The sequence below is a fragment of the Stenotrophomonas sp. AB1(2024) genome, assembly GCF_037482345.1.
In the GTDB taxonomy this organism is placed as follows: domain Bacteria; phylum Pseudomonadota; class Gammaproteobacteria; order Xanthomonadales; family Xanthomonadaceae; genus Stenotrophomonas.
This window is the reverse complement of the sequence record NZ_JBBHKO020000001.1, coordinates 2,390,001-2,620,686: the sequence shown is the minus strand read 5'-3', so window position 1 is coordinate 2,620,686 and position 230,686 is coordinate 2,390,001. Positions and strand designations below refer to the sequence as shown.

190 protein-coding genes, 1 tRNA gene, 3 rRNA genes and 1 pseudogene (1 of these 195 running past the window's edge) are annotated in these 230,686 nt (G+C 65.4%); 78 read left to right on the top strand and 117 right to left on the bottom strand.

Going from position 1 to position 230,686, the window contains the following annotated elements; all coding sequences use genetic code 11:
* Positions 1-286: 286 nt before the first annotated feature.
* On the bottom strand, positions 287-3,427 hold the full coding sequence (gene smeE, locus WIX41_RS11910) for a multidrug efflux RND transporter permease subunit SmeE (protein ID WP_339447792.1): 3,141 nt from the start codon (positions 3,425-3,427) through the stop codon (positions 287-289).
* Between the two features lie 12 nt (positions 3,428-3,439).
* The gene (smeD, locus tag WIX41_RS11905) at positions 3,440-4,615 is read right to left on the bottom strand and encodes a multidrug efflux RND transporter periplasmic adaptor subunit SmeD (protein WP_339447790.1); all 1,176 of its coding nucleotides are present in this window, start codon (positions 4,613-4,615) and stop codon (positions 3,440-3,442) included.
* A 205-nt stretch (positions 4,616-4,820) separates the two neighbouring features.
* On the opposite strand from smeD, the gene WIX41_RS11900 reads away from it, so the two are divergent.
* Entirely contained in the window at positions 4,821-5,489 is a 669-nt protein-coding gene (locus tag WIX41_RS11900; RefSeq protein ID WP_339447788.1) for a TetR family transcriptional regulator, read from the top strand.
* A gap of 424 nt (positions 5,490-5,913) precedes the next feature.
* On the opposite strand, the gene hslU is transcribed toward WIX41_RS11900, so the two are convergent.
* The 8 genes from hslU to WIX41_RS11860 all read right to left on the bottom strand — a co-directional run bounded on the left by hslU (position 5,914) and on the right by WIX41_RS11860 (position 13,598).
* A complete protein-coding gene (hslU, locus tag WIX41_RS11895; RefSeq protein WP_409187378.1) occupies positions 5,914-7,287 on the bottom strand; it encodes an ATP-dependent protease ATPase subunit HslU in 1,374 nt (457 codons plus the stop codon).
* 186 nt (positions 7,288-7,473) lie between these two features.
* Entirely contained in the window at positions 7,474-8,025 is a 552-nt protein-coding gene (gene hslV, locus WIX41_RS11890) for an ATP-dependent protease subunit HslV (RefSeq protein ID WP_017356659.1), read from the bottom strand.
* Between the two features lie 91 nt (positions 8,026-8,116).
* Entirely contained in the window at positions 8,117-9,007 is an 891-nt protein-coding gene (gene xerC, locus WIX41_RS11885) for a tyrosine recombinase XerC (RefSeq protein WP_339447785.1), read from the bottom strand.
* A 22-nt stretch (positions 9,008-9,029) separates the two neighbouring features.
* Positions 9,030-9,707, bottom strand: coding sequence for a DUF484 family protein (locus WIX41_RS11880; RefSeq protein ID WP_339447784.1), 678 nt, complete (start codon positions 9,705-9,707; stop codon positions 9,030-9,032).
* Complete coding sequence (dapF, locus tag WIX41_RS11875) at positions 9,704-10,555, bottom strand: diaminopimelate epimerase (protein ID WP_339447782.1); 852 nt, start codon at positions 10,553-10,555, stop codon at positions 9,704-9,706. Before dapF ends, WIX41_RS11880 begins: the two co-directional genes overlap by 4 nt.
* Positions 10,548-10,793: an LPS translocon maturation chaperone LptM gene (gene lptM, locus WIX41_RS11870; RefSeq protein WP_339447780.1), complete on the bottom strand. Its 246-nt coding sequence runs from the start codon at positions 10,791-10,793 to the stop codon at positions 10,548-10,550. Before lptM ends, dapF begins: the two co-directional genes overlap by 8 nt.
* A 195-nt stretch (positions 10,794-10,988) precedes the next feature.
* Positions 10,989-11,423: a YbaN family protein gene (locus WIX41_RS11865; protein WP_339447778.1), complete on the bottom strand. Its 435-nt coding sequence runs from the start codon at positions 11,421-11,423 to the stop codon at positions 10,989-10,991.
* A 57-nt stretch (positions 11,424-11,480) separates the two neighbouring features.
* Positions 11,481-13,598, bottom strand: coding sequence for a S9 family peptidase (locus WIX41_RS11860; protein ID WP_339447776.1), 2,118 nt, complete (start codon positions 13,596-13,598; stop codon positions 11,481-11,483).
* 102 nt (positions 13,599-13,700) lie between these two features.
* Between WIX41_RS11860 and WIX41_RS11855 the strand changes: the two genes are divergently transcribed.
* Positions 13,701-14,885 carry a pyridoxal phosphate-dependent aminotransferase gene (locus WIX41_RS11855; protein ID WP_339447774.1) on the top strand — a complete coding sequence of 395 codons (1,185 nt, stop codon included), beginning with the start codon at positions 13,701-13,703 and terminating at the stop codon, positions 14,883-14,885.
* Positions 14,886-15,088: 203 nt separating this feature from the next.
* Here WIX41_RS11855 and WIX41_RS11850 read toward each other — a convergent pair whose 3' ends face one another.
* Complete coding sequence (locus WIX41_RS11850) at positions 15,089-17,182, bottom strand: prolyl oligopeptidase family serine peptidase (RefSeq protein ID WP_409187377.1); 2,094 nt, start codon at positions 17,180-17,182, stop codon at positions 15,089-15,091.
* A gap of 34 nt (positions 17,183-17,216) precedes the next feature.
* Positions 17,217-17,564: a hypothetical protein gene (locus WIX41_RS11845; protein WP_339447770.1), complete on the bottom strand. Its 348-nt coding sequence runs from the start codon at positions 17,562-17,564 to the stop codon at positions 17,217-17,219.
* Between the two features lie 139 nt (positions 17,565-17,703).
* Here WIX41_RS11845 and WIX41_RS11840 point away from each other — a divergent pair, with 139 nt between their 5' ends.
* Positions 17,704-18,306, top strand: a complete 603-nt coding sequence (locus WIX41_RS11840) for a lipocalin family protein (RefSeq protein WP_339447768.1) — start codon at positions 17,704-17,706, stop codon at positions 18,304-18,306.
* Positions 18,307-18,540: 234 nt separating this feature from the next.
* Here WIX41_RS11840 and WIX41_RS11835 read toward each other — a convergent pair whose 3' ends face one another.
* The 3 genes from WIX41_RS11835 to WIX41_RS11825 form a co-directional block, all read right to left on the bottom strand.
* Positions 18,541-19,230, bottom strand: coding sequence for a methionine ABC transporter permease (locus tag WIX41_RS11835; RefSeq protein ID WP_339447766.1), 690 nt, complete (start codon positions 19,228-19,230; stop codon positions 18,541-18,543).
* Positions 19,227-20,234 carry a methionine ABC transporter ATP-binding protein gene (locus WIX41_RS11830; RefSeq protein ID WP_409187491.1) on the bottom strand — a complete coding sequence of 336 codons (1,008 nt, stop codon included), beginning with the start codon at positions 20,232-20,234 and terminating at the stop codon, positions 19,227-19,229. The genes WIX41_RS11835 and WIX41_RS11830 overlap by 4 nt, the downstream gene beginning before the upstream one ends.
* A 132-nt stretch (positions 20,235-20,366) precedes the next feature.
* The gene (locus tag WIX41_RS11825; RefSeq protein WP_339447762.1) at positions 20,367-21,263 is read right to left on the bottom strand and encodes a DMT family transporter; all 897 of its coding nucleotides are present in this window, start codon (positions 21,261-21,263) and stop codon (positions 20,367-20,369) included.
* Between the two features lie 78 nt (positions 21,264-21,341).
* Here WIX41_RS11825 and WIX41_RS11820 point away from each other — a divergent pair, with 78 nt between their 5' ends.
* The 3 genes from WIX41_RS11820 (at position 21,342) to WIX41_RS11810 (ending at position 23,642) form a co-directional block, all read left to right on the top strand.
* On the top strand, positions 21,342-21,824 hold the full coding sequence (locus WIX41_RS11820; RefSeq protein ID WP_339447761.1) for a YajQ family cyclic di-GMP-binding protein: 483 nt from the start codon (positions 21,342-21,344) through the stop codon (positions 21,822-21,824).
* A 418-nt stretch (positions 21,825-22,242) separates the two neighbouring features.
* The gene (locus WIX41_RS11815; RefSeq protein WP_339447759.1) at positions 22,243-22,836 is read left to right on the top strand and encodes a DUF1415 domain-containing protein; all 594 of its coding nucleotides are present in this window, start codon (positions 22,243-22,245) and stop codon (positions 22,834-22,836) included.
* Positions 22,827-23,642, top strand: coding sequence for an SDR family oxidoreductase (locus WIX41_RS11810; RefSeq protein WP_339447757.1), 816 nt, complete (start codon positions 22,827-22,829; stop codon positions 23,640-23,642). The genes WIX41_RS11815 and WIX41_RS11810 overlap by 10 nt, the downstream gene beginning before the upstream one ends.
* A 90-nt stretch (positions 23,643-23,732) precedes the next feature.
* Here the strand turns inward: WIX41_RS11810 and WIX41_RS11805 are convergent, their stop codons facing one another.
* A complete protein-coding gene (locus WIX41_RS11805; RefSeq protein WP_339447755.1) occupies positions 23,733-25,763 on the bottom strand; it encodes a M3 family metallopeptidase in 2,031 nt (676 codons plus the stop codon).
* A gap of 118 nt (positions 25,764-25,881) precedes the next feature.
* The gene (locus WIX41_RS11800) at positions 25,882-26,994 is read right to left on the bottom strand and encodes a PLP-dependent cysteine synthase family protein (RefSeq protein ID WP_339447753.1); all 1,113 of its coding nucleotides are present in this window, start codon (positions 26,992-26,994) and stop codon (positions 25,882-25,884) included.
* A gap of 104 nt (positions 26,995-27,098) precedes the next feature.
* On the opposite strand from WIX41_RS11800, the gene gloA reads away from it, so the two are divergent.
* The 4 genes from gloA to WIX41_RS11780 all read left to right on the top strand — a co-directional run bounded on the left by gloA (position 27,099) and on the right by WIX41_RS11780 (position 29,154).
* A complete protein-coding gene (gene gloA, locus WIX41_RS11795; RefSeq protein WP_339447752.1) occupies positions 27,099-27,626 on the top strand; it encodes a lactoylglutathione lyase in 528 nt (175 codons plus the stop codon).
* Between the two features lie 91 nt (positions 27,627-27,717).
* Positions 27,718-28,146, top strand: coding sequence for a VOC family protein (locus WIX41_RS11790; protein WP_339447750.1), 429 nt, complete (start codon positions 27,718-27,720; stop codon positions 28,144-28,146).
* A 152-nt stretch (positions 28,147-28,298) separates the two neighbouring features.
* Positions 28,299-28,532: a DUF2188 domain-containing protein gene (locus tag WIX41_RS11785; RefSeq protein ID WP_339447748.1), complete on the top strand. Its 234-nt coding sequence runs from the start codon at positions 28,299-28,301 to the stop codon at positions 28,530-28,532.
* 103 nt (positions 28,533-28,635) lie between these two features.
* A complete protein-coding gene (locus WIX41_RS11780) occupies positions 28,636-29,154 on the top strand; it encodes a hypothetical protein (protein ID WP_339447746.1) in 519 nt (172 codons plus the stop codon).
* A 103-nt stretch (positions 29,155-29,257) separates the two neighbouring features.
* Here the strand turns inward: WIX41_RS11780 and WIX41_RS11775 are convergent, their stop codons facing one another.
* The 3 genes from WIX41_RS11775 to glmS form a co-directional block, all read right to left on the bottom strand.
* Positions 29,258-29,689 (bottom strand): CBS domain-containing protein, encoded by a 432-nt coding sequence (locus tag WIX41_RS11775; protein ID WP_339447745.1) that lies wholly within the window; start codon positions 29,687-29,689, stop codon positions 29,258-29,260.
* Positions 29,690-29,939: 250 nt separating this feature from the next.
* On the bottom strand, positions 29,940-31,760 hold the full coding sequence (locus WIX41_RS11770) for a M3 family metallopeptidase (RefSeq protein ID WP_339447744.1): 1,821 nt from the start codon (positions 31,758-31,760) through the stop codon (positions 29,940-29,942).
* A 103-nt stretch (positions 31,761-31,863) separates the two neighbouring features.
* Entirely contained in the window at positions 31,864-33,705 is a 1,842-nt protein-coding gene (gene glmS, locus WIX41_RS11765; protein WP_339447743.1) for a glutamine--fructose-6-phosphate transaminase (isomerizing), read from the bottom strand.
* A 203-nt stretch (positions 33,706-33,908) separates the two neighbouring features.
* Between glmS and WIX41_RS11760 the strand changes: the two genes are divergently transcribed.
* From WIX41_RS11760 to WIX41_RS11735, 6 genes are all read left to right on the top strand, one after another.
* Entirely contained in the window at positions 33,909-35,177 is a 1,269-nt protein-coding gene (locus WIX41_RS11760) for an efflux RND transporter periplasmic adaptor subunit (RefSeq protein ID WP_339447742.1), read from the top strand.
* Between the two features lie 32 nt (positions 35,178-35,209).
* Entirely contained in the window at positions 35,210-35,929 is a 720-nt protein-coding gene (locus tag WIX41_RS11755) for an ABC transporter ATP-binding protein (protein ID WP_339447739.1), read from the top strand.
* Between the two features lie 10 nt (positions 35,930-35,939).
* Entirely contained in the window at positions 35,940-37,241 is a 1,302-nt protein-coding gene (locus tag WIX41_RS11750) for an ABC transporter permease (protein WP_339447737.1), read from the top strand.
* A 16-nt stretch (positions 37,242-37,257) separates the two neighbouring features.
* Positions 37,258-38,478 carry an ABC transporter permease gene (locus WIX41_RS11745; RefSeq protein WP_339447735.1) on the top strand — a complete coding sequence of 407 codons (1,221 nt, stop codon included), beginning with the start codon at positions 37,258-37,260 and terminating at the stop codon, positions 38,476-38,478.
* Between the two features lie 129 nt (positions 38,479-38,607).
* Positions 38,608-39,951 carry a sigma-54-dependent transcriptional regulator gene (locus WIX41_RS11740; RefSeq protein WP_339447733.1) on the top strand — a complete coding sequence of 448 codons (1,344 nt, stop codon included), beginning with the start codon at positions 38,608-38,610 and terminating at the stop codon, positions 39,949-39,951.
* Positions 39,948-41,303 carry a sensor histidine kinase gene (locus WIX41_RS11735; RefSeq protein ID WP_339447731.1) on the top strand — a complete coding sequence of 452 codons (1,356 nt, stop codon included), beginning with the start codon at positions 39,948-39,950 and terminating at the stop codon, positions 41,301-41,303. The genes WIX41_RS11740 and WIX41_RS11735 overlap by 4 nt, the downstream gene beginning before the upstream one ends.
* Positions 41,304-41,530: 227 nt before the next feature.
* On the opposite strand, the gene glmU is transcribed toward WIX41_RS11735, so the two are convergent.
* From glmU to WIX41_RS11685, 10 genes are all read right to left on the bottom strand, one after another.
* Entirely contained in the window at positions 41,531-42,895 is a 1,365-nt protein-coding gene (glmU, locus tag WIX41_RS11730; RefSeq protein WP_339447729.1) for a bifunctional UDP-N-acetylglucosamine diphosphorylase/glucosamine-1-phosphate N-acetyltransferase GlmU, read from the bottom strand.
* Between the two features lie 133 nt (positions 42,896-43,028).
* Positions 43,029-43,451, bottom strand: coding sequence for a F0F1 ATP synthase subunit epsilon (locus tag WIX41_RS11725; RefSeq protein WP_339447728.1), 423 nt, complete (start codon positions 43,449-43,451; stop codon positions 43,029-43,031).
* Positions 43,452-43,453: 2 nt separating this feature from the next.
* A complete protein-coding gene (atpD, locus tag WIX41_RS11720; RefSeq protein WP_068854097.1) occupies positions 43,454-44,860 on the bottom strand; it encodes a F0F1 ATP synthase subunit beta in 1,407 nt (468 codons plus the stop codon).
* 38 nt (positions 44,861-44,898) lie between these two features.
* Entirely contained in the window at positions 44,899-45,762 is an 864-nt protein-coding gene (gene atpG / locus WIX41_RS11715; RefSeq protein WP_068854098.1) for a F0F1 ATP synthase subunit gamma, read from the bottom strand.
* 79 nt (positions 45,763-45,841) lie between these two features.
* Positions 45,842-47,389, bottom strand: a complete 1,548-nt coding sequence (gene atpA / locus WIX41_RS11710; RefSeq protein ID WP_339447726.1) for a F0F1 ATP synthase subunit alpha — start codon at positions 47,387-47,389, stop codon at positions 45,842-45,844.
* A gap of 44 nt (positions 47,390-47,433) precedes the next feature.
* A complete protein-coding gene (locus WIX41_RS11705; protein WP_339447724.1) occupies positions 47,434-47,961 on the bottom strand; it encodes a F0F1 ATP synthase subunit delta in 528 nt (175 codons plus the stop codon).
* Between the two features lie 3 nt (positions 47,962-47,964).
* Positions 47,965-48,435, bottom strand: coding sequence for a F0F1 ATP synthase subunit B (locus tag WIX41_RS11700; protein ID WP_339447722.1), 471 nt, complete (start codon positions 48,433-48,435; stop codon positions 47,965-47,967).
* 111 nt (positions 48,436-48,546) lie between these two features.
* Positions 48,547-48,849 (bottom strand): F0F1 ATP synthase subunit C, encoded by a 303-nt coding sequence (gene atpE / locus WIX41_RS11695; protein ID WP_068854102.1) that lies wholly within the window; start codon positions 48,847-48,849, stop codon positions 48,547-48,549.
* Between the two features lie 63 nt (positions 48,850-48,912).
* Positions 48,913-49,707, bottom strand: a complete 795-nt coding sequence (gene atpB / locus WIX41_RS11690) for a F0F1 ATP synthase subunit A (RefSeq protein WP_339447719.1) — start codon at positions 49,705-49,707, stop codon at positions 48,913-48,915.
* Positions 49,708-49,738: 31 nt separating this feature from the next.
* Positions 49,739-50,107 (bottom strand): hypothetical protein, encoded by a 369-nt coding sequence (locus WIX41_RS11685; protein WP_339447717.1) that lies wholly within the window; start codon positions 50,105-50,107, stop codon positions 49,739-49,741.
* Between the two features lie 516 nt (positions 50,108-50,623).
* On the opposite strand from WIX41_RS11685, the gene WIX41_RS11680 reads away from it, so the two are divergent.
* A complete protein-coding gene (locus tag WIX41_RS11680; protein WP_339447715.1) occupies positions 50,624-51,439 on the top strand; it encodes a hypothetical protein in 816 nt (271 codons plus the stop codon).
* A 179-nt stretch (positions 51,440-51,618) separates the two neighbouring features.
* Here WIX41_RS11680 and lpdA read toward each other — a convergent pair whose 3' ends face one another.
* From lpdA to WIX41_RS11660, 4 genes are all read right to left on the bottom strand, one after another.
* A complete protein-coding gene (gene lpdA, locus WIX41_RS11675; protein WP_339447713.1) occupies positions 51,619-53,418 on the bottom strand; it encodes a dihydrolipoyl dehydrogenase in 1,800 nt (599 codons plus the stop codon).
* A 17-nt stretch (positions 53,419-53,435) separates the two neighbouring features.
* Positions 53,436-54,125: a hypothetical protein gene (locus WIX41_RS11670; protein WP_339447711.1), complete on the bottom strand. Its 690-nt coding sequence runs from the start codon at positions 54,123-54,125 to the stop codon at positions 53,436-53,438.
* A gap of 8 nt (positions 54,126-54,133) precedes the next feature.
* Complete coding sequence (aceF, locus tag WIX41_RS11665) at positions 54,134-55,846, bottom strand: dihydrolipoyllysine-residue acetyltransferase (RefSeq protein ID WP_339447710.1); 1,713 nt, start codon at positions 55,844-55,846, stop codon at positions 54,134-54,136.
* 200 nt (positions 55,847-56,046) lie between these two features.
* The gene (locus tag WIX41_RS11660) at positions 56,047-56,571 is read right to left on the bottom strand and encodes a DNA-deoxyinosine glycosylase (RefSeq protein WP_339447708.1); all 525 of its coding nucleotides are present in this window, start codon (positions 56,569-56,571) and stop codon (positions 56,047-56,049) included.
* A 189-nt stretch (positions 56,572-56,760) separates the two neighbouring features.
* Between WIX41_RS11660 and WIX41_RS11655 the strand changes: the two genes are divergently transcribed.
* Both WIX41_RS11655 and glpK read left to right on the top strand, forming a co-directional pair.
* Complete coding sequence (locus tag WIX41_RS11655; protein ID WP_339447706.1) at positions 56,761-57,393, top strand: OmpW/AlkL family protein; 633 nt, start codon at positions 56,761-56,763, stop codon at positions 57,391-57,393.
* Between the two features lie 226 nt (positions 57,394-57,619).
* Positions 57,620-59,119 carry a glycerol kinase GlpK gene (glpK, locus tag WIX41_RS11650; RefSeq protein ID WP_339447704.1) on the top strand — a complete coding sequence of 500 codons (1,500 nt, stop codon included), beginning with the start codon at positions 57,620-57,622 and terminating at the stop codon, positions 59,117-59,119.
* Between the two features lie 121 nt (positions 59,120-59,240).
* Here the strand turns inward: glpK and WIX41_RS11645 are convergent, their stop codons facing one another.
* On the bottom strand, positions 59,241-60,035 hold the full coding sequence (locus WIX41_RS11645; protein WP_339447702.1) for a MetQ/NlpA family ABC transporter substrate-binding protein: 795 nt from the start codon (positions 60,033-60,035) through the stop codon (positions 59,241-59,243).
* Positions 60,036-60,219: 184 nt separating this feature from the next.
* Entirely contained in the window at positions 60,220-61,185 is a 966-nt protein-coding gene (locus WIX41_RS11640; protein WP_339447700.1) for a helix-turn-helix transcriptional regulator, read from the bottom strand.
* 93 nt (positions 61,186-61,278) lie between these two features.
* Between WIX41_RS11640 and WIX41_RS11635 the strand changes: the two genes are divergently transcribed.
* Positions 61,279-61,890 (top strand): hypothetical protein, encoded by a 612-nt coding sequence (locus WIX41_RS11635; RefSeq protein ID WP_339447698.1) that lies wholly within the window; start codon positions 61,279-61,281, stop codon positions 61,888-61,890.
* 116 nt (positions 61,891-62,006) lie between these two features.
* Positions 62,007-62,783 carry a DUF481 domain-containing protein gene (locus tag WIX41_RS11630; RefSeq protein ID WP_339447696.1) on the top strand — a complete coding sequence of 259 codons (777 nt, stop codon included), beginning with the start codon at positions 62,007-62,009 and terminating at the stop codon, positions 62,781-62,783.
* A 77-nt stretch (positions 62,784-62,860) separates the two neighbouring features.
* Here the strand turns inward: WIX41_RS11630 and hemC are convergent, their stop codons facing one another.
* The 6 genes from hemC to WIX41_RS11600 all read right to left on the bottom strand — a co-directional run bounded on the left by hemC (position 62,861) and on the right by WIX41_RS11600 (position 68,902).
* The gene (hemC, locus tag WIX41_RS11625) at positions 62,861-63,772 is read right to left on the bottom strand and encodes a hydroxymethylbilane synthase (protein WP_339447694.1); all 912 of its coding nucleotides are present in this window, start codon (positions 63,770-63,772) and stop codon (positions 62,861-62,863) included.
* 50 nt (positions 63,773-63,822) lie between these two features.
* A complete protein-coding gene (locus WIX41_RS11620; protein WP_409187376.1) occupies positions 63,823-64,593 on the bottom strand; it encodes a LytR/AlgR family response regulator transcription factor in 771 nt (256 codons plus the stop codon).
* The gene (locus tag WIX41_RS11615; protein ID WP_339447690.1) at positions 64,562-65,608 is read right to left on the bottom strand and encodes a sensor histidine kinase; all 1,047 of its coding nucleotides are present in this window, start codon (positions 65,606-65,608) and stop codon (positions 64,562-64,564) included. The genes WIX41_RS11620 and WIX41_RS11615 overlap by 32 nt, the downstream gene beginning before the upstream one ends.
* 3 nt (positions 65,609-65,611) lie before the next feature.
* On the bottom strand, positions 65,612-66,286 hold the full coding sequence (locus WIX41_RS11610; RefSeq protein ID WP_339447688.1) for an alpha/beta hydrolase: 675 nt from the start codon (positions 66,284-66,286) through the stop codon (positions 65,612-65,614).
* A gap of 78 nt (positions 66,287-66,364) precedes the next feature.
* Complete coding sequence (mdoH, locus tag WIX41_RS11605) at positions 66,365-68,269, bottom strand: glucans biosynthesis glucosyltransferase MdoH (RefSeq protein ID WP_339447686.1); 1,905 nt, start codon at positions 68,267-68,269, stop codon at positions 66,365-66,367.
* Positions 68,270-68,737: 468 nt separating this feature from the next.
* Complete coding sequence (locus WIX41_RS11600) at positions 68,738-68,902, bottom strand: hypothetical protein (protein ID WP_339447684.1); 165 nt, start codon at positions 68,900-68,902, stop codon at positions 68,738-68,740.
* Positions 68,903-69,113: 211 nt separating this feature from the next.
* Here WIX41_RS11600 and WIX41_RS11595 point away from each other — a divergent pair, with 211 nt between their 5' ends.
* Positions 69,114-69,503, top strand: a complete 390-nt coding sequence (locus tag WIX41_RS11595) for a DUF2628 domain-containing protein (protein ID WP_339447682.1) — start codon at positions 69,114-69,116, stop codon at positions 69,501-69,503.
* A gap of 48 nt (positions 69,504-69,551) precedes the next feature.
* On the opposite strand, the gene WIX41_RS11590 is transcribed toward WIX41_RS11595, so the two are convergent.
* Both WIX41_RS11590 and WIX41_RS11585 read right to left on the bottom strand, forming a co-directional pair.
* Positions 69,552-70,460, bottom strand: coding sequence for a tyrosine-protein phosphatase (locus WIX41_RS11590; RefSeq protein ID WP_339447680.1), 909 nt, complete (start codon positions 70,458-70,460; stop codon positions 69,552-69,554).
* A 17-nt stretch (positions 70,461-70,477) separates the two neighbouring features.
* Entirely contained in the window at positions 70,478-72,781 is a 2,304-nt protein-coding gene (locus tag WIX41_RS11585) for a TonB-dependent receptor (protein WP_339447678.1), read from the bottom strand.
* Between the two features lie 119 nt (positions 72,782-72,900).
* Here WIX41_RS11585 and WIX41_RS11580 point away from each other — a divergent pair, with 119 nt between their 5' ends.
* The 7 genes from WIX41_RS11580 (at position 72,901) to WIX41_RS11550 (ending at position 82,813) form a co-directional block, all read left to right on the top strand.
* Positions 72,901-73,554 carry a TetR/AcrR family transcriptional regulator gene (locus tag WIX41_RS11580; RefSeq protein ID WP_339447676.1) on the top strand — a complete coding sequence of 218 codons (654 nt, stop codon included), beginning with the start codon at positions 72,901-72,903 and terminating at the stop codon, positions 73,552-73,554.
* A gap of 323 nt (positions 73,555-73,877) precedes the next feature.
* Positions 73,878-76,436 (top strand): TonB-dependent receptor plug domain-containing protein, encoded by a 2,559-nt coding sequence (locus WIX41_RS11575; protein ID WP_339447674.1) that lies wholly within the window; start codon positions 73,878-73,880, stop codon positions 76,434-76,436.
* Between the two features lie 336 nt (positions 76,437-76,772).
* Positions 76,773-77,693, top strand: a complete 921-nt coding sequence (locus WIX41_RS11570) for an MBL fold metallo-hydrolase (protein WP_339447672.1) — start codon at positions 76,773-76,775, stop codon at positions 77,691-77,693.
* A 120-nt stretch (positions 77,694-77,813) separates the two neighbouring features.
* Positions 77,814-78,767, top strand: a complete 954-nt coding sequence (locus WIX41_RS11565) for an alpha/beta fold hydrolase (RefSeq protein ID WP_339447670.1) — start codon at positions 77,814-77,816, stop codon at positions 78,765-78,767.
* Between the two features lie 259 nt (positions 78,768-79,026).
* Positions 79,027-79,746 (top strand): hypothetical protein, encoded by a 720-nt coding sequence (locus WIX41_RS11560; RefSeq protein ID WP_339447668.1) that lies wholly within the window; start codon positions 79,027-79,029, stop codon positions 79,744-79,746.
* A 78-nt stretch (positions 79,747-79,824) separates the two neighbouring features.
* The gene (locus tag WIX41_RS11555; protein ID WP_339447666.1) at positions 79,825-80,319 is read left to right on the top strand and encodes a YidH family protein; all 495 of its coding nucleotides are present in this window, start codon (positions 79,825-79,827) and stop codon (positions 80,317-80,319) included.
* 118 nt (positions 80,320-80,437) lie between these two features.
* Positions 80,438-82,813 (top strand): arylsulfatase, encoded by a 2,376-nt coding sequence (locus WIX41_RS11550; protein ID WP_339447664.1) that lies wholly within the window; start codon positions 80,438-80,440, stop codon positions 82,811-82,813.
* 280 nt (positions 82,814-83,093) lie between these two features.
* On the opposite strand, the gene WIX41_RS11545 is transcribed toward WIX41_RS11550, so the two are convergent.
* The 6 genes from WIX41_RS11545 to WIX41_RS11520 all read right to left on the bottom strand — a co-directional run bounded on the left by WIX41_RS11545 (position 83,094) and on the right by WIX41_RS11520 (position 94,166).
* A complete protein-coding gene (locus tag WIX41_RS11545) occupies positions 83,094-84,086 on the bottom strand; it encodes a hypothetical protein (RefSeq protein WP_339447662.1) in 993 nt (330 codons plus the stop codon).
* A gap of 315 nt (positions 84,087-84,401) precedes the next feature.
* Positions 84,402-86,855 (bottom strand): SEC-C metal-binding domain-containing protein, encoded by a 2,454-nt coding sequence (locus WIX41_RS11540; RefSeq protein WP_339447661.1) that lies wholly within the window; start codon positions 86,853-86,855, stop codon positions 84,402-84,404.
* 63 nt (positions 86,856-86,918) lie between these two features.
* On the bottom strand, positions 86,919-89,711 hold the full coding sequence (locus WIX41_RS11535; protein ID WP_339447659.1) for a restriction endonuclease: 2,793 nt from the start codon (positions 89,709-89,711) through the stop codon (positions 86,919-86,921).
* A 203-nt stretch (positions 89,712-89,914) separates the two neighbouring features.
* Positions 89,915-90,718 (bottom strand): IS5 family transposase, encoded by an 804-nt coding sequence (locus tag WIX41_RS11530; RefSeq protein WP_339447658.1) that lies wholly within the window; start codon positions 90,716-90,718, stop codon positions 89,915-89,917.
* 60 nt (positions 90,719-90,778) lie between these two features.
* Positions 90,779-90,854, bottom strand: a tRNA-Ile gene (locus WIX41_RS11525).
* A 363-nt stretch (positions 90,855-91,217) separates the two neighbouring features.
* Complete coding sequence (locus WIX41_RS11520; protein ID WP_339447656.1) at positions 91,218-94,166, bottom strand: bifunctional diguanylate cyclase/phosphodiesterase; 2,949 nt, start codon at positions 94,164-94,166, stop codon at positions 91,218-91,220.
* 335 nt (positions 94,167-94,501) lie between these two features.
* Between WIX41_RS11520 and WIX41_RS11515 the strand changes: the two genes are divergently transcribed.
* Complete coding sequence (locus WIX41_RS11515) at positions 94,502-96,619, top strand: M13 family metallopeptidase (protein ID WP_339447654.1); 2,118 nt, start codon at positions 94,502-94,504, stop codon at positions 96,617-96,619.
* 82 nt (positions 96,620-96,701) lie between these two features.
* On the opposite strand, the gene WIX41_RS11510 is transcribed toward WIX41_RS11515, so the two are convergent.
* Positions 96,702-97,616 carry an oxygenase MpaB family protein gene (locus WIX41_RS11510; protein WP_339447652.1) on the bottom strand — a complete coding sequence of 305 codons (915 nt, stop codon included), beginning with the start codon at positions 97,614-97,616 and terminating at the stop codon, positions 96,702-96,704.
* A gap of 322 nt (positions 97,617-97,938) precedes the next feature.
* Here WIX41_RS11510 and WIX41_RS11505 point away from each other — a divergent pair, with 322 nt between their 5' ends.
* Positions 97,939-98,553, top strand: coding sequence for a hypothetical protein (locus WIX41_RS11505; RefSeq protein WP_339447650.1), 615 nt, complete (start codon positions 97,939-97,941; stop codon positions 98,551-98,553).
* 76 nt (positions 98,554-98,629) lie between these two features.
* Here the strand turns inward: WIX41_RS11505 and WIX41_RS11500 are convergent, their stop codons facing one another.
* The 11 genes from WIX41_RS11500 to WIX41_RS11450 all read right to left on the bottom strand — a co-directional run bounded on the left by WIX41_RS11500 (position 98,630) and on the right by WIX41_RS11450 (position 110,243).
* Entirely contained in the window at positions 98,630-99,403 is a 774-nt protein-coding gene (locus WIX41_RS11500; RefSeq protein ID WP_339447648.1) for a LytR/AlgR family response regulator transcription factor, read from the bottom strand.
* Positions 99,393-100,652, bottom strand: a complete 1,260-nt coding sequence (locus WIX41_RS11495) for a sensor histidine kinase (RefSeq protein WP_339447646.1) — start codon at positions 100,650-100,652, stop codon at positions 99,393-99,395. Before WIX41_RS11495 ends, WIX41_RS11500 begins: the two co-directional genes overlap by 11 nt.
* A gap of 283 nt (positions 100,653-100,935) precedes the next feature.
* Positions 100,936-102,585, bottom strand: coding sequence for a M28 family metallopeptidase (locus WIX41_RS11490; protein WP_339447644.1), 1,650 nt, complete (start codon positions 102,583-102,585; stop codon positions 100,936-100,938).
* Positions 102,586-102,848: 263 nt separating this feature from the next.
* Complete coding sequence (locus tag WIX41_RS11485; protein ID WP_339447642.1) at positions 102,849-104,486, bottom strand: CsgG/HfaB family protein; 1,638 nt, start codon at positions 104,484-104,486, stop codon at positions 102,849-102,851.
* Positions 104,487-104,504: 18 nt separating this feature from the next.
* Positions 104,505-105,170 (bottom strand): hypothetical protein, encoded by a 666-nt coding sequence (locus WIX41_RS11480; protein WP_339447640.1) that lies wholly within the window; start codon positions 105,168-105,170, stop codon positions 104,505-104,507.
* A gap of 64 nt (positions 105,171-105,234) precedes the next feature.
* Positions 105,235-106,335, bottom strand: coding sequence for a hypothetical protein (locus WIX41_RS11475; RefSeq protein ID WP_339447638.1), 1,101 nt, complete (start codon positions 106,333-106,335; stop codon positions 105,235-105,237).
* Positions 106,326-107,531 (bottom strand): hypothetical protein, encoded by a 1,206-nt coding sequence (locus tag WIX41_RS11470; protein WP_339447636.1) that lies wholly within the window; start codon positions 107,529-107,531, stop codon positions 106,326-106,328. The genes WIX41_RS11475 and WIX41_RS11470 overlap by 10 nt, the downstream gene beginning before the upstream one ends.
* Positions 107,532-107,632: 101 nt before the next feature.
* Positions 107,633-108,886 carry an RNA polymerase sigma factor gene (locus WIX41_RS11465; RefSeq protein ID WP_339447634.1) on the bottom strand — a complete coding sequence of 418 codons (1,254 nt, stop codon included), beginning with the start codon at positions 108,884-108,886 and terminating at the stop codon, positions 107,633-107,635.
* A 57-nt stretch (positions 108,887-108,943) separates the two neighbouring features.
* Positions 108,944-109,351 carry a VOC family protein gene (locus WIX41_RS11460; RefSeq protein ID WP_339447632.1) on the bottom strand — a complete coding sequence of 136 codons (408 nt, stop codon included), beginning with the start codon at positions 109,349-109,351 and terminating at the stop codon, positions 108,944-108,946.
* Between the two features lie 16 nt (positions 109,352-109,367).
* Positions 109,368-109,793: a VOC family protein gene (locus WIX41_RS11455; protein ID WP_339447630.1), complete on the bottom strand. Its 426-nt coding sequence runs from the start codon at positions 109,791-109,793 to the stop codon at positions 109,368-109,370.
* A gap of 30 nt (positions 109,794-109,823) precedes the next feature.
* Positions 109,824-110,243: a YciI family protein gene (locus WIX41_RS11450; RefSeq protein ID WP_339449471.1), complete on the bottom strand. Its 420-nt coding sequence runs from the start codon at positions 110,241-110,243 to the stop codon at positions 109,824-109,826.
* A gap of 212 nt (positions 110,244-110,455) precedes the next feature.
* On the opposite strand from WIX41_RS11450, the gene WIX41_RS11445 reads away from it, so the two are divergent.
* Positions 110,456-110,830, top strand: coding sequence for a YciI family protein (locus tag WIX41_RS11445; RefSeq protein ID WP_339447628.1), 375 nt, complete (start codon positions 110,456-110,458; stop codon positions 110,828-110,830).
* A gap of 4 nt (positions 110,831-110,834) precedes the next feature.
* Here the strand turns inward: WIX41_RS11445 and WIX41_RS11440 are convergent, their stop codons facing one another.
* Entirely contained in the window at positions 110,835-112,919 is a 2,085-nt protein-coding gene (locus WIX41_RS11440) for an NHL repeat-containing protein (protein ID WP_339447626.1), read from the bottom strand.
* A gap of 143 nt (positions 112,920-113,062) precedes the next feature.
* Here WIX41_RS11440 and WIX41_RS11435 point away from each other — a divergent pair, with 143 nt between their 5' ends.
* Positions 113,063-114,583: a hypothetical protein gene (locus WIX41_RS11435; RefSeq protein WP_339447624.1), complete on the top strand. Its 1,521-nt coding sequence runs from the start codon at positions 113,063-113,065 to the stop codon at positions 114,581-114,583.
* Positions 114,584-114,599: 16 nt separating this feature from the next.
* On the opposite strand, the gene WIX41_RS11430 is transcribed toward WIX41_RS11435, so the two are convergent.
* Entirely contained in the window at positions 114,600-115,373 is a 774-nt protein-coding gene (locus tag WIX41_RS11430) for a lytic transglycosylase domain-containing protein (RefSeq protein ID WP_339447623.1), read from the bottom strand.
* A 274-nt stretch (positions 115,374-115,647) separates the two neighbouring features.
* Between WIX41_RS11430 and WIX41_RS11425 the strand changes: the two genes are divergently transcribed.
* Both WIX41_RS11425 and WIX41_RS11420 read left to right on the top strand, forming a co-directional pair.
* Positions 115,648-117,249 carry an EAL domain-containing protein gene (locus tag WIX41_RS11425; protein WP_339447621.1) on the top strand — a complete coding sequence of 534 codons (1,602 nt, stop codon included), beginning with the start codon at positions 115,648-115,650 and terminating at the stop codon, positions 117,247-117,249.
* A 204-nt stretch (positions 117,250-117,453) separates the two neighbouring features.
* Complete coding sequence (locus WIX41_RS11420; protein ID WP_339447619.1) at positions 117,454-119,064, top strand: ABC-F family ATP-binding cassette domain-containing protein; 1,611 nt, start codon at positions 117,454-117,456, stop codon at positions 119,062-119,064.
* A 9-nt stretch (positions 119,065-119,073) separates the two neighbouring features.
* Here the strand turns inward: WIX41_RS11420 and WIX41_RS11415 are convergent, their stop codons facing one another.
* Positions 119,074-120,405 (bottom strand): GTP-binding protein, encoded by a 1,332-nt coding sequence (locus WIX41_RS11415; RefSeq protein ID WP_339447617.1) that lies wholly within the window; start codon positions 120,403-120,405, stop codon positions 119,074-119,076.
* A 69-nt stretch (positions 120,406-120,474) separates the two neighbouring features.
* On the opposite strand from WIX41_RS11415, the gene WIX41_RS11410 reads away from it, so the two are divergent.
* Complete coding sequence (locus WIX41_RS11410; RefSeq protein ID WP_339447615.1) at positions 120,475-120,846, top strand: MerC domain-containing protein; 372 nt, start codon at positions 120,475-120,477, stop codon at positions 120,844-120,846.
* A gap of 291 nt (positions 120,847-121,137) precedes the next feature.
* On the opposite strand, the gene WIX41_RS11405 is transcribed toward WIX41_RS11410, so the two are convergent.
* Positions 121,138-121,413, bottom strand: a complete 276-nt coding sequence (locus WIX41_RS11405; RefSeq protein WP_339447613.1) for a metal-sensing transcriptional repressor — start codon at positions 121,411-121,413, stop codon at positions 121,138-121,140.
* Between the two features lie 52 nt (positions 121,414-121,465).
* Here WIX41_RS11405 and dmeF point away from each other — a divergent pair, with 52 nt between their 5' ends.
* The gene (dmeF, locus tag WIX41_RS11400) at positions 121,466-122,464 is read left to right on the top strand and encodes a CDF family Co(II)/Ni(II) efflux transporter DmeF (RefSeq protein WP_339447611.1); all 999 of its coding nucleotides are present in this window, start codon (positions 121,466-121,468) and stop codon (positions 122,462-122,464) included.
* Between the two features lie 91 nt (positions 122,465-122,555).
* Here dmeF and WIX41_RS11395 read toward each other — a convergent pair whose 3' ends face one another.
* On the bottom strand, positions 122,556-122,888 hold the full coding sequence (locus WIX41_RS11395) for a hypothetical protein (RefSeq protein WP_339447609.1): 333 nt from the start codon (positions 122,886-122,888) through the stop codon (positions 122,556-122,558).
* A 113-nt stretch (positions 122,889-123,001) separates the two neighbouring features.
* Between WIX41_RS11395 and WIX41_RS11390 the strand changes: the two genes are divergently transcribed.
* The gene (locus WIX41_RS11390; RefSeq protein WP_339447607.1) at positions 123,002-123,427 is read left to right on the top strand and encodes a hypothetical protein; all 426 of its coding nucleotides are present in this window, start codon (positions 123,002-123,004) and stop codon (positions 123,425-123,427) included.
* 369 nt (positions 123,428-123,796) lie between these two features.
* Here the strand turns inward: WIX41_RS11390 and WIX41_RS11385 are convergent, their stop codons facing one another.
* A complete protein-coding gene (locus WIX41_RS11385) occupies positions 123,797-124,282 on the bottom strand; it encodes an REP-associated tyrosine transposase (protein ID WP_339447605.1) in 486 nt (161 codons plus the stop codon).
* Positions 124,283-124,379: 97 nt separating this feature from the next.
* A complete protein-coding gene (locus WIX41_RS11380; protein ID WP_339447603.1) occupies positions 124,380-125,198 on the bottom strand; it encodes a hypothetical protein in 819 nt (272 codons plus the stop codon).
* A gap of 108 nt (positions 125,199-125,306) precedes the next feature.
* Between WIX41_RS11380 and WIX41_RS11375 the strand changes: the two genes are divergently transcribed.
* The 10 genes from WIX41_RS11375 (at position 125,307) to WIX41_RS11330 (ending at position 143,837) form a co-directional block, all read left to right on the top strand.
* Positions 125,307-126,149, top strand: a complete 843-nt coding sequence (locus WIX41_RS11375; RefSeq protein WP_339447601.1) for a class I SAM-dependent methyltransferase — start codon at positions 125,307-125,309, stop codon at positions 126,147-126,149.
* 192 nt (positions 126,150-126,341) lie between these two features.
* Entirely contained in the window at positions 126,342-133,481 is a 7,140-nt protein-coding gene (locus tag WIX41_RS11370) for a LamG-like jellyroll fold domain-containing protein (RefSeq protein WP_339447599.1), read from the top strand.
* A 1-nt stretch (position 133,482) separates the two neighbouring features.
* Positions 133,483-134,436 (top strand): hypothetical protein, encoded by a 954-nt coding sequence (locus tag WIX41_RS11365; RefSeq protein WP_339447597.1) that lies wholly within the window; start codon positions 133,483-133,485, stop codon positions 134,434-134,436.
* On the top strand, positions 134,433-135,461 hold the full coding sequence (locus tag WIX41_RS11360; protein WP_339447595.1) for a hypothetical protein: 1,029 nt from the start codon (positions 134,433-134,435) through the stop codon (positions 135,459-135,461). The genes WIX41_RS11365 and WIX41_RS11360 overlap by 4 nt, the downstream gene beginning before the upstream one ends.
* On the top strand, positions 135,458-136,153 hold the full coding sequence (locus WIX41_RS11355) for a hypothetical protein (protein ID WP_339447593.1): 696 nt from the start codon (positions 135,458-135,460) through the stop codon (positions 136,151-136,153). The genes WIX41_RS11360 and WIX41_RS11355 overlap by 4 nt, the downstream gene beginning before the upstream one ends.
* A 109-nt stretch (positions 136,154-136,262) precedes the next feature.
* A complete protein-coding gene (locus WIX41_RS11350) occupies positions 136,263-139,505 on the top strand; it encodes a winged helix-turn-helix domain-containing protein (protein WP_339447591.1) in 3,243 nt (1,080 codons plus the stop codon).
* Between the two features lie 39 nt (positions 139,506-139,544).
* Positions 139,545-139,910 carry a hypothetical protein gene (locus WIX41_RS11345; protein ID WP_339447589.1) on the top strand — a complete coding sequence of 122 codons (366 nt, stop codon included), beginning with the start codon at positions 139,545-139,547 and terminating at the stop codon, positions 139,908-139,910.
* 246 nt (positions 139,911-140,156) lie between these two features.
* The gene (locus WIX41_RS11340; RefSeq protein WP_339447587.1) at positions 140,157-140,552 is read left to right on the top strand and encodes a BlaI/MecI/CopY family transcriptional regulator; all 396 of its coding nucleotides are present in this window, start codon (positions 140,157-140,159) and stop codon (positions 140,550-140,552) included.
* Positions 140,549-142,129 (top strand): M56 family metallopeptidase, encoded by a 1,581-nt coding sequence (locus tag WIX41_RS11335; protein WP_339447585.1) that lies wholly within the window; start codon positions 140,549-140,551, stop codon positions 142,127-142,129. The genes WIX41_RS11340 and WIX41_RS11335 overlap by 4 nt, the downstream gene beginning before the upstream one ends.
* Positions 142,130-142,268: 139 nt before the next feature.
* Positions 142,269-143,837, top strand: a complete 1,569-nt coding sequence (locus tag WIX41_RS11330; RefSeq protein WP_339447583.1) for a serine hydrolase domain-containing protein — start codon at positions 142,269-142,271, stop codon at positions 143,835-143,837.
* Between the two features lie 28 nt (positions 143,838-143,865).
* Here WIX41_RS11330 and WIX41_RS11325 read toward each other — a convergent pair whose 3' ends face one another.
* Entirely contained in the window at positions 143,866-144,513 is a 648-nt protein-coding gene (locus WIX41_RS11325; protein ID WP_339447581.1) for a hypothetical protein, read from the bottom strand.
* Between the two features lie 150 nt (positions 144,514-144,663).
* Positions 144,664-144,996: a winged helix-turn-helix transcriptional regulator gene (locus WIX41_RS11320; RefSeq protein ID WP_339447579.1), complete on the bottom strand. Its 333-nt coding sequence runs from the start codon at positions 144,994-144,996 to the stop codon at positions 144,664-144,666.
* 108 nt (positions 144,997-145,104) lie between these two features.
* Here WIX41_RS11320 and WIX41_RS11315 point away from each other — a divergent pair, with 108 nt between their 5' ends.
* The gene (locus WIX41_RS11315; protein ID WP_339447577.1) at positions 145,105-146,094 is read left to right on the top strand and encodes an MDR family oxidoreductase; all 990 of its coding nucleotides are present in this window, start codon (positions 145,105-145,107) and stop codon (positions 146,092-146,094) included.
* A 136-nt stretch (positions 146,095-146,230) separates the two neighbouring features.
* Positions 146,231-147,412, top strand: coding sequence for a hypothetical protein (locus WIX41_RS11310; protein ID WP_339447575.1), 1,182 nt, complete (start codon positions 146,231-146,233; stop codon positions 147,410-147,412).
* A gap of 90 nt (positions 147,413-147,502) precedes the next feature.
* On the opposite strand, the gene WIX41_RS11305 is transcribed toward WIX41_RS11310, so the two are convergent.
* On the bottom strand, positions 147,503-148,645 hold the full coding sequence (locus WIX41_RS11305; protein ID WP_339447573.1) for a YncE family protein: 1,143 nt from the start codon (positions 148,643-148,645) through the stop codon (positions 147,503-147,505).
* A gap of 257 nt (positions 148,646-148,902) precedes the next feature.
* Between WIX41_RS11305 and WIX41_RS11300 the strand changes: the two genes are divergently transcribed.
* Entirely contained in the window at positions 148,903-149,118 is a 216-nt protein-coding gene (locus WIX41_RS11300) for a hypothetical protein (protein WP_083214053.1), read from the top strand.
* Between the two features lie 22 nt (positions 149,119-149,140).
* Here the strand turns inward: WIX41_RS11300 and WIX41_RS11295 are convergent, their stop codons facing one another.
* Entirely contained in the window at positions 149,141-149,278 is a 138-nt protein-coding gene (locus tag WIX41_RS11295; RefSeq protein ID WP_409187490.1) for an antitoxin VbhA family protein, read from the bottom strand.
* 451 nt (positions 149,279-149,729) lie between these two features.
* Between WIX41_RS11295 and WIX41_RS11290 the strand changes: the two genes are divergently transcribed.
* Both WIX41_RS11290 and WIX41_RS11285 read left to right on the top strand, forming a co-directional pair.
* Positions 149,730-150,593: a Smlt3025 familytype IV secretion system inhibitor gene (locus tag WIX41_RS11290; protein WP_409187375.1), complete on the top strand. Its 864-nt coding sequence runs from the start codon at positions 149,730-149,732 to the stop codon at positions 150,591-150,593.
* A 24-nt stretch (positions 150,594-150,617) separates the two neighbouring features.
* Positions 150,618-151,949 (top strand): Smlt3024 family type IV secretion system effector, encoded by a 1,332-nt coding sequence (locus WIX41_RS11285; protein WP_339447567.1) that lies wholly within the window; start codon positions 150,618-150,620, stop codon positions 151,947-151,949.
* Between the two features lie 127 nt (positions 151,950-152,076).
* Here WIX41_RS11285 and WIX41_RS11280 read toward each other — a convergent pair whose 3' ends face one another.
* The 7 genes from WIX41_RS11280 to aceE all read right to left on the bottom strand — a co-directional run bounded on the left by WIX41_RS11280 (position 152,077) and on the right by aceE (position 161,172).
* A complete protein-coding gene (locus WIX41_RS11280; RefSeq protein WP_339447566.1) occupies positions 152,077-152,286 on the bottom strand; it encodes a hypothetical protein in 210 nt (69 codons plus the stop codon).
* Entirely contained in the window at positions 152,283-152,636 is a 354-nt protein-coding gene (locus tag WIX41_RS11275; RefSeq protein ID WP_339447565.1) for a SymE family type I addiction module toxin, read from the bottom strand. The genes WIX41_RS11280 and WIX41_RS11275 overlap by 4 nt, the downstream gene beginning before the upstream one ends.
* A 607-nt stretch (positions 152,637-153,243) precedes the next feature.
* Entirely contained in the window at positions 153,244-154,470 is a 1,227-nt protein-coding gene (locus WIX41_RS11270) for an McrC family protein (RefSeq protein ID WP_339447564.1), read from the bottom strand.
* Positions 154,460-156,475: an MrcB family domain-containing protein gene (locus WIX41_RS11265; RefSeq protein WP_339447563.1), complete on the bottom strand. Its 2,016-nt coding sequence runs from the start codon at positions 156,473-156,475 to the stop codon at positions 154,460-154,462. The genes WIX41_RS11270 and WIX41_RS11265 overlap by 11 nt, the downstream gene beginning before the upstream one ends.
* 101 nt (positions 156,476-156,576) lie before the next feature.
* On the bottom strand, positions 156,577-157,230 hold the full coding sequence (locus WIX41_RS11260; protein ID WP_339447561.1) for a hypothetical protein: 654 nt from the start codon (positions 157,228-157,230) through the stop codon (positions 156,577-156,579).
* A gap of 1 nt (position 157,231) precedes the next feature.
* Entirely contained in the window at positions 157,232-158,092 is an 861-nt protein-coding gene (locus WIX41_RS11255) for a hypothetical protein (RefSeq protein WP_339447559.1), read from the bottom strand.
* 392 nt (positions 158,093-158,484) lie between these two features.
* Complete coding sequence (gene aceE / locus WIX41_RS11250) at positions 158,485-161,172, bottom strand: pyruvate dehydrogenase (acetyl-transferring), homodimeric type (RefSeq protein WP_339447557.1); 2,688 nt, start codon at positions 161,170-161,172, stop codon at positions 158,485-158,487.
* Between the two features lie 436 nt (positions 161,173-161,608).
* Between aceE and WIX41_RS11245 the strand changes: the two genes are divergently transcribed.
* The 3 genes from WIX41_RS11245 (at position 161,609) to WIX41_RS11235 (ending at position 163,774) form a co-directional block, all read left to right on the top strand.
* A complete protein-coding gene (locus WIX41_RS11245; protein WP_339447555.1) occupies positions 161,609-162,124 on the top strand; it encodes a helix-turn-helix transcriptional regulator in 516 nt (171 codons plus the stop codon).
* Positions 162,125-162,217: 93 nt separating this feature from the next.
* Entirely contained in the window at positions 162,218-163,012 is a 795-nt protein-coding gene (locus WIX41_RS11240) for a siderophore-interacting protein (RefSeq protein WP_339447553.1), read from the top strand.
* 345 nt (positions 163,013-163,357) lie between these two features.
* Complete coding sequence (locus WIX41_RS11235) at positions 163,358-163,774, top strand: hypothetical protein (protein WP_339447551.1); 417 nt, start codon at positions 163,358-163,360, stop codon at positions 163,772-163,774.
* A 64-nt stretch (positions 163,775-163,838) separates the two neighbouring features.
* Here the strand turns inward: WIX41_RS11235 and WIX41_RS11230 are convergent, their stop codons facing one another.
* Together WIX41_RS11230 and WIX41_RS11225 are read right to left on the bottom strand one after the other, a co-directional pair.
* The gene (locus tag WIX41_RS11230; protein WP_339447549.1) at positions 163,839-164,534 is read right to left on the bottom strand and encodes a YceI family protein; all 696 of its coding nucleotides are present in this window, start codon (positions 164,532-164,534) and stop codon (positions 163,839-163,841) included.
* Between the two features lie 159 nt (positions 164,535-164,693).
* Positions 164,694-165,284, bottom strand: a complete 591-nt coding sequence (locus tag WIX41_RS11225; RefSeq protein ID WP_339447547.1) for a malonic semialdehyde reductase — start codon at positions 165,282-165,284, stop codon at positions 164,694-164,696.
* Positions 165,285-165,428: 144 nt separating this feature from the next.
* On the opposite strand from WIX41_RS11225, the gene WIX41_RS11220 reads away from it, so the two are divergent.
* Together WIX41_RS11220 and WIX41_RS11215 are read left to right on the top strand one after the other, a co-directional pair.
* Entirely contained in the window at positions 165,429-166,400 is a 972-nt protein-coding gene (locus tag WIX41_RS11220) for a mitochondrial fission ELM1 family protein (RefSeq protein WP_409187374.1), read from the top strand.
* A gap of 243 nt (positions 166,401-166,643) precedes the next feature.
* Positions 166,644-167,198, top strand: coding sequence for a queuosine precursor transporter (locus WIX41_RS11215; protein ID WP_339447543.1), 555 nt, complete (start codon positions 166,644-166,646; stop codon positions 167,196-167,198).
* Positions 167,199-167,314: 116 nt separating this feature from the next.
* On the opposite strand, the gene glnE is transcribed toward WIX41_RS11215, so the two are convergent.
* Positions 167,315-170,152 (bottom strand): bifunctional [glutamate--ammonia ligase]-adenylyl-L-tyrosine phosphorylase/[glutamate--ammonia-ligase] adenylyltransferase, encoded by a 2,838-nt coding sequence (glnE, locus tag WIX41_RS11210; protein WP_339447541.1) that lies wholly within the window; start codon positions 170,150-170,152, stop codon positions 167,315-167,317.
* A 428-nt stretch (positions 170,153-170,580) separates the two neighbouring features.
* On the opposite strand from glnE, the gene WIX41_RS11205 reads away from it, so the two are divergent.
* Positions 170,581-172,095 carry an acetyl-CoA hydrolase/transferase family protein gene (locus WIX41_RS11205; protein ID WP_339447539.1) on the top strand — a complete coding sequence of 505 codons (1,515 nt, stop codon included), beginning with the start codon at positions 170,581-170,583 and terminating at the stop codon, positions 172,093-172,095.
* A 168-nt stretch (positions 172,096-172,263) separates the two neighbouring features.
* Here the strand turns inward: WIX41_RS11205 and hglS are convergent, their stop codons facing one another.
* From hglS to WIX41_RS11160, 9 genes are all read right to left on the bottom strand, one after another.
* The gene (gene hglS / locus WIX41_RS11200; protein ID WP_339447537.1) at positions 172,264-173,628 is read right to left on the bottom strand and encodes a 2-oxoadipate dioxygenase/decarboxylase HglS; all 1,365 of its coding nucleotides are present in this window, start codon (positions 173,626-173,628) and stop codon (positions 172,264-172,266) included.
* 216 nt (positions 173,629-173,844) lie between these two features.
* Entirely contained in the window at positions 173,845-174,393 is a 549-nt protein-coding gene (locus tag WIX41_RS11195; protein ID WP_339447535.1) for a hypothetical protein, read from the bottom strand.
* Positions 174,394-174,397: 4 nt separating this feature from the next.
* On the bottom strand, positions 174,398-175,147 hold the full coding sequence (locus WIX41_RS11190; RefSeq protein WP_409187373.1) for an HAD family hydrolase: 750 nt from the start codon (positions 175,145-175,147) through the stop codon (positions 174,398-174,400).
* A 178-nt stretch (positions 175,148-175,325) separates the two neighbouring features.
* Positions 175,326-175,730 (bottom strand): hypothetical protein, encoded by a 405-nt coding sequence (locus WIX41_RS11185; protein WP_339447531.1) that lies wholly within the window; start codon positions 175,728-175,730, stop codon positions 175,326-175,328.
* A 218-nt stretch (positions 175,731-175,948) separates the two neighbouring features.
* Positions 175,949-176,326, bottom strand: a complete 378-nt coding sequence (locus WIX41_RS11180; protein WP_339447529.1) for a hypothetical protein — start codon at positions 176,324-176,326, stop codon at positions 175,949-175,951.
* Between the two features lie 38 nt (positions 176,327-176,364).
* Positions 176,365-177,093: a M15 family metallopeptidase gene (locus tag WIX41_RS11175; protein WP_409187372.1), complete on the bottom strand. Its 729-nt coding sequence runs from the start codon at positions 177,091-177,093 to the stop codon at positions 176,365-176,367.
* Entirely contained in the window at positions 177,047-178,633 is a 1,587-nt protein-coding gene (locus tag WIX41_RS11170) for a serine hydrolase domain-containing protein (protein ID WP_409187371.1), read from the bottom strand. Before WIX41_RS11170 ends, WIX41_RS11175 begins: the two co-directional genes overlap by 47 nt.
* A 4-nt stretch (positions 178,634-178,637) precedes the next feature.
* A complete protein-coding gene (locus tag WIX41_RS11165) occupies positions 178,638-181,637 on the bottom strand; it encodes a TonB-dependent receptor (protein WP_339447523.1) in 3,000 nt (999 codons plus the stop codon).
* Positions 181,638-181,680: 43 nt separating this feature from the next.
* On the bottom strand, positions 181,681-183,165 hold the full coding sequence (locus WIX41_RS11160; protein WP_339447521.1) for a transglutaminase-like domain-containing protein: 1,485 nt from the start codon (positions 183,163-183,165) through the stop codon (positions 181,681-181,683).
* Positions 183,166-183,298: 133 nt separating this feature from the next.
* On the opposite strand from WIX41_RS11160, the gene WIX41_RS11155 reads away from it, so the two are divergent.
* The 6 genes from WIX41_RS11155 (at position 183,299) to WIX41_RS11130 (ending at position 190,255) form a co-directional block, all read left to right on the top strand.
* Complete coding sequence (locus WIX41_RS11155) at positions 183,299-184,741, top strand: SH3 domain-containing protein (protein WP_339447519.1); 1,443 nt, start codon at positions 183,299-183,301, stop codon at positions 184,739-184,741.
* A complete protein-coding gene (locus tag WIX41_RS11150; protein ID WP_339447517.1) occupies positions 184,741-185,847 on the top strand; it encodes a dipeptide epimerase in 1,107 nt (368 codons plus the stop codon). The genes WIX41_RS11155 and WIX41_RS11150 overlap by 1 nt, the downstream gene beginning before the upstream one ends.
* Positions 185,848-185,952: 105 nt before the next feature.
* Positions 185,953-186,801, top strand: coding sequence for a MurR/RpiR family transcriptional regulator (locus tag WIX41_RS11145; protein WP_409187370.1), 849 nt, complete (start codon positions 185,953-185,955; stop codon positions 186,799-186,801).
* A 17-nt stretch (positions 186,802-186,818) separates the two neighbouring features.
* A complete protein-coding gene (locus WIX41_RS11140; protein ID WP_339447513.1) occupies positions 186,819-187,613 on the top strand; it encodes a L,D-transpeptidase family protein in 795 nt (264 codons plus the stop codon).
* Positions 187,610-188,905, top strand: a complete 1,296-nt coding sequence (locus tag WIX41_RS11135; RefSeq protein ID WP_339447511.1) for an APC family permease — start codon at positions 187,610-187,612, stop codon at positions 188,903-188,905. Before WIX41_RS11140 ends, WIX41_RS11135 begins: the two co-directional genes overlap by 4 nt.
* A 192-nt stretch (positions 188,906-189,097) precedes the next feature.
* Positions 189,098-190,255: a PQQ-dependent sugar dehydrogenase gene (locus tag WIX41_RS11130; RefSeq protein ID WP_339447509.1), complete on the top strand. Its 1,158-nt coding sequence runs from the start codon at positions 189,098-189,100 to the stop codon at positions 190,253-190,255.
* Positions 190,256-190,368: 113 nt separating this feature from the next.
* Here WIX41_RS11130 and WIX41_RS11125 read toward each other — a convergent pair whose 3' ends face one another.
* The 4 genes from WIX41_RS11125 to folB form a co-directional block, all read right to left on the bottom strand.
* The gene (locus tag WIX41_RS11125; RefSeq protein WP_339447507.1) at positions 190,369-190,992 is read right to left on the bottom strand and encodes a hypothetical protein; all 624 of its coding nucleotides are present in this window, start codon (positions 190,990-190,992) and stop codon (positions 190,369-190,371) included.
* A gap of 137 nt (positions 190,993-191,129) precedes the next feature.
* Positions 191,130-193,304 carry a beta-glucosidase BglX gene (bglX, locus tag WIX41_RS11120; protein WP_339447506.1) on the bottom strand — a complete coding sequence of 725 codons (2,175 nt, stop codon included), beginning with the start codon at positions 193,302-193,304 and terminating at the stop codon, positions 191,130-191,132.
* 136 nt (positions 193,305-193,440) lie between these two features.
* Positions 193,441-194,712: a mechanosensitive ion channel family protein gene (locus WIX41_RS11115; RefSeq protein ID WP_339447505.1), complete on the bottom strand. Its 1,272-nt coding sequence runs from the start codon at positions 194,710-194,712 to the stop codon at positions 193,441-193,443.
* 90 nt (positions 194,713-194,802) lie between these two features.
* Positions 194,803-195,156 carry a dihydroneopterin aldolase gene (gene folB / locus WIX41_RS11110; RefSeq protein ID WP_339447503.1) on the bottom strand — a complete coding sequence of 118 codons (354 nt, stop codon included), beginning with the start codon at positions 195,154-195,156 and terminating at the stop codon, positions 194,803-194,805.
* Positions 195,157-195,515: 359 nt separating this feature from the next.
* Here folB and WIX41_RS11105 point away from each other — a divergent pair, with 359 nt between their 5' ends.
* Positions 195,516-196,205 (top strand): hypothetical protein, encoded by a 690-nt coding sequence (locus WIX41_RS11105; RefSeq protein WP_339447501.1) that lies wholly within the window; start codon positions 195,516-195,518, stop codon positions 196,203-196,205.
* On the opposite strand, the gene tsaD is transcribed toward WIX41_RS11105, so the two are convergent.
* A complete protein-coding gene (gene tsaD, locus WIX41_RS11100) occupies positions 196,165-197,190 on the bottom strand; it encodes a tRNA (adenosine(37)-N6)-threonylcarbamoyltransferase complex transferase subunit TsaD (protein ID WP_339447499.1) in 1,026 nt (341 codons plus the stop codon). The genes WIX41_RS11105 and tsaD overlap by 41 nt on opposite strands.
* Before the next feature lie 167 nt (positions 197,191-197,357).
* Here tsaD and rpsU point away from each other — a divergent pair, with 167 nt between their 5' ends.
* The 6 genes from rpsU (at position 197,358) to WIX41_RS11070 (ending at position 202,683) form a co-directional block, all read left to right on the top strand.
* The gene (gene rpsU, locus WIX41_RS11095) at positions 197,358-197,573 is read left to right on the top strand and encodes a 30S ribosomal protein S21 (RefSeq protein WP_002808376.1); all 216 of its coding nucleotides are present in this window, start codon (positions 197,358-197,360) and stop codon (positions 197,571-197,573) included.
* Positions 197,574-197,706: 133 nt separating this feature from the next.
* Positions 197,707-198,153 (top strand): GatB/YqeY domain-containing protein, encoded by a 447-nt coding sequence (locus WIX41_RS11090; RefSeq protein WP_339447497.1) that lies wholly within the window; start codon positions 197,707-197,709, stop codon positions 198,151-198,153.
* A gap of 78 nt (positions 198,154-198,231) precedes the next feature.
* Positions 198,232-199,182 (top strand): YihY/virulence factor BrkB family protein, encoded by a 951-nt coding sequence (locus WIX41_RS11085; RefSeq protein WP_339447495.1) that lies wholly within the window; start codon positions 198,232-198,234, stop codon positions 199,180-199,182.
* 65 nt (positions 199,183-199,247) lie between these two features.
* Positions 199,248-200,972, top strand: coding sequence for a DNA primase (gene dnaG, locus WIX41_RS11080; protein WP_339447493.1), 1,725 nt, complete (start codon positions 199,248-199,250; stop codon positions 200,970-200,972).
* 24 nt (positions 200,973-200,996) lie between these two features.
* Positions 200,997-201,662 carry a protein tyrosine phosphatase family protein gene (locus WIX41_RS11075; RefSeq protein WP_339447491.1) on the top strand — a complete coding sequence of 222 codons (666 nt, stop codon included), beginning with the start codon at positions 200,997-200,999 and terminating at the stop codon, positions 201,660-201,662.
* 52 nt (positions 201,663-201,714) lie between these two features.
* The gene (locus tag WIX41_RS11070) at positions 201,715-202,683 is read left to right on the top strand and encodes a bile acid:sodium symporter family protein (RefSeq protein ID WP_339447489.1); all 969 of its coding nucleotides are present in this window, start codon (positions 201,715-201,717) and stop codon (positions 202,681-202,683) included.
* 87 nt (positions 202,684-202,770) lie between these two features.
* Here the strand turns inward: WIX41_RS11070 and WIX41_RS11065 are convergent, their stop codons facing one another.
* The 7 genes and pseudogenes from WIX41_RS11065 to WIX41_RS11035 form a co-directional block, all read right to left on the bottom strand.
* Positions 202,771-203,511, bottom strand: a complete 741-nt coding sequence (locus WIX41_RS11065) for a hypothetical protein (protein WP_339447487.1) — start codon at positions 203,509-203,511, stop codon at positions 202,771-202,773.
* 5 nt (positions 203,512-203,516) lie between these two features.
* Positions 203,517-203,816, bottom strand: a complete 300-nt coding sequence (locus WIX41_RS11060) for a hypothetical protein (RefSeq protein ID WP_339447485.1) — start codon at positions 203,814-203,816, stop codon at positions 203,517-203,519.
* 488 nt (positions 203,817-204,304) lie between these two features.
* Positions 204,305-205,132, bottom strand: coding sequence for a hypothetical protein (locus WIX41_RS11055; RefSeq protein ID WP_339447483.1), 828 nt, complete (start codon positions 205,130-205,132; stop codon positions 204,305-204,307).
* A gap of 141 nt (positions 205,133-205,273) precedes the next feature.
* Positions 205,274-206,164 (bottom strand): heme o synthase, encoded by an 891-nt coding sequence (cyoE, locus tag WIX41_RS11050; protein WP_339447482.1) that lies wholly within the window; start codon positions 206,162-206,164, stop codon positions 205,274-205,276.
* A 143-nt stretch (positions 206,165-206,307) separates the two neighbouring features.
* Positions 206,308-207,468 (bottom strand): annotated as a pseudogene (locus WIX41_RS11045) (COX15/CtaA family protein); the annotation flags it as partial.
* 10 nt (positions 207,469-207,478) lie between these two features.
* Positions 207,479-208,051 (bottom strand): hypothetical protein, encoded by a 573-nt coding sequence (locus WIX41_RS11040; RefSeq protein WP_339447478.1) that lies wholly within the window; start codon positions 208,049-208,051, stop codon positions 207,479-207,481.
* A gap of 82 nt (positions 208,052-208,133) precedes the next feature.
* Positions 208,134-208,853, bottom strand: coding sequence for an SURF1 family protein (locus WIX41_RS11035; RefSeq protein ID WP_409187369.1), 720 nt, complete (start codon positions 208,851-208,853; stop codon positions 208,134-208,136).
* A gap of 57 nt (positions 208,854-208,910) precedes the next feature.
* On the opposite strand from WIX41_RS11035, the gene WIX41_RS11030 reads away from it, so the two are divergent.
* The gene (locus WIX41_RS11030; protein ID WP_068848753.1) at positions 208,911-209,129 is read left to right on the top strand and encodes a twin transmembrane helix small protein; all 219 of its coding nucleotides are present in this window, start codon (positions 208,911-208,913) and stop codon (positions 209,127-209,129) included.
* A 12-nt stretch (positions 209,130-209,141) separates the two neighbouring features.
* On the opposite strand, the gene WIX41_RS11025 is transcribed toward WIX41_RS11030, so the two are convergent.
* The 6 genes from WIX41_RS11025 to WIX41_RS11000 form a co-directional block, all read right to left on the bottom strand.
* Complete coding sequence (locus tag WIX41_RS11025) at positions 209,142-210,020, bottom strand: cytochrome c oxidase subunit 3 (RefSeq protein WP_339447472.1); 879 nt, start codon at positions 210,018-210,020, stop codon at positions 209,142-209,144.
* Between the two features lie 20 nt (positions 210,021-210,040).
* Positions 210,041-210,622, bottom strand: coding sequence for a cytochrome c oxidase assembly protein (locus WIX41_RS11020; protein ID WP_339447470.1), 582 nt, complete (start codon positions 210,620-210,622; stop codon positions 210,041-210,043).
* Positions 210,619-210,747: a hypothetical protein gene (locus tag WIX41_RS11015; protein ID WP_339447468.1), complete on the bottom strand. Its 129-nt coding sequence runs from the start codon at positions 210,745-210,747 to the stop codon at positions 210,619-210,621. The genes WIX41_RS11020 and WIX41_RS11015 overlap by 4 nt, the downstream gene beginning before the upstream one ends.
* A gap of 8 nt (positions 210,748-210,755) precedes the next feature.
* Entirely contained in the window at positions 210,756-212,366 is a 1,611-nt protein-coding gene (gene ctaD, locus WIX41_RS11010; RefSeq protein WP_339447466.1) for a cytochrome c oxidase subunit I, read from the bottom strand.
* A gap of 62 nt (positions 212,367-212,428) precedes the next feature.
* Complete coding sequence (coxB, locus tag WIX41_RS11005; RefSeq protein WP_339447464.1) at positions 212,429-213,364, bottom strand: cytochrome c oxidase subunit II; 936 nt, start codon at positions 213,362-213,364, stop codon at positions 212,429-212,431.
* Positions 213,365-213,375: 11 nt separating this feature from the next.
* Positions 213,376-213,852: a DUF2244 domain-containing protein gene (locus WIX41_RS11000; RefSeq protein WP_339447462.1), complete on the bottom strand. Its 477-nt coding sequence runs from the start codon at positions 213,850-213,852 to the stop codon at positions 213,376-213,378.
* Between the two features lie 276 nt (positions 213,853-214,128).
* Here WIX41_RS11000 and putA point away from each other — a divergent pair, with 276 nt between their 5' ends.
* A complete protein-coding gene (gene putA / locus WIX41_RS10995) occupies positions 214,129-217,383 on the top strand; it encodes a bifunctional proline dehydrogenase/L-glutamate gamma-semialdehyde dehydrogenase PutA (protein ID WP_339447460.1) in 3,255 nt (1,084 codons plus the stop codon).
* Positions 217,384-217,452: 69 nt separating this feature from the next.
* On the opposite strand, the gene WIX41_RS10990 is transcribed toward putA, so the two are convergent.
* Positions 217,453-218,097, bottom strand: a complete 645-nt coding sequence (locus WIX41_RS10990) for a hypothetical protein (protein WP_339447458.1) — start codon at positions 218,095-218,097, stop codon at positions 217,453-217,455.
* A 103-nt stretch (positions 218,098-218,200) separates the two neighbouring features.
* On the opposite strand from WIX41_RS10990, the gene WIX41_RS10985 reads away from it, so the two are divergent.
* Positions 218,201-218,929 (top strand): ThuA domain-containing protein, encoded by a 729-nt coding sequence (locus tag WIX41_RS10985; RefSeq protein WP_339447456.1) that lies wholly within the window; start codon positions 218,201-218,203, stop codon positions 218,927-218,929.
* A gap of 292 nt (positions 218,930-219,221) precedes the next feature.
* Here WIX41_RS10985 and WIX41_RS10980 read toward each other — a convergent pair whose 3' ends face one another.
* Positions 219,222-220,565 carry an outer membrane protein transport protein gene (locus WIX41_RS10980; protein WP_339447454.1) on the bottom strand — a complete coding sequence of 448 codons (1,344 nt, stop codon included), beginning with the start codon at positions 220,563-220,565 and terminating at the stop codon, positions 219,222-219,224.
* 230 nt (positions 220,566-220,795) lie between these two features.
* On the opposite strand from WIX41_RS10980, the gene WIX41_RS10975 reads away from it, so the two are divergent.
* Positions 220,796-221,488: a rhomboid family intramembrane serine protease gene (locus WIX41_RS10975; RefSeq protein ID WP_339447452.1), complete on the top strand. Its 693-nt coding sequence runs from the start codon at positions 220,796-220,798 to the stop codon at positions 221,486-221,488.
* 47 nt (positions 221,489-221,535) lie between these two features.
* On the opposite strand, the gene WIX41_RS10970 is transcribed toward WIX41_RS10975, so the two are convergent.
* Positions 221,536-222,978: a S41 family peptidase gene (locus WIX41_RS10970; protein WP_339447450.1), complete on the bottom strand. Its 1,443-nt coding sequence runs from the start codon at positions 222,976-222,978 to the stop codon at positions 221,536-221,538.
* Positions 222,979-223,144: 166 nt separating this feature from the next.
* The gene (locus WIX41_RS10965) at positions 223,145-224,470 is read right to left on the bottom strand and encodes a murein hydrolase activator EnvC family protein (RefSeq protein WP_339447448.1); all 1,326 of its coding nucleotides are present in this window, start codon (positions 224,468-224,470) and stop codon (positions 223,145-223,147) included.
* A 95-nt stretch (positions 224,471-224,565) separates the two neighbouring features.
* On the opposite strand from WIX41_RS10965, the gene WIX41_RS10960 reads away from it, so the two are divergent.
* Positions 224,566-225,228, top strand: a complete 663-nt coding sequence (locus tag WIX41_RS10960; protein ID WP_339447446.1) for a hypothetical protein — start codon at positions 224,566-224,568, stop codon at positions 225,226-225,228.
* A 52-nt stretch (positions 225,229-225,280) separates the two neighbouring features.
* A complete protein-coding gene (locus WIX41_RS10955; protein WP_339447444.1) occupies positions 225,281-227,002 on the top strand; it encodes a M28 family metallopeptidase in 1,722 nt (573 codons plus the stop codon).
* 373 nt (positions 227,003-227,375) lie between these two features.
* Here the strand turns inward: WIX41_RS10955 and rrf (WIX41_RS10950) are convergent.
* From rrf (WIX41_RS10950) to WIX41_RS10940, 3 genes are all read right to left on the bottom strand, one after another.
* Positions 227,376-227,490, bottom strand: a 5S ribosomal RNA gene (rrf, locus tag WIX41_RS10950).
* A gap of 158 nt (positions 227,491-227,648) precedes the next feature.
* Positions 227,649-227,763: ribosomal RNA gene (rrf, locus tag WIX41_RS10945) — 5S ribosomal RNA — on the bottom strand.
* A gap of 145 nt (positions 227,764-227,908) precedes the next feature.
* Positions 227,909-230,686, bottom strand: a 23S ribosomal RNA gene (locus WIX41_RS10940); it runs 101 nt beyond the window's last position.

Here is a 230,686-nt window from a genome sequence, read left to right as displayed (position 1 = left end):
GGGCCGGCCAACGGCCGGCGCTACCGGGGTTTCGACGCCCGTCGGGTTTCGACGCCCGCCGGGTTTCGACGCTCGTCGGGTTTCGACGCCCGTCGGGTTTCGACGCACGCCGGGTTTCGACGCACGCCGGGTTTCGACGCACGCCGGGTTTCGACGCACGTCGGGTTTCGACGCACGTCGGGTTTCGACGCACGCCGGGTGTGACGCCGTCCGACGGAGGGCGCCGGTAGCGCCGGCCGTTGGCCGGCCCAGGCGGTACATCACCGTCCGGCAATGCCGGCAGCTATCAGAGGTTCTCTACCTTGTCCGCCTTGGCCTTGCGGTTGAAGAGCTTCTGCACGACCACGAAGAACAAGGGAATGAAGAACAGGCCCAGCACGGTGCCGACGATCATGCCGCCGAGCACGCCAGTACCGATGGCGCGCTGCGCCCCCGAGCCCGCACCGGAGGCGATGGCCAACGGCAGCACGCCCAGGCCGAACGCGAGTGAGGTCATGATGATCGGGCGCAGGCGGTCGCGTACCGCATGCATGGTGGCTTCCAGCACGCCCACGCCCTTCTCCAGGTTTTCCTTGGCGAATTCCACGATCAGGATCGCGTTCTTGCTGGTCAGGCCCACCGTGGTCAGCATCGCCACCTGGAAGTAGATGTCGCGCTCCATGCCACGCATGGTGTTGGCCAGCACCGCACCGAGGATGCCCAGCGGCGCCACCAGCAGCACCGAGGTCGGCACGCTCCAGCTTTCATACAGCGCGGCCAGGCACAGGAACACGATCAGCAGCGACAGCGTGTACAGCAGCGGCGTCTGCGAGCCGGCCTGGCGCTCCTGGTAGGACAACGCGGTCCATTCGATCTCGAAGCCCGGCGGCAGGTCCTTGGCGATCCGCTCGATCTCGGCCATGGCATCGCCCGAGGCCACGCCTGGCGCGGGTTCGCCCTGGATTTCCATCGCCGACACGCCGTTGTAGCGCTCCAGGCGCGGCGAACCGTAGTCCCAGCGCTTGGAGGCGAAGGCACTGAACGGCACCATCTCACCGGCGTTGTTCTTCACCGACCACAGGTTGAAGTCGTCCGGGTTCATGCGGAACTGCGCATCGGACTGCACATACACGCGCTTGACCCGGCCACGGTCGATGAAATCATCGATGTAGCTGCTGCCCCACGCGGCGGCCAGGGTGCTGTTGATCGAGCTGGTCGACAATCCAAGCGCATTGGCCTTTTCCACGTCCACGTCGATGCGCAGCTGCGGGGTGTCTTCCTGGCCGTTCGGGCGCACGTTGGCCAGCAGCTTGCTCTGCCCGGCGCCGCCGAGCAGCTGGTTGCGCGCATTGAGCAGGGCCTCATGGCCCTGGCCACTGTTGTCCTTCAGGAAGAAGGTGTAGCCCGAACCAATGCCCAGCTCCGGCATGGCCGGCGGCGGGAAGGCGAAGATGAAGGCGTCCTTGATCTGGCCCAGTGCGGCCATCGCGCGGCCGGTGATCGGCCCCACGCCCTGGTCGGCGTCGCGCTCCTTCCAGTCCTTGAGCTTGATGAAGGACATACCCGCATTCTGGCCCATGCCGGCGAAGCTGAAGCCCTGCACCGAGAACACCGATTCCACGGCCTCGGTTTCGTTCTTCAGGAAGTGATCTTCCAGCTTGTACATCGCCTCCAGTGTGCGCTCCTGGGTGGCACCGACCGGGGTCTGCACCAGCGCCATCAGGATGCCCTGGTCTTCATTGGGCAGGAACGAGCTGGGCAGGCGCGCGAACAGCACGCCCATGGCCACCACCAGCGCCACGAAGATGGCCATGAAGCGCCACGGGCGGGCCAGGATGCCCTTGACCCCGCGCTGGTAGGTTTCGCTGGAACGGTCGAAACCGCGGTTGAAGCCGCCGAAGAAGCGACCGGCCAGGCCCGTGTGCGCAACGTGGTGCTCGCCCTTCTTCAGCGGCTTGAGCATGGTGGCGCACAGCGCCGGAGTGAGCACGATCGCCACCAGCACCGACAGCGCCATCGCCGAGACGATCGTGGCCGAGAACTGCCGGTAGATCACGCCGGTGGAGCCACTCATGAACGCCATCGGCACGAACACCGCCGACAGCACCAGGCCGATGCCGACCAGCGCGCCGGTGATCTGGCCCATCGACTTGCGGGTGGCTTCCAGCGGTGACAGTCCTTCTTCGGACATGATGCGTTCGACGTTCTCCACCACCACGATGGCATCGTCCACCAGCAGGCCGATCGCCAGCACCATGGCGAACATGGTCAGCATGTTGATCGAGAAGCCCAGCGCGGCCAGGATGCCGAACGTGCCCAGCAGCACCACCGGCACGGCGATGGTGGGGATCAGGGTGGCGCGGAAGTTCTGCAGGAACAGGTACATCACCACGAACACCAGCACGATGGCTTCGATCAGGGTCTTGATGACGCCCTTGATCGAGACCTGCACGAACGGCGTGGTGTCATACGGCACCACCGATTCCAGCCCGGCCGGGAAGTTTTCCTTCAGGTCTTCCAACGCGGCGCGCACGCCGTTGGCGGTATCCAGCGCGTTGGCGCCGGTGGCCAGGGTAATGGCGATACCGGTGGAGGGCTTGCCGTTGTAGCGGGTCACGAAGTCGTAGGTTTCAGCACCCAGTTCGACCCGGGCGACATCGCCCAGGCGCAGCTCGCTGCCATCGGTGCCGCCACGGACCAGGATGTTGCGGAACTGTTCCGGGGTCTGCAGGCGGTCCTGCGCGTTGATGGTGGCGTTGAGCTGCTGGCCCTTCACCGACGGCGCGCCGCCCAGCTGGCCGATGGCCACCTGGGCGTTCTGCGCGGTGATCGCCGCAGTCACTTCTTCCACCGACAGCTTGTAGGTGTGCAGCTTGTTGGGGTCCAGCCAGATGCGCATGGCGTACTTGCCGCCGAACACCTGGATGTTGCCCACGCCCGGCACGCGGCTGAGCGGGTCGACGACATTGGAGCCGACGTAGTCGGAAATGTCGTTGGCATCCATGCTCGAATCATTCGAGACGAAGCCGATCACCTGCAGGAAGCCGCTGCTGGACTTGGCCACGTTGATGCCCTGGCGCTGCACTTCCTGCGGCAGCAGCGGCATGGCCAGCTGCAGCTTGTTCTGCACCTGGACCTGGGCGATGTCCGGGTCGGTGCCGCTTTCGAAGGTCAGGGTGATGGTGGCCTGGCCATTGGCCGAGCTGTTGGAAGAGAAGTAGATCAGGCCATCGATGCCCTTCATGTTCTGCTCGATGATCTGGGTCACCGAGTCCTCGACCACCTTGGCCGATGCACCCGGGTAGGTGGCGCTGATCTCGACGGCGGGCGGTGCCACTTCCGGGTACATCGACACCGGCAGCTTGAGCACCGCCAGTGCACCGGCGAGCATGATGATGATCGCAATCACCCACGCGAAGATGGGGCGATCAATGAAATAACGAGCCATGGAATTCTCCGCTTACTGCGTGTCGGCCGCGGCCGCCGGCGTTGCCGGCTTGGCCGGCGCGGCGCCCATCTCGGTGGCCTGCACGGGCATGCCCGGCTGGATCTTCTGCAGGCCTTCGACGATGACCTTGTCGCCGGGCTTCAGGCCGTCCTCGACCAGCCACTTGCTGCCCAGGGCGCGGCTGACCTTGACCGGCCGCACTTCAACCTTGCTGTCCTTGCCGACCACCATCGCGCTGGTCTCGCCCTTGGCATCGCGGGCGATGCCCTGCATGGGTACCAGCAGCGCGTTGTCGCGCACCCCACTGCCGACCACCGCGCGCACATACATGCCCGGCATCAGCACCTGGTCGGGGTTGGCGACCTTGACCCGCAGCGCGTAGCTGCCGGTGGTGGGGTCGACGCTCACTTCGGAGAATTCCAGGGTGCCCTTCTGGTCGAACTCGGTGCCGTCATCAAGCAGCACCGTCACCGGCAGGCTCTGGTTGTCCTGCAGGCGGCCGCTGGCCAGCTCGCGGCGCAGCTGCAGCAGTTCGCTGGCCGACTGGGTGAGGTCCACGTAGATCGGGTCGAGCTGCTGCACGGTGGCCAGCGCATCGGCCTGGCCCGCGCTGACCAGCGCGCCCTGGGTGACGCTGGACTTGCCGATGCGACCGCTGATCGGCGCGGTGATGCGGGCAAAACCCAAGGTGACGTTGGCGGCGTCGAGCGCAGCCTTGGCAGCACCGACATCGGCCTCGGCCTGCTTCTGCGCGGCCACGGCGTTTTCCAGGTCCTGCTGGCTGACCGCATCGACCTTGGCCAGCTCGGTGATGCGCCTGGCGCTCAGGCGGGCGGCGTTGGCGGTCGCTTCGGCGCGGGCCAGCTGGGCGCGGGCGCTGTTGGCCTCGGCACGGTAGCTGGCGTCATCCACCTGGTACAACGGCTGGCCGGCACTGACCAGGCCGCCCTCGGTGAACAGCCGCTTGGCGACGATGCCACTGACCTGTGGGCGTACTTCGGCGACGAGGAAGGCATTGGTGCGGCCCGGCAGTTCGCGGGTCAGGCCCACCTGTTCGGCCTTCAGGGTGGCCACGGTGACCTGGCCCGGCCCGCCTTGGGGACCGCCTTCACCTCCCCCGCCACAGGCGGACACGGTCAGGGCGATCGCCAGGGAAAGCGCGAGGAGACGGTACGGGAAACGGGACATGAGAGGGCTCGCAGGAGAACGGAAAGGAGGGACCGGCCTGGTAACGACGAACCGGGGCAACGGACGACGACAGGTCGGACGAGGCCCGCGCAGATACGCGCACGCCTCACCGGATAGCAGTGGGGCGTAAATATACATACATGCATGTTTGTTTGTAAACGAGTACAATTCAGGCCGGTTTCATCCAGCACGTGCACACAGCGCCATGGCCAGAAAAACCAAAGAAGCGGCGCAGGCCACCCGGGAAGGCATCCTGGATGCGGCCCAGAGCTGTTTCCACGAATTCGGGGTCGCCAATACCAGCCTGGCGATGATCGGCGAGCGCGCCGGTTACACCCGCGGCGCGGTGTATTGGCATTTCAAGAACAAGACCGAAGTGCTGACGGCGATGATCGACCGCGAGCGGGTGCCGTTCATCGAGCGGCTGCGGCGGACAACCTCTTCACGGCGCAACACGCCCGTGCTGGACCTGCGCTCGGCGCTGCTGGTCTCCTTCCAGGAGCTGGCCACGGACGAGCGCCTGCGCAACATGATGGAAATCATGCTGCGCAACGATCTGTCGGTGGAGAGCCAGGCCATGCAGCAGCTGCAACTGGAGGCGTCGCGAGAGGAGCTGGCGATTTTCAGCGCGGCATTCGAGCGCGCGCGCGAGCTGGGGCAACTGCGCGAGGGCGTGGACGTGGACACGGTGGCCCGCATCATCAGCACCAGCCTGACCGGCGTGCTGTACAGCGCGATGCTGGAACCGGAACTGTTCGAGCTGCAGCGCGACGGCACCCAGACCCTGGACGCCGTTTTCGGCGCCTTCGTAAAGCCCGGCGTATTCGTACCGGGCGCCCCACCCGAAGCCCTGCCGACCGACGACGAGGCGTGATTGGTCCGATGTCGCCCGTGTGCCGGCGACAAGGGTGACTGGTGGGTGGTTTCGGTCTGGGTTTACACCCGGACGCATGAATCCGACCGGTCACCTCACCGGCTCCGGACATTCGGGCCGCGCTGCGCGCGGTGTCCGGCCAACGGCCGGGGCTACGAATTTCTACGGGGCCATTGGGATCGGGATCAATCAACCATCGGCGTCGGCTGACATATCCAGATCTCCGGACGTTACGTAACAACTCGTAGCCCCGGCCGTTGGCCGGACACCGCGCGTAGCGCGGCCCAACCGTCCGAAGGCGTTTGCGCGACGATCACGGCCAACATTCCGGCGTTTAGAGGTTCCGAAGCCGCCCATCAGGCGCCATGACGTTCGAGCGAAGAGCAGCCGGGCAAAGCCCGGCTCTACCGCGTTGACCCGCCGCTTACAGGATGTACCGGCTCAAGTCGGGATCCTTGACCAGCTCACCCAGATGCTTGTCCACGTACGCCCTGTCGATCGCGATGGATTCGCCGTCACGGTCCGGGGCTTCGTAGCTCAGCGAATCAAGCAGGCGTTCGAGCACCGTATGCAGACGACGCGCACCGATGTTTTCCTGACGCTCATTCACCTGGAAGGCGATCTCGGCCAGTCGATCCACCGCCTCGGCAGTAAAGTTCACCGCAACGCCCTCCGTCTGCAGCAGCGCTTCGTACTGCTTGGTCAACGCCGCCTTCGGCTCGGTGAGGATGCGCACGAAATCCTGCTTGCTCAGCGCGCCCAGCTCCACGCGGATCGGGAAACGCCCCTGCAGTTCGGGAATCAGATCGCTCGGCTTGGCCAGGTGGAACGCGCCAGAAGCGATGAACAGGATGTGGTCGGTCTTGACCGTGCCGTACTTGGTGGACACGTTGGAACCTTCCACCAGCGGCAGCAGGTCGCGCTGCACGCCTTCGCGCGAGACATCGCCGCCACCGACGTTGTCGCCACGCTTGGCGACCTTGTCGATCTCGTCGATGAACACGATGCCGTGCTGTTCGCAGGCCTCGATCGCCGTGCTGCGGATGTCGTCTTCGTTGACCAGCTTGCCGGCTTCTTCTTCCACCAGCAGCGGCCGTGCGGCCTTGATCGTCACCGTGCGCTTCTGCGCCTTGCCGCCGCCCAGGCTGGAGAACATCTGGCGCAACTGCTGGCCCATTTCCTCCATGCCCGGCGGGGTCATGATGTCAACGCCGATGTTGGGGGCCACTTCCAGTTCGATCTCGCGCTCGTCCAGCTCGCCATTGCGCAGCATGCGGCGGAACTTGATGCGGGTTTCATTGTCCTGCGCGGAGGGTTCGTTGCGGGCCGCTTCCGGATCGAAGCCGATGCCGCCGGTGCGGCGCGGCAGCAGCGCGTCGAGGATGCGGTCTTCGGCACGCTCTTCGGCCTGGTTCTTCACCCGCACCTTGGCCATTTCGCGGTACAGCTTGACCGCGGTGTCGGCCAGGTCGCGGACGATCTGCTCGACGTCCTTGCCGACGTAGCCGACTTCGGTGAAGCGGGTGGCTTCCACCTTGACGAACGGCGCCTTGGCCAGCGTGGCCAGGCGGCGTGCGATCTCGGTCTTGCCGACGCCGGTTGGGCCGATCATCAGGATGTTCTTGGGCATGACTTCATCGCGCAGCTCGGCCGGCAGCTGCATGCGCCGCCAGCGGTTGCGCAGCGCAATGGCCACCGCGCGCTTGGCGTCGTGCTGGCCGACGATGTGGCGGTCCAGTTCCTGCACGATTTCGCGCGGGGTCATGGTGGCGGAGGAAACTTCGATCTTGTGCGGCATGGGATGGGTGCTCACAGAAAATATGGGGGAACCGTGCAGGCGACGCTATGCCTGTTGGAGGAATCCCGCGCTGAGGCGGTCAATGGTCATGGCGTAACGGTGACGTAGCGCCGGCCGTTGGCCGGCATTCCAACACCGTCTGGTCCGGCCAACGGCCGGGGCTACCACGCTTTAAGCGCTACGCGCTTAAAGCTCCTCCACCACGACATTCCGGTTGGTGTAGATGCAGATGTCGCCGGCGATGTTGATCGATTCGGTGGCGATGGTGCGCGCGTCCAGTTCGGTGTGCGCCAGCAGCGCGCGCGCGGCGGACAACGCGTAGGAACCGCCGGAACCGATGGCGATGATGCCGTCTTCCGGCTCGATCACGTCACCGGTACCGCTGATGATCAGCGAGGTGTCTTTGTCAGCCACGGCGAGCAGCGCTTCAAGCTTGCCCAGGCGGCGTTCAGTGCGCCAGTCCTTGGCCAGCTCCACGGCGGCGCGCTGCAGCTGACCATGCTTTTCCAGCTTGGCCTCGAACAGTTCGAACAGGGTGAAGGCGTCGGCGGCGGCACCGGCGAAACCGGCCAGTACCTGACCTTCGCGGCCCAGTCGGCGCACCTTGCGCGCGTTGCCCTTCATCACCGTGTGGCCGAGCGTGACCTGGCCATCGCCGGCGACGGCGACATGTCCGTTGCGGCGCACCGAGATGATGGTGGTGGCATGAAATACGTTGGGGTTCTGACTGGGGTCCATGGAGCCTCCGGGGTGACAAGAACAGAGGTGGGGCCACCTGCCGGTCCTTCAAGCCGCCCTGCCCTGCGCCCGGGTGACGCAGTGGCCCGATTCAGCTTTCGTTGTCGCCGGAGCGCCGCTTGGCCCGCGGGTGCGCCGCGTCATACACCTTGGCCAGGTGCTGGAAATCCAGGTGGGTGTAGATCTGCGTGGTGGCGATATCGGCATGGCCAAGCAGCTCCTGCACGCCGCGCAGGTCGCCGGACGATTCCAGGATGTGGCTGGCGAAACTGTGCCGCAGCATGTGCGGGTGCACGTGCTTGAACAGCCCCTGGCGCTGGGCCAGCTGGCGGATCCGGATCTGCACGGCGCGCTGGGTGATCGGCCCGCCCTTGCGCCCGGGGAATACGGGCTGCGCGTCGCCCCCCCCGCTCTCGGCACGCCAGCCCAGCAGCGCCTCGCGCGCATGCGAGCCGAACGGCACGCGGCGCTGGCGGTTGCCCTTGCCAAGCACGTTGACCAGGCCCGTGGCGAAGTCCAGGTCGCGCCAGATCAGCGCACACAGTTCGCTCAAGCGCAGGCCGGAGGAATAGAACAGTTCGAGCAGCGCGCGGTCGCGCAGGCCCAGTGGCGCATCGGTGGGCAGCTCGACCAGGCGCACCGCTTCGTCGGCATCGAGCACCTGCGGCAGTTTGCGTGGCGCCTTCGGCGCCTTCAGGCCGGCGGCGGGGCTGACCGTGATGCGGTGGTGCTTGAGCAGCCACGCATAGAAGCTGCGGCAGGCCGACAGCCTGCGCTGCAGCGATTTGGGCGCCAGCCCACGGCGGTGTTCGGCGGCGATGAACTGGCGCAGCTGCGCGCCATCCAGGCCGTCGGCGCTGGCGTCCTGCCCGGTCGCCCACGCACTGAGCGCATCCAGGTCACGGCGATACGCATCCAGCGTGTGCGCCGACGCGCGGCGCTCCACCTGCAGGTACCCGAGGAAATCCTGGACGGCGTTCATGCGGGGTCGCGCGGGCGCGGTGTCAGGCCGGGTCGAAACGCTTGAGTGCCACGACCAGCGCTTCGCCCATCATGCGCAGGAACAGCGTGCCCATGCCCGGGTAGAAGCGGTTGCCATCATGGCTGCCCACCGCGATCAGGCCCACGCCGGGCAACGGCAGCAACGCGCTGGACTGCACTTCCTCGACGCGCCCGCCGTACAGCACGGCGTTCTTTTCCGGTTGCAGGCGGCCGCAGATCGGCTCGCCATCCTGGAGGCAATCGCGGAACGAGGCCAGCAGCGGGTTGCCTTCCTCGATCACCTGCAGCCACGGCGCCTGCTCCAGGCCCGGCACCGGGTGCAACATCACCAGCCGTACCAGGTCGCCGGCGAAATCTTCTTCCAGCGACGCGGCCATGGCGCGCAGCGTATCGGCGGCGTTGGCCTGCTTCATCAGCGCCAGGGTCAACTGGTGGGTGCGCACGGCCAGGCGCTCGTTGATCTGCGCGTTCGCGGCCAGGTCGGCCAGCCGGCGCGACAACTCGCGGTTCTTGTCGCGCAGCACTTCCAGCTGGTAGCTGGCCAACGATGCGGTAGGGCCGTCGTCGCGCGGCACCACCAGGGTCAGTGCCAGGTCCGGGAACTGTTTCAGGAACGCCGGGTGCCGGCGCAGCCAGGCGGCAACTTCGTGCGCGCCGATCTTCTCGATGGTGTCGCTCATGCGTTCCACTCCCCTTCGAAGACGAATGCGGCCGGACCGGACATCACCACCTGGGCGTCATCGGCCGGCCAGCGCAGGCGCAGGTCGCCACCGGGCAGCGACACCGTGGCGTCGCGCTGCAGGCGGCCGCGCTGCATCATCACCACGGCCGCGGCGCAGGCACCGCTGCCGCAGGCCAGGGTTTCACCGACGCCGCGCTCGAACACGCGCAGGCGCGCATGTTGCGGGTCGATCACCTGCACGAAGCCGACATTGACCGACTGCGGGAAGGTGGCGTGCTGCTGCAGCAGGGGCCCCAGCCGTTCGACCGGGGCCGCATCGACCAGGCCGACCTCGATCACCGCGTGCGGGTTACCCATCGACACCGCGCCGAAACGCACGGTATCGCCCTGCAGCGGCAGCAGGTATTCCTCGCGCGCACGGGCAAAGCCCAGCAGCGGCACCTTGTGCGGTTCGAAGCGCGGCACGCCCATGGCCACCGCGTAATGGTCCGCACCAACGCGTTCGATGGCATGGGTAGCCAGCGGGCTGTCGATGTTGAAGTGCTCACCCTGGGCTGCACCATCGCGCACCAGCCAGGCCGCGACACAGCGCGCGCCGTTGCCGCACTGTTCGGACTGCGAACCGTCCGAATTCCAGATGCGGTAGGCGGCGACCGAGCCCTCCGCGCGCGGCGGTTCGATGGTCAGGATCTGGTCGCAGCCCACGCCGGTGTGGCGATCGGCCAACTGCGCGGCCAGCGCCGGGGTGGGTGCGGGGGTGCCGTCGCGCAGGTCGAGCACGACGAAGTCGTTGCCGGCGCCATGCATCTTGCTGAAACGCAGCGCGGTGGAGGCGGCCTTACTCATTCCCGTCGTCGGACTTGAGCTGCGGGTCGACCGGATCGGGCACCACCGGCGGATCGTCGGTGGCGTTGGTGTCTTCGGGCACGGCCTCGGCATCAGCGGCCGGCTCGACGGCCTGCTCTTCCACCGGCACCGGCTTCTGCGGCAGGACCAGCGGGCCCTTGTTGCCACAGGCCGAAAGGAACAGCAGCGCCAGCGCTGCCAACGGAATCAGGATGCGATTGCGATGGGGGATGCTCATGACCCGAGTATAGCGGTGGCCAGCGAAACGGGTGTGCCAGTTGAATGAACGCGCAGCGGAGACCGGTAAACCCGCACCGGTGAATGCCACCGCGGGTAGCGCCGGCCGTTGGCCGGCCCAGGCGGTGCTACGGACGTTACGTTGGCCATCCCACGCGATACTGCTGGCCGACCGAGGGCCGGCCAACGGCCGGCGCTACCGGGGGCGCCGCTCTTCCGGCGGCAACGGCCGGGTCCACAGCCACACGGCTACGACCGTCATGCAGCCGATTGACAGCCATTTCACCCAGGCAACCGGGACGCACCACAGCATGATCCCGGCGCAGACCGCCATGGTCAGGGTCGCCATCCATTTGCCCTTGCGGCTGACCGCGCCGTGCGCCTGCCAGTTGGAGATGGCCGGGCCGAACCGGGGGTGCCGCAGCAGCCAGGTGTGCAACCGCTCCGAGCCGCGCGAGGCGGCCCAGGCCGAAATCAGGATGAATACCGTGGTCGGCAGGCCCGGCACGAAGATGCCGACGATGCCGGTCCCCAGGCTGACGTAGGCCAGCAGCCACCACGCCCAGCGGAATCGCACCCGGGGCCGCGCGAGCGCGGCATCGGGAAGCTCGGGGCGTTCGGGCAGGTTCATGTCGTCAGGATAGCGAGGCCGGGCGCCGACCGCGACGGGCGGCGCCGGCACGCTGCGTCACGGGGCCGGATCGACACCCAGTTGATCGAGCACGAACGCATACGATTCGGCCAGCTCCAGATAACGCTGGAAGCGCCCGGACTTGCCGCCGTGGCCCGCTTCCATGTTGGTGCGGAACACGATCGGCGCGGTGCCGGTGTTGTCGTCGCGCAGGCGCGCCACCCACTTGGCCGGCTCCCAGTACTGCACCTGCGAGTCCCACAGCCCGGTGCCGACGAACAGCGACGGGTAGGCCTGGCGCTGCACGTTGTCGTACGGCGAGTAGCGCAGCATGTAGTCGTAGTACTCGCGCTGTTCCGGGTTGCCCCACTCGTCGTACTCATTGGTGGTCAGCGGGATGCTGGCGTCGAGCATGGTGGTCACCACGTCCACGAACGGCACCTGCGCCACCATCACCCGGTAGTCCTGCGGGGCCTGGTTGGCCACCGCGCCCATCAGCAGGCCGCCGGCGCTGCCACCGGAGGCGGCCACCCGGTCCTTGGCGGCATAGCCCTGCTTGACCAGCTCGCGGGTGACATCGACGAAGTCGTTGAAGGTGTTCTGCTTCTTCAGCAGCTTGCCGTCCTCGTACCAGGCGCGGCCCATTTCCTCGCCGCCGCGGATGTGCGCGATGGCGTACACCACGCCGCGATCCAGCAGGCTGACCACGGTCTGGTTGAAACCCGGGTCCATCGACATGCCGTAGCTGCCGTAGGCGTATTGGTACAGCGCGCCGGTGCCATCCTTCCTGAAGCCGTTGCGGTAGACCAGCGACACCGGCACCTTGGCGCCGTCGCGCGCGGTCACCCAGACCCGCTCGGTGGTGTACTGCGCCGGGTCGTAGCCGATCACCGGCTGCTGCTTGAGCTGGCGGCGCTCGCCGGTGACGGTGTTGAGCTCAAAGGTGGTGGTCGGCGTGGTCAGCGAGGTGTAGGCGTAGCGCAGCCACGGCGTATCCGCTTCGGGATTGGCCGCCAGGCCCATCGAGTACGCCGGCTCATCGGCCTTCACGTAGTCCTGGCGCCCATCGGCGAACAGCAGGCGCACCCGCTCCAGCGCGTTGGAGCGTTCGGCAATCGCGGTGAAGCCGTCGAACAGCTCGAAACCTTCCACCAGCACGTTGTCGTCATGCGCGACCCAGTCGGTCCACTGGCTGCGCGCGGTGGCATCGGTGGGCGCGGTGACGATCTTGAAGTTCTTCGCGCCGGCATCGTTGGTGCGGATCACCCAGCGCCCGCCGAAGTGGTCGGCATCGTATTCGACATCGCGCGCACGCGGCGCCAGCACGGTGAACTGCTGTGGGTCGGCAGCCGGTGCGTAGCGGCTTTCCGAGCTCACCGTACTGTGCAGGTCGATGGTGATGAAGCGATCGTCGCGGGTACGGCCCACGCCCATGTAGAAGCTGTCGTCCGCTTCCTCGTAGACCAGCACATCGCTGCTGGCCGGGGTGCCCAGCACGTGCTTCTTCACCCGCACGGTGAGCAGGGTTTCCGGATCGTTTTCCACATAGAACAGGGTGCGGTTGTCGTCGGCCCAGACCACGTTGGCCGAGACGTTCTCGATGCGGTCGGGCAGCACCTGCCCGGTGCGCAGGTCCTTGAAGCGGATCACGTACTGGCGGCGGCCCACGTCGTCCTCGGCCCAGGCCAGCAGGTGGTTGTCCTGGCTGACGTCTGCATCGCCCACATCGAAGTAGCCCTTGCCTTCGGCCATCCTGTTGAGGTCGAGGAGGATTTCCTCCGGCGCTTCCATGCTGCCCTTGCGGCGCGCCTGGATCGGGTAATCCCTGCCGGTTTCGTAGCGGCTGTAATACCAGTAGCCACGCTCGCGCGCCGGCACGCTGGCATCGTCCTGCTTGATCCGGCCGACGATCTCCTTGTACAGGCTGTCCTGCAGCGGCTTGAGTGGGGCCATCACCTGGTCGGTGTAGGCGTTCTCCGCATTCAGATAGGCCAGCATGGCCGGCGCTTCGCGCTTGTCGTCACGCAGCCAGTAGTAATCGTCGTTGCGGGTGGCACCGAACGGGGCGGTAACCGCGTGCGGATGCTTCTCGGCGTCGGGTGGGGTCAGCGCGGGGGCGGCATGCACGGAAGCGGTCATCAGGGTGGCAACCAGAAAGAGGACAGTGGATTTCACGAATTGGGGCTCCTTGCCGGTGAATGCAATGGGGTGTGGCGCAGTCTGGCGGCGGAGCGGCACCGACGGCAAGCGTGCAGGCGCTCGCCTATCATGGGGTGCATGAGCACCCGCACCCCCACGGCCGGCTACAGCCGCCGCAGCCAGGAAATCGAACCCTTCCACGTGATGTCCCTGCTGGCGCGCGCGCAGGCATTGGAGCAGGCCGGCCATGATGTGATCCACCTGGAGATCGGCGAACCGGACTTCACCACCGCCGCGCCCATCGTGCGCGCCGGCCAGGCCGCGCTGGCTGCCGGGCACACCCGTTACACCGCCGCGCGCGGACTGCCCGCATTGCGCGCGGCCATCGCAGGCTTCTACGGCACCCGCTACAACCTGGACCTGGATCCGGAACGGATCCTGGTCACCCCGGGCGGCTCCGGCGCGCTGCTGCTGGCCAGCAGCCTGCTGGTCGACCCGGACCGCCATTGGCTGCTGGCCGACCCGGGCTACCCGTGCAACCGCCACTTCCTGCGGCTGGTCGAAGGCGCCGCGCAGCTGGTGCCGGTCGGGCCGCAGACCGCCTACCAGCTGACCCCGTCATTGGTGGAAACGCACTGGAACGCGGCCAGCGTCGGCGCCCTGGTGGCCTCGCCGGCCAACCCGACCGGCACGGTGCTGTCGGCGGCGCAGCTGGCGGCATTGTCGGAATCGCTGAAAGCGCGCGGCGGCCACCTGGTGGTGGACGAGATCTACCACGGCCTCACCTACGGCATGGACGCGGCCAGCGTTCTGCAGGTGGACGACGAGGCGTTCGTGCTCAACAGCTTCTCCAAGTACTACGGCATGACCGGCTGGCGCCTGGGCTGGCTGGTGGCACCACCACAGGCCGTGCCCGACCTGGAGAAACTGGCCCAGAACCTGTACATCAGCGCCTCCAGCATTGCCCAGCACGCCGCGCTGGCCTGCTTCGAGCCGGATACCATCGCCATCTTCGAACAGCGCCGCCACGCGTTCCAGGCGCGGCGCGATTACCTGTTGCCGGCCCTGCGTGCGCTCGGTTTCCGCATCGAAGTCGAGCCCGAAGGCGCGTTCTATCTCTACTGCGACGTCAGTGACTTCACCGACGACGCGCAGGCGTTCTGCGCACACTTCCTGGAAACCGAGCACGTGGCGTTTACCCCGGGCCTGGATTTCGGTCATTACCGTGCGAACCAGCATGTGCGGTTGGCGTATACGCAGGAGGTTCCAAGGTTGGAAGAAGCAGTGGCGCGGATTGCGCGGGGCCTGCAATCCCTCCGGTAGCGCCGGCCGTTGGCCGGCCGACGACATCCTGAGGGCCGGCCAACGGCCGGCGCTACCGCGACACGTAAAAAAACGCCGCGCATTACGCGCGGCGTTCAAAAGGGGTGGAGCCAACCAGACGCCCCACCACCCGGAGGAGAAGCTTGCCCGCGCCACGGCGGGCAAGCATCGACGGGTAGCCCCGGCCGTTGGCCGGAAACCGGTTATTTCAACCGTTCCCACAGGAAGCTGTAAGCCAGCGCCGACATATGCGCCGCCTGCGCATTGTTCGCCGCACCGCCGTGGCCACCTTCGATGTTCTCGTAGTAGGTCACGTCCTTGCCGGCATCGATCATCTTGGCCGCCATCTTGCGCGCATGGCCCGGGTGGACGCGGTCATCGCGGGTCGAGGTGGTGAACAGCACCGGAGGATACGTCTTCTTCGGGTCGAACAGGTGGTACGGCGAGAAGGTCTGAATGTACGCCCAGTCGGCCGTGTCGGGGTTGCCGTATTCGGCCATCCACGAGGCACCGGCCAGCAGGTGGCTGTAGCGCTTCATGTCCAGCAGCGGCACCTGCACCACCACCGCCCCGAAAAGCTCCGGGTACTGGGTAAGCATGTTGCCGGTGAGCAGGCCGCCGTTGCTGCCGCCCTGCACGCCCAGGTGCCTGGGCGAGGTGATCCTGCGGCTGACCAGGTCGCGGGCGACCGCGGCCATGTCCTCATAGGCCTTATGCCGGTTCTGCTTCAGCGCGGCCTGGTGCCAGCGCGGGCCGTACTCGCCACCGCCACGGATGTTGGCCACCACGTACACGCCGCCCTTCTCCAGCCAGGCGCGGCCCATGCCGCCGGAATACGACGGGGTCAGCGAGATTTCGAAGCCGCCATAGCCATACAGCAGGGTCGGGTTGGACCCGTCCAGCGTCATGTCCTTGGCATGCACCACGAAGTAGGGCACGCGGGTGCCGTCCTTGCTGGTGGCGAAGTGCTGCTCGATCACCTTGCCTTCGGCATCGAAGAACGCCGGCATGGTCTTGAGCACTTCGGGCTGCTTGCCGATCTCGGCCAGCGCCAGCGTGGTCGGGGTCAGGTAATCGGTGACGGTCATCCACACCGCGTCGCTTTCATCGGCATCCACCGCGCCTACCGCCACGGTACCGAACGAGGGCGCGCCGGTGAAATCGCTCTTCTTCCAGCCGTCCGCCGACGGGGTCAGCACGATCAGGCGGCTCTTGACGTCATCCAGCACGTTGAGCACCAGGTGGTTCTTCGTCCAGCTCGACCCGGCCAGCGAGGTGGTCCCGGTCGGGGCGAACAGCACCTCGAAATCGCGCTTGCCGGCGATGAAATCGTCCAGCTTGGTGATCAGCAGCGAACCGGCGGTGTAGGTCTTGCCACCCACCGTCCACGGATCGCGCAGCTCCAGCGTGAGCCACTGCTTGCGCAGGCCCTTCTCGGCCGAATTGGGCGCATCGATCCTGGTCAGCGTGCCGTCGTCGGCGCGCAGGTACAGTTCGTTGTTGTAGAAGGCCAGCGTACGGCTGACCAGGTTGCGCTCATAGCCCGGGGTATCGTCATGCATCGCCGCGATGTACATGTCATCGGGCTTGCCCTCGTACACCACGCTGGCCGCCGACAGCGGCGTGCCACGCTTCCACAGCTTGGCCACGCGCGGGTAGCCGGACGTGGTCATGCTGTCCTTGCCGAAATCGGTATACACGAACACGGTGTCGCGATCGATCCAGCCCAGCCCACCCTTTGATTCGGGGCGGAAGAAGCCGTCCTTGATCCAGCTCTTGCTGGACAGGTCGAATTCGCGGGTGACGTCGGCATCGGCGCCACCGCGCGACAGTGCGATCAGGCAGCGGGTGTACTCCGGGCGCAGGCACTCGGCACCGTGCCACACCCAGTTCTCGCCTTCGGCCTTGTTCAGTGCGTCCAGGTCGAGCACGGTTTCCCACTTCGGGACCGGCTTGCGGTACTCCTCCAGCGTGGTCCGCCGCCACAGGCCGCGCTCGTGCTGCTTGTCCTTCCAGAAGTTGTAATAGTAATCACCAATCTTCTGCACGCCGGGAATCTTGGCGTCCGAATCGAGCACCTCGCGGATGCTGGCTTCCATCTGCTTGAAGGCCGGGGTCTGGGCCAGGCGGCCTTCGGACTTGACGTTCTGCTGCTTGACCCAGTCCAGCGATTTTTCGCCGGTGACATCTTCCAGCCACGCGTAGGGATCGGCAGGAGTCTCAGCGGCCATCGCGGTTCCGGCCGCACCAGCGGAGATCAGGCCTGCCATCAGGCAGGCAGAGGCGAGTCGTGACATTGAGGCTCCAGGCGGTCATATCCCCCGGACGCTATCACACGGCCTGCCCCGCTCCCCCCTGTCGAAGGTCAGGGCGCGCCCGGCGCGGTTGCAGCCGGGCCCGGCGTTTTGCCTGCGGCGCGCGCCGGCGCTGGGCCTGCCGGCGCAGCAGGGCCAGCGGCAGTCGGAACCGGTACAGACTCCACCAGGCCAGGCACGGCATGCCCACCAGCCACAGCGGCAACCAGCCCAGCCATTGGCTGTCGCCGCGCGCGGCCGGCCAGACCAGGACGAGGGCCAGGCCGGCCAGGGCGACCTGCCGGACCCCGCGCAGTACCTGCGGGTGCGGGGCTTCGGCAAGGCGTGCAGTGGGACGGGAACGACGCGAAGACGACAGGGGCATGACACGACTCCGTGCGAAAGTGATGCGCTACCTTGCCGTGCTCCCATCTCACAGGCTGCGACCTTCCACGCTTGCACCATTGACGTTCGTCGTCGTCCCACCCACCATGCCCCTGCAAGCCACTGGAGCCTTCCGCCGCATGTCTTCGAACCGCCCGCTTCGCGTTGCCCTGCTGCTGTCGTCGCTGTCGTTGTTGGCCGCCTGCTCATTTGGCGACAGCAAGCCGGCCCCGCCGCCGGCGGCCAGTACCGCGACCAACGCTCCGATCGACCTGCAGCGGTTCATGGGTACCTGGTATGTCATCGGCCGCGTGCCGAACCCGGTCGAACGCGGCCACGTGGCCAGCGTCAATCAATACACGCTGCGCGGCGACCAGAAGGTGTCCATCACCTATCGTTTCCGGGATGGCTTCTCCGAGCCGCAGCAGGAACTGACCGTGCGCGCCTCGGTGGACGAGAAGAGCGGCAACCACAACTGGCGCACCTGGTTCTACAAGGTGGTGCCTACCCACACCCGCGTGCTGGAAGTGGCGCCGGACTATTCGTGGGCGATGCTGGGCTACCCGGGCCGCGAAATGGCCTGGATCTTCGCGCGCAAGCCGGACATGGACAAAGAGCTGTACAAGGAACTGGCCACCCGCCTGCGCGACGAGTACGGGGTCAACACCGACAAGCTCAAGCGCGTACCGCAGCACCCCGAGCAGGTGGACCGGCTGGGGTACGAGGTTCCGAACGTAAGGTGATCAGGCCGGCCAACGGCCGGCGCTACCGGGTTGATTGATGCCGGTCGCAATGACTGATAACGGCCATTGGCCTCCGGTTGGTTGATCCCGGTCTGCGGACGTTACGTAACAATTCGTAGCCCCGGCCGTTGGCCGGACACCGCGCGCAGCGCGGCACAAACATCCAACGTCATTTCAAATCCGCATGTAATCATCCGACCGGCGTTTGGACCGACCGAAGCCGCGCTTCAGGGATTACTTCCGCGAATACCGCCCCACCAGCCAGTCGCCCAGCATCTGCAGCAACTGGACCAGCACCAGCAGCAGCACCACGGTGACCAGGGCCACGTCGGTGTGCGAACGCTGGTAGCCATCGCGGAAGGCCAGGTCGCCCAGCCCGCCCGAGCCGATCGCACCGCCCATCGCGGTGAAGCCGATCAGCGCGATCACGGTGACGGTGGCGCCGGCAATCAGGCCCGGCCGCGCTTCGGGCAGCAGCACCCGGCTGACCAGCTGCCAGGTGGTGGCGCCCATCGCCTGGCTGGCCTCGATCACGCCGCGGTCCACTTCGCGCAGCGCGGTTTCCACCAGGCGCGCGTAGAACGGCGCCGCACCGATCACCAGCGGCACGATCGCACCGCGCACGCCGAGCGAGGTGCCCATCATCCACAGCGTGATCGGAATCAGCACGATCATCAGGATGATGAAAGGCACCGAGCGCAGCAGGTTGACCAGCAACGCCAGCCCGCCATACAGCACCGGCCTGCGGTGCAGCTGCGGCGAGCCGGTCAGGAACAGCAGCACGCCCAGCGGCAGGCCGATGGCCAGGGTGAGCGGCAGCGAGCCGGCCAGCATCAACAGGGTGTCGAGGGTGGCCTGGCCGATATCGGCCCATTTGGCCGCGTCGAGATGGCGGAAGAACCCGCCGGCAGTGGCCAGGATCATCGGCGCAGCTCCTCCAGGTGAACGCCGGCGGCAACGAAGCCGGCCTGCGCGGCCTGCACGTCGCCGCCCACCAGCGATACCGTCAGCTGGCCATACGGGGTGTCCTTGATGCGGTCGATGCGCCCGGACAGGATGTTGTAGTCCACGCCGGTCTCCCGGGCGATGCGGCCCAGCACCGGCTCATAGGTATCGGTGCCGAGGAAGGTGAGGCGCACGATGCGCCCGGCCACAGCGTCGAAATCCTTGTGCAGCTCGCCTTCGTCGACCTGCTCGGATTCGTTGACGAAGCGGCGCGTGGTCGGGTGCTGCGGGTGCAGGAACACCTCGGTGACCGGGCCGGTTTCCACGAGGTGACCGGCATCGAGCACCGCCACGCGGTCGCAGACGCGACGGATCACATCCATCTCGTGGGTGATCAGCACGATGGTCAGGCCCAGCTCGCGGTTGATCCGGCCCAGCAGTTTGAGCACCGAGGCGGTGGTCTGCGGATCGAGCGCGCTGGTCGCCTCGTCGCACAGCAGGATCTGCGGGCGGGTGGCCAGGGCGCGGGCGATGCCCACGCGCTGCTTCTGGCCGCCGGACAGCTGCGCCGGGTACTTGTTGGCGTGCGCTTCCAGGCCCACGGTGTGCAGGAGTTCGCTGACCCGCGCGTCGATGTCCGCGCGCGGGGTGCCGGCCAGTTCCAGCGGGAAAGCGACATTGGCCGCTACCGTGCGTGAGGACAGCAGGTTGAAGTGCTGGAAGATCATGCCGATCTTCCGGCGCAGCGCGCGCAGCCCGTCGCTGTCCAGCGCAGTGACGTCCTCGCCGTTGATCAGCAGGCGGCCGCCCGTGGGCTCCTCGAGCCGGTTGATCAGCCGGATCAGGGTCGATTTGCCCGCGCCGGAATGGCCGATGATGCCGAACACTTCGCCGGCCTCGATGGTCAGGTCCAACGGCTGCAGCGCGGCGATCGCGCGGCCGCCGACGGCATAGGATTTGTGCAGGCGCTGGAACTCGATCACTTCGCGGTCAACCGGGGCATCGACGGGAGGGGGCGTGCAGCCTACCAGCGCGGGACGGCCCTGGCCCGCGCAGCAGATCCGAATCATATTCCGTTTGATTATAAGTAAACGTCATCGCCCGTCCGGCGGGGCTCAGGGGTGGTCCAGCGGCTGCGGCGCGCGGACCTGGCGGACCCGCTCACGGTGGAGCAGGTACAGCCCCGACGCCACGATGATCGCCGCGCCCAGCCAGGTGAACCGGTCGGGCAGCACGCCCCAGAACAGCAGGTCCCAGCCGATCACCCAGACCAGCCCGGTGTACTCCAGCGGCGCGATCAGCGAGGCCTCGCCGAGCTGGAACGCGCGGGTCAGGGCGACCTGGCCGCCCGCCCCGGCCAGGCCCATGCCGGCAATCAACGCGGCGTGGCCCAACTGCAGCGGCTGCCAGTCCGGAATGGCCAGCAGGCCGGCGCCCAGCGCCAGGATCACCAGGAACCAGACCACCATGGATTGCGGGGTATCGGTGCGGGTCAACATGCTGACCGTGATCGCCGCCACGGCGTAGGCCGTGGCCGCCAGCAGCACCATCAGCCCGGGCACGGAGATGAAGCCGTCCACACCGGGGCGCAGCACCACCAGCACCCCGACCAGGCCGATGCCGATGGCGATCCAGCGGCGCGGCCCGACATGTTCACCGAGCAGCGGCACCGACAGCGCGGCGATCAGCAGCGGGGCGACAAAATAGATGGTGTAGGCCGTGGACAGCGGCAGGCTGCGCAGGGCGAACACGAAGCAGCCGATCATGGCCATGCCCAGCAGGCCGCGCAGCAGGTGCAGGCCCCAGCGTACCGGGATCAGTGAACGCGGGCCGGCAGTGGCCAGCACCCAGACCAGCACGAACGGCAGCGACGCCGCGCCGCGCAGGAAGGTGACCTGCAGGGTCGGGTAGCTGGAGGAGAGCTGCTTCATGCCCGCATCCATCAGCGAGAAGCAGGCCACCGCCATCAGCATCCAGGCCACGGCACGGGAGGGGGAGCGTTGGGTGTTCATGACCCATTATCGCCGTCCTTGTCGGGACGTCCATGCGTGGTTGGCTAGAATGGGTGCTTCACCTGCAGGAGAATCCTCATGCCCTCGTTTGACGTCGTTTCCGAAGTTGACATCCACGAATTGACCAACGCGGTCGACCAGGCCAACCGGGAGCTGTCCACCCGCTTCGATTTCAAGGGCGTGGACGCCAAATTCGTGCTGGAAGACAGCGTGATCAGCCAGTCCGCCCCCAGCGAATTCCAGCTCCAGCAGATGACCGACATCCTGCGCACGCGCCTGACCGCGCGGAAGATCGATGCCGCGTGCCTGGAGTTTGGCGACGTCGACACCAACCTGGCCGGCGCGCGCCAGAAGGTCACGGTCAAGCAGGGTATCGAGCAGAAGGTAGCCAAGAAGATCGCCGCGAAGATCAAGGAAGCCAAGCTCAAGGTGGACAGCCAGATCAATGGCGACAAGCTGCGGGTCACCGGCAAGAAGCGCGACGACCTGCAGGACGTAATGGCACTACTGAAGAAGGAATCGTTCGAGGTGCCCCTCCAATTCGACAATTTCCGCGATTGATTCACCGCGATGGGCACCCAACGAACATCTGGGTGCTCGTCTGGACGTATCCGGATGATGGCAATCCCGTAAAAATTCGTAGCGCCGAAGAGAACGGCAGGAGCCGTTCTCAACATCGCGCAGCGATGGCCCGAAGGGTGACCGCCAGGACGGCGGGCATACTGTTAGTCGGCGACCGCGCGCAAGCGCGGCGCAAGGGTCCGGAGCCGAATAACGGTTCGACATAGCCAGCTGACCGGCGTTTAACGTTGCCGAAGACGTGTGTCAGGGGTTCATGACGCCTGAACGGAGAGCAGCCGACTAACAGTCGGCGCTACCCGTCGGTCGCCCCCTCGGCACACCCCGCACGCCGACCTACACGCCCGCCCCCGCCAGCCCCCCCGTACAATGCGCTGCCCAGCCCGCGATATCGCCCGCCATGAATGACTCGCCCCTGCTTGCCGACACCGCCCCTGACGGCAGCGATCCCATCGCGGAAACCAAGCGCTGGCTGGAACAGATCGTCATCGGCCTGAACCTGTGCCCCTTCGCCAAAGCCGTCTACGTAAAAGACCAGGTCCGCTTCGTACTCAGCGACGCCACCACCGTCGAAGCGCTGGTGGAAGAGCTGGCCGAAGAACTGGTGCTGCTGCGCGACACCCCGGCCGAGCAGATCGACACCACGTTGATCGTGCACCCGGACGTGCTCACCGACTTCCTGGACTACAACGACTTCCTGGACAACGCCGATGCCGCGATCGAGGCGCTGGACCTGCAGGGCATCCTGCAGGTGGCCAGCTTCCACCCGCAGTACCAGTTCGCCGGGGTGGCGCCGGATGATGTGAGCAACTACACCAACCGCGCGCCCTACCCGACCCTGCACCTGCTGCGCGAAGACAGCGTGGAACGCGCCGTGGCCGCCTTCCCGGACCCGGACGTGATCGTCGAGCGCAACATCGACACCCTGGACAGGCTGGGCGTGGAAGGCTGGACCCGCCTGCTCGGCCGCAAGGACACCCCCCGGTGCCACTGACCCCGGCCATCGCCGCCTGGCCCGCGCAACCGCTGCGCGACCGCGTGGTGATCGTCACCGGTGGGGCGCAGGGCGTGGGGCGCGGTATCGCGCAGGCCGTACTGGGCGCGGGCGGCCGCGTGATGATTGCCGACCTGGACGCCGACGCGGGCCGCGCCTGCCTGAAGGAATGGGCGCTGCCCGAGCGTGCCGCGTTCCAGCGCGCGGACGTGGCCAGCGAGCGCAGCGTGCAGGCGCTGGTCAAGGCCACGCTGAAGCGCTTCGGTCGCATTGATGGGCTGGTCAACAACGCCGGCATCGCCAGCGCGCACGGCACCCCGCTGGCGGAGATGACGCTGGCGGAATGGCAGCGCCGCCTGTCCAGCCTGCATGGGGCGTTTCTGTGCAGCAAGCACGCACTGCCGGCGCTGCGCGCGCAGGCGGCAGACAAGGCCGGTGGTTCGGTCATCAACATCGCCTCCACCCGCGCCTGGCAGTCCGAGCCGGACAGCGAAGCCTATGCCGCCGCGAAGGGCGGGCTGGTGGCGTTCACCCACGCGCTGGCGATCAGCAGCGGGCCGCAGGTGCGGGTCAACAGCATCAGCCCCGGCTGGATCACCACCGATGCATGGCAGGCGCCGGCCCGGCGACGCACGCCGAAGCTGTCGCGCCGCGACCACGCCCAGCATGCGGTGGGCCGGGTCGGCCAGCCCGAAGACATCGGCGCGCTGGCGGTGTTCCTGCTCTCGGACCTGTCCGGCTTCATCACCGGGCAGGACCACATCGTCGATGGCGGCATGAGCCGCACGATGATCTACGCCGAATAGCGGTTACGCATCACCGGTAGCGCCGGCCGTTGGCCGGCCCACGCCATCCCGAGGGCCGGCCAACGGCCGGCGCTACCGTCGTTTCACCCGTCAGCCATTCATGCCGTTGTGGCGCAACAACGCGTCCACGTTCGGCGCGCGCCCACGGAACGCTTCGAAGTTCTCTGCCGCACTCCGGCTGCCGCCCCGCGACAACACCTCATCGCGGAAGCGCCTGCCGGTCTCGGCCACCTGATCCGGCGCTTCCTCGAACGCCGCATAGGCATCGGCACTGAGCACTTCGGCCCACTTGTAGCTGTAGTAGCCGGCCGCATAGCCACCGGCGAAGATGTGGCTGAACTGATGCGGGAAGCGGTTCCATTCCGGCGGACGATTGACCGCCACCTCATCGCGCACCCGTTCCAGCAGCTGCAGCACGCTGTCCTGCACCGGATCAAAGCTGCTGTGCAGCTGCATGTCGAACAGCGCGAACTCGAGCTGGCGCACGGTAAACATGCCGCTCTGGAAGTTGCGCGCGGCCAGCATGCGGTCAAACAGCGCCCGCGGCAGCGGCTCGCCGGTGTCCACATGCGCGGTCATCGCCTGCACGCGGTCCCACTCCCAGCAGAAGTTTTCCATGAACTGGCTGGGCAGCTCCACCGCATCCCATTCCACGCCGTTGATGCCGGCCACGCCGAGCTCGCCAATGCGGGTCAGCAGTTGGTGCAGGCCGTGGCCCATTTCATGGAACAGCGTGGTCACTTCGTCGTGGCTGAAGGTGGACGCCTTGCCATCGGCGCCCTTGCCGAAGTTGCACACCAGGTACACCAGCGGCGTCTGCACGCCCTGCGCGGTGTCGCGGCGGTTGCGGCAGTCGTCCATCCACGCGCCGCCGCGCTTGCCTTCGCGCGCATACAGGTCCAGGTAGAACTGGCCGACCAGTGCGCCCTGCGCATCGACCAGGCGGAAGAAGCGCACGTCCGGGTGCCACACCGGCGCCTGGTCGGGCTGTACCTGCAGGCCGTACAGGCCCTGGATGACACTGAACAGGCCGTCCAGCACCTTCGGCTCGGTGAAGTACTGCTTCACCTCCTGCTCGGAATAGCTGTACCGCGCCTGCTTGAGTTTTTCAGAGGCAAAGGCCAGGTCCCACGCTTCCAGCGCAGGGAGGCCCAGTTCGTCGCGCGCGAATGCATCCAACCCGGCGCGGTCACGCTGCGCGTAGGGCTTCGCACGCGCTGCCAGATCGCGCAGGAAGCCCAGCACCTGCGGTGCGTCGTCGGCCATCTTGGTGGCGATGGAGTACTCGGCGTAGTTGGCAAAGCCCAGCAGGGTCGCCAGCTCGGCGCGCAGCGCCAGGACGCGATCGATGTGCGCGCTGTTGTCCAGCTTGGGATCGCCGAACTCCGATGCGCGCAGCGCATTGGCGCGGTACAGCGCCTCACGCAGCGGCCGGTGCTCGGCATAGGTCTGCACCGGCAGGTAGCACGGCATCTGCAGGGTCAGCTTCCAGCCTGACAGACCGGCCTTGTCCGCGGCGGCGCGCGCAGCTGCGACCACGTCGTCAGGCAGGCCGGCCAGTTCACTGCGCTCTTCCACGTGCAGCGACCACGCATCGGTGGCATCGAGCACGTTCTGCGAGAAGGTGGCCGACAGTGCCGACAGTTCTTCGCGGATCGCGCTGTAACGGGCCTTGCCTGCCTCATCCAGCTCGGCACCGCCCAGGCGGAAATCGCGCAGCGCGTTGTCCAGCACCTTGCGCCGCGCCGGATCGTACTGCGTCGCTTCGGGCGTGGCCGCCAGCGCGCGGTACTGCTCGAACAACGCCAGGTTCTGGCCAAGCGCGCTGCCAAAGCGGGTTACCTTGGGCAGGTTGCTGTTGTAGGCCTCGCGCAGCGCGGGGGTGTTGACCACCGCCTGCAGATGGCCCACCTGGCCCCACGCGCGCCACAGGCGCTCGGTGGCATCGTCCAGCGGCTCGACGAAGCTGGCCCAGCTGACCGGCTGCACGGTTTCGGCGGTTTTCACCGCCGCTTCGGCTTCGGCCAACAAGGTGTCGATGGCCGGGCCGATGTGCTCGGGCTGGATCGCATCGAAACGGGGCAGGCCGGAAAAATCGAGCAGGGGATTGGCAGGGGTCACAGGGGTCTCCAGACAGCGGGGCCGGCACGCCGGCGTTTCCCACGATATGGCACCGGATCCGGCGCTGCACAAGCCCCGGCGGCCACGGGTTCGTGGCCGTTCACCCGGCTCGCCGTGCTCAGTACAGGGCTTCCAGCGCGGCGCTGGGCAGCTCCGGCAGGCCCTGCCCAGCCACCGCCGCAGCGATCACCGCGTCGGCCTGGTCCACGTCGATGCCCTGTCGCGGATACCACTCCGGGTTGTAGTAGCTGTGCGCATAGCGCTCGCCGCTGTCGCACAGGATGGTCACGATCGAGCCGCTGCGGCCGGCCGCGCGCATGCGCCCGGCAGCGTGCAGCACACCGATGAAGTTGGTGCCGGTGGAGCCACCGACGCGGCGCCCCAGCTGGCGGCTGACATGGCGCATGGCCGCCAGGCTCAGCGCGTCGGGTACCTTGACCATGGCATCCACGCTGGTCGGGATGAAGCTCGATTCGACCCGCGGCCGGCCAATACCTTCCACCCGCGAGCCGCCGCTGCAGGTCAGCTCGCGCCACGGCTCGCCCGCCAACGCGGCGCGGTAGCCGTCGAAGAACACCGACACTTCCGGGTCCGCGCACAGGATGCGGGTGTCGTGCCGACGGTAACTGACATAACGGCCCAGCGTGGCGGCGGTGCCGCCGGTGCCGGGGCTGCACACGATCCATTCCGGCACCGGGTGCGGCTCTTCGGCCATCTGCTTGAAGATGGATTCGGCGATGTTGTTGTTGGCGCGCCAATCGGTGGCGCGCTCGGCGTAGGTGAACTGGTCCATGAAGTGGCCGCCGGTTTCGCGGGCCAGCTTTTCCGAATCGCAGTTCAGGTCGCAGGCGCGCTCGACCAGGTGGCAGCGGCCGCCATGGAATTCGATGGCGGCGATCTTTTCCGGCGACGTGGTGGCCGGCATCACCGCAATGAACGGCAGGCCCAGCAGCCGTGCGAAGTAGGCTTCGGACACCGCGGTGGAGCCACTTGAGGCCTCGATCACCGGGCGCCCTTCGCGCAGCCAGCCGTTGGCCAGCGCGTACAGGAACAGCGAACGCGCCAGGCGGTGCTTCAGGCTGCCGGTGGGATGGCTGGATTCATCCTTGAAGTACAGCTCGATGCCCGGGTGCCCCGGCAGGTCCATCGGAATCAGGTGGGTATCGGCCGAACGGTTGAAATCGGCTTCGATCTTGCGGATGGCGGCGGCCACCCATTCACGCTGCGACATGTCGGCGACGGTGCGAGGAGATGCAGCATTCTACGTCGCAATGGCCGGGGCCCGCTAAAATGAACGGTCTTGCCGCCACCTGCGGCCCCGCCAGAGGATCCCCCATGAGCCTTGCCTCCCTGCAGTCCCAGCCGGGCGTAGCCGCCCAGCCGCCGGCCGAAACCACCGGTTTCGTGTTCAACCACACCATGCTGCGGGTCAAGGACGCCGCCGCCTCGCTGGACTTCTACACCCGCGTGCTCGGCTTCCGCCTGCTCGACCAGCGCGACTTCCCCGAAGCGCAGTTCAGCCTGTACTTCCTGGCGCTGCTGCCGGCCGGCACGCAGATCCCGGACGGCGACGATGCCCGCCGGTTGTGGATGGCCGGCCTTCCGGGCGTGCTCGAACTGACCCACAACCACGGCACCGAAACCCAGGACGGTCCGGTTTACCACGACGGCAACCAGGACCCGCGCGGCTTCGGCCACATCTGCGTCTCCGTGCCGGACATCCAGGCCGCCTGCAAGCGCTTCGACGACCTGCAGGTGCCCTACCAGAAGCGCCTGGAAGACGGCCGCATGAAGCACCTGGCCTTCATCAAGGATCCGGACGGCTATTGGGTGGAGATCATCTCCAACACCCCGATCGGTTGAGCCCCCGGCTTCAACAATGTGCACGCCCCGCCAAGGCGGGGGTGCACCTCCGGTGGTATACCTGCGTTCCTTTCCACCCCAAAGAACCCGTATGGAAACCATGGAACTGCACCGCGGCCGCCTGATCGACCACCTGCAACTGATCGTGCGCGACCTGCCCGCCAGCCGCCGCTTCTACCAGGCTGTGCTGGACACCCTCGGCATTCCCATCGCCGGCGAGGGCGACGACTACTTCTGGGCCGACGAACTCTTCATCTCCACTGCCGACAGCGAAGCCGCCGCCGGCGAGCTGACCGGTCGCCACCACCTTGCTTTCCAGGCCCGCGACCGCGCCACCGTCGACGCCTTCCACAAGGCCGCCCTGGCCGCAGGTGGCAAGGACAACGGCGCTCCCGGCGAGCGCCCCTACCACCCGGGCTACTACGCGGCCTTCGCGATCGATCCGGATGGCAACAACATCGAGGTCGTCTATCACGGTCCAGCGACCTACAGTGTCGATTCGGTGAAGGTCACCTTCTGAACTTGAATTCCGGGGCCCTTTGTCGGCATTGGCCTTTGCGCTCCAGGGCCAACACGCCCATAGTCCGGCCCATGACGGCCATACTTGAGCGATCAGCCATGTCCAGAATAGATCGGTCGGCCTCTTGGGGCGCCAATCTTGGAAAATCTCTCATGAACAAGAAAAGCCAGCATGTTGTGCCAAGCACTTCCGGTGGCTGGGCCGTTCGGCGCTCCGGCGCGGAACGTGCGTCGAAATTGTTTGTAACTCAGAAAGAGGCCATCGCCCATGCACGCACCATCGCCAAGAGCGAGAAGGGCGAACTGTATGTGCACGGAAGAGACGGAACGATCAAAGAGAAAAGCAGCTTCGGCCACGATCCCATCCCACCGAAAGCCAAACGGTAGTTACATCGATGGAGTTCGAGGAGAATGTCTTCATAAATTGCCCCTTCGATGCAGCCTACTACCCCTCCTCAGGCCGCTACTCTTTACTGTCATATATTTGGGAATGAGGCCGCGGATCGCGCTGGAGCGTGCTGATTCCGGCGAGACAAGGATCAGCAAGATCATTGAGCTCGTCAGCGAGTCGAAGTACGGCATTCATGATATTTCACGCATTACGGCCAGCAAAAAGGGCGAAATTTTCAGACTGAACATGCCCTTCGAGCTGGGCCTGGACGTTGGTTGCCGCACATTCGGAAATGAAGTCCATAACAAGAAGCAGTGCCTTGTCCTTGAGGCCGAACGATACCGATATCAAGCTGCTCTCTCGGACCTGTCGGGCTCCGACATCGCCGTGCATAGAAATGAGCCAGAGGAAGTCGCCAATCAGGTCCGAGGCTGGCTTGCCGGCCAATGCCGCCCCAAAGCACCCGGCCCCGCAAAGATCTGGGGTGCATTCAACGACTTCATGGCAGCGAACTACGATGCCTTGACCGCAAGGGGCTTCTCAAGAAAAGACATCGAGAACCTGGCCATCTCGGAGTTGATCGACTGTATGGAAGAGTGGGTCCGAGAAAATCCATAGGCATTTCTCAAGCAAACAATCCGGCGGCATTCCAGACCCAAGCCGAAGCAGCAGCTACGACACGAAGCGGGCTGGTCGTCCGCTTCGTCTCTCCATCCCGCCGTCAGTGCGCGGCCATATAAATGTCCTGCAGCACCGCCTTCTCCAGCTCCAGCTCGCTGAGCAGGTTCTTGACGATGTCGCCCAAGCTGAGGATGCCGACCAGCGTGGCGCCTTCAGTCACCATCAGATGCCGGTGGCGCGAGTAGGTCATCAGCGCCATGGCCTGCTTCAGGGTCGCCTCCGGCGAAATGCCTTCGAGGCCCGCCGAGGGAAGACTGGAAATGACCCGCCTGCCCGCCTGCGGACCGTCGTCGGCCAGGCTGCGTACGATGTCCTTTTCCGAAATGATCCTGACCGGCGCATCGTCCTTCATCACCACCAGCGCGGCGATCTTGTGCGCGCTCATCTTGTGGGCGGCGGCGCCGATCGTGTCTTCAACGTCGATGGTGACAACGGAATCTTTCTTGGATTGCAGAAGTTCGCGAACGTTCATTCTTGTTCCTGTTGCAGACTGACTAAAGCCACACGCCTTGCGTGGTGGGACCGATTGACGCAGCCAACGGCTGACACCCCGAGAATCGCATCTCGACTAGAACCGACGCTGAATGTGACAGGCGCCCCCGACTAAAGTTTTCCCGACGCCAGAAACGGCAAAGGGCGGCCCCGTGGGACCGCCCTAACGATTGATTCCTTCCGCCCTCCGGTGTCTCGGTAAGCCCCGCAGGGCCACCCCGCCCCGGGGCTCACGTTCTGGGCAGCTGCAACGCCTGCAAACAGGCAACGGCTTGATCGAACACGTCCATGTCTTTTTCCACCAGCGCGCTCCAGTTCACCGGTTCACCCAGCAGGTCCTCCATCATCTGCAGTGGCGGCCGGTCGAAACCACGGCCGAGAACACGCCGATAGCGCGCGGCAAAGCCCTGCGGGTCCTGCTGCTGCATGGCGTAAAGACGTACCGCCACAAGACCTGCCGGCAGGTAGTTCACCAGATACAGCGGATCTTCCACCATCAGCCGCTTGTCCTGCCATGACGCACGTCGTTGCGGATAGGCCTCCAACGTGGCATCGAACGGCGCCATCACTTGCCGGGAAAGCGCATCGAGGCCATCGGCGCCGGACAGGTTCCCGGCGGCGACACCGTCGTACAGCGCCTGTTCGAGCATCGCTTCCTGGGCGGAGGTGAACACCTGCAGCACCATGTCCTCTACCAGGGACTGCTGGTACCACGCCTTCGCGCGCGGGTCGATGGCCCGTCGCTGCAGTTCATCACGGAACATGAGTTCGCCGAAGATGGCAAATGTCTCATTCACCCAGCCGGTGCCGTTGCGGTACAGCGGTGAGGCGCCCTGCGCATCCATCCACTGGCCATGCGCGGCGTGGTTGGCCTCGTGCACCAACTCCACATCTCCCGCCAGATCGTTGCGGAACCGGCCGACATACACCACCGAGGGCACACCGGGTGCGCTGATCGAGAACGCGTCCACCACACGCCCAGCCGCATCGGTGTCCATATCGATGCGGCCACCGGCGGGGTCGAGGATCGCCTGCAGCAGCGCCGCATGGTCCTGGCCCACGATCTTCATGGAGCCCGCGGCGGCTCCCTGCACCTGCATCAGGGAAAGTACCGGCGGCACATAGCCCGGCTCCGGCATGCCCAGGTCCCAGGGCGCTGGATCAGCGGCAATGCCGTTCTGCTGCAGGCGCTCACGCTGTGCCGTATGCCAGGCGTCGAGATGGCCTGCCTTCGCCCTTACCGCCCCCAACATGGCCTGCACCTGCTGCGTATCCAATCCCATCCGCAGGTAGGCGGCCTGCGGCGCACTGTCATAGCCCAGCAGCCGCGCCTGGCCGTCGTTGACGCGCGCGACGCCCAGGAAAACATCTGCCAATGCTTCGCGCTGGCGCGCGCGCCCTTCCCACCGTGCGCGCCACGCACGCGCACGCACCGCGCGGTCGGGCACGAGGGCCAGGACGGAGGCCTGCTTGTCTGCATCCAGCATGCGCCCCTGCCAGGGAATCTGCTCGTAGCGGGTCGTGTCGCGAACGTCCCGATACAACCGCCGGTAGCTGGACAGGGCGGGATCCGCCAGCAGGTCCACGGCGTTTCCGGCTCCTTCTGCAGGCGCATGCGGTGCGCGTCCCTGCCCTCGTTGGACGAAATAACGGTAAGGCTGCGCCCATGCCTCGTCGGAAGGTGCCTGGCGGACAATCGTGCGAGCCAGGGCGGCGACATCACCACAGACATCGCTGACCTGGTCCATGCCGGACCGGGCGGCCGTATCGTCGCGATCGCGGGACACGTGCAGCTCCAGGTACGCGCGATGACGCAGGCAGCGGCCATAGAGCATTTCGGCCTGGCTGAAACGACTGGCCGGCGCGGCATGAGTGTCGGCCTGTACTGACCGGATGGCGTTGCCCAGCGCCATGCGCGCCTGCTGTTCAGCGCTGCTGCTGGCGAAGTAGACCGTGTCGTCCGCGCGCAGCGAGAGCGGCTCGGCGGCACAGGACAGGAAGGGAGCTGAGAGCGGCACGCACAGCAGCGCGCGTCGAACGAGTGGATTCATTTCTGCGTCCTTGCTGAAAGACCCAGAATCTGCCCCGGCTCCGGCAGTGTCAATGGCCGGTGCAACGTTCAAAAAAAAGGCCGGCCATTGACCGGCCTTGCTGTTACTCCACCGTCACGCTCTTGGCCAAATTGCGCGGCTTGTCCACATCCGTGCCGCGCGCCAGCGCGGTGTGATAGGCCAGCAGCTGCACCGGAATGGTGTGCACCACCGGGCTGAGCACGCCGGCGTGGCGCGGGGTGCGGATCACGTGCACGCCTTCGGATTCGACGAAGTTGCTGTCCTGGTCGGCGAACACGAACAGCTCGCCGCCGCGTGCGCGCACTTCCTGCATGTTGGATTTGACCTTCTCCAGCAGGCTGTCGTTGGGCGCGATCACCACCACCGGCATGTCTTCATCCACCAGCGCCAGCGGGCCGTGCTTGAGCTCGCCGGCCGGGTAGGCTTCGGCGTGGATGTAGGTGATTTCCTTCAGCTTGAGCGCGCCTTCCAGCGCGATCGGGTAATGCAGGCCACGGCCCAGGAACAACGCGCTGTTCTTGCGTGCGAAGCGCTCGGCCCAGGCGGCGATCTGCGGTTCCATGTTCAGCGCGTGCTGCACGCTGCCCGGCAGGAAGCGCAGCTGCTCCAGATAGTCCGCTTCCTGCGCCGCGTCGATGCGGCCGTGCAGCTTGCCCAGCACCACGGTCAACTGGAACAGCGCGGCCAGCTGGGTGGTGAAGGCCTTGGTCGAGGCCACGCCGATTTCGGCGCCGGCACGGGTGTAGCAGACCAGCTCGCTGGCGCGCGGAATCGCGCTTTCGGGCACGTTGCAGATCGACAGCGTGTGCAGGTGACCCAGCGATTTGGCGTACTTCAGCGCCTCCATCGTGTCCAGGGTTTCACCGGACTGGGAGATGGTGACGATCAGGTGCTTCGGGTTGGCATACGCGGCGCGGTAACGGTACTCGCTGGCGATTTCCACGCTGCACGGCAGCCCGGCAATGGCTTCGATCCAGTAACGCGCGGTCAGGCCGGAGTAGTAGCTGGTACCGCACGCCAGGATCTGCACGCCTTCGATGCCGGCCAGCACGCTTTCGGCGTTCTTGCCGAACAGCTCGGCCGGGAAACCACCGGCGTCGATCGCCGCTTCGATGGTGTCTCCCAGCGCGCGCGGCTGTTCGTGGATTTCCTTCTGCATGAAGTGGCGGTACGGGCCCAGTTCCAGCGAGGCCAGCGATACATCCGACTGGTGCACGCCCCGGTCCACCGGCTGGTTGTGCTCATCGAACACCTGCACGCCATCGCGGCGGATGTCGGCGGTGTCGCCCTCTTCCAGGAAGATCACGTCGCGGGTGGCCGAGATCACCGCCGAGACGTCGGAGGCGACGAAGTTTTCGCCCTGGCCCAGGCCGACCAGCAGCGGGCAGCCCATCCGGGCGCACACGAAGTGATCCGGCTCGGCCCGGCTCATCACCGCCAGCGCGTAGGCACCGGTGAGCTCCTTGACCGTGCGCTGCAGCGCCGAGAGCAGGCTGTCGCCGTTCTTGAGGTTGTGGTGCATCAGGTGCGCGATGACTTCGGTGTCGGTCTGCGACTCGAACACGTAGCCCAGCCCGCGCAGGCGCTCACGCTGCTCTTCGTGGTTTTCGATGATGCCGTTGTGCACCAGCGCCACGCCGTGGCTGATGTGCGGGTGGGCGTTGGCTTCGGTCACGCCGCCGTGGGTGGCCCAACGGGTGTGGCCGATGCCGAGCGTGGCGTCGAAGCCCTCGGCAATGGCAGCCTTCTCCATCTCGGCCACGCGCCCGGTGCGGCGCACGCGGCGCACGTCGGCCTGCGCCTGGGTCTGGTCCAGCACCGCGATGCCGGAGGAGTCGTAGCCCCGGTATTCCAGGCGCTTCAGTCCTTCGATCAGTACCGGTACCACATCGCGATCTGCGATCGCTCCCACAATCCCGCACATAGATTCAGATCCCTGCTGTCGAACACCCATTCTAGCGTGGGCGACAAGATGGCTTGGACGCTGTCCGCTTAACAGAAGTGTCCGCTTCGGTGTCCGCGGACACCCGGACAATCGAACCAGCTTCGCAACCCTTTGTTTTCAAAAGGTAAAATGTTGGCACGCGATGTGCTTGATGTACCGTAACCCAACCGCGAACGAGCCCGATGATCCGCGACACTTCCGCACAGGACCAGACTCTCTCCACCCCGGGCACGGCCGCGCCGTGGAAGCGCTGGCTGTGGCCGGGCATCGCCACATTGGTGGTGCTGCTGGCCATCGTCTTCGCCGCCCGCGCCTGGCTGGGCGCCAGCCGCTCCTTCGACAGCGCACGGGTGCGCATAGCCGAAGTCAAACAGGGCGACCTGGTGCGCGACCTGGCCGCCGATGGCCGGGTGATCGCCGCCAACAGCCCGATCCTGTACGCGATCTCGGCCGGCACAGTGGACCTGAAGGTGGTAGCCGGCGATGTGGTGAAGAAGGGCCAGGAGCTGGCGATCATCGACAGCCCCGAGCTGCGCAGCAAACTGGCCCAGGAGGCGGCCACCCTGGCCGGGCTGGAAGCCGAAGCCAGCCGCGCCGTGCTCGATGCCACCCTGGCCCGCGCCAAGGCGAGCAAGGAAACCGACCAGGCCAGCATCGAGCGCCAGGCCGCCGAGCGCGACCTGCAGCGCTACCAGCGCGGTTATGACGGCGGCGCGGTGCCGCAGATCGACCTGGCCAAGGCCAATGACAGCCTGAAGAAAGCCGATATCTCGCTGGCCAACGCCCAGACCGACGCCCGCCTGCAGGGCCAGGGCGCAGACCTGGATGCGCGCAACAAGCGCCTGCTCGCCGACCGCCAGCGCGCGGTGGTGGATGAAGTGCAGCGCCAGGTGGAAGCGCTGACCCTGCGCGCACCGTTCGATGGCCAGGTCGGCCAGGTGCAGGCCACCCAGCACACTCAAGTGGCGGCCAACGCACCGATCCTCGGCGTGGTCGACCTGTCGCGCTTCGAGATCGAGATCAAGGTGCCGGAGAGCTTCGCCCGCGATCTGTCGATCGGCATTCCGGCCCAGCTCACCAGCGGCAATGGCCAGCCATTCCCCGGCGAGATCAGCGCGGTGTCGCCCGAAGTGGTGGCCGGCGAGGTCAATGCCCGCATCCGCTTCACCGACAAGCAGCCGCAGGGCCTGCGCCAGAGCCAGCGCATGCAGTCCCGCGTGGTGCTCGATACCCGCCGCAACGTGATCAAGGTCGAGCGTGGCCCGTTCGTGGAACAGGGCAACGGCCAGGCCTACGTCATGGATGGCGACACCGCGATCCGCCGCCCGGTCCGGCTGGGCGTCAGCAGCCTGGGCGAGGTGGAAATCCTGTCCGGCCTGCGTCCCGGCGACCGCGTGGTCGTCTCCGGCGCCGAACTGTTCGGCGATGCCGAAACCGTCTCCATCAACTGATCACCCTCACCACTCCACACAAGGAAACAGCCATGCTCGAGATGCGCTCGGTCGCCAAAGTATTCCGTACCGAACAGGTGGAAACCCATGCCCTGCGTTCGCTGGACCTGCACGTTCGCGAGGGTGAATTCGTTGCGGTGACCGGCCCGTCCGGTTCGGGCAAGACCACCTTCCTCAATATCGCCGGCCTGCTGGAAACCTTCACCAGCGGTACCTACATGCTCGATGGGCAGGACGTGAGCAAACTGGGCGATGACGCCCGCAGCCGCCTGCGCAACCAGAAGATCGGCTTCATCTTCCAGGGCTTCAACCTGATTTCCGACCTCAACCTGTTCGACAACGTCGACGTGCCGCTGCGCTACCGCGGCATGCCGGCCAGCGAGCGCAAGCAGCGCATCGAACGTGCACTGGGCCAGGTGGGCCTGGGCTCGCGCATGAAGCACTACCCGTCCGAACTGTCCGGCGGCCAGCAGCAGCGCGCCGCCATCGCCCGCGCCCTGGCCGGCAGCCCGCGCCTGCTGCTGGCCGACGAACCGACCGGCAACCTGGACAGCCAGATGGCCCGCGGGGTAATGGAACTGCTGGAAGAGATCAACGCTGCCGGCACCACCATCGTGATGGTCACCCACGATCCCGAACTGGCCGCCCGCGCGCAGCGCAACGTGCACATCGTCGATGGCCAGGCCACCGACCTGGTGCGCGAACCGGCGCTGGCCACCCCGCGCGTTGCCGTCGCCACGCTCAACGACTGAGGCCGCCACCATGCTCGCCTACTACTTCCGACTGGCCCTGCGCAGCTTCCGGCGCAACAAGGTGCTCACCGCGCTGATGGTGATCGCCATCGCGCTGGGCATCGGCGCCTCCATGACCACCCTGACCGTGTTCCACGTGCTGTCGGGCGACCCGATCCCGCAGAAGAGCGACCGCCTGTTCAACGTGCAGGTCGACCCGCGCCCGATGATCGGCTACCAGCCCAGCGAAGAGCCCGAAGAGCAGGTCACCCGCTTCGATGGCGAAACGCTGCTGCGTGAAAAGAAGGCCATACACCAGGTGCTGATGACCGGTGGTGGCGTCACGGTGGAACCGGACAACAGCACGCTGCGCCCGTTCGACACCGATGCGCGCTATGCGTCCAGCGATTTCTTCACCATGTTCGATGCGCCGTTCAAGTACGGCCAGGGCTGGAAGGCCGACCAGGACGAAGGCCGTGGCCGGGTGGCGGTGATCTCCAAGGCCTTGAACGAGAAGTTGTTCAACGGCCAGAACAGCGTGGGCAAGCCATTGCGCATGGATGGGCACACCTTCAACATCGTGGGCGTGCTGGACGAATGGAATCCCAACCCGCACTTCTACGACCTGGAAACCGGCCGCTACGGCGACAGCGAAGACATCTTCGTGCCGGTGTTCACCGCGCTGGACCTGAAGTTCGGCCGCAACGGCAACATGAACTGCTGGGACAACGCCAACGGCGAGGAAACCGCGCTCAATGCACCGTGCGTGTGGATGCAGTACTGGGTTGAGCTGGCCTCGCCGGCCGACGCCCGCGACTACCGGGCGTACCTGGAAAACTACTCGGCACAGCAGAAGGCCGCCGGTCGCTTCCAGCGTCCGTCCAACGTGCGCCTGCGCAACGTAATGGAGTGGTTGGACTTCAAGCAGGTGGTGCCGAGCGATGTGCGCCTGCAGTTGTGGCTGGCACTGGGCTTCCTGGCAGTGTGTCTGATCAACACGGTGGGCCTGCTGCTGGCCAAGTTCCTGCGCCGCAGCGGCGAGATCGGCGTACGCCGCGCACTGGGTGCCAGCCGTGGGCAGATCTTCCTGCAGTCGCTGGTCGAAGCCGGCACCGTCGGCCTGGCCGGTGGCGTGCTGGGCCTGGGACTGGCCCTGCTGGGCCTGTATGCGGTTCGGCAGCAACCGGTGGACTACGCCAAGCTGGCCACGCTGGACGGCAGGATGCTGCTGCTCACCTTCGGCCTGACCCTGGCCGCCAGCCTGTTGGCCGGTTTCCTGCCGGCGCTGCGCGCCATGCAGGTCACCCCCGCCATTCAACTCAAATCGCAGTAAGGATCCGGAGCACATCATGGATATCCGACCCATCCTGAGCACGTTGCGCCGGCACAAGACCGCCGCCGCCCTCATCGTGCTGGAGATCGCGCTGACCTGCGCGATCGTCTGCAACGCGTTGTTCCTGATCGGCCAGCGCCTGGAGAAGATCAACCAGCCCAGCGGCATTGCCGAGCAGGAACTGCTGGAAGTGCGCCTGGGTGGCATCGGCACCCAGGTCAACGCCACCGCGCGCACCCGCGAGGACCTGGCTGCGTTGCGTGCCATCCCCGGGGTGAAGAACGCGGTGCCGATCAACCAGCTGCCGTTCCGGCGCAATTCCTGGAATACCAGCCTGTCACTGATCCCCGACCAGGAACGCCCCAACTTCAACGCCGCACAGTTCTTCGCCAGCGAAGGCACACTGGATACGATGGGCCTGCAGCTGGTGGCCGGCCGCGACTTCCAGGGCGATGAGTTCGCCAACCTGGAAGACGTGGAGAAGGACGCCACCATCGAACAGCGCGGCTCGGCGGTGATCCTGAGCAGCAAGGCCGCCAACAAGCTGTTCCCGGATGGCCAGGCCGTCGGCAAGACCATCTACAGCGGCCGCATGCCGCTGCGCATCGTGGGCGTGGTGAAGGAACTGGCGCGCCCGGTGACGGTGGAGTCCGACACCGGCTACTCGATGATCCTGCCGGTACGGGTGAACTACGATATGGGGCTGTACCTGATCCGGGTGACCGACCCGGCACGTCGCCAGGAAGTGCTGACGGCCGCCGTGGCCGCGCTGGAGAAGGTGGACACCAGCCGCATGGTGCGCGCCAAGCTCACCTACACCGAACAGCGCGAGAAGTACTTCCAGAACGACCGCGCGATGGTCGGCCTGCTGATCACCGTGTGCGTGGCGCTGCTGGTGGTCACCGCGCTTGGCATCGTGGGCCTGGCCAGCTTCTGGGTGCAGCAGCGTACCAAGCAGATCGGCATCCGCCGTGCGCTGGGTGCCACCCGTGGCCAGATCCTGCGCTACTTCCAGACCGAGAACTTCCTGCTGGCCACCGTGGGCATCGTGCTTGGCATGCTGCTGGCGTACTCGATCAACCTGTGGCTGATGGGTGCCTACGAGCTGCCACGCATGCCGATCAGCTACCTGCCCATCGGTGCGGCGCTGCTGTGGCTGTTGGGCCAGATCGCGGTGTTCGGACCGGCCCACCGTGCGGCGGCGGTGCCGCCGGCCGTCGCGACCCGGAGCGCATGACATGAACCCTTCCGCGGCCACCGGCGCCCCCCACCGCCGGACCGCCCGTAAGCCGCATTTCGGGCCCACCCTGCCGGTGGGCCCGGCGCTCGGGTACTCTCTGCCTATCTTCCGGTCTTTCGTTGCCGCATGCCTTCGATCCTGATCATTGACGACAACGCCAGCGTGGCCACCGCGCTGGAAGTACTGTTCTCGCTGCACGACATTGACGCCATGCATGCGCTGTCGCCGGAAGATGGCCTGGCCATGCTGGAACAACAGCCGGTGGACCTGGTCATCCAGGACATGAACTTCACCGAAGACACCACCTCCGGTGAAGAGGGCGAGGCGCTGTTCCAGCAGATCCGCGCCCGCCACCCCGACCTGCCGGTGATCCTGCTCACGGCCTGGACCCACCTGAGCAGCGCGGTGGACCTGGTCAAGGCCGGTGCCGCCGACTACCTGGCCAAGCCATGGGACGACCGCAAGCTGCTGACCACGGTCAACAACCTGCTGGAGCTGTCTGAAACCCGCCGCGAACTCGACCGCCGCCGTGCACGTGAACAGCGTGATCGCACCGCGCTGGAAGCACGTTATGACCTGCGCGGCGCGGTGGTCGCCGACCCGGCCAGCGAGCGCGTGGTGAACCTGGCCTGCCAGGTCGCCCGTTCCGAGCTTCCGGTGCTGATCACCGGCCCCAACGGCGCGGGCAAGGAGAAGATCGCCGAGATCATCCAGGCCAATTCACTGGTCGCCAGGGGGCCGTTCGTGGCGCTCAACTGCGGCGCCATTCCGTCCGAGCTGATCGAGGCGGAACTGTTTGGCACCGAGGCCGGCGCCTATACCGGTGCCAACAAGGCCCGCGAGGGCAAGTTCGAAGCCGCCGACGGCGGCACGCTGTTCCTGGACGAGATCGGCAACCTCTCGCTGGGCGGCCAGATGAAGCTGCTGCGCGTGCTGGAAACCGGCCGCTTCGAGCGGCTGGGCTCCAACCGCGAGCGCCAGGTGAAAGTGCGCGTGATCAGCGCAACCAACGCCGACCTGCCGGCAATGATCCGCGACGGCCAGTTCCGCGAAGACCTGTACTACCGCCTCAATACCGTTGAGCTGGCGCTGCCGCCATTGGCTGAGCGCCCCGGCGACATCCTGCCGCTGGCCGAACGCTTCCTGGGCGACGGCAAGCCGCTGTCCAACGCCGCCGCCAGCGCGTTGCAGCGCCACGCGTGGCCGGGCAACGTGCGTGAGCTGCGCAACGTGATCCAGCGCGCCGGCCTGCTCGCGCAGGGGCCGCGCATTGAAGTGGGCGACCTGAACCTGCCACGTGCTGCTCCCGGGCCGCGTACTGCCACACCCACCACCGATCCAGACCGCAGCCGCATTGAATCGGCGCTGTCGCACAGTCACGGCATCATTGCCCAGGCCGCCGCCGAACTCGGCCTGAGCCGGCAGGCGCTTTATCGCCGCATGGATCGCTACGGTATTCCGCGCGAATGAAGCGCACCTCGTTCACCTTCCGCCTGTTCCTGCGCCTGCTGCCGGTGCTTGCGCTGGCTGCGGCCGGGCCGTGGCTGCTGGCATTCTGGCTGGACCATGGCTGGTTGGTGACGCTGGTGTCCGGCATGATGCTGCTGGCTTTGATGTGGTGGACACTGCGCCGCGCTACCGAGCCGGTGCGTTCGCTGCTGCGTGCGCTGTCGGGCACTACCAGCAGCTACCGCGATGGCGAGTACAACTTCAGCGTGTACTGGCCGGGCAATGATGAGCTGGGCGACCTGGTCCAGGCACACCGCGAGCTGGGCGATGTGCTGCGCCAACAGCGCCAGGGGCTGGTGCAGCGCGAACTGCTGCTGGACACCATGGTGCAGAACACGCCGGTATCGATGCTGCTGCTGGCCAATGGCGGCGACGGCGTGCAGCGTGTGATGTTTTCCAACCTGGCCGCGCGCAAGCTGCTGCACAACGGCTGGAAGCTGGAAGGCCAAGCCATGCAGAACGTACTGGAGACCATGCCCGTGGAGCTGCGTGATGCCATCGAACGCGGCGGCGACAGCCTGTTCGCGGTGCACGGCCCCGGCGATGCTGACGACGAGGCCGATGAGGATGACGAGCAGGTCTACCATCTGTCGCGGCGCAGTTTCCATCTCAATGGGCGCCCGCACGACCTGCTGCTGATCCGCCTGCTCACCGCCGAACTGCGCCGCCAGGAAGTGCAGACCTGGAAGAAGGTGATCCGGGTGATCAGCCACGAACTCAACAATTCGCTGGCACCGATCGCCTCGTTGGCGCACTCGGGCGGCGAACTGGTCCGGCGCGGCAAGACCGAACGCCTGGAAGAGGTGTTCGCCACCATCGAAGACCGTTCGCGGCACCTGGAAGGCTTCATCCGGGGCTATGCGCGCTTTGCCAAGCTGCCGCAGCCGCAGTTGCAGAACGTACAGTGGAAGCAGTTCCTGGCCGGGCTGCAGCTGCAGATTCCGTTCCGCATGGACGAGATTGCCGATGACCTGCAGGGCCGCGTGGACATCGCCCAGCTGGGCCAGGCGTTGTTGAACCTGCTCAAGAACGCGCATGAAGCGTGCGGCGAAGCCGAGCCGCCCAACGATGATGTGGAGCTGCGCCTGACCCGTCTACCGCAGTGGCTGCGGCTTGAAGTACTGGATCGTGGCAAAGGCATGAACGAAGCGGTGCTGCAGAACGCGCTGATGCCGTTCTATTCCACCAAGCGCAACGGTACCGGCCTGGGCCTGGCGCTTACCCGCGAAATCGTCGAAGCACATGGTGGCCGCGTGTCGCTGCAGAACCGCCGCGAGGGCGGGTTGTGCGTGTCGATATTTTTGCCGGGGTGATGGTCGGGGTGGTCGGGGGCCCTGGATCGCGTCGATCATTGTTAAGCGTCGGGTCGATGGCCGTGTTCGGTGGCCAATCGGTTTCGGACACTTGGGCCGCGCTGCGCGCGGTGTCCGGCCAACGGCCGGGGCTACGAATCGTTACGTGCCCATTGGGATCCGGATCAATCGACCACCGTTCCGCCCACCGGTAGCGCCGGCCGTTGGCCGGCCGAGGCGGTGCGGGATCATTTCTTGACCGGGCGATGCCAGCCGTCGATGGTTTCCTGGCGCACGCGGGCCAGGGTGAGCTTGCCTTCCGGCGCATTGCGGGTGATCACCGAGCCGGCGGCGATGGTCGCGCCTTCACCGATGGTTACCGGCGCCACGAGAGAACTGTTCGAACCGATGAACGCGCTGTCACCAATGGTGGTCTGCGACTTGTTCACACCATCGTAGTTGCAGGTGATGGTGCCGGCACCGATGTTGACCTTGCTGCCGATCACCGCATCGCCGAGGTAGGTGAGATGGTTGGCCTTGCTGCCAACGCCCAGGCGGACCTTCTTGGTCTCAACGAAATTGCCCACGTGCGAGCCTTCGGCCAGCACCGTGCCCGCGCGCAGCCGCGCGAACGGGCCGATATCGGCCGCGCCTTCGCTGACCACGCCTTCCAGGTCGCAGTGCGGCTTGACCACGGTACCGGCGGCCAGCGTGACATCCTTGAGCCGGGTGAACGGGCCGATGCTGACCCCATCGCCCAGCACCACGGTGCCTTCCAGGATCACGTTGACGTCGATCTGCACGTCGCGCCCCACCGTGACCGTGCCACGGATATCCAGCCGCGCCGGATCGATCACGCGCGCGCCCTGCGTGCACAGCGCGCGCACTTCGCGCAGCTGCCAGGCGCGTTCCAGCTGCGAAAGCTGCCACGGGTCGTTGGCGCCCTCGGCTTCCTGGGCATCGGCGACGAAGGCCATGTCGGCCGGGGTGTAGTCCGCCGCGGCCGAGGCGAACACATCGGTGAGGTAGTACTCGCCCTGCGCGTTGCTGTTGGACAGCTGCGACAGCCACGTGCGCAGTGCGGTGGACTCGGCGGTGATGATGCCGGTGTTGATGGTGCGGATTGCCAGTTGTTCCTGGGTTGCATCCTTCTGCTCGACAATGGCGCCAACCTTGCCTTCGGCATTGCGCACGATCCGTCCGTAGCCGGTCGGATTGACCATGTCGGCAACCAGCACCGCCAGCCGGCCCGGCTGCGACAACAGGTGCTGCAGGGTGTCGACCCGGATCAGCGGCACGTCGCCGTACAGCACCAGCACCGTGGCCGAATCGGGCACCTGCGGCATGGCCTGCTGCACGGCATGCCCGGTGCCCAGCTGCTGGCTCTGTTCGGCCCACTGCAGGTCCGGCTGGTCGGCGAAGGCCGCGCGCACCGCTTCACCGCCATGGCCGTATACCACGTGGATGGCGTCGGGCCGCAGCTGGCGCGCAGTATCGATCACGTGCGCCAGCATCGGGCGGCCAGCGATCGGCTGCAGCACCTTGGGCAGGTCGGACTTCATGCGCTTGCCAGCGCCGGCGGCGAGGATGATGACGTGCAGAGCTTGGGTCATGGGGTGGGGCGTGATCGACGGTAGTAGTGCGATTCTAGAACGCCTGCCGTCAACGTGCTGCCTTTCCTGCAAATCGGAAACGACAACGCCGGCGGCAGCCGGCGTTGTCGTGTGCAGCGGAAAGCGCTGGAACTCAGTGCTTGAGGGTCTTGCGCAGGCGCTCCAGCGCCTGCAGCTGGACCACGGCTTCGGCCAGCTTCTGCTGGGCTTCGGCCACTTCCATCGCTTCGCCACGGTTGGCCAGGATGCGCTCGGCTTCTTCCTTGGCCTTGCGGACCGCCGATTCGTCGATGTCCTGCGCGCGGATGGCGGTGTCGGCCAGCACGGTCACGACCTGCGGCTGCACCTCGAGGATGCCGCCGGAGATGGCGAAGTCCAGCTGTTCGCCATCCTCCAGGGTGACCACCACCTTGCCCGGCTTGAGCCGGGTGATCAGCGGGGCGTGCTTGGGCGCAATGCCCAGTTCGCCAAGCTCACCCGTAGCCACGACCAGAGTCGCTTCACCACGGAAGATTTCCTGCTCGGCGCTGACGATGTCGCAACGGATGGTGCTCATGATCAGGCCTTCTCAGCCATCTTCTTGGCCTTCTCGACCGCTTCTTCGATGCTGCCGACCATGTAGAACGCCTGCTCCGGCAGGTGGTCGTATTCGCCGTCGACGATGGCCTTGAAGCCGCGGATGGTGTCCTTCAGCGACACGTACTTGCCCGGCGAGCCGGTGAACACTTCGGCCACGTGGAACGGCTGGCTGAAGAAGCGCTCGATCTTGCGGGCGCGCGACACGGCCTGCTTGTCTTCTTCGGACAGCTCGTCCATGCCCAGGATGGCGATGATGTCCTTCAGTTCCTTGTATTTCTGCAGGGTCTGCTGGACGCGCTGGGCGGTGTCGTAATGCTCGTGGCCGATGACCAGCGGGTCCATCTGGCGGCTGGTCGAATCCAGCGGATCCACCGCCGGGTAGATACCCAGCGAGGCGATCGAACGCGACAGGGTCACGGTCGAATCCAGGTGGGCAAAGGTGGTTGCCGGGGACGGGTCGGTCAAGTCATCGGCCGGCACGTAAACGGCCTGGATCGAGGTGATCGAGCCGTTCTTGGTCGAGGTGATGCGCTCCTGCAGGACGCCCATTTCTTCGGCCAGGGTCGGCTGGTAACCCACGGCCGACGGCATGCGGCCCAGCAATGCCGAAACTTCGGTACCGGCCAGGGTGTAGCGGTAGATGTTGTCGACGAACAGCAGCACGTCCTTGCCCTTGCCGTTTTCGTCCTTCTCGTCGCGGAAGTATTCCGCCATGGTCAGGCCGGTCAACGCGACGCGCAGGCGGTTGCCCGGCGGCTCGTTCATCTGGCCGTACACCATCGCGACCTTGTCCAGGACGTTGGAGTCCTTCATCTCGTGGTAGAAGTCGTTGCCCTCACGGGTACGCTCACCCACGCCGGCGAACACGGACAGACCGCTGTGCGCCTTGGCGATGTTGTTGATCAGCTCCATCATGTTGACGGTCTTGCCGACGCCGGCGCCGCCGAACAGGCCGACCTTGCCGCCCTTGGCGAACGGGCACATCAGGTCGATGACCTTGATGCCGGTTTCCAGCAGTTCGGTGGCCGGGGACTGGTCTTCGTACGACGGCGCTTCACGGTGGATTTCCCAGCTGTCGCTGGCGGTCACCGGACCGGCTTCGTCGATCGGACGGCCCAGCACGTCCATGATGCGGCCCAGGGTGCCCGCACCGACCGGCACCGAGATGGCGCGTTCGGTGTTGGTGGCCACCAGGTTGCGCTTCAGGCCGTCGGTGGAGCCCAGCGCGATGCAACGGACCACGCCGTCGCCGAGCTGCTGCTGCACTTCCAGCGTGATTTCGGTGTTGTCCACCTTCAGCGCGTGGTACACCTTCGGCACCGACTCGCGGGGGAATTCCACGTCGACGACGGCGCCGATGATCTGAACGATCTTGCCCTGACTCATTGCTGCATCCTCTAATTTAAATGCTTTGACTGCGCGCGTCAGACTGCTGCCGCGCCGCCGACGATTTCCGAAATTTCCTGGGTGATCGCTGCCTGGCGGGCCTTGTTGTAGACCAGTTGCAGGGTTCCGATCAGCTTGTTGGCGTTGTCACTGGCCGACTTCATCGCGACCATGCGGGCTGCATGCTCGGACGCGACGTTTTCCAGCACTGCCTGGTACACCAGCGATTCGACGTAACGCGTCATCACGTGCTCGAGCACGGTCGCGGCGTCGGGTTCGTACAGGTAATCCCAGTCGTGGTGTGCAACCTGCTTCTCGGCCGCCGGCAACGGCAGCAGCTGGTCGAAGCTGGCCTTCTGCGTCATCGTGTTGATGAAGCGGTTGTAGACCAGGTACACACGGTCGACCTTGCCTTCGGTGAAGGCATCAAGCATGACCTTGATGACGCCGATCAGCTGTTCCAGGTGCGGCACGTCGCCCATGTGGGTGACGCTGCCGACCATGTTGACCTTGACGCGGCGGAAGAAGGTGGATGCCTTCTGGCCGATGGTCACCAGGTCGATCTCGGCGCCCTTGTCCTGCCACTCGCGCACGTCGCCGAGCATCTTGCGGAACAGGTTGTTGTTCAGGCCGCCGGCCAGGCCGCGGTCGGAAGAGACCACAATGTAGCCCACGCGCTTCACTTCGTCGCGCTGGACCAGGAACGGATGCTGGTAATCGGTGCTGGCCTGGGCCAGGTGGCCGATCACCTGCTTCATCGCCTGCGCATACGGACGCGACGTCTTCATCCGCTCCTGCGCTTTGCGGATTTTGGAGGCCGAGACCATTTCAAGCGCGCGGGTCACCTTGCGGGTGTTCTGCACGCTCTTGATCTTGGTTTTGATTTCGCGTCCGCTTGCCATCTTTTAATCCCGTAGAGCGGGGCTCTGCCCCGCTTTGTCGTTTCGTAGCGGGGCAGAGCCCCGCTCTACGCCACCATTATTACCAGCTGCCGGTGGTCTTGAACTCGGAGATGCCCTTCTTGAAGGCCGCTTCGATGTCGTTGTCCCAACCGCCGGTGGCGTTGACCTTGCCGATCAGTTCGCCCTGGGTGTTGGCGAAGTGGGCGTGCAGGCCTTCTTCGAAGGCCAGCAGCTTGTTGACCGGCACGTCGTCGAGGTAACCCTCGTTGACGGCGTAGATCGACAGCGCCTGGTTGGCGATCGACATCGGGGCGTACTGCTTCTGCTTCATCAGCTCGGTGACGCGCTGACCGCGCTCGAGCTGCTTGCGGGTGGCTTCGTCCAGGTCCGAGGCGAACTGCGCGAAGGCAGCCAGCTCACGATACTGGGCCAGCGAGATGCGGATGCCGCCCGACAGCTTCTTGATGATCTTGGTCTGGGCCGCACCACCAACGCGCGACACCGAGATACCGGCGTTCACGGCCGGGCGGATGCCCGAGTTGAACAGATCGGTTTCCAGGAAGATCTGGCCGTCGGTGATCGAGATCACGTTGGTCGGCACGAACGCCGAGACGTCACCGGCCTGGGTTTCGATGATCGGCAGCGCGGTGAGCGAACCGGTCTGGCCCTTGACGGCACCGTTGGTGAACTTCTCCACGTACGCTTCCGAGACGCGGGCGGCGCGCTCGAGCAGGCGCGAGTGCAGGTAGAACACGTCACCCGGGTAGGCTTCACGGCCCGGAGGGCGCTTGAGCAGCAGCGAGATCTGGCGGTAGGCCACGGCCTGCTTGGACAGGTCGTCGTACACGATCAGGGCATCCTGGCCGCGGTCCATGAAGTACTCACCCATGGTGCAGCCCGAGTAGGCGCTGATGTACTGCATGGCAGCCGATTCGGAGGCGGTGGCGGCGACGACCACGGTGTGGGCCAGGGCGCCGTTCTCTTCCAGCTTGCGCACGATGTTGGCCACGGTCGAGGCCTTCTGGCCGATCGCGACGTACACGCACTTGATGCCGGTGTCCTTCTGGTTGATCACCGCATCGATGGCCAGGGCGGTCTTGCCGGTCTGGCGGTCACCGATGACCAGCTCGCGCTGGCCGCGGCCGATCGGGATCATGGAGTCGACGGACTTGTAACCGGTCTGCACCGGCTGGTCGACCGACTTGCGCCAGATCACGCCCGGGGCAACGCGCTCCACCGGCGCGGTGGCCTGTGCAGCGATCGGGCCCTTGCCATCGATCGGCTCGCCGAGGGCGTTGACCACGCGACCCAGCAGTTCCGGACCCACCGGCACTTCCAGGATGCGGCCGGTGGTCTTGGCCACGTCGCCTTCGCGCAGGTGCTCATAGCCACCCAGGACCACGGCGCCGACCGAGTCGCGCTCCAGGTTCAGGGCCAGGGCGAAGGTGTTGTTCGGCAGTTCGATCATTTCGCCCTGCATCACGTCGGCCAGGCCGAAGATGCGCACGATGCCGTCGGACACGCTGGTCACGGTGCCTTCGTTGCGCGATTCCGCGGCCAGCTTGACCTTCTCGATGCGGTTCTTGATCAGTTCGCTGATTTCGGAGGGGTTGAGCGTGGTTGCCATCGTCAAGTCCTAGTGCCGGCGATTACGCCGGACGTTAAATGAATTCAGTTAGCGAGCGCGGTCTGCAGGCGCGACAGCTTGCCCTTGAGCGAGCCATCGATCACCACGTCGCCAGCGTCGATCACCGCACCGCCGATGAGCGACGCATCGATGGCGGTGGTTACCTCGACCTCTTGGCCGAAGCGCTTGCGCAGCGCGGCCTTGATGGCGTCCAGCTCAGCGGTGGACAGCCCGGTGGCCGAAGTCACCGTGGCTTTCACCACGTGTTCGGCTTCAGCGCGGAGCTGGTCGTACATGCCTGCGATTTCCGGCAGCAGCGGCAGCCGGTGCGCTTCGGCCAGGATGGCCAGGAAGCGACCGAACGACTCGCCTGCCTTTTCCGGCACCAGCAGCGCGACGGCATCGTCACGGCCCAGCTCCGGGTTCGACAGCAGGGCCGACACGCGTGGATCGGCGGCTACGTAGGCGGAGAACGCAAGCGCGTCCGACCACGGCGCGAACGTGCCTTCGTCGCGCGCGGTCGCGAACGCGGCGCGGGCATACGGGCGTGCAAGCGTGAGGGCCTGGCTCATCGATCAGATCTCCGAGGCCAGCTCGTCGAGCAGCGCCTTGTGGGCGTTGGCGTCGATTTCGCGCTTGAGCAGCTTTTCGGCACCGGTCACGGCCAGCATGGACACCTGCTTGCGCAGATCCTCGCGGGCACGGTTGGCGGCAGCCTCGATCTCCGCGTGGGCCAGTTCTTTCTGGCGGTTCGCTTCGGCGATGGCTTCATTCTTGGCAGCATCAACGATCTGGTTGGCGCGGGCATGGGCCTGGTCGATGATCTCGTTGGCCTTGGTGCGCGCATCCTTCAGTGCTTCGTTGACCTTTTCCTGCGCCTGGGCCAGATCCTTCTGGCTGCGGTCGGCAGCGGCGAGGCCTTCAGCGATCTTCTGCTGGCGCTCTTCGATGGCGTTCATCAGCGGCGGCCAGATCTTGGTCGCGATGATCCAGATCAGACCGGCGAACGCCAGTGCCTGGGCAACGAGGGTAAAACCGATTTCCATGGGGTTCGCTCAATCTGGGGTGATGGGGTGGAAGCGCCGCAGGAGCGGCGCATCCGTTCCTTCATCCGCGATCAGGCGCACACGGCGCCTGATCGTTTCGCTTTCGCTGGATCAGCCGGCAACCGGCGGCAGGCGGGTCACGAACTCAGCGATGGTCGGGTTGGCGAAGGCCAGCAGCAGGCCCACGGCGACCGAGATGATGAACGCGGCGTCGATCAGGCCGGCGGTGATGAACATGCGGACCTGCAGCACCGGGATCAGTTCCGGCTGGCGGGCAGCCGATTCCAGGAACTTACCGGCCATGATGGCCAGACCGAGACCGGCACCCAGCGCGGCCAGGCCGATCATGATGCCGACGGCGAGGACGGTGGAGCTCTGGACTTGGGCGAGGTTGGTCAGGACGGCAAAGTACATGGGTTATCTCCGGAAACTTAAGTAGCTAAGGGTAATGAAACGGATGAAAGGTGAAGCGAAAACTCAGTGAGCGTCTTCCGACAGGCTCAGGTACACGATGGACAGCATCATGAAAATGAATGCCTGCAGCGGAATCACCAGCAGATGGAACAGCATCCAGCCAAGGCCGAAGGCACCGCCTGCGATGGCGCCCATGATGCCTGCGCTGCCCAGCACCCAGATCAGCAGGAACACGATTTCGCCGCCGAACATGTTGCCGAACAGTCGCATCGCCAGCGAGATCGGCTTGCTCAGCCACTCGACGATGTTGAGGATCAGGTTGAACGGCATCATCCACTTGCCGAACGGCGCGGTCAGGAATTCCTTGGTGAAACCACCCAGGCCCTTGGCACGCAGCGCGAAGAACAGCATCAGGAAGAACACGCTGATCGACATGCCCAGGGTGGCATTGACGTCGGCGGTGGGAACCGGCTTCCAGTACGGCACGCCCAGTGCTTCCAGCGGCAGGGCGATGAAGTCGGCCGGGATCATCTTGATGAGGTTCATCAACAGGATCCAGAAGAAGATCGTGATCGCGATCGGGGTCACCAGCTTGCTGGTGCCGTGGTAGGTGTCCTTGGCCTGGCGGTCAACGAATTCCAGGCAGATTTCCACGAACGCCTGCCATTTGCCCGGCACGCCGGCGGTGGCCTTGCGGGTGGCCATCCAGAAGCCAAACACCATCAACAAACCCATCAGGACCGAAGTCACAATGGTGTCGACGTGAATTGCCCAGAAACCACCTTCCTGCATGTGGAACGTCAGGTTGTGCAGGTGATGTTGGATGTAGGAGGTGGGTGTAAGCGCCTCGCCTGCCATGTGTCCGGAACCTTGAGTTAAATAAATTGGATCAGCGCCTGGCCAGAGCCAGGACCTGGAACATCAGTCCGACGGCGATTCCGGCCAGCAGCGCCAGTGCAGGCAGCTTGAAGACCACGAAACCCACCGCCAGGACACCGAATACGAGCGCCCACTTTGCCACCACCGCCAGGATCAGCCGCGACATGGCTGAACCTGCCGCCTGCACCCCACCCCCCAGCGCCATCCGTGCAGCGACCCAGCCACCTGCCGATACCGCTACGCCCGATGCCAGCGCGCCAAGCGCGTACTTCGGGCCTGCCAGCAGCAGGAGGGCCAGAGCCAGGACAGCCACTGCGGCCAGCGGGTAGACCGCTGCGCGCAGCATCAGTCGCCGACCCGCGTCAACGGAGTTCAGCACACGTATGTCCTGCATGGTTGTGGGGGAGATGACCGGGACTGCAACTGCCTATGCCCCGTCGAGCCGCCAAAGTATAGCAACGGGACAATTTGCGAGACAACCTGCCCCTGTTCATCCCGGACGCCGCAAGTTGCTGCATCGCCACAGATTTTGGCCTGGATGGGGGGTCGATCCCGCCAAAGGCGCCCCCAATTCATGTCGCATCGCATCATATTGAACTTTGGTCGTGGGGGCCGGTCAGAGGGGTGGGCCTGCCAATTCGATCCTCGTCGACGCCCCTGAAGCAGGCCGGTACCGGGCGGCCCCGAGCTCTCTCCGGGGCCGCTCTTTTTCCAGGGCAGCTCGCCCAGGGCACCGCAACGGTATCCCGTGCACGGTTCGGCCACGCAGCAGCGCGGACGGCAGTTTGCGGGGCATGAACGGTACACATGCCATCCACCATACGTTCACGAATGGTGGACGCCGCGTTGGGGCAGAGTGATTCCACTTCATCGAATCACTGCAAGGACACCCACCATGCGTCTACTTCCCCTGCTCGCTCTGCCGCTGGCCATGGCCGCTCTCACCCACGCCACCTCCGCGAGCGCCGCCGAGGGTGATGACCGCTTCTCGCTGCGCCTGGGTGCGATGAACATCGACTCGGACAACACCATTCGCGGCAACAGCGCGGTGCTGGGCCAGGATGTGGGCTTTTCCGAGGACTTCAGCCTGGGTGGCAAGGAATGGGAACCGCGCGTCGACGGCCTGTTCCGCATCAGCGACCGCCAGCGCCTGATCTTCAACTACTTCAAGTACGACAAGGACCGCCGCGAGACGCTCAATGACGGCATCAGCTTCGGTGGCGAAACCGTGCCGGCCGGCAGCTTCGTCAAGGGCGAGCTGAAGTACCAGGTGGCCAGCCTGGTGTACGACTACTCGGTGATCGACACCGGGAAGTTCGACCTGGGCCTGCAGCTGGGTGCGGAATACGCCAAGGTGAGCACCCAGGCCTACGCCGACCTGGGCACCGTGTATCAAGGCCAGTTCCTGGACGAGAAGGCCGACGGCATTGCACCGGTGGTGGGCGCACGCTTCACCGTGACCCCGTCGGAGAAGTGGATGATCACCGCGCAGGGCCAGTACCTCAACACCGATTGGGGCAACTTCGATGACTACGAAGGCGACCTGAGCCGCGCCAACGTGATCGTCGATTACCGCTTCACCGACAACTTCGGCATCTTCGCCGGCTACGACTGGTTCAAGCTGGACGTGGACCAGACCGGCCGCGATGGCACCATCGGCCTGAAGCAGGAGTTCAAGGGCCCGGTGGCCGGCATCAGCGTTTCGTTCTGATCCCGGGGACACGTTGTTCTACCGCACGAAAAACCCGGCGAAAGCCGGGTTTTTTGTTGCGGTCATTCGGCAGCCCACCATCGGTAGCGCCGGCCGTTGGCCGGCCCTCGGTACCGCCTGGGCCGGCCAACGGCCGGCGCTACCGAAATAAAAGAAGCCCGGCGTTTGCCGGGCTTCTTTTATTTCTTCTTCGGGATATACAGATCGGTGATGGTGCCGTCGTAGATTTCCGCGGCCATCGCCACCGATTCGCTCAGCGTCGGGTGGGCGTGGATGGTGTGGCCGATGTCTTCGGCTTCGGCACCCATCTCGATCGCCAGGCCGATCTCGGCCAGCAGGTCGCCGGCGTGCACGCCAACGATGGCGCCGCCGATGATGCGGTGGGTTTCCTCGTCGAAGATCAGCTTGGTGAAGCCCTCGGTGCGGCCGATGCCGATCGCGCGGCCACTGGCGGCCCACGGGAACTTGGCCACGCCGACCTTCAGGCCCTGCGCCTTTGCCTCGGTTTCGGTCACGCCGACCCAGGCGATTTCAGGATTGGTGTAGGCCACCGACGGAATCACCCGCGCCACCCACTCCTTCTTCTCGCCCGAGGCCACTTCAGCGGCCAGCTTGCCCTCGTGCGTGGCCTTGTGGGCCAGCATCGGGTTGCCGACGATATCGCCGATGGCAAAGATGTGCGGCACGTTGGTGCGCATCTGGCGATCCACCGGAATGAAGCCACGCTCGGTGACGCCCACGCCGGCCTTCTCCGCGCCGATCTTCCTGCCGTTCGGCGAACGCCCCACCGCAACCAGCACGCGGTCGAAGGTGCCCTGCTCCAGGCCGGGCTTTTCGCCTTCGGCGGCGGCCTCGAAGGTCACGGTGATGCCCTTCTTGTCCGCGCTCACGCCGGAGGCCTTGGTCTTGAGGTGGACCTCGACGCCCTGCTTCTTCAGGCGATCGGCCAGCGGCTTGACCAGGTCCTTGTCGGCACCGGGCATCAGCTGGTCCATGAACTCCACCACGGTCACCTTGCTGCCCAGCGCGGCATACACGGTCGCCATTTCCAGGCCGATGATGCCGCCGCCGACCACCAGCAGCGAGCCGGGGATGTCGGCCAGTTCCAGCGCGTCGGTGGAATCCATCACGCGCGGGTCGTCCCACGGGAAGTTCGGCAGCTTCACCGCCTGCGAACCGGCGGCGATGATGCACTGCTGGAAGCGCAGCAGCTGGGTCTTGCCGTCGTCGCCGACGATCTCCAGCTCATTGGCCGACACGAAGGTGGCCACGCCCTGCACGGTGCGCACCTTGCGCTGCTTGGCCATGCCGGCCAGGCCCTTGGTCAGCTGGGTAACCACCTTTTCCTTGTAGCCGCGCAGCTTGTCCAGCATGATCTTCGGCGCGCTGAATTCCACGCCGAAATCGCCCGCGTGGGCCACTTCGTCGATCACCGCCGCCGCATGCAGCAGTGCCTTGGACGGAATGCAGCCCACGTTGAGGCACACGCCGCCGAGGCTGGCGTAGCGTTCGATCAGCACGGTGTCCACGCCCAGGTCGGCCGAGCGGAACGCGGCGGTGTAACCGCCCGGGCCCGCGCCCAGCACCACCATCTGGCATTCGATGTCGGCCGGCTTGCCCGACGACAGCGCCGGCTGCGGCGCGGCCGGTTCGGCCGGGGCGCGGTGCGAGGGGGTCACCGGCGGCTTGCTGGCCGGTGCGGCAGCCTTGGGCGCTTCGGCCGCAGGCGCGGCAGCGGCGCCTTCGGCGTCCAGCACCACCACCACGTCGCCCTCGGACAGCGTGTCGCCCAGCTTGACCTTGATTTCCTTGACCACGCCGGCAGCCGACGACGGCACTTCCAGGGTGGCCTTGTCCGATTCCAGCGTGACCAGGCCCTGGTCCTTCTTCACCGTGTCGCCCACGGCGACCAGCAGTTCGATCACCGGCACCGCGCTGTAATCGCCGATGTCGGGAACCTTGATTTCAATAGCGGCCATTCGTCTTCTCCTGGGTCTCAGCCGGCGTTGCCGGCGAGCAGTTGCTGCAGTTCGTCGAGCGACTCGTCCAGATCCTGCCAGCGACGGTCGAGCTTCTTTTCCTTGGTGTCGCTGGCTTCGATCAGCAGCGCCACCTGTTTCATCATCAGCTTGCCGGCGCCGCACTCCCAGCGCGGACCGCTGTAGCGCTCGCCAGCAACCTGGAAGGACAGCACCTCACCGTCGGTCACCGGCGCCTTGCGCCCGGCCGGCACGCCCGAATCCAGTGCGGCCTGCCAGCTGCGCACCAGGCGCTGGGCCAGCGCGGCGGGGATGGCGACCTGGTACTGGTCCGGCTCCTGGTCCACGCGCAGTTCAAGGCCGCCGCCGCGCGCACTGTTGTTCCAGTTGTACACGCGCTTGTCGGCCTTGCTGTAACGCAGGGTCCATTCCTGGTCCTGGGTACCGGGCAGCAGCGCCACGCCGGTTTCCACCCCGCCCTTGGGCAGGAGGGTCAGCGCCAGCGTCGGCTGCACCTTGCCGTCGAACAGGGTTTCCACGGCCTGGCCGTAGTTGCCCACCGCCGGCGGCCAGCCGTGGCCAAGCTCGGTGGTGCACGCGGCGCTGGCCGCCGGCACGATGGCAGCCAACAACAACGCGTAGAGCGGGGCTCTGCCCCGCTGCACGATGCGCTGCCGGGCAGAGCCCGGCACTACGGCCGATGCCATGCGCTGCCTCACAGCAGCACGCGCCGCATGTCGGCCAGCACCTGCGACAGGTAGGTGGTGAAGCGTGCGGCCAGCGCACCGTCGATGACGCGGTGGTCGTAGCTCAGCGACAGCGGCAGCATCAGCTTCGGCGCGAACTCCTTGCCATTCCAGACCGGCTGGATCGAGGATTTGGAGACGCCCAGGATGGCCACTTCCGGCGCGTTGACGATCGGCGTGAACGCGGTGCCACCGATGCCGCCCAGCGAGCTGATCGAGAAGCAGCCGCCACTCATGTCGGCCGGACCCAGCTTGCCGTCGCGCGCCTTTTTGGCCAGCTCGCCGGTTTCCTGGGCGATCTGCACCACGCCCTTCTTGTCCACGTCGCGGATGACCGGAACGACCAGGCCGTTCGGAGTGTCGGCGGCGAAGCCAATGTTGAAGTACTTCTTCAGGGTCAGGGTTTCGCCGGCCGCATCCAGCGATGCGTTGAATTCCGGGAACTGCTTGAGCGCTGCGGCACTGGCCTTGATCAGGAAGGCGAGCATGGTCAGCTTGATGCCGGCCTTCTCGTTTTCCTTGTTCAACGCCACGCGCAGGCCTTCCAGATCGGTGATGTCGGCCTGCTCGAACTGGGTGACGTGCGGGATCATGGCCCAGTTGCGCGCCAGGTTGGCACCGGAGATCTTCTTGATGCGCGACAGCGGCTGGGTTTCGACCTCGCCGAACTTGCTGAAATCAACCTTCGGCCACGGCAGCAGGTTGAGACCGCCGCCGGCGGCGACCGTGCCACCGGCAACGCCGGCACCCGCGCCGGTCAGCGCCGACTTGACGAACTTCTGCACGTCGCCCTTGGTGATGCGGCCGCCCTTTTCGGTGCCGGTCAGCTGGTTGAGGTCCACACCCAGCTCGCGGGCGAACACGCGCACCGCCGGGGACGCATAGGGCACCTTCTGCGGCAGCACGCTGTCGGCATTGAACTGCACCGGCGGGCTGCTCGGGGCACCGGCCGAGGGCGCGCTGGCGATTTCGCGCGCCGCCAGCTTGTCCGGCTGGGCCGGCACGGCGACCGGTTCGACCTTGGTGCCGGTTTCGGCCGCGGCCGGGGCGGCCTGGCTCGGGGCCGGAGCGGCAGCGCCGTCAGCTTCGATGATGGCCACCACCTTGCCCTGCGACAGGGTGTCGCCGATCTTGACCTTGATTTCCTTGACCACGCCGGCGACCGACGACGGCACTTCCATCGTGGCCTTGTCCGACTCCAGGGTGACCAGGCCCTGGTCCTTCTTGACCGTGTCGCCCACGGCGACCAGCACTTCGATCACCGGAATGTCGGTGTAATCGCCGATGTCGGGCACGGTGGCCTCGACCGTGCCACCGCCGGCAGCCGGCGCAGCGGCAGGCGCGCTCTGGGTGGCCGGGACGGGGGCGGCGGCGGCCGCGGCCTTGGCTGGGGCCGCAGCGGGAGGCGGGGCCGCAGCCGGGGCCGGCGCAGCGGCGGCGTCGGCCACTTCGATCAGCGCCACGACCTTGCCCTCGGACAGGCTGTCGCCGATCTTGACCTTGATTTCCTTGACCACGCCGGCGACCGAGGACGGCACTTCCATCGTGGCCTTGTCCGACTCCAGCGTGACCAGGCCCTGGTCCTTCTTGACGGTGTCACCAACGGCGACGAGCACCTCGATTACCGGGATATCGCTGTAGTCACCGATATCGGGGACAAGTGCTTCCTTGATTTCGGCCATGGGGATAACTCCGGCAATCTGGTGTAGGGAATCGCCTATTGTGGGGGCATGAGGCGTCAGCGCCAACCAGCTTGGGCAATTTTCAATGCATCTGTCCCGGGACAGCCTGTTGCAGCAGGCGTCGGCCTTGCCGATCCGGCGCACGACGGTGCCACGCCCTGTGTTCCAGTCGGCACCGTATTGTCCCGCCATGGTCCCGCTCAGCTGGCCAGGACATCCGCCAAGGGCTGCCACGCCGCCTGCAGGCGCGACAGCGGCCAGGCCGCGTTGGCCGGGCTGGTCGAGGGCAGCGCCCACACCGCCAGTGATGACGCGCGGGCGTGCAGCTGCGGCTGGATGAAGCGCACGAAGGCCGCGTGTGCGGCGGCGCCATTGCAGGCCACGGCCGCCAGCTGCGGCAACTGCATGATCAGTTCCGGCACTGCATTGGGCACCTCGCTGCCGCGCACGATCGCCGCGTCCAGGCTGCCGCGCCGGTCGCATGCACCGATCACATCCCACAGCCCCACGCCCACCGATTGCAGTGCCAGCACGCGCGCGGCATAGGGAAGACCTGCATCGATGCCGGTGAGTGCGCCCATCAACGGCCAGAAACGATTGCGCCGATGCGCGTAGTACTGCGCGACCTGCAGCGATGCGACGCCGGGCATCGAACCCAGGACCAGCACGCGGCAATCCGCCATGGCCTGCGCAGGCAGGCCGATGCAATGCGTCGGCTTCGTCACGTTGTCTCCAGATGCATGAATATCGCGCACTCCATGATGGCGCGGCAGCACAACGCTTTCACGCTGCAGGCTGAACAGAACAAACTAAATTTTAACGTGCGTCGGATTCGATTCATGTTGCGGGGACTACGTTTGCCTCGCCCCGCTGCAAAGGGGCCCAGAACAAAAAAACACCTGAGGAGATCCCCCATGCAATCCATCCGCACTCTGACCCTGGCTACCCTGACTGCCCTTGCCTTCGCACCTGCCGCCTTCGCGCAGGACAGCACCACCGACACCGCGTCGGGCAAGCATTTCGCCGTTGTTGGCGGCGTTGCGCTGCTGCAGCCGAAGAACGATCCGCTGGAAGGCATCGACAAGGTCGATGGCGGCCCGGCGCCGACGCTGAGCTTCAGCTACTACATCAACGACAACTGGGCCGTGGAACTGTGGGGCGCAGCCGACAAGTTCGACCACCGCGTGCGCGGCGCCAACGGTGCGCACCTGGGTACCGTCGAGCAGCAGCCGATCGCGCTGAGCGGCCAGTATCACTTCGGCCAGGCCGACAACGTGTTCCGTCCGTTCGTGGGCGTGGGTTACTACGAGTCGAACTTCAGCAACGAGAAGCTGGCCAGCGACGCCGGCCACATCGGCCTGGAAACCGCCAAGGGCGCCATCGGCACCGTCGGCGTGGACATGAACATCAACAGCACCTGGTTCGCCCGTGCCGATGCCCGCTACATGCATTCGCGCCCGGAGCTGACCGTCAACGGCCGCAGCACCGGCGATGAAGCCAAGCTGGACCCGTGGACCGTGGGCTTTGGTATCGGCGCGCGCTTCTAAGCGTTTCTGCCGCAGGTTGTGCAACGGGCCCTTCGTGGGCCCGTTGTCGTTTTGACCCAACCAGGCGGCACCCCACGGCGCCTTCATGCGTCTTTTCCGCTTGCCTCCCGATACTCGCGCCAAGCAAAGGGAAGGCGGATGGACGACAGGCTGGATGTCCTGCATGTACCTTCTGCAGCATATGCGAGGGGCCGGCCAGCGGCCGGCGCTACCAGACGGGACCATCATGGACAAACGCTACGTACTTGCCATCGACCAGGGCACCACCAGTTCGCGCGCGATCCTGTTCGATCGCGCCGGCCGCATCGCCGGGGTGGCCCAGCGCGAGTTCGCGCAGGTGTTCCCACGGCCAGGTTGGGTCGAACACGATCCGCGCGAGATCCTGACCAGCGTCTACACCACCGTGACCGAGCTGCTCAACCGCGAGCAGGTCGACCCGCGCCAGATCGCCGCCATCGGCATCACCAACCAGCGCGAGACCACGGTGGTCTGGGACAAGGCCACCGGCCAGCCCATCCATAACGCGGTGGTCTGGCAGTCGCGACAGAGCAACGGCATCTGCGAGCGTCTCAAGGCGCAGGGCCACGAACCGCTGTTCCGCGCGCGCACCGGGCTGCTGGTGGATGCCTATTTTTCAGCAACCAAGATCCGCTGGATCCTGGACCATGTCGACGGTGCGCAGGCCCGCGCCGAGCGCGGCGAGCTGCTGTTCGGCACCATCGACAGCTGGCTGGTCTGGAACCTCACCGGCGGTGCGGTACACGTCACCGACTACAGCAATGCGGCGCGCACCCTGCTGTTCAACATCCACACCCTGGCCTGGGATGACGCGCTGCTTGCGTTGTTGAACATCCCGCGCGCGATGCTGCCCGAGGTGCGCAGCTCCAGCGAGGTCTATGGCACGACCCGCTCGCAGTTCTTCTTCGACCAGCACATCCCCATCGCCGGCATGGCCGGCGACCAGCAGGCGGCGCTGTTCGGCCAGGCCTGCTTCGAGCCGGGCATGGTCAAGAACACCTATGGCACCGGCTGTTTCATGCTGATGCACACTGGAACACGTGCGGTGACATCCAACAACGGCCTGCTCACCACCCTTGCCTGCGGCATCGATGGGCAGGTGGAGTACGCGCTGGAAGGCTCGATCTTCGTGGCCGGGGCGGTGGTGCAGTGGCTGCGCGATGGCCTGCGCATGTTCGGCAAATCCAGCGACTGCCAGGCCTACGCCGAACGTGCGGCGGACAATGGCGGGGTGTACATGGTGCCGGCCTTTGTCGGGCTGGGCGCGCCCTACTGGCGCAGCGATGTGCGTGGTGCGGTGTTCGGCCTGGGCCGGGGCACCACCAAGGAGCACTTCATCCGCGCCGCGGTGGAATCGATGGCCTACCAGACCCGCGACGTACTGGCCGCGATGCAGGCCGATGCGGGGATTGAACTGAAGGAACTGCGCGCTGATGGGGGCGCGATTGCCAATGACTTCATGGCGCAGTTCCAGAGCGACATCCTGGGCGTACCGGTACTGCGGCCGCAGGTGGCCGAGACCACCGCGCTGGGTGCGGCCTATCTGGCCGGGCTGGCCACCGGGTTCTGGAGCAGCCGCGCGGAGATTGCCGAGCAGTGGGCGGTGGGGCGCCGGTTCGTGCCGCAGATGGCGGTCGAACAGCGCGAAACCCTGTATGCCGGCTGGGTGCAGGCGGTGGAGGCGACGATGGGGTTCCGGGTCTCGTAGAGCCACGCGCTGCGTGGCTTCGTGGTCCGGTTTCGATCATTGCCGCGCTGCGCGCGGCCAGCCACGCAGGGCGTGGCTCTACGTCACCGCTACGTGCTTCGGTCAGATTGCCGTAGCCCTGTCAGAAGGCGGGGAGGACCGCGCCCTTGTATTTCTCGGCGATGAAGGCTTTTACCTCCGGGCTGGTCAGGGCCTTGGCCAGCTGCTGCACGCGCGGGTCGTCCTTGTTGTCCGGGCGGGCGACCAGGAAGTTCACGTACGGCGAATCCTTGCTTTCGATCGCCAGTGCGTCCTGGGTCGGGTTGAGCCCGGTGTCGAGCGCGTAGTTGGTGTTGATCAGGGCAAGGTCCACCTGGTCGAGCACGCGCGGCAGCATCGCCGAATCCAGTTCGCGGAACTTGAGCTGCTTCGGGTTGGCGATGATGTCGCGCTGGGTGGCCAACGCATTGGTCGGGTCCTGGAGCGTGATCACGCCAGCCTTGTGCAGCAGGATCAGCGCGCGGCTGTTGTTGCTGGGGTCGTTGGGAATCACCACGTCGGCACCGACCGGCAGTTCTTCCAGCGACTTGAAACGGCGCGAGTACGCGCCGAACGGCTCGATGTGCACGCCGATGACCTTGGTCAGGTCGGTCTTGCGGTCGCGGTTGTAGGCATCCAGGTAGGGCTCGGTCTGGAAGTAGTTCACGTCCACCTGCTTCTGCACCAGCTGGTCGTTGGGCTGCACGTAGTCGTTGAAGACCTTCACGTCCAGCTCCAGGCCTTCCTTCTGCAGGATCGGCTTGACCACCGCCAGGATCTCGGCGTGCGGCACCGCAGTGGCCGCGACCACCAGCTTGCTGGAATCGGCGGCGGGCTTGCCGCAGGCGGCCAAGGCCAGTGTGGCGGCCAGCAGCGGGAGCAACAGGGTCTTTTTCATGGGGGCGGAATCCGGGGGGCTGCGATAGCAGCCAACCATACCGCAAGCCCTGGGCTGGCGGGTATCCGGGAGACATTACCCGTCGGCATGACCGTTGCAGCGCCGCACAGCCACGCAGGGCGTGGCCCTACGGATATCGGCCATCATCGTAGAGCCACGCCCTGCGTGGCTGCGCGGGCCCCGGTCATTCGTAATTGCTCAACGCCATCATCAACAACGCCTTGGCCTGCTCGCGCAGCATGGTCGGCTCGATGATTTCCGCATCCGAGCCGTAGTGCAGCACGTCCATCAGCAGCTCTCGCGAGACGCTGTAAGGCACCTTGAGCTCATAGCGGCCGTCCGCCAGGAACCGACCCTGCTGCTTGGAATGCCAATGCTCGTCGGCCACCCAGCGCGCGGCCTTGGCGCTGAACACGATGGTGGCCCAGCCCTTGGGAGAACCGGAGAAAATTCCGTAGCTGGCGCCCAGTTGCTCATCCAGCTCGGTATCGTCCACGTCGCGCGCAACGGTGTCGATCACGCGGGCCTTGTAAATCCGGTCCACCGCAAAGCTGCGCAGCCCTTCGCGGCCATGATCCCAGGCATCGAGGTACCAGTTGTCGCGGTAGTGGGTCATGCGCTGCGGCGACACGGTGCGCTTGGTCGCCTCATCGGTGGAACGGGCCCGATATTCGAACGCCAGCTGCTTGCGCTCCAGCACCGCCGACGCCACCGCGCGGAAGCTGGCTTCGTCGAATTTGCGGCCCCGGTGCGGAATGACCCGTACCCGGTCCACCGGCCAGGTGGACACGCCGGCCTGTGCGGCCAGCAGCCCTTCAATGCGCTGCTGCAGCGGCGCCAGCACCGACGACAGCACCCCGCCACCCGTGCGTGCCAGCAGGTGCTGCGAGGCCAGCAAGGCATGCAGCTCTTCCGAACTGAGCCACAGCCCGGGCAGCTCGAAACGCTCGCTCTCGTCATCCTGGTAGCGGAAGCCGGCCTCGCCATCGCCCTCGACCGGCGCCATCAGCGCGTCGCGCAGGAAGGCCAGGTCGCGATAGACAGTGGCGCGGGAACACGCCAGTTTTTCCTGCAGGGTCGCCACCGTCACCGGATAGCGCGCGGACTTCAGCAGACGATGCAGGGCGTTGATGCGTTCATATCGGTCCATGACCCGATTATGTCCGAGTCGCCGCCGTTGTGGCGGCCCGAACCGGAACTTCGGCTATCGTGAGGGCCCTGCCCTGCCGTCCTCTTCCCCGCCATGCGCCTGCTGCCTGCCGTTGCCGTGCTGTCCCTGCTGTTGTCCGCCTGCGAACGGGCTCCGGCACCGGCCCCCTCCGCGGCAGCCACGCCGCCGGTACCGGTGGCCGGCGATCCGGCGCAGGCGGTGCTGGACGCCAGCCAGCGATTCGGCCAGCTGCGCAGCTTCCACGCCGCCCTGCACATGCAGGGCCCACGCACGCTGGACGCCACCATGCAGTTCGTGGCACCGGACCGCTACCGGCTGCAGACCGCTGAAGGCGTGCAGACCATCATCGGCGACACGTTCTTCCTGCAGCGCGCCGGCGAAGTCCGCCAGGTACCGGTACCGCCGGGCCTGCTGGCGCAATGGCGCAGCCCGCTGCCGGCCGATGCAACCGCTGCCGACCTGCAGGTGGAGGCGCTGGGCGAAGCGCGCGTGGATGGGAATCCCGTGCGCCGCTACCGTGTGCGCCACGCCAGCGCCGCACCCGACGGGATGCTGTACTGGATCGATGCGGCGGGCCTCCCGGTGCGGATCGAACGCCAGGGCAAGACCCAGGGCCAGGCCTTCAAGGTCACGGTGGACTACACCCGTTTCGACGACCCCACGCTGCGCATCGAGGTACCCTGAACAGGCGACAAGTCCAAACCTCTCCTAAAGCACGGGCGGGAAAAGGAAAAATGGCGTGAAGGCATCAAGTATCATCACGCGTTGCTCCTCCCCCTGTCTGATCCGGAGAACCGTTGATGTCCCTGCGTGTGACGCTGCTTGCCTCCCTGCTGCTCAGTGCCCCGGCGGCCTTTGCCCAGGACACCACTGACCTGGCCGCGATGACCTCGCCTTGGAGCGGCAGCGGCGGCGAACTGGGCTTCGCCTCGGCACGGGGCAACAGCAACTCCGAAAGCGCCAATGGCCGCCTGCGCCTGCGCTACACCGATGACGACTGGGTGCATAGCATGGACCTGTTTGGCCTGCGTTCGCGTTCGGAATACACCGAAACCGCCGACGACGGCACCATCACCAAGCGCAGCAACACCACGGCCAACCGCTACACCGGCAGTGCCGGCAGCGCGCTGCAGCTGGGCGAACACCGCCAGCTCACCGCCACGGTGCGCTACGAGCGCGACGATTTCACCACCTACGACCGCCAGAGTTCCTTCGGCCTGGGTTACGGCACCCGGCTGCTGCAGGGCGACCGCTTCTACATGGATGCGCAGATCGGCCCCGGTGTGCGCCGCACGCACAACACCGAGGACGACGAAACCCGCACCGGCCTTATCGGCCGCGGCCTGTTCGACGTGAAGTATTCGCTTACCCCCAACACCGACCTGATCAACACGTTGCTGGTGGAATCGGGCTCGTACAACACCTTCGGCCAGAATGATTTCGGCGTGTCGGTAAACATGAACAAGCACCTGGCGCTGAAGGCGGCGTGGCAGGCCCGCTACAACAGCGACGTGGCCGTGGACAAGCGCAAGACCGATACGTTGACCACGATGAACGTGGTTTACACGTTCAGGTAAGGGTACGCGCCATCGCATCCGCGCGGCCGCCCCCTGACTCAGGGGGCTCTACACCAGAAGATTCGTCGGCGTAAGCGTCAGTCCGCGAGCAGTTCGCCGGCGCCGCCGTCCAGCAGGCCTTGGGCCACCGCTTTCCCGAGGGCATCGGGATTGTTGCCCGGGCCGCGCGCTTCGGCGCGGACCAGGCGGCCATCGGCCACGCCGCCGACCAGACCCTGCAGGAACAGGTTGTCGCCTTCCCACTGTGCGTAGCCGGCTACCGGCACGTGGCAACTGCCGTGCAGCGCACGGTTCATGGCGCGCTCGGCCTCCACGCAGGCGCGGGTGCGCGCATCGTCGAGCGGGGCGAACAGCGCCATCACCCGGGCATCGTCGCCGTTGCATTCCACGGTGACCGCGCCTTGGGCGGGGGCCGGCAGCCACTCCGGCGCAGCCAGCCGCGCTACGATGCGCCCGCCCAGCCCGAGCCTTTCCAGCCCGGCCACGGCCAGCACAATGGCGTCATAGCCGCCGTTGTCGAGCTTGGCCAGGCGCGTGTTGACGTTGCCGCGCAGGTCCAGCAGTTCCAGGTCCGGGCGCAGCGCGCGCAGCTGGGCCTGCCGGCGCAGCGAGGAGGTCCCCACGCGCGCACCGGGCGGCAGCGCGTCCACCGAGGCGTAGAGGTTGGAAATGAAGCCATCGGCCGGGTCGTGGCGGGTCAGCATGGCCGGCAGCGCAAACGGCGCATCCAGTTCCATTGGCACGTCCTTTAGCGAGTGCACCGCGCAGTCGGCCTCGCCACGCAGCATGGCCAGTTCCAGCTCCTTCAGGAACAGGCCCTTGCCGCCGATCGCGGCCAGCGAGCGGTCCAGCACCTCGTCGCCACGCGTGCTCATCGGCACCAGCACCACGTCCAGCCCGGGGTGGGCATAGCGCAGGCGGTCGGCAACGTGTTCGCTCTGCCACAGGGCAAGCGGGCTTTTTCGGGTGGCGATGCGCAGGGTGGTCATGCGCCCATTATCGCCGCCAGGAGGCGTATCGACCAACGGTCGATACGCGGTTACAGGTGTTTCAAGTCCTGCTTGAGGCTCGCCACGCAGCGGCGGCTGACCTCCAGCGGTGCCTTGCCATGGCGCAGCACCGCCTGGACCTGGCCTGCGCCATTACGTCGCAGCTCCACCAGTTCGTGGCGGGCCACCAGGCAGTTGCGGTGGATGCGCACGAAACGGTTGGCAAACTCCTCTTCCAGCGACTTCAGCGATTCCTCGATCAGGTCCTCGCCGCGTGCGTGGTGCACCACCACGTACTTTTCCTCGGCCTGCATGTAGTGGATGTCGTCGATGGGAATCAGCCGCAGGCTCCCTCGCAGGCGCGCGCACAGCAGCGTGCGGGCCTGCTGGCTTGGCACGCTGGGCTGCCCGTTGCGACCGGCCAGGAACGTACGGGCACGTTCAAGCGCCGCCGCCAGGCGTTCGCTGCGCACGGGCTTCATCAGGTAATCGATCGCCGCCGCCTCGAACGCCGACAGCGCATGCGCGTCATAGGCGGTGCAGAACACCACCGCAGGGCGCGGGTCGAACGTGGCCAGGTGGCGCGCGGCTTCCAGACCATCCAGCCCGGGCATGGCAATGTCCAGCAGTACCAGGTCCGGCTGCAGCTCGGCGCAGGCATGCAGGGCCTGCTCGCCATTTTCCGCCTCCGCCACCACCTCGACCCCGGGTTGTTCGGCCAGCAGGCTGCGCAGGCGCTCGCGCGCGAGCGGCTCGTCGTCGGCGATGACAACTTTCAAGCAGGCTTCCTCACTGGACGGGCACGAAGATGTCGCAGGCATAGTAGCCGTCGTTCCATGCTCCCGTCATCCGTGCGGCGGGGCCGAAGCGCCAGGCCAGGCGGTGCGCGATATTGCGCTGCGCGTGGCCGGCGCCCTGCATCAACGGCAACGCGCGCGCATCCGGGTCGGGCGCGGGGTTCTGGATGCGGATGTGCAGCTGCGGGCCTTCGCAGGTCAGCGCAATGACAATCGTGCCGCCGCCAGGCAAGCGCGAGATGCCGTGCAGCACCGCGTTTTCCACCATCGGCTGCAGCACCAGGCGCGGCATCGGCAACGTCCACGGCAACGGCTCCTGGCGTTGCCATTCCACCTGCAGGCGCTCGCCCAGCCGCAACGACTCGATCGACAGATAGGCTTCTGCCAGCTCGCACTCGGCCTGCAGCGTGGAATCGCCCTCGCCTGCCCCCAACGCGGCACGGAACAGATCGGACAGGTCCAGCACCGCGCGCTCGGCCACTTCCGGGTCGCGCCGCACCAGGCTGGCGATGAGGTTCATGCTGTTGAACAGGAAGTGCGGGCGGATCCGCGCCTGCAGCGCATCGGCCTGCGCGCGCGCATTGGCCACCGTCTGCGCGCCCCAGCGGTCGCTCACGTAGAAGTAGCGCAGCGCCAGCGCCACGATCAGCGCGGTGACGGTGGCGCAGCCCAGGGTGAAGCGCCAGAAGCCGATATCGCCGGCAAATCCCTTCGACCCCAGCGCCGCGTAGAGGGCATGCACGATGCCGGTGCACACCGCCGCGATCAGCGCCGTCATGGCCACCGCCACGGCCGAGCCCAGCGCTTCGGGCAACCGCGACAAGCTGGTGCGGGCCGCGCACAGGCTCACCGTGACCGCCAGCGCCAGCCACAGGGCCAGGCCGCTGGCCAACAGGAAATCGGACACGCTCCACTGGCGGCTGCCGTCCGGCGCCAAGGCCACCACCACCACCACCAGCTCGGCCAGGCCGAGCATCGCACCCAGCCGCGGCAACCGGCACAGCTCGGGCAACCACGGCTGCTGGCGCGGGTCGTTCATGGCTCAGGCCGTGGTGAAGCGTGCGTCCAGCCAGTCGCCCAGCGCCTGCAGTTCTTCGGCGCAGACCTGGTGGGCCATGGAATAGGAATGCCACTCCAGCGGGAAGCCGGCTGCCGTGAGCGCCTGGGCGGTGTGCGCTGCGATTGCCTGCGGGATCACCGGATCCTGCGCACCATGGGCCATGAACACCGGCGGGCGGGCGCCGTTCGGGACAGCGGTCCTGATTGCCGCTTCCGGGTCAGGCAGGTAGGTGGACAGCGCGATCAGGCCGGCAACGGGGCGGGTCGAGCGAAGCGCAGCACTGAGGATGATCGCCCCGCCCTGCGAAAAGCCTGCGAGCAGGATGCGTTCGGCGGGAATGCCCCGCGCGACCTCCGCGTCGATCAGCGCATCCAGCGCCTGCACCGAGGCATCCACACCGGCGGCGTCGGCGCGCGAACGGAAGTCCATGCTGACGATGTCGTACCACGCGCGCATGGGCACGCCGTTGTTGATGGTGATCGGCTGCACGGGGGCGTGCGGAAACACGAAGCGGATCGCCGGCCAGTGCGGGCGCAGCAGCTCGGGCACGATCGGTGCGAAATCGTGGCCGTCGGCGCCCAGGCCGTGCAGCCAGAGCACGGACCATTGCGGGTTGGCGGCGGTTTCGTTGACTACGGTTTCCAACGCTTGCGACATCATGCGGCTCCAGAACGTTCCGGAGGCATTATGGGGGTAGAGGGGCCACGCAGGGCGTGGCGCCGGTCGTTGGCGTGGTCAGTGGCCGCTGCGTTCGGCGGCGGCGCGGCGCAGCTGGGCGGCGCGCTGCAGGATGGTCGGCGGGGTGGTTTCTTCCGGGATCTCCATCAGGCGCAGGCGGTGCAGCAGGTCGCCGGCGCGACGGCCGGACGTCAGGGCGACCACCGGAATGGCCAGCACCATGCCCACCACCACCGGGGACATCCATGCCGCCAGTGCCGGCGATACCGCGTAGGCCAGCACGCCCATGAACAAACCGAACACGCTCAGGCCGCCGTAGCCGCGGATCAATGCCGGCCAGGAGATGCCGCCGTCGTCGCGCTGCTGCGCATCCCAGCCCGAATCCTTGCCGGCCAGTACTTCGGCCACGCCACGCGACTGCACGTACATCACCACCGGCGCCATCAGCGCGGCCAGCACGGTTTCCAGCAGCATCGACACGAACGCGCGAATGCCACCGCCGCAACCGCGCCGCTCGGCCGGGTCGATCAGCATCGCGATATAGCCCAGCACCTTTGGCAGCAGCAGCACCGCCATGGTGATCGCGAACATGCGGATCACCTGCGTTTCATCCTGCTGGCGCCAATACACGCCGGGCGACAGGTGCAGCACTTCATTGACATCGATGCCGCCCTGGAACAGCGGAATGGCGATGCCGATCAGCATCAGCATCGCCCACATCGGTGCGGTGAAGTAGTGGCCGATGCCGATCATCATGTGCATGCGGCTGACCCAGTGCAGGCCGCGCGAGCCGACCACCTTGGCGTGCTGCAGGTTGCCCTGGCACCAGCGGCGGTCGCGCACCAGCATATCGGTCAGGGTCGGCGGACCTTCCTCATAGCTGCCCTTGAGGTAGGGCACCATGTGCGTCGCCCAGCCACCGCGACGCATCAATGCGGCTTCAACGAAATCGTGGCTGAGCACGTGGCCGCCGAACGGCTGGCGACCGGGCAACGGCGGCAGGCCGGCGTTGTCGGCGAAGGCTTCGGTGCGGATCACCGCGTTGTGCCCCCAGTAGTTGCTTTCCGCGCCGTGCCACCACGCCACGCCACGCCCGATGACCGGGCCGTACACGCGCCCGCCAAACTGCTGCATGCGCGCGAACAGGGTGCGCCCGCCGATCACCGCCGGCAAGGTCTGGATCAGGCCCACATCCGGGTTGTGTTCCATCCCGGCCACCAGGCGCACGATGGTGTCGCCGGTCATCAGGCTGTCGGCGTCCAGGATCAGCATCTGCGGGTAGCCGCCGCCAAAGCGGCGCACCCAGTCGGCGATGTTGCCGGCCTTGCGCCCGCTGTTGTCGCCACGGCGGCGATAGAACAGGCGCTCATGCCCACCTACCGCATCGCACAGCTCGGCGAACGCCTGCTCCTCGGCGGCGCCGATGTCGTCGCGACGGGTATCGCTGAGCACGAAGAAATCGAACTGTTCCAGTTGCCCGGTGCTGGCCACCGACTCGTAGATGGCCTGCAGCCCGGCCAGCAGGCGGCGCGGGTCTTCGTTGTAGGTGGGCATCAGCAGCGCGGTGCGCGTATGCACCTGCGGCAGCGGCTGGTCCGGGTCGATGCCCAGCTTGTAGCCGCGATCGAACACGGCGGTGAGGAACCCGGCCACGGCACCGGCGAAAGAAAGCGCGATCCAGGCGAACAGCGCCACGAACAGCACCAGCAGGCAGCCTTCCAGCACGGTGATGCCGTTGGGGGCCAGCACCTTCCACATCATCGTGGTGGCGGCCATGGTCATCGCTGCGGTGCCACCGAAGATGTAGAAGCGACGTAGTGCGATCATGCGCGGCGCGGTGCGCTGGCGTCGTGTCTGCAGGCGGCCCTGGTTGAAGCTCTGTTCGGGCATGCCCATCGGCGTTTCGGCGGGCAACACCGGGCGCCCGGCATCGAGTGTGGCGTTGACGGTCTGCACACTCATGCGCGGCGACCCTGCGCGCGGATCCAGCCGGTCCTGCCCGGCACCTGATGGGTCGCCCCGATCCCGGTGCACACCTCGGTGCTGCTGTGTCCTGCATCGGCGTGGCCGTGGCCGTCGCCCTGCTGATGTCTATGACTACCCGAACCCACGAACTCTCCAACGGCACTGAGGCGAAAAATGCGGCCCAGCATAGGGGGCCAAATGTAAGCCGGGCGCGAAGGGGCTTTCGGGGCATTTCTCCCCATTCAGCAAACGGAGGGGCACCCCGGACGGGTAGAATGCGACAAATGGCCGCAGGCCTAGTGCTGTAAGGCTTTGCCTATTCAGAATGTAGGAAACAGCACTCGCGGCACCGGCCGGCCAGCCAACCGGGTCAAGGCCGAAACAGATGCACCCGCCCCCATTCTGCGCAGGCGCAGGCGCCCCAAGCCAGCCACGGACGCGCGATCACGCCACGCCCCGCGCGATTCAGGCCGGCATGGCTTCCACGGCCACATCGCTCTCCACAGGTTGGCGCGCCAGGGCGCGTGAACCGACGTGGGAATACTGCAGCTGTGCCAGCAGATGCTGCGCCTGGGTGGCGGCCGGGCACGGCGCGATCTGCGGGCCGGCAACAGGACGCTCAGAAGACATCACAACACTCGACATGTAACTGACTCTCGATTCATTCCAATACGCCGCAGGGCTCCCATGCCGCGCGGAATGCGAACCCTATATCAATTTCCGGACGAATGTGTGACATCGCCCACACAACAGAGGATCGCACATGCCCCGCGTCAAAAAACTGGCGAAACACGATGTCCAGCAACTATGATGTAATCGTTTACACACTCAGAAAATGGATATGGATTCCAACATCGCCTCACCCTACAGCCCCAAGTGGCAGTTCCGCTTCGACTTCTTCAACGCTCACGGCGCGCCCAACTCGCCCGCCTTCAAGGCAGCCTACAAGGCGCTGCCGTTCGGCCAGAAGATCAAGGTCAATTTCAATTTCTTCGCGCTGTTCTTCGGCTGCATCTACCTCTTCATCCTGGGCATGTGGCGCAAGGCCCTGACCATCCTGGGCCTGACCCTGGTGCTCGGCGTGGTGCTGGCGTTCCTGCCCGACCCGATCGGCCGTGGCCTGGCGATTGCGTGGTCGCTGTTCATCGCGCTCACCACCAACTACAACTATTACCTGGAACAGGTAAAGGGCGACACCAGCTGGAACCCCTTCAAGGGCATGCGCTGGTAAGCCACGCGCTGCCCGTGCCGGTCGCCGCCCGATGCCTGATTCGCCTCCTCAGCCGGCCTGCCCCAGGCGAACCTGCAAGCTGTGGATTTCGGCATCGCTCAAGCCCACTTCCTTGAGGAAGCCGGCCGCGCCGCCGTACTGCTGGTGCAGTGCATCCAGGAACATTTCCATGTTCTCCGGTGCGGTGCCGCCCATGCCGGCCATCTTGCGGGCGATCTCCGGATGCTGCTTCATCAGCGCCATCATCTGTACGTTCATCGCGCTGTCCTTGGGCTGCCCTTCCAGGTAGTGCGCGGACAGCGCGTAGTTGTGCACGATGTCCGCGCGCGGCACGCCAGCCAGGTCGAGCAGGATGCCGGAGATGATGCCGGTGCGGTCCTTGCCGGCGGTGCAGTGGAACAGCACCGCACCATCATCCTGCGCGGCGATGCGCTGGAACACCTGGCGGAACTGCGGCTGGTTGCTGCCCAGCCACTGCACGTAGGCCGCGCCCAGCGAATCGGGGAAGCTGGTCATCATCTTCTGCAGGTCCATCTTTTCGGTACCCATCAGCGAGATGCGCTGGTAGTCGAAGCGTGCATCCTTTGCGAGCACGTCGGGCGACTGCTGTTCCTCGTCGCCGGTACGCAGGTCGATGTCCAGCTTGACGCCCGCAGCGGCAAGCGTGTCGCGGTCGGCGTCGGTCAGGCGGCTCAGGTCCGCAGTACGGACAAAGGCCATCGCCGGGATCGGACCATTGCGGCCCTGCAGGCCGGCGAAGGTGCGCACGTTCCATGCGCCCTCCAGCCCCAGCACGCGCTGTGCATCGTCGGCGACCGGCCGCACGTTGCCGGCGACCGGCGCCTCGTTTTGCGGCGCAGCCGCGGCCGCGGCCGCCTGCGGGCTGGCTGCGGCGACCCACGGCGACAACACCAGCGCAATGGCCAGGCTCAGGGACACGGGATGCAGACTATTCATGGGTAGGCTCCAGGGAATCAGAAGTGCACGGCCAGTTCGAGGCCATAGGTGCGCGGGTCGTTGAAGATGCCGGACTGGCCGAGAGATGCATTGTTGAGCTTGTAGAACAGGTGCTCTTCGTCCAGAAGGTTGCGGGCCCACAGCGAGATGTCGAGGCTGGCGCCGTCGGCGTTGAGCGGCATGTCCACCAAGGCGACGCGGGCGTTCACCACGAACGAGCTGTCGGTGAGCATCTGGTCGTACTCGCTGGTGTAGAAGCCGTCGGACCAGTTGCCGTCCACATGGAACTTCAGCGCCGACGCATTGGCGAACGGCACCCAGTAGTCGACCGCCAGGCTGCTGGCATGCTTGGGCGCGAGCAACGGCTGCACGGTGACTTCCACGCCTGCGCCGAACGGATCCTGCGTGGTCAGTGAGTCGATGTCGGTGTAGGCATGAGTGAAGCCCACGGTGAGGTTGTCCAGCGGCATGATGCTGAACTCCAGCTCGGCACCGCGCGACCTGGTGCTGCCCTGGGCATTGGTGGTCACCATGGTGGTACGGGTTTCGCCACTGTTCGGATCGAACGGCAGGGTGAAGTCCATCTGCTTGTGTTCGATCTTCGAATCGAACAGGGCCAGGTTGAAGCGCGCGCGGTTGTCCCAGAACTGCGATTTGAAGCCAAGCTCGTAGGCGGTCACCTCTTCCGGATCGAACGCGGTGTAGGTGGTGGAGCGCGAGTTGGCGCCGCCGGCCTTGAAGCCGGTGCTGTACCTGGCATACACCATGGCGTTGTCGCCCACGTCGTAAGCCACGTTCACCATCGGATCGAAGCGGCCCCAGGCATCGTCGAAGGTCAGGTCGGCGGCGGCGCCGTTGACGGTGTACAGGCTGCCGTTCTTCTCATCGCGGGTGTAGCGGCCACCTGCGGTGAGGTGCAGTTTTTCCAGCGCGGCCGGCGTCCAGGTAGCCTGGCCGAAGATGCCAAGGCTGTCGGTCCAGGCCTTGCTGGCGCGGTCGATGCGCACGTTGGCCAGGTTCAGCGGATTGGTCGCCGGATTGAGCGTGTAGCTGTTGCCGCCCGGGCCCCACAACAGCATGTTCGGGGTCTGTGCGTCGTCCCCGGCGGTCTCGTGGTAGTAGAACGCGCCGACCAGGTACTGCACCTGCGAGGTGTTGCCGATCAACTGGAATTCCTGGCTGTACTGGTGCTGGTAGACCTGCGCCAGGCTGTAGCGGGCGAACGGTGTATTGGGCCCGCCGTAGGCGGAGATCGCGTCGACCAGGCCCATGTCGAACTGGCCCTGCTCGAGTTCCCGGTAGGAGCTGATGGACTTGAACTCCAGGTTGTCGCCCAGCGTCCAGCCCAGGTTGAGCAGATGGCCGCTGGTGCGCCCGATGTTCTCTTCCTGCGGTCCGCCCAGGATCGAACTCTCGCGACGGTCTTCGCTGGCGCCGGCCTTCTGCAGCGGGCTCAGGTAGGCGCCCGGCACCAGCACCTGGGTGTGGTAAGGCGTGGTCGCGTCGTAGGAGCGGTCGAATGCGTACAGCGCCGAGAACGTGTCGCTCGGTTCCCACAGCGCGCTGATCCGTGCGCCGCGCTTGTCGTAGCTGTTGAAGTCTTCCTCGCCGCGCATCGGGTTGTCGGTGGTACCGCCGCGCTTGGCCTGCACCGCATCGATCTTGACGCTGACATCGCCCACCTTGGGCAGGTCCAGGTGCAGTCCGGTGTTGTAGCCGCTGTAGTTGGACACGCCGACATTGACGGTGCCACCAAACTCGCCGGTCGGGGCCTTGGTGACGATGCTGACCGCGCCACCTTCCGTGTTGCGCCCGAACAGGGTGCCCTGCGGGCCCTTCAGCACTTCGATGCGGTCCACGTCGTAGAGCATCGTACCCAAGCCCTGCGAGCGGCCCAGAAACACGCCATCCACGTAGACGCCGACACCGGCATCGCGCGCGGGCTGGTTGGCGTCGCCAGAGGCACCGATGCCGCGGATGCCAATATTCAACGCCGAACTGCGCGTGGCGAACGGGGTTACCCGCAGCGAGGGAATGGCACCGTCGGCGAAGCTGCCGAGCGAAATCGCACTGCGGTCCTTGAGCATGCCCGCATCGACCACGCTGACCGAGATCGGCGTCGCCTGCAGGTTGGTGGCGCGCTTCTGCGCGGTCACGACGACCTGGTCCAGCGCGACCACATCACGGGCATCGGCACTGGTACCGGCGGCCGCATCGGCCGGCAACGGCGTTTCGGCGAAGGCCAGCGAAGGCAGCAACGCAGCGATGGATAGAGCAAGCACCTGCGGGCGCAGGGCAACACGGGAGAGGGAAAGACGCATGGGGATCCGGTCACGTGAAGGGTGGGCAAGCCGGCGCAGTCTGCGCACCCCTGATGACAAATGAATGACCGTTCATTCTCATTTCTGATGTACTACGCTAGCCCCATGGACGACCGCACATGCCGACAATGACGCCTACCGAACTTCCCTCCTCCCCACCCGAAAGCACCGCCGCAGCGCGCGCCGAGGCCCAGCGCAACCGCATCCTGGACGCGGCCCAGTGTTGCTTCGTGGCCAGCGGGTTCCACGCCGCATCGGTCAACGACATCGCCGTGGAAGCCGGCATCAGCCAGGGGCTGATGTACCGCTATTTCGCCAACAAGCGCGCCATGATCCTTGCGCTGATTGAACGCCAGCTCCGCGCCGATCAGCGCTCGATCGGGCAGATGTCCGCTTCCAGCGACCTGGTCGATGCGCTGCTGGGTTGTTATCAGATCTGGGCGCGCGGCGAGTCGATCAGCCGGCATGACACCGCCATTGCAAGCGTGGCCCTGTATGCGGAGATCACCGCCGAAGCGCAGCGCGATCCGATGGTGGCCGACGTGCTGCGACGGCACGACAAGCTCGCCACCGAAGGCATCTGCAACTGGCTGCGGCAGCATGACCAGGCGCGTGGGGTGATGATCGACGAGGTGGCGCTGCAGCAGCGCACGTTGCTGTTCCGCATCACCGTCGAAGGACTGGCGATGCGCGCCGTACGCGATCCCGATCTGCCTCCGGACACCGTGCGCTGGCTGCTGCGGCACGCGGTCTCCGCGGTGATCGGCGACTGAGATTTCGATCCGAGATGAGGCGTTCGTCTCATCCATTGTGAGATTCAATTCACACTTTCTCCTGATTTGCCTCTCCCATGAGGCGAATCCGGGCGCCATTTGCCTCACGCGTTTTGAACGAATGAGGTCAAAACGAAAGATACGTTGCAGTACTGTTTACGTTCTGTTAATTATTTGTGCAGCGCACCAGTCCCTCTGGCACGCAAGGAGAACCAACCGGATGAGCACGTAACGAGAACGACCTACCCACAATCAGACTGCAAGGTGCACGCATGAACGACCGCATTGGCAAGTGTGTTCACGCTCCGAAAGCAATTTCGCCGTTGGCATCTGCGGTAAAAGCGGCACTGGCCGCCGCACTGCTGGTCACCAGTTCCGTGGCCGCGGCACAGGACAGCAGCGCATCGGGTACGGCCGAACAGGCCACCACCCTGGATACGGTTTCGGTGCTGGGCAGTCGTACCAAACCGCGCACCGTTTCCTCCTCGGCGGTCCCGATCGACATCATCAGCGGCGAAGAATTCCGCAACCAGGGCGCTACCGATGCCCTCGACCAGCTCCGGGTGCTGGTCCCCTCCTTCAATGTCAGCACCATTCCCATCGACGATGCGGCCAGCCTGATCCGCCCGGCCAACCTGCGCGGCCTGCCACCGGACAACACCCTGCTGCTGGTCAACGGCAAGCGCTTCCACCGCGCGGCGGTCATCACCTTCCTCGGCCACGGCCTGTCCGATGGCGCGCAGGGTCCGGATCTTTCCGTGTTCCCCTCGCTGGCCCTGGAACAGGTGGACGTGCTGCGCGACGGCGCCGCCGCCCAGTACGGTTCGGATGCGATTGCCGGTGTGATCAACTTCGGCCTGAAGAAGCTCCGCGAAGGCGGCACCGCAGAAGTGTTCACCGGCCAGTTCTATGAAGGCGATGGACTCACCACCCAGTACTCGGCGCAGATCGGCCTGCCGCTGACCGAACGCGGCTTTGCCACCCTTACCGCCGAATGGCGCAAGGCCGACGACACCTCACGCAGCGTGCAGCGCGATGATGCGGCCGCCGCCATCGCCGCCGGCTACCCCGGCGTGGGCGAACCGGCACAGATATGGGGTTCGCCCAAGGTCGACGATGACCTGAAGCTGGTGGCCAACCTGGGCCTGACCACCGATGCGGTGGATTTCTACCTGTTCGGCAACTACGCCAAACGCGAGGTGGACGGCGGGTTCTACTTCCGCGACCCCACGGCGCGCTCGGGCGTGTACTCCAATGATGGCGGCGACACGCTGCTGGTTGGCAACCTGACCGGCGTGGGCGCCTGCCCGACCATCGCGCTGCGCGATGGCGGTGGCAGCCTGCTGCCCTACAGCACCGTCAGCGGCGCGGTGGCTGCGCTGCCAGCCAACTGCTACACCTTCCTGTCCCGTCTGCCGGGCGGTTTCACCCCACGCTTCGGCGGCAAGCTGGAGGACAGCTCGGTCTTCGCCGGCGCCAAGGGCAACCTGGGCGAGTGGTACTGGGACGTGAGTGGTTCCTGGGGCCGCAACGATATCGAGTTCATCATCTACAACACCGTCAACGCCTCGCTCGGCCCGGACCAGCCCGACGGCCTGTACTTCCGCCCGGGCGGCAACACCCAGACCGAGAAGAGCGTAAATGTAGATGTAACGCGCGATATCGCCACCCGCTTCACCGGTCAGCCACTGCGCCTGGCCGCCGGTGCCGAGTGGCGCGAGGAAAGCTTCAGGATCAGCCCCGGCGATGGCCCCTCCACCGCCATCGGCCCGCTCACCGAGCAGGGCTTCGCGCTGGGCTCCAACGGCTTCAACGGCTTCAGCACGCGCACTGCCGGCACCTTCGATCGGCGCAACTGGGCTGCCTATGCGGACCTGGAAGCGCAGGTCACCGAGCGCTTCCTGCTGGCCGGTGCGCTGCGCTTCGAGGATTACGACTCGTTCGGCAGCACCACCAACGGCAAGGTCACGGGGCGCTTCGACTTCAACGAGCACTTCGCGTTGCGTGGTGCGTACAACACCGGCTTCCGCGCACCCACGCCCGGCCAGGCCAACATCAGCCAGATCAGCACCGTGTTCGGCGGCACCGCACTGGAAGATATCGCTACCCTGCCGCCCACCAATCCCATCGCCCAGCTCAAGGGCGCGCGTCCGCTGACCCCGGAAGAATCGAAGAACGTCTCGCTGGGTGCGGTGTGGACCGAAGGCGATTGGCTGCTCACCCTGGACGGCTACCAGATCAAGGTCGAAGACCGCATCGCGCTGAGCACCAGCTTTGCGGTGACGCCGGAAGAGCGCGCCGCGCTGGTAGCCGGCGGCAATCCCGAAGCCGCCTCGATCTCGCAGGTGACCTACTTCGGCAACGCGTTCGACACCACCACCACCGGCGTGGACCTGGTGACCAGCTATCGCAGCGACCACTTCGGTGGCACCACCACCTACTCGCTGGCGGCCAACTGGAACAAGACCGAGGTCGACCGCTTCGACCCGGACTTCATCGACCAAGCGCGCGTGTACAAACTGGAGAAGTCGCTGCCCAAGACCAAGGGCTACTTCAGCATTCATCACCAACGGCAGATCTTCAACGCAAACCTGCGCTTCAACTACTACAGCGCCTGGTATGAAGATCACCTCGACAGCGGCGTGATCTCGGCGGCCGATGGCGGGCTTCCGATCTACGGCGGCAGCGCGTTGATTGTGGATGCCGAAGTGGGCTGGAAGTTCGACTCGGGCCTGTACTTCAGCCTGGGCGCGCAGAACCTGTTCGACCGCACCCCGGCCAAGAACCCGTGGTCGGGCGTGGCCGGTGCGGAATACCCGGTGCATACGCCGTATGGCTTCAACGGCGGGTTCTATTACGCGCGGGTGGGTTGGAAGTTCTGACAGAGGACGAGCAGTAAGCCACCCCGCCGTTTCCGGCGGGGTGGCTGCGCGTCTGGTAATCACATGCGCTCGCGAGAATCAGGTTGGCCGGTCGGGAATGAGACCGATGTGGGCGACAGCGGATCCCTGCATTGCTGCCTGATCGGCAACACCGTGAGCCCGCTCGCGGGCCTACTGGCCGCGCGTGCCCTTCCCTACGCTGATCCTGCACGGCACACCTGCCGTGAATGCCGCGAAGGCGATTCCCCTTCTGTGCGGGCCGGCCACCTGCGGTTGCGCCCATGCAGCGCCAGCTTCGCATTGTTGCCAGCCAGCCTCTTCCCCGGAGATTCCGTCATGTTCAGCCTGGAAAACACCGTAGCCCCGCCCGCCCCGGCGCTCGACGAACTTGTTCCCTCCCGCTATGCGCTCAAGGTCGGCGATATCGACGTGCTCGTAGTCAGCGATGGCGTGTTGCCATTGCCCACGCAGATGCTTGGCCACAACGTGAGCCAGGCCGAACGCGCCGCGTGGTTCAAGGACATGTACCTGCCACCGGATGCCCTGGATTGGGCGTTGAACGTGATGGTGGTGCGCAGCGGCGACCAGGCCATCCTCATCGACGCGGGCCTGGGTACCGACCCGGACCTGCAGCTGCCGCGCGCCGGCCAGCTGATCCGCCGCCTGGGCGCGTCGGGCATCGACCTGACCGAGATCACCGACGTGGTGATCACCCATATGCACATGGATCACATCGGCGGCCTGCTGGTTGAGGGTGTCAAAGAACAGCTGCGCCCGGACCTGCGCGTCCACGTGGCCGCCTCCGAAGTGGAGTTCTGGAAATCGCCTGACTTCACCCGCACCAACATGCCGCCCGGCTTCCCCGATGCATTGCGTGCGACGGCCAAGCACTTCTGGGCCGAGTACAGCAGCTACATCCGCACCTTCGAGGATGAACATGAAGTCGCCCCCGGCGTCACCGTTCGCCGTACCGGTGGCCACACCCCGGGTCACAGCGTGGTGCGGGTGAACTCGCAGGGCAGCGCGCTGACCTTCGCCGGTGACGCCATCTTCGCCGTCGGCTTCGAACAGCCAACCTGGCACAACGGCTTCGAACACGACCCGGAAGCGTCGGCACAGGTGCGCATCGAACTGCTGCAGGAGCTGGCCGGCACCGGCGAGATGCTGGTGGCCACGCACCTGCCGTTCCCCTCCGTGGGCCGCGTCTCGGTGGATGGTGACGTCTTCCGCTGGGTGCCGGTGTTCTGGGACTTCTGAGCCCGCCATGCTGATCTGTACCCCGGATCAAGTTTAAAGGACTTTCAGCCATCACGAGTCCAGTCGAGGGGTCCAATGTAGCGCCTGTCGCATCCCTTTCCCTTTGCAGGAGATCCACCCATGAACACGCTCACCCGCACCCTGGCCACCACCGCGCTGGCCCTCGCCGTCCAGGCTGGCACTGCCGCGCAGGCCGCTGCGCCGGTGCACCCGGCCGCCGTCACTGCCGTCGCCCACACCGCGAACACCATCACCACCGCCGACGGCGTGCAGCTGTACTACAAGGACTGGGGCCCGAAGGATGGCCCGGTGGTGACCTTCAGCCACGGCTGGCCGCTGGATTCGGACAGTTGGGATGCACAGATGATGTTCCTGGCCAACCACGGCTACCGCGTGGTCGCGCACGACCGCCGTGGCCATGGCCGTTCCAGCCAGCCGTGGGACGGCAACGACATGGACCACTATGCCGACGACCTGGCCACGGTGATCAACACGCTGGACCTGAAAGACGTGACCCTGGTGGGCTTCTCCACCGGTGGCGGCGAAGTGGCGCGCTACGTCGGCCGCCATGGCACCGACCGGGTCAAGAAGGTCGTGTTGATCAGTGCGGTGCCGCCCTTCATGCTCAAGACGGCGGACAACCCCGGTGGCGTGCCGATCGAGGTGTTCGACGGCCTGCGCAGGGGGCAGCTGGAAAACCGTTCGCAGCTGTTCAAGGATATTCCCAGCGGCCCGTTCTACGGCTACAACCGCCCAGGCGCGAAGCCGAACCAGGCCATCATTGATTCCTGGTGGGCGCAGGGCATGCTGGGTGGGATCAAGAACACATACGACTCGGTTGCCGCGTTCTCGGCCACCGATTTCCGCGAGGACCTGAAGCGGTTCGACGTGCCGACGCTGGTGATCCATGGTGATGACGACCAGATCGTGCCGATCAATGTGGGTGGGCGCATGTCGGCCCAGTTGATCAAGGGCGCCAAACTGATCGTGTACCCGGGCGCGCCGCATGGGCTGACTGAAACCCACAAAGACAAGGTCAACCAGGATCTGTTGGCGTTCCTGCAGCAGAAATAATGGGGCCTCAAGCTACCGGTAGCGCCGGACCGTTGGTCCGGCGTACTTCACCTCGTGATCCCCTGCCTCGCCGCGCACCAGTGGCCGCTGATCGCTAAAAGACGCGTTGGCACTTTAGACCTCACCGAGAGACCACGACCTGGTAGCTGGAACGGTCGGATTCCTGCACGCCACGCTGGCTGCAGGCCCAAGCATCCGGGTACGACGAATTCGCTTCTGCGGGGACATCGCCATGGAAGTACGGGTACGAATCGCGCTCATGCGCTCGTCCGCCGTTGCAGCGCTGCTAGCCACCTCACCATCCTTTGCCGCTTCACAAGAGGGCTGGGACTGGATGGTCGCACCCTACCTGTGGGGGGCCACCGTCGGAACGGACCTGAATGCGCGCCACCCACCCGCTGACCAGGACACCGATTTCCCCGATCTCATCGACAAGCTCGAGGGTGCTTTCCAGGTGCACGTCGAAGGACAGGGCGCACGTTTCGGCCTGTTCGCCGACTACACCTATCTAGGCCTGGGCGACAGCAAGAACTTCCTGCGGGTGAACACCTCCTCTGATCTGGACTCGCAGCTGTTCGAGTTGGCGGCGGTGTGGAGTCCTGGCGCCGACAAGCTGGAAGGCTTGGAGGTATTCGGAGGGCTTCGCTACATCAATGTGGATCTGAAGGCGCGGTTCGACCCGGTCAACCCGCTGTTCCGATCGGCGGAGCTCGAAGCCGACCGTTCCTACAGCGACCTCATGTTGGGCGCGCGCTACACCTGGCTTCTCGGCGATCGCTGGCGTTTCACGTTGCGCGGCGATGGTTCGCTCGGCGGGACTGAGGGAACGTGGAACGCGAGTGTCGTCGGCCAATACCGCTTGACGCATGGCGCCTGGCTGTTCGGCTATCGCTATCTGTCTGTCGAAGTCGAGGACCATCGCAACCGCGTCGACATCACCATGAATGGCCCGATGGTGGGCTATGGCTTCATATTCTAGATCGCGTGACCGTGTCACCCGAATCGTCAACCAAGCTCTGAGACGTCGCGCTTCTGGAAGCGTGTACAGGAGAGATTCATGAGTGCGATGCCGTCACCGCCACCTTCGCTGCCAGAAGACCTGGCAGCGTCCATTGAGGGCAAGGACAGTGGAACGGCGTCCACGCTGCTCTCGATCCACCGAACTCAGCTTTCCACGCACCGCACCGGGCTGTCCGACTTGCGTTCGCACCTGTCGAATGAACGCACACATCTTTCTTACTTGCGCACGGCGATCTCGCTGATCGGTTTCGGCATCACCATCAATCGATTCAGCGTGTTCCTGCAGGAGCAGGGCAGGCTCGCCGCCAACAATACGGCCCCCATGATGCGCAGCAGTGAGTACGCGGGCGCCGGCATGGTCATCATCGGCCTGGTGGTCATCGTGTGGTCGCTGTATCGGTACTGGCACGTGAACCAGGATATCAAGCAGGCACGCTTCCGGCCGCTGGATCGGGCTGTAACCATGCTGACGGTGCTGCTCATCCTGGCCGGCGGATTCACTTCGGCCTGGTTGTTCCTGCAGCAGCGCTAGTCACGCGGAAATCATCTTGGATTCATTGATTTCCCAGAGCGCAGGCGACGGCGTGGGTGCGGATCCGGAATCGATCAATGGTGGTGCGTAACGGCCTCACCCCTCGGGAGTTCAAGTCATGAGCAGCGAAGAAAAATTGTTCCGTTCGCACCTGCCGATGTCCAATGCCGCGCGACGGGGCTCGATTACCTACGACGCGAAGGATCCGGATTCGACGTTCCCGCCCATCGAGCAGTTGCGCCCTCCGAAGGGTGCACCGAATGTGGTGTTGATCCTGATCGACGATGCCGGGTTCGGCTCGGCGAGCGCGTTCGGCGGGCCTTGCAGCACGCCGAATGCCGAGCGCCTGGCCGCTCGCGGCTTGAAGTACAACCGCTTCCACACCACCGCGTTGTGCTCGCCCACGCGCCAGGCGCTGCTGACTGGCCGCAACCACCACTCGGCCGGCATGGGGTGCATCACCGAGGCGGCCACAGGCTCGCCTGGCTATTCGTCGGTATTGCCGAACACCATGGCCCCGCTGGCCAAGACGCTCAAACTCAACGGTTACGGCACCGCGCAGTTTGGAAAGTGCCACGAAGTGCCAGTTTGGCAAACCAGTCCGGCCGGACCTTTCGACGCCTGGCCCACCGGCGGCGGCGGCTTCGAGTACTTCTACGGCTTCATCGGCGGCGAGGCGCACCAGTGGTACCCCTCGTTGTATGAGGGCACCACCCCGATCGAGGTGAAGAAGACGCCCGAGGAGGGCTATCACTTCATGGAGGATATGACCGACAAGGCGATCGGCTGGATTGGCCAGCAAAAGGCGCTGATGCCCGACAAGCCGTTCTTCGTCTACTTCGCGCCGGGCGCCACCCATGCGCCCCACCACGTGCCGAAGGAATGGGCAGACAAGTACAAAGGCAAGTTCGACCAAGGCTGGGATGCGCTGCGCGAGGAGACCTATGCCCGGCAGAAAAAGCTGGGCGTAATCCCATCGGATTGCGAACTCACCCCGCGACACGAGCAGATCCCCGCGTGGGACACCATGCCGGAGGAAATGAAACCGGTGCTGCGCCGCCAGATGGAGGTGTACGCCGGTTTCCTCGAATACGCCGATCATCATGTCGGCCGCCTGCTGGATACCTTGGAGCAGTTGAATCTCACCGACGACACGCTGATCTACTATGTGATCGGCGACAACGGCGCTTCGGCGGAGGGTACGCTGATCGGCGCCTACAACGAGATGGCCAACTTCAATGGCTTGGCTTCGCTGGAGACGCCGCAATTCCTGATGGAACGGCTGGACAAGCTGGGTGGCCCGGAATCGTACAACCATTATGCGGTTGGCTGGGCTCACGCCATGAACACGCCTTACCAGTGGACCAAGCAGGTAGCCTCGCATTGGGGCGGCACCCGCAACGGCACGATCGTCAGCTGGCCCAATGGCATCAAGGGAAAGGGCGAGATCCGCACGCAGTTCCACCATGTGATTGACTTCGCGCCCACCGTGCTGGAGGCGGCGGGCCTGCCGCAACCGGCATCGGTGGACGGCATCTCGCAAGCGCCGATCGAAGGCGTGAGCATGCTCTACTCAATGAACGACCAGAAGGCGGCGGAGCGCCGCGAGACGCAATACTTCGAGATGTTCGGCAACCGTGGCATCTACCACAAGGGCTGGACCGCAGTGACCCGGCACAAGACCCCATGGCTGCTGGTCGGCGACACCATCCCGGCCTTCGACGACGACACCTGGGAACTGTATGACACCAACACTGACTGGAGCCAGGCACGCGACCTGTCCAAGCAGATGCCCGACAAGTTGCGCGAGCTCCAGCGCCTCTGGCTGATCGAAGCGACCCGCTACAACGTGTTGCCGCTGGATGATCGTGCCGCCGAGCGCTTCAATTCCGACCTGGCGGGTCGTCCGGTGCTGATCCGCGGGAATACGCAGATCCTGTTCGGCGGCATGGGACGGCTTTCTGAGAACTCGGTCATCAGCATCAAGAACAAGTCACACTCCGTGACCGCCGAGCTCGACGTCCCCGAAGGCGGCGCCGAGGGCGTGATCATCGCGCAGGGCAGCAATATCGGCGGCTGGGTGCTGTATGCCAAGGGCGGCAACCTGAAATATTGCTACAACTTGATCGGCGTCCAGCACTTCTTCGTCGAGTCGCAGAGCAACCTGCCCGCCGGCAGGCATCAGGTCCGGATGGAGTTCGCTTATGCCGGCGGGGGCTTGGGCAAGGGTGGGTCGGTCACGCTGTTCGTCGACGGCAAGCAGGTGGGCAAGGGCGACGTCGGCGCCACCGCGCCAATGGTGTTCTCAGCCGATGATGGGCTCGACGTGGGTTGCGACACCGGCGCACCGGTATCGCCGGACTATGGTCCGCACGGCAACGAGTTCAACGGCAGCATCAGGGGCGTGCAGCTGGCCCTCGGCGAGGACGCGAATCAACCCGAGCACCAGGTTTCCCCGGAAGACGCGCTACGGGTCGCGATGGCGCGCCAGTAACGCTGACCATAACCGCCGGAGTACGGTTGCTCTTACGCATGGCGAGCAACCGGTTGGGCTCGATAGACCCCAGTCATCGCCTGGATGGTCGGCTTCCTGACGCTGCCGGCAACGGCTTCGAGATAACCGTGGCGACTGTTGGCGCAACCATAAGTTGGCCACATATTTGCAGCATAAGTTGGCCGCAATTGGGAAGAATGGCCGTTACGACTGATAAAGACGCTGGGATGCACAGCACGAAGGCGTCGCAAGAACACAAAAAGGCCGACTATTATTTACACTAGCGCCGTGCTCGGAAGGTCGGAAGGTCCGCGGGATACTTAGCAAAACCGGCCGTCACGCTACAGAGCTGCTCAACCCGGTCATACATCTCCGAGAAAAGCACGAACGGATCTACCTGCTGGGGCCGATTTCCACGCTCATGCCGCGATTCACTCAGTCGAATCGTCTCGACTGTACCTCTCGAGGTCGAATGGGAGTGGAGAATGAGTAGGCGCGTCTGGGGATCCACAGCCATTGGCAGCCGGTGGACGAGCTTGTTTCTTATGTCCCCCAGCTCACGCAGCCACTTTGGATCAGCCTTTTTACCCCAATTCGCAAAAAGATGTCGCACCAACGGGTCCAGAATTTCATCGACCTTCGAGCCAACCGCGCCCTCTAATCGGGCCATGCTGTCGGCAGAGTCTTTGAGACCCAACTGAAAGCCAGCCACCTTTGCAAGGTAGTCCCTCGCTCCGCATAGGTCCGTCGCTAGGGCCTGAAAGTCACGATAGATGTCACTCAGCGGCAGGTTGGAGAAGCTGGCTTCTGGCTCTCTATCTTTGATCGCCCAGCACAGCTGTTGGTGATGATGAACCGACAGGTCTCGAATTCGATGCCCTGCGCTCATCAATGACGTGCTCACGCTCGTCGCCGCACGAGCGTAATCTAGATCTCCTGAGGCGTCGGAGTTGCTGGAGATGGCCGCCCAAAGATCTGCCGCGAAGAGGCCCTTGGTGAGGCGACCAATTCCTGGATTCCAGAACGCTTCAGACACTCCTTTGCCCTCAAACTCCTGGCTGTATCCGACGAACCTGCTACCACATTCCTGTGTCAAGGAAAGTAATGCGGGCCAGGTGAAATCGCAAAGGGCGACCAACTCCCCTTCCCCGCGCAGGGGTAGCAGAGCCAAGCCTCGGTCAGTCGTCTCAACTGCACGCAACCCCCCGGTAAAGTACAGGACGTTTGTGGTTCGGACAGATCCGATCTTCATGAATTCGACATCGTTGGACATCTTTACTCCAGTGACGAATCGACAGCATGCAGGTCCGGCTCGGCGGCCGCCGGCAACCATCATCTCTTGCAGTATCCGAAACCTACTTTTTTTATTCATCGAGACGAAGCGGCCTACGGCACGCCTTCTCGATTAGTTCAGAGGCCGGGGGTTAGCCCCTCGAGTGGCATCGGTTGATTGAAGCCGCGCTAAGATTGCCACTGATCGAAGTGGATGTTTAAAGTGGGACAGGGAGATTGCCGAACGACTGCAAGCGTTCGACCACAGCCTTGACTGGGAGAACATGCTCTGTGACGAATTCGACGTCAGAGCATGTCACATGTTTCGCCCCAGGCAACATCTCTTGTACTTCTTCCCGGATGCACAAGGGCACCCTGCGTTCCGCCCAATCTTCCCCGCAGCAGCGGCCTTCCCATGCCTGCGTGAACGCAGCATCTCTGCCAATGCTTGTAGGTGAGGGATCTCAGGTTCTGTGATGTCATCCTTCTTGATCCAACTCCACTTCACATCGCGCAGCACCGTTGGTGAATCGTATTGGAGGATCAAGAGTAGCCGATCAGTCTCGCCGTGCAAAAGCAGCATTGCCTTGACGTTATCAATCGCCGCTCCCTCACTATCAGAGTCAATATGACTAAGCAACGGCTGAAGTGTGATCCTGACCTCGCCTGTAGTTGAAAGAGCCCCTATGGGAGTTCCTGCGGCGTCTCGAAGGCGTTTCTCAATACCATCGAACAGGTGGATCCGCCAATCACCTGCGAGGTCTAGAAGATGGGACGCCAGGCGAGCGCTCCCGTCGCGCCCGGTGTCCTTCAGGAGCTCTAGTACCGCACCCATCGCGCTAGGGAGCTCTTGGCGAAGAGGGCTTCTCACAGAAGGGTCTTTCATCCTTTCCGCGAAGAAGACATCTATGTCAGCTCGATATCCTGTAAAACGCATCGCCAATCTTTCTCCACCCGCAAGCTCATTGGCGTATCTTTCGTACTGATTGTGCTTTAAGTACAGGCCAAGGTGGTCCAACTCGTCGTCCAACTCAATCAGTTTTGACCGAAGCGATTTGGTCCGCTGCTCGACGAAGTGCAAAAATTCAAAGGGGCTCTCAAAGATGTCAGCGTACACGCGGATGTCGTCGATCGATACTGACCAGACGGATTCTTCCCCCAACGAAAGCCCAATGTCGGAAAGCTTCTGTGATTGTGCAGCAATTTCCGTGAACGGATCTAGCGTGAACGCAAGTAATGTCGCCTGCCTGTAGTCAGTAAGACTAATCCGATCAACCTCCTTCTTCTGGACATCGAAGAGCGCCACTTCCTTTGCTGACCTTAGGTAGTTAAGGAAGCGAGTTCCTTGCTTTGCGGGGTCTTCTACCAAGGCTCTTAGAGAGTTGATGTGGGCTTCAGAATCAGTTGCCGGAGAGGTGTAGGTAAATGCCCCTGACTTAACTTCGACGATAAATAGATGGTCGTCAAACGTGATAAGCCCATCAAGTTCACACCATTTTGCAGCCTTGCCTGACTCGCTTGCATCATAGTAGACGCCTTTCAGGACGCGTGCACCTGGGAGTATTGCTTGCAAGTATGCAAATGGAAGCTCTTCTGTGACCAGCTTTCGCCCATCAATCCATTGCTGCTTCTCACTTCCTCCTAATGCAAAGGCACGTTTCTCAATCTGACGATAGATCCTATCGAACAGTGTCGAGGAGTCATAGCAGTAGTACTTGCCATCCAGAATCAAGAACGGGCGTTTAAATGTCGGCCAAACTCTGAGCGGCCATCCCCTAAAATCTCCTTCAGAAAAGAAGTCACCATCCTCTCCCGGCCCCCACGAGAAGTCTTTTTTGAACGAGCTCGGGAGATTGCTGTTCTTCTCAACATCCAGCAGGTCGGAGCCCAACAGCATGCCGAAGGCGCGCTCGCCCTCTCCGCTCAGCCCGTGGCGCTCCACCGATTCGCGAAGCATCTCGGCAAAGTCGCTTCCATGAGCCAGGCCATTCTCGATGTCTGACTGCAAATGCGCCAGGCTCTTTTCCCTGAATTGATGCATCGCGCTGGAAGCGTCTGACACACCAAATGTCTGCGCGTGCTGCAGTTTTGCGAGCTCATCGCAAAGCTCGTCGCTAGTCATGCCGTACAATTTCTTTACGATCAAGGATTCGGGTCGTAGAAGATCGCGAAGTGCCGAAACCTGATGAACTTGATACTGAGAAGCCTTGACGTTGGCCCAGTACAGCTGGGACTGGAATAGGAAGTACTCCATGGCAGGTGTAATTTCCGGATCCGCTTTTCTGCGTTTTGCTGTTGCGGCAAGAAAGTACCTAGAGTTCAGCTTGGAGAATATTTCATCAACGAATGATCTGAGGTTCGCCCAGTCCTCATCGCTCACCGATGTCTTTTGCTCAGCGTCGCGAGGGCAGCTGGCTATCAGGCTTTGAACGTAATCGACCATTCGTTCTGCCAGCACTTCTGATTGGCCGACGTCCGACTCACTCTTAACTTGGAGCATTGCACCCGCTCGCGTCCACCACGCTCGATGCATGAGTTCCAGCGGAGGAAGTTTGGCTACAAGCCTAGCTGCGGACTCGACCAACTCGTCGATCTCCGCGACGACTTCGCTGTATCCTGCGGCAAACTGGTCCTGAATTGCTTCAAGCTGGCCCGGCGCAAAGTTCGTCTTAGCAACGATGTGCCGTCCAAATCGCACCATCTGGAATGGCCCGCTTGAGAATGATTCATCGGGGCGAGGTGACTGTCTACTCTTGATCTTCTTTCTCATCTTCATCCTTCCAGGACCATGATCGTTGGCGCGAAGGTACAGGTGGAGCAGAGCGTAGAAGTCTCAGATGAGTTGCGCTGGCGTGGGCGGAACAAGTCCCCCTGCGGGCTTCGTACGGATGCCCATAATCTGCTCGCCCGCCCAGTTTGCCCAAGTTAGTAGACCGGCACCGTAGCGCCGCTTGCTGGCATCACTTAGATGATGCCCGGTGATGTCGACTACTACTTCGCCGATCTCTAGCGAAGTTGCGCCTGGATCACCCTCAAGGATCCTCGACGCCTCTTGAAGAGTCTTCTGCCGCATTGCTGTCAACGCTAGCCATAGATCAGGGTCGAGACCTTGTGGCGGTGCCTTTAGGACAGGCTGGGTTGTCGATGGAATAATTCGCAAACTCCTAAGTACCATCAGCGCGTTGCGATCCTCCTTGGTCGGCGTGTATCCACCCAGGTGCAGCCTCCTCAAGAGAGTAGATACCCGCAGAGGCGGTGCCTCGCCTTTGAACGTGAAGTTGCCCCGATGCGCCCGTTGCTCAGTCTGCAAGTCTTCAAAAGATCGCAACTGCACTGGCTTGGTACTGTGAGTAATTGAACCGTCACCGTCGATTGCGACAAATCCCAAGACTTGTTGCCACGCCAACCAGCGGGCCGTGGACACCCGGATGGTCTTGTTGGCAAAAGATTCCGCATCAAAGAGAGGGAAAAGGGTGTCGTTTACCGACTCTGCTGAGACGCCACGGAACCCAGCGCCAAACTCTTCGCTTAGCGCTCGAGAGAAAACGTGGTTCGAGAAGAATAGTGACATCGAGCGGAGCGTACTTGGCTCGTCTGGCTGTACAAGGCCGACCTTGCCGTTCTTCCGGTCGTATCGGCAAGCCCCCATCATGACGAGATCGCGCGACACGTTGTCCAGCGTCCCCCTATTCAATCGAAGCCTTCTCTCTAGCGTTGCTATTGAGTTCAGATTTCCACTTGAAAGCTCTAGCAGCAGCCTTTTCGCAGTCTGGGGCGAAGATACCGGAACGTACCTAGTAGGAATCGCTGGCACTTGCTGGAAAAGTACGTAGTCCCTGAAGATGTCCCAGTAGACAACGAGCTTTCCCGCGTTGCGAATCACTAACCGGCGATGCAACAGGCTCGAGACCACGGGCTCGCCGAACTGCTCTGTGATGCTGAAGTTATCTGCCGGTGACTCCTTCGCTACCCGTTCCAAACAGGCGGTCTGGCCAGCGTCAAGGTCGGCGAGATCTTTCCGAAAGAGAGCTTCAACGTCAAGGGCGCGCTCAAAGAGCTCCCGTTGTCTGGCGGGCTTTGACTGCAGAACCCTAAAGACGTGTACACAGAGTTTTTTGAGGAGCCACGGGTAGCCCTGGCTATGCTCTGCAAGGAGCTTCCTGAGCCATACTTCTATGGGCTGGTTCAGGTTCTTTGAAAGCTTCGAGAGCAGCTGACTTGTCTCAGCCTTGCTGAACAGGGGAAGCTCAAATTCTCGCCGCCTATCAGAGAAGGAGTGCCACACATGATAGGCAGGATGGTCTGTGGGAATTGTCCCGTCCGTCTTCCAAGAGAAGCCTAGAACGACGTTTTCCCCAGCAGACTCAATTGCCGAGCACATGTACTTCACCTGATTGAAGAGATCAGACAATTGCTGCTTTGTCGTTATCTCTTCAAATTGGTCGAAAAAGAGAACTATGCACTTCCTGTCCCTTCGCAGCTCTTCTAGGACCACCTGGGACTCGGGAGAGCTAAACGGCTGACCAGCTGAGCCGATAGGAGGAGGAGCCGACTTGATGAAACCATTCTCGCTTGCATCCTCAAAGCACTTCTTAAGTGCCAGCTCCGGATATCGCGACGATGCTGCCGTGCGGCAATCGACCGCATACAGGAATACCCGATCTCTTAGCTTCGGACCCTGACAAGTGCTTCTTAGCTTAACTAGAAAAGAGCTCTTGCCCCAGCCGGATGGGGCCTTGATTGCTAAGAGTCTTGTAGCAACTCTCCGGTCAGAGACTTCGAAGAGGTATCGCGTGATTTCTTCAAGGGTCGCATCTCGCCCAACAAAGTCTTGTGGCCGAGAAGGACGGTAGTCAGACCAGTCATCGGCAATGGGTACCGGTGCGATGTTATCGAGCTCAATACGCAAGGCTGCGTCATTAAGCGCACTAATCGCCGTTAGGTCTGCGGCGCCAGCTACCCACGTAAGCGACCGCAAGTTAGAGTCGCGCTCCGAAAGTTCACGAACTATCGCAGGGTTGGATATTTGCTTGCCGTTGGTAGCGTCGAACACCAGCACTGTGTCGGCCACACCAGACTGAACGCCTAAGATCGGGACTGCCCAGAACTGTCCAATATCAGTGATAAGTAGGGTCCGCTCTGAGACTGAACGATTGCCACCAGGGACCACCAAGTGCTCGGGGGAAAATACCCCGCCAGTATCCACAAGAAGTTTTACCAAGCGCTCAGGCTCATAGACCCGCAGTTGTCTCGCTCTTGTCGGATCCTCCTGGAGCTTGTCGACGATGCCCTTTGCGTCCTTACCCAACTTCGATGTGCAGATTAGCCATGCCGACGCGTAGCCATGCACCATGATGTTGCCTAGCATCTTTGTCAGAACGTCAGCCGAGATGGTCTTATCCCGATAAGCTTTACACTCCGCAATTATAGATTCACCCGTCTGATTGTCCTTTGCCTTTATGTCTAGCTCGCACCCAGTGACTCTTACGTCCGTACTAACGTGTGTGAACTGAAGTGCTACAAGAACTCTCTTTGCAACATTTTCAAGAAGGTCACCACGCATCTTGCTGGTGTCACCGTCCTTGACCGTGACTTCAACCAGTACTTGAAAGTCCTTGTAGTGCACGTTCATCCCCTGAGTTGAACAGCATTGGCGTAAAGGTCCCCCGTGCATACTGCACCCAGCACCCGCCTTGCGACAAGGCTCCCCGCCCCCCCCCAAGCACAGAGTCCGGGTGGATTATATTGGACCTGCAGGCGACCACCTCTCAGACAGTCCTTTAGCTGGCCTAGTGCCCGTATCACCCACGGGCAACCGCTTAGAGCGTGTTATGAACTTTGAAGCAGGTTCGCGGCATTCCCTAGCATCAGCATGCTGAAGACCACGAAATGAAGCCCCGCCAACGTTTCCGGTAGCCGCTCGTAGTCTCGCGCCAGACGTCTGAAACGATTGACCCAGCCGAAGCTGCGTTCGACCACCCAGCGGCGCGGCAATAGTACAAACCCCTTCGCTTCAGGTAGTTTCACCACATGCAACTCAATGCGTTCTCCGAGCGCAGCGGTGGCCGGCTCCTTGCCGGTGTAGCACTGATCCACGAACGCTAGCTTCACCGTCTCGCCGGTGACGTGCTGAATTTCCTGGGCAAGAGCGCCTACCTGAGCACGCTCCTGCTCGTTCGCCGGCGTCACCTGCACGGCCAAAAGGTGGCCCAGCGTGTCCACCGCCATATGCACCTTGCTCCCCTTCTTGCGCTTGTAACCGTCATACCCTGCACGTGGCCCGCTCTCGCACGTGGACTGCAACGTTCGACCATCGAGGATCACCGCGCTGGGCTGTCCCTGTTTTCCTTGTGCCGTACGCAGCACTGAGCGTAGGTCGTTGACCATGGCCTCGAAACCGCCAGCCTGCAACCAGCGTTGCGTCTGCTGGTATACCGCTTCCCAGGGTGGGAATTCATGCGGCATCAGGCGCCAAGGCGCTCCAGCACGCGCCATCCAGCGCAGTGCGTTGAACATCAGTCGCAGTTCGTACTTGCGCTGCCGCGCCTGTGGATCCATCAGCGTCAAATAGGGCGCAGCGAACGCCCATTCTTCGTCGGTAACGTCGGTCGGGTAAGGGCGGCGCGTACTCATCCCGATACGGTAGCTTGAACTGATCAAAGTTCATAACACGCCCTAAGTGCCTGATTTGCCTGGTGGGCCCACCAGGATTCGAACCTGGAACCAAAGGATTATGAGTCCTCTGCTCTAACCGTTGAGCTATAGGCCCTGCGCGGTTGCACAGTGTAGTGGAGACGAACCGGGCCTTGCCACTGGGGCTGGACCGAAACGGCGGCTCTTCAACCAAAGCGCTGTGCCATTCCCTTGACCCGATGCCCGTTCGCGCAGGGCGTTTGAGCGCAGCAATAGGGAAGCGGCCACGCGTTGCCGGTAGTCCGCCGCGAGCGGGGCCGCCCATTGCAGGTGGGCCAGCTGACCGGCATGCCCTGGCGCAATAGCCCCCATTGGCAGGGCTTGGCGCAGAACGCCGGTGCGGGCGGGTGCCAGCGACATAGGCAGCATGTCGTACACGGGGGCGATAAGGATGAGCCGGTTCGGCGGTCGTTTGGGAGCCGCCCCCGACGCGACCGCCTCACGCGGCCGCGGTCTCCAACTTCGCGATGACGTCCACCAACGGCGCCGGCCGGCCCAGCAGGAACCCCTGTACCTGGTCACACCCATGCGCGGCCAACCACTCGTGCTGGCCCGGGGTTTCCACGCCTTCGGCAATCACCGTCAGGCCCATGCTGTGGCCCAGCGACAGCAGCGCACGGCAGATGGAAGCGTTGCGCGGGTTGGTTTCCACATCCGCCACGAAGCTGCGGTCGATCTTCAGGATGTCCAGCGGCAGGTGCTGCAGGTAGGACATGTTCGAGTAACCGGTACCGAAATCGTCCAGCGAAATGCAGATGCCCTGCTCATGCATGCGCTGCATGGTCTGCTTGGCCTGGCCCGGTTTGCGCATCAGGCTGCTTTCGGTCAGCTCCACGTGCAGCGCTCCGCGCGCCAGCCCGAACTCCTGGCTGGCACGGCTGAACTCGGCCACCAGGTCGCTGTTGAAGAACTGCACCGCCGACACGTTCACCGCGATAGGCAGGTCCCACCCGGCATCCACCAGTTGCCGCTGCGCACGCGCCGCCTCACGGATCACCCAACGGCCCAGCGCCAGGATCAACCCGGTGTCTTCGCACAGCTGGATGAACTCGCCCGGCGGAATGAAGCTGCCATCGGCCTGCGGCCAGCGCAGCAATGCCTCCAGTGCGGCCGGACTGCCATCGCTGGCGTGGCAGATCGGTTGGAAATACAGCGCGAATTCGGCATCGATCGCACTGTGGATGCGCCCGGCCAGGCGCAACCGGTCGGCCAGCCGCGAACTCACGGCACTGTCGAACCAGGCAATCACGCTGCCCTCGTCGCGCGCGGCATGCGCGGCCTGCGCGGCCATGCCGATCACCTGCTCTGCACGCACCAAACCGCCATCGAACTTCACCGCCACGCCAATGCGCGGTTCGAACTGGTGCAGCCAGTCCTGCCCGCGCACCGGCTCGGAGACGGTCTGCACCAGCGTATCCAGCGCGGTCTGGCGTTCGTGGTCGTCGCGGATGGCGAAGATGAAATCCTCGGCCGGCTGGAATGCCAGCAGCCCGTAGCGTACGCCCAGCCCGCCCAGGCGCTTGGCCATGGCCTGCAGCACCACATCGCCCACTTCGCGGCCCAGCGTATCGGCTACCAGCTGCAACCCGCGGAACTGCACATAGGCGATGGTGTAGCTGCCGCCTTCCTCATCCAGCTGCGCGGCCAGCGCGCGCGCGTTGAGCAGGCCCGTGGCCGGGTTGTGGGTGGCGTGGTAGGCCAGGTCGCGCTCGTAAGCCATGCGGTCGCTGATGTCTTCGGCCAGCACCAGGCAGGCCTCGCGTCCATCGAACTCCAGCCGCGCCAGGTGCGCGCGCACTTCGAACACGGTGCCGTCCTTGCGCCGGTGCAGGCGTACCTTGTCATCCTGCAGGTCGCCGCTGGCCGTATTGGAGATTGCGCCGCGGATCTCTTCCCGGCCTTCACGCGGGCGGATATCCAGGATGCTCATCGCCAGGAACTCGTCGCGACTGTAGCCGTATTGGTTCACCGCCGCTTCGTTCACTTCCAGGAAGCGCAGCGTGTCCGGGTCGAACACCCAGAACGGCGCCGGGTTGCGGTCGAACAGCAGGCGGAACTGGCGCTCGGCCTGCTGCGCGCGCGCCAGCGCCTGGACCCGTTCACTGACATCAGTGAGCGCGCCGATCATGCGCCGCTCGCGGTCGCTGGCGCCGACCTGCTGGCCACGCGCGGACACCCAGCGCATGGTCCCGCCGGGCAGCACGATGCGGAACATCTCATCGAGCACGCCGTTGCCGGCGAAGGCATGGTCGAACGACGCCTGCAACCGCTGCGCATCCTCGCGGTGCACGCGGTTGAAGAAATCGACCACCGGCAGGCAGTCCAGGTGGATGCCGAATATCTCGCGGGCCAGCGGCGACCAACGCAGCACCGAGGCATCTTCGTCCACCGTCCAGGTGCAGATCTTGCCGACCTGGTGGGCCATGTGCAGTTCGGCATGACCGGTCCGCAGTTCCTCGCTCATCGCATCCTGGCGGCGGGTGGCGCGGCGCAGGCTGGTGTACACCAGTGCAAAAGCACCCCAGTACAACAGGAACATGCCCACCGATACCTGCACATACGGCCACCACGGCGCCATCACATCCTGCCGGCCCAGCCCGGCGTACACCGCCAGCGGGTACTCGGACAGCGTGGTCATGGTGGAGATACGCTCCACGTTATCGATCGGGCTGCGCTCGATGCCCAGCGGGGTGGTCGCATCGCGGCGAACCAGATCGCGATGCTTCAGGCCGAAGCGCTGGCCGGTCAGCCCTTCGTTGTCGGGACTGCGCGCCAGCACATGACCGGTGGTGTCGCTGATCGAAACCACGCCGTGGTGGCCGGTATCCAGCCCACTGATGATCGACTGCAGCTCACTGGTGTGCATGCGGCTGAGCAGCCAACGGTCTTCGCCCATGCGCAATGCCAGCGGCAGCACCCAGCGTCGCATGCCCAGGTCCTGCGGCGGGCCCAGGTACAGGTAGCTGTCCACACCACGATGCTGGTCCACGACCCACAACGGCAGGGTCAGGTCGCCGCTGCCGCTGGTCAGCGCGCGGCCGAACTGGTCCACCACCACGATGCTTTCCAGCTCCGCATGCCGCTGCAGCACCCCGTCGATGGCTTCGTCCAGCAGGTCCGGAGCCTGCGCCGGCACGCGTTCGAACAGCTCGGCGCCGTCGGCGGCAATCCCGCGCATGGCCCGTTCCAGGTTGCGCAGTTCCAGTCGCAGCAGGCGCTGCGAACCGGTGGCCAACGCCGTACTCTGCCGCTGGGCGGCCTCCTGCCGGCGCTGGAAATCATTGACCAGCATGACCACCAGGCCCACGCCCAGCAGCAGGCCCAGGCCGATGCCCAGCCACACGATCGTCCGCAACGGCCGCGCCAGGGGCTGGCTCAGCGCGGGCATCACGTACCGCTACCCCGGTGACGGCCTGACTTCATGTAAACGCTTCCTGGTTTCCCCGAACCTGAGCGGCCGACGTCGCAATTTCTTGACGTCCCTCTTGCCCGTTCCCCACGGGCGAGGCCTTGGCCCCGGCGTTGGCTCCAGCATGCACCAGCCCGCGCGGCGCGGGAAGGGGGGCGCCTCCCTGGACCTGGGCACCGTTCCGATGAACGCCTCGCCACGCGCCCGGGGAGTGAACAACCGATGATCGGAACCTGTCTGGGGTAGCGGCCGACGACATTTCCCGGGGGCGGCGACAGATTAGACTTGGGGTTTCCCCGTTGCCTGAGAAGTTCATGTCCAAGCTGCGCCGCCCTACCCTGATGCTTGCCATTGCCGCCAGCCTGTCGCTGGGCCTGGCCGCCTGCGACCGCGATGCGGCCACGCCGACCGCCCCGGCTGCCGATACCGCAGCGGCGCCTGCCGCGCCCACGCCACAGCTGGGCAGCTTTGGTTTCGACGCCGCCGGCATGGACCGCACTGTTGCCGCCGGCGATGACTTCTTCGGCTTCGCCAACGGCAGCTGGGTCAAGAACACCGAAATCCCGGCAGACCGCTCCAGCCACGGCAGCTTCAACGTCATTGCCGAGAAGACCCTGGCCGACACCCGCGCCATCCTCGAAGGTGCCGCCGCCGATACCCAGGCCACCGGCGAAACCAGGCAGGTCGGCGACTACTACGCCGCCTTCATGGACGAAGCCGGAATCGAATCGCGCGGCATGGGCGTGATCAAGCCCGCGCTGGACGCCATCGGTGGCATCAGCGACAAGGCCGCGCTGGCCACCGCCCTGGGCGGCACCCTGCGCGCCGACGTGGACCTGCTCAACGCCACCAACTTCTATACCGACCGCCTGTTCGGCACCTGGGTGTCGGTGGATCTGCTGCAGCCGGACCGCAACGCGCCGTACCTGGTGCAGGGCGGCCTGGGCCTGCCCGACCGCGACTTCTACCTGCAGGGCGGCCGCATGGCCGAGCTGCGCAAGCAGTACCAGGCCTACATCGCCCAGGTGCTGCAGCTGGCAGGCGTGGCTGATCCGGCCGCCAAGGCACAGCGCATCCTGGCGCTGGAAACCCGCATCGCGCAGGCGCATGCCACCCAGGAAGAAACCAACGATGTAGCCAAGGGCGCCAATGCGTGGAAGCAGGCCGACCTGAGCGCCAAGGCGCCGGGCATGGACTGGGCTGCGTTCCTGGCCGCCGCCGGGCTGGACAAGCAGGACGACTTCATCGTGTGGCAACCCAAGGCCGTGGCCGGCATTTCGCGCCTGGTCGCCACCGAACCGCTGGATGTGTGGAAGGACTACCTGACCTTCCACGCGCTGGACCGCGCCGCGCCGTACCTGCCCAAGGCGATCGCCGATGCGCGCTTCGCCTTCCATGGCACCACCCTCAACGGCACCCCGCAGCAGAGCGAGCGCTGGAAGCGTGCGGTGGATGAGAGCAACAGCGCCGTGGGCGAAGCGATCGGCAAGCTGTATGTCGAACGCCACTTCAACCCGGCCACCAAGGCGCGCGCCGATGAGATGGCCAAGAACATCATCGCCGCCTTCGCCAAGCGCATCGACGCACTGGAATGGATGTCGCCGGAAACCAAGGCGCACGCCAGGGCCAAGGTCGATGGCCTGACCGTGGGCATGGGTTACCCGGACAAGTGGCGCGATTACACCGGCCTGGAAGTGAAGCGCGACGATGCGCTGGGCAACGCCGAACGCGCCAGCCTGTTCGAGTACCGCCGCAACCTGGCCAAGCTGGGCCAGCCGGTGGACCACAGCGAATGGGCGATGTTGCCGCAGACCATCAACGCGATGAACGTGCCGCTGGAAAACCGCCTGGTGTTCCCGGCCGCGATCCTGCAGCCGCCGTTCTTCGACGGTGCCGCCGATGACGCGGTGAACTACGGTGCGATCGGCGCGGTGATCGGCCACGAGATCAGCCACGGCTTCGACAACGCCGGTGCACTGTTCGATGAAACCGGCAGGCTGCACAACTGGTGGACGGCCGAAGACCTGAAGAAGTTCAACGCGGCCGGCGATGCACTGGCTGCGCAGTTCAGCAGCTACCAGCCGTTCCCGGGCGTGTCGGTCAACGGCCGTTTGACCCTGGGCGAGAACATTGCCGACGTGGCCGGTCTGGCCACCGCCTACGATGCCTACCAGCTGTCGCTGCAGGGCAAGCCGGGGCAGACCCTGGAAGGCTTCACGCCAGACCAGCGTTTCTTCCTGGGCTTTGCCCAGGCATGGCGCAGCAAGGCCCGCGAACAGGCGCTGCGCAATTCGCTGCTGACCAACGTGCACGCCCCCGGCCAGTTCCGCGCGCTCACCGTGCGGAATCTGGATGCGTGGTATCCGGCGTTCGAGGTAAAGGAAGGGCAGAAGCTGTACCTGGCCCCGGAAAAGCGGGTCAAGGTGTGGTGATCAGGACGGGCGCTTCGGCGCCCGTTTTTTTGGATGGGTCCGTTCTCCGGGCGTTCGCCGATGTTCTCCGAACCGTGCGGCGTCACCAATGCGCCAACATACTCACCGGCACTCCCACCCTTGCGCAGGCGCGGGCGGCCACGCCATCCTGCAGCGCGCGGCGGAACAGCGGCGACATGCCCTGCAGCAACCGCGCCGAGGCGCGTGCCTGGGTGCGCTGCAATGGCGTGCGTTCAAGCATCGCCGTTGCCCACTCCGGCAGCAGCGCCGCGCCGCCCCCCAGGAACAACTCGCGCGATATCCCGGCCATCGGCACCGGCAGGCGAATGCTTGACAGCACCGACAGCACTTCGCGCGAGCGCGCATCGAATCGCAGCACCGGTTGCTGCCGTGCGAAGTACGCCGCCACCTCCACTTCCGAGGCGGGCACGTCGGTCGCGCCCAATGCTTCGGCCACGCGCCGGTACTCATCGTAGTAACGGTCGGCAATCGCCTCCGGCACCGCACGGCAGTAGCGCCGGTAGCCCTGCAGGAAGCCGTACGCCTCGGTCACATGCACCCAGGTCAGCAGCGCCGGATCGTCGGCCGAATACGCCTGCCCATCCGGGGTCTGCCCACGCACCTGCGCATGGATGCGTTTGACCTTCGCCACCAACGCTTCCACTTCCCCTTCAGGGCCATAGCTGGTGCAGGCCACGAACGCCGTGGTCCGGCGCAACCGTCCCACCAGGTCATCGCGGAAGTTGGAATGGTCGTACACCCCGGCCAGCGCCAGCGGGTGCAGGGTCTGCAGCATCAACGCGCACAGTCCGCCGGCCAGCATCCCGGGAAACTCGGCATGCACCCGCCAGGTCACGCTGTCGGGCCCGAACCAGCCCGGGTCGCCCAGCGGGTGGTCGTAATCGATGCCGCTTTGCCCCCGTGGGAAGGCCCCCAGCACCCAGCGCCGGATCGGCGCGGTGGCGGGGCTGGTGAGACGGTGCAGCAGTGACGACATCAGGGGGTTCCAAGGGCTCGGGAGGGCCGCAGTCCTGCGCGGTTGCGTCAATTCTGCGTGATTCATGACGCCCCAACCATGTCCTGTGCCGGGCCTGCCATCAGATTGTGCAACTGCAGCAAAAAACGGGGCGATTTTTTCGCTTTCTCCAGCCGTTTTACATGGTGCACCGCGCAAAAATTTACGCGCATCGCGCATTCAGTTATCCGTCCTGCGGCGTTTTGTCGCACTGCCCATTGCCAAGCGCAACCAAAGTGCTAGAACTGAACCCGCCTCACCGTCCGTCCAAATGCGCCGCTGCACGTTCCCGAAGGAGCCCGTGATGATCGCTTTGTTCAAAGGTTTAGGTTTACTGCTCCAGGACAACGAGCTCTACGGCAGCCCGTTCGAAAAGCAGGTCGCGCATTGGCGCAACAAGAGTGAGCAGCAGATCCGCGAAGAAGTGGCCATCCTGGCCAGGGCCAAGGGCCAGTGGCTGATGGCGTCCATCGTCGGTTGGCAGGCCGCCTCGCTGCTGATCCTCGGGCTGATCGCCAACTACCTGTGGAAGGACGACTTCCATATCACCTTCACCCGCGTGGTGATCGTGTTCGGCTCGTGGGTCTCGATCCTGTTCGTGATCTGGTTCATGGCCAACATGTTCGACCACACCGCCGGTTTCGAGCGCTGGATGAAGGCATTCAACAGCCGCGCGCGGATCACCTCCGATGCCGACACCGTCGAATGCGTGGCCGAAGCGCTGGACATGGCCCAGCTTTACCCGGAAGTGCTCGACTACAAGCAGGCGGTCACCGCCAGGCGTGAGCTGCGCCACGAAGACATCCGCATCATGCGCGAGATCGGCCGCATGAAGCAGCATTCGGAACTGGTGGGTCAACTCAACCATATCGGCGAGCCGGACGCACGCCAGAACCTGCATCTGCAACCTGCCTTCTGACCCACCCCGCTCCACGGCAACGCCCAGGGGGATCCCAATGCCACCGTGCGCGAACACGGTGGCATTGTTTTTTCCATTACATGCCGCGGAACAGGCTCATGAACGGCTGGCTCACGTTGAGCACCTCTGGCCGCTGCTTCAGGCGCAGCTGGCCACGGCCGGTGTCATCGCGGCTCACCGCCGCCACCGCCTTCATGTTGACGATGGTGGAGCGGTGGATCTGGCGGAAGCGCTGCGGGTCCAGCACTTCCAGCAGTTCGCGCAGCGGCGTGCGCAACAGGCTCTCGCCCGCTTCGGTCACCACCGTGGTGTACTTGCTGTCGGCGCGGAAGTAGACCACGTCTTCGAGCATGATCAGCTGCGTATCGCGGCCATTGCTGGCGGTGATCCACGCCAGCGGTGGCGCGTTGGACTGCGTCCCCGGCTGCTGGCCCAGCCGCTGCAGCAGCTGCTCCAGCATCGCGTTGTCCGGGCGGCCCATCTGCATGCGCGCCAGGATGCGATCGCGCGTGGCCAGCAGGCGCTCGTCGCTGACCGGCTTGAGCAGGTAGTCCATCGCGCCCTGCTCGAATGCATCGATGGCGTACTGGTCATAGGCGGTCACGAACACCACCTGCGTGCGCGGGCTGATCTCCGGCAGCGCGCGCGCCACCTCGATGCCGCTGATCCCTGGCATGCGGATGTCGAGCAGGGCCAGGTCCGGTTTCAGTTCGGCCAACCGCTCCAGCGCGCTGGCACCGTCTTCGCATTCGGCCACCAGCCGCAGCTCCGGCCACAGCCGCTGCAGCTGGGCCACCAGAGACTGGCGCAGCAGGTCTTCGTCTTCGGCAATGAGGGCATCAAGCAGCATGGATCGCCTCGCGTGCGTCGCGCGGCAGGGTGATCGTTGCCGCCACGCCGCTGGGGAAGTTGGACACGATGGCCACGCCGGCACGTTCGCCGCAGGTCAGGCGCAGGCGTTCGCGCAGGTTCTTCAGGCCGATGCCGGTGCCGCTGCTGCCCTGGCCAAAGCCCAGGCCATCGTCGGCCACGGTGAGGGTGACGTGGTCTTCAAAGGCGCGCGCGATGATCCACACCGTGCCGCCACCGGGCTTGGGTTCCAGCCCGTGCTTGATCGCGTTCTCCACCAGCGTCTGCAGCGCCATCGACGGCAGCGGCAGCGTTTCCAGGGCCGGCGGCACATCCACCTGCAGCGCCAGCCGCGCGCCCATGCGGATCTTGAGGATTTCCAGATAGGCCTTGGTGCGCTCCAGCTCCACGCCCAGGGTGGACATCGATTCGTCCACGCTCGGCAGTGAACTGCGCAGGTACTGGATCAGGTGCCCCAGCATCTGGTCGGCACGCTGCGGGTCGGTGCGGGTCAGCACCTGTGCGTTGGCCAGCGTGTTGTAGAGGAAGTGCGGCTCCACCTGGGCGTGCAACAGGTTCAAGCGGGCCACCGACAGTTCCTTTTCGGTGGCGGTCTGTTCGGCCGCGGCCTGCTCGTCGCGGCGCTGTTCGGCCACGCGGCGGGTGATGGCGCGGCTGACTGCCTCGGCGTTCTCGTAGTTGCTGCCTTCGTCCACCGCCAGCAGGTCGGCCCAGATCCCGGCGTCGGGCTCGAACAGCAGGGTCACGCTGCTGGTGCCCTGCCCCGGGGTCACCGTGGCCAGCACGCTGTTGCGCTTGATCGCCAGCCGCGCCGGCAGGTTCCAGCGCGATGGCGGGCGGTTGTTGTAGGGGTCCACGCGACGCACATAGGCGCGCACCTGCAGGCTGCCGGCGGCGCTTTCAATGTCTTCCACGCGCGGCAGTTCCTTGATCGCCTGTTCGACCAGGCTGAAGGCCGCACCGGCGTCCATCGGCAGCTCGATCTGGCGGCGCTGGCGGCTGGACAGGGTGGCCGCATCCAGGCGCCCGGCGACGATCGAGACCCGGCGCAGGTGGGTGATGCAGCTGCCCAGCGCGGTGACCATCAGGAACAGCGCCAGCAGCCCGAACACCCAGCCCGGGCCCTCGTCCATGCCGTGGAAGAAGCCGCTCCACACGAACCCGGCCACGACGATCGCCGCGGCCCAGGCCACCAGAATACGGAGAATCAGGGAAAGGCTGGCAAACACGGCGGCGTCTTCACGATGGGATGGTGCGAGGATAGCCCTGCCGGGGACGGGCACAAGCGCCATGCGATGAAACCCCGAATCTGCGGTACGAAGCAGCGTAGAGCCACGCCCTGCGTGGCTGCCCTTCGTTCCGGCGGCGATATCCCGGAACCGCGCTGCTCTCCGGTCGGGTTCATCGACGCTGGGCGAAGCGCCGCCGACTAACAGTCGGCGCTACCCGTTCCGCGCTGGAGCCATCGCGGCGTCCGGGTCCCCGCCGACGATGTCGGCGGGGTCGCTTCGATCACTTTCGATCTGCGGCGGATGCATCCCGGGTTGCGCGGAACTGCGAATCATCGCTCCAGTTCGGCCAGCTGCGCGAATTGGCCAGCTGGTTGCCCAGCGTGTACAGCACTTCCAGGTCGCGCGCGGCGCCGGCGAACTTCCAGTCCGGCTGCCACTCGTCGCCCTGCTGGTGGTAGCGCTTGGCGGTGTAGTCGTCCGAGGCCGCCTTGCCTGCGGCCACGCCGCCGTCCACCCAGTCCTGGCCGGCCGAATAGGACACGGCCGGCACGCCACGCTTGGCGAACGGGAAGTGATCGGAACGGAAGAACAGGCCGGCTTCCGGCTTCGGGTCCGGGGTGTAGCGGATGTCCCAGCCCTGGGCTACGTCCTTGAGCTGGTCCAGCAGCTCCAGCTTGGCCGACCCGTAGATGCCGAAGTCACGCGATGGGCCGAACGGCGCCATGCCATCCATGTTGATCACGGCCACCGTCTTGGCCAGCGGGTACAGCGGGTGGCTGGCGTAATACTCCGACCCCAGCAGGCCCTTTTCTTCGGCGGTCACGGCCAGGAACAGCACCGAGCGTTCCGGGCGCTTGCCCTTGGCGAAACCACGCGCCAGTTCCACCAGTGAGGCGGTGCCGCTGGCGTTGTCCAGCGCGCCGTTGAAGATGGTGTCGCCGTTCGCATCCGGCTTGCCCACGCCGATATGGTCCCAGTGCGCGCTGTACACCACGGTTTCATCCGGGTGCCTGCTGCCTTCCAGGCGCGCGGCCACGTTGTGCGAGGTGATCACCTCGCTCTTCACCGCGTACTTGGCCGACAGGGTTTCGCCCTTCAACTCCACCGGCTTGAAATCGCGGCTCTGGGCCTGCTTCTTCAGCGCCTCGAAGTCCTGCCCGGCGCGCTTGAACAGCTCCACCGCCAGGTCACGCTGGATCCAGCCTTCCAGCAGCGGGTGCGCCTCGGCCGGGTTGTCGCGGACCACGTCGAACATGGTGTTGGTGTTGGAGCCGGCCACCGTGGCCCAACCGTAGGAGGCCGGCGCGGTCTCGTGCACGATCAGCACGCCCAGCGCACCCTGGCGGGCGGCCTCTTCGTACTTGTAGGTCCAGCGGCCGTAATAGGTCATGCCCTTGCCGTCGAAGTCGCCTTCGCCGGTTTCGAAGTCCGGGTCGTTGATCAGCACCACGGCGATCTTGCCCTTCAGGTCCACGTCCTTGAAGTCGTTCCAGTTGCGCTCCGGCGCGTTCACGCCATAGCCCACGAACACCAGCGGGGCGTTCTGGATGTCGACCTCGGACGCGCCGTTCATGGCTGCGCGCACCGCGATTTCCTGGCCCTGGGTAAGCGGTTGCGGCTTGCCCTTGCTGGACAGCGCCAGGCTCGGGGTGCCGACGATATCGCCCTTGAGCAGCGGCACCGCCTGGGTCCACAGGCGCTTGCCATCCTTCAGGTCGCCGCCCGGCTGCAGGCCGGCGGCCGCGAACTGCTTGCTGAGGAAGGCGATGGTCTTTTCTTCGCCGGCCGTGGCCGGCGAACGGCCCTCATAGGCGTCCGAAGCCAGTTCCTTGACGTCGGCGGAGATCCGCGCGCCATCGAATTTCGGCGTCGCCGCCATCAGGGCGCTGGACACCGAAAGGGCCAGCAGGCTCAATACCACTCGCTTCATCGTTTTCTCCGCAGTTGGGACAACCCCACCATCAACGGATCATAACCGCACGTTGTGGTCCGGCACCGCCTGGGCCGGCCAACGGCCGGCGGGTACGCGCCATCGCATGCGCGCTGTCGCCCCACAATTCGCGTTGCGAATTGCGGGCCCCTCTTATGTTGCCCCCATGCCCCCGCCGCGGCCGCCCCCGGACTCCGGGGGCTCTTCACCCGACATGCCACTTGGGCCGGCCAACGGCCGGCGCTACCGATGGTGATCTGCTCTTACCAGTTCGGGTCTTCCGCCGGCGCTGCGGCCTTCGGCGCGGCCGCACGCGCCGGCTTCGGCTTGGCACTGCCCGCGTTGGAAGCGGTTTCCGACGCGGCCGGCTTCACCGCACCCGCCTGTGCACGCAGCTCGATCGCCCCCGGCTTGAACGTCGCCCCACCCAGGTCCGCACCACCTTCGATGGTGCCGTAGGACGTCTGCGCGGCCACGCGGTCCACCCGGATCGTGCAGCACGGGGTTTCATTGCGGCCCAGCGAACGCCCGGTCTGCGGGTCCTTCAGTTCCTCGCCCAGCATCACCGCCTGCCAGCGCTGGCCGGCCTTGAGCGATTCACCGCCCTGGCTCAGCACCACCTGGTCACCGGTCATGGCCACCACCGACACCGGGAAGATCCCGGTGATGATCGCCGTGCCAATCTGCCCGGACAGCGAATCCATCATCGCCGCCGCCATGCCCTTGCCATCCACCACGCGCGGCAGGGTACTCGGACCGGTCGAGGCCAACTGGTGGTCGAAGCTGTCGGACATCACCACCTCGCCGGTGGTCGCGTTGATCAGGCGCAGGGTGATGCGTCCACCGCCCGAATACGAAGTCACCTGGCGGTCGGACATGCGCAGGTTGCGCACGCTGCGCGGGTACTCGAAGCGTTCGATGGTCGGAACCAGGATCAGGTCGGTGGCCAGCTGCTGGCCCAGCCGCGCGGTGTCCTGCAGGCGCACGTTGCCGCTGTTGATGTGGTCGATCTCGGCCTGCATCTCTTCGCCGAACTCACGATCCAGCACGATGAAGCGCTTGGTCTGGGTCAGCGTGTCGTTCAGGCGCGCGCGGATGGCCGCAGCCACTTCCTCACTGGCCACACGGCCATCGCCCACGGCATAGGTGCCGCTGCGCACGTGCGGCTGGGCCACCACGATCTTCGGCCGGCCCTGCTCGTCCGGGGCGCGGTACTGGGCGATGTCGGCGCGCACGCGCACCTTCCAGTAGCTGCGCATCGTGCGGCGGCTGACATCGGATTCGAACGACTGCGCGCCGCGCCTGGCGTCCACGCTGGCCTGTTCCTTGTAGCTTTCCTTGATGCTGGCCGAGGCCGAACCGCCGCCCCCGCTTGCCTCGGCCTGCGCCTGCGCCGAACCACTGGCCGAGGCAGATGCCGAATAACTGTAGCCGGCGTCGCTGGCGCGCACGCGGGCAATCACTTCTTCATCCAGCTGGCTGACTTCTTCCTGCGAGAGGATTTCGTAGCCCTGCACCGCCCCTTGGGAAGCGGCAATCATCTGCTGGGAAAATGCGTCGGCGCGGATATCGCCGACGTGTTCCCCATCCACGTCCACATGCAGGCCTGCACGCAGGCTCTGCATCTGGCTGGCCACACGCACGCCATTGACCTGTGCCACCGCCGACTGCAGCGCGGCCAGCACCGCCAGCTCCGGCGTGCTGCCGATGCCATCGGCTTCGCGCGCCACCTGGGTGGTGCCGCCGAAATCCGGGGCGCCGCGCAGCGGCTTTTCAGCCGGTACTTCCAGCTTCGATTCGGCCTTCGGTGCCGTGGTCTCCACCGGTGCCTCCTGCTTGCCGCAGGCGGCAAGCAGGGTAGCGGCGAGGGCCAGGCTCAACAGTCGGCATGAGGTCTGCATGCGTGGCGTTCCTTGCTCTTACAGGCTGTCGAGCATCGACTCGGCGTTGCCCGGCACCTTGATCTTGGCGGCGCGGGCGAAGGTCAGCGCGGCCTTCGACGAGGAGTACAGGCCCTTCAGGTAGCCCGGCGATTCCTTGGCAACCCATGCACCGGCGGCCAGCTTGCGGCCCACGGTGGCCAGCTGGGTGGCGCTCAGGCTCTTCATGCCGCTGGCGAAGTTGCTGGCTTCACCGCTCAGCTTCTGGCCTTCGGCCGCCGAAGCGACCAGGGCCACCAGGCCGGTGGTGTAGTGCTGCTTGGATTCGGCGCTCAGCTCCGGCTGGGCAGCCACGCGCTCATCGATCGCCGCCTGGGCCGCTTCGCTGACCGACACCGACTTCTTTATCTGGTCCACGTTGACCGAACCGGACGACAACGCCTGGCGCTCGGCTTCCAGCAGCTGCACCTGCTCGGCCAGGCCGAAGGCCTTGGCGAAGGAGGTCTGCGCGTCGATCGAGTGCGACTGCGAGGACACGAAACGACGCACCAGCGCTTCCTGCGCGGCTTCGTCCGGGGCGCCGGCCGAGGCGGCCGAGGCGCTGTTGCCGCCGCCGGCCAGGTCCTTCAGCTTGCCGAACTGCGCGTGCGCCGGGGCGGCGAAGGTGGTGGCGATGGCCAGTGCGATGAGGGTCTTGCGGATCATGGTGTGTTCCTTGGTGGAAAATGTTGACGCGAACCGGTGGGTACCGACCGTTGGTCAGTACGCCTTAGCGCACGGCCTTGACGTTCAATTCGTTGATCATCTGCTGCGCACCCTTTTCGGCGGCGATCTGCAGCGCGTTGGTGCGGGCCACGGTCTCGTTCGGGCCGGTGCCGGAGAACTGCACCGGCCCCACCGAAGACACGGTCTTCGGGAAGCGGCCGCTCACGTCCAGCACCTTGCCGGTGACGGTGACGAACACGCGGGTGTTGCCGCTGACCGGGTCGCGGTCGCGCATGCCCACGTCCAGCGTGCCCACCGCCAGGTAGGGAATGTTGGCGGCCTTGATGCCGTTGGCGGTGTCGCGCAGGGTGGCGGCCGACAGGTCGTTGCCGGTGCTGAAGTCCTTGCGGATGCGCTCGATGCTCAGCAGGCCGCGGCTTTCGCCTTCCACGTATTCCGCTTCCACCACTTCATAGCCGGCCGCGCTGAAGGCACCGGTCATGGCGGTGTTCACTTCGTTGGCGTTGGCCACCTTCCAGCTGATGGTGTCGCTGCGCGCGGTGGTGCTGCCACCGGAGGTGACCGACACCGACGCATTCTGGTTGATGCTACCGCTGGTGCTCACCGAATTGCCACGGAAGCTGTCGCCTTCGCGGGTCTTCTCGTCATAGCTCTGGCTGGCGTCGACGCGGCGGTATTCCTTGTCCTGGAACGACTGCACGGTGTCCTGCGAGCGCGCCATGAACAGGAAGGTCAGCAGCGAACGCTCGTTGCCGCGCGCCCCGGCGGTGGCCGAACCGGCATCCAGCTTGGTCTGCAGCAGGGTGGCGTTGATTTCGGCGCGGACGCTGACGGTGTAGGTCTTGGCCTTCTTGTCTTCGGTGTCCGACAGCGGCACGGCCGACAGCACGTAGCGGTCGATTTCACCGATGAACTCGGCGCGGCGATCTTCGAACAGGCGCAGCTTGGCCGCACCGGATTCGGCGATGTACGCCTCCAGTGCATTGACCTTGGCCTTGTTCAGGGCCTGGGCGCGGGTATCGGCACTCAGGCGCAGGCCATAGCTGGCCGAACCGGTACCACGGGAACTGGCGGTCTGCGCCGACACCGGCGCGGCAACCATCAGTGCAATGAGAATCAGCAGTACGGCACGAATCAACGGCATGAGGTGATCAACTCCTGGAGGGCTTGGATCTGTTGCTGCAGCGGCTTGCCGCCGGGCTTCTGTTCGTCCAGCCACGCTTTCGCATCCGCGCGTCTGGCGGCGGCGCCAGCGAAGGCGTCCAGGCCGGCCAGCGTGGTTTCGTAGCTGGCCGACCACTGGTCCACGTGCCACTGGGTGGCCGGCACCACCTTGGTGGCGCCCTTGCGCAGCGGCTGGTCGAAGAACACCTTGCCCGAGAACGGCTCCACCACCGTGGCCTGGAAGAACGCGCCGAACAGCATCGTCTTCATCGCCGGGGTTTCATTGATCACGCCATTCTTCAGCGCATCCAGGCGCAGCTTCACCACGTAATCCGGCTCGGGAATCTTCAGCTGGTAGACCTTGCCGTCGGCAAAGCGCGCGGCCATCGCCCCGCCGATCACCTGGCCGGTGGCCGGCGGCAGCAGGCCGATGCCGGTGTTGGACGACAGCGTCTTGGACAGCTCATGGGCCAGCGTGGCGCGCAGCACTTCTTCATCCACCGCATCGGGCAGCTTGGCGCGCACTGCATCGGACAGGGTCACCTCGCCCACCTGCAGGCGGCGCGTCGACGCGGCCGGTAGCTGCGCCTTGGCCAGCGTATCGGCCAGTACCTGCGGCAGGCCGGTGGCGGCCTTGCCGTAGAGCAGGTCGGCGACGATGGCGTCGATGTCATCCTCGTCCGGCAGGAATTCCATCACGTCGATGCGCTGCAGCGTGATCGGATAGGACGCCACCACCTGGCGTTCGCGGAAATCGAAGAACAGCGCCTGCAGCGCCACTTCCACCAGCACCTTGTACTGGCCACCGATGGGTTCGATCGACACCAGCTCGCGGTCCAGCGCGGTAGCCAGCACCGTGGCACTGGTGGTGCCGTCGAGCATCGCCAGCGGTTGATCGATCAGTTCCAGGCTGGCCGGTCGCTGCGCCTGCAACCGGGCCCACAGGGCCTGGTTGAGCGGGGCCAGGCCGCGCGCCTTGAGCACCGCGGCCGCACGCGGGGTGCTGGCTTCCACGGCGCTCTGATCGGCAGTGTAGGCAAAACCGGCCCAATAGGCCTGCTGCGACTTGTCGGCAGCCTGGGCGGCGCCAGCGAAAACGGCGGTGCCAGCAAACACGAACCCGCACACCCGCAGCCACGCGCTACCCGCGCGCGTGCGCTTCTTCCCTGAAAACATCGTCCCGCGTTCCTTATCGGCTGGACCCGGCAAAGCGCCTGGTCACTTTTGTGAAGTGCGCCACAATAGACGGTGAGCGAGACGCAATCAAGCCAATTACGTCATTTGCTGTCGGCACGAGCCTGTAACAACGCCCGCTCCCGGGCATTCGGCGTAAGCCGCGCAGCGCGTGCGAAGGCCTCCGCCGCTTCGGCCTGCCGGCCCATCTGCGACAAAAGGTCGCCCTGCACCGCAGCCAGCGGCGCATACGCCTGCAACCGCGGGTCCGCCGCCAGCTGCTCCACCAGCGGCCACGCCGCCGCCGCGCCCTCGGCGCGCGACACCGCTACCGCACGGTTGAGTTCCACCACCGGCGACGGCTGCACCTGCGCCAGCCGCGCGTACAACGCAGCCATGCGCGCCCAGTCGGTATCGTCGGCCTGCCGCGCGCGCGCGTGGCATTCGGCGATGGCCGCCTGCAGCACGTAGCCATCGTCGGCTCCGCCCAACGCCACCGCCTGCTGCAGCGCCACCTGGCCACGCGCCACCTGCAGGTGGTCCCAGCGGGTGCGGTCCTGGTCGGGCAACAGGATCGGGTTGCCCTGCCCGTCCACCCGCGCCGCCACGCGCGAGGCCTGCAGTTCCATCAACGCCAGCAGCCCGTGCACCTGTGGCCAGGTCGGCAGGCGCTGCTGCAGCACGCGGCCCAGACGCAGCGCTTCCTCGCACAGCGCCGGGCGCATCCAGTCATCGCCGCTGCTGGCGGCGTAGCCTTCGTTGAAGATCAGGTACACCACCGCCAGCACGGACCCCAGCCGCTCGGGCAGCGCCGCCTGCCGCGGCACCTCGAACGGCACCTGCCTGTCGGCAAGCGTGCGTTTGGCGCGCACGATGCGCTGGGCAATGGTGGGCTCGGGCTGCAGGAACGCGCGCGCGATCTCATCGGTGGTCAGCCCGCCGAGCAGGCGCAGGGTCAGTGCCACCCGCGCATCGGCCGACAACACCGGGTGGCAGGCCACGAACATCAGCCGCAGCAGGTCATCGCCGATATCGTCCTGCAGCGCGTCGCTGTCGTCGGGCAGCGGCAATGGCTGCGGTTCCAGCTCGCTGCCCCATTGCGCGTGCTGGCCGGCCACGCGCTGGTGCTGGCGCAGCACATCGATGGCGCGATTGCGTGCAGTGGTCATCAACCACGCTCCCGGATTGTCCGGAACGCCCTGCGTGGGCCAGCGCTCCAGCGCAGCCAGCCAGGTGTCCTGGGCCAGTTCTTCGGCACGCCCGATATCGCCGCCCAGCATCCGCGCCAGGCGTGCAATCAGGGCCGGCGACTCCATGCGCCAGAGGGTATCCAATCGTTGCGTCAGTGCGGCATCCATGCTGCGAATCAGAGCATCCCCCTCCGCGCCGCACAAGGTGCGGCGCGGTGTTTGGCGTCAGCCGGGCTCGCCATCCATGTGTGCAACTTCCCACAGGTGCCCATCCAGGTCCTCGAAGCTGCGCTGGTACATGAAGCCGTAGTCGCGCGCGGAGGTCGGTTCGCTGCCGCCCGCGGCCAGCACCTTGTCGAGGGTGGCGTCGACGGCGGCGCGGCTGGGCGAGGACAGCGCGAGGATCACCTGCGCCTGCGCGTGCGCATCGCCGATGGGCCGGTTGATGAAGGTGGCGAAGAACGGCTCCAGCAGCAGCATCAGCATGATGGTGTCGCTGATGTTGAAGGAGGCAGCCTTGTCATCGGTGTAGGTGAGGTTGGGCGCGAAGCCGAGCGCGGTGAAGAACGCCTTGCTCCTGTCCAGGTCGCGGACGGGCAGGTTCACGAAGATCATCTGGGGCGTATCGGACATGATGGATTTCCTGTGATCAGTAGGGCTTCATGCAGTTGACCATCCACGGCTTGCCGTAGCGGTCCACCAGCATGCCCCAGCGCTTGGCCCAGAACATTTCGCCGATGGGGAAGGTGATCTCGCCGCCTTCGGACAGCGCCTTGAACACGCGCTCGGCTTCTTCCGGGGTCTCCACGTCGATGTTGATCGTAGTACTGCCCTTGTCAGAGGAGGGCGGGCCATCGGCCGCCATCAGGATGGCGCTGCCTACTTCCAGCTGGCTGTGCGCGATCAGGTTCGGATCGGCCAGGCCGGGGTTGTCGCCGCAGCCTTCCATGTTGTCGCTGGGCGGCATATCGCTGTACTTCATTTCCGAGGTGACCTTGCCGCCCAGGACCTGGGCATAGAACGCCATGGCTTCGTGGGTCTGGCCGCTGAAGCTCAGGAAGGGAATCAGTTTCATGGGAATCTCCAGAAAGGCACGGTGGGTGGGTCAGTCGGCCTGGCCGATCTGCTTGCGAAGACGCTGTTCCTGCGCGCGTAATTCCGGGGTGAAGGCCGCGCCGAAATCTTCCTCGGTGTAGAAGGGGCGGATTTCCACCACGTCGCCCGGACCGAAGGGCGCACGCTTGAGCCATTCGGTGGCTTCATCCACCGAGCGCACCTGCCACAGCCAGAACCCGGCCACCAGCTCGCGGGTTTCGGCGAACGGCCCGTCGATCACCTGCGGCGCCGCGCCGGTGTAGGCCACCCGGCGGGCGTGGCTGGTGGGGCGCAGGCCATCGCCGGCCAGCATGACGCCGGCCTTGACCAACTCTTCGTTGAAGGCCCCCATCGCCCTGATCTCCGCCTCGGTGGGCAACACTCCGGCCTCGGTATCCTCGGTGGCTTTCACGATCACCATGACTTTCATCGGCTTGTCCTCGTTGTCGGCCCGGTTGGCGGGCCCTTCACTGGTTACGACGCCCCAGTGAAACGGAAATCGACACGCTCGCCAAAAAATTTTCCGATGCCGCCATGGGATGACGGTCACGGCCCTGAACAGGCACGCGGCGCTGCACTGCAACAGGCCTGCAGCGCGGGCTGGGGCATCATGGGCATCCCCTGCCCAGCGTTGGTCCGACCATGCAATTCCTGCTGCTGATCCATATCGACGAAGCCCTGATCCAGGACGTACCCGCCGAGGAGTACGACGCCATGATGCGCGGCTGCATCCAGCACGCCGACAAACTGAAGGCCGAGGGCACGCTGGTCCTTGCCCAGCAGCTGGAGCCTGTCGCCCAGGCCCGCACCCTGCGCACGCGCCAATCGCAGGCCCGCGTCACCGACGGCCCATTTGCAGAAACCCGCGAACTGCTCGCCGGCTTCAACCTCATCAACGCACGCGACCGCGACGACGCCATGCGCATCGCCCAGGGGTTTCCGTGGTCCCGCTACGGCAGCATCGAAGTCCGCCCGGTAGCCGACTTCGAGGCAGAGCGCCGGCGCGTCGGCGCCTGACCCTTCACGGCAACAGCGTGACTTTCAGGTCCCGCGCCCCCAACGCCTCATTGCCACTGTAATCCCGCGCACTGCCGCGGATGATGTAATCTCCCGCCGGCAACGCACCCGGCTGCCAGCGCCCGGTTTCCACCAACCCATCGCGCACCGTATTGGTCACCAGGTAGCGGAACCGGGTCACCGCACTGCCGTGCACGGTAATCCCGCTATCGGGTGCATACGCCACCACCGTGGCACTGTCCTCGCGCGGCATCCGGTTGAACACGATGTTGAAGCGCGGCTGCTCATAGCCGGCCAACGGCGTACCGCCCGCATCCAGGACCTGATACCCCACCTGGTACGCCCCCAACCGACGACGCGGCAGGTTGTTGTCCACCTGGTCCCACGCTTCCACCACGATCTGCACGCCCGGACCCAGGCGCGGTATCGGCACACGCCCGTTCGCCGCTGCCTTGATCGGCTGGTCCAGGTCATCCAGTACTGCCACCTCGGTAATACGCGGCGCGAAGCTGTCGGCATACCCCACAAACCCCAGCGCCACCGCATTGCGCTGGAAGCCACCGGCACCCACGCTCAAATGCACATGCGCCATGCGGTTGATGCTGCCCAGCGGCTCACCGGCCTTGAAGCGCGTGCCACGCCGGACCCGCACCCGCTCCAGCTTGCCATCCAGACCCCGCAACTGCGGCCAGCGCACATCGAACGCGCGGTCGCGCGCATCGCGGCCCACCTTCATGTGGATGTAGCGCAGCCGATCCAGTGAGAGCCCTTCGGCCTGCCCACCCACCGACCAGCTCGGGAATGGACTGCTGACCTTGCCATCGGCAATGGCCAGCACCGTCTGCCCGATATCGCCGCGGATATCGAAGCCATCGTGCAGGTGGTGCCGGCTCTGCCCACTGAAGTTGCCGCGCACCTCGCCCAGCGTGCCCACCACCTCGTGCCAGCCCAGCTGCGGTGCCAGTGGCCAGCGCCCGCCGGTGTCGGGCAGCGCGGCGTCGGCGGCCGGCCCGATCAGCGACGGCGCCGGGGTTGCACCTGCCGCCAACGCACGCAGGCGATGCACGCGGTACGACGCCGCATCGGACAGGTACAGCCCGCCCTCGGCATCCAGCGCCAGCCCACCCGGCCGCGAGAACCGCGGCTGCGCGGCCGCGCCGGTGAGGTCCACCACATGGCCGAGCGCGGACAGCTGCACCACCTTGCCGTCGAAATCGCTCACGTACACCACGTCATCGTGGGTGACCGCCAGCGCCAGCGGCCCGTTGAGCAGGCTGCCAGAGGCCAACAGCGTATCCACCGTGCCGTTCGGCGCCAGACGGCGGATCGCACCGTTGAGCAGGTCGGCGATCAACAGATTGCCGTGCGAATCCAGTGCCAGCGAAACCGGGGTATCCAACCGCGCACCCACGCCTGCACCGTCCACATTGCCCGGGGCATCGCCGCCGGCCAGCGTGCGTACCTGGCCATCGGGCTCGATCACGCGGATCCGGTCGTTCCAGGTATCTGCCACGAACACGCGGCCACCGGCATCCACCGCCACGCCCATCGGCCCATCGAAGCGTGCCTGCGCTGCCGGGCCGTCTGCAAAGCCTGCGGTGCCATCGCCGGCAATCGTACTGACCACGCCATCGGTGCCGATCCGGCGGATCACATGGTTGCCGGTGTCGGCCACGAATACGTTGCCGGCCGCATCCAGTGCAAGGGCCGACGGCGTATTGAACTGCGCCTGCAGCGCCGGGCCATCGCGCCAGCCCTCGCCCTGCCCGGCCAGCGTGTCCACGCGCCCATCGGGATACACCCGGCGGATGCGGTTGTTGTCACCGGCGTCGGCCACGTACAGCACGCCGTGCGCATCCAGCGCGATGCCATACGGATCGGCAAAGCGCGCCTGCGCAGCGGGGCCATCGCGCAGCCCGTCCACGCCGTCGCCGGCCAGCAGGCTGATCTGCGGGGACCAGCCCAGTACGGTGGCCACCGGGCCAGGCGGCGGTGCCGGCGTCGCCGGTTCGCGCAGGAAGGTCCAGGCCAGTGCCGCTGCCACCGCTACGCCCACCAGCGCCACCTTTGCCCATCGTCCGCGCGTCATCGCTGTCCTTGCCTGCTGCCAGTTCGGGACATGACCTTAGCCGCTCGCCGCGTGCCTGCAAACCCCGCGCCCGCCCGCGCCGACTTGTGTGGATGCCGCGTTCCGGTTTCAATCGGAGCCTACGCCAAGGAAGGATGCACCCCATGACCTGCCGCACCGGCACCGCCCTCGCCCTGCTGTTGTCACTGTGCGTGGCGCCTGTTGCAACGGCGGCCACTGCAGCCAGCGGCGCCACCGTGGACGCCAGCAGTGCGGCACCCACCGCGAACACCGCGTATCTCGCCGAGTTCGGCGCCGCCCTGCAGCAGGCCGACCGTGGCGACAGCCTGGGCGCGTCCATCGTCATTGATCGCCTGCTGGCCGATCCACGCCTGGTGGATATCGACGTCGAAAACCGCAGCCATGTCTGGGCCTCCGCCGCGATGGTGGCTGGTGCGCAGAAACAGGGGGCGGTAGCGCTTCAACGCCTGCAACAGGCGCTGGCGGTCAACCCGCGAAATGCCTACGCACGGCTGCGGCTGGCCTGGTTCCAGATGGTCGAACAGCAGCCCGAAGCGGCCGCTGACAGCGTTGTGCGCGCCATTGCCGACAGCGATGGCGCGCCGGACATGTCCCCTCAAATGGTCTGGCAGCTGGACACGCAGTTGAAGCACCAGCCGACCAAGCGCCTGGCCGTGCTGCAGGGCCTGTTCGATTCGGAGTGGAAGATCGAAGGCATCGAACCTGCCGAGCTGTGGGTGGTGCTGGCCACCCTGCAGGCCGAAGCCGGCCAGGGCGACAAGGTGGCCGCCACGCTGGAGCGCATCGATGCCCCCATCCCCCTGGTTCGGCTGCGTGCCGACAAGCGCTTTGATCCTTACCTGCGCCGCGACGACCCGCGCCATGACCCGGTGGCGGCCGCGCGCCGCCATATCGATCAGCTGCGCGTGGACACCATGCTGGCGCCAGGCTTGAACGAAACCGCCGTGGAATTGAGCAGCGCGCTCATGGTCGCCGGCGAACTGCAGGACGTGGTCGGCATGACCGAGGCACTTGCCGTGGCCGCCACCGAGGCCACCGTGGCACCGCCCGGCAAGGGCCGCTACGTTGCCTGGATGCTCGACATCCGCAGCCGCGCATTGCGCCGGCTCGGCAAGCCCGACGACGCGCTGGCTGCCCAGCTGCTGGCCCTGCGCATGACCGACCCCCAAGGGGATACGGTCAGCCAGAACCTCAACCTGGCCAGCCTGTACGTAGCGCTTGACCGCCCGCTGAAGGCGCGGGAGGTCATGCAGAGCGTGGGCGAGGACATGAGCGCCTACGGCGCGAGCACGCAGGCGCTGATCGAGCTCCGCGCTGCCCTGCAGCTCAAGGATGCAGCGGCCGCACAGCGCGCGCGTGAGCGGCTGCTGGCCAACCGTGCGCTCACCCCGGACCACTATCGCGAGGGCCTGTTGGTTGACCACCGCATGGATGAGGCCGCTGCAAGCCTGCTCGAGCAGCTGGCCGATCCGATGGAGCGCGGCACCGCCCTGTTCGACCTGCAGGACGTGCGCCGTGCACCGGTGCTGCCCGCCGATGCGGACCTGCATGCAAGCTGGGAGCAACTCAAGCAGCGCGCCGATGTGCAGGCCGCCGTGAACCGCGTGGGTCGCATCGACACCTACCCGCTGTTCGCCAACTGAGCCGCTCCACTTCCACCTACCGCGCCGGCGTCTCGGCCTTGAACCCCATCGCCTCGCGGTAGCGCACGTACAACGTGCTGACCTTCTCTACGTAGGCCAGCGTTTCAGCGTACGGCGGCACGCCCTTGTAGCGGGTTACCGCGCCGATTCCAGCGTTGTAGGCGGCGGCCGCCAGCGTACGGTCGCCCTTGTATCGCACAAGCAGCGCTTTCAGGTAACGCGCCCCGCCGTTGATCGACTGCTCGGCTGACAGCGGGTCGGACACGCCAAGCTCGGTCGCCGTATCGGGCATCAACTGCATCACCCCCTGCGCGCCCTTGGGCGACACCGCGCCGGCATCGAACCCGCTCTCCGCGTGGGCAATCGCGCGCAACCAGGCATCGTCCACTCCGGTGGAACGCGCCGCTGCCTTGAACTGTCTGGCATGCCGGTTGAGCTGCGGCGCGCCAACCTTGCCCAGCCCTTCGTGCGCCGGCTCGCCCGCCGGCGTAGACACGGTGAACTTCAGGAACACCCGCGAACCGGGCAGGTTGCGGGTGGAGTACACCTTCTGCCCGTCCTGCTCGCGCTCGTACAGCGTGCCGCTGAACACCCCCATGTTGCCCCACAGGTTCGGCGCCTGCACCGCGTTGTCGTCAATCTGCTGCGGCTTGCATCTGGAGCCTGGCTCCGGCGCGGTTGCCAGGCTGACCGTGTTGTTCTGCACGCAGCGGTACACCGTGCGCGCGGCCACCGTGCCGGGCAACAGCAGCGGCAACAGGGCCAGCACGGCGGGCAGCAGGGGCTTCATGGCTCCGGGGCCGCCAGGGCGGCCGGATCGGGGGGTGGCGCGATCATCCGGCGCGGGGCGCGAACCGCAGGTGAATCCGGCCCGGCTGCAGGGTCAGCGAGGGCGGTATGCGCTGGCCAGGGTTGCCGGCCCTGACGGTTTCACCCTGTCCATGCGACCTGATATCGACACTGGGGAAATACCGACAGGAATCTACGTGAAGCCCTGTTCCAAACGGTCGTTCCAGATGGTCAGATAGGGCTCAATCCACGCCCAGCCGGGCAGAGAGGTCCGCTTGAAGCGCGTCAGCACCATCGCCGCCATCGCGCTTGCCGCCCTGCTTGGGGCGATTCTGCCTGTCGCCGCGTTGGTCTATGTCAGCTGGAGCCGCGCCCAGGTCGCCGAAACCGACCGTCTGGAGCGTACCGCCGAACGCACCCTGCAGCGCGCCCACCGCGCCTACGAGGCCGGTCTGCTGGCCCTGCGCAAGCTCAACCAGTCGCAGCTGCCGGGCTGTTCGCCCGAGCATTTGAAGTTGATGCGCAGCCTGACGCTGGGCACCACCTCGGCCGAACAGGTCGGCTATTTCGAGGATGGTCGGCTGCGCTGCACCTCCTGGGGCATGGTCGAGGACCTGGTGCCCGAACCCACCCCGGAGCACATCACCGCCGACGGCGCCTCCATCACCCTGGGCGTTCGGCCCATGGCCGGCGATGGCGCCGGCACCCTGATGTCGGTACAGCTGGGCCGCCACGACATCCTGATGGATCCCTCCCGTTTCGTGGATGTCATTGCCGATCCCAGCGTGCGCTTGGCGGTGGCTACCCCCGATGGCCGGCTGATTGCCCAGCAGCCCATGCCCGACCCGGAGCTGCTGCAGCGGCTGCTGCGCCAACCGCACAACGGGCACACCCCGCGCACGTTGTTTGCCAGCGCGCAGGACCAGGAATGGCTGGCCGTCGCCATCGCCCCGCGCATCGGGCTGGTGGCCGCCTTCCAGCAGCAGTTCTGGCAGCTGGTGCCGCTGGGTGCGGTCGGCGCGGTGCTGGCCATCGTCGCCGGCGTCTGGCTGTCGCGCCGCCGCCTGTCGTTGCGCAACGAGTTGGCCAGCGCGGTGCGCCGCCGCGAATTCCGCATGGATTACCAGCCCATCATCGAACTGGATACCGGCATCTGCGTGGGCGCCGAGGCCCTGGTGCGCTGGTCGCGCGCCGACGGCACCCAGGTGCGACCGGATCTGTTCATTCCGGTGGCCGAAGAAACCGGGCTGATCGAAGCGCTCACCGACCACGTCATGGACCTGGTGATCAGCGACATGCGCGAGCTGCTCGTCCACGATCGCAGCGCGCATATCGCCATCAACCTCTCCGCCGGCGATGTCAGCAGTGGCCGTGCGCTGAAAGTATTGTCCGGCAAGCTGGTGGGCAGCGGCATCCACCCGCAGCAGATCTGGCTGGAGGCCACCGAACGTGGCTTCCTCGACATCCAGGGTGCGCGCACTTCGCTTGCCGCCGCACGCCGTGCCGGACACTGCGTGGCAATCGACGATTTCGGCGTGGGCTATTCCAGCCTGCAGTACCTGCAGCAGCTGCCGCTGGACGCGTTGAAGATCGACAAATCGTTCATCGATTCCATCGGCACCCATAGCGCGACCAGCCCGGTTACCTCGCACATCATCGACATGGCCAAGACGCTGGGGCTGTTCACCGTGGCCGAGGGCATCGAAACGTCGGTGCAGCTGGCCTACCTGCAGTCGCGGCAGGTGGAATTCGGGCAGGGCTGGTTGTTCTCGCGGCCGCTGCCGGGCCCGGAGTTCATTACTTTCCATGAGCAGCGGCGGACGCAGTATGGGAAGGCGCCGGAGGATATGCAGAACCCTAATGGGATTACCGAATAGGGTTTCCTGCGCAGCCACCCAGGGGGTGGCTCTACCCTGGATTCAGCGGACTCTTGGGGTGCAGTCCTATAATAGGCGCGCGGCATCCAGCCGTCCCCGTAATGAGGTGTGCCTGCATGCGCCAGTAATGCCCGCCGTCGTTTGACGGCCAGTCTCCTTCCCGCCCTGTTCGCAGGGGGAGCCCTTGGCATTCCTGGAGGTCGCATGACCGCATTGGCCCTCACGCTCGACCGCGTGACATTCACCCTGCCCGATGGCCGGGTGCTCTTTTCTGATTTCTCTGCGTCGTTCGACACCACCCCCACGGGACTTGTCGGTCGCAATGGCGTGGGCAAGAGCGTGCTTGGCCGCCTGCTGGCCGGGCAGCTGCAGCCCAGCAACGGCCAGATCCAGCAGCAAGGCCGCGTGCACCTGCTGGCCCAGCACAGTGGCGTGCTGCCCGGGCGCATTGCCGACCTCGCGGGCATCGCCCCGGTGCTGGACGCGCTGGACCGGATCGAAGCCGGCAGCGTGGACCCCCACGATTTCGCATTGGTTGGCGAGCGCTGGACCCTGCGCGAACAGTTACAGGCGCAATGGCGGCGGCTCGGCCTGCCCGCGTTGGACCCCGCGCAAGCGGCAGCCCGGCTCAGCGGCGGCCAGGCCATGCAGGTGGCGCTGGCCGGCGCCCTGCTGTCCGACGCCGACGCGCTGGTGCTGGACGAACCCAGCAACCACCTCGACAGCGTGCATCGAACGCGGCTGATCGATGCGCTGGCGCAATGGCGTGGCGGGCTGATCGTCATCAGCCATGACCGCGCACTGCTGCGGGAGATGCAGCGCATTGTCGAGCTCACGCCCACGGGGTTGCGCAGCTACGGCGGCAACTACGATCTGTATGCCGAGCAGAAGCAGGCCGAGCAGGCCAACGCCGACGCGGAGCTGGCGCTGCGCAAGCGCGAGCGCCGGCAGGAGCAGGTTGCGCTGCGCGAACAGCGCGAACGGCAGGAACACCGCCAATCACGCGCGCAGCGCGATGCCCGCACCGCCAACCAGGCGCCGATCCTTCTGGGCGGCATGAAGAACCGCGCCGAGAACAGCGCTGGCCGGCTGCAGGCGCAGCAGCTTGAACGGCGTGCAGCGGCAGACAGCCGGGTGCGCGCGGCGGCGGCGGGCGTCGACGACGTCACCCAGATTGCGATGCTCGGGCCAAGCCTGGCCACTCCCGGCCCGCAACAGGTGGCCACGCTTGCCAACGTGCAGCTGCCGTGGGTGATGGCGCCGTGGCAGAGCGTCAGCCTGCACATCCAGCGCGGCGACCGTATCGGCGTGCGTGGCCACAACGGCAGTGGCAAATCCACCCTGCTGCGGGTGCTGGCCGGTGAGGTGCAGCCGCTCAGTGGCGAGGTCAAGCGCGCGGCAACCACCGCCCTGCTCGACCAGGCCTTGTCCTCCTTGCCCGCGCAGGACTCTGCGCTGCAACTGCTGCAGCGCGCGAACCCGCAGGCCAGCGATGCCACGTTGCGCACCCAGCTGGCCCTGCTCGGTCTGGACGCCGAGCGCAGCCTGCGTCCGCTGGCCACCTTGAGTGGTGGCGAGCGGGTCAAGGCAGCGCTGGCCGCCGTGCTATATGCGGAAGTACCGCCGCAATTGCTGCTGCTCGACGAGCCCGGCAACCACCTGGACCTGGCCTCGCTTGCCGCCTTGGAGCAGATGCTCAACCAGTATCGCGGCAGCGTGGTAATCGTCTCGCACGATCAGGCGCTGCTGGATGCGGTGCAGCTGACCCATCAGCTGGATGCCACCGAGGAGGGGTGGCGGTTGAAGCTGCTGTAATCGCGTATATCACGTACGCGCCCAGGCAGGAAACGCATCCGGCAACAGCTGCCACAACATCGGCCCAGCCCGCATCTCGCCGTCATCCAGCAGGCACGCATCCAACTCCGCACGTACCGCGTGTTCATCCATCCCCACCCCGATCACCGCCAGCTCCTGGCGGCGATCGCCCCACCACGGGTGCCACATCCGGCGCATGGCCTGGTACTCGCCGGCGTTGGCCACCTCATGCACGCCAGGCAGCGGTGCCGTCCAGCACCCGGCCTGCTGCCGCACCCAGCCCACATCGGTGTACGGCACGCGCGGCGGCGGCAGCAGCGGCACCGTGTCTTCCAACCCGGCCTCCACTCGCTCGCGCGCCGCGTACCAGAACCCCGCTGCCTGGGTGCGGGTGGCCGCGCCCACGCTGGACAACTCACCCACCCAGTCCATGCGGTTGGCGAGCCAGAAGAACCCCTTGCTGCGGATCACGCTGCCCAAGCCGTGCTCCAGCAGGCGGGCGAACCGCTGCGGATGGAAGGGCCGGCGCGCGCGATACACAAAACTGGTGATGCCGTACTCCTCGGTCTCCGGCGTGTGCTCGCCACGCAGCGCCTGCATCCAGCCCGGCGCCAGCTGCGCGCGCACGAAATCAAAGCGCTGCGTATCCAGCAGTTCATTCGCCGGCACATCACCGTTGCGCGACAACAGCAGCCGCGCATCGCGGTTCATCGCGCGCAGCACCGCCAGCGTCTGCTGCAGCAGGTCATCGTCCACCACATCGCACTTGCTCACCACGATCACATTGGCGAACTCAATCTGCTCGGCCAGCAGGTCCACCACCCCGCGGGTGTCGTCCGCCCCGGCCTGCTGCCCGCGGTCAGCCAGCAGCGCATTGCTGCTGAAATCACGCAGGAAGTTCTGCCCATCCACCACCGTCACCAGCGTATCCAGCCGCGCGATGTCGTTGAGGCAGAACCCGGCCTCATCGCGCACCGAGAATGTGGCCGCCACCGGCATCGGCTCGGCGATGCCGGTCGATTCAATCAGCAGGTAGTCGTAGCGCCCTTCGGACGCCAGCCGCTTCACCTCCTGCAGCAGGTCGTCGCGCAGCGTGCAGCAGATGCAGCCATTGCTGAACTCCACCAAGGTTTCCTCGGTACGGCTCAGTGCCGCCCCGCCGTCGCGGACCAGCTGCGCATCGATGTTGATCTCGCTCATGTCGTTGACGATCACCGCCACCCGCAGCCCCTCGCGGTTGCGCAGCAGGTGGTTGAGCAGGGTGGTCTTGCCCGCACCAAGGAAGCCGGACAGCACCGTGACCGGCAAGCGGGAGTCGAGGGGAGTGGCAGAGGCAGTCATGGTGGTGAACGGTTGGAAGTGGACTGAAATGTTACTATATAACATCTTCAGCTCCAGACCCCCTCCCCCATGAAAACCACCAACGTCCTGCTCGACGCCGGCGCCATCGCCCTTTCCAGCCTGTGCCTGCTGCACTGCCTCGCGCTGCCTCTGCTCGCCGCCGCCCTGCCGCTGATGGGGGTGTGGGCCGAAGCGGAGTGGGTGCACATCGTGTTCGTGGCCATCGCCGCGCCCACCACCGGCTTCGCGCTATGGCGCGCCCACCGCCAGCAACCCCTGCCGGCCCTGGCCGGCATGACCGCAGTGGCAGGCCTCCTGCTGCTGTTGGCAGGCGCTGCCGGCTGGCCGAGCCACGACGCCGAGACCCCCATGACGGTAGCGGGCAGCCTGCTCCTGGCCAGCACGCACATCTGGAACGCCTGGCGCCGCCATCGGCATTGAGCGATTACGGCATCCAGCGCCCTTTCTTTTGTCGCTCGACCGCATACCCATGCACTGGAGGCGCCTTCAAACGTGGTTTCGCCGTCCTGGTCGGGGTCCATGCCCAATGCCTTGCAGTACGCCCAGTGATACTCCTTGGTTCCATCACTCTGGTCTTCATACGCACGGTCTGTGCGCGGGCTCTATCAATCAGCCCTTCAACGATTCAGTTTTCAATAGAACCACGCCATGCGTGGCTGGTGTGTCCGGTGCACGTGCGCCGGACGGAGGGCAGCCAGGCAGAGCCTGGCTCTACTTTCCGTAGGCGCGCAGCAGCTTTACCAGTACCTGGGCTTCGGCGGCCCGTTCGGCCGGATCTTCCGGTGATACCACGTGCGCGTGCAGGTGGTCATCCAGCAACGCCATCAGCAGGGCGTGCGCGGCGCCGCGCACCGCCGAGGCCTGCATCAGTACGTCCGTGCAATCGGCATCATCGGACTGCAGGGAGGTTTCCAGGGCCGACACCTGCCCGGCCATGCGCCGGACCCGGGCCAGAAGGGCCTTACGTTGCTGTTGAACATGCGCCATGGGGCCAAAGCATATACCCTATGGGGGTATATTCCAATCGTAGCCCCACCCCATGAGCCTTGCTGCCACCGTAGACGCCCGCCGCCACAGCCATCGTTTCGACGACGGCAACCCGCTGGCCGAACGCCGCACCCGCCAGGCCCTCTACCTCACCGCTGTGATGATGGTGGTCGAGATCATCGGCGGCTGGTGGTTCAACTCCATGGCCGTGCTGGCCGACGGCTGGCACATGAGCTCGCATGCGCTCGCCCTGGGCATGGCGGCGTTCGCCTACGCCTGTGCACGGCGCTACGCGCACGATGGCCGCTTCGCCTTCGGCACCTGGAAGATCGAGATCTTGGGTGGCTACACCAGCGCCATCGCGTTGCTGGGCGTGGCGCTGTTGATGGCCGTGCAATCCACGGAACGCCTGTTCTCGCCCAGCAGCATCCACTACAACCAGGCCATCGCCATTGCGGTTGTCGGATTGGTGGTCAACCTGGTCTGCGCGTGGTGGCTGCATGACAGTGACGGACATGGTCATGGTCACGGTCATCACCATGGGCACAACCACGAGCACCACCATCATGATCATGGGCATGGGCAACACGAACACGGCGCAGGCCACCACGCGCACGGCCAGGATCTCAATCTGCGCTCGGCCTACCTGCACGTCATCGCCGACGCCGCCACCTCCGTACTGGCGATCGTGGCGTTGATCGGCGGCAAGCTCTGGGGTGCGGCATGGCTTGACCCGATGATGGGGTTGGCAGGCGCGGTGCTGGTAACGGTCTGGGCGATCGGCCTGCTGCGCGACACCGGTCGCATCCTTCTGGATGCGCAGATGGATGCTCCGGTGGTGGCCGAAGTGCGCGAAGTGATCGAAGAGGGTCCGTGGGCGGCGAAACTGGCCGATCTGCATGTCTGGCAGGTCGGCCGGGGCAAGTACGCAGTGGTGGCCAGCGTGGTGACCGAAGCCGACCTGTCGGCGGATGTATTCCGCGATGCACTGGCCATACACGAAGAGCTGGTGCACGTCACCGTAGAGGTGAATCGCGCAGACAATCGGTAGAGCCACGCCCTGCGTGGCTGCCATGTCGGATCTACGTGCGGCTGAAGGTGAGCAGCCAGGCAGAGCCTGGCTCTACGGGGCTTGCGCCCTTTCAGAGCCGCAACAGCATCCCCGCCAGGAACAGCAGCAACGGCAGCGCGCTGATGATCGCGCCCACAATGCCTACCCATGGCCAGCGCTCGCGGCGCACCCGTGAGCCGATGGTCAGCAACAGACCCAGCACCGACGACGCCAGTACGCCTACCGCCACCCCGGCGCTTCCCACCAGCAGCCGGCCCATTTCGGGTGATGCCTGCGCCACTGCATAGGCCGCCGTGAGGATCACTGGCGCCACCAGCCAGCTGCAGGCGCCAAGCAATGGCCAGCGCCAGCCAGCGGCAGGGGCATCAATGGCCTTGTGCAGGGATTGAAGGGGCTGTGACATTGGCGTGCTCCGTAGGTCTCCCCCAACCGTACACCCAACCACGCGCGTGCACACAACCTCTGCACGCGTTGGCGCATCATGCGCCAAAACCTGTCTCTTGGGGGGGACCCACCATGCGCACACTGCCATTCCTGCTTCTGCTACCCAGCCTCTTGCTGCTCTCAGCCTGCCGCGACCGCGACAACGCCGCCGGGGTGTTCTCCTCCGACCCGCTGCTGGGCTGCTTCGCCACCCACCCACGCAAGCCCGCCGAGTTCCGCATCGAACAACAACAGGGCCAGTACTTCGTGTCCTTCAACCGCGACGAGCAATGGCAGCGCGACACCACGCCGCTGCAGATCTCCTCGCGCACCGACATTGCCCGCTTCTTCAACGACGATGCCAACCAGATCGATAAGGCGTTGGTGCGCCCCACCGGTGGCTTCGGCATCTTCCACTTCAATCCCGGCGCCACCCTCAAGGGCAAGGACAAGGACAGCGACTACATGGCGTTGGTCCTGATCGGTGCCGGCCCGGTGTTTCAGGTGACCTGTCCCTGAGCGCCGCACCCAAGGCGCAGCCCGGCGGCGAGCCGCGGATATGCAGTTGCCGCCGGGGCTTCCTCGTCGGTGCGGATCCCCGCCGCACCAAAACCCGGTGTGGGCACTGCAGGTAGCGGCGGATCTGCCACCGCGCTCCCTCTCCCCTGTACGGCCGACCCGCGCATGCAGTGGAGCCTGCCTGCACGGGCGCGACCGCCCATTGCCACGTACGCCCCCATTGCATCGCCATCCCCGCTGGCAACGTCCGGCGGCGCCCACGTGGTTCAACAACAGCATGACGTGGCACCCTGCGCACAGCACGCGCCAGCCATCCGGTTCGCCGTCCCACCATCCGGCGCACGCCACGCGGCACCGCCTGCCCGTACTTCAGCATGGCTCGCCCCCCCTGGCGCAACGACGGTGGATGGAGCTGTAGGGCCACTCGCAGGCGTCACGCACCAGCCCGTGCCTGACCGGGTTGTCGTGCACATAGGCGACATGCCGCTGCACATCGTCGGCATCCACCAGCCGGTGCTCACGGAAGTCGTTGTGCCAGAGCGGCCGCACGGTGCGGTCTCCGCGCACCATCGCGCGGGGGGGATGGCCTGGAAGCTGGCGGTCGAACACGGCCTGGATCTGCAGCCATCGCCGGTGGCCATCCTCGTCGCCGGCCGGCAGCGTCCAGACGCCATGCAGATGATCGGGCAGCACCACGATCGCGTTGATCCGGAATGGGCGCACCTGCTGGGCTACGCGGAAGGCCAACCGCAGCACCTGAGCGTGTTCCACCAGCAGGCGACTGTAGCGGTCGCGAAGATGCGCGCTGAAGAAGTACGCGCTGCCGGTTTTCCAAGCGTGGTTGTCAGTGGCCATGCGCGCAGTGTGCAAATCTGCGCGGGCGCGAACGATCAGGTCAGTACGTGTGGCTGCGTCGGCGTGACACCCGGCGAAGCGTCAGGCATGCATCAGTTCATGGCGCAGCGCGCGCGCCACCCAGCTCCCTCACGCAGTCCTGCCCAGCCGCGTCACTCACCCTCAACGCCAGACTCATATCGGCGTCCTTCGCCAACCGCTTTGCCGCTTGCGAGGTGGGCGGCAGCAGCCGGCGCAGCGCGTCACTGACCGGCACCGACCAGCTGCGCGGGCCAGCATCCCTCCTGCCCGATGCAGGCAGGTCCCCCAGCGTCCACGGCAGCATGAGCAGCATCTGCGAACTTGACGAGATCACCTGGTCAGGTGCATTGCGGAACGAGATCACCACGCGCATGACGGGATAATCGTCGGTCCAAAGCGCTTTCTGGTAGTACGCATCCAACTGTGTACGCAGGGCCGCGCCACTCAGATGTGCAAACATGCGGTTGCGGATCTCCTCTTCGCTGCAGCCGGCCACGTCGGCGCGGGCGACGATCGGCGCATGCTCCATCATCCACGCCGGCGGCACCCGGCGCGCCACCACCTGCACCGCCCGCTCGCGCGGCCAGGGTGGCGCCGACAGCGCCCACACCAGTTCACCTACCCGCTGTGCCGGCACCGTGGCCTGCGCGGTTTCCACGCCATCGGCCGTTTCCACCATCGAGGTGCGGGTAAACGCGCGCTGGCCGCCGCTGCGCTGCAGCCGGTGCACTTCATCGGCCCTGCTCCAGCCGCTGTACTGGTACTGGATCTCCACCGCGCGCACGTTGTCCATCGAGGCCGGCGGCGTCCCGCTGCCAGGCATGGTACACGCCACCAGCAGCACGGCAGGTACGCACCCCAGCAAGCGCAACGCGGCGCGGAAGAAGACAGGCATGCTGTCATTCTAGACCTCCGTGAACCAGCCCAGCGCCCATCTCGGTTACGATGCCCCCCCTTCCTGCCCGTCGGCCGGCTGCCCTGCAGCGCGGTCCACCCTGATCCCGTGCCCCATTACACCGGCCCCCTGCTCACCCGCCCCCTTGCCGAAGCCCTGGTCCGCGCCCGCGACAGCGGTGCCACCGAATGGACCGGCTCGCTCGACCTGGCGCGCTCCACCGGCACCGCCATGCTGGGCGCGGAGAACTGGCAGTGGAAGGGCGAAACCTATGCCTACCCGGGCAAGACCAGGGACCGCACCCTGTATTACTGGGATGGCGAGGAGTTCCTGGCGGTGTCGCGGTTCGGCTCGGCGCTGATCAAGCTGGTGCCCACCGAATGGGACGCGCCCACCTTCGAGATCGACGGCATCAAGATGCTGCCCAGCGCGCAGGTCTCGCCCTACGAAGATGCACGCCGCAAGGTGGCACTGGTGGCCCCGGCCGGCAAGACCGTGCTCGATACCTGCGGCGGCCTGGGCTACTTTGCCGCCTGCTGCCTGGACGCCGGGGTCACCCGCATCCAGTCGTTCGAGAAGAACCCCGACGTGCTGTGGCTGCGCACGCTGAACCCCTGGTCGCCCGACCCGGACGCGGACAGCAGCGGCGGGCGGCTGTCGCTCACCCACGCCGATGTCTCGCAGGCGATCGAAGCGCTGGAAAGCAGTTCCGTGGATGCCATCCTGCACGACCCGCCGCGCTTCGGCATTGCCGGCGAGCTGTACTCGCAGGTGTTCTACGACCAGCTGGCGCGGGTCATCCGCAAGGGCGGGCGCATGTTCCATTACACCGGCGCGCCCAACAAACTCACCAGCGGCCGCGACGTGCCGCGTGAAGTGGCCAAGCGGCTGGAGAAGGCCGGCTTCAAGGCCGAGCTGGCGCTGGACGGCGTGCTCGCGGTCAAGCGCTGACAAACGGCTGGTAAATCAATAGCCCATCACACTCCGGAAGCTTTCCGGAAGATTCCGCGCGCCCCGCCAGCGGCCCGGAAGGTTCCCGGCAAGCGCCCTTTTCCTCGATCAGCCAACGTCGGACACACACCCTGTCGCCGCTTCCCAGCGCCGACAGTCCCGTCCGATCCACGCTCATCGAGGCCCGCCGGCATGAACTTCCGTGATGTCGCTACCGTCAACTTCCAGGGACTGGTCATTGCTTTCGCCCGTGGCGACCAGCCCACCGCGCCGCCCGACGAGGGCCGGATCGCCACCAACCTCTACTTCAATGTCCTGGCGCTGGAGACCGATTCGGCCAGCGATGCCTCGGACTGGAGTGGCTTCCAGCCGCTGACCCTGCCCGACGCGGTGCGCCCGGCCGGCATGAACATGATCAACGTACCGGTCACCTGGTCGCGCGACCGCGCCATCGACGGGCTGGAAGACGCCGACCAGCCGTTCCGGGTGGTGACCAACCAGGAATACGTCTACCTGTTCCGGCAGGCCCGCAAGGGCACCCTGCTGGTCAATCGCCTGCGGCTGGTCCGCCAGGCCGCCGCCGACAACCCGCAGGAAATCGGCTTCACCCTGGAACCGGCCTGGGAGGTGCGCTTCCAGCGCAGCGGCAAACCGGACGTCCCGGCCGACCCGCGCGATGCGCAGTCCTACCTCTCCCCCGACCGGGTTCCGTTCCTGGAACCGGCATTCGAGTTGTTCATGGTCGACGGCCTGGTCGACGGCAACTTCGCGGTGGAGCTGCTGCCACGCAACGAGGGCACCCTGCTCACCTGCGCGGTGATCGTCGGCCGTAACGCCGACAACCGCGTGGACGGCTACGAGCTGCGCCTGGACGCGGCCGGGTTGTTCTCGCTGGGCGACAAAACCCATGTCGACGGCCGCATCGGCCCGGACTTCAGCTATGGCCTGGTGGACGCCGCCGGCACGCCGCTGGTGTTGCACGGCCGCCCGGCCAGCACCCTGTACCTGAAGCAGGAACGGGTGCGCGGCAGCGACGGCAGCTCATTCACCGTCAAGCGCAGCGGCCGGGTGATGATCGCGCACAAGGCCACGTGCGGCGCATCGCCGGCCACGCTGGCCACGGTCGACCTGGCCATCGGTACCGATGGCCGCCTGGCGCGCCCGGCCGCCGCGTTGAAGGTGGACCCGGTGGGCGTGGCCAACTACACGCTGGTGTTCGACCCGGGCACCTACGTAGACCTGCCCCACTGGGCACCCAAGCAGCACTACAGCGTGGAACTGTCGCTGTACCCGCGCGCGCCCGACCTGGCCGTGCAGCAGGTGCTTGGCCCGATCCACGACACCGACGCGCCGTACCTGCGGCTGGTCGACGGCAACGCGATCGAGGTCGGCTTCAACGGGAAGAACGGCAAGCCCTACTCGGCGCGCACCGCGCCGGGCACGGTGCGCCAGGAGGCCTGGACCCAGGTGAAGGTGTCCTTCGATGCCAAGGCCACCCCGCGCTACACCATCTCCCTCAACGGCTCCAACGTTGCACTGGACGAACAGGGCGAAGGCGACCACCCCAGCGCCGGGCAGATCGATGCCATCGGTGCGCCGCAGCAGGGTTTCATCGGGTATGTCGACCAGGTCATGGCCTACGACGGCGCCGGCTGGGACCCGAAGACGCTGGTCGGCAGTTTCCCGTTCGACACCATCGATTACACCGACAACAACCAGCAGCCGCTGGATCCGCCGCTCACCCCGAACAGCCATGACCCTGCGGCACCGGGCAAGGTGCATGGCGCGCGCCTGCTGCCCTCCACCAGCCCGGCAGCAGTGGCCGCCGGCGCGCTGAGCTGGGACGCACGCGGCCTGAGCATCTACGCCGCGTACTTCGATGGCCTTGAGGAGTATACCGAACTGCAATCGTCGCCAGCGTTGCTGGCCGGCTCCGACGGCCTGCTGCACTGCTATTTCCAGGGCAGCTCCGATGCGTTTTCGGTGATGCAGCTGGACACCGAAACCGCACGCGCCACCTACGAAGCCCGCTGGACCACCGCCGCCGGTAGCGAAGAACAGGGCCGCCTGCAGTTCGTCTCGGCGCAGCCGGGCGCCTTCATGAACGATGCCAGCGTCACCCTCGCGCCCGCTGCGACCCGGGCCGCCAGCTTCTGCGACATCACCTTCAGCGTGCCCACCGGGCAGCTGGAACACTGGAAGGGCGTGCCGCGCAGCGTGCAGGTGTTGGCCGACGTGCTGGCCGGCAACACCGTCACCGACCCGGCCGACGCGCGCCTGCGCACCGGTGCCTGCAGCTACTTCGACGCCACCGGCACGCGCCCGGCGGTGTACCTGCCGCTGCCTGGCTCGCCACTGCTGGCCGATATCAGCGTGATCAGCCGCGACATCGCGCAACTGCCGCTGCAGTCCGTGGCGATCACCGAGGCCGGCACCGACAAGGTCGACGTGACCTTCGCGTTCACCCCGCTGCGCTGGAACGGCAAGACCTTGACGGTCAACTGGCCGGCGGTGCCGCGGCGCCTGGGGCTGTTCCTGGACACGCTGGCCGGCCTTTCCACCCGTTACGACTACCGCAGCGGCAGCGCCAACATTGCCTCGTACAGCCTGGTGGCCAGCAGCGGCCCGGCCAGCGCCAGCCGCGTGCTGGTGCTGCTGGAGCCCAACAGCGGCGATCTGAAGACGCTGGCCATCAGCGCCGTGGCCGACGATGACCTGCTCTGCGATGTCGCCATCACCCAGGATGCGAAGACCGCCACCTGGATCCGGGTGCCACGCGCACAGGGCAGCTTCACCCGCGTGCTGGAAGGCACCGCCGCGAAGGACGAGTACGACTACGCCACACTCGCCAGCGGCGACTACGCAGCCATCGGCAAGGCATTGATCATCAGCACCGATGGCAGTGACGCGCTGTTGCAGGATGTCCACCTGGGCGGCGACACGCCGCCGGTATCCGATGTGGACCTGCGTGCCAGCAGCGGCCTGCTGGCGATCTTCGCTTCTGCTGCGTACCCGGCCGCCACCGATGTTCCCATCACGCCCACCGCGGTCACGGCCAGCACTTTCCAGAGCGCGCGCGATGCACAGGACAAGCCGCTGCTGGCCGGCTCGGCGCTGTTCCGCGCCATCCCGTACAGCCTGCCCAACCAGGGCGCGGCAGGTGTGGTGCAGGACACCGCCGCGTTCACCGATGGCGTCGCGCCACTGACCCTGCAGGGTTTCAACGGTGGCTGGCTCAACGCACCGGGCCAACGCACGCTGGGCTACCGCCCCGACAGCTGGGTGCAGTTCGAGGTCGACCCGGTCAAGGTGCCCGGCATCGAGGCACTGACCATCGAAGGCGACATGAGCCTGGAACTGTGGGCGCACCCCGACCGCGCCGCCGCCGATGACCTGCAGCCGTTCCAGCGCCTGCTCACCTTCGCCCGCACCGCCCCCGGCAGCAGCACGCCGGTGCGCTTCCTGGCCGCACTCAACGACAGCCCCAGCGTGCGCTTCACGGCCGATACGCGCGTGCGTGCCTCGTTCAACACCAGCGCCGGCACGCTGTATACCTGGCTGTGCGCGGACGGCAAGGCTGGCGACCCGGTCCCCGCGGGCGTGGTCGGCGCCATTGCCAGCCTGGGCGCGGTGCACCCGATGCTGGAACTGAAGACCGATGCGAACGGGCACCTGAGCGTCTCGTGCCCCTTGGATGCCGGCACACCGGCCATCGTTTCCAAGGCCGCCCTGCAGGCCGGCACCTGGTACCAGACCGCGGTGACCTTCGGGATGAAGGAAGAGCAGTCCGGAAGCAACGTCACTTACACCTTCACCGCGCAGCTGTATCTGGATGGGATGTCGCAGGGCAGCGCCAGCTTCAAGGCCACCGTGCCGGTGACCAACCCCATCGAGCTGGCCACCCTCGTGTTCGGTGATCTCGCTGGCGGCGCCACGCTGCCGATGCGCCTCAACGAAACCGCGTTCTTCGGCAGCGCGCTGGACACCGATGCCATCGAGATCTACAACGGCCAGCGCATTCCCGACAACGCCGCGCACCTGGTGCTGAAGTGGATGTTCAACGAAGGGGTCAACACCACCGCCATCAACAGCTCGGCGCTGGGCAGCGAGTTCAACGTGGCCATCCAGCCCACGGCCACATGGTCGGGCGACGGCCTGTATTCGGTACCGGTGCTGGGCCATGGCGACAGCGTGGCCGTACTCAACGCCGACCCCATCATCCACGGCTGGGCGCACCTGGCCCTGGTGCACCAGGCCGGGCACGCGGTCACGTTGAACGGTGCCGACCATGGCGACGGTGGCCGCGATGACACCCTGAACCTGGCCGACAGTTTCTCGCTCGAGGCCTGGGTGGAACCGGCCACGCCCACCGCGTTCGGTGCACAGACCGTACTGGCCAAGGGCGACGACTACGTACTCCAGCTCGACGGCAAGCGCCGCCCGGTGTTCTCGGTGCGCGTGACCATCGATGACAAGGAGCAGGTGCTCAGCATCACCGGCAGCACCGCGTTGGCCAACGGGCGCGCGGCCTACCTTGCGGCCAGCTTCGAAGTGATCACCGTGCAGGACGGCGATGCCAGCAAGGCCACCACGCCGCAGTACGAAGTGCACATGTTCCTGTACGTGGACGGCGTCGAGGCGGCCAGCGGCATCAAGGATGGCAAGACCTATACCCGTTACAAGGACCCGGTGCAGCGCGTGCTGTCGCGCTCGGCGTTCAACCTGGGCCGCTCGCCCCTGCTGGGCGGCAGCAGCTGGTTGACCGGGCGCCTGGCCGACGTGCGGCTGTGGGCGCGCTGCCTGGGCGCGGCGGAAGTGGCTGCGGTGAAGGCCAACCGGCGCGTACCGGCCAATGCCGATGGCCTGGTGGCGTGGTGGCCGTTCAACGAAACCGGCGGCCGGGTGGCGTTCGACGCCAAGGGCGACAACGATGTGCGCCTGAGCCGCGGCGACCTGCGCGGCCTGTTCGCCGCCACTACCACCAACGCGTACTACGTCAATGGCAACGCGGCCACCACACCGACCTATCTGGACGATGCCAACGCCATTGGCGGTTACGGCAAGGGCGACGGCTTCCGCCTGGCTGGCCTGCCTGGCGACGACAGCGCAGGCGTGCACGGGCAGCTGGCCGACATCCGCATCTGGGCCACCCAGCGCACGGGCGAACAGATCGCCGACAGCATGCACCGGCCGCTGTCGGGCAGTGAAGCGCACCTGCGCGGGTATTGGAGCTTCGCCAACGGCTCCGGGGCCGCAGTGGAAGACCGCACCGGGCGCGGCAACGTCGGCCAGCTGGCCGGCAAGGGCAGCGCGCTGCCCACGTGGCTCACCTCCACCGCACCGCTGGGCAACGAAGCACCGGAAGTGATCAACGTGCTGGGCGGCGTGCCCACCTTCGCCCAGCTGGACATCACCGAAACCCCGGCGGTGGTGGAATACGCCGACCTCCAGCGCGATGCCTACGGCGATGTCTTCAGCGTGATGAAACGCGCCTACCTGGGCATCGCCCACCAGGAGCTGCTGCTGATCACCGGCTACAAGATCGGCGATCTCGATACCGTCTACCTGGGCCAGGCGCAATCCAAGCCTACGCTGGTGGGCTACATCGAAGGTGCCCCGCCCATTCCCAGCGAAAACCAGACCCTGCCCTACTGGCGCGGTGGCTACGGCGAACTCAACAGCTATGCCGGCGCCACCTCGGTGGAATTCACCGAAGCAGACAACACCGTGTACGCCTACAACGCCAGCCGCGATGTCGCCGACACCCACGCATTCTCGTTCAAGGGCGGCCTATACGGCGGCGGCCAGTATTCCACCAGCGCCGGCATCGGCGTCGAAGCTGAAAACCCGATACTCGCCTTCGAAACCCACCTGGGCCGGCAACTCGGCATCTCGGTCACCGAACACAACAGCCAGGGCATCGGCATCCAGAACGGCACCACGCAGACCCTGGCCACCGGGTTCCAGCCCGGCGGCGCCTGGGAAACCGGCAGCAGCCCGGAACAGTGGGTCAACCCGGTGGTGGGGCGCCGCTACATTCCCAGCAACAACGGCGTGGCGCTGGTCAAATCGCTCACCGTGGATCTGTATGCCAGCATCCTGCGCAGCACCGGCAGCATGGTGAAGATGACCATGACGCCCAACACCGACATCCCGGTGGACGTGAACCTCATCGATTTCCCCATCGATGCCAGCTACACCAAGAACGGCACGCTCGATGGCAAGGTCGGCCTGCGCAACGACCCTTCCTACCTCAGCGCGGACCTGGAGCGCGGCAGCTACTTCAAGCCGCTGGAAGCGTATGCGATCAAGCGCCGCATCGAACGCGATACCGCGCGGCTGGAAGCGTACTACCAGCAGTACGACCCGTCTTCCACTGCCAGCAAGATCAAGTCGTCCAGCGGCTACGACAACTACCGCAACCTGGTACGCGATACCTCCGCCTACGACTGGTCGCAGCACCTGAGCAAGCGCAGCATCGTCAACACCTACGTGTGGACCGCCGGCGGCGGGCGGCATGCCGACCAGACCAGCAACATGAACGTGCTAAGCGAACAGCATGGCGCCATTGCATCGTCCAGCATCTCGGACGGCGCGGTGGGCGATGTGCAGATCGGCTTCCCGTTCGGCTTCTACCTGGACTTCGATTACCTCTACACCTCGGCCACCGAAGTCAGTTCGATCAAGTCCAGGGAAGAAGGCGACGACTTCGCGCTCACCGCCAGCAGCAGCCCCGATGCCTGGCTGCATGCGCCGATCTTCAACGGCGATGAGGTGACCTTTGCCGAATCGCCCACCGAAGGCAAGGTCGACGGCTACCGCTACCAGGCCTTCATGCTGGCGCCCGATACCGAACATGCCAGCACCTTCTTCAACCAGGTGGTGGACCCCAACTGGCTGGCCAACAGCAAGGACAGCAACGCCGCCGCGCTGCGCGAAGCCAGTTCCACCAACACCGGGCCGTGGCGGGTGATGTACCGGGTCACCTACGTCAGCCGCATTCCCCCGCGCTTCCAGCCGGTGCCGGCCGAAACCCAGGCCCCGGACGAACAGCCTCCGGCCAACCTGGATTACAACGCGCTGCTGGTGCAGCTGGTGCGCGCCAACCTCAAGGGCATCCAGGCACCCACGCCGCTGCAGGTAGGCGCCGCGGTAAGCAGCGTGATCGGCACTGCCGCCGAACCCGGCCAGCTGCAGGCCAGCCTGCCGTGGTGGTCGCAGTTCCTCACCGACAGCACCGATTTCGCCTTGCCCGCCGCCGGCATCCTGCGCGCGCTTCGTGAAGATCTCCTGCAGTACGTGCTGTCCGACTACGCCTGCGAGGAGAAGTGACGTGCGCATCCATGACGATCCACCGGACCTGTACCTGCGTGCAGTGCCCCAGGGCCCCGCGCTGCCACGCATGGGTGGGGCGTACTGCCCGGACATCGTGCCGTGGGGCGAGGCACTGGATCCTGCGCCGGCGGCGCTGGCAGAGCCGCCGCTGTGGGACGAAGACCCTGGCCGGCCGCTGCTGCCGGCGGTCTTCAACAACGTGTACGTGCGCTGCGCCAACGCCACCCGCAGCGATGTGCCCGGCCGCCTGTACCTCGCGGTGGGCGCGGCCAGCCTGCCGTGCTGGCCGGACCTGCTCAAGCCGCTGCCCGCGCCGGGCGGTGGCGACTACGTGCCACTCACGGTCAACGGCGGCCAGAATGCCGCGCTCACCACACCGTTCAAGTGCCAGCCGGAAAGCGCCACCGATACCCTTGCCGCCTGGTTGGTCACCCGCCTGCACAAACCAACGCCTTCGGATGCGCTGGACACCGTCGCCGACCTGAAAGCGTTCCTTGAGAACAATGCAGGCTACGCACAGCGCAGCGTGGCGTTCGGCATCACCGGCAGCTACACCTTCGCCGCCCAGTACCAGCAGCGCAACGCAGCGGCGGACATGCAGCTGGAACTGCGCTGCCACAACTGCCCGGTCGGCTGGACCCTGTCGGTGCTCCCCGACCGCGACGACGGCCCGCTGCGGCTGGAGCCGTTCGAGCTCACCAACAGCAGCCAGATCGTGAGCCTGATCAAGAACGTCCACGCCAGGTACGAAGACGTACTCACCCTGCGCATCGACAGCCACGACCTGCCACCGGCGCCCGATGCACGCGTGGACCTGGTGCTGTCGGTACGCGTGCCCGGCACTACCGCGCCCCCCATTCTGTTCCGCCTGGGCTGCCATTCCTGGCGCGCCCAACCCCCTTCCACGGATGCAGCCACCCGTGGTTCCACGCAGCACAGGAGTCAGCCATGAACGGCAATACCGCAGGCACCGACTGGAATGACCTGTTCGTCCGCACCAGTTTGAATGAAACCTCGCCCACCGGCCGGGTAGGCGGTTTCAGCTCCCCGGACATCATTCCGTGGGGCACCCAGCCGACCAACCCGTCCCGCTTCGCCACCGACGAGAGCTACCGCCAGTACGAATCCAGCGTGGGCTTCCTGTCGGGCCAGACCAATTACATCTACGTACGGGCCAAGAATTCCTCGGCCACCACCGAAGCGGTGGGCCTGGCCTATCTCGCCCTCACCGACCCGGCCGTGGTGTTATGGCCCGGCGGCAACAAATGGACCTTCATCAAGACCAGCGGCGGCTTCGATGGCAGCGCGCTGGGGCCGATCGGTCCAGGCGCCATTGCCGTCACCGACGACCCGTTCGCTTACGTCCCCAAGGACAGCGGCCATCGCTGCCTGGTCACCTGGCTGTCCACCAAGTCGCACCCGGTGAAGAACCCGCCGCCGGAGATCACCACCGCCAGCGCGCTGGTCACCTTCCTCAAGGACAACCCCAACTACGCCCACCACAACATCGACATCGCGCCCAACACCACCGGCGCCAACTCGTTCCCCGCGCCGTTTTCCACCGGCACCGAAGGATCCACCTGGATGTGCGGGCTGAAGGTGCGCAACTGCAAGGGCTTCACCATTTCCTTCTCCTGCCCGGACCCGCTGCCCGATGGGACCTACATCAACTTCCTGCCCACCACCGTGCTGCAGAACGACGAACTGCGCTACATGTTCGGCCCGTTCGACGTGGCGGTGAACTGGAACATCAACGTCAACTGCACCTACCAGACCAACAACCTGCAACCGGAGGATTTCAGCGTGGAGTTCATCACCGAAAGCGTGGTCAACCGCTATGACGACGCTGCGTTGATGGCCTTCGCCACGCCGGTCACCGCCGATTTCGGCCTGGACATGACCACCATCACTGCCCTGGGCCTGCGGTCGGTCACCGTCGGCTCCCTGGGCGTAATGAAAGGAGCGAACCCGGCATGAACACCACCCCCGCCCCCATCGAACCGAACCCGCTGTGCAGCTTCCAGGGCGCCTACCTGTCCCTGCTGGAGGTGCAGCTCAAGCTCGGCCCGTTCACCCTCAACACCCATCCCGGGCTGGGCCTGGGGCACAGCGTGGACCAGACCGTGCTGGATGGCGTGCCGGTCACCACCCTGCGCAGTGCCAAGCGCAACGTGCAGCCGAAGGAAGGGCCCGCGCCCAGCGGGCAGATGGCACTGGGCTACAAGCAGAACGGCACCCCGTGGCTGATGGCCTTCACCATCATCACCGATCCTGCAGGCGGCCTGGTGGGCAGCCGGTTCTCGCTTGACGTGCAATCCAGCTATCCGGACCTGAAAATGTCGATCGGCCAGATCGAGATCAACCAGCCCAAGCTGGTGGTGCAGAAGGTGGGGTATCTGCCGGCCGACTACCTGGCCCAGCTGCAGCTCAATTTCTGGGCCAAGGATCCCGACACCTTGCCCATCGATGCGTGGGTGGCGGTGCAGGTGGGGTTCCTGCGCAAGCCCGATTCGCCCACTCTGGCCGCGGCCATCGCCGCCGGTGATCTGTCCGGCGAAGAACTGGTCAACACCTATGAGCTGCTGTACTACCCGGCCTCGGGCGATGCCAACGACGCGCCGGTGCTGGGCAACAACTACCCGGCAGCCGATCGCCACGCGCGCGCCTGACCGCCTACCCCTGCCGGCCCGCCCCCAGGGAGCGGGCCGGCCTGCGTGCCCGGCGCGCATTTCATGGCGTTGCACTACTATCGGCCATCTGACCGGGAAGGGTAGTGCCGTGAGTGACCATCCACAGCAGGCGCCGGCCGTCGAGCATTTCCGCATCGGCGAGTGGATCGTATTTCCCAAGGAAAACGCACTGGTCAATGACAGCGGGCGGGTGACCATTGAACCGCGCGCGATGGAAACCCTGGAATTCCTCGCCTATCACGCAGGCACGGTAATCTCGCCCGAGCGGCTGCTGGTGGAATGCTGGGCCGACGCCAACCTGGGCGACAACCCCGTGCACAAGGCCGTGGCGCAGCTGCGCAAGGCATTGGGCGACAGCGCCGTGGCGCCGCGCTACATCGAAACCATCCGCAAGCGTGGCTACCGCCTGATCGCGCCGCTCACCCTGCCAGCCGGCTATCGCGGCCCGGTGGCGCCGGTGGTGCAGCCCGGTGCACAGGGCAGCCCGTTTCGTGGCCTGGACGCCTTCGACAGCGACGATGCCGGCGTGTTCTTCGGCCGCGGTGCCGCCGTGGCCACCCTGATGCAGGCGCTGGAAGCGCAGTGGCGCAGCCAGTGCGCCTTCGTGCTGCTGGTGGGGGCCAGTGGCAGCGGCAAGAGCTCACTGCTCAATGCGGGGCTGGTACCGCGCTTGGCGCCGCCCGGCGTCGGCGCGCTGGATATCGTGGCCATTGCGCGCATCCATGGCCGTGGCCCCGGGGCCAGGACGCTGTCGACCGCGTTGGCCGATGCACTGGTCACCACCATGACCCCCGCGCTGTTCGACGGCCACGACGTCGACCGCTGGCGCTCAGGGTTTGACACCCTTCCCGAACGCACCGTAGAGCGGCTGGGCCCGCGCGTGCATTCGGCGCAGGGCGCACGGGCCGGTGCACGTGCACCGGCGCTGGTGGTGGTCATCGACCAGCTTGACGATTTCTTCTTCGAACACGGCAACCCCGACGAAGCCGCGCGCGCCGCGCACCTGCTTGGCCTGCTGGCCCGCAGCGGCTATGTGGCCGTCGTGGCCGCCTGCCGCAGCAACACCTATCCCGGTCTGGCTGCCGTTCCTGGCCTGCTGGCGCTCAAGCAGCCCAGCGGCCATGTCGACCTGGCACCGCCCGGCCCGGCCGAGATCGCCGAGATCATCCGCCGCCCCGCGCAGATCGCCGCACTCACCTTCGAAGAGAGCGATGCAGGCCGGCTCGACGACGTGCTGCGCGACGCAGCGTTGACCCAGCGCCACTGCCTGCCGCTGCTGCAGTACACCCTGCAGTTGCTGTACGAACACCGCCAAGCCGGTGGCCGGCTCGGCTTTGACGCCTACCAGGCCATCGGCGGGCTGGATGGCGCGCTGCGCCAACATGCCGAACGGGTAATCGCCAACGTCTCCCCGGCCGCGCGCGACAGCCTGCCGCGCGTGCTGGTACAGCTGGTACGGCATTCGCCCGGCGGCGACCAGCTCAGCTGCGTGGCCGCGCCCATGGTGGTGTTCGGCAGCGGCGCCGAGCGCGAACTGGTGGATGCCCTGCTACGCAACCGGCTGTTGGTGGGCACCGCCGAAGACAATGCGCCAGCCGTGCAGATCGCCCACGAAACCCTGCTCAGCGCGTGGCCGCGCGCGGCCCAGTGCGTAGCCGAAAACCGCGATGACCTGCGCCTGCGCGAGCGCCTGAACCTGGTGGCACAGCGCTGGCAGCAGGAAGGCCAGCGCCGCGACCTGCAGCTGCCGGCCGGACGCCAGCTCGACGAAGCGCGCGACCTGCAACAGCGCCGACCCGAACTGCTGGATGCGCCTTCGCGCGCACTCATCGACGGCTCATCGCGGCGTGCGCGGCGCCAGCGCTGGCTGCGCCGTGGTGCCATTGCCACCGTGAGCGTGCTGGCGGTGGTAGCCGCCAGCGGCTTTGCCATCGCCCACCGCGCGCGCCTGCAGGCCGAACAGGACCGCCTGCGTACCGCCGGCATGGTCGAATACATGCTGGGCGATCTCACCGACCGGCTTGAACGCGTAGGCCGCCTGGACCTGCTCGACGATGTCAGCAGCCGCATCCAGCGCGACCTGGGCAGCGCCAACGCGCGCAGCGAAGACACCCGCCTGGAGCGCTCGCGCGTACTGCGCCAGCTGGCCAAGATCCGCGTCGCACGCGGCACCCTGGACGCCGCCGCACCGCTGGCGGCCGAATCGCTGCAGCTGGCCGAAGCGCTGGTCCACGAGCAGCCGGACGCGGCCGAGGCCCTGCTCAACGTGGGCGAATCGCGTTACTGGGCCGGCTACCTGGCCTACCAGCGCGGCGACAACGCCCAAGCGCTGCAGCAGTGGAGCGGTTACCGGCAGGCGGCCGAGCGCGCCACCACGCTGGCGCCACAGGACCCCAAGGCCTGGCTCGAAGCCTCCTACGCGCTCAACACGTTGGGTACGCTCAGCCGCGGCGCCGAACAGCACCAGCAGGCGCTGGCGTTGTTCCAGCAATCGGTGGCGTACAAGCGCCGCGCCCTGCAGTTGAACGAAGACGACCTGCGCCTGCGCGCCGACCTTGCCGACAGCATCTCCTGGGTGGCCAGTTCACTGGACCGCCTGGGCCAATGGCCACAGGCGCGCCACGCCTATGACGAGGCCATCGGCGTCATCAGCGACGTGCGCCAGCGCGCCACGCAGGATGCCGAATGGATGCACCGCGAATCGATCCTGCGCACCCAACGCGGGCAGATTCTGTCCAGCCTGGGTGAGCGCGGGCTAGCCCGCATCGATTACCAGGCGGCCGTACAACTGCTCGACCGTATCGGCGCCGCCCAGCCCGAGCGCAGCGACTGGGCGCGCGACCGCAGCGTGGCGCACCGCTCGGCCGGGGAACTGGCGCTGGACCTGCACAACCTGGCCGAAGCCACCGATCATTTCAGCCGCGCCGACGCGCTGCTCAACGCGCTGCTGGACAGCGGTGCCGACGTACGCGAACTGCCGCGCCTGCAGATCCGCGCCGCCTTTGGCAGGGCCCGCCTGGCCCATCTTGGCGGCACGCCCGCGCAGACCCGCCAGCATCTTGCCGTGGCGCAGGACCTGCTGGATGGCTTCCCGCCAAGCGAAACGCCCTCGCGGCGCGAGCGCCTGCTACGCGCGGAAAGCGCCGTGCTGCGTGCCGAACTCGATGCCGCCGGCCCGGCCAGCCACGCCGTTGCCCTGCAGCAGGCCGCGCAATGGTTGGGCACGCCCCCCCAGCGCAGCACCGACCGTGAAGCAGCCGACCTGTGGCGCCGACTGGACCCGTTGTTGCAACGCCTCGACCAGGGCCCGGCCCTGGCCACCCTTCGCTGATCCCGTGCCAGTCGGCACTTTTATTCATATGGAGATGTCATGAGTACCGAACTTACCCAGACCGTCAATCTCACCATCGTGCGCGTCAAGGGCGGCGGCAACACCGACGATGGCCGCTACTTCTACAGCTTCACCCCGGACCGCTTGATGTCCGAAGTTCCCGGCCAGCTGGTGTATCGCATCAGCGACGACAGCTCCGACGGCCTGCGCATCCGCACCGTGGTCACCAGCGCCTCCGAAGGCCAGATGAGCAAACCGCAGATCGGCAAGGACGGCCTGGTGGCGATCATGGAAAACTTCGTCACCAAGCACGAACTGATCAATGTCGCCGTCATCGTCACCGACCTGGAAACGCCGGGCTCCATGATCATCTGCGACCCGCAGGTCCTCAACATCCCCGACTGAGCGGCTCCCCTCTCGTAGCGCCACGCCATGCGTGGCTGAACAACGATGCGGCCGATATCCGGCCGCATCGCGCCGACATTCCCACGTGACAGCTTCACCGCCCACGCATGCACGTGCACCGGACCCGCCCTGCATGATCCCGTGCCAGCCGTGTTCCCCACCGCCCATTACTAATTACATAGTTGACACCCTGCGCCCGCCGAGAGCAGGATGCAAACCATCAACTAATGAACCAGTAGACAGCTCATGGCCCGCCCGCCCTCGCCCACACTTACCGATTCCGAGCGCCGCATCCTGGAAGTGCTGTGGAAGAAGAAGGAGGCCTCCGTGCGCGAGGTGGCCGACGAGCTGTCGAAGAAGAAGCCGGTGGCCTACACCACCGTGCTCACCATGTTCAAAGTGCTGGACAGGAAGGGCCTGGTACACCACCGCGCCGAAGGCCGCGCCTTCATCTACAGCGCCGCCATCAGCCGCAGCGACGCGCGCCGACAGGCGCTGGAGAACCTGCTCAAATCCTTCTTCAACGATTCACCGAGCGTGCTGGCCCAGCACCTGATCGAAGAACACGACATGGACATGGACGAACTGCAGGCGCTGCAGAAGCGCGTGGACGACACCGCCAAACCGGGGAAGCCGAAATGACCGTGCACTGGACCCAAGCCCTCGCCACCTTCGCCCTGCAGCACCTCTGGCACAGCGCCCTGCTGTTCACCCTGGTTACCCTGGTGGTCACCCGCAACCGCCTGGGCGCCGAAGCGCGCTCCTGGCTCCTCTGCGCCGCCTTCGCAATGGCGGCGATCTCGCCGCTGCTGGTGCTGTTGCCATCGGCAACGCCGGAGTATCTGGCGCCTGCGGCGACCGCTACGGCTGCCCCATCGGCACCTACGACGACCATTACCGCTGCCTCGTCCGACGCATCGGTAGCGCCGACCGTTGGTCGGCCCACGGAACCCAGACACCGCGCGGCCACCACCGCCGCCCCGTTACTCCTGAACGCAGCCGCCCTGCTCTGGCTTCTCGGCACCGTCTACGCCCTGTTGCAACTCATGCGTGGCATTGGCCAAGCGGCTCTGCTGCACCGCACCTCCCGCCGCGCGTCCCACCTCAACGCGCTGCTCGGCCGCGACCTCCCCTACACCACCACCGTTGCCCTCTCCGACACCGCCTCAGGCCCCATGGTCGTAGGCCTGTTCTCCCCCCGCATCCTCATTCCAACGCACCTCGCCAACACCCTGGCTCCCACCGCCCTGCGCGACCTGCTCCTCCACGAAGCCGCCCACATCCGCCGCAACGACCTGTGGGTAGCCGCCGCCCAGCGCGCGCTTCTCGCCGTCTACTGGTGGAACCCGTTCCTGCACCTGCTCGGCAAGCGCCTGGACCTGGCCCGCGAAATCGCCTGTGACACCCGCGCCGCCGCGCAGGGTGGCAGCGGCTGCAACTACGCCGACTCCCTGCTCACCGGCATCAACGGCCTGCTCGCCACCAAGCGTGGCAACGCACCTCTTGCCGTGGCCATGTCCGGCAGCCGCAGCGGCCTGTCCCAGCGCATCGACAACCTGCTGCGCCTGGACACCGCCCACACCGCCTGGACCACCCGCCTCCTGTGGAGCGCGCTCTGTGTGTTCGCCCTCGCCGCGCACATCAGCGTCACCGTAGCCGCCACGCCACGTCTGGGCACCGTCCCGGTGCGGATCATGGATGACGAGCCCGAACGCGACGTGTCACCGCAGGCCGCCCGTCTGATCGACGCCGCAGCGGAAGGTGATATCACCCAGGTGCAGCAGTTGATCAACGCAGGCGTATCCGTCGATACCAACATACGCGGCGATGGCACCGCACTGATCAGCGCCGCACGCAACGGCCGGCTCGACACCGTCAATGCCCTGCTCGCGCTTGGCGCCCAACCCGATCTGCAGGCCATCGGCGACGGCAACCCGCTCATCGCCGCCGCGCGCCGTGGTCATTTGCCGGTGGTGGAACGCCTCGTCGCTGCCGGTGCCGATGTGAACCGCATCGTGCCCTTCGATGAGACCCCGCTGATCAACGCCGCCCGCTCCGGCGACGTCAACACCGTGGCCTTCCTCATCGACCACGGCGCCGACGTCAACCTGGGCGTAGTGGCCGATGCCGGCCAGTGGCGCTCCCCGCTCAACCAGGCGCGCAATCCGCATGTGCGCGACTACCTCGTGCAGCGCGGCGCCATCACCACCCGCCGCTAAGCCACGCCTACCCGCGACACCCATCCGGCGGCCGGCCACGGCCACCCACGGCCCGCTGTTGTCCGCAATTCCCCGCTGTCCCAGCGGCGTGCACCCGCACGCCTCCGCTTCGCGCTGCCCAACCCCGAAGAGGCCCCGCATGGATTACGCCCCAACCTCCCACACCGCTGCAGTTCCCCTGCGCAACCGCGCACCCTCGCCGCTGCTGGGCCGCACCCTGTGCACCGCGATGGCATTGCTGCTCGTCGCACCGGCCTTCGCCGCCGATCGCAAGGACCCTGCGATCGAGGCCGCACTCAACACCGGCCTGCGCCCCACGGTGCTGCAACCCAACGCCGCACTACCGCACTGGTCGCTGCAGGCACGCATGGCCCAACACCACGTCCCCGGCGTGGCCATCGCCGTGCTGCGTGATGGTAAGCTGGTGCACAGCACCGGCTACGGCACCCGCGAAACCGGCACCACTCACGCAGTCAATGCAGACACGCTGTTCTCGGTAGGCTCGGTAAGCAAAGTCGTCACCGCCGCCGCCACGTTGCGGTTGGCCGCTGACAGCAAGCTCGCCCTCGACCAGGACATCGCCGCCTACCTGCGCAGCTGGAAGGTACCCGCCACCGAAGCGGTGCCCGCCCCGCAACTCACCCTGCGCATGTTGATGTCGCACACCAGCGGGCTGGGCGTGCATGGCTTCGCCGACTACCTGCCCGGCGAGCCGCTGCCCACCCTGCTGCAGACCCTCGACGGCATCGCCCCGGCGAAAAACAAACCCGTGCGGCTGGTTCACACGCCCGGCGAGCGCGGCGACTATTCCGGTGGTGGCGTGATGGTGGAGCAGCAGGTACTGGAAGATGTCATCGGCCAGCCGCTGGACACCATCGCCCGCGCGCAGGTGTTCGCACCGCTGGGCATGCAGCGCAGCCGCTACAGCGACCCGCAGCCGGGTACCGACAACATCGCCAAGGCCCACGATAGCGACGGCGCGCTCACCGCCTTGCCGCGCGGTTGGCAATCGTTCCCCGAACAGGGCGCCTCCGGCCTGTGGACCAGCGCCAACGACCTGACCGCGTTCGTGGCCGCGCTCACCGCAAGTTATCGCGGCGAGGGCAACTTCCTGCCGCGCGCGATCGCCATCGACATGATGACCGAGGTCTCGCCCAGCTGGCACGGCCTCGGCCCGCGCCTGGACGGTGCCGGGCAGACCCGCATCTTCCACCATGGCGGCTCCAACGACAGCTACCGCGCCTGGATCGAGGGCTACCTGGAAACCGGCGATGGCTTTGTCATCCTCACCAACGGCGAGAACGGCGCCGAGCTGGCCGCCGAGATCCGCAACGCGCTCAGCGATGCCATCGGGCGCGGCATGAACCTACCGGTGCGCACCGTGGCGCTCGACCTGCGCGATGCCCGCTACGCCGACTACGCAGGCGTGTTCGAGCGCGACGACGCCATCCCCATGGACCAGCGCCGCGCCCTGGCCGACTTCTTCGACATCCCCGCGTTGCAGGTCAAGGTGGCCAATGGCGAAATGCGAGTGGGCGTGGCCGGCACCCCGCGCGACGGCCAGGTGCTGCCGCTCAGCCCGAACCGGTTCGTGTCACCGGATATCGATGGGCTGCAGATCGAGTTTCATCGCGATGCACGTGGGCAGGTGAATGCACTGAGCGTGGTGCATGGCGAAGGCCGGGCGCGGTACGTGCGGAAATTGTAGTACTGCACCTGGTACACGCCAGATTCGGTCAGACTCCGTGCGAAATCTCGGCCCTACGCTCGCGTCGGCGTCGCCTCTGGAGGTGTACCGGCTTAGTCTCGATATGCGCCGACCGCGTTTCTGCATTGAGTGTGGCAAGTTTTTCCATGACACTGCTGACGCTGCTGATTTCGAGAGGCACTCCCAGGCAGAGCAAGGCCAGCACAAACACAATCACTCCACCAACCATCATCGCGGTTTCGCCTGAGCTAAACATCAAAATAGCGGCCGTACAGAGAACTACGTAGAGGACTGAAAGGGCCAGCATCTCAACCCGACGGAGCACGTTGTTGTTTCTGTACATCTTCTTCCATCGAATGGATCGGACGTCATCACCATCGAAGTACCTCCAGTTGACCGAAAGATCGCGAAGCATTCTGCGAGGCTCTCGTAGCTGAAGAACGCCGCGTATGACGGCTGCGGGAGGATGATTACCGAACGCATGCATCACGACAGTCTCCAGCCACAATGAATCCCCCACCTTCGTTGGATCCCATGCATCTAGAAATTCCTTTCGGGATTGTGCCCAGCCTCGAGTGAGCGCATACAGACCTTTCACCACAAGCGGAACGATCGCCACAAAGAAGGCGATCAGACTCACAACTCCACCCTTGCTCAGCGATTCAGTGTCAAACATGTGGACTCCTTGGCTCTTCCGGCCTATCGGCACGTCTGCCATTAACCTTAGGGATCTCATGCGGCCGACCCAAGCAGGATCCGCTCACGGCTCCAAGGGCACGCAGGAGCCAACAGCCTGTAGAGACGCCTTGTCAGGTGCACTCCTTGCCTACTCCCGGTTCATCCGCTTGTAAGCCGTCCCCCAATCCCGCATGGCCAACAACACCGGCACCAGTGTCTGCCCCAGCTCCGACAGCCGGTACTCCACCTTCGGCGGCACCTCCGGGTACACATGCCGCACGACTACGCCGTCGGCTTCCAGCTCCCGGAGCTGGCTGGTCAACATCGATTGGGTGGCGTTGGGGATCAGCCGGGTCAGCTCCATGAAGCGCCTGGTGCCGGATACCAGATAGAACAGGATCACCGGCTTCCACGTGCCGCCCATGACCGAAAGCGTAGCCTCTACGCTGCAACCGGGTTTGCCATATACGCGCCGTGCCATTACGGGATACTCCTGAAAACCGTAGTACCTATGAAAAAGCATAGTTCTTGTGACTACCACGGCACGACCATAGCATGCAGCTCATGTCCCCCAAGGTGATGCACGCCCATGAAATTCAACGCCCTGCTGGCCAGCAAAGAAGATGGCCTGGTATCCACGAAGCTGGTGAGCTTTGACGAAGCGGACCTGCACGAAGGCGATGTGCTGGTGCAGGTGGACTACTCCACGCTGAACTACAAAGACTCGCTGGCGATGACCAATCGCTCGCCGATCATCCGCAATTTCCCAATGATTCCCGGTATCGACCTGGCCGGTACCGTGGTTGACTCCAGCCATGCCGGTTTCCGCGCGGGCGAGCGCGTGGTGCTCAACGGCTACGGCCTGAGCCAGACCCACCACGGCGGCCTGGCCCAGCGCGCGCGCGTTCCGGGGCAGTGGCTGGTGAAGCTGCCCGGCGGCATCAGCAACAAAGACGCCATGGCCATCGGCACCGCCGGTTACACCGCCATGCTGTGCGTGCTGGCGCTGGAACACGGCGGAGTGAAGCCCGAGCACGGCGACATCCTGGTAACCGGCGCCAACGGCGGCGTGGGCTCCATCGCCGTGGCGATCCTGTCCAAGCTGGGCTACCGCGTTGTGGCCTCCACCGGCCGGCCGGAGCACGCGCAGTACCTGAAGGACCTGGGCGCCGCCGAGCTCATCGACCGCGCCACGCTGGCCGCCCCGCGCACGCGTGGGCTGGATGCCGAGCGCTGGGCGGGCGTAGTGGATGTGGCCGGCAGCCACACGCTGGCCAATGCGCTGGCGCAGACGAAGTACCGGGGTGTGGTGGCTGCTGCTGGATTGGCGCAGGGCGATGACCTGACCACTTCGGTGCTGCCTTTCATCCTGCGTAATGTGACCTTGGCGGGTATCGATTCGGTGCAGGCGCCCCACAACGTGCGCGAAGAAGCATGGTCGCGATTGGCGGCCGATCTCGACATGGGCAAGCTTGCGAGCACCGTGGAGGTGATTGGCCTGAAGGACGTGCTGGCAGTCTTCCCGGCGTTCCTGGAAGGCAAGGTGCGGGGGCGGTTGGTGGTTGATGTGAATGCTTGAGGGCTGGCCATAAGCAGCGGAAGTAGATCGGGTTGGCTAAAGGCCATGCAGCGAGGGCCGATATTCAACCTGCACTTCTTGCCTGCTTCTCATCCGCTATCGACTCGGCAAAGCAACAACCTGAACGGCATTCTCAATGACACCAGACAGTCGTCTTCCCCATGTCTATCTGATAGACGCACTTAAATTCCTGAAAGAGCACAGCTGGGTATCAGGAGCGGTTGCCACTCTTCTGTTGCTCGCCCACTTTGCAAGGATTGGCTATCTTCCTGCTCTATCCTTGGCAGATCTGGGTTTGGTTGGCACAGCGATTCTTTCCTTCACGGTCGTCACCGCAGTTCTATTTCTTACGGTGTACCTGCTCCCAGCAGCCTGTTACGAATCCTGGGGCGCTGCGCGCCTCATCCCCCGACAAGAACTCCCAGGGAAGAGTTCGCGGTACCGGCGCCTCTACGCGCCCAAAAGGGAGGCGTTGCAGCCGGACTCACTGGATGCTCCGGTGGTCTCAAAGCCCAGTAAGAACCGCACGTTCGCCCTCGTCTTGGCCATCTCCTACGCCGGATTCTTCTTGGCCGTGGCGACACTATCATTGACAATGCTCGCGCCAGAGGGGATCCGGGATGGCTTATTCATCTCATTCTTCGGCATTGGCCTTCTGCTATCAGCGGTACTCGCCGCGCTAAGCAGAGGCAAATTCACCCGGCGCATCCGCGAAAGCAAAGTCGGTTGGCGCTGGCGTCTCTTGCTGCTCACGTGGCTGCTTTACAGCGCTGCGATTCCTTTCGCGCTGATCATGCTCAGCGTGCTGCCCTCTGCGGATGTCTTCAAAGTGGAGCTTCGCGGAATAATTCCGCTCCTGGCGCTTCCGCTTGCGCACTTCTGTATCTATTCAACCTCTCGCCTTCCCAACCCGGTGAGGGCCAACGCGCTGCTGTTCGTTGCCATTTACATTGTGGTGTCCTTGGGAATTGCGTTCGCCGCAATGGATGCTGCGGCTTCACAGCTACGCGTCGGCATGCTCAGGAACCAGACAGTCATCCTCACCGCGCGCGGTTGCAGCTCCCTGAAGGTCGCTGACATCGTAAAAGAGTGCACAGAGGTTCCAGGAGATAGGATGCTCAGATCCGCAGGGCCCGTGGACATTCTCACTCGTGTGGGTAGCCACGTGGTGATCAGTCAGCCCGGCTGGGAATTCAAAGGCGAGGCCATTTCTGCGCCAATCAAGGCAGCCGAAGTCGATACTTGGTTCCCAGCCGCCCGCCCTTCCGCCAGCGCTGTGAAGACTCGACAATCACACGGCGGGCCGGATGGCCCTTGAGAGGGCGGAGCAGCACGACAGCACCGGAACGTGTTGCATTTGCGCAGTCAGGCCGCCCTGCACATGCAGGGCGGACCGACACGTTCAACGTTACAGCGCTATCCGCGCCACAGACTCCTCACTCCCCTTCTCGTCCTTGTCGCCATTCTTGATGGTCACGTACAGGACGTTCTTCTTCGCATCCAGCGCCAGGCTGTTCGGGTGGGTCGGCACGTCATAGGTGCCGACCTGCTTGTAGCTCTCGCTGTCATACGCCGTCACCGTGCCCGCTTCGCGATTGGTCACGTAGAGGCGCTTGCGCGGCGCATCCAGCAGCAGGCCCAGCGGGCCGGCGTCGGTGGCGATGCTGGCCCGTTCCCTGCCGGTGGCGGGGTCCAGCACCAGCACGCGCTGGCCCGGGTGCTTGGAGACGAAGCCCGGGATGCTGCTGCCCTGGTACTTGCGGATCATTTCCAGGCCCTGGTCAGTGACGAACAGGCGCTTGCCGCTCGGGTCCAGCGCCAGGTTCATCGGCTGCTCGGCACTGATGTTGAAGCGCTGCTCCACCTTGCCGCTGTCGGTGCCCACGGTGACCACCTCACCCAGCAGGTTGGAGGTGAGCACGCGCTTGTTGGCCGCATCCAGGGTCAGGCCCGGTGCCTTGGCGTTGCCCAGGCCCGGAATGGTGTTGATCAGCTTCAGCGACTGGGTATCCACCACGAACAGCACGCTGCCTTCGCCGGAGTGGCCGGTGACGTACAGGCGGTTGTTCGGGGAATCCACCACCAGCTCGCGCAGGTCGTGGGTGTAGCCGGCCTTGCCATCCTTGCCGACCTTCTTCTCCATCAGCTGCACGATGCCGACGGCCTTGTTGGAGGCGGTATCGACCACGGTCACCGAGGTATCCACGGTGTTGCCCACATACAGGCGGTTGTGGGCGTCATCGAGCACCAGGCCGAAGGCTTTGCGCTCCAGCGGGATGTTGGCTTCCACGGCCAAAGAATCCGGGTTCAGGCGCAGCACCTGGGCCGGGCCGGCGGCATCACCGAAACCACCGGAGGAGGCCACGAACAGCGCGTTCTGGGTGGGGCTGAAGGCCAGCTCGTACAGGCCCTGCGCAATGGCGGTGCGCTGAACGGACGTTGCGGCGGCGGTTGCGGTGGCCTTTTCGGCGGCGAAGACGAACGGGGTGCCAAAGGTCAGGCTGACAGCCAGCGCCAGGGCGGCCGAACGGAACAGGGAACGAGGGTGCATGCGAGCGTCCTTGTGAGAGGCAGAGGAAGGATCCTGGCTCGCGTGGCCGCTGGGAGGAGCGGCCAACCACACGGTCGAATGACGTGGGAAGGCTGGCTGGCGTGGCTATCTTAACAGGGGTGGCCACGGGACATTGCTCGCGCCTATGGATGTCCACGGAACGATAGTTTTCTAGCCCATCCGCGGTAACTGCCATCTTCCGTCCCAGGCTATGAGACGCCGCTGCGCGATCCTGCAATCCGCTTCGGAGGATCAACATGAACAAGATCGACCTTGATTGGCTGGAAGAATTCGACCAGGCCATGCTGGGCCTGTATGCCATCAACCACAGCGACGCCGGGATGGATGAGCAGCTGCTGGTGAGCTACTACGACCTGGAGCCGCGTGAGGCGGCGCTGGCGTTTGGCAATGACTACGATCTGGACCGGATGAATCCGCTGTGGCCGCCGATGGGGTTGGCGCTGAACAGCTGATACGCGCCTCACTGCACAGGACTCAAGCTGGCCGAGAAGCCACCAATTGGTCGAGGCTGATTGATCCTGCCACAAATCTTCGTGCCAGCTCCCTCGCCTCACTACCGGGGACGAGGCCTTCGAGCGCACAGGACCCCAGCGCAAACGCTACTGCTGCCATTCGCCTTGACCGAAGTGTCTCTTCAGAAGTCAGTTCTTCCATGCCAAAGTCGCGCACTCCGCCCTCGGGATGGTGGATAGAAGAGCCGCCGATTTGAGCTTGTTGCACATAACAGAGGCGTGGCGGGTGTGTTGAGCACAGTTTACTTGCCGCATGGCGCATGGCGCATGCCGAACAGCCGGCGTCGTTTCAGACCAAGATGAGCGCTTCAAATAGGTTAAAGAGTAGGGATCGCCAATTTCGCCCCATCACTCCATAGCAACCACTGGATCAACAGCGCGGCGCCTCCATCAACGTCCTACCAACGGGGGCCTCTGACGTCGATTCGCGCAAAAAGCGTCAGAGCTGATCCCTTACTTCGCCCTGCCCGTCAGGCGAAAGTGACCCGATTCCTGTTCCGTCACCTACACTTTGCCTATAGTTGACCCCAACCACTGCAATGGAATGGCCCATGCGCGTAACGTCATCCGGCCGGTGCCTGACAGTTGCACTCGCCGTCGCCCTGAGCGCCAGCGCCTGCGCACGGACGCCGCCCACCGAACACAAAGGGACTTCGAACATGTCGGAAGCAACAGAAACCGGTCGCACCCTCAACGGCCACACTTACACCAATGCACCGGTGGACGTGAAGCTGGGGCCGAACACCTTCCGCATTCCCGCCAACTACCTTGACAGCCAGATTGCACCGTGGCCTGGCGAGGGTGTGAGCCTGGTCATCGAGTGGCCGGACATGAAGCCCACCGCTCCGGGTGCTCGAGCGAATCCGCGAACCAACGACTTCCGCAAGGAGATCCGGGTACTTATCGACTACGTTGACCGGGCTCCGATCGAGACCTCGCTCGAGCGCCATGCCTCCAACGAGGCCATCACAGAGGCAGGCTCGGTGGAGCGCGGCGACCCGTCTGATCGCCTGGACCTTCGCGTTCCCCAGCCGGAGCGATTCGGGCTCATCCCCTACAGCATCGACGAAGCCCGGATGGCCGAGTACGCGCGAGTTTACGAAGCCAAGTATGGCCGCCCGCATCCGCGTAACCCTGAGTCCGAGGACGACTGGTACATCGCGCGTAGCCCGAATGGCGCGCTTGCCACGTTCATCAAGTGTGACAGCGCCAAGCACTCTGGTGACGGCCTCGTGGTGAAGGGCGGCGAGCTTGTTGATACTCCAGGAGACACGGTCGCCGGCTGCGTGCACTACATCGTGGACCTGGAGAACAGCCTTTCCATCAGCCTCAACTACAACCGCGTGTTCCTCAAGGACTGGAAAGCCATGGAACTGGCTGTTCGGGACGTCTTGAACCGCTCCAAGGTCAAGTAATTCCCGCGATTACAGGAGTTTGAAATGAGTGGATTGACTGACCGAGACCTGCGCGTGCTCCGGCACTATGCCGACACTGGCAACCGCGAGCTGTATTGGAACTACCTCTCCCAGCTGCCGGGGGCCGACGGCTACGGCACGTTGGCGCTTGGCGTGGTGCGTAATGACAGTCTCCCGGGCCAGGTCGCCAACAGCTACGCGCAGAGCCATGCCGCTCGACAGCGCGGTGAGGGCTCCCAATTCGCAAATGCCACGCTCTCAGAACGCCAGTGGGAGAAGTTCGGGCAGACCCTACTGCATCAAGACCTTGAGCGCCGTGCCCACTACCTGAGTGATGGCAACGCGAACCTGGCGCTGAACCTGCCCGGCAGTGACGTCATGCTCGCTCACGACAAGGCGTTCGTCCGCCACCGTCTGGACCCCAACTGCTGGACACCCCGCGTGCTCCTGCAGGCTGCCCTGAAAGAGAGCGGGCCGGAGAAGGTTGAGCAGATCTGGGCCAACATGCTGGACAACAACTACCTGGGCGCAACCCGCGTAGGGAGAACCGGCTATGACGCCATCGCCCAGATGGGCGTGGTGGAAGGCGGCCAGTACCTGGCCAGGCTGGGCGCCACCGAAGCCACCCAGCTGCTGGAAGGGCGCTCGGCCACCAACCCCAATGTCATTGGCGGCAACAGCTCCTACGCCATGTACTTCGAGGCGGAACGGAAGTGGGCGAACGTCAGTACCGGCGGCGGCCACGTTTCCATGCGGGAAGAGACCAACGCCAGCCGCATTGCCGAGTTGAACGATGCCCGCGAAGTGCGCCTGGAACGCCAGCAGAAGGCCACCCAGTTCCATGAGGATGACCCGTACCGCACCATCACCCGCAGCCCGTTCACTGCCTCAATAGACGGTGCGCCGGGGGACAGGCATCAAGCCCCCACCCGGCTGGCCGACATCGGCCCGGGCCATGCGGACTACGCCCTGGTGCAGCAGGTGCGCGAAGGCGTGGCCGCCATCGACGCCAGCCAGGGCCGCACCCCGGACGAAACCAGCGAACGGCTCACCGCCAGCGTGGTGGCACTGGCCCGCCAGAACGGGCTGGAGCGCGCCGACCACGTGCTGCTGAGCCACCAGACCGCCGACAGCCCCGCCGGGCGGAATGTGTTCGTGGTGCAGGGCGACCCTGCCGACCCGGCGCACCGCCGCGCCTCCATGCCCACGGACGTGGCCGTGCAGACGCCGGTGGAGCAATCGCTGCAGCGGCTGGATGAAGCAGGCCAGGAACGGCAGGCCTTGGCCATGCAGACCGAACAGCGCACGCAGCAGAACCAGCAGGAACTGGAAGCCCGCAGCATGCGAATGGGGTGAGGCAACCATCCCTCCGGAAGCCACGTGCACATGGCTTCGCGGGACTGCCCATCGGGGCCGGTGGCGTCCGGCCGGCCCGCCCGCTACACCCTCAAGCAACCTGTCAAGAACGCGATCGAGGCCTGCCCTACCCCTTCGGTGCTTCGCTCTCCAGCGGGAAGGAATCCCCCCAGACGTTGAGATCAATGTCCCAGGGGTTCTGGTCCATGGCCACGCAGTTATGGATCAACGCCCGAAGCCGGTGCGTCGGCGACTGGCTCATGCGCCACGAGGAGAGCTGAAAGGCGCGGCGAATGCCGGGGTCGACCTTCACCCGTATGTAGACCTGCTTTTTCATCGGATCACATCCTCGGGCGTGAACGACCCCGTGTCGGACTTGACCTCGCCGTGATAGATCGTGCGCTCCACAAACCTGGGCACCCGTGGGTCTTCCACCGCCGGCGGGCCCAGCAGCTTGATGGTGATGACGCCCGCGCAGGCTTCGATCTGCAGCTGGCGGCCCACGTTGAAACCCATCTGCCGCAGCCACCGGCCGCGGAGCTTCAAGTACGGAACCTTCAGCTCCTCCTGGAAGTGCGGGGGCGGTGAGCAAGGCGCGGGGGTTGCGCTGCGGGCCGGCTGCGGCCGGGGAGCGGGCCGCCGCGTGGGCATTTCATCGATGGACGTGTCGTCCCAGTGCGTTTGCATGTTGGACCTCCTGTAAGGATCGCCCCTCGCCGGGATGGCGAGGGGGTCGGGAGGTTAGAAACCGTCTAGCAGCATTCGGCGGGCGTATTTCCACAGGGGGTGTTGTATTAGCCACCCTCCCGACAAAGAGACGTCCAACATTGTGCTGCTAGAGGAGTTTCTACGCTCCGAGGTCGACCATGCGGCACATCGCCGGCGATGGGAAATCGATTATTGCTGTTGATCTGAGAAGATTGGTTGACGGCATCTACTGACTGTCGGAATCAACCTCGCTTGGTCGCAGGATCTGGGATGTGCGTCCCTCAAACTGCCCACCCAACTCGAAGGGGCATAGATGAAAAGAATCGATCCGCGGTGGCTGAAGGACTTCGATTCCGCCATGGTTACCTTCTTTGCAATCGACCATGCAGATGCGGGGATGTGCGCCGATGAGATTAGTAGGTACGCAGATTTATCGCCGAGGGAAGCGGCGCTCACCTACGGCGTGGACTACGACCTCTGTAGAGTGGATACGTTCTGGTCATAGCTTGCTCTGACAACAGCGGGCGCGCACCAGGTAGGGGAAACCTGGCCACTTTGCAGGCGTGGCTCTCGATCGTCCGCAGACCTACTCTAGCCATGCTCTCAATGCTGCCGCCAGCAAGTTGGCGCTCTGCTCTGGATGTGCGTCGCTCGATGCGTCCCAGGCAAACTTTCTGACAGCAACATCGCCGACCCTCGCTTGTACAGACATCCGGGCGTCAGGTCGCCCTCCGAACCCCACGATAAACCCACGCTTCGCACCGAATCCTGTCGCAAATGTCACGATCTGGTTGAGACTTGCGCGGTCCCATTCCCCTCCAAAGTGCTTGTACTTGATGTCACCAACAGTGTGTCCTCTCTCGATGACAAGATCTGGGTTCAGGCTGATACCACCTTCAACCAGCCTGAGGCCGCGTTTCCTTACATCCCGTGGGGCGAGGGCCCCGGCGATGACGTTGCGTAGGCCACTTTCAATTATCCCTGGTGTTGGAATAAGGAACCCTCTGCCAGCCAGATCGCCCGCCGTGATGGACGCACCCTTGCCCGCCAGGACGAGTTTCGCAAGCGGAAGTACCCTCGAGTACCGGGAATGAAGGCGAGTCGGCTGAAAGCGGCTGTCAGAACGTCGCAGCGGGCCCACCTGCGCCATAGCTGTGACTAGACGTCGGGCTCGCTGCCTGACGAGCGAGCCCATTCTTGCGTCTGATGCAGCCTCACCACATGCAGCTTTGATCAAGCGATTGATTGCCGCATCCTCATCAAGATCGGAATACTCGCAGATCACGGCTGCGCGCCCACTAAGATTCGCTAGCGCCGTAGGAATGGGCTGAATGCTTCCGCGTACCTCTGCCAATTCTTCGGTGTAATCGCTGTAGTCTCGATGCAGGCCGAGTCGAAGGACACGCTCAGCCTCATCGACCAGCCACGCGATGACCAGCTCCTGAAGTTCGTGCGAGCGACCAATGTCAATCGATGCGCTGTCGACCCTTGGCGCGACATCAGACCTTCTCATCAAGTAGTAGAAATGAGACAACGGAATCTTCGGCTTGATCTGCAGCTTTAGATCGCCGATGCGCAGTGACCCCGCAACATTGCGAAAGACTACCGATTGTCCGCCATCCATCCGGCGCCTGATTCCGATGACTGATGTAGCCTCATCCTCAACCCCAAACTGCTTTGTCTTGCGTTCCGAGCCCCACCAATCGGCGCGGCCTGCCATTCTTCTACCGACGTCTTCCAGCGCACTGATCTGTCTATCAGACAAGCGAACCACAGCTTCGCGGTTCTCTTCAAAGATCAGCTCATTCAACATAGTTGGGCCAAAGCTGTTCCACGCTTAATGGATCCATCCCATCTGGCTGGTCGTAGTAATACTCCTCGATGAGAGGCAACAGCTTTCGCTTCCACACCTCCTGAAGAACGACGGGCGACATATCGGGCCGCATGAAGAAGGAATGCCCTATCGTATGATGCCTATCCAAGTGATTGCCAAGGTGGTCATTCAGACGGGAAAGCCCGTGGAGCAGGTCCTGGGCACGCTCGATGTTGTTCGCTTCTAGGTACCGCTTCAGGACGTCGGTGTCTGGACCCAGTTCGAAGATATCGAAACGGCGGCGCATCGCAGCGTCAATCGAGCGCACGCTTCGGTCCGCAGTGTTCATTGTTGCGATGAAGATAAGATTGGAGGGAAGCTTGAAGTCCTTTGAAAGCTGCAGGCTGATTCCTTGATCTCGGTACTCCATCAGATAGAGCAGCTCGCCCATTACCCTGGGAAGGTTCGCCCGGTTGGCTTCATCCATGATGATCACGTATGGGTAGTTCGGATCATTCAGATGACCTGATACACGCATCTCGTGGACAACTTGCAGCACTACGCCCGGTGTCACCTCAAACGAAACGCCCGAGCGACCAGGTACCGGTCTAAGCCCCTCGATGAAGGCCTCATAGGTGTAGCTCGGGTGGAACTGAACAACACGGACGGCAGACTTTCGCTCTCTCGTCAGATAGGTGGCGAGGCGCTGTGCTACCCATGTCTTGCTGGTTCCTGGCGGCCCCGCGAGTATCAGCTGCGGCTGACTACCCCGGAGGCTATCAATCATCCCGTTGAGCACGTTCTCAGGCAGGAGGGTTTCGGCTGCTAGCCAAGACAGATCTAGGTCCAGCTCTGGCTCCGGGACACTGTCCTGTCCACCAGCAACCTGGCCGCTGTCATCGACCTCCCAAGGCGTGAGCACGCGCTCGAAGACATATCCAAACGCGTTCTGGTTTATCACGTTCGTTGGAGTGGAGAGACCTTCAACGAGGCTGAGGGTGTCTACAGCGAATGGTTCGATCAGCTCGATCTCCTCGAGCTTAAACCACGTCTTGTAGCCACCGTTGGTACTTTCGTTGAAACGGCTCGCGCCTTCCCCGCTTCCCTGGAGATCGGGCCAGGGATTGGCCATACCGTCGGGATTCGGCGCACAAAGAACCGCGGCGACCCGCGCTCGAGCAACGACTTGTCGCTTCCCTCCATTTACGTATAGGGTGAAGCCCTTTGAGAGCTCGTCTCGAACCCCCTCCCTAAGCCTGAACGTCCAACCACTCGCCCATGCACCGTCTGACTCGATAGCAAGCCTCACCTTATCTACGTCGCGGAGTATGGAGTTCCAAGTCCCTAGAAGAGCGATTCTTTTTGAAGGCTCTGCGTCCAGGCTCTCCCGCGATGAGACCAGTACATCGTACGCTTGAAGCACCTTAGCAAGGTCGGAGATCAGATCAGAATCCGGTGGAATGGAGTCCAACGGATAATATTTGGACGCAATGGTGGACGCCTCGTACATCCTCGCCTTCGGGTGCATAGAACGAAGGTTGATGCCCACAGAGAAGTCGAACCCTGCCTCAGACAGAGACGATATCTGGCTCCTTGCCTCATCCGCACGCCTTTTCAGTCTCCTAACTGCTTCCTTGCGGTGAAGCGTGTCGAACTCGGTAACGCCCTGCGCAAGCGTAAGGTAGACACCGTCGCCGGCCTCGCTGAACAGGTACACGACGTACACGCCTTTCTGGGTGCTCGTGGTTTCCCGGCGGTCGAGTACTGAGACCCAAGGTATGGTCGCCCAGTTCCCTTTTCCATAGCTGGCAACGACCTTAAGGTGCGCGTGGGCGACCACTGGCCCGCTTCCCTCTACCGACTCTTTAAGACTTCGAAACAGCTCAGAGATGTGGTTCTCTCCGCCAAAGGGTAGCTCATTCCGAGCCTGCTGATACTCCCGCAAGATCGAGCTAAGCGCTGGCCCGATTGAGTCTGCGCTTCGGCTGGGGGATTCTTCTGCCATCTGACGTTCCTGGTCCATGTCGGATTCGACGCCCAAATGGCAACCGATTGCGACAAAGATATCCGAGCAGCCTAGGGCGAATCAATCTGATTCACCAGCCACTACGCATCTGGACCTGAAAGATAGGCAGGCGGGGGCGTTCCCTGAAGTGCGCTACGCAGGGCAAGTAGAGGGAAGTACTCGGCGATGAATAGCCTGACAGTTGCGATGGTGCGAACGACCCCGACCAAGAAGAGAATCAAGAAGATCGCAACATCAAGAGCTGCACCTCCGCAAAATAGTACAGCGAACGCGACGATGAAAGACAGCTGGGACGCGGCCACAGATCTCATGAAGCGCCTGAGTATTGGCTTCATGGTGGTCTCTAGCAGTTGCAACCGAGTTGCCCGAGCTTCTATCGAACCCGATTCGACCGCAATCCTCCTGTAAGTCTCGGCCACTTTCTCGCGGTACTGTGACCCCCTGTTCGCAAGATGGAAGAAGGCGGTCGAGATTCCCCGTTCGGCGATAGCTCCCCACGCCACGAGCGCGGAGGCAATTACAGCAAGGCCAATTCTTGGATCAACCGCCTTCCAATGAGAAAGGCTAAAGAGGTCAAGTAGGCGAAGTTGGAGAATCGCATCTACTACGCCGTTTGAACCAGACACGGGAGGACAGGTGAGAACGACGATCGAGACCAGGAAGCCAATCACATACCGCAGCGGAACTCCGTCAGAAACCGCCTCAAGGTACTTACTGATCATTGCGTCAAGCATGTCAACCCACCGTATCAAGGAAGACGAGGTCGCCCCCATACAAGTCGAAGCCCAGGGCCTCCATCAGGGGCGCTGCATAGATCTCAATTTCCCGGCCATCGTGAAGCGGGTGTAGCACGTTGAAGTCATCGCGCTCAAGCATGTGCAGCGCGACCTCTCGACCTGTTGTCACGTTCTCAATCTTGGCGCTTGGCATGGTCCGACTGTTACCCCGATCTAGTGCTCGGATCTTCACTCTAACTCTAATGGGCGACGCAAGGGTTTTCGCTGAGACAATAGCACTGAATCTTCTAGATACTTCCGGCGTAAATGTCATTTGCGGATATGTTCGAGATCCGACTAGATTGAGGTCGACAATGCTTCCCTCCTCTCTCTTGATTAGTCCAACCAAGGGTGAGATCTCTTTGACAATCGACCTGTTCGAATAAGCGACGGACCAGCTCGCTGGCCTGTTGGTCAGAAGATCTTCAAATGACTGAGTGTCCGATCCCATGTCGGAGATGTACCCGATTCGCTCACTGTATTGAACGGCTAGCGATTTAGTATAGTCCCCACCGGATTCAATCGCCTTCTCGAAGACTGGAGAAACGGCCGCAGCTATGCGATCGATGATGCCCTCCGCTCCCGCTCTGACTGCATCGAGAACGATGCCTCCCTCTCGAGGGTAAAGCGCGAGGAACTCCGTATCCGCGTACTCATTTCCCTTGAGTCGAGCGTGCTTCCACACCTCCCCGTGTTTCTCTATGAGGTAGGCCCTATCGATCGCACGCTGCATGTGCTCATAGGTGTTCGCGAGGACTCGAACGGGAACCTTGTGATCGACAGTGATTGGGCCATCAAAGTGAATACTGAAAAGCGCCACGCATCCTCTCCTTGGTTACGATCAGCCAGACCGTTTTTGTGCTGGCAAGGAATATCTTATATCCAGACATTGCGGCAAGAGATTCGCAAACTTCAGTCGCCTACTCACGTCCTGGTGAGCACAGGCCTTCGTTCATCCTCAACTGTGCCATCAGAGCCCCGTGGTCGTATCGCTCCTCCTTCCCGGTTACACCCACATTTCAAGGGAGTTTGGGTAACACGTGCAGATGCTGAACTGGCGGTGCTATGAGCTCGTTACTTGCTTCGGTTGCAGCCCTTGCTTCGGCCGGCTACTCGCAGACAGCGAATTTTTGCAGTTGCGCGGTCGCTCTGGTTTCTAGAATGAACGGTCAAAGAAAAAGGGCGGCCCCAAGGGCCGCCCTTTTTCATAAGTCAAACCCCAACCGGATTAGCCTTCTCAGGATCAATCTTGTACTGCTTGATAGCCCGAGCCACATCCTTCCCGGTCATCTTCCCATCCTTGGCCAGTGCCGCAATCGCGGCATGCGCGATGTAGTACCGGTCCACTTCAAAGAAGCGACGCAGGTTCGCACGGGTATCCGAACGGCCAAAGCCATCGGTACCCAGCACGGTGAACGTAGCCGGCACGAACGCGCGGATCTGGTCCGCATACGCACGCACGTAGTCGGTAGCGGCAATCACCGGGCCCTGGCGATCTTCCAGCAGCTCGGTCACGTACGCCTTGCGCTGGGGTTCTTCCGGGTGCAGGCGGTTCCAACGCTCGGCGTCGAAACCATCGCGGCGCAGTTCGTTGTAGCTGGGGCAGCTCCAGATATCGGCGGTGACGCCGAAATCCTTCTCCAGCAGCGCGGCCGCTTCAATGGCTTCGCGCAGGATGGTGCCCGAACCCATCAGCTGCACGCGCAGCTCGTTCTTCTTCGGCTTGCCGGCGTCGGTGAGCAGGTACATGCCCTTGACGATGCCTTCGGCCGCACCTTCCGGCATTTCCGGGTGGGTGTAGTTTTCGTTCATCAGAGTGATGTAGTAGTACTCATCAATCTGGTCTTCCATCATGGCCTTGGTGCCGTGCTGCAGGATGACCGTGACTTCGAAGCCGAAGGTGGGGTCATAGCTGCGCACGTTCGGAATGCCGCCAGCGGCCAGATGGCTGTGGCCATCTTCGTGCTGCAGGCCTTCACCGTTGAGCGTGGTGCGGCCGGCGGTGCCGCCGAGCAGGAAGCCGCGGGTACGCATGTCGGCGGCCTGCCAAGCAATGTCGCCCACGCGCTGGAAGCCGAACATGCTGTAGTAGATGTAGAACGGCAGCATCGGCACGTTGGAAACCGAGTAGCTGGTACCGGCGGCCATCCAGGAGCTGATGGCACCCGGCTCGCTGATGCCCTGCTGCAGCACCTGGCCGCTCTGGTCTTCGCGGTAGAACATGAGCTGGTCGGCGTCGACCGGCTTGTACTTCTGGCCAAACGGGGCGTAGATGCCGATCTGGCGGAACAGGCCTTCCATGCCGAAGGTACGGGCTTCGTCGGCCACGATCGGCACGATGTGCGGGCCCAGTTCCTTGTCGCGCAGGGTGATGTTCAGGCTCTGTACGAAGGCCATGGTGGTGGAGTAGCTGCGCTCGCCGCTGCTCTTGAGCAGGCGTTCGTAGGTTTCCAGCTTCGGTGCGTTGAAGCTCTTGGTGGCCTTGCGGCGGCGCTGCGGCAGGTAACCGCCCAGTGCGGCGCGACGCTCCTGCAGGTACTTCACTTCCGGCGAATCCGGGCCCGGGTGGTAGAACGGCACCTGGCCGTCCTTGAGCTGTTCGTCGGTGACCGGAATGTTGAAGCGGTCGCGGAAGTGGCGCACCGCTTCGTCGTCCAGCTTCTTGGTCTGGTGGGTCGGGTTGAGCGCTTCACCGGCGCTGCCCATGCCGTAGCCCTTGACCGTCTTGGCCAGGATCACGGTGGGCATGCCCTTGGTGTTCACGGCCTGGTGGTAAGCGGCGTACACCTTGTGCGGGTCGTGGCCACCCCGGTTGAGGCGCCAGATGTCGTCGTCGGAAAGACCAGCCACCATGGCGGCGGTTTCCGGGTACTTGCCGAAGAAATGCTCGCGCGTGTACGCGCCGCCGAAGGCCTTGCAGTTCTGGTATTCGCCGTCGACGGTTTCCATCATCAGCTTGCGCAGCACACCGTTGGTGTCCTTGGCCAGCAGGGCATCCCAGTAACCGCCCCACAGCAGCTTGATGACATTCCAGCCGCCGCCACGGAACACGCCTTCCAGTTCCTGGATGATCTTGCCGTTGCCGCGCACCGGGCCATCGAGGCGCTGCAGGTTGCAGTTCACCACGAAGATCAGGTTGTCCAGGCCTTCACGGCCGGCCAGCGCGATGGCGCCCAGGGTTTCCGGTTCGTCCGATTCGCCGTCGCCGATGAAGCACCACACCTTGCGGTCGCTCTTTTCGATCAGGCCACGGTTTTCCAGGTAACGCAGGAACTGCGCCTGGTAGATGGCGGCCAGCGGGCCCAGGCCCATCGACACGGTGGGGGTCTGCCAGTAATCGGGCATCAGCCACGGGTGCGGGTAGCTGGAAAGGCCACCGCCGTCCACTTCCATGCGGAACTTGTCCAGCTGCTGCTCGTCGATGCGGCCTTCGAGGAACGAACGCGCATAGATGCCCGGGGCGCTGTGGCCCTGGATGAAGAGCAGGTCGCCGGGGTGGTTGTCGCTGGGGGCGCGCCAGAAGTGGTTGAAGCCCACGTCATACAGGGTGGCACCGGAGGCGAAGCTGGCGATGTGGCCGCCCAGGTCGCCCGGCTTGCGGTTGGCGCGCACCACGGTGGCCATGGCGTTCCAGCGGATGATGGAACGAATGCGCCATTCCAGGTCGGCGTTGCCCGGGCTCTTGGCCTCCAGGGTCGGCGCGATGGTGTTCACGTACTCGGTGGTGGGAGAGAACGGCAGGTAAGCACCCGAACGACGGGTCAGTTCCACCATGCCTTCCAACAGTTGATGCGCGCGCTCAGGGCCCTCGACATCAATAACGGCCTTCAGCGACTCGATCCATTCCTGGGTTTCCACAGGATTCGGGTCGTTGTTCAGCACCTCGTTCAACCAGTTCATTAGCGCTCCCATGACCGCACGCACGCGCGCGACTGTTTTAGATTTCTAGCCGCAAAGTGTAGCGCACCCATGGGTTTGCTTACTTCGCTACGGGTGCGTATGGAGGTGCTGCGGTTGTGTCTTGGGGACAGGGCGCGACAGTGGAGCGTGTTGGTTCGGGGGGTTCCACGGCTGGCTTCAGGTTGATGCGCGGGCGGTTTTGAGGGCTGCCGTTGGCTAGCGTTGTCATTGCGCGTCGTGGAACCAGCGGAGTGTTCTACCTGGGGGACGTACCGTTGTGGTGGACGGTCGGGCGTAGAGCCACGCCCTGCGTGGCTGCATGCGGTCCCTCTGGGGTCATCGGTTTGCTGAACGATGGCGCAGCCACGCAGGGCGTGGCTCTACACGCCGGGCAGGTTTCGATATATCGTTAGCGAACTTCATTCGATATATCGAAATGACCGCTCCCCGTGATCTGGATGGCCCCGCCCGTCCGCTGACGTCCCGGCCGCTCAGCCGCGGCGACCTGCGCCTGCTGGTGCTGTCGCTGCTGGCGGCGCAGCCGCGCCATGGCTACGAGCTCATCCAGTGCATCAGTGAGATGTTCGTGCGGGTGTACACGCCCAGTGCGGGCTCGATCTACCCGGTGTTGGCGCAGTTCGAGGCCGCCGGCTGGGTCAACGCGCTGGAAGAGGCCGGGCGCAAGCGCTACCAGCTCACCGAACTGGGGCAGGCCGAGCTGGCCGCCCAGCGCGAGGAGGTGGACGCGGCGCTGCACCGGGTGCGCCACAGCGCGCGCGCGATCGCCAAGGCCAACCTGCCGCCGGTGGTGCGCGATGCCATGCGCGAACTGAAGCAGGCGCTGAGCCTGCACCACGCGCGCTGGCAGGATGACACCGCGGTGGCGGTGGCCCAGGCACTGCGTGAGGCCGCCGCGCAGATCCGCGCGCAGGGCCGCGCGCAGGGCCGCTGAACCGTTTTTCCCCTTATTCGACCCCGCCCGCGTTTCGCCAGCCAGGTCTTTCCCCCTACGCCGCTGCGGCGGCTTTGAAACAGGTACATCGCCATGGCTTTGCATGAAAACAAGTTGGTGCGCCACACCGTGAAGTTCCGCCCGCTGCAGGTGCTGCGCACGGAAGAAATCAGCCCGTGCATGCGCCGGGTGATCGTGGGCGGTGAGGCGCTGGAGGGCTTTGAATCGCCTTCGCCCGATGACCACGTGAAGCTGTTCTTCCCGAATGCGGAAGGCCAGTTCGTGGTGCCCACCCTGACCCCGGAAGGCCCGCGCTACCCGGAAGGGCAGGAGCCCTCCCCTGCCCGCGATTACACCCCGCGCTGGTGGGACCTGGAAGCGAAGGAGCTGGCGCTGGACTTCGTGATGCACGGCGACGGCATTGCCTCTCGCTGGGCGGCCAATGCCAAGGCCGGCGATGCAATTGCGGTGGGTGGGCCGCGTGGCTCGCACATCACCGCTGACGACTTCGATACCTATGTGCTGATGGGCGATGAGACCGCGCTGCCGGCCATCGGCCGCTGGCTGGAGACGTTGCCGGAGGGCGCGCGCGCGGATGTGTACATCGAGATTCCGGAGGCGGGCGACCGCCAGGTGCTGCCGGACGATGACCGCATCCGGGTGTCGTGGCTGGAGCGCAATGGGTTTGATGCGGCCACCAGCACCCTGCTGGAGGATGTGTTGACCGATTTCGAGGAGCCGGAGGGCGATACGTTCTATTGGATTGCCACCGAATCGCGCCGGGCGCGGATGATGCGCAAGTACGTGGAGGGGCATCTGGGGGTGCCGAAGGATTGGATCCGCTCGAAGGGGTATTGGAAGGCGCATCCAGAGCACGAAGGCGACTGAGTGCGGTAGCCCCGGCCGTTGGCCGGACCACGCACCGCCTGGGCCGGCCAACGGCCGGCGCTACCGGGATCTTGGCCGGTGGGTCACTGCCGGTGGATTGACCACGCACCGCCTCGGCCGGCCAACGACCGGCGCTACCGGGATCTTGGCCGGTGGGTCACTGCCGGTGGATTGACCACGCACCGCCTCGGCCGGCCAACGACCGGCGCTACCGGGATATTGGCCGGTGGGTCACTGCCGGTGGATTGACCACGCACCGCCTGGGCCGGCCAACGGCCGGCGCTACCGGCGACTGCCCCGCATTCCTCGCCATGCGACAATCGCGTTTTGGGCCGGTGGCTTTCGATGCAAGCAGCTTCTCTTTCGGCCCTGGCCGACCTGATCGCGCGCCTGGAGCGCGCCGATGCCACGCTGGACGCCACCCTGGCTGCCACCGCCCCGCAGGCCACCGTGCCGATGCGCTTGGCGGTGCTGCCGTTGGCCCGCGCCCAGCTGGCGCTGGTGCAGGCCAACACCGATATCACCCTGGTGGCCGATGAGTTGCGCCGTTACCAGAAGTACGCAGTGCCGGGTAAGCCAAGCCTGCAGATCGTGCAGCTGCGCAAGCAGCAGGGCGCGGTGAAGCAGACGGCGCTGATTGCGCGGCAGAATTTCGCCCAGGCCACGCATGCGTTTCTGCGCGAGAGTGGGTTGACCGCCCCGGCACGACGGTTGCCGACGGATTTCGCGAGTGGGTGGTTGGCGAAGATCGCGGCAGCGTAATCCACCGAGCACAAACAAAAATCCCGCCTTTCGGCGGGATTTTTGCGTTCAACATCGTTACCGCTTACGCAGCCGGCTTTTCGCCGGTGGCTTCGGTGGTGATGCGGATGTTCACTTCATCGCTCACGTTCGGGGCATACGCGCCCACGCCGAAATCGCTGCGCTTGAGGGTGGTGGTGGCATCGAAGCCAGCGGCCGGAACCTTGGCCATCGGGTGCTCGCCGCCGGCGTTGACGGTCACATCCAGGGTCACCGGCTTGGTGATGTCCTTGATGGTCAGGTCGCCGGTGACGGTGAGCTTGTTGGTGCCGGCAGCTTCAACCTTGGTGCTCTTGAAGGTGGCGGCCGGGAACTTGGCGGCGTCGAAGAAATCGGCGCTGCGCAGGTGCTCGTCGAACTTGGCGGTGAAGCTGTTGAGGCCGCTCAGCGGCAGCTTCACTTCCAAGGTGGACTTGGTCACGTCGGCCGCGTCGTACACCAGGGTGCCTTCAACGTTGCCGAAGTGCGCGGTCGGGTGCGAGAAACCGAAGTGGCTCCACTGGGCCAGCACGTCGGTGTGGCTCGGGTCGAGCGTGTAGGTGCCCGATGCGATCTGGATGGCTTCAGCGGCCGGGGCGGCAGCAGCATCGGCAGCCGGGGTGGTGGTCGCAGCCGGCGTAGCATCGGCGGCCGGGGCAGCGGTCTCTTCAGCCGGCTTTGAGCAGGCGGCGATGGCCAGGGTCAGGGCCAGCGGCAGGAGCAGTTTGCGGGTAACGGTCATGGCAGGTCTCTCTCGAATTCACAGGGAAAAGGAAAAGTGATGCAACAGCCCGTCCGCACGGACGGGACAGATGATACCGGCCATCCGGGTCTATACCCTTCGGGCCGTCGCTGCGCGACGTTGAGAACGGCTCCAGGCCGTTCTCTTCGGCGGGAACGCTTATTCGATGCGGGCAGCTTCGTCGAAGGCCAGGCGAGGCAGCCGCGGGAACAGGCCCGAAGAATCACCGTAACCCAGATTGACCAGGAAATTCGACTTGATCGTGGTGCCCTTGAAGAAGGCTTCGTCCACCTTGGCCGGGTCGAAACCGCTCATCGGGCCGGCATCCAGGCCCAGCGCGCGGGCGGCCAGGATCAGGTAGGCGCCCTGCAGGCTGCCGTTGCGGAATGCCGATGCGTGGCGACCTTCACGCGGGCCTTCGAACCATGCCTTGGCATCGGTATGCGGGAACAGGTAGGGCAGCTTTTCGTGGAAGTCTTCGTCGAAGGCGATGATGACGGTGACCGGGGCGGCCAGAGTCTTGTCGTGGTTCCCTTCGGACAGCGCCGGGGCAAGCTTGGCCTTGGCTTCGGGCGACTTCACGAACACAAAACGCGCCGGGCTCGAGTTGGCGGCCGTGGGGCCCCACTTCAGCAGTTCGTACAGGGCCTTCAGCTGGCTATCTTCGACCGGCTTGTCGAGGAAAGCATTCTGGGTACGGGCGGTACGGAACAACTGGTCAAGCGCAGCATCGTTGAGCACGTTGGACATGAAGCCTCCGGTGAAACACGTTGGACGAAGAAGAAGGAATCCCGCACGCCGTGCGCTACCTTTATGGGCACTGCACGGTCGGCGAAGGCTGGCAGTGTAGAGTGTCGCGACTGTTGCAACACCCAGCCTGACTGAAACGAATTAATGCCATACGTGAAACGATGGAGTCCGCCCTGGACGATCACTGACGGCCGTGCCGGCAATGTGCGGCAGGCAGTGGCCCTGGCCACGGCATTGAAGCTGGGGGTGCATCGCCCGCTGGTGCTGGTACCGCGTGCGCCCTGGAAATGGGTGGCGCCGCGTTGGTTGCCGGGCATGGCCGGGGGCTACGGCGGGGCGTTCGCGGCATTGGCCGCGCAACCACCCGGGCTGGCGGTGGGCTGTGGCCGCCAGGCGGCCGGGGCGCTGCGCGAACTGCGCCGGCGCGGCAGCAAGGTGGTGCAGATCCTCGACCCGCGCCTGGGCACGCGCCATTGGGATCTGCTGGTGGTGCCCGAACACGATGCCCTGCGCGGCAGCAACGTGCTCACCCTGCTGGGCAGCCTGAACCCGGTGGACGACGACTGGCTGATGGTGGGCCGCGCCGCGTTTGCCAGCTTCGGCCAACTGCCCGGGCCGCGCACCGCGCTGCTGGTGGGTGGCCCTACCCCGCACGCGCCGTGGCACGAGCCGGACATGGTGAAGGTGTTCCAGCAACTGGCCGAACAGCTGCGCGCCGAAGGCGGCAGCCTGCTGGCCACCACCTCGCGGCGCACGCCACCGGCACTGGTGGGCGCGCTGCGCAGTGCGTTTGCCGGTGTGCCCGGGGTGATCTGGGGCGATGGCGGCGATGGGGTGAACCCATACGCAGGGCTGCTGGGCTGGGCCGACCGCATCGTGGTATCGCCCGATTCGGTGAACCTGCTCTCCGAAGCGTGCGGCACGCGCTTGCCGGTGGCGGTGGCGCTGGAGCACCAGGCGCAGGGCCGCATGGTGCAGTTCCAGCAGGCGTTGCGTGCACGCGGGCGGCTGCAGGAACGCTGGTTGGAGTGGGGTTATCCCGGGCCGATCGAACCGCTGCGCGAGACCGGGCGGATTGCCACGCAGGTGCGGGAGGCGCTGGAAATCCGGGCTTGACCGCGTGTTGCTTGGCTACCGATGCGGTGGCGATGCCCGCGCGGCACCCTACCGCCGGAGACTGGCAGCGGCGGGCAGCCTGGCACCCGCAGCCACGCAGGGCGTGGCTCTACGCGACGAGGCTGTGGGGTCGTGATGGTGTCTTCAACCTGAGCGCGGGCTGTGAGGTGAACAGCGTGGGGTGGCTGTCGCCGCCGCGAGCCGGGATAATCCGCCGCTTCCCTGCCCCTCCCCTGCTCCGCCATGACCGCGCGCCCTGCCATCGTGTTTGCCCCGTTGACCCTGCGCTCGCTGCTGCTGGCGGTGCTGGCCATGGGCGCGGTGGTGCTGGGCTCGAACGTGCTGGTGCAGTACCCGATCAACGATTGGCTGACCTGGGGCGCTTTCAGCTACCCGGTGGCTTTTTTGGTGAGCAACCTGATCAACCGCCGGTTTGGCCCGGCGGCGGCGCGGCGGGTGGCGTGGGCGGGGTTTGCGCTGGCGGTGCTGTTGTCGATCTGGATTGCGACCCCGCGCATTGCGGTGGCCTCGTGCCTGGCGTTCATTGCCGCGCAGCTGCTGGACATCACCGTGTTCGACCGGCTGCGCCGTGGCCATTGGTGGCGCGCGCCGATGGTGGCGACGACGTGCAGTGCGACGTTGGATACGGCGATTTTCTGGAGCATCGCGTTCGCCGGGTCGAGCCTGCCATGGGTGAGCTGGGCGGCGGGCGACCTGGCGGTGAAGCTGGCGATCGGTGTGTTCCTGCTGGCGCCGTTCCGCGCGCTGCTGTGGAAGATGGCGCCGCGCACCGCGTGACGGTAGAGCCACGCCCTGCGTGGCTGGCGGCCAACGCCAACGCGAACGGCATCCAGGCAGGGCGTGGATCTACCGCAATTCGTCATTACGCCGGTGGCGGACCGTACGGCGATTCGTCATTGCGGTGGTGACGGGCCGAACGGCAGCTCCGCAGCTTCACAGGCGGCTGTGATCACGCGTTTTGCTTCTTCCAACGCGGGGGTCAGGACCGCCAGGCGCGGCCTTCTGTCCAGCGTGCAGGCCAACCCTACGTCCAACAACGCGGCATGCGCTTCATGCAGCGCCTCGCGCGTGCCACCGGGCAGCCAGGCGATGCTGGCGAGCTGGTCAATCAGGCTTGGGGTATCACGCGGCGCCAGTACCTGCGGGTGCGCGCCGGCGCTGTCCAGCACGCCGGTCTGCAGCAGGAATTCGAGATCGACGATGCCACCGGCACCCTGCTTCAGATCCCAGCGTGCAGCATCGCTGCGGTCCAGTTCGGTACGCATGCGGCCGCGCATTTTCACTACATCGGCGTACAGCACCTCGCGTTCGCGCGGGCGCGCCAGCGTGGTCGCACGGATCTGTTCGAAATCCGCAAGCAGGCTGGCGTCGCCGGCAATGCCACGCGCGCGCACCAGGGCCTGGTGTTCCCAGGTCCACGCACGTTCGCGCTGGTATTCGGTATAGCTGGCCAGCGAGGACACCAGCGAACCCTTGCCGCCATCCGGGCGCAGGCGCACGTCGATGTCGTACAGGCGGCCGGCGGCGGTGACCGCGCCCAGCAGCGCCATCACCTTCTGCGCGAGGCGCGCGTACCACCGGCCCGGATCAAGCGGGCGGGCGCCGTTGCTGCTGTCCTGGTCGGCCGGGTGGTCGTGCAGGAACACCAGGTCCAGGTCGGAGCCGAAGCCCAGTTCCAGGCCGCCCAGGCTGCCGTAGCCGATGATGGCGAAACGCCCGCCCGGCACTTCACCGTGTGCGCGGCGCATATCCGCATCGGCCATCGCCAAGGCGGTGACCACCACGGCCTGTGCGAGCTGGGCGAGCTGGCGGGTGCTGTCCACGGCACGCTGGCGGCCATCCAGGGTGGCCAGGGCCATGCGGAAGCTCAGCGCAAGGCGGGTTTCATTGAGCAGGCGCAGCGCGGCTTCGGGGTCGTCCACGGCCAGGGCGGCATCGCACTCGGCCTGCATGGCGGTGGCGGCGGGCATCGGGCCGGAAACGCGCACGTCGAGCAGTTCGTCCAGCAGCAGCGGGTAGGCGGCGATGCGTTCGGCCAGCAGCGCGCTGCGCGCGAGCACGTCCACCAGCCGGGCCAGCGCGCTGGGCTGTTCGTCCAGCAGCGCCAGGTAGCTGGTGCGACGCAGGATGGCCTGCAGCAGGCCGAGCACGCGCTTGAGCGCGGCGTCGGGCTGCGGCGAGCGGGTGGCCGCGTGCAGCAGTGCGGGCAGCACGCGGTCAAGGCGTGCGCGGGCGTTGTCGCTGAGCGATTTCACGCCGAGTGACTGGGCGAAGTCGCGCAGCGACTGGTCGGCGCCGTGGGGATCGTGGAAGCCGGCGTTGGCCAGTACTTCGGCATCGCCGCCGTCGGGCAGGCCGCGCCAGTAGCTGTCCAGCGCATCGGGTGCGGCCTGCCCGGCGCGCGGGGCCAGCAGTGCGGCGAATTCGGTGCTGACCCGTTCGCGCTGCACATCCAGCGCGGCCAGCAGTGCGTCCCAGTCGGCGTAGTCCAGCCCGCAGGCAATGCGCAGGCGGTCGGTGGGGTCGGTGGGCAGTGCGTGGGTCTGGGCGTCGCGCAGCATCTGCAGGCGGTTTTCCAGGCGGCGCAGGAAGCCGTACGCGTGCAGCAGGTCTTCGCCGTCCTGCGGCGCCATCTGCCCGCAGGCGACCAACGCGGGCAGCGCATGCAGCAGGCGGCGCTCGCGCAGGCTGGCTTCACGGCCGCCGCGGATGAGCTGCAGGGCCTGGGAGAGGAATTCGATTTCGCGGATGCCGCCGGGGCCGCGCTTGATGTCATCGAACATGTCGCGGCGCGAGACTTCGGCGGTGATGGCCGCCTTCATTTCGCGCAGGCCATCGAGCGCGGTGAAATCGAGGTAGCGGCGGTACACGAACGGGCGCAGGGTCTGCAGCCAGGCTTCGCCCGCATCGATGTCGCCGGCCACGGCGCGTGCCTTGAGCCAGGCGTAGCGTTCCCAGTCGCGGCCTTCGCGCTGGAAGTACTGGTCCATGCCGGCAAAGGACAGGGCCACGCGGCCGGCGCTGCCGAACGGGCGCAGGCGCAGGTCGACGCGGTGGCTGAAGCCGTCCACGGTGGTTTCGTCGAGCAGGCGCGCCAGCCGCTGGCCAAGCCGGGCGAAGTATTCCTCGGCCGCGAGCGGGCGCGGGCCGTCGGATTCGCCGCCCTGCGGATAGGCGTAGACCAGATCCACGTCGGAACTGAAATTGAGTTCGCCGCCGCCGAGCTTGCCCAGGCCGAACACCACCAGCTGCTGGGCGCTGCCGTCGGCGGCGCGGACGACGCCGTGGCGGGTGGCAAATTCCCGCTCCAATGCGGCCAGGGCCAGCGCCAGGCACTCCTCGGCCAGGCGGGTGGCACCGGCCAGGGTGGCGGGCACGTCGTCCAGGCCCTCGAGGTCGCGCCAGATCAGGCGGGTGGAGCAGGCGGTGCGGTAGCGGCGCAGGCGCACGGGCCAGTCGGCCGGCTGCTGCGGGTCCAGTTCCGGGAGCGGCAGCGGCGGGCTGTTGATTTGGGTCAGTTGCGACAGAAGCGCGGGCTGCCGGCACAGGGTGTCGATGGCGAAGTCGCTGGTGATGGCCAGCAGGCGGAGCTTGGCGAGGACCGGTTCCGGGGGCGGCCACGAGCCTGAGTCGTTCAGGCTGAGCGCAAGACGGGCAAGCGCGCGGTCGACGAGCGGGACAAGGGCGGCGGGAACGGCATCGGCAGGAATCGGCATAAGACGATTATGCATGGCCACCCACCGCGTAGAGCCACGCCCTGCGTGGCTGCGCGGCACACCGGCCACCGCAGTTCCCGCAAACAGCATCCACGGTATTCAGGCAACAAGCAGGTGCCCCGTGCGGTGCGGCCAGACACGGGCGCGTGTCGACGCGCCAGACCCATCGGCGCCCCAAGACCCGGAGGCGAGACATAAAAAAGCCCGCTTGCAGCGAACTGCCAGCGGGCTCTGCTCCCTCCCCCACGTCGGGATGCAGGGCGATCTTCTAGGCTCCGCGAACAAGTTGCACGCTGCACTGCAAAACAATACTGGCGGGTACAGAAGCCTCCATTTACCTGAATAGCACCTCACGCGACCGGCAAACGCCATTCCACCTTGGTCGCAGCCGGCCGGGAGGTGCGATGGCGGATAATGATGATCCCCCACAAAACGTAGTCGTCATGTCCGTTGATCGCATTGCCGACGCGCGCCTGCGCGGTCGCGTTGTATCTGCCGAAGCCGCCGCCGCGTTGATCCAGCCCGGTGAGACGGTGGCCATGAGTGGCTTCACCGGCTCGGGCTACCCCAAGGCGGTGCCGGTGGCGCTGGCCCAGCGCATCGAGGCGTTCCACGCCGACAACCTGCCCTTCCAGATCAGCCTGATGACCGGCGCGTCCACCGCCCCGGAACTGGACGGTGCGCTGGCCAAGGCCGACGGCATTGCCATGCGCATGCCGTTCCAGAGCGACCCGGATGCGCGCAACCGCATCAATGCGGGCCTGCTGGACTACATCGACATCCACCTCAGCCACGTGGCCCAGCACGTGTGGTTCGGGTTCTATGGCGAGATCGATACGGCGGTGATCGAGGTCTCGGCGATCCGCGAAGACGGTTCGCTGGTGCCCTCTACGTCGGTGGGCAACAACAAGACCTGGCTGGACCTGGCCAGGAAGGTGATTGTCGAAGTCAACGAATGGCAGCCGGCCGGCGTGGACGGCATGCATGACATCTACTACGGCACGGCGCTGCCGCCGCACCGCAAGCCGATTCCGCTGGTGTACGGCAACGACCGTATTGGTGAGACGGCGCTGCGCTGCGACCCGGACAAGATCGTGGCGGTGGTGCGCACCAATGGCCCGGACCGCAACAGCCCGTTCAGCCCGATCGATGCGACCAGCGAGCAGATTGCCGCGCACCTGATTGAATTCCTGAAGCACGAAGTCGCGCGCGGGCGCCTGCCGGCGAACCTGCTGCCGCTGCAGAGCGGCGTGGGCAATATTCCCAATGCGGTGCTGGCGGGCCTGGGCAAGAGCGGCTTCCGCGACCTGAGCGCGTTCACCGAGGTGATCCAGGACGGCATGCTGGACCTGCTGCGCGACGGGGTGCTGAGCTATGCCTCGTGCACGGGGTTTGCGTTGAGCCCGCAGGCCAACGAGACGTTCAAGGAGAACATCGATTTCTACCGCGAGCGCATCATCATGCGCACGCAGGAGATTTCGAACCACCCGGAACTGGTGCGCCGGTTGGGCTGCATCGGCATGAACGGGATGATCGAGGTGGATCTGTACGGCAACGTCAATTCCACGCATGTGATGGGCACGCGGATCATGAACGGCATTGGCGGTTCGGGCGATTTCGCGCGCAATGGGTTCCTGTCGGCGTTCCTGAGCCCTTCAACGGCCAAAAACGGGACCATTTCGGCGATCGTGCCGATGGTGAGCCATGTGGACCACACCGAACACGATGTGTCGGTGATCGTGACCGAACAGGGCCTGGCCGACCTGCGCGGGTTGCCGCCGCGCAAGCGCGCGCGGGTGGTGATCGACAATTGTGCGCACCCGGAGTTCCGCGACCAGCTCAACGATTATTTCGAGCGGGCGAGCCGGGATAGTTACGGCAAGCACACCCCGCATCTGTTGCCGGAAGCGTTGTCGTGGCACCAGCGGTGGTTGGATACGGGCACGATGAAGTTCTGAGCAGCTGCAACGAAAAACGCCGGGAAATCCCGGCGTTTTTCTTTATTTCTGGTGCACGTTTGTGATGATGTCGAACGTGTGAGGGCATGTACCGCCCAACGGTCGGTACCTACCGGGGTTGGCGCGTTCCGGTAGGCCACGACCGTTGGTCGTGGCGCAGGCAGGCGATCAACCGCGCAGGCTGTCCAGCGATTCCTGCTGCAGGCGTTCGTAGATGGCGAACTCGTCGTCCACCTTCATGCCCAATGCCTGCTCGAACGCATCGCGGTTGGCGTGGGCAGCGTAGGCGCGCTGTTCTTCACCACCGAGGTTGGATTGGAAAATACCCGCTGCACTGACCGGCAGGAAATCTTCGTAGACGATCGGATCAGCGTTGGCCAGGCCAGCGGCCACCATCGCTTCGGCCGGCAGGTCGCCGACGGCAGCCGGGTTGGCGCGGCCGGCCTCGGTGAGGGCGTAGCGGTAATACCCCAACCCTTCGCGGCGCAGGGTGTCGTGGTCGTCCGGGAACGCGGTGAACGCCGCCGCCAGGCGCGTGGGGTAGTCCTGCCCGGTACTGCCGGCGCCGCCGGCATCGCGGGCCTGCGCCAGCAGCCGGTCATACAGTGCGCGGCCCTTCGGGGTGAGCGCCAGGCCACGCTGTTCAATCTCGCCGAAACGCGCGGTGTGGGTGCCGGCATCGCCGCTGTCGCCGTCGGGGAAGCTCACGGTCTCTTCCAGTGCCTTGAAGCTGGTCTGGCGCAGCAGGATCGGGCAGCGGCGCGGCGGTGGGCCTTCGACCACGGCCTTGGCGTCGATGCCCCGAGCGAGCATGCCGGCCTGCGCGGCGTCGATATCCAGCGTGCGCGGGGTGAGGTGGTTGATGTGCGGGCCACGGAAGCTGACCACGTCGGCCACCAGCCGGTGCGCGTTGCTCAGCGCGTGGTAGGTGGCCAGCGAGACGGTGGCATCGCTGTGCCAGCGGAAGGTTTCCAGCGCGGCCAGCACGAAGCGGCGGGCGTCGTTCTGGTCCAGGCCGCCTTCGCGTTCGGCCTGTTCGATCAGCGCCAGCGCCTCATCGGTGAAGATGCGGCGGCGCGCGAGGATGCGTGCGGATTGCTCGCGCAGGGCCTGGTCTTCAATCAGTTCCAGGCGCAGCAGCGAGGTGAACACGCGGAACGGGTTGGCGGCCAGCGCGGAGGCGGTGCGCGGGCGGAAGGCGGTGGAATGCACCGGCACGCCGGCCACGGACAGGTCGTAGTAGCCGATCGGGTGCATGCCCATCACCGCGAACAGGCGGCCCAGGATGGCCAGCTCTTCGGCGGTACCGACACGGATGGCGCCGTGGCGCTCCTGCGCCAGGCGGCCGCGCTCGTCATTGCGCTCGAGCTGCTCGGCCAGTGCCGGATTGTCGGTGAGTACCGCATCGTTGATCTCGGCCACCAGGTCGACCAGGGTGCCGTACAGCGGCACTTCGGTGCGGTACATGGTGGACATGGCCTGGGCGAACAGGCTGCGGATATCGTCGGGTGAAACGAAACGGTCGGCGCTCATTACGTACTCGGCAACGGATCACGAGGGGGACAGCAATCGCCCATTGTCGCCGAGGTGAGCGGTGACCGGCGAGGTGCACAGCAGCATCGGGAGCCCCTTCCCCGTCGAGGGTCACGCCATTACCGGATGCGGTGGGTGCAACGGCAGGGGTGCTCCTCCGCATCCTGCGGCCGCACCACTCGTGCATCCATGCACATCGTCGATCGGGATGCGACCCTACCGTTTGGCTTCGGCGGCGGATGCGGCTTTGTCGCGTTGGGTGCGGTCGCCGAGCTGGCGCTTGAGGGTGGCATCCAGGGTCACCGGGCGGTCCCAGTGGTCGTGGCTGGCCACGATGGCGTGGCGCAGGGTGCGCCAGTGTTGGTTGGTGGGGGCGACCGGCATCGTGGTTACCACCTCGGCCCAGCGGTTGTCTTCGCCTTCGTCGGGCACGAAGCGCGACCAGGCCTGTACGGCATCCCGGCAGGAGCGCTCGGTGGCCTTGGCCCAGAAGCAGGCGAAATAGATGTCGCCGGCCTGCCAACCGTGGGTGTAGAACAATGCGGCGATGTAATCGCGCGGCACGCCGGCGTAGCGCGCTACCTCGTCGAGGAAACTCTCCGGGTAGCGCTCGGCGTAATGGTTGATGTCCTGCAGCTGGGTATCGACCCACGCGTCACCGGTATGTACCTGGTACGCCTGGGATTTCTCCGGCGTCTGCTGCGCGGCGGCCAGCAACGGCAGCCACAGCAGCAAGGCGACCAGCAGCAGGCGCAGGCGCTTCACCGGCTCAGCCGCCCGCGGCCTTGGCTTCAATGGCGCGCAGGGCCTGCGGCCAGTCGAAGGCGGTGGCCGCTTCCACCATGCGCGGCTCATCGGCCGCCACGCCGTGCTGGGTCTCGTGCGCCCAGGTCACCGCATACGGGGTGTGGATGCCCCAGCCACCCAGGGTGACCACCGGTTCGATATCCGACCGCAGCGAGTTGCCGACCATGACGAAACGCTCCATCGGCAGGTCGAACTCCTCAAGCACGCGCGCGTAGGTTTCCGGATCCTTCTCAGACACGATTTCGATGCGCGGGAACAGGTCGCGCAGGTGGGCGACCTTGATCTTGGCTTCCTGGTGGAACAGGTCGCCCTTGGTGATCAGCACCACCGGGTAATCGCGGGCGATCTCGGCAACGGATTCACGCACGCCGTCGATCAGTTCAACCGGGTGGCGCAGGGTGTCATGGCCGATGTCGAGGATCAGCTGCAGGTCGCGCGCGGCAATGGTCTTTTCGGTGATTTCGATGGCCGCTTCGAGCATCGAGAGGGTCATGCCCTTGACGCCGTAACCGAACACACCGAGGTTGCGCTGCTGCACTTCGAGCAGGTGGCGTGCGGTGGCGGTGTCGTGCACGTCGATGTAGCGCGACAGGATGTCGAGGTAATCCTGCTCGGCCTTGCGGTAGTAGTCCTCGCTCTTCCACAGCGTGTCGTCACCGTCAAAACCGACCAGGCCGATGGCGCCGGTGGGCGCGGGCATGGAGGTCATCATCGCCCAAGGATACCAAGCGGGAAAGAAGGAAGGGCGGCCCAAACCGCCCTTCCCGACCATCCACCGTTGTCCAGCGGTTTCAGGCTTGCTGCTGGGTTACGGGCTCCGGGTGGGGTCAGCCGACCAACGGTCGGCGCTACCGCCGGGCACCGTCGGCGACGCCCGGCTTGGTGCGCGTTTAGCGCGCCGGGGCGGCGTTGCCGCCGGCTGCGGCGCCCTGCTGGGCGGCGACGTAGGCTTTGTACTCGTCCTGGGTGAGCTTGCCGTCCTTGTCGGCGTCGGCCTGGCCGAAGACCTGGGCGAGGCCTGCGTTTACTTCGGCCTCTTTCTTGCTGATGGCGCCGTCACCGTCGGTATCGACGCTGGCCCAGGTCTGGCCGCCACCGCCACCGGCCTGCGACGAGGCCTGGGCAGCCGCGCCGGCCGCCTGGTCAGCCTGTGCCGCCGACTGCTGGGCCTGCGCTGCCTGGCCTTGGGCCTGCGCGGCACTCTGCTGTGCGGTCTGGGCCATCGCCGGAATGGCCAGAACACTGCCGGCGGCGACGATCAGGGCGATCAGGGGCTTGCGGTTGCGAATAGTCATCGGGTGGTCTCCTTGAGGGATGTTGCGCGGCTCGTTGTTTCCGCACGGCCCCACACTGCCAGCCCGTTTGTGAATCGACCTTGCCCCGCAACCGGCATGCGCACGCGGTCTTAACCACACGCGCGCAGCGCTCCGTTACCCCTGCGGTTACGCGCAGGTGAGCGATTGGTAAGACGAACATTCAATCCGCCTGGATTTAACCGGATGCGAACGAAAACTCAGCTGTCGCTGGCGCTTTTTTCGCCTGAGCGGGAACTGAACAAAAGCCAGCCCAGTGCAACACCGCCCAACGCGCCGGCCACTTCCAGCACCACGCGCGAGCCCAGTTCGTTGGGATCGTGGATAGTGGCCAGGAACAACCGCGCGTACAACGGCGATTCCAGCCGCATCATGCCCATGTAGAACAGGTTCCACGCATCGATGCCCGCTGCGCCCACCACGGCGATCACGCAGGCCCAGCCGATGGCGTGCCCGTCCGACCACCCGGCCCAGCGGCACACGCGGTGCCACAGCGCATACACCAGCACGCCCAGCAGCAGGGCGATCAGCCCGGCTTCCAGCGTGCCCAGCAATCCAAAGTGCAGCGGCAGGTTCATCGTGATCCGTAGGTTCGGTGAGCGCGCATTGTAGGCGCTCAGCGCACCGGGACGTCGAAGGCGGTGGTGGGGCTGGGCTCGGGGCTGAGGGTGTAGTGCCACCACTCCTGGGGGTAGTTGGCGAAGCCCTGGCGCTGCATGGCCTGCAGCAATGTCTGCCGGTTGCGGTACTGGGTGGGGGTGATGTCGGGCGCGTCGGTATGCGCGCGCGGGCCGAAGAAGTCGAAGTCGGTGCCCATGTCGATCACGCTGCAGGGGTCGCTGCGGCAGTCCAGCAGGCCCAGGTCGACGGTGGCGCCGCGGCTGTGGCCGGAGGTTTCGGCAATGTAGCCGCCCAGCAGCGCCGGCTTGTCCAGCCCGGGGTACTGCTGCGCCCTGCGCGACTGCTCCAGCGGGTCGTTGGCCCAGTCCACGAACGCCCGCACCGACTGCGCCGGGCGGTAGCAGTCGAACAGCTGCAGGCCGTAGCCCTGCCCGCGCAGGTCTTCTTCCACCTGGGCCAGTGCTTTCGCGGCGGGGCGCAGCAGCAGGCACTTGGGCGCTTCATAGCCGGGCACCGGGCGGCCGGTGAAATTGTTGGGCCCGGCGTAGCGCATGTCCAGCGTGATATCCGGCGAGAGCGTGGTGATGTCGACCAGGCCGGCCTGTTCGGCGGTGCGCACCAGTGCGATGTGCACCGGCTGGGCCGACACCGGCGGTGCGACTGCTGCGAACAACAGGCTAAGGGCAATCGCCGACGCGGCTGAAGTGCAGGTCCTGGTAGTCATAGCTGAAGTCGATATCCGGATCGATCGCGCTCAAGGTGAGCGTCGGCGGGGTACCCGGCTCCACCTGCAGCCAGGGTTCTGCATCCGCCCCGAGGGTATCCCACTGCACCAGCCAGCGGGAACCGAGCTGCATCACGGTTCCGCGCAGCGAAGGCGATTTGTCCACGCTGAAGCGCAGTTTGCCGTTTTCCGGGCACAAGCGGGCCTGGCCCAACCAGGGGTCGCGATACAGGCCGGGTACGGCCACGCCCTGCGTGGCTGCGGGTTGGTCGGCGCCGCTCAGCCACGCAGGGCGTGGCTCTACGGGTTTGCGCGCGGTCGTATCGGGGAGGGCGTGGGCGGCGTTGCGGTTGACCCGTTCGGCCTGCAGCTGCGCGGCGTAACCGGCAACGGTCTGCCGTTGCTCCGGTGCGGTGTAATGCTTGAGCGCGGCCTGCATGAGCACGGTGCGCGCATCCTCGCCTTCGCCGTTGATCAGGATCACCACGCCGACCCTGCGGTCCGGCAGCAGCGCGAGCGAGGAGTACATGCCCGACAAGGTGCCGGTGTGGGCGACCTTCCATTGCCCGTCCATGTCAGACAGGCGCCAGCCATACCCATAGGCGGAGACATGCGCGTTGTCCCAACGGCGCTGGCGTTCGCCGAGCGGCATGGGCATGTGCGCGGTCCACAGCGCGCGGCGCTGGGTCTGGCTGAGCCAGCCGGGCACGAGTGCGGGATCAAGCAGTACCTGCATCCAGCGCGTCATGTCGCGCAGGCTGCAGCGGATGCCGCCGGCGGCCATGGACGTCAGGTCCGGGGCGATGGCGGTGTCGGCGTTGACCACCACGTTGCGTCCGTCGCGCGGTGCGTGCGGCTGGGCGACATTGCCCACCTCCGCGACCGACCACGTTCCTGCCTGGCAGCGGGTCATGCCGAGCGGGACGAACACGTCCTCGCGCAGCAGCTGGTCATACGGTTTGCCACCGGCCGCCGCAGCCACTTCACCGGCCACCACATACATCAGGTTGTCGTAGGCATAACCGCTGCGGAAGCTGGTGACCGGCTTGAGATGGGCCAGGCCGGCAATGATGTCGGCGCGGCTGAAAGCGTTGGGCTCGGGCCACAGCATCAGGTCGCCCGCGCCCAGGCCGAGCCCGCTGTTGTGGATGAGCAGGTCGCGTACCTGCATGTGCCCGGTCACCCACGGGTCATGCATGCGGAACTGCGGCAGGTACCGGGTAACGGGGTCGTCCCAGGCCAGCTGGCCGCGATCGACCAGTCGCGCCAGTACCGCTGCGGTCATGGCCTTGCTGTTGGAGGCGATCTTGAACAACGTATCGGCATCGATGGGTTCGCCGCTGCCTGCCCGACGTTCGCCGGCCGTGTGCGTGTAGACCACCCGACCGTCTTCCACCACGGCCATGGCCAGGCCCGGCAGCGCGTAGTGCTGCCGGGTCTGGTCGAACAGCGCCTGGAAGCCGGGCTCCGTGGCCGCGGCGGTGGCCGATACCGCCAGCCCCGCCGCCGCACACAGAACCCACCGCTTCAAGGCGCCCATGCCCTCAATAGTTCCACGTCACCGTGAGCTGTGCATAGCGCGGCGACTGGAACCCGGTGCCATAGCCATACAGCGGGTTGGGCGTGCCGATGCTGTCCTGCGGCTCGTAGTCCTGGTCCACCGATACGATGCGCTGCTGGTTGAGCACGTTGTACACGGCCAGCTTCAGGCTCAGGTCCAGCGGCACCGGCACCTTGTAGGCAATGCTCATGTCCAGGTCGTAGGTCCACGGGGTGCGGCCGTCGCCGGCACGCGGCGAATGCACGAACACGCGTTCGGACGGCACGCTGGACTGGCAGTTGGACACGCACACGAAGTAGCTGCGGAAGTCGGTGGCGTCGTACGGATTGCCGGCACCGAAGCGGGTGATCGGGCTGCCGGACTGGATGCCCAGCGTGGCGGCCACGGTCAGGTTTTCGGTAATGGCGTAGCTGCCGCGGAACTTGAACTGGTGGCGGCGGTCATTGGCCAGGTAGCCGTAACCGCGGTAGTTCACCCACGGGTTGTCGAAGTTCTCGGTACGGCCCGAATCGGCGAAGTCGGTATCGGAATTGACCGGGCCTTCGGCGTTGCCCTTGCCGTAGGCCAGGGTGTAGGACGCGTTGAAGCCCCACTTGCCATCCCACGCGCGGTCGACCTGCAGCTCCAGCGCCTTGTAATCGCGCTTGGGCTTCACCCAGCCGCGCTGACCCACGTAATTGCCATCATCGTCGTACAGCGCCCAGCCTTCGCGCGAGGTATCGATATCGATCCAGGCATCGTTGCTGCCGTCGCAGTCGCTGTCGCCCCACACGGTGTTGGTGCGGCCCGGATTGCCCATGATCCACACGCCATCGAAGGCACCGCACTGGCCGGTGGCGGTGATGTTCATGTCGTCGATGGCGTTGTTCAGGCGGCGATAGGTGACGCTGGCGCCGACCGACCACGATTCGCTGAGCATGTGCTGGAAGCCCAGGATCGCTTCATCCTGGTACACCGGGTCCATGTCGCGGTTCACTTCGGCGCGCAGGTCCGGCACGCTGCCATCGCCCTGCGAGTTGTCCACCGGGCCGATCTGGCCGCCGAGCACCGGGATGTTGTTCTCGGCACCGGAGTAACCCAGGAATTCGTACCAGGTGCGCTCATCCAGGAAGCCGCCGGCCTGCTTGATGTTGATGACGTTGGCCACCGGCAGGAAGTAGCGGCCCAGGTTGCCGAACACCTTGGTGGTGCCATCGCCGCGGACGTCCCAGGAGAAGCCCAGGCGCGGGGCGAACATGTTGTCGATCTTGATGTAGCTGTCGCCGTCGCCGCCCTTGTTGTCGAAACCTTCCACGCGCGCGCCGATGTTCAGCAGCAGGTTGGGCGTGACCTGCCAGTTGTCTTCGATGTAGTACGCCGAGTTGATGGTTTCGAACGAGCCGGCCACTTCATAGCGGCGCGTGCGCGCGACCAGGCCGCTGGCCGGCACGGTGCCGTCGTTGAGCGAGCTGCCGGGCGTGCGGTAGTAGATGTCGTAGCGCAGCCCGCCCGGACCGGGGTAGGAGCGCTCGTAGTCGGAGGTGTTTTCTTCGCGGTCCAGGCCGAAGCGCAGCAGGTGGTCGCCAAGCGACCATTCGAAATCGGCACGGGCCGCCTTGCGGGTATCCAGCGCCGCTTCCACCTGCGAGCTGCTGGTGCAGCTGCGGTCGCCCTGGAGGTCGGTCGGCACGCCCTGGCTGGCGGTACGGTTGTCGAACACGCGGTTGCAGTTCTGGTCCATCAAGCTGCTCTGCGAGCGGTTGCGCTTGTTCTCGCCGTACATGAGCTTCATGGTCAGGTCGTTGTTGACCTGCCAGCTGTAGGTGCCGGACCAGTTCTTGCCACCCACCGTGTTGTAGATCTGGTTGGTGCGGTCGCCGACGATATCGCCGGTGGCGTAGTCGTACTTGTAGACGTCGGTGATGGTGTCGCTCTTGTCCGAGAAGCCAAACAGCGACAGCATCTGGTTGTCGGTGATCTGCCAATCCAGCTTGCCGCCCCAGAACGGGTCATCGGCGCTGCCACGGTTGAACACGGTACCGGCGTCGTTGGTGGAGCTGGGCTGGTAATCGCGGGCTTCGTACATGCCGAAGAAGAACAGCTTGTCCTGCACCAGCGCGCCGGAGGCGAACACGTTCAGGGCGCTGCGCGAGTAATCGTCCTGGCTGGCGGTGATGTAACGGCTGCCGTCGCTGTCGTAGCGGTCGCGCGCCTGCGACTGCCAGGCACGCGGTTCGACCACCAGCTGCGCGCCGGTCTGGAATTCGTTGGTGCCCGAGCGGGTCACCGCATTGATGACGCCGCCGGTGCTGCGCCCGAACTCCACCGAATAGCCGCCGGTCTTGACCTGGAATTCCTGGTAGAAGCCAAACGGCACCGAGGAGAAGCCGACCCGGTTGTAGAAGTCGGTGACGTTCAAACCGTTGACGTAGACGGTGTTTTCCGCCACCGACGAGCCACCGAAGGAGATGCCCTGCCCGCCCAGCGAGCCCTTGCCCTTCACCGCACCCGGCGCCAGCAGCGCCACGGCGGTGATGTCACGGTCCACCGGCAGCCGCGACAGCTCTTCGCGGGTGATGTTGGTAGCCGATTCGGTCGAGCGCACATCCACCATGTTCACCACCTGCGGCGCGCGCACCTGCACCGTGCCCAGGGTACTCACGCCACTGACCGGCACGTTCACCGTGGTGGCATTGCCCAGGGTCACGTTGACCTGGCCCACCCGCGCCGGCGCACCGCCGGCCACGGACACTTCCAGGTCATAGGTGCCTACCGGCAGCAGGGGAATACGGTAACTGCCATTGGCATCGGCGCGCACCGAGCGCACGAAGCCGGTGGCAGGGTTGCGTACCGTAACCGTGGCGCCTTCCAGTTGCTGGCCCGGTTCACTCAGCAACCTGCCGGCCACCGAGCCATCCTGCGCCATCGCCGCCGGTGCCACGACACCCAGGCAGGCCCCCAATGCGACGCATAGCGCCGCCCGCTTCAAACCGTTCGCTTTCATTCCCTGCTCTCTCCTTCAAGGGTGAAAATGGTGATACCGCCGATTACCGCGTCGACTTCACAGGCACCACGTGCGACTGGAAGTCGTAATTCCATTGATCGAAGTACAGGTTGCCGCCGGACCATTCGACTTCGCCGCGCTGCGAATCCACGGTGTCCGAGCGCGGGTAGCGTTTGGCCGGCTGGAACGGTTGCTGGAAGTCGTCGTTGAAGGCGATGCGATAGGCATCGAGCCCGCCGAAGTAGAAGTCGCGCAGGGCCGGTTCGGCGCTGTCCAGGCGGCCGGTGGTGACATCCATCGGCACCCAGCCATATGGGGCCAGGTACAGCGCGCCCCAGTCGTGCAGGTTGTTGTAGCCCACCGCGTCATCGGAATAGACCATGCCCGACTGCCAGCGCGCGGGAATGCCGTTCAGGCGCAGCAGTGCGATCAGCAGCAGCGTCTGCTGGCCGCAGTCGGCGTGGCCGGCGTGCAGGGCGTAGTCGCTGATGTTGGAGAGGGTGGAATATTCGCGGGCACCGGCCCACGGAATCTGGTCGACCGCGTCGAACAGTTTCTGCGCGATGCGGTAGGGGTTGGTTTCGCCGCCGACCACGCGCTGCGAGAACGCACGCAGCGCCGGGGTGAACACCACGTGCGGCGGCTGTTCGGCCAGGTAGGGCTGCAGCGCGGCATCGTCCGGGGTGGGCAGCACCTTGGCCGGATCAATCTCGTTGTGGCGCGCGTACACGGTAACGGCGTAGCGGATCTCAAAACGGGTGGGCGTGCCGGCCACGGCCTTCTGCTGCAGGTGGACGGTGCGCTGTTGGGCAGCTTCCGGTGCGATCACCGCGCCGCTTTTCGGGCCGATCCAGGTGATGTCTTCCTGCTGGCCGGGAATGGCACGCGGGTACGGAATCCAGGCCTGCAACAGTTCACCGGCGGGCACCGCGTCGGGCTTGACCGTGATCGACTGGGTGACTTCCACACGGCGCGGCACCAGGCTGGTGGCACCGCTGGCCCTGGCCGCCGCGATGACCTCACGGTGGTGCGGAGCGAGGTTTTCGTATGGCCCATCCACCGGCAGCGGCACGTCCGGCGCGCGCCGCGCCCTGGCTTCAGCGCTGACGCGGAACAGGTTGGAGGGCGCACGCTTGAAGTAGCGCCGCTGCCCATCGATATCGAGGTGCTCGATCAGGCCGGCGGCATCCCAGCGCGCGAACTCGTCGTCGCGCAGGTCCGGGATCTGCCTGCGCACCAGCGCCTTGGCGGCCGCCTCGTCCAGGGTGAAGTCCAGCCGCATGCGGCGCATGCGCTCGCGCTGGAAGGCATAGGCAGCGCGTGCTTCTTCGCTGAGCGCGGGATCATTGGTCGCCGTGGTGATGCGGGCATCGGCGGCACTGAATTGGCCCTGGTCGATCTGCGCCACCACGGCGTCCAAGTCCGGTTCCTGCGCGCCGGCCGAGGCGATGGCCAGCAGCAGGCACGCCGTCGCGGCACGCCGGGCGAAGGTCGAAGCAGAACGCGGTTTGCGTACGGGCAGATCCACGGCGACACTTCCCAAGGTGCAGGTGGTAATCGCTGTGTAACACGGGCCTGACAGGTGGTCAATAATTTATTCTTGCTTTCGCTGGAAAAAGGAATAAATATTCCTGACGCTTCTCGAGGAGGATGACCGCTCCATGATCCAGGCTTCCCCCCGCCGCCCCGCGCGGCTTGCGTGGCCGGCGCGTGCCTTGCTGGCGGCGCTGCTGGTACTGCCCGGCAGCGCGACATGGGCCGAAGCGCCCTTTGCGCCGCCGGCTGCATTCGGTGGCGTCATCGGGTTGCGCGAGGCCTACCTCGACCCGGCGTTCTGGGCGGCCCGGTTGCCCGATGCCGACCGCGTGATCCTGGACAGCGCCGGCATTGCCGCGCAGAACGCGCGCATGCGCGCCGAAGACGCCTCGATTCATGACCTGCGCACGCTTCCCGCCCAGCTGACGCGTGCGCGGGTGCTGGCCGACATCCAGGCGCTGTCGCGCTGGCCGCAGAAGCCGCTGTTCGGCGAAGACGAACGGCCGATTCCAGGCAGCGCACGTACCGCCATCGAGGCGAACCTGGCCCTGGCGGCGGTCCCGGCCGAGCGCCCGCTGCAGTACGGGCTGGTCACCCACCGCGCGGCGCTGCGTGCGTTCCCGACCGCGTTGCGGGTGTTCACTTCGCAGGGCGACACCGATATCGACCGCTTCCAGGAATCGGCGCTGTTCCCCGGCGACGCGGTGGCGGTGCTGCATGAAAGCGCGGATGGACAGTGGCTGTTCGTCACCAGCGAGCGTTACTCCGCCTGGATCGAAAAGCGCTTCGTTGGCGTGGGCGATGCGGCAACAGTACTTGGCTACGGCCAGCACGGGCCGTACCGGGTGGTCACCGGTGCCACCGCCTTCACCGCGTTTACCCCGGAAGAACCGCGTGTTTCCCACCTGCAGCTGGAGATGGGCGTGCGCGTGCCGGTGCTGGCCGACTGGCCGCTCAACCAGACCGTGAACGGGCAGCAGGCACATGCCGCGCACGTGGTGCAGCTGCCGGTACGCAACGAGGACGGCACACTGGCGCTGGTGCCGGCGTTGCTGCCGCGTTCGCAGGACACCGCCAGCGACTACCTGCCGCTGACTCCGCGCAACCTGCTCACCCAGAGCTTCAAGTTCCTGGGCGAGCGCTACGGCTGGGGCCATTCCTACGACACCCGTGATTGCAGCGGCTTCGTCTCCGAGATCTACCGCAGCTTCGGCGTGCTGGTGCCGCGCAATACCAGCGCGCAGGCGGTGAGCCCGGCGCTGGACCGCATCGCCTTCAGCGGAAAAGACGGCAAGGCCAGGCGCAACGCGGCCGTGCAGCAGCTGCAGGTGGGCGACCTGGTCTACATTCCCGGCCACGTGATGGTCACCATCGGCCAGCTCGACGGGCAGGCGTGGATGATCCACGACACTGCCGGTGGCAGCTGGTTCGGACCGGACGGCAGGCGTGTGCAGGCACACCTCAACGGCGTTTCGGTGACACCGCTGCAGCCGATGATGGCCAGCGACACCGAGAGCTACATCGACCGCATCACCAACATCCAGCGCATCCGGCCCCAGACTCCTTGATGAAAATCACCGACATTGAACTTGGCATGCTGCGCGTGCCGCTGAAAACCCCGTTCAAAACCGCACTGCGCACCGTGGACACCGTGGAGGACGTGGTGGTGCTGGTCCGCACCGACACCGGCCACACCGGCTACGGTGAGGCGCCGGCCACGGCGGTGATCACCGGCGATACCCACGGTTCGATCATCGAGGCGATCAACACCTTCATCAAGCCGCGCCTGGTCGGCCAGGACGTGGCCGAGCTCAACCGCAACTGCGCGCTGATCCAGTCGTCGATGGAGCGCAACACCAGCGCCAAGGCGGCGGTGGAAATCGCGGTGTACGACCTGTGGGCGCAGCTGCACAAGGCGCCGCTGTACCAGATGCTGGGCGGCGGCGACCCGGTGATCACCACCGACATCACCATCAGCGTGGATTACATCGACAAGATGGTGGCCGATTCGCTGTCGGCGATCGACCGCGGCTTCGAGTCGCTGAAGATCAAGGTCGGCAAGGACATCGGGCTGGATATCGAGCGGGTCAAGGCGATCCACGCCGCGGTGCAGGGCCGCGCCCTGCTGCGCCTGGATGCCAACCAGGGCTGGACCGCCAAGCAGGCGGTGCACGCCATGCACGCGCTGGAAGAGGCCGGGGTGGTGCTGGAGCTGCTGGAGCAGCCGGTGAAGGCGGCCGACATCAGCGGGCTGAAGTACGTCACCGACCGGGTCAACACGCCGGTGATGGCCGATGAGAGCGTGTTCAACCCCGGCCAGGTGTTCGACCTGATCCAGCAGCGTGCGGCCGACATCATCAACATCAAGCTGATGAAGACCGGTGGGCTGTCGAACGCGATCCGCATTGCCGACATCGCCGCCATCTACGGGGTGCCGTGCATGATCGGCTGCATGATCGAATCGAGCATCAGCGTGGCTGCCGCCGTGCACCTGGCGGTGGCCAAGAGCGAGGTGATCACCAAGGTGGACCTGGACGGCCCGTCGCTGGGGCAGTTCAATCCGGTCACCGGCGGGGTCCATTTCAACGAGTCGGAGATCACCATCAGCGATGCGCCGGGGCTGGGCATCACTGAAGTGCGGGGTCTGGAAATGCTGCGCCCCCCGCGCTGGTAACCTGCTCTTGTAGCGCCACGCCCTGCGTGGCTGCCTCGCACGATTTGGGTCTACGTCAGCCACGCAGGACGTGGCTCTACACATACAGGAACAGACGCGACCCCCATGCCGCCCCTGGTGAAAATCCGCTCCGAGCGTGACCACATGTCGGCGATCGAACGCCGCATTGCCGATTTCATCCTCGACAACGCCCACCTGCTGCGCGACTACTCCTCGCAGCAGCTGGCCAGCGCGCTGGGCATCAGCCAGTCCAGCGTGGTCAAGTTCAGCCAGAAACTGGGCTTCAAGGGCTACCCGGACCTGAAGTATTCCATCGGCCAGGCGGTGGCCCGCGCCGGTAACGACCCCGCCGCCGGCCCGCCGGCCGCCGCACCGGCCAACGATTACGACCAGCTGGCCGAACGCCTGCGCCTGAGCCGCACCGCCGCCGACGAGGAGACCCGGCTGGCCAACCCGCAGGCGGATGTGGAAACCATCGTGCAGCTGATCGATGGCGCGCCCAAGCTGTTCGTCTACGGCCTGGGCGACGATGGCCTGTACGCGCGCGAATTCGCGATGCGGCTGTCGCTGCTGGGCATGCTCACCGTGCACCACGCCGACCCGATCCTGATGATGGCCAACCTGTCGGCGGCGCGGCCAGGCGATGTGCTGCTGGTGTTTTCCGAGTTCGGCAAGCTGCCGCAGCTGTTCCAGCTCTCGCGCCAGTTCCAGGACGTGGGTGGCAAGGTAGTGTCCATCACCCGGCACAGCGCCAACCCGCTGCGCGCGCATGCCGATGCGGCGCTGGTGGTGTGTGCGCACGACCCGGCGCCGCACGTGGCACAACTGTTGTACCGTTCTGCCTTGCAGTCGCTGCTGGACTTCGTGTTCGTGCTGCTCTGCCATGCCAACCCGGACCGCCACCGCCAGCTCGGGGTGAACCTGGAACGGATCGAACACCTGATCGACACCTGATTCCCGGAGTGCACCCGATGCTGTCGCTGCTGCGTACTGCCCTTGCCGCCGTGCTGGTTGCCAGCGCCCTGCCCGCTTCCGCCCTTACCCCCGTGGCCACGCCGCTGCAGGGCAACGGCCAGATGATCGTGGTGACCACCGAGGGCTGGGATGCCACCCACGGCCGGCTGCAGGCCTATGCGCGCACCGCGCAGGGCTGGCAGCCGCACGGGGCCGCGTTCGAGGTGGCGGTGGGCCGCAACGGCAGCGCCTGGGGCGTGGGCGTGCTGCCGGCGCCGAACGGCGATGGCCCGCAGCAACCCGGCGAGCCGGTCAAGCAGGAAGGCGATGGCCGCAGCCCGGCCGGCATCTTCAGCATCGGCCCGGCGTTCGGCTATGCGCCGAAGATCGACAGCGCGCTGCCCTACCAGCCGATGCTGGAGAGCAGCTACTGCATGGACGTGCCCGATTCGCAGTACTACAACCGCATCGTCGATGCCGAGGTGGTGGGTGCCGATGCCGTGGAAGGCTCCACCGAGCCGATGCGGCTGGACCTGCACAACAAGGGCGATGTGCGCTACCGCGAAGGCTTCGTGATCGAACACAACCCGAACGCCGAACCGCGCCGGGGCAGCTGCATCTTCGCGCACCTGTGGCGCATCCCGGGTGAGGCCACCGCCGGCTGCACGGCGATGCAGCCCGAGCATATGCGCGACCTGCTGGCATGGCTGGACCCGGCCCAGCGCCCGGTGTTCGTGCTGCTGCCGCGCGCGCAGTACCAGCGGCTGCAGCAGGACGGGCAGTTGCCGGCGCTGCCGAAGGCCGCACGATGAGCGCCGCGCCCGAACCGCAACTGGAACGCGCGGTCAGCCGTTGGCAGATCGTGGGGCTGTCGATCAACGATGTGATCGGCAGCGGCATCTACCTGCTGCCTGCGGCCACCGTGCTGCTGCTCGGCCCGTTCAGTCTGTGGGGCGTGGTGGCAGCGGGCATCGTGGTGGCACTGCTGGTGCTGTGCTACGCGCAGGCGGCCAGTTACTTCGATGAACCGGGCGGCAGCTACCTGTATGCACGCGAGGCGTTCGGGCGCTTTGCCGGGTTCGAGATCGGCTGGATGATCTGGCTGACCCGGATCAGTTCGGCTGCGGCGCTGAGCAACGCGCTGGCCGATGCGGTGGCGCGGTTCTGGCCGTGGGCCGGGCACGACGTGGGCCGGATGCTGGTGATCGTGGCATCGCTGGGCTTCCTGACGGCGGTGAACGTGGCCGGGGTGCGGTCTGCGGCGCGTACCGGGATCGTGCTGGTGATCGGCAAGATGCTGCCGCTGCTGCTGTTCGTGGCGATCGGCGCGTTCTACGTGGATACCGACCTGGCCTTCTCCGGCACCCGCCCGGACCCGCACGACCTGCAGCGCATGGGCGAGGCGGCGTTGCTGCTGCTGTATGCCTATGCCGGCTTCGAGAACATTCCGGCCGCTGCCGGTGAATACCGCAACCCGCGCCGGGATATTCCGTTCGCGCTGATCACCATGATCATCACGGTGACGGTGATCTACGGCGCGGTGCAGTTCATCGCGCAGGGCACGCTGCCGGGGTTGGCCCAGTCGGCCACGCCGCTGGCCGATGCCGCTGCCGGGTTCGGTGGCGAGGCACTGGCGCTGATCCTGACGGTGGGCGCGACGATCTCCATCCTGGGCACCAACAGCAACACGATGATGATGGGCCCGCGCTTCCTGTTCGCGCTGGCGCGCGATGGCTACGGGCCGAAGCTGCTGGCACAGGTGCACCCGCGCTTCCGCACGCCGGCCGCGGCGATCATCACCCAGGGCCTGATCGCGCTGGTGCTGGCGCTGTCGGGGTCGTTCGTGCAGCTGGCGCTGCTGTCGATGACCACGCGCCTGTTCGCCTATATCGGCACGGCGGCGGCGGTGATCGTGCTGGCGCGCCGTTTCCGCGAGCGGCCCGGTGCACTGAAGCTGCCGGGTGGCCCGCTGATTCCGATCCTGGCGCTGGTGCTGTGCCTGGCGTTGTTCGCCAGTGCCAGCTGGCAGAACATTGCGGCGGCCGCCATTGCGTTTGCGGTGGGCGGGGTGATTTACCTTCTGCCGCGAAAGGACGCGGGTTGATCGGCGCCGGTGGCACCGCGCACAGCCACGCAGGGCGTGGCTCTACGGCCGGGCGCCGGATGAGTCCGTGCGCGGAATCGGCGTAGCCGATCCCCGCACCCGCCCACGAGGGTGACGTATGGTCCACGCCCCGTTGATGGCCATGGTGTACAACTGCGGCTGGCCATTTGCGTCCCCTTCCGGAGATTTCCCATGACCCGCCGCCTGCTGCTCAGCCTTGCCCTCACCGCCACCCCGGCCCTGTTCACCACTGCCTGCGTGGCCGCCGATACGCCCGGGGCAGCGTCCGCGCCTGCACTGGAAAAGGCGCAATGGCCGTTCACCGCAGCTGAATTCGCGACCTTCGACCAGCCCTGGGCGATGAGCTTCCTGCCCGATGGCAGCCTGCTGGTGACCGAGAAGGAAGGCAGGTTGAAGCACTTCAACCTGGCCACCCGCAAGAGCGCGGAGATCAAGGGCGTGCCGAAGGTCGCCTACGGCGGCCAGGGCGGCTTCGGCGATGTGCTGCCGCACCCGAAGTTCGCCGCGAACAAACTGGTATACCTGAGTTACGCCGAGGAAGGCGAGAACGACACCCGCGGCGCGGCGGTCGGTCGCGCCAAGCTGGTGCTGGCCGCCGATGGCAGCGGCACGCTGGAAGACTTCAAGGTGATCTGGCGCCAGACCCCGAAGGTGGAAGGCAAGGGTCACTACGGCCACCGCCTGGCGTTCGGGCCGGATGGCAAGCTGTGGATCACCTCCAGCGAGCGCCAGAAGTTCGACCCCGCGCAGGACATGTCCGGCAACCTGGGCAAGATCATCCGCCTCAACGACGACGGCAGCGTGCCGGCCGACAATCCGTTCGCCTCAAAGGGCGGCGTGGCCGCGCAGGTGTGGTCGTTGGGCCATCGCAATGCGCTGGGTATCGCCTTCGACGCACGCGGCAAGCTGTGGGTGCACGAGATGGGTCCAGCCGGTGGCGATGAGCTGAACCTGATCACGCGCGGTGCCAATTACGGTTACCCGATCGTGTCCAACGGCAATCACTACGACGGCCGTGACATTCCGGACCACAGCACGCGCAAGGAATTTGCCGCACCGAAGGTCACCTGGACCCCGGTGATTTCACCGGCCGGTTTCATCATCTACAGCGGCAAGCTGTTCCCACAGTGGGCCGGCAACGGTTTCATCGGCGGGCTGTCGTCCACCTCGCTGGTGCGGGTGGCGTTTGACGGCGACAACGCGCGCGAAGCCGAGCGTTTCCTGATGGGCCAGCGCATCCGCGAAGTGGAACAGGGCCCGGACGGCGCGATCTGGCTGCTGGAAGATGGCAGCAACGGCAAGCTGTTGAAGCTGACGCCGAAGGGTTGATGGAGATTGCGGGCGCCGGGCAATGCCCGGCGCCTTCCGGACGGCCGCGCCGCGCGATGACCAAACGCCGGTGCATTCCGCTGGAATGACGTGCAGCCAGGCAGGGCCTGGCTCTACTGGCCGATGTTGTTGACCTTCACTTCGGCCTTGGCGCAGTCCTTGTCCAGGCACGTGCCGTTGATCCACACCTCGCCCTGGCCCAGCATCACCCCCTGCCCGTTGACGAACAACGTGTCGAACGTCTGCCCGGCAATCAGCTTGGCCAGCGCCGGGGTCACGATCTTGTCGTAGTCGCGCTGGAAGGCGGCGGCATCGGCCACGTTCTGGTTCTTGCCGCCAATGGTGACCCGCACCGGGTAACGCATCAGGCCGGCCACGGCGGCGCGATCACCTGCGGCTACGCCACGCTGCAATTGGTTGAACACGCCTTCATACGGCTCGGCATCGCCGAACAGCTTGGTGATGCGCTCGCGTGCGGCACCTTCGGCTTCGGTCAACGCGTCAGCGGGCGCAGCCGCCGAATCCGTCCCCGCCACTGGCGGTGCGGTATCCGGCGCAGGCGCGCTGCCGGGTTCCACTGCATCCGGGGACACGCCCGCCTGTGGCGCATCTTCAGGGGCAGTGGGCGTGGTGGACGGCGGCGATGTCGATGGCGTTGCCACCTCATCGGCCGGCGCCGTGGGCTGGCTGCAGGCAGCCAGCATCAGCGTGGGAAGCAGGATATTGATCAGGCGCATGTGCAGCTCCGTCGGCATCTCGAAGATGCCAGCGTAGCCCGCAGCGCGTGCAATACCGATGACGGGTAGTGCCAGGCCCTGCCTGGCAACCTCGCGGTGATAGCCAGCAGGATCGCCGGGCAGAGCCCGGCGCTACGTCACTTGGCCAGCAACTCGAACACCACCGGCTCACCACTCGCCGACGACGCACACACCCACAGATCGAACTGGCCCGGCTCGGCACGGAACACGCCATCGCGCCCGGTGAAGCCCAGCGCGTGGCGGTCCAGCGAGAAGCGCACGTCGGTGCTTTCGCCCGGCTGCAAGGCGATCTTGCGGAAATCCTTCAGCTCACGCACCGGCCGCACGCGGCTGGCCACGCGGTCGTGGATGTACAGCTGCACCACTTCCTCGCCCGCCACCGCACCGGTGTTGGTCAGCGTGGTGGTGATCTCCAGCGTGTCTTCCCAACCCAGCGTGTCGCAGCTCAGCTGCGGCACGCCATAACCGAAGCTGGTGTAGCCGATGCCATGCCCGAACGGATACAGCGCCGCGTTCGGGATCTCGCGCCAGCGTGCCTTGAACTCCGACATGGTCGGCAGTTCCGGGCGGCCGGTGCGCGGGTGGTTGTAGAAGAACGGCTGCTGGCCCGACACCTGCGGGAAGCTCACCGGCAGGCGCCCGGAGGGGTTGTAATCGCCGAACAGCACGTCGGCCACGGCCGGGCCGGTCTGGGTGCCCAGGTACCAGGTGATGGCCACGGCCTGGGCATTGCGCACCGCACCCTGCAGCGCCAGCGCACGACCATTGCGCAGCAGCACCACCAGCGGCTTGCCGGTCATCGCCACTGCTTCGGCCAGTGCCTGCTGCGCCGCCGGCAGGGTGATTTCCACCCGCGACTGCGCTTCGCCGCTGTAACGCTGCGGTTCGCCCAGCGCCAGCACCACCACGTCTGCACGCAGCGCAGCGGCGACGGCCTGTTCGATGCCATCCTGCACGGCCGCTTCGAGATCACAGCCGGGCACGATTTCCAGCAGGTTTTCATCGTTGATCGCCGCGCGCACGCCGGCTTCCAGGGTGACGTAGCGTGACTTGTCGCCGAACAACGTCCAGCAGCCTTCGATGTTGTCGCGGTCCTGCACGAACGGGCCGATCAGGGCGATCTTCTGCCCCGCCTTGCGCAGCGGCAGCACGTTGTTGTCGTTCTTGAGCAGCACGATGGAACGGCGCGCGGCATCGCGCGAGAGTTCGTCGTGCGCGGCGATGTGCGAGGTATCGGCTTCGCGTACCGGATCCAGCGACCGGTACGGATCGTCGAACAGGCCGATCGCTTCTTTCAGGCTGAGGATGCGGCGCACCGATTCATCCAGCGTGGCCATCGGCACTTCGCCGCTGTCGATCAGGCCAGGCAGGTGTTCGGCGTAGAAGCCGCTCTGCATGCTCAGGTCCAGGCCGGCGGTGAAGGCCTTGGCGGTGGCGTCGCGGTCGTCGGCAGCGTAACCGTGGGCGACCAGTTCCATATCGGCGGTGTAATCTGAAATCACCACGCCCGGGAACTGCCATTCACCGCGCAGGATGTCGGTGAGCAGTTCGGCGTTGGCGCTGGCGGGCACGCCGTTGATGTCGTTGAAAGAGGACATCACGCTGATCGCGCCGGCCTCGAAGGCGGCCTTGAACGGCGGCAGGTGCACATCGCGCAGGGTCTGCGGGGAGATGTCCACCATGTTGTATTCCATGCCGGCCATCACCGCGCCGTAGGCGGCGAAGTGCTTGGGCGTGGCCAGCAGCGCGTCGGCCGCGCGCAGGTCCGGGCCCTGGAAGCCGCGCACGCGGGCGGCGGCAAACGCACAGCCCAGCACCACGTCTTCACCGGCGCCTTCGGCACCACGGCCCCAGCGCTGGTCGCGGGCAATATCCACGGCCGGGGCATAGGTCCAGTGCAGGCCCGAAGCGGTGGCTTCTACGGCGGTGGCGCGCGCGGTGCGCTCGGCCAGGCCCGGCTCGAAGCTGGCCGCTTCACCCAGCGGGATCGGGAACACGGTGCGCATGCCATGGATGACATCGGCGGCCAGGATCACCGGAATGCCAAGGCGGCTTTCTTCCAGCGCCACCTGCTGGATGCGGCGACCGGCTTCCACGCCCACGCCGTTGAACAGCGAGCCCACCTTGCCCTCGCGCACCTGCTGCAGCACCTGGTCGGCGTTGCTGACATTGGCTTCGGGATTCACGTCCGGCGCGAACGGCCGAACCATGTCCGCGAACACCCCCAGCTGGCCGACTTTTTCTTCGACGGTCATCTGGGCAATGAGGGTTTCGATGCGATCGGAGGCCACCGGCTATCCTTATGAAAACGTTTACAAGGCCGGGATTCTAGCGTTCCCGGGCCCGTTGTGGAGGATTTTGACGTTCATTTTTCGTCCCCGGAGGGAAATCCCGGCGCCGCCGAAGCAGCGCGCGGGGCACAGGAGCTTACTCTGCGGCAGCCCGCTGCTGCTGGGTGGCCATCAACATGGCATCGCTGGAGGCCTGGAACACACGCAGCCCGAATGCCGGCAGGATCGCCAACAGGTGGTCGAACACATCCGACTGGATGCCTTCATAGCCCGCCCACGCCGTGGTGCGGGTAAAGCAGTACACCTCCAGCGGCAGGCCTTCGGTGGTGGGCTGCAGCTGCCGTACCAGCAAGGTCATATCCGTATGGATACCGGGGTGCTGGCGCAGGTAGCGCTCCACGTAGGCGCGGAAGGTGCCCAGGTTGGTGACCCGGCGCGCGTTGACCGCCGCTACGCCCTGCGCCTGCAGCTGAATGTTCCACTGGGTGAGCTCGGCCTGCTTTTCACGCAGGTAGTCGCCCAGCACCGCGAACTGCTCCAGCCGCTGCAGCGCCTGCGCGTCCACGAAGCCCACGCTGTGCTGGTCCAGGTACAACGCGCGCTTGATCCGGCGCCCACCGGCTTCCTGCATGCCGCGCCAGTTCTTGAACGATTCGGTGACCAGCTTCTTGGTCGGAATGGTGGTGATGGTCTTGTCCCAGTTCTGCACGGTGATGGTGTGCAGGGCGATGTCGATCACATCGCCGTCGGCGTTCTGGCTGGGCATTTCGATCCAGTCGCCCAGCCGCACGCGGCCATCGCCGCTGATCTGCACGCTGGCCACCAGCGACAGGATGGTGTCCTGGAAGATCAGCATCAGCACGGCGGTGGCGGCGCCCAGGCCGGTGATCAGCGGGCCCACCTTCAAGCCCAGCAGTTCAGAAACGATGACCAGCCCCGCCGCCACGAAGACCACGATCTTCACGACCTGCAGGTAGCCCTTGATCGGCTTGTTGCGTGAATCCGGACGGCGTTCGTACAGCTCGTTGGCCGCATCCAGCGCGTGCGAGATGGCCAGCGCGACCGTCAGTGCCGCCCAGGCCGTACAGGCACCAATGATGAACTTCACCAGCTCCGGCGGCAGGTCCGGCACGATCCGGATGCCGACGGCGATGACCATGCTGGGCACCACGTTGGCCAGCCGCGAGATCACCCGCAGGTTGCTGCCGCCCTCGCTGCCGCCGTTGCCCGGCAGGCGGCGCACCAGCCGGCGCAGGCCGCGCAGCAGGATGCGCTTGGTGACGAAGTTGGCCAGCCAGGCGGCGAGGGCCAGGGCGCAGAGCACGATGGTCGTGTAGGCCCAGGGCCAGGGTTCGAGGGTGTTTTGCAGGTTTTCGAGCAGCTGTACTGCGATTACGGCGTCTACCATCGTGTGTCGGTTTCTCTTGAGAGTGCGAGGGCCGACTAACAGTCGGCGCTACCCGGTGCTACCCGGCGTGCGGGGACGTGTGGCGGTGCTTCAGCCGGCGCTTCGTTCGATGATGACGCCGACTGCCTTGGCGCCACGGACCGCGCCGGGCTTGCTGAGCTTCAGGCGCAGCCACTGCACGTTGAATTCGCGCAGCACGATCTCGGCGATACGTTCGGCCAGCGTTTCGACCAGACCGAAATCGGACTCGCGCACGAACTGCTCGATCCGCTTGCTCACGGCCTTGTAGTTCAGGGTGTCGGCGATGTCGTCGCTGGCCGCCGGCGTGCGGTTGTCAAAACCCATTTCCAGATCGAAGCGCAGGGTCTGGCGGATCCGCCGTTCCCAGTCGTAGATCCCGATCAGGGCATCGATCTCAAGCCCTTCGATGAATACCTTGTCCATAGCAGTGCCACATGAAAGATGGCATCCATGGTAACGGGCTGGGCCGGAACGTGCCGCGAATGGGCTGGCCGCACTCGGCCGAAAAAGGGCCGAAAAAGACAAAGGGCCCCGCGCGGGGCCCTTTGCTTACTGCCAACGTCCCCGGGGGAAATGGGTCTCCCCATAAGCTGGTCCCGGCGGCACTCGCAGCTACCGTAGGCGTCCAGCCGCGGTCGGTCAACCGGCAGATCACCGTTTCGCGACGGCCCTCGCAATTGCGGTGCTGATGGCTGATGCCTACTCTCCAAAGATCGTTTTCCTGATTGGGACAGAAACCATCATCCCTCAAGATCAGCCGACACTGCATAGCGGAGCGCGCGATGCGCGACAGGCATCTCATCCACAGATCGTTCTCTGCAGAACGCCTGCAGACTTATGAAGCAGCTGCCGCACGCATGGCCGGGCACACCCATGCATTTGAGCTGTACGAATGGAACATGCATATCAGCTGCGCGTTCATGCTGCCACTCCACACCTGCGAAATCGTCATCCGCAATGCAGTCGCGGACGCGATCGCGCTAAGGCATGGGCCAGCATGGCCTTGGCAGGACGGCCTTCGGCTGAGCCTTCCAGGCAGTGCGGGTGGTTACAACGCGAGAGATGAACTGCGTCGCGCCGCCGGTTCATGCTCATCCACCCCATCAGTTGTGGCCGGGCTGCGCTTTGCATTCTGGCAGCACATGTTCACCCAGCGCTTTGACCAGTCTCTATGGTCCAAGACGATTCAACGGGTAATGCCCGGTTCGAGCGATCCCGCCCGTCAAACAAGGGCTCGGACGTTCGCCGACCTGGAGCGGGTGCGCCACCTGCGAAATCGTATTGCCCACCATGAACCCATCTTCGGTCGCGACCTGGACGAGGACCTGACGACCATCTTGAGGCTGGTACGACTACGGTGTCCCCATGTCGGGCAGTGGATGCAGATACGACAGACCGTTTCCGCGCTGCTGATTCAGGGGCCCAGCCGCTTTACACCGCCGGCAGCGTCGCCATGTCCCAACGCGGGGTGACCTGCACCTGCGGCGGATTGTGCTGGCCCGCTTCCAGGCGAAGCGCGCCGGCGAAGGCGATCATGGCGCCGTTGTCGGTGCACAGCGAAGGACGCGGGAAGCAGGCGCGGCCGCCACGGCGCTGCGCCATCTGCTGCAGTCGGGCCCGAAGGCGCTTGTTGGCGCCCACGCCACCGGCCACGACGATCACGTCGGTGCCGGCCGCATCCAGCGCGCGCTCGCATTTGATGGCCAGCGTTTCGACCACCGCGTCTTCAAAGCCGCGCGCGATGTCGGCGCGGGTCTGCTCGCTCTGGCCGCTGTCGCGCCAGGCCAGCAGCACCTGGGTCTTCAGGCCGGAGAAGCTGAAATCCAGCCCGGGCCGGTCGGTCATGGGGCGGGTGAACCTGAACCTGCCCGGGGTGCCCTGTTCGGCCAAGGCAGCCAGCTGCGGGCCGCCCGGGTACGGCAGGCCCATGAGCTTGGCGGTCTTGTCGAAGGCTTCGCCGGCGGCATCGTCCAGGGTCTCGCCCAGCAGGCGGTACTGGCCGATCCGGTCCACCGCCACCAGCTGGGTATGCCCGCCGGACACCAGCAGGGCCACGAACGGCGGCTCCGGCGGGTCTTCCTCCATCAGCGGGGCCAGCAGGTGGCCTTCCATATGATGGACACCCACCGCCGGCACCTCCAACGCCCAGGCCAGCGAACGGGCCACGCCGGCCCCTACCAACAGGGCGCCGACCAGACCGGGGCCGGCCGTATAGGCCACCCCGTCGATGTCGCCCACGCCCAGCCCGGCCTCGGCCAGGGTCTGGCGGATCAGCGGCAGCAGTTTGCGCACGTGGTCGCGGCTGGCCAGTTCAGGCACCACCCCGCCGTATTCGGCGTGAAGGGCGATCTGGCTGTAGACGGCATGGGCGCGCAGGGCGTCCGGGCCGGCCATGGCGGTGTCGTACACCGCTACGCCGGTCTCATCGCAGGAAGATTCGATACCAAGGACTCGCATAACCGGTATTATGGACCTCTTGAGGCCTTGGCAGACGTACCGCCGACGTGCCCTTCACTACCCCAGGCCAGGAGGTTTGCCGGGGTGGGTTGCAAGTTCTTTTGTCGCCGCTATAATGTGCGGCTCTCACCGGGCGTGACCCGGTTCTACTGTGTCCCGGAGATTCCATGCCCAGCGTTAAAGTCCGCGAGAACGAGCCCTTCGAGTTTGCGCTCCGTCGCTTCAAGCGCACCTGCGAAAAGGCCGGCGTGCTGGCCGAAACCCGCAAGCGCGAGTTCTACGAAAAGCCGACCCAGGAGCGCAAGCGTAAGGCTGCCGCTGCTGTGAAGCGTCAGCTGCGCCGCTCGTCGCGCGACGTCACCAAGCGTCAGCGCCTGTACTGATCGGACGCAACTTCGATGCGGCAGGCTGGTCCTGTCGCGGCGGAGCCGAAGCCGGAACGCGCGAGCGTTACCGGCTTTTTGCGTTTCCATCGATCCAGTCCCTGCCCCACCCTTTCACCGAACGAGGTGTTCCATGAGCCTGAAACTGCAGCTCACCGAAGACATGAAGGCCGCCATGAAGGCGGGCGAAAAGCACAAGCTGGGCGTGATCCGCCTGATCAACGCCGCCATCAAGCAGCGTGAAGTGGACGAGCGCATCGAGCTGGACGACACCGCTGTCATCGCCGTGCTGGACAAGATGGTCAAGCAGCGCAAGGACTCGGTCAGCCAGTACGAAGCGGCCAACCGTGAAGACCTGGCGCAGATCGAGCGCGATGAGCTGGTGGTCATCGACACCTACCTGCCGGCCAAGATGGGCGAAGCCGAGATCGTGGTTGCGATCCAGGCCGCCATTGCCGAAACCGGCGCCACCAGCGCCGCCGACATGGGCAAGCTGATGGGCGCGCTGAAGCCGAAGCTGGCGGGCCAGGCCGACATGGGCCTGGTGTCCAAGCTGGTCAAGGCGCACTTCGCCGCCTGATGTTGATGCGGGCAGCGACCCACGGTTGCTGCCCGCGTTTCACCCGGTCTTCGAACCGGGCCTGTTAGAAATCCAGGCATGTCTTTGCTGCCGCCTTCTCCCGCGCCCGAGCACGCGCACGATCCTTCCCGCGTTCCGCCCCGCCTGCGCAAGTACGTGGACCGGCTTGAATGCAGCTTCCCGGTCGCCGTGGGCAAACGCTTCGTCGAAGTGGACGTGCTGACCCAGGCTGCGTCGGTGTCCTTCTATGCGTTGCTGTCGATGGCCCCGTTACTGGTGCTGCTGCTGTGGCTCACCGCGTCGCTGTACCCGCCCGCGCAGCAGGCGCTGATCGGCCAGATCAACGATGTGGCCGGCAGCAGCGCGGCCACCGTGGCCGATACCGTGCTCAAGAACGCCGACAACCAGCCCGACGTTGGCTCGCTGGCGGGGTTGTGGAGCACGCTGCTGCTGTTCATCGGCGCCACGGCGGTGTTCGCCCAGCTGCAGAACGCGCTCAATCTGATCTTCAACACCACCGGCGAGCGCCTGGACGGGATCGTGGCCTGGCTGCGCAAGCGCGTGTTCTCCTTCGGTGTGGTGCTGGCGCTGGGCTTCCTGCTGATCCTGTCGATGACCGCCACCACCATGCTGCAGGTGGTCTTCGCGCAGCTGCCTTCGGTACTGCCGGCGATCGGCTACCTGACCAGCCTGCTGCTGTACACGGCGGGATTTGCCTTCCTCTACCACTACCTGCCCGACCGCCGCGTGGCCTGGCGGCAGGCCTTCATTGGCGGGGCCATCACTTCGGCGCTGTTCGCGCTGGGCCGCTATGCGATCGGGCTGTACATCGCCACGGTGGCACCGGGCAGCGCCTACGGCTCGATGGGCGCGCTGGTGATCTCGCTGGTGTGGATCTACTACGCCACGGTGGTGTTCTTCGTGGGTGCATTGATGACCGCAGTGATCGACGAGCGCCTGCGCGCCCGCATCCACCTGGCCGAGGCCGGCATCATGCCGCCGAAACCGGGCGAAGGCGCCGCCAGCTAGTAGACTAGCGGGGTCCCCCGCTTCCGTGCGTGGCCGTTACCGGCCGTGCCCCCTGCCTGCTGCCCATGGCCCGTATCCCCGACGCATTCATCGACGACCTGCTGGCCCGCTCCGACATCGTCGAAGTGGTGGGCAGCCGCGTGCCGTTGAAGCGCCAGGGCAAGGAGTATTCGGCACGCTGCCCGTTCCATGACGAGCGCTCGGCCTCGTTCACGGTGTCGCCCACCAAGCAGTTCTACCACTGCTTCGGCTGCGGCGCGCACGGCACGGCGATCAGCTTCCTGATGAACTACGACCGGCTGGAGTTCCTCGACGCGGTCGATGAGCTGGCCAAGCGCGTGGGCATGGAAGTACCCCGCGATACGCAGCCGCGCACCGCCCAGCAGCAGGACGACAGCCGCGAGCTGTATGCCGCGCTGGATGCGGCCACGCGCTTCTTCCAGAAGTCGCTGGAGGGCAGCGACACTGCCCGTGCCTACCTGGACCAGCGTGGCGTGGACGAAGAAAACCGCACGCGCTTTGCGATCGGCTACGCGCCCGATGGCTACAGCGCGCTGAAGGATGCGCTGGGCAAGGACGAGCGGCGCATGAAGCTGCTCGACCGCGCCGGGCTGTTTTCCAAGAACGACCGCGGCCATGTCTACGACAAGTTCCGCGACCGGGTGATGTTCCCGATCTTCGACCGGCGCGGGCGCGTGATCGCCTATGGCGGCCGGGTGATGGAGAAGGATGACGGCCCCAAGTACCTCAATTCGCCGGAAACCGCGCTGTTCCACAAGGGCCGCGAGCTGTACGGCCTGTGGCAGGTACGCCAGGCCAACCAGAAGATCGAACGGCTGATCGTGGTTGAAGGCTACATGGACGTGGTATCGCTGTTCCAGTTCGGGGTTACCCAGGCGGTGGCCACGCTGGGCACGGCGACCACGCCGGACCACGCCGAGCTGCTGTTCCGCAACGCGCCGGACGTGTTCTTCTGCTTCGACGGCGACGCCGCCGGCCGCCGCGCCGGCTGGCGCGCGCTGGAGTCGGTGCTGCCGCGCATGAAGGATGGGCGACAGGCGTTCTTCCTGTTCCTGCCCGATGGCGAAGACCCGGACACCATCGTGCGCAAGGAAGGCAAGGACGGCTTCGACGAGCGCCTCAAGCAGGCCACGCCGTTGTCGCAGTTCTTCTTCGACGAGCTCACCCGCGAGGTCAACATGGCCACGCTGGACGGCAAGGCACGCCTGGCCGAGCGCGCGCGGCCGATGCTGGCGCAGATTCCCGATGGCGCCTTCGGCGATCTGATGAAGCAGCAGCTGGCCACGTTGACCGGGTTGGGCGCCAGACCGGCTGCCGCGCCGGCATCGCGCCCGCCGGCACGCGCCGTGGCACCTGCGCAGCGGCGCAGCCTGGTGCGCGCGGCCATTGCCATCCTGCTGCAGCAGCCCTCACTGGCGATGACGCTGGAAGGCCATCACTTCAGCGGCCTGCGCCTGCCTGGCGTGGAACTGCTGATCGAACTGCTGACCCTGGTCGAACAACGCCCGGACATCAGCACCGGCGCGCTGCTGGAGCATTTCGACGGCCGCGAAGAGCAGGAATCGCTGCACAAGCTGGCCGCACAGACACTGCCCGGCGATGAGGCGATGTGGAACCAGGAGCTGCACGATGCGGTGGCGCAGCTGGAAAAACAACTGTTGCTGCAACGTCTTGAGGAGCTTCAGGCAAAGCAGCGACAGCAGGGTCTGGACGATACTGACAAGTACGAACTGCGCGAGCTGTTGAAGGCGCGCGCCACGCTGCGTTGACCGATGAGGGAGGAAGGTGAAGTGATGCAACGTTGGAACCGCCCCGCCTTCTTCTGTGCCTGTGTGATGTGCCTGGCGTTGCTGGCTGCGGAGAGCAGCGGGGCAGAGCCCCGCTCTACCCGGCAGGTCACGCAGGCAGCGACCACCGCATCGACCGCCCCGTCCCCGACCCCGCCGCCCGCCGGAGCGGCGCCACCCGCCGGCGCCGCGCGGCCCGACACCGTAGAGCGGGGCTCTGCCCCGCTGGCCGAAGCCGACTTTCTCACCGCTTTCCACCAACCGGACGAAAGCCTCTATACCGGCGGTCAACCGACTGCGACGCAACTGCAACAGGCTGCTTCCATCGGTATCACCACCATCATCGACCTGCGACAACCCGACGAGGCGCGCGGCTACGATGAGACCGACAGCGTCGCGCAACTTGGCCTGCGCTACGTACGCATCCCCGTCGCCGGCGCCGCCGGCCTGACCCCCGCCAACGTGCGGGCGCTGCAGACCGCGCTGACCCAGGCCGGTGGCCCGGTCCTGCTGCACTGCGCCTCCGGCAACCGCGTCGGCGCACTGCTGGCGCTGATGAAAGCGCAACAGGGCGCATCGGTCGACAATGCCCTGCAGTTTGGCCGCGAGGCCGGCATGACCTCGCTGGAAGCACAAACGCGCACCTTGCTCGAGCGGGACACCGCGCGTTGATCCTGCCCCCGCGTCACCCTCTTTTCCTCTGCTCTACAGGAACCTGCCCACCATGACCCGCTGGTGGTCGCGCCTGCGACCGGACAACTTCACCCTCGCCCTGCTCGGCACCGTGCTGCTGGCCTCCTTCCTGCCGATGCACGGCGCCGCCGCCATGGTGCTGGACGATGTCACCGACGTGGCCATTGCCGCGCTGTTCTTCCTGCACGGTGCGCGCCTGCCGCGCGAATCGATCGTGGCCGGGCTGCTGCACTGGCGGCTGCACCTGACCATCCTGGCCTGCACGTTCGTGCTGTTCCCGCTGCTGGGGCTGGCGTTCAAACCACTCGATGGCTGGCTGCTCACCCCGGAGCTGTACCTTGGTGTGCTGTTCCTGTGCGCGCTGCCGTCCACGGTGCAGTCGTCGATCGCATTTACCTCGCTGGCGCGCGGCAACGTGCCCGCTGCGGTGGTCAGTGCATCGCTGTCCAGCATCCTGGGCGTGTTCCTCACCCCGCTGCTGCTTGCCCTGCTGGCCGGCACCGCCGGCGGCATGCACAACCCCGGCCAGGCCATCCTGGGCATCATGCTGCAGTTGCTGGTGCCGTTCGTGGCCGGCCACCTGCTGCGCCCGTGGATCGCCCGCTGGGTGGAACGGCAGCGCGCGCTGCTGCGCTACACCGACCAGGGCACGATCCTGCTAGTGGTGTACTCGGCCTTCGGTGAAGCAGTGAACGAAGGGTTGTGGAGCAAGACACCCCTGCTCTCGCTGCTTGCCGTTGCAGTGGTCGCGGCTGTACTGCTGGGCATCGCCATGCCGCTGATCAACCTGCTGGCACGGCGGTTGGGCTTCAACCGCGAAGACCGCATCACCATCCTGTTCTGCGGCTCGAAGAAGAGCCTGGCCACCGGCGTGCCGATGGCCAAGATCCTGTTCGCCGGCGGCAGCCTGGGCGCTATCGTGTTGCCGATCATGATCTACCACCAGATCCAGCTGATCGTCTGCGCGGTGGTCGCGCAGCGGTATGCGCGGTCGCCATAAGACGCGCACCGGTTCCGCCAGCTTCGATCAGGCCCGCTCCTCTCGAAGCCTGGCAGGAGCATCCGGTGGATGATCCTGCCGACTACTTCAGTCCTTCACGGCTTCAGCAATCTGCTGCAAATGGATCGCTATTCGCTCCACGTCGCCTTCCCCGATAGCGATCAGCGAGTAGGCCTTGTTATCCCCTGCCCATGCCAACGTTGCGCGGCTGCGCCCAAGATCATCCGAAACTTGTTCCAGCTGCGCAGGCACACCGTTAACGCGGATGTTCTGAAACTCTGCAATCACCTCCACCTTGCTGCCTGGTGCACGAAAGTTGTGTTCATTGAACTCGACAATACCCACTCCATTCACGCGATAGAATCGGGTTAGACCGGTGGATTTGAGCCCATCCAGTGCGCCGCTCGGCTCCATTCCGATCAGCTCCGCCGCACCGAGAATCGTGCTTTGGAGATCGGATGGCGGCGAAGGCAATCGCCTACGCAGTTCTGCGTTGGAACGTACGGTTCTCGGAAGCGAAGAGGTCAGCTGGCCCTGCGATGGGATCTCGCCATTGGGAACCCGCCTCACTCCGGCTCGACTTAGGGCTATTTCGGCACGGAAGTGTTGCTTGACTTCTTCGGGTGCATCCAATTCAGACAAGGGAATGACCTGATAAGTACCCTGCTCCGACGAGCGGCGCACACCATTGCTGCTGTCTTCCATTGCGGCGCGCATGGTTCGCTCATTCAACCACTTTCCTACTGCATCCACTTCGTCCTGAGCGCTGAAGCTCGGGGCACTGTACAGCGACGTAGCAACTAGCAACGACACGGCCAAATAATTCATGAAGGTCACCATTCGGTCAGATTGCAGTTGACTGCGTAAGTGTTTTCGGTATTTACCTTGCCTCTGAAAATCCAGGTGTGATAGCCCTTCACCGTGATCCGCTCGTTGTGCGACTGGTCGCCCGCGCGAAACCGCCACCAAACCGCTCCATTGTTGGGCGCCCCCAGAGTGTGCCTCGGCTTCAGTTCACCTTGCGCATGATGTGTGCTCGCGGCTGATCCCGGCATTCTCCTGAAAAGTGGTCTGTCATACGTGATTGATTCGTTGACGAACAACAGACAGTTGGCACGACTCAGGGTTTTCATCGCAGCAGATGCTTCTGCACTAGCGAGTAGGGCGATAGCCGTCACGGCTACGGCCCCGATGTCTCTTATGGACGTCACTTGAGCACCATCAGATTGCGCGAGCAAAGTCTCGCGACGTCACTTCTACGGGGTTGTTTCTGATGAAAGTGAGCGCTGTGTATCGTTGCACGTCGTGCAATTAGTTCCCCACCCCTCGGCGCGGGGGTTCCTTACAAAAAACCGTGCCTCAAGCGCCATCCATGTGAGTGGCCTGCCGGCAGGGTCGCTTCCCAAATGACACTGCGCATGGATGCACGAGCGGCGCGTCCGCAGGATGCGAAGAATCGCCCCATCGTTGATTAGCGGACGGTGAGCGCGGTCGCAAACGTAACGGCGCTTCCGACGCCCAACTACGGCGAAGGTCATGCCCTACAGAGCTGATCGTGTTTACGTGTGGTCGTTTGGGAAGCGCCCCTACCAGCGCACCGCATTCTCGGGATTCGGCCGCGCTACGGATCTGTCAGCGTCCCCACGCTCAGCTCCGGCAGATGCACCCACGCGTCATAGGACCGCTCCGGATCCGTTTTGACGACCGGATCCTGCGCCGGCAATTCGCGAAGCGTGAGCGCGCGGCAGGGTTTCATGCAGCCCCAGAAATAGCCACGCAGCGCTTCCAGGCGCACGCTGTACAGCGGCAGGTCCAGCAGCTGTGCGGCCATGGTGCGGTGCTGCATCTCCGGCGGCGCACCCGCCGGGGGGTTGCGCATCGCGTGCACGTTGCCGGTGAGCACCAGCATCCGCGTCCCGGCCGGCAGTGCATTGAACTGCTGGCGCAGGTGCGTGGCCATCGCAGAGTCGCGATCTACAGCGCTGTCGTACGCACTGATTTCAATGTCGTAGCCGGCCACGCCGATGTCCCGCCCCTGCACGCGCAGCGCGCGCAGCGTTTCGATCAGCGCCAGCATGTCGCGGCTGCGGCGTCCGTCGTGCTGGTCGTCCTTCACCCGCCAGAACGGCGAGGTGCGCAGTGCTTCCCACGCATCTGCATCGCCGTTGGAGCGCAGGTAGCGCGCCAGCGCGGCATTCTCGCTCATCGGCAGTTCCAAGCCCAGTCGCACCGGCGCGTTGTCGCGGCTGTAACGCTCCACCAGCTCGGCCACCAGCAGCGGCGTTTCAGCGGTGCCGTGGTATTCGCCCAGTACCAGCAGGCGCTCATCACCGGCCAGGGTCATGATCTGCGTGGCAGTGCCCTCCACGCCCGTTGCGGGCGCGGCAATGGCGGTGCCGCCGTACATCATCGAAGCCACCATCACGGCCATCCAGAGCCATCGCTTCATGCCGTCACGTCCTGTTGGGGTCATGAAAGCAATGGCGACGCGATTTCCGGATTCAAGGCCGGGCACCGGCAATGGCGACGGGATGACCCTGTTCCATCCGGACCCGTTCGTAGCGCCGGGCTCTGCCCGGCCGCCTTTCGATCACAGGAACGGCAGCATCCAATGGTCCACCATCAGGAACGCGAACAGCGCCATCAGATAGACGATGGAATAGCCGAACATCTTCATCGAGAACAGCTCATCCGGCGGGTTGAGCATGCGCCAGGCGTACCAGACGAACACGGCGTTGAGCACCACCGCGCCGCCCAGGTAGAACAGGCCGCTCATGCCCACCACGGTGGGCAGGATGCTGACGATGGCCAGCACGATGGAGTAGACCAGGATCGACTTGCGGGTATACGCCACACCGTGGGTGACCGGCAGCATCGGGATCTTGGCCTTGGCGTAATCCTCGCGGCGGAAGATCGCCAGCGCCCAGAAGTGCGGCGGGGTCCAGATGAAGATGATCAGCACCAGCAGCGAGGCATAGGCCCAGTCCCACGGGCCCTGCATGCCGGTGATCGCCGCCCAGCCCAGCAGTGGCGGGGTGGCGCCGGCGAGACCGCCGATGACGATGTTCTGCGAGGTCGCGCGCTTGAGGTACACGGTGTAGATCACCGCATAGCCAATCAGCGAGGCGAAGGTCAGCACGGCGGTAATGATGTTGACCCACAGCACGAGGATGGTCATCGACAGCACGATCAGCGCGCCGGCAAACACCAGCACCTGCCAGGGCTTCACCTTGCCCACCACCAGCGGCCGCCATGAGGTGCGCGCCATCTGCGCATCGATCTGCGCGTCCAGCAGTTGGTTGATCGCGGCTGCAGCCGAGGCTGCCAGCCAGATGCCCAGGAACCCGAGCGCCCCGCGCAGCGCCTGCTCGGCAGTGGGCAGCGCGGGAATGGCCAGGAACATGCCCACCAGCGCGGTGAACACGATCAACGCCACGACCTTCGGCTTCGTAAGGTCCCAATATTGACGATAACTGCTCATGGTGCCGCACTCGCGGCTGCGCGCGACTGCTCCCGCGATTCGCTGTGCGAATCGCGGCCATGAGGGGCGTTCTTCCACGCCCCTGCGCCTTCGACGCCGCCGCCGAACTTCGGGGGCGGCTCTACTGAAGCATCACGAGCCGCATCCGGTGCACGCAACCGCGCCAGCAGCGTGACCAGCACAAACAGCAGGGCGACCGCCCCACCGCTGTGCGCCACCGCCACTTCCAGCGGCACGGCCAGCTTCACGTTCAGGATGCCCAGGGTGATCTGCAGCACCACCAGCAACCCCAGCGCGCTGGCCCAGCCACGCATGCTCGGCAGCCGGTACAGCCGCACCGCCAGCCACAGCAGGTACACCGCCACCACGATGGCGAACATGCGATGCGCCATCTGGATGGCAATGCGCGAAGCGCCATCCAGCACGCCCCCTTCGTAATCCACGCCAATGCCACGCCACAGCGTGAAGCCTTCCTTGAAGTCGTGCTGCGGCCACCACTGGCTCACGCAGCGCGGGAAATTATCCAGTGAGGCGCTGCCACCGCCGCAGGCCAGCGCGGCGTAGTTGGCGCTGACCCAGCCACCCAATGCGATCTGCATCACCAGCACCGCCACGCCGATGCGCAGCAGCCACTTCAGCTTCGGCGCTTCCACCAACGTGATCGGCATGTGCGTGGCGCGCCACGCCATCCACACCAGCAGCCCGAACATCAGCATGCCGCCAAGCAGGTGGCCCATCACCACGATGGGTTTGAGCAGCAGGGTCACGGTCCACATGCCCAGCAGCGCCTGGAAGATCACCACCGCCAGCGTCAGCAATGCCGCGCGGGAAAGGTCGATGTTGTTCCAGCGCAACGCGGCGATCAGCAGGATGGCTTCGCCGGTGATGGCCAGGATGCTCGCGGGCACGTGCATACCCATCATGTAGAGCGGTATGCCGGTGGCCACCAGCACGCACGCGGTGACCACGGCGGTGGTGCCCCAGCGCCGGCGGCGCGTGGCCAGCAGTGCCAGGACGAGGATTTCAATGCCCAGCGCGCCGGCCAGGAAACGGTGCACCTGCTCGCGCCACGCCTTGTGGGTCTCCAGCGGGCGGATCTTGGCCGCTTCGTGGCCGATCACGTCCTGCGCATGCTGCGGCCAGGTCACGCGGCCATAGCAGGTCGGCCAGTCCGGGCAGCTCAGGCCGGCGTCGGACAGGCGCACGAACGAACCGAACATGATCGTGCTGGCCGTCATGATCAGGGCGAACCACGCCAGACGGTGGAAATTGCGATGCAGCGCCGGGCGCGCGGTGGGGTTCATCAAACGGAACTCACTTCAGTTTCAACAGCGTGGCCATGTCCTTGCGCAGACCGGCCAATTCGAATCCCGGCGCATACCGCATGATCACGAACCCATTGGGGTCGATGACATAGACAGGCGTGCCGGCGGCGTCATCCACGGCGGGCAAGGCGGCACGCAGGTTCGGCTGGGGGGCCAGCACGCGCAGGGCGGGAAGGCCCTGGACCTCGGCCGGCGGCGTACCCAGCCACAGGATCTCGACATTATCGGCCCTATGGCCGAACAGCTGCCACACCTTGCCCAATCCCTGCGACAAAGTGACGCACTCCGCACAGTCCGGCGCGGGCGCCACCAGGATGCGCCAGACGTGCGCATCGGGGTTCCACGGGTACGGTTCGCCGTTGGCCAGGGTCGGCGGCAGCGCGCGCGCGTCCACCACGGGCTTGAGGACTTCGCCGGTGTTGCGGTGGGCGGCCGGCTGCCAGCCGGCGAAGCGCAGCACGCCGGCCAGCGCCATGACCCCGAAGAACAGGCCGAACAGGGCAACCAGGGTCCAGCGGCCACGGTTGCGGGCCTTGAGCTGTTCCGGGGTGATGGCATTCATGCGTGGGATTTTCTCATGGAAGGAGGAGGAGTGCCGGGGCTGCGGGTGATTGGGCGCTACGTGGACCGGGCAACGCCCGGCGCTACCGGGGTGGTCGTGCCCGGCGCCATTCGAGAATGAGGGCGACGATCAGCACGGTCAGGGCCAGGCCGAACCACTGCACGGCGTAGCCGAGGTGGCGGCTGGGTGGCAGGGTGTTGGGCAACAGCTCCAGGTCGCGGGCGTAACCGCCGGGCAGCGCGGGGTCCAGGCGCAGTACCAGGCTGCGCAGGCTGTCGGGCGGCAGGCCCAGCGCCGCGGACACTTCAGCAGGCGGCATGCGGTTGGCCAGCCACACGCCTGGCTGCGTGGCCGGGGTCAGCGCCGGACCCAGCGCCAGGCCGCTGGCTGGCGGTGGTGCCAGCAGGCCGGCCACGCGTGCCGTGCCTTCGCGCGGCACGATGGCCGGCAGCGTGCGGTCACCCGGCATCGGCAACCAGCCCAGGTCGACCAGCACCACCGCGCCGCCGTCGCTGCGGAAGGGCTGGTACACCTTGATGCCGGCGCGGCCTTCGCGGGTCTGGTTGTCCAGCAGCAGCGTGCCTGGCAGGAAGCGGCCGTGGTCCTCCACCCAGCGCAGTTGCCCGGGGGCAGCCTGGGCCCTGGCCAGGGTGAGGGTCTGTGCGCGGGCCGGCACCTGCTGGTCCAGCAAAGCCTGTTTTTCGTGCATGCGCTGCAGCTGCCAGCGGCCCAGCTGGCAGAACGCGATGATCACCAGCACGGCGGCCACCCAGCCGATCAGGCGCGTGTGCTTGCGCATCATGACAACGCCGGCAAAACGCGGTCAGATAGGCATACCCGCCCTGCCCTTGAGCCGCGCATGAATGATTCGTTGAAGACCCTGCTGGTAATCGCGTTTCTGATCGTCATCGTCTGGAATCTGGGCGCGGGGCTGTACTACCTGCTGGTCGACCGTGGCCAGACCAAGCGCACGGTCAATGCGCTCACCCGCCGCATCGCAGTATCGGTGGCGCTGATCGTGCTGGTGGCCATCGGCATCTACAGCGGCTGGATCAAACCCCACGGCGTGGGCGGTTGATACCGCCCGACGCTACAGCACGTAGACGAACAGGAACAGCATCAGCCACACCACGTCCACGAAGTGCCAGTACCACGCGGCGGCTTCGAAACCGAAGTGGTTGTCGCGGGTGAAGTGGCCCTTGGCCGAGCGCAGCCACATCACGATCAGCATGATCGTGCCCAGCAGCACGTGCGCACCGTGGAAGCCGGTGAGCATGAAGAACGTGGAGCCGTAAATGCCCGAGCCCAGCGTGAGGTTGAGCTCCTTGTAGGCGTGGATGTATTCCTCGGCCTGCAGGGTGAGGAAGAACGCGCCCAGCAGCACGGTGATGCCCAGCCACACCAGCAGCTGGCGGCGGCGGCCGGCCTTGAGCGCGTGGTGGGCGATGGTGAGGGTGACGCCGGAGCTAAGCAGGATCAGCGTGTTGATCAGCGGCAGGCCCCATGCCGGAATGGTCTGGAAGTGGCCGCCGATGGCGCCGGGGCCGTTGGTGGGCCACGCGGCGGAATAGCCATCCCAGAGCAGTTCGTTGGTCATCACCCCGTCGCCCTCGCCGCCCAGCCACGGCAGGCCCAGGTTGCGGGTGTAGAACAGCGCGCCGAAGAAGGCACCGAAGAACATCACTTCGGAGAAGATGAACCACACCATGCCCATCCGGAACGAGCCGTCGACCTGGTGGTTGTAGTGGCCGGCCTGCGATTCGCGCACCACATCGCTGAACCACCAGAACAGGGTAAGCACCAGCATCGCGATGCCGGCGTAGAAGGTCCACTTGCCCCAGCCGGCGTCATTGAGCCAGCTGGCCACGCCAACCATGGTGACCATCATCGCGATGGAGCCGATGAAGGGCCACTTGCTGTGCGTGGGTACGAAATACACGTTGGCATCGGGGCTGTGCTGGGCGGCCATAATCGGTATCCGGGTACGTATCAGGGTGCCGAGCGCGCGGTGGCCGGCGGGGTCGCCGTTGCCAACTGCGCCGACAGCGCGTCGTTCTTGTAGAACGTGTAGGACAGGGTGATGGTCTTGATGTTGGCCGGCAGGTCCGGGTCGACGATGAAACGTACCGGCATGTCGCGCTTCTCACCGGCCACCAGGGTCTGGGCGGTGAAGCAGAAGCATTCGGTCTTGCTGAAGTAACCCGAGGCCTTGGCCGGGGCTACCGAGGGCACCGCGCTGCCAACCAGCGCGCGGTCGCTGTCGTTGCGCGCGTAGTACAGCGCCTCGTTGAGCTCGCCGGGCACCACGTCCATGGTCAGCTGCTCGGGATGGAACGCCCACGGCAGCCTGGAGTTCACGCCGCCATCGAACTGCACCCGCACGGTGCGCTTGGCCGCGCCCGGTGCACCGGCTGCCGCCGCGCCAGGGCCACGCTCCAGCCGCACCCCGAACACCTTCTCGCAGGCGATGCGGTACAGCGGCACCAGCGAGAAGGTGAGCACGAACACCGCCACCGCCACCGCGATCAGGCGCGGCAGCCCGGCATGCGGTGCGGGACGGGTGTCGCTCATCGGCCCAGCACCCCGCTCAGGATGAAGCCGACGTAGACCAGTATCGCCACCGCCCCGACCCACAGCGCGGTGCGCCGTGCACGTTGGCGGCGGGCGGCCAGATCCTGTTGTTGGACGTCATGCATGGCGGACCTCAGTGGGTGATGTCGTCATGGGCAAGATCGCCCGGGCGGATGGTCGGCGGCACGGTGAAGGTATGTGCCGGTGCCGGTGACGGGATCGTCCATTCCAGCCCGCGCGCGCCTTCCCAGGAACGGTCGGCTGCCTTCTCGCCGTTGCGCAGCGAGGCGATCAGGATCGCGGCCATCATGAAGGGCGTGACGAACATGCCGAACGCGCCGATCGAGCTGATCAGGTTCCAGTCGGCGAAGGCCACGCTGTAATCGGGAATGCGGCGCGGCATGCCAGCCAGGCCCAGGAAGTGCTGCGGGAAGAACAGCAGGTTCACGAACACGATGGACCACCAGAAGTGCACCTTGGCCCAGAACTCGCTGTACATGCGCCCGGTCCACTTCGGCCACCAGTAGTACACCGCCGCGATCAGCCCGAACACCGCGCCGGTCACCAGCACGTAGTGGAAGTGCGCGACCACGAAGTAGGTGTCGTGATACTGGAAGTCGGCCACCACGATCGCCAGCATCAGGCCGGAGAAGCCGCCGATGGTGAACAGGATCACGAAGGCCACCGCCCACAGCATGGGCGCTTCGAAGGTGAGCGAACCGCGCCACATGGTGCTGACCCAGTTGAACACCTTCACCCCGGTGGGGATGGAGATCAGCATGGTGGCGAACATGAAGTAGATTTCGCCGCCCAGCGGCATACCCACGGTGAACATGTGGTGGGCCCAGACGATGAAGGACAGGAAGGCGATCGCGGCGATCGCGTAGACCATGGCCTGGTAACCGAACAGCGGCTTGCGGCTGAAGGTGGGGATGATTTCGCTGACCACGCCGAACGCCGGCAGGATCATGATGTACACCTCCGGGTGGCCGAAGAACCAGAAGATGTGCTGGAACATCACCGGGTCGCCGCCGCCGGCCGCATTGAAGAAGCTGGTGCCGAAGAACTTGTCGGTGAGCAGCATGGTCACCGCACCGGCCAGCACCGGCATCACGGCGATCAGCAGGAAGGCGGTGATCAACCAGGACCAGCAGAAGATCGGCATCTTCAGCAGGTCGATGCCCGGGGCGCGCATGTTGAGCACGGTGGCGATGATGTTGATCGCGCCCATGATCGAACTGATGCCGGCCACGTGGATGGCGAACACGGTGAAGGCCACGTTGTAGCCGCCCTGCAGCGACAGCGGCGGGTACAGGGTCCAGCCGCCGGCCGGCGCACCACCCGGCAGCAGGAAAGTCATCAACAGCAGGCTGAAGGCCACCGGCAACAGCCAGAACGACCAGTTGTTCATGCGCGGCAGCGCCATGTCCGGCGCGCCGACCTGCAGCGGGATCATCCAGTTGGCCAGGCCGACGAAGGCCGGCATGACGCCACCGAAGATCATCACCAGCGCGTGCACGGTGGTGAGCTGGTTGAAGGTTTCCGGCTTGACGAACTGCAGGCCCGGCTGCATCAGCTCGGCACGGATGATCACGCTCATCGCCGCGCCGATGATGAACATGATGAAGCTGAAGAGCAGGTAGAGCGTGCCGATGTCCTTGTGGTTGGTCGAGAAGAACCAACGTTCGAAGAACGACTGCTGATGCCCGTGATGCCCGTCGTGATCAACTGCGGAATGCGCCATCGCCACTACACCTCGTTGGTTCTGGTATCAACGCGCGCCATGCGGCGCGCGCGGTTCGGTTCTCAGGCGTTTTCAGGCGCCGGTGCGGGTGCAGCGTCAGGTGCGGGCGCAACAGGAGCCGATGGTTCAGGGGTGGCTTCCGGCGCCGCGGGTGCGGGAACCGGATCGGGTGCCTTGGGCCGCTTGTCGGCCAGCCACTTCTGGAAATCTTCCCTGGACACCGCTTCCACCACGATGGGCATGAAGCCATGGTCCTTGCCGCACAGCTCGGCACACTGGCCGCGGTACACGCCGACCTTCTCGATGTTGGTCCAGGCTTCGTTGACGAAACCGGGAATGGCATCCTGCTTCCAGCCCAGCGCCGGCACCCACCAGGCGTGGATCACGTCATCGGAGGTGATGACGAAACGCACCTTGGTATCGACCGGCAACACCAGGCGGTTGTCCACGTCGAGCAGGTAATGCGGGTGGCTTTCGCGGTCGGGCACCTTGCCGCTCTGCCGGACCCGGTCCGATTCGCGGTCCAGGCGGCTGGTGAAGGTGACGTCTTCACCCAGGTACTCGTACTTCCACATCCACTGGTAGCCGGTGACCTTGACGGTCATTTCGGCGTCGCGGGTGTCGTAGAACTTGATCAGGTTGGCCGTGGCCGGCCACGCCATCACCACCAGGATGATCACCGGAATGACTGTCCAGATGACCTCTGCCCTGGTGTTGTGGCTGAAGGTGGCGGCAACCGCCCCCTTGGATTTGCGGAACTTGAAGATGGCATAGAACATCGCGCCGAACACCAGCACGCCGATGACCGTACACACCCACAGCGAGAACATGTTGGATTCCCAGGCCAACCGCGAGCTCTGGGTCACCCCCTTGCCCATGTTCAGCTGCCACGGAACCGGGTCGGCCGATTGGGCCCACGCCAGTGCCGGCGCCATCAGCGCTGCCCCACACCCCACTGCCTTAGCGAACTTCGTGCCCCACTTTCTGCGTTGCTTCATTGCCTAGACCCTTAGCGTCGTCGGTTGCAGCCATCGCTGGCCGCGAGCAAGCCTTCTAGTGTCTCTGCCAGTGCCTGGCGTTCGGCTGGTGCGAGGAAACTCCCCACTTCCACCTGCCTACCGCTGGACGCAAGCCGGACCCTCTGCTCGTCGGCGATCAGCCGCACCCAATGGGGGTGTGCACTGAACACCGGCGATTGACCGGGTGCGGGGATCACCTCCACGCACGCCGGCACTACCCGGATTTCTTCCTGCCGTTCACCACTACGCCACAACACACGCAGTGCCGCTGCCAGCAACAGGCTGTACAGCAGCGCGAACAGGGGGGCGAACGCGTTGCCGGTGAACCAGCCCAGGGCCGCCACCAGCCACATCACCCCCGACAACACAGCAAACAACAGGACGAACTGCCGGGCATCGAGCGCCCGTGGGGGACGCAGCCGCAGTTGCGTTTCTGATCCGTCCGGAGCTGTCAGCACCTCGATCATGTCGCAACCGCGTTTTTCCTGCCGCGGGAAACGTCTCGATGGTAGCCCTGATGTCGCGCGAGCGGCAAGGGTCCATTCACAGTTTTGGGAATGGTGCAATACAGCATAGGCATCGGCGGCCGATTTGACGAAATCGGCACACTTTTTAACGACACCATTGGGCCCCCTGAATCCCCCTGTATGAAAGGCTATGAACGTGATCGACGGCGCAGGTCCGATTGCTTCCAGGGATCAAAAAACGATTAAAATGGTCAAGTTTTCCACGAGCCAACCGGCATGACCGCACCTTCCGCGCTTCCCCCTGCCCCGGCCCCGTCCGGCGCCTCCCGCCCGCCGCTGCTGTCACCCGAGCTGCCGGTCGTTCCCAATGCGTTCCGCCAGGCGATCACCGATGCCTGGATGAAAGACGAGGCCAGCCACGTGCGCGAGCTGCTGGCGCAGGCACGGCTGCCCGCCGACGAACAGGCCAAGGTGCAGGCCACCGCCGCCGACCTGGTCAAGCGCGTACGCGTGCGTGCCAAGGACCAGGGCGCGATCGAAGCCTTCATGCGCCAGTACGACCTGGGCAGCGAGGAAGGCGTGCTGCTGATGTGCGTGGCCGAGGCACTGCTGCGCATTCCCGACCAGGACACTGCCGACAAGCTGATCCGCGACAAGCTGGGCGAAGCCGACTGGAAAAAGCACCTGGGCGGCAGCGATTCGGTGCTGGTCAACGCCTCCACCTGGGGCCTGATGCTTACCGGCCACATCGTGCAGATCAACGATTCCACCCGTGCCGACGTGCCGGGCGCGTTCGCGCGCCTGATGGGCCGCGTGGGTGAGCCGGTGATCCGCCTGGCCGTGCGCCAGGCGATGAAGATCATGGGCCACCAGTTCGTCATGGGCCGCACCATCGACGAAGCGCTGTCGCGCTCGCACAAGGGCGACAACGCCAGCTACCGCTATTCGTTCGACATGCTCGGCGAAGGCGCGCTGACCATGAAGGACGCCAAGCGCTACCTGGAAGACTACCGCCGTGCTATCCACTCCATCGGTGGCGACCACAAGGCCCGTGGCGGCCGCCCGGACGGCGACGTCAATTCGGCGCCAGGCATTTCGATCAAACTGTCGGCGCTGTACCCGCGCTATGAGCATGCCAAGCGCGCACGCGTGATGGCCGACCTGGTCCCGGGCGTGCTGGAACTGGCACAACTGGCCAAGTCGTACGGCATCGGCTGCACAGTGGACGCCGAGGAAACCGACCGCCTGGAACTGTCGCTGGACATCATCGAGGCGGTGGTGAGCGATGCCTCGCTGGCCGGCTGGGAAGGTTTCGGCGTGGTGGTGCAGGCGTACCAGAAGCGCACCCCGTACACGATCGACTACCTGGCCGACCTGGCCCGCCGCATCGGTCGCCGCCTGCAGGTACGCCTGGTCAAGGGCGCGTACTGGGACGCGGAAATCAAGCGCGCGCAGATCGATGGCCTGCCGGCCTACCCGGTGTTCACCCGCAAGCAGAACACCGACGTGTCCTACCTGGCCTGCGCCAAGCGTCTGTTCACCCATGCCGATGCGATCTACCCGATGTTCGCCACGCACAACGCGCACACCATCGCCGCAGTGCAGGCGATCGCGCAGGGTGGCCAGTACGAACACCAGAAGCTGCATGGAATGGGCGATGACCTGTATGCCGAAGTGGTGCCGGCCAACCGTCTGAACGTGCCGTGCCGCGTGTACGCGCCAGTGGGTTCGCACGAAGACCTGCTGCCGTACCTGGTGCGCCGCCTGCTCGAGAACGGCGCCAACTCCAGCTTCGTCAACCGCATCACCGACGACGCGGTGGCCATCGATGACCTGATCCGCGATCCGGTCGAAGCCGTTGCTTCGTTCGACGCCGGCACGCCCTCCAACATCGCGCACCCCAAAATCCCGCTGCCGGTCGACCTGCTGCGCAGCCAGAACCACGACAGGAAGAACTCCATGGGCGTCAATCTCGCCAACGACAACGATCTGCGCGCTCTGGCCGAGCAGCTCAACGCGGCCGTCCCCGCGCCTGGCAAGAGCGGGTGGCAGGCCGCCCCGCTGGTGCCGGGTGCACAGCCCACCGGTGCACTGCTGAACGTGGTCAACCCGGCCGATACGCGCCAGGTGGTGGGCCAGTGGCAGCCGGCCGACAGCGCCACCGTGGAAAAGGCGCTGGCCAACGCCGTGGCCGCACAACCACAGTGGAACCGCACCCCGGCTGCCAGCCGCGCGGCGATCCTGGAACACGCCGCCGACCAGCTGGAAGCGCGCATGCCGGAATTCATGGCGCTGTGCGTGAAGGAAGCCGGCAAAAGCCTGCCCGACGGCATCGCCGAAGTGCGCGAAGCGGTGGACTTCCTGCGTTATTACGCCAAGCAGGCGCGCGAGCAGTTCGGCCATGCCGAAAAACTGCCCAGCCCGACCGGCGAATCCAACGAACTGCAGCTGCATGGCCGCGGCGTGTTCGTGTGCATCAGCCCGTGGAACTTCCCGCTGGCGATCTTCCTGGGCCAGGTCAGCGCCGCGCTGGCGGCCGGCAACAGTGTCATCGCCAAGCCGGCCGAGCAGACCAACCTGATCGGCTATTACGCGGTGAAGCTGCTGCTGGATTCCGGCGTGCCCGAAGGCGTGGTGCAGTTCCTGCCCGGCGACGGCGCCACCGTCGGCGCGGCGCTCACCGCCGACCCGCGCGTGGCCGGCGTGGCCTTCACCGGCTCGACCGACACCGCGCGTGCGATCAACCGTGCGATGGCCGCACGCGACGCCGCCATTGGCGTGCTGATCGCCGAAACCGGCGGCCAGAATGCCTTCATCGCCGACTCCTCGGCGCTGCCGGAACAGCTGGTCAAGGACGCGATCGGTTCGGCCTTCACCTCGGCCGGCCAGCGCTGCTCGGCCGCGCGCGTGCTGTTCGTACAGGACGACATCGCCGACAAGGTGATGACGATGCTGGCCGGTGCGATGGCCGAACTGAAGATCGGCGACCCGGGCCTGCTGTCCACCGACGTCGGCCCGGTGATCGACGCCGATGCGCTGCAGATCCTGCAGGAACATGCAGTGCGCATGGAGAAGGAAGCGCGCCTGATCGCCGCTGCCGAGCTCAGCGAAGCAGCCGCGCACGGCACCTTCTTCGCGCCGCGCGCGTATGAACTGAAGAACCTGGACCAGCTGCACAAGGAAATCTTCGGGCCGGTGCTGCACGTGATCCGCTGGAAGGGCGACCAGCTCGATGCGGTGATCGACCAGATCAACGCCACCGGCTACGGCCTCACCCTGGGCGTGCATTCGCGTATCGATGAAACCGTGGACCGCATTTCCTCGCGGGTGAACGTGGGCAACGTGTACGTCAACCGCAACCAGATCGGTGCGGTGGTCGGCGTGCAGCCGTTCGGCGGCCAGGGCCTGTCCGGCACCGGTCCGAAGGCCGGCGGCCCGCACTACCTGCTGCGCTTTGCCACCGAAAAGACCGTCACCGTGAACACCACGGCGGCCGGCGGCAATGCCTCGCTACTGACCCTGGGCGACTGATTCAAGCTGTGATGGTTTGAGCAAAAAACCCCGCGAAAGCGGGGTTTTTTGTGGGTGATGCCGGTGACGTCAGTCGGCGTGGATCGCCTCGATTTCATCGCGCATCAGCAGTTCTTCGCCCAGGTAGCGTTCGAATTTGATACGGCCGAAACCAGCGGCGTACCACGCTTCGATACGGCTGTCTTCGAAGGTCGCGCTGACGTGGCAGGTGTCCTTGAAGGTGCGCGCCTGGTTGTCGACCGTCGCCTCCACGTTCTCGAAACCGACGAAGGTGTAGTCGGAGAAGCCGTCGTAGTCGAGCGGGGTTACCGTTTCTTCCACATGGTGGGTGCGCTCGCCGCTGCCGTTGACCTCGAAGCGGTCGCCGGGCTTGGCGTTGGTCGGGAAGGTCGGCGCGGGCTTGAAGGTATCGGTCATCACCGGCTGGGAAGCATCGCCGCCCCAGGCGGAAATGCCGTAGCGGTCCTGGCCCAGCAGCTGGCGGCCGCTGGCATCGTGGTAGCTGGCCGTGCCGACGCCACCACCGGCGCTGTGCACCTTGATGGCGTCCTGGCCGTTGAAGGTGGCCTGCTCGATGGTCAGCGTTTCATCGCCGGTGGACCAGCGCAGGCCCGGGGTGAGGGTGAAGCAGGTGGCGAAATCGGCGGCGAAGGCCGGCGCAGCCAGCGCGGACAGGCCCAGGGCCAGGGTGGAGCGAAGCAGAACGGGCGACATGTGGTTTCCTTGTCATGGATCGTGAAGCGGCTCCTGCGCCGCAGGCGGCACCAGCCGGTTGCGTGCGGACCGGGATTGTACGGGTCTGTGGCATGATCCAGCCATGCGCCCAAATGTCCTGCCTTTGCTGCTGGCAATGTTCCTGTCTACCGTCCCTGCGGCCATGGCGGCGGCCAACGAGCGCGTGCTGGTGTTCACCAGCACGGCCAAGTTCCGCCACGACTCCATTCCGACGGCCGTGAGCACGCTGCGCCTGCTGGCCGAGCGCGAGCGCATGGCAGTGGACCAGAGCGAGAACGCGGCCGATTTCAACGACGCCAACCTGGCCCGCTACCGGGTGGTGGTCTTCGCCAACACCACCGGGGACGTGCTCGATTCGGCGCAGCAGCAGGCCATGGAAACCTTCATCCGGGCCGGCGGCGGTTTCATGGGTGTGCATTCGGCGGCGGATACCGAGTACGAGTGGCCCTGGTATGGGCAGCTGGTCGGCGCGTACTTCAAGAACCATCCGGAAGGCCTGCAGTTCAGCCGCGTGCAGCCGGAACGCGAAGGCAAGCCGCAGGGCACCTCGTGGCCGGTGCGCGATGAGCTGTACAACTACCGCAGCAACCCGCGTGCGGCCGTGCAGGTGATCGCCACGGTGGACGAACGCATGTACCAGGGCGGCACGATGGGCGCCGACCATCCCATCGCGTGGTGCCATGCGTTTGATGGCGGGCGCAGCTGGTATACCGGCCTGGGGCATGACGCAGGGCTCTACCGCAATCGCGATTTCCTCGCGCACCTGCGGCAAGGGTTGTTGTATGCAGCGGGGCGTTCGCCGGAGTGTTGAGAGGGAATACTGAGCGACCGGTGGCTTTGCGCTGGTAGGGTCGCATCCCGATCGACTGCCGACCGTGCTGATCCGCGCGGTGGGGCATGACCCTCACCGCAGGGGCGCCTTTCGCTTGGCTGCCATGCCTTCGTCGCGCCGATCACCCTTACGTGCAGTCGACTGGGGTGCGACCCTACCGTCGTTGATCATTGGTACGAGCAGCCGAACGGTTGACGTCGTCCGTACCCAAACGCGGAAGGCCCCGCGTGTGCGGGGCCTTCTGTCTGTTATGCGGCGCGAACGCCGTGGATCAGAACTTGTAGTTGAACGATGCAGCCAGCACGTCGCCGCGGACCTTGTACTTGCCGGTCAGCGAGTTGCCCTGGTTGTTGGTGGTGCCCGCGATGTTCACGTTCGGGTCGCTGGTGAACAGGTGGGTGTAACCGAAGTTGTATTCCATGTTCTCCGACGGGGTCCAGCCCAGGCCGAACGACAGCCACTTGCGGCTGGTGTCGGGCACGCGCACGTCGCGGTGGGCGTCGGTGGTCGGGGTCTGGTCGTACGCGACGCCGCCACGCAGGGTCAGGGTTTCGCTCAGCTTGTAGTCGGCGCCCAGCGACACGAAGGTGGTGTCGCGGTAGCCGAATTCCAGCACCGAGTCCGGCTGCGCCGAGGCGTAGTCGATGGTGACCTGGTCGAACGCGGTCGACCATGCGGTACGGGTGACATCACCCATCACGGTCCACTTGTCGTTGATGTTGTGGGTCACGCTCATGGTGGCCGAGGCCGGCAGGGTCACGGTGGCCTTGCCCGAGGTGGTCACGAAACGACCCGGCTGGGCAACGGCCAGCACGGCAGCGGCGTTGCTCGGCACGTCGAAGGTGGCGTCGCCGCCGGTGATCTTGTGCTCGACCTTGGAGCGGTAGCTGAAGCCGATGTGGGTGTTCTCATCGGGGCTGAACAAGCCACCGACGGTCCAGCCCACAGCGTTGTTGTCGCCTTCGACGGTCAGCTTGCCATCGGCGCTGCCCGGGGCGAAGCCCGGCACGCGGGACTGGGCCAGCGCGGTGCCGAAGTCGATGTTGTTGCTCAGTTCGATGGTCAGGTGCTCAACGAACACCGACGCGCCGAAGGACACGTACGGGTTGACGTCGTACGAGGCGGCAAAGCCCAGGTCGATCGCCTTCAGGTCGGTCTTCAGGCCGCTGTAGCGACCCACCCAACCGTTGTCGTAATCGGTCTTGAAGCCGAACGGGGCGGTCAGGGACACACCGAAGTGGGCCTTTTCGCCGATCGGCATGTGGAAGTACGCGGCCGGAACCGGGGCAATCATGCCGGCGTCGCCGCCGTCACCGCCGGTCTGCGGCTGGCCGGTCGGCTTGCGGCCGCTGCCTTCGAATTCGGCCTTGAAGCTGATGGCGCTCAGGTCGCCCTGGATCTGCATGCCTTCCAGCTGGCGCATGCCGGCCGGGTTGACGGCGATGATCGAGGCGTCGCCCTGGGCGCTGCCCGAACCGGCGAAGGCGCGGCCAAGGCCCTTGGCGCTGTTTTCCTTCAGCTGGAAGGCGGCGGCGTTGACGTGGCCAACGGCCAGGACACCGGCGATGCCGACGGCCAGGGCGGTGACGCGGGCGAGGGTGGAAGCGGTATGCATCGTTTGTTCTCTCCGGAAAAGCGTGTGGTTTGGCAACGCGCGCCTGCGCCGTTTCCCGCCTCGAAAGACGTGAAACAACGCGCCGGATTCCCCTCCCGACATACGACGCCGTATGCGAGTATACCCAGACCGGTTAATGAAACAATAACGCGGTCGCCCTTTCCGGCTATTCAGGCTGAACGCGTCGCTGCCCCCTTCAGGAACGTTGCCGCGCTAGGCTAGCGCCATCCATGTTCGTCTCACTCCCCTCCCGCAAGAAGTCTGCCGTCCGCTGGGCGACGCCCCTGCTGTTCACGACGCTGTGGGCCGCATTCCTGTGGTCGATCTCGCGCCCGGGCGATGCCCGGCGCAGCCTGTGGATGGACTGGGGGGCGCTGTCCACCGGGCTTACCCGGCCGCTGGACTGGTGGGCGACCTTCCAGGACGGCAGCGTGCTGCGGCTGTTCACCGCCCTGTTCCTGCACGCAGACTGGTCGCACCTGCTGGGCAACCTGGTGTTCCTGCTGATCTTCGGCTTGCCGGCCGAGCAGGTGCTGGGGCCGTGGCGGCTGATCCTGCTGTTCCTGGTGGGCGGGGCGATCTCGAACCTGACCGCGATCTACACGATGGGCAGCCCGGACCAGATCATCATTGGCGCCAGTGGCGCGGTGTCGGCGTTGATCGGGGCCTACCTGGCCCTGTTCCCCGGCGCGCGGCTGGGGGTGGTGATCCCGCTGGGGCTGTTCCTGGAATTCGTGCGGGCGCCGGCCTACCTGCTGATCGGGGTGTGGGCCGGACTGCAGGTGGTGTTTGCATACATCGGCCCGACCTTCGGCATGGTGGCCTGGTGGGCGCACATCGCCGGGTTCGCGTTCGGGCTGGCGTATGGGGTGTACGTGCGCGCGGCGATTGCGCGACGGTTGCGGAAGCGGCACGGGTTTTGAAGCACGGCGCATTCGCGCCGCCGCACGACCAACGGTCGTGCGCTACCTCACCGGTTCGGTTCGGGTTTGGCGCCGGGTTTCGGTGCGGGTTCCGCTTCAGGTTTGGCGACCGTTTTTGATTCCGGCGTTTGCGTGGGCCGGCCAACGGCCGGCGCTACCGGCTTGGCGGTTGCCTTCTGCCTGGCTGCTACCGAACCTGGCTGCTTCAGTTCGGCCAGCGCGTCGTTGATCGGGCCGTCGCCGGGCAGCACGTCGCCGGCCTGGTAGCCTTCGCCGCCTTCTTCGTCGCCGCGCAGGTGGCCCGGCAGGGTCGCTTCGCTGTAGTCGGACAGGCTGGCCGGCAGGTCGTCGTCTTCACCTGCCTTCTTCTCCGGCAGCAACAGCACGTCCGGCACGATGCCGGTGGCCTGGATCGATTTGCCGCTGGGGGTGTAGTAACGCGCAGTGGTCAGCTTGACCGAATCACCGTTGTCCAGCGGCAGCACGGTCTGCACCGAGCCCTTGCCGAAGGTGCGGCTGCCGATCACGCGCGCGCGGCCGTTGTCGCGCAGCGCGCCGGCCAATACTTCCGAGGCACTGGCCGAACCGGCGTCGGTCAGCACCACCACCTGCGCACCCTGGAGCAGGTCGCCGGGGGTGGCGTCGAAACGCGCATCGCTGATCGCAATGCGACCGCGGGTGCTGACGATGTTGCCCTTGTCGAGCAGGTCATCGGCCACCTGTACCGCGGCGGTGAGCAGGCCACCGGGGTTGCTGCGCAGGTCCAGCACCAGGCCCTTGAGCTTGCCGCCGGCCTGCTGCTGCAGCTGGGCCACGTGCTTCTGGAAATCGGCACCGGTATCGGCCTGGAAGGTGCTCAGGCGCACATAGCCATAGCCGGGTTCCAGCATGCGGCTGCGCACGCTGGTGACGCGGATGGTTTCGCGGGTGATCGGCACGTCGAAGGGCTTGAGCTTGCCCTCGCGCACGATGGTGAGGATCACCTTGCTGCCGGCCTTGCCACGCAGCGGCTCGGTGGCTTCGATGGCGCTGATCGGCTTGCCGTCGATGGCGATGATCAGGTCGCCGGCCAGGATGCCGGCCTTGGCCGCCGGGGTATCGTCGATCGGCGAGATGACTTTCAGGCTGCTGTTGTCCGGCTGCTGCTGCAGTTCCACGCCGATGCCTTCGTAGGCGCCTTCGGCCTGTTCGTCGAAGGCTTCGGCATCTTCCTTGTCGAAGTAGGTGCTGTGCGGGTCCAGGTCCAGCAGCAGGCCGCGGATGGCCGACTGCATCAGCTTCTTGTCGTCCACCGGCTCCACGTAGGCCGCACGCACCGCGTTGTAGACGGCCACATAACGACGGATTTCCTCCAGCGGCACGCGTGAGGTCACCGCCTCTTCGGTGGAGGCCGCATCGCCGCCGCGTTCCGGAACCTGGGCGGTCTGCTGCGCCCATGACAGCGCCGGCACCAGGGCCAGCAGCAGGGTGGCGGAACGGGCTACGCGCATGAAGCACTCCAGATTGAGCGGGGGGACGGGACGACACGCACCAATGACGCGTGGCCCGATTATGCGCGAAGGCACGGTAAATTCCCGTTGAACGAACGCGCCCACTCGGCCATGCCAATACGCCTACCCCACGGTAGAGCCACCCCCTGGGTGGCTGCACGCATACCTACCGGCGCTGCAACCACGAAGAAGGATCCACCGGCTGCCCATTACGCCGCAGTTCAAAGTACAGCGCGGTAACCCCCTGCCCGCCGGAGTTGCCAACCTTGGCCACCGCATCGCCCTTCTTCACCGTGCCACCGGCGTCACGCAGCAGCGTGTCGTTGTGCGCATAGAGGCTCATGTAGCCGTTGCCATGGTCGACGATCAGGATCATGCCGTAGCCGGTCATCCAGTCGGAGAACACCACGGTGCCATCGGCGACGGCGGTGACCGTGCTCCCCGCGGGCGCGCCGATCAGCACACCACTGCTGGTGCGCCCGTCCGGCAGCTTGCCGCCATAGCGCGCAAGCAGGTTGCCCGACAGCGGCCAACCCAGGCCGCCCACCTTCGGAGCTGGCGCCGAGGCCACCGCCGGCGGGGTCTTGCCGGGTCGCGGTGGTGGACGCGTACCGCTGGCGGCAGCGGCGCGTTCGGCCTTCTCGGCGGCAGCCTTTTCCGCTGCGGCGCGGCGCGCGGCGGCACGGCGTTCGGCTTCGGCGCGGGCGGCGGCCGCACGCAGGTTGGCCAGCAGCGTTTCCAGCGCCTTGGCGTCCTGGCCGAGCGCTTTTTCGCGTTCGCTGCGGTCCTTGTAGCGTTCGTCCAGGCTGGCCACCGTCTGTGCGCGGGTGCGCCGATCAACAGCCAAGCTGGCGGCCTGCTGCTTCTGCTGCTGGCGGGTACCTTCCAGCGCCTGCCGGCGTTCTTCGATCTGGGCTTCCACCGTTTCCAGTTCGGTCAGGTCGGCGGTCAGCGCGCCGATACGCCGTGCGCGTTCGCGCTGCAGGTAGCGGTGGTAGGCCAGGGTGCGGTTGGCATCGGCCACGCGGTCCTGCGACAGCAGCAGCTTCAACGGCGCGTTGTTGCCGATCCGGTAGGCGGCGCGCAGCAGCGAGGCCAGTTCCTGGCGCTGCGCCTTCAACCCGGCCTGTAGTTCGGTGCGGCGCTGTTGCAGTTCCTGCAGGGCGCGGGTCTCGCGCTCCAGGGCGGTTTCGGTCTGGGCCAGCACGCGGCCGGTGCGGGCAACCTTCTCGTCTGCCTCGCGCAGCTGACGCGACGCCTGCCCGCGCTGGCCTTCGAGCGTGCGTCGTTCCTGGGCTACACCCTTGAGCTCGGTGCGCAGCTTCTGCAGCTTGCGCTCGGCTTCTTTCGGGTTCTGCGCGGCCAGCGGGGCGGCGCCAACCAGGGCCAGCATCAGTGCCACGGCCGACAGCGCTACCGGCCAGCGCGAGCCACGGCCGTGCCCAGCGGTCGGATTGTTATTCCGGCGTGAGGAGAAGACGTTGTGGCGCAAGGGCTTTCCAGTGACTTCAGGCAGATGCGGATTGCAGCGCTGCATGGTGACATTCCTGCAGGCGGCCTGCCAGCCGCATACCGGACAATGCACCCATGAAACACTTCCCGCTCCCGCTGCTGTTGGCTCTGGTGCTGCCCTGCGCGCCCGCCCTGGCCAACGAAGGCATCAGCAAGGTCAACGGCAGCATCACCGCCAGCACCGGCCAGACCTACGGCGACCTTGAGACCGTCAATGGCGGGATCACGGTCGAAGCCGGTACCGAGACCGGCGACATCGAGACCGTCAATGGTGGCATCCGGGTTGGCGATCGCGCCCGTACCCGCGGTATCTCGACCGTCAACGGCGGTATCCGCATCGGCGAGAAGGTCGAGGTCGATGGCGACGTTGAAACCGTCAACGGCAGCATTTTCGTCGACCGCGGCACCCGCATCGATGGCGGCGTGGAAACGGTCAACGGCGGCATCGGGCTGGTCGATACCCGCCTGTCCAAGGGCATCGAAACGGTCAACGGCGACATCACCGTCGGCATCGGCTCTCTGGTCGAAGGCGGTATCCACGTCAGCAAGCCCAGTTTCAGTCTGTCGCTGCGTGCTGGCCGCAAGCCGCGCGTGATCATCGGTCCCAATGCCGCGGTCAATGGCCCGCTGCAGTTCGAGCGCGACGTCACCCTGTATGTGCACCGCAGCGCCCACATCGGCCCGGTCACCGGTGCCGAACCCGTGCCCTTCGACACCGACGCCGCACCGAGCGATTGATATTCTTTCACCCGGTGCCCGCGCACCGGCCCCTTGTCTCCAGGAATCGATGATGTCCCGCAAACTTCTGTTGTGCCTGGCCGCCACCGCCGCGCTGACCGCGTGCAAGGGCGAGACCGCTGCTCCGGCGCCCACGCCGGCTGCCGATACCGCCCCGGCCACCGCCGGCCACACCTTCTCGGCCGGCATCAACGCCGACGACTTCGGCGAACTGGTCAAGACCCTGTCCTCGGACGAGTTCGAGGGCCGCGCCCCGGGCAGTACCGGCGAGGACCGCACGGTGGAGTACATCCGCGACCAGATGCAGCGCATCGGCCTGCAGCCGGGCAGTGGCGACAGCTGGTTCCAGGAGGTGGCGATGACCGAAACCACCGCCGACGAATCCACCGTGCTGAAGCTGGACCAGGCGGGCAAGCAGCGCGACCTGAAGTTCGGCACCGACATGGTGATCGGCACCCGCAGCGGCCAGCAGGAAGTGAAGATCGACGGCAGCGAGCTGGTCTTCGTCGGCTACGGCGTGGATGCGCCGGAGCAGAAGTGGAACGACTACGCCGGCCAGGACTGGAAGGGCAAGACGGTGGTCATGTTCGTCAACGATCCGGGCTTCCACGTCGATGACGAGAAGCTGTTCGACGGCAAGCGCATGACCTACTACGGCCGCTGGACCTACAAATTCGAAGAGGCCGCGCGCAAGGGTGCCGCCGCGGCGCTGATCGTGCATGACACCGCCGGTGCTTCGTATGGTTGGGACGTGGTCAAGAACTCATGGGCCGGCCCGCAGTACGACCTGCCGGCCAAGGACGATCCCGAACCCCGCCTGCCGGCGCAGGGCTGGCTGAGTGCCGACGCGGCGCGCCAGCTGTTCGCCGATGCCGGGCTGGACCTGGACCAGGCCTACAAGGATGCCAACAAGCGCGGCTTCAAGCCGGTGCCGTTGAAGGCAAAGATCTCGCTGGACCTGAAGAGCACCATCGCCGAGAAGAAGTCGCGCAACGTGGTGGGCGTGCTGCCGGGTACCAAGCATGCCGACGAGGCCGTGCTGTACATGGCGCACTGGGACCACCTGGGCAAGCATGAAGGCGAACAGGGCGACAACATTTACAACGGTGCGGTCGACAACGCCACCGGCGTGGCCGGCATCCTGGAGATCGCTGACGCGATGGCGCATGAGCAGCCGGCACCGGAGCGTTCGGTGGTGTTCCTGGCGGTGACGCTGGAAGAGTCGGGCCTGCTGGGTTCCAAGTACTACGTGAACCACCCGACCTTCCCGCTGGACAAGATTGCCGGTGTGATCAACATCGATGCGATGTCGGTGGCGGGCAAGGCCAAGGACCTGACCGTGACCGGCTTCGGCAGCTCGCAGCTGGAGGACATCCTCAAGCCGCTGGCCGCCGAGAAGGGCCGGACGCTGCATGGCGAGTCCTCGGTGCAGAGCGGCTTCTACTTCCGTTCGGACCACTTCAACTTCGCCAAGGCGGGCGTGCCGGCGCTGTATGCCGATGGTGGCGAGGATCTGATCGACGGTGGCGTGGAAGCGGGCCGCAAGGCTGCTGAAGCCTATGGCCGCGACCGTTACCACGGCCCGAAGGACGAGTACGACGCCAGCACCTGGAAGCTGGACGGCACCGTGGAAGACCTGGAACTGCTGCACGGCGTTGGCAAGGCTGTCGCTGTCGGCGGCCAGTGGCCGAACTGGTACGAGGGCAACCCGTTCAAGGCGGCCCGCGACGAGATGATGAAGGGCAAGGCGGAGGCGGCGCCTGCGGCGAAGTAAGCCGTTTCCGTCGTTGACGTTGAAAGAGAGCGGCGCCCTTCGGGGCGCCGTTTTAGTTTGGGAGTCTCATTCGGCCTGATCGGTCTGTGCAGGCTGTTCCATCTCTGTCGGCCAGCGGGTCCAGCAATAGGGGTAGTCGTCGACCTTGGTCGCGAGTCCCGCGCGAACCGGGTTTTCGATCAGGTAGTTGGCCTGTGTAAGCAGCGATTCGTCCGAACGTACGCAGTGGTCGTAGAAACCGCCCTGCCACCGGTAGGTCGGCGCACACCAAGGAAGCCGTTCGATAGATGCCGACCGTTGGTCGACACGCGTCTGCGCGTTTGCACCAAAGAAAAAACCCCGCTGCGTGAGCAGCGGGGTTTTTGGGTGTAAACCCTGGCGATGACCTACTCTCGCATGGCTTGAGCCACACTACCATCGGCGCAGCTGCGTTTCACTTCCGAGTTCGGGATGGGATCGGGTGGTTCCACAGCGCTGATTTCACCAGGGAGACGGTTGGAGCAGCGCGGTGCGCCAGCTCGGCATTCTTGTCTCCCGTGTCACACGACCAACGGTCGCGTGCTACCGGTGCAGGCTCCCGAAAACCGGGGGCTTGCAAAAAAAGGAAAACCCCGCTGCGTGAGCAGCGGGGTTTTTGGGGTGTAAACCCTGGCGATGACCTACTCTCGCATGGCTTGAGCCACACTACCATCGGCGCAGCTGCGTTTCACTTCCGAGTTCGGGATGGGATCGGGTGGTTCCACAGCGCTAATTTCACCAGGGAGACGGTTGGAGCGTCGCGATGATCGTGATTTTCCCTTGGGGAAAAAGCACGGCCATACTGCGCCTGCCTCTCATAGTTCTTGTGACGTAGCGTGCACCTGGATCTATCGACATGTCATGTCGGCCAAGGCAACTTGAGGTTATATGGTCAAGCCACACGGATCATTAGTATCAGTTAGCTCAATACATTGCTGTACTTACACACCTGACCTATCAACCACATAGTCTATATGGTTCCTTCAGGGGGCTTGTGCCCCGGGAGATCTCATCTTGAGGCGCGCTTCCCGCTTAGATGCTTTCAGCGGTTATCGCTTCCGAACATAGCTACCCGGCAATGCCACTGGCGTGACAACCGGAACACCAGAGGTTCGTCCACTCCGGTCCTCTCGTACTAGGAGCAGCCCCTCTCAAATCTCCAACGCCCATGGCAGATAGGGACCGAACTGTCTCACGACGTTCTGAACCCAGCTCGCGTACCACTTTAAATGGCGAACAGCCATACCCTTGGGACCGACTACAGCCCCAGGATGTGATGAGCCGACATCGAGGTGCCAAACACCGCCGTCGATATGAACTCTTGGGCGGTATCAGCCTGTTATCCCCGGAGTACCTTTTATCCGTTGAGCGATGGCCCTTCCATACAGAACCACCGGATCACTAAGTCCTAGTTTCCTACCTGCTTGATCCGTCGATCTTGCAGTCAAGCACGCTTATGCCTTTGCACACAGTGCGCGATGTCCGACCGCGCTGAGCGTACCTTCGAGCTCCTCCGTTACTCTTTAGGAGGAGACCGCCCCAGTCAAACTACCCACCATACACGGTCCCCGACCCAGATAATGGGCCCAGGTTAGAACGTCAAGCACGACAGGGTGGTATTTCAAGGATGGCTCCGCCACAGCTAGCGCCATGGTTTCATAGCCTCCCACCTATCCTACACAGACGAACTCAACGTTCAGTGTAAAGCTATAGTAAAGGTTCACGGGGTCTTTCCGTCTTGCCACGGGAACGCTGCATCTTCACAGCGATTTCAATTTCACTGAGTCTCGGGTGGAGACAGCGCCGCTGTCGTTACGCCATTCGTGCAGGTCGGAACTTACCCGACAAGGAATTTCGCTACCTTAGGACCGTTATAGTTACGGCCGCCGTTTACTGGGGCTTCGATCAAGAGCTTCGCCTTGCGGCTGACCCCATCAATTAACCTTCCAGCACCGGGCAGGCGTCACACCCTATACGTCCACTTTCGTGTTTGCAGAGTGCTGTGTTTTTGATAAACAGTCGCAGCGGCCTGGTTTCTGCGGCCCTCTTCAGCTATAGCTCGCATGAGCCACCAAAAAGGGCGCACCTTCTCCCGAAGTTACGGTGCCATGTTGCCTAGTTCCTTCACCCGAGTTCTCTCAAGCGCCTGAGAATTCTCATCCTACCCACCTGTGTCGGTTTACGGTACGGTCTGCGTAAGCTGAAGCTTAGGAGCTTTTCCTGGAAGCGTGGTATCAGTGACTTTGTCTTAAAGACTCGTCTCGGTGCTCGGTCTTGAAGGATCCCGGATTTGCCAAAGATCCAAACCTACCGCCTTTCCCCCGGACAACCAACGCCGGGTACACCTAACCTTCTCCGTCCCTCCATCGCACTTACGCGAGGTGCAGGAATATTAACCTGCTTCCCATCGACTACGACTTTCGTCCTCGCCTTAGGGGCCGACTCACCCTGCGCCGATTAACGTTGCGCAAGGAAACCTTGGGCTTTCGGCGTGCGGGTTTTTCACCCGCATTATCGTTACTCATGTCAGCATTCGCACTTCCGATACCTCCAGCAGACTTCTCAATCCACCTTCAACGGCTTACGGAACGCTCCTCTACCGCGTACATATAAATATGCACACCCCAAGCTTCGGTTCACTGCTTAGCCCCGTTAAATCTTCCCCGCAGACCGACTCGACCAGTGAGCTATTACGCTTTCTTTAAAGGGTGGCTGCTTCTAAGCCAACCTCCTGGCTGTCTGTGCCTTTCCACATGGTTTTCCACTTAGCAGTGAATTTGGGACCTTAGCTGTGGGTCTGGGTTGTTTCCCTTTTCACGACGGACGTTAGCACCCGCCGTGTGTCTCCCATACAGTCCGTCTCGGTATTCGGAGTTTGCAATGGTTTGGTAAGTCGCGATGACCCCCTAGCCATAACAGTGCTCTACCCCCGAGAGGATACATATGAGGCGCTACCTAAATAGCTTTCGAGGAGAACCAGCTATCTCCGGGTTCGATTAGCTTTTCACTCCTAATCACAGCTCATCCCCGTCTTTTGCAACAGACGTGGGTTCGGGCCTCCAGTACCTGTTACGGCACCTTCACCCTGGCCATGACTAGATCACCCGGTTTCGGGTCTACTGCCCGCGACTATGCGCCCTTATCAGACTCGGTTTCCCTTCGCCTCCCCTATACGGTTAAGCTTGCCACGAACAGTAAGTCGCTGACCCATTATACAAAAGGTACGCAGTCACTCTTTCGAGCTCCTACTGCTTGTACGCACACGGTTTCAGGATCTATTTCACTCCCCTCTCCGGGGTTCTTTTCGCCTTTCCCTCACGGTACTGGTTCACTATCGGTCGGTCAGTAGTATTTAGCCTTGGAGGATGGTCCCCCCATGTTCAGACAGGGTTTCACGTGCCCCGCCCTACTCGTCTTCACTGGAGTGGCCCTTTTAAATACAGGGCTATCACCTTCTATGGCCAGCCGTTCCAGGCTGTTTTTCTAGAACCATTCCAGCTTAAGGGCTAGTCCCCGTTCGCTCGTCGCTACTCAGGGAATCTCGGTTGATTTCTTTTCCTCTGGTTACTTAGATATTTCAGTTCACCAGGTTCGCTTCCAGCAGCTATGTATTCACTGCAGGATACCCGCAAGCGGGTGGGTTTCCCCATTCGGACATTACCGGAT

Excerpts from the sequence above, each read along its gene's own strand:
- smeE (WP_339447792.1), bottom strand. The coding sequence starts at position 3,427 with ATGGCTCGTTATTTCATTGATCGCCCCATCTTCGCGTGGGTGATTGCG.
- smeD (WP_339447790.1), bottom strand. The coding sequence starts at position 4,615 with ATGTCCCGTTTCCCGTACCGTCTCCTCGCGCTTTCCCTGGCGATCGCC.
- WIX41_RS11900 (WP_339447788.1), top strand. The coding sequence starts at position 4,821 with ATGGCCAGAAAAACCAAAGAAGCGGCGCAGGCCACCCGGGAAGGCATC.
- hslU (WP_409187378.1), bottom strand. The coding sequence starts at position 7,287 with ATGCCGCACAAGATCGAAGTTTCCTCCGCCACCATGACCCCGCGCGAA.
- hslV (WP_017356659.1), bottom strand. The coding sequence starts at position 8,025 with ATGGACCCCAGTCAGAACCCCAACGTATTTCATGCCACCACCATCATC.
- xerC (WP_339447785.1), bottom strand. The coding sequence starts at position 9,007 with ATGAACGCCGTCCAGGATTTCCTCGGGTACCTGCAGGTGGAGCGCCGC.
- WIX41_RS11880 (WP_339447784.1), bottom strand. The coding sequence starts at position 9,707 with ATGAGCGACACCATCGAGAAGATCGGCGCGCACGAAGTTGCCGCCTGG.
- dapF (WP_339447782.1), bottom strand. The coding sequence starts at position 10,555 with ATGAGTAAGGCCGCCTCCACCGCGCTGCGTTTCAGCAAGATGCATGGC.
- lptM (WP_339447780.1), bottom strand. The coding sequence starts at position 10,793 with ATGAGCATCCCCCATCGCAATCGCATCCTGATTCCGTTGGCAGCGCTG.
- WIX41_RS11865 (WP_339447778.1), bottom strand. The coding sequence starts at position 11,423 with ATGAACCTGCCCGAACGCCCCGAGCTTCCCGATGCCGCGCTCGCGCGG.
- WIX41_RS11855 (WP_339447774.1), top strand. The coding sequence starts at position 13,701 with ATGAGCACCCGCACCCCCACGGCCGGCTACAGCCGCCGCAGCCAGGAA.
- WIX41_RS11850 (WP_409187377.1), bottom strand. The coding sequence starts at position 17,182 with ATGTCACGACTCGCCTCTGCCTGCCTGATGGCAGGCCTGATCTCCGCT.
- WIX41_RS11845 (WP_339447770.1), bottom strand. The coding sequence starts at position 17,564 with ATGCCCCTGTCGTCTTCGCGTCGTTCCCGTCCCACTGCACGCCTTGCC.
- WIX41_RS11840 (WP_339447768.1), top strand. The coding sequence starts at position 17,704 with ATGTCTTCGAACCGCCCGCTTCGCGTTGCCCTGCTGCTGTCGTCGCTG.
- WIX41_RS11835 (WP_339447766.1), bottom strand. The coding sequence starts at position 19,230 with ATGATCCTGGCCACTGCCGGCGGGTTCTTCCGCCATCTCGACGCGGCC.
- WIX41_RS11825 (WP_339447762.1), bottom strand. The coding sequence starts at position 21,263 with ATGAACACCCAACGCTCCCCCTCCCGTGCCGTGGCCTGGATGCTGATG.
- WIX41_RS11820 (WP_339447761.1), top strand. The coding sequence starts at position 21,342 with ATGCCCTCGTTTGACGTCGTTTCCGAAGTTGACATCCACGAATTGACC.
- WIX41_RS11815 (WP_339447759.1), top strand. The coding sequence starts at position 22,243 with ATGAATGACTCGCCCCTGCTTGCCGACACCGCCCCTGACGGCAGCGAT.
- WIX41_RS11800 (WP_339447753.1), bottom strand. The coding sequence starts at position 26,994 with ATGTCGCAGCGTGAATGGGTGGCCGCCGCCATCCGCAAGATCGAAGCC.
- gloA (WP_339447752.1), top strand. The coding sequence starts at position 27,099 with ATGAGCCTTGCCTCCCTGCAGTCCCAGCCGGGCGTAGCCGCCCAGCCG.
- WIX41_RS11790 (WP_339447750.1), top strand. The coding sequence starts at position 27,718 with ATGGAAACCATGGAACTGCACCGCGGCCGCCTGATCGACCACCTGCAA.
- WIX41_RS11785 (WP_339447748.1), top strand. The coding sequence starts at position 28,299 with ATGAACAAGAAAAGCCAGCATGTTGTGCCAAGCACTTCCGGTGGCTGG.
- WIX41_RS11780 (WP_339447746.1), top strand. The coding sequence starts at position 28,636 with ATGAGGCCGCGGATCGCGCTGGAGCGTGCTGATTCCGGCGAGACAAGG.
- WIX41_RS11775 (WP_339447745.1), bottom strand. The coding sequence starts at position 29,689 with ATGAACGTTCGCGAACTTCTGCAATCCAAGAAAGATTCCGTTGTCACC.
- WIX41_RS11770 (WP_339447744.1), bottom strand. The coding sequence starts at position 31,760 with ATGAATCCACTCGTTCGACGCGCGCTGCTGTGCGTGCCGCTCTCAGCT.
- glmS (WP_339447743.1), bottom strand. The coding sequence starts at position 33,705 with ATGTGCGGGATTGTGGGAGCGATCGCAGATCGCGATGTGGTACCGGTA.
- WIX41_RS11760 (WP_339447742.1), top strand. The coding sequence starts at position 33,909 with ATGATCCGCGACACTTCCGCACAGGACCAGACTCTCTCCACCCCGGGC.
- WIX41_RS11755 (WP_339447739.1), top strand. The coding sequence starts at position 35,210 with ATGCTCGAGATGCGCTCGGTCGCCAAAGTATTCCGTACCGAACAGGTG.
- WIX41_RS11750 (WP_339447737.1), top strand. The coding sequence starts at position 35,940 with ATGCTCGCCTACTACTTCCGACTGGCCCTGCGCAGCTTCCGGCGCAAC.
- WIX41_RS11745 (WP_339447735.1), top strand. The coding sequence starts at position 37,258 with ATGGATATCCGACCCATCCTGAGCACGTTGCGCCGGCACAAGACCGCC.
- WIX41_RS11740 (WP_339447733.1), top strand. The coding sequence starts at position 38,608 with ATGCCTTCGATCCTGATCATTGACGACAACGCCAGCGTGGCCACCGCG.
- WIX41_RS11735 (WP_339447731.1), top strand. The coding sequence starts at position 39,948 with ATGAAGCGCACCTCGTTCACCTTCCGCCTGTTCCTGCGCCTGCTGCCG.
- glmU (WP_339447729.1), bottom strand. The coding sequence starts at position 42,895 with ATGACCCAAGCTCTGCACGTCATCATCCTCGCCGCCGGCGCTGGCAAG.
- WIX41_RS11725 (WP_339447728.1), bottom strand. The coding sequence starts at position 43,451 with ATGAGCACCATCCGTTGCGACATCGTCAGCGCCGAGCAGGAAATCTTC.
- atpD (WP_068854097.1), bottom strand. The coding sequence starts at position 44,860 with ATGAGTCAGGGCAAGATCGTTCAGATCATCGGCGCCGTCGTCGACGTG.
- atpG (WP_068854098.1), bottom strand. The coding sequence starts at position 45,762 with ATGGCAAGCGGACGCGAAATCAAAACCAAGATCAAGAGCGTGCAGAAC.
- atpA (WP_339447726.1), bottom strand. The coding sequence starts at position 47,389 with ATGGCAACCACGCTCAACCCCTCCGAAATCAGCGAACTGATCAAGAAC.
- WIX41_RS11705 (WP_339447724.1), bottom strand. The coding sequence starts at position 47,961 with ATGAGCCAGGCCCTCACGCTTGCACGCCCGTATGCCCGCGCCGCGTTC.
- WIX41_RS11700 (WP_339447722.1), bottom strand. The coding sequence starts at position 48,435 with ATGGAAATCGGTTTTACCCTCGTTGCCCAGGCACTGGCGTTCGCCGGT.
- atpE (WP_068854102.1), bottom strand. The coding sequence starts at position 48,849 with ATGTACTTTGCCGTCCTGACCAACCTCGCCCAAGTCCAGAGCTCCACC.
- atpB (WP_339447719.1), bottom strand. The coding sequence starts at position 49,707 with ATGGCAGGCGAGGCGCTTACACCCACCTCCTACATCCAACATCACCTG.
- WIX41_RS11680 (WP_339447715.1), top strand. The coding sequence starts at position 50,624 with ATGCGTCTACTTCCCCTGCTCGCTCTGCCGCTGGCCATGGCCGCTCTC.
- lpdA (WP_339447713.1), bottom strand. The coding sequence starts at position 53,418 with ATGGCCGCTATTGAAATCAAGGTTCCCGACATCGGCGATTACAGCGCG.
- WIX41_RS11670 (WP_339447711.1), bottom strand. The coding sequence starts at position 54,125 with ATGGCATCGGCCGTAGTGCCGGGCTCTGCCCGGCAGCGCATCGTGCAG.
- aceF (WP_339447710.1), bottom strand. The coding sequence starts at position 55,846 with ATGGCCGAAATCAAGGAAGCACTTGTCCCCGATATCGGTGACTACAGC.
- WIX41_RS11655 (WP_339447706.1), top strand. The coding sequence starts at position 56,761 with ATGCAATCCATCCGCACTCTGACCCTGGCTACCCTGACTGCCCTTGCC.
- glpK (WP_339447704.1), top strand. The coding sequence starts at position 57,620 with ATGGACAAACGCTACGTACTTGCCATCGACCAGGGCACCACCAGTTCG.
- WIX41_RS11645 (WP_339447702.1), bottom strand. The coding sequence starts at position 60,035 with ATGAAAAAGACCCTGTTGCTCCCGCTGCTGGCCGCCACACTGGCCTTG.
- WIX41_RS11640 (WP_339447700.1), bottom strand. The coding sequence starts at position 61,185 with ATGGACCGATATGAACGCATCAACGCCCTGCATCGTCTGCTGAAGTCC.
- WIX41_RS11635 (WP_339447698.1), top strand. The coding sequence starts at position 61,279 with ATGCGCCTGCTGCCTGCCGTTGCCGTGCTGTCCCTGCTGTTGTCCGCC.
- WIX41_RS11630 (WP_339447696.1), top strand. The coding sequence starts at position 62,007 with ATGTCCCTGCGTGTGACGCTGCTTGCCTCCCTGCTGCTCAGTGCCCCG.
- hemC (WP_339447694.1), bottom strand. The coding sequence starts at position 63,772 with ATGACCACCCTGCGCATCGCCACCCGAAAAAGCCCGCTTGCCCTGTGG.
- WIX41_RS11620 (WP_409187376.1), bottom strand. The coding sequence starts at position 64,593 with ATGCCTGCGACATCTTCGTGCCCGTCCAGTGAGGAAGCCTGCTTGAAA.
- WIX41_RS11615 (WP_339447690.1), bottom strand. The coding sequence starts at position 65,608 with ATGAACGACCCGCGCCAGCAGCCGTGGTTGCCCGAGCTGTGCCGGTTG.
- WIX41_RS11610 (WP_339447688.1), bottom strand. The coding sequence starts at position 66,286 with ATGTCGCAAGCGTTGGAAACCGTAGTCAACGAAACCGCCGCCAACCCG.
- mdoH (WP_339447686.1), bottom strand. The coding sequence starts at position 68,269 with ATGAGTGTGCAGACCGTCAACGCCACACTCGATGCCGGGCGCCCGGTG.
- WIX41_RS11600 (WP_339447684.1), bottom strand. The coding sequence starts at position 68,902 with ATGTCTTCTGAGCGTCCTGTTGCCGGCCCGCAGATCGCGCCGTGCCCG.
- WIX41_RS11595 (WP_339447682.1), top strand. The coding sequence starts at position 69,114 with ATGGATTCCAACATCGCCTCACCCTACAGCCCCAAGTGGCAGTTCCGC.
- WIX41_RS11590 (WP_339447680.1), bottom strand. The coding sequence starts at position 70,460 with ATGAATAGTCTGCATCCCGTGTCCCTGAGCCTGGCCATTGCGCTGGTG.
- WIX41_RS11585 (WP_339447678.1), bottom strand. The coding sequence starts at position 72,781 with ATGCGTCTTTCCCTCTCCCGTGTTGCCCTGCGCCCGCAGGTGCTTGCT.
- WIX41_RS11580 (WP_339447676.1), top strand. The coding sequence starts at position 72,901 with ATGCCGACAATGACGCCTACCGAACTTCCCTCCTCCCCACCCGAAAGC.
- WIX41_RS11570 (WP_339447672.1), top strand. The coding sequence starts at position 76,773 with ATGTTCAGCCTGGAAAACACCGTAGCCCCGCCCGCCCCGGCGCTCGAC.
- WIX41_RS11565 (WP_339447670.1), top strand. The coding sequence starts at position 77,814 with ATGAACACGCTCACCCGCACCCTGGCCACCACCGCGCTGGCCCTCGCC.
- WIX41_RS11560 (WP_339447668.1), top strand. The coding sequence starts at position 79,027 with ATGCGCTCGTCCGCCGTTGCAGCGCTGCTAGCCACCTCACCATCCTTT.
- WIX41_RS11555 (WP_339447666.1), top strand. The coding sequence starts at position 79,825 with ATGAGTGCGATGCCGTCACCGCCACCTTCGCTGCCAGAAGACCTGGCA.
- WIX41_RS11550 (WP_339447664.1), top strand. The coding sequence starts at position 80,438 with ATGAGCAGCGAAGAAAAATTGTTCCGTTCGCACCTGCCGATGTCCAAT.
- WIX41_RS11545 (WP_339447662.1), bottom strand. The coding sequence starts at position 84,086 with ATGTCCAACGATGTCGAATTCATGAAGATCGGATCTGTCCGAACCACA.
- WIX41_RS11540 (WP_339447661.1), bottom strand. The coding sequence starts at position 86,855 with ATGAGAAAGAAGATCAAGAGTAGACAGTCACCTCGCCCCGATGAATCA.
- WIX41_RS11530 (WP_339447658.1), bottom strand. The coding sequence starts at position 90,718 with ATGAGTACGCGCCGCCCTTACCCGACCGACGTTACCGACGAAGAATGG.
- WIX41_RS11520 (WP_339447656.1), bottom strand. The coding sequence starts at position 94,166 with ATGCCCGCGCTGAGCCAGCCCCTGGCGCGGCCGTTGCGGACGATCGTG.
- WIX41_RS11515 (WP_339447654.1), top strand. The coding sequence starts at position 94,502 with ATGTCCAAGCTGCGCCGCCCTACCCTGATGCTTGCCATTGCCGCCAGC.
- WIX41_RS11510 (WP_339447652.1), bottom strand. The coding sequence starts at position 97,616 with ATGTCGTCACTGCTGCACCGTCTCACCAGCCCCGCCACCGCGCCGATC.
- WIX41_RS11505 (WP_339447650.1), top strand. The coding sequence starts at position 97,939 with ATGATCGCTTTGTTCAAAGGTTTAGGTTTACTGCTCCAGGACAACGAG.
- WIX41_RS11500 (WP_339447648.1), bottom strand. The coding sequence starts at position 99,403 with ATGCTGCTTGATGCCCTCATTGCCGAAGACGAAGACCTGCTGCGCCAG.
- WIX41_RS11490 (WP_339447644.1), bottom strand. The coding sequence starts at position 102,585 with ATGAAGCGAGTGGTATTGAGCCTGCTGGCCCTTTCGGTGTCCAGCGCC.
- WIX41_RS11485 (WP_339447642.1), bottom strand. The coding sequence starts at position 104,486 with ATGCAGACCTCATGCCGACTGTTGAGCCTGGCCCTCGCCGCTACCCTG.
- WIX41_RS11480 (WP_339447640.1), bottom strand. The coding sequence starts at position 105,170 with ATGATCCGCAAGACCCTCATCGCACTGGCCATCGCCACCACCTTCGCC.
- WIX41_RS11475 (WP_339447638.1), bottom strand. The coding sequence starts at position 106,335 with ATGCCGTTGATTCGTGCCGTACTGCTGATTCTCATTGCACTGATGGTT.
- WIX41_RS11470 (WP_339447636.1), bottom strand. The coding sequence starts at position 107,531 with ATGTTTTCAGGGAAGAAGCGCACGCGCGCGGGTAGCGCGTGGCTGCGG.
- WIX41_RS11465 (WP_339447634.1), bottom strand. The coding sequence starts at position 108,886 with ATGGATGCCGCACTGACGCAACGATTGGATACCCTCTGGCGCATGGAG.
- WIX41_RS11460 (WP_339447632.1), bottom strand. The coding sequence starts at position 109,351 with ATGTCCGATACGCCCCAGATGATCTTCGTGAACCTGCCCGTCCGCGAC.
- WIX41_RS11455 (WP_339447630.1), bottom strand. The coding sequence starts at position 109,793 with ATGAAACTGATTCCCTTCCTGAGCTTCAGCGGCCAGACCCACGAAGCC.
- WIX41_RS11450 (WP_339449471.1), bottom strand. The coding sequence starts at position 110,243 with ATGAAAGTCATGGTGATCGTGAAAGCCACCGAGGATACCGAGGCCGGA.
- WIX41_RS11445 (WP_339447628.1), top strand. The coding sequence starts at position 110,456 with ATGCAATTCCTGCTGCTGATCCATATCGACGAAGCCCTGATCCAGGAC.
- WIX41_RS11440 (WP_339447626.1), bottom strand. The coding sequence starts at position 112,919 with ATGACGCGCGGACGATGGGCAAAGGTGGCGCTGGTGGGCGTAGCGGTG.
- WIX41_RS11435 (WP_339447624.1), top strand. The coding sequence starts at position 113,063 with ATGACCTGCCGCACCGGCACCGCCCTCGCCCTGCTGTTGTCACTGTGC.
- WIX41_RS11430 (WP_339447623.1), bottom strand. The coding sequence starts at position 115,373 with ATGAAGCCCCTGCTGCCCGCCGTGCTGGCCCTGTTGCCGCTGCTGTTG.
- WIX41_RS11420 (WP_339447619.1), top strand. The coding sequence starts at position 117,454 with ATGACCGCATTGGCCCTCACGCTCGACCGCGTGACATTCACCCTGCCC.
- WIX41_RS11415 (WP_339447617.1), bottom strand. The coding sequence starts at position 120,405 with ATGACTGCCTCTGCCACTCCCCTCGACTCCCGCTTGCCGGTCACGGTG.
- WIX41_RS11410 (WP_339447615.1), top strand. The coding sequence starts at position 120,475 with ATGAAAACCACCAACGTCCTGCTCGACGCCGGCGCCATCGCCCTTTCC.
- WIX41_RS11405 (WP_339447613.1), bottom strand. The coding sequence starts at position 121,413 with ATGGCGCATGTTCAACAGCAACGTAAGGCCCTTCTGGCCCGGGTCCGG.
- dmeF (WP_339447611.1), top strand. The coding sequence starts at position 121,466 with ATGAGCCTTGCTGCCACCGTAGACGCCCGCCGCCACAGCCATCGTTTC.
- WIX41_RS11395 (WP_339447609.1), bottom strand. The coding sequence starts at position 122,888 with ATGTCACAGCCCCTTCAATCCCTGCACAAGGCCATTGATGCCCCTGCC.
- WIX41_RS11390 (WP_339447607.1), top strand. The coding sequence starts at position 123,002 with ATGCGCACACTGCCATTCCTGCTTCTGCTACCCAGCCTCTTGCTGCTC.
- WIX41_RS11385 (WP_339447605.1), bottom strand. The coding sequence starts at position 124,282 with ATGGCCACTGACAACCACGCTTGGAAAACCGGCAGCGCGTACTTCTTC.
- WIX41_RS11380 (WP_339447603.1), bottom strand. The coding sequence starts at position 125,198 with ATGCCTGTCTTCTTCCGCGCCGCGTTGCGCTTGCTGGGGTGCGTACCT.
- WIX41_RS11370 (WP_339447599.1), top strand. The coding sequence starts at position 126,342 with ATGAACTTCCGTGATGTCGCTACCGTCAACTTCCAGGGACTGGTCATT.
- WIX41_RS11360 (WP_339447595.1), top strand. The coding sequence starts at position 134,433 with ATGAACGGCAATACCGCAGGCACCGACTGGAATGACCTGTTCGTCCGC.
- WIX41_RS11355 (WP_339447593.1), top strand. The coding sequence starts at position 135,458 with ATGAACACCACCCCCGCCCCCATCGAACCGAACCCGCTGTGCAGCTTC.
- WIX41_RS11345 (WP_339447589.1), top strand. The coding sequence starts at position 139,545 with ATGAGTACCGAACTTACCCAGACCGTCAATCTCACCATCGTGCGCGTC.
- WIX41_RS11340 (WP_339447587.1), top strand. The coding sequence starts at position 140,157 with ATGGCCCGCCCGCCCTCGCCCACACTTACCGATTCCGAGCGCCGCATC.
- WIX41_RS11335 (WP_339447585.1), top strand. The coding sequence starts at position 140,549 with ATGACCGTGCACTGGACCCAAGCCCTCGCCACCTTCGCCCTGCAGCAC.
- WIX41_RS11330 (WP_339447583.1), top strand. The coding sequence starts at position 142,269 with ATGGATTACGCCCCAACCTCCCACACCGCTGCAGTTCCCCTGCGCAAC.
- WIX41_RS11325 (WP_339447581.1), bottom strand. The coding sequence starts at position 144,513 with ATGTTTGACACTGAATCGCTGAGCAAGGGTGGAGTTGTGAGTCTGATC.
- WIX41_RS11320 (WP_339447579.1), bottom strand. The coding sequence starts at position 144,996 with ATGGCACGGCGCGTATATGGCAAACCCGGTTGCAGCGTAGAGGCTACG.
- WIX41_RS11315 (WP_339447577.1), top strand. The coding sequence starts at position 145,105 with ATGAAATTCAACGCCCTGCTGGCCAGCAAAGAAGATGGCCTGGTATCC.
- WIX41_RS11310 (WP_339447575.1), top strand. The coding sequence starts at position 146,231 with ATGACACCAGACAGTCGTCTTCCCCATGTCTATCTGATAGACGCACTT.
- WIX41_RS11305 (WP_339447573.1), bottom strand. The coding sequence starts at position 148,645 with ATGCACCCTCGTTCCCTGTTCCGTTCGGCCGCCCTGGCGCTGGCTGTC.
- WIX41_RS11300 (WP_083214053.1), top strand. The coding sequence starts at position 148,903 with ATGAACAAGATCGACCTTGATTGGCTGGAAGAATTCGACCAGGCCATG.
- WIX41_RS11295 (WP_409187490.1), bottom strand. The coding sequence starts at position 149,278 with ATGGCAGCAGTAGCGTTTGCGCTGGGGTCCTGTGCGCTCGAAGGCCTC.
- WIX41_RS11290 (WP_409187375.1), top strand. The coding sequence starts at position 149,730 with ATGCGCGTAACGTCATCCGGCCGGTGCCTGACAGTTGCACTCGCCGTC.
- WIX41_RS11285 (WP_339447567.1), top strand. The coding sequence starts at position 150,618 with ATGAGTGGATTGACTGACCGAGACCTGCGCGTGCTCCGGCACTATGCC.
- WIX41_RS11280 (WP_339447566.1), bottom strand. The coding sequence starts at position 152,286 with ATGAAAAAGCAGGTCTACATACGGGTGAAGGTCGACCCCGGCATTCGC.
- WIX41_RS11275 (WP_339447565.1), bottom strand. The coding sequence starts at position 152,636 with ATGCAAACGCACTGGGACGACACGTCCATCGATGAAATGCCCACGCGG.
- WIX41_RS11270 (WP_339447564.1), bottom strand. The coding sequence starts at position 154,470 with ATGTTGAATGAGCTGATCTTTGAAGAGAACCGCGAAGCTGTGGTTCGC.
- WIX41_RS11265 (WP_339447563.1), bottom strand. The coding sequence starts at position 156,475 with ATGGCAGAAGAATCCCCCAGCCGAAGCGCAGACTCAATCGGGCCAGCG.
- WIX41_RS11260 (WP_339447561.1), bottom strand. The coding sequence starts at position 157,230 with ATGCTTGACGCAATGATCAGTAAGTACCTTGAGGCGGTTTCTGACGGA.
- aceE (WP_339447557.1), bottom strand. The coding sequence starts at position 161,172 with ATGAACTGGTTGAACGAGGTGCTGAACAACGACCCGAATCCTGTGGAA.
- WIX41_RS11245 (WP_339447555.1), top strand. The coding sequence starts at position 161,609 with ATGACCGCTCCCCGTGATCTGGATGGCCCCGCCCGTCCGCTGACGTCC.
- WIX41_RS11240 (WP_339447553.1), top strand. The coding sequence starts at position 162,218 with ATGGCTTTGCATGAAAACAAGTTGGTGCGCCACACCGTGAAGTTCCGC.
- WIX41_RS11235 (WP_339447551.1), top strand. The coding sequence starts at position 163,358 with ATGCAAGCAGCTTCTCTTTCGGCCCTGGCCGACCTGATCGCGCGCCTG.
- WIX41_RS11230 (WP_339447549.1), bottom strand. The coding sequence starts at position 164,534 with ATGACCGTTACCCGCAAACTGCTCCTGCCGCTGGCCCTGACCCTGGCC.
- WIX41_RS11225 (WP_339447547.1), bottom strand. The coding sequence starts at position 165,284 with ATGTCCAACGTGCTCAACGATGCTGCGCTTGACCAGTTGTTCCGTACC.
- WIX41_RS11220 (WP_409187374.1), top strand. The coding sequence starts at position 165,429 with ATGCCATACGTGAAACGATGGAGTCCGCCCTGGACGATCACTGACGGC.
- WIX41_RS11215 (WP_339447543.1), top strand. The coding sequence starts at position 166,644 with ATGACCGCGCGCCCTGCCATCGTGTTTGCCCCGTTGACCCTGCGCTCG.
- glnE (WP_339447541.1), bottom strand. The coding sequence starts at position 170,152 with ATGCATAATCGTCTTATGCCGATTCCTGCCGATGCCGTTCCCGCCGCC.
- WIX41_RS11205 (WP_339447539.1), top strand. The coding sequence starts at position 170,581 with ATGTCCGTTGATCGCATTGCCGACGCGCGCCTGCGCGGTCGCGTTGTA.
- hglS (WP_339447537.1), bottom strand. The coding sequence starts at position 173,628 with ATGAGCGCCGACCGTTTCGTTTCACCCGACGATATCCGCAGCCTGTTC.
- WIX41_RS11190 (WP_409187373.1), bottom strand. The coding sequence starts at position 175,147 with ATGATGACCTCCATGCCCGCGCCCACCGGCGCCATCGGCCTGGTCGGT.
- WIX41_RS11185 (WP_339447531.1), bottom strand. The coding sequence starts at position 175,730 with ATGACTATTCGCAACCGCAAGCCCCTGATCGCCCTGATCGTCGCCGCC.
- WIX41_RS11180 (WP_339447529.1), bottom strand. The coding sequence starts at position 176,326 with ATGAACCTGCCGCTGCACTTTGGATTGCTGGGCACGCTGGAAGCCGGG.
- WIX41_RS11175 (WP_409187372.1), bottom strand. The coding sequence starts at position 177,093 with ATGACTACCAGGACCTGCACTTCAGCCGCGTCGGCGATTGCCCTTAGC.
- WIX41_RS11170 (WP_409187371.1), bottom strand. The coding sequence starts at position 178,633 with ATGGGCGCCTTGAAGCGGTGGGTTCTGTGTGCGGCGGCGGGGCTGGCG.
- WIX41_RS11165 (WP_339447523.1), bottom strand. The coding sequence starts at position 181,637 with ATGAAAGCGAACGGTTTGAAGCGGGCGGCGCTATGCGTCGCATTGGGG.
- WIX41_RS11155 (WP_339447519.1), top strand. The coding sequence starts at position 183,299 with ATGATCCAGGCTTCCCCCCGCCGCCCCGCGCGGCTTGCGTGGCCGGCG.
- WIX41_RS11150 (WP_339447517.1), top strand. The coding sequence starts at position 184,741 with ATGAAAATCACCGACATTGAACTTGGCATGCTGCGCGTGCCGCTGAAA.
- WIX41_RS11145 (WP_409187370.1), top strand. The coding sequence starts at position 185,953 with ATGCCGCCCCTGGTGAAAATCCGCTCCGAGCGTGACCACATGTCGGCG.
- WIX41_RS11140 (WP_339447513.1), top strand. The coding sequence starts at position 186,819 with ATGCTGTCGCTGCTGCGTACTGCCCTTGCCGCCGTGCTGGTTGCCAGC.
- WIX41_RS11135 (WP_339447511.1), top strand. The coding sequence starts at position 187,610 with ATGAGCGCCGCGCCCGAACCGCAACTGGAACGCGCGGTCAGCCGTTGG.
- WIX41_RS11130 (WP_339447509.1), top strand. The coding sequence starts at position 189,098 with ATGACCCGCCGCCTGCTGCTCAGCCTTGCCCTCACCGCCACCCCGGCC.
- WIX41_RS11125 (WP_339447507.1), bottom strand. The coding sequence starts at position 190,992 with ATGCGCCTGATCAATATCCTGCTTCCCACGCTGATGCTGGCTGCCTGC.
- WIX41_RS11115 (WP_339447505.1), bottom strand. The coding sequence starts at position 194,712 with ATGGTAGACGCCGTAATCGCAGTACAGCTGCTCGAAAACCTGCAAAAC.
- folB (WP_339447503.1), bottom strand. The coding sequence starts at position 195,156 with ATGGACAAGGTATTCATCGAAGGGCTTGAGATCGATGCCCTGATCGGG.
- WIX41_RS11105 (WP_339447501.1), top strand. The coding sequence starts at position 195,516 with ATGCGCGACAGGCATCTCATCCACAGATCGTTCTCTGCAGAACGCCTG.
- tsaD (WP_339447499.1), bottom strand. The coding sequence starts at position 197,190 with ATGCGAGTCCTTGGTATCGAATCTTCCTGCGATGAGACCGGCGTAGCG.
- rpsU (WP_002808376.1), top strand. The coding sequence starts at position 197,358 with ATGCCCAGCGTTAAAGTCCGCGAGAACGAGCCCTTCGAGTTTGCGCTC.
- WIX41_RS11090 (WP_339447497.1), top strand. The coding sequence starts at position 197,707 with ATGAGCCTGAAACTGCAGCTCACCGAAGACATGAAGGCCGCCATGAAG.
- WIX41_RS11085 (WP_339447495.1), top strand. The coding sequence starts at position 198,232 with ATGTCTTTGCTGCCGCCTTCTCCCGCGCCCGAGCACGCGCACGATCCT.
- dnaG (WP_339447493.1), top strand. The coding sequence starts at position 199,248 with ATGGCCCGTATCCCCGACGCATTCATCGACGACCTGCTGGCCCGCTCC.
- WIX41_RS11075 (WP_339447491.1), top strand. The coding sequence starts at position 200,997 with ATGCAACGTTGGAACCGCCCCGCCTTCTTCTGTGCCTGTGTGATGTGC.
- WIX41_RS11070 (WP_339447489.1), top strand. The coding sequence starts at position 201,715 with ATGACCCGCTGGTGGTCGCGCCTGCGACCGGACAACTTCACCCTCGCC.
- WIX41_RS11065 (WP_339447487.1), bottom strand. The coding sequence starts at position 203,511 with ATGAATTATTTGGCCGTGTCGTTGCTAGTTGCTACGTCGCTGTACAGT.
- WIX41_RS11060 (WP_339447485.1), bottom strand. The coding sequence starts at position 203,816 with ATGAAAACCCTGAGTCGTGCCAACTGTCTGTTGTTCGTCAACGAATCA.
- WIX41_RS11055 (WP_339447483.1), bottom strand. The coding sequence starts at position 205,132 with ATGAAGCGATGGCTCTGGATGGCCGTGATGGTGGCTTCGATGATGTAC.
- cyoE (WP_339447482.1), bottom strand. The coding sequence starts at position 206,164 with ATGAGCAGTTATCGTCAATATTGGGACCTTACGAAGCCGAAGGTCGTG.
- WIX41_RS11040 (WP_339447478.1), bottom strand. The coding sequence starts at position 208,051 with ATGAATGCCATCACCCCGGAACAGCTCAAGGCCCGCAACCGTGGCCGC.
- WIX41_RS11035 (WP_409187369.1), bottom strand. The coding sequence starts at position 208,853 with ATGATGCGCAAGCACACGCGCCTGATCGGCTGGGTGGCCGCCGTGCTG.
- WIX41_RS11030 (WP_068848753.1), top strand. The coding sequence starts at position 208,911 with ATGAATGATTCGTTGAAGACCCTGCTGGTAATCGCGTTTCTGATCGTC.
- WIX41_RS11025 (WP_339447472.1), bottom strand. The coding sequence starts at position 210,020 with ATGGCCGCCCAGCACAGCCCCGATGCCAACGTGTATTTCGTACCCACG.
- WIX41_RS11020 (WP_339447470.1), bottom strand. The coding sequence starts at position 210,622 with ATGAGCGACACCCGTCCCGCACCGCATGCCGGGCTGCCGCGCCTGATC.
- WIX41_RS11015 (WP_339447468.1), bottom strand. The coding sequence starts at position 210,747 with ATGCATGACGTCCAACAACAGGATCTGGCCGCCCGCCGCCAACGTGCA.
- ctaD (WP_339447466.1), bottom strand. The coding sequence starts at position 212,366 with ATGGCGCATTCCGCAGTTGATCACGACGGGCATCACGGGCATCAGCAG.
- coxB (WP_339447464.1), bottom strand. The coding sequence starts at position 213,364 with ATGAAGCAACGCAGAAAGTGGGGCACGAAGTTCGCTAAGGCAGTGGGG.
- WIX41_RS11000 (WP_339447462.1), bottom strand. The coding sequence starts at position 213,852 with ATGATCGAGGTGCTGACAGCTCCGGACGGATCAGAAACGCAACTGCGG.
- putA (WP_339447460.1), top strand. The coding sequence starts at position 214,129 with ATGACCGCACCTTCCGCGCTTCCCCCTGCCCCGGCCCCGTCCGGCGCC.
- WIX41_RS10990 (WP_339447458.1), bottom strand. The coding sequence starts at position 218,097 with ATGTCGCCCGTTCTGCTTCGCTCCACCCTGGCCCTGGGCCTGTCCGCG.
- WIX41_RS10985 (WP_339447456.1), top strand. The coding sequence starts at position 218,201 with ATGCGCCCAAATGTCCTGCCTTTGCTGCTGGCAATGTTCCTGTCTACC.
- WIX41_RS10980 (WP_339447454.1), bottom strand. The coding sequence starts at position 220,565 with ATGCATACCGCTTCCACCCTCGCCCGCGTCACCGCCCTGGCCGTCGGC.
- WIX41_RS10975 (WP_339447452.1), top strand. The coding sequence starts at position 220,796 with ATGTTCGTCTCACTCCCCTCCCGCAAGAAGTCTGCCGTCCGCTGGGCG.
- WIX41_RS10970 (WP_339447450.1), bottom strand. The coding sequence starts at position 222,978 with ATGCGCGTAGCCCGTTCCGCCACCCTGCTGCTGGCCCTGGTGCCGGCG.
- WIX41_RS10960 (WP_339447446.1), top strand. The coding sequence starts at position 224,566 with ATGAAACACTTCCCGCTCCCGCTGCTGTTGGCTCTGGTGCTGCCCTGC.
- WIX41_RS10955 (WP_339447444.1), top strand. The coding sequence starts at position 225,281 with ATGTCCCGCAAACTTCTGTTGTGCCTGGCCGCCACCGCCGCGCTGACC.